Below are 226,873 nucleotides of genomic sequence, written 5' to 3' on the forward strand. Positions count from 1 at the left end.
GAAGCTAAGACTCGCAGCGCCGATGGTACTGCAGGGGGGACCCTGTGGGAGAGTAGGACACCGCCGGACATTCATTCGAGAAGAGCCGCCAGCAGAGATGCTGTGCGGCTCTTCTTGGTTTAACGCCGATCTACCCGGCTTTGGTCGAGCGCCGAAACCCGGCCGGCTGAGCACGCGGTAGCCCCGCCGGCCGAGCAGCCAGCCGGCGGTGTGTCCGACCCGCCGCCGCTCGAGGCGCTGAGCGAGTAGCGCTACCGCGCGAACAGGCGTGTGCGAACCGCCAGCCCTGCACACGCGACGACGGCGATGCCGCCGACGAGCGTCGGCCAGCCGACCGGTTCGCCGAGAAGGAGCGCCGCCCACGCGATGTTCATCACCGGCTGTACGAGCTGCACCTGGCTGACCTGCGCCATCGGCCCGATCGCGAGACCGCGGTACCAGGCGAAGAAGCCGAGGAACATGCTGACGACCGCGAGGTAGGCGAAGGCGAGCCACTCGACGGGCGCTGCCGCGGGCGGCTGCTGCACCACGGAGATCCCGGTGAAGACTCCCATGAGCGGCGCGGCGACCACGAGCGCCCAGGAGACGGTCTGCCACGAACCGAGTTCGCGGGCGAGCAGGCCGCCTTCTGCGTAGCCGATCGCCGCGGCCACGACAGCGCCGAACAACAGCAGGTCCGACCACGCCAGTCGCCCCAGGCCGCCGTTCTGAAGTGAGGCGAAGGCGATCGCCGCGACGGCGCCGAGCCCAGCGAAGACCCAGAACGACGGTGCCGGCCGCTCCCTGCCCCTGACGACCGCCATGACCGCGGTCGCAGCCGGGAGCAGGCCGACGACCACAGCGGCGTGGCTCGCCGGCGCCGTCGTGAGCGCGAACGAGCTCAGCAACGGGAACCCGACGACGACACCGCCCGCGACGACGGCGAGACGTACCCACTGCACCGCCGTCGGCCAGTGCTGACGGGTGAGCGCGAGCGCGACTGCGGCGAGCACGGCGGCGACGACGGCCCTCGCCGATCCGATGAACAGGGGTGAGAGGCCACCGACCGCGACGCGGGTGAACGGCAAGGTGAACGAGAAGGCCGTCACGCCGAGGAGGCCCCACCACAGGCCGGCTCGACTGGATAGCATTGCCGTCGAACTGGGGATAACGCTACTCTGGCCTGTCATGAGTCAGAGTAGCACCGACCGCATCACCGCCGGCCTGCGCGCCTGGATCGCGGCGGCGGCTCCCGGCGCTCGTGTGCCGTCGAACCGTACGCTGACCGCCGAGTTCGGGGCGAGTCCCGTGACGGTGCAGAAGGCCATGCGGCAGCTCATGGCGCTCGGACTGATCGAGAGCCGGCCGGGCGTCGGCACGTTCGTGCGGGCGACGCGCGAGGTGCGGCCTGCCGACTACGGCTGGCAGACGGGCGCGCTCGGCGTGCCACCGGCCCGCGCCGGAGCACTGTCGTCGACCCAGCGTCCGGCGGCTCCCGATGCGATCGCACTGCACTCGGGCTACCCCGCCCGCGAGCTGCTGCCCGAGCGGGCCGTGCGGCAGGCGATCGCGCGAGCGGCGCGCAGCGACGCGGCGATGACCCGGTCGCCGGCGGCCGGCGCGGGCGAGCTGCGGTCGTGGTTCGCGACCGAGTTGGCCGCGGTGACGCCGTCCGGGCTGGCACCGCCCACGGCTCGCGACGCCCTCATCACGGCGGGCAGCCAGCCCGGACTGAGCTCGATCTTCCGGGCGGTGGTGGGCCCCGGGCGACCGATGCTCATCGAGTCGCCGAGCTACTGGGGTGCGATGCTCGCCGCCGAGCAGGCGGGCGTCACGCTCGTGCCCGTGCCGTCCGGGCCGTCAGGACCCGACCCGGCCGACCTCGAGCGGGCGTTCCTGCAGACGGGGGCCAGGGCCTTCTACGCGCAGCCGGCCTTCGCGAACCCGACCGGCGTGAGCTGGCCGGTCGAGACCGGCCGCGCGGCGCTCGAGGTCGTGCGACGACACGGCGCGTTCCTCGTCGAGGACGACTGGGCCCATGACCTCGGCATCGATGCCCCGGTGCGCCCGCTCGCGGCCCTCGACGACGACGGACACGTGATCTACCTGCGGTCGCTCACGAAGAGCGTCTCGCCGGCGCTGCGCGTGGCGGTCGTGATCGCGCGAGGGCCGGCCCGCGAGCGCATCGTCGCCGATCGCGCGGCCGAGGCCATGTACGTGAGCGGCGTGCTCCAGGCCGCTGCGCTCGACGTGGTGACCCAATCGGTGTGGGCGACCCACGTGCGCGACCTGCGGGATCGGCTGCGCGTGCGCCGTGACCTGCTCGTGCAGAGCCTGCGCGAGCACGCGCCGGCAGTCCACCTCCCGGCCGTGCCCGCGGGAGGACTGAACCTGTGGGTCAGGTTTCCCGACGGCAGCGACGTCGAACGGGTCGCCGCCGACGCCGCCGCGAACGGGCTCATCATCGCGCCCGGGCGCGAGTGGTTCCCGGCCGAGCCGTCGGGGCCGTTCGCGCGGCTCAACTATTCGGGCGAGGTCCCGGCGCGGTTCCCTGAAGCGGCGCGCATCCTCGCCGAGTGCCTCGAGCGCGGCCCGAGTGACTGACGGCGCAGCTCAGGCGCGCTCGAGCTGGAGCGAGAACTCGACGAAGCCGTCGGGCTCGACCGAGACGAAGCCGAAGTCGGGTGCCTCGACGCCGTAGTCGGCGAAGGTGATCGGGATGCGGCCGGCGACCTGTCCGGTCGCACCGTCGAGCACGGCCTCGAGCTCCACCGTCACCGGCCGCGTCTGCCCGGCGAGGGTGAGCTCGCCCGAGGCGGTGACCTGCTGCACCTCGCCGACGGCGGGGACCGCGGCGACGGTGATCGGCTCGGTCAGCACGAACGTCGCCGTCGGGAACTCGTCGGTGCGCAGCGCCGTCGACCGGAAGTAGTCGTCGCGGTTCGCCGAGTCGGTCTCGATCGAGGCGACGTCGACCGTGAACTCGGCCGCGGTCAGGCTGAGCCCGTCGACGGTCAGCGTGCCGTCGACCTCCGCCGTGCGGCCCGTCACCGTCACGTCCGTACCGTTCAGCACCTCGTCGACGCGGTACCCCGCGAACGAGCCGTCGGCCACGGTCCACTCACCGCCGAGATCGATCGTCGCGCCCGAGGCATCCGCGTTGCTCGAATCGGCGGGCGCCGCAGTGACCTCGGGTGCCGCATCGGCCTCGCCGACGATGACGTCGCGGTAGACGATGGGGCCGGCGATCGCGGCCGTCGCGCCGAGCACGAGTCCGCCCGCGATGATCGAGGCGATGAGGATCTTCGTGCGCTGCTGCATGCGGCTCCTGCTCGGGGCGTCGTGGTTCGTCGGACCTCAAGCCTCGCCCACGAACGTATGAGAACGCATCGAATCGCCCGAGAAGGTTCCCAGATGACGGCGGATGTCGCAGACTTGCGCCATGAGCGATGACGCTGCGGGCGCGGGGATCGTGGACGGCGACCCGCCGGCGCCCGATCCGCACGTGCTCGGGCCCGGCCTGCTGCCGACGCCGTTCACGGCCGACGAGATCAGGGCGGCCAGCGGCTCGGGCAAGACGATCCGGCTGTTCGTGGAGCTGCCCGACGGCGGTCGATTCGAGCGCATCAACCGCTTCAGCGGCATCGACGCCGACGGGGCGACGCTCGAGCAGTGGCGGCTCGACGGCGACGGCGGGGTCGACGGACCGGTGACGAGCGAGCGGGTCACCTGGCGCGAACTGCAGGAGCACGCGGCCTTCGCCGCCGATCGCACGGACCGCACGACCGAGGTCATCGAGTCGCCCCTCGGTGTGCTCGAGTGCCTGCGCTACGCGACCCGGCACGGCGACGACGAGGCGTCGGTGTCGGTGTTCTGGTTCGCACCCGGATACCCGGGTATGCCCGTGCAGTACGAGGTGCCCACGCCCTCGGGCGTCGTGCGCACGACCGTGGTGTCGGTCGACGTCGTGCCCTGAGGCCGACGCCGCGCCCTGAGACCGACGTCGTGCCCCCGACTCAGCCGGCGGTCGTCGGCTGCCAGCCGAGCGACGGGGCCACGTGCTCGGCGAATGCCGAGACGAGGCGCAGGTTGAACTCGACGCCGAGCTGGCTCGGGATCGTGAGCATGAGCGTGTCGGCCGTCTGGATCGCCGCGTCGCGCTGCAGCTGCTCGACGAGCTGGTCGGGCGTGCCCGCGTACGTCTTGCCGAACGTCGACCGCAGGCCGTCGATGTAGCCGACGCCGTCGCCCTCCTGGCGGCCGCCGAAGTAGAGCTCGTCCTCGGCGGTCGTGATCGGGAAGATCGAGCGGCTCACCGAGGTGCGCGGCTCGCCCTCGTGGCCCGCTTCGCGCCAGGCGGCGCGGAACGCCTCGATCTGCTGCGCCTGCAGCTCGTCGAACGGGATGCCCCGGTCTTCGGTGAGGAGCGTCGACGACATCAGGTTGACGCCCACGCGGCCCGCCCACTCGGCCGAGTCGCGGTTGCCGGCGCCCCACCAGATGCGCGAGCGCAGGCCGGGCGAGTACGGCTCGATGCGCTGCAGCCCGCCGGTTCCGGTCACGGGGCCGGCGAACGGCGAGGAGCGATCGGGCTCGGCGATGCCCTCGCCCTCGATCGCCTGCAGGAACCGCGCGAAGTGCGCGCGGGCGATGTCGGCGCCGCGCGGGTCCTCCGACCCGGTGTAGCCGAACGCCTCGTAACCGCGCACGACGGTTTCGGGTGACCCGCGGCTCACGCCGAGCGCGAGGCGGCCGCCCGAGATGAGGTCGACGGCAGCGGCATCCTCGGCGAGGTGCAGGGGGTTCTCGTACCGCATGTCGACGACGCCAGTGCCCATCTCGATGCGGGAGGTGCGAGCGGCGATCGCCGCGAGCAGCGTCATCGGCGAGGCCTGCTGGCGTGCGAAGTGGTGCACCCGGAAGTAGACCCCGTTGACCCCGAGGTCGTCCATGCCCTGGGCGAGGTCGATCGCCTGCAGCATCGAGTCGGCCGCGGAGAGCTCGCGGCCGCCGCCGAGCGGTCCGTAGTGTCCGAACGAGAGGGTTCCGAAGCTTCGCATGTCAGGCCCAACGTCGCGCGGGCCGGGTGCATTCCGATGCATGGATGCCGCGACTCAGTGCTCTCCCCGATGTCGAAGTCATGAGCATCACTCATGATGAAGCCGAATCGGGGAGCCGCGACGGATCCGCGGCTCGGGGGGAGCGACGATCATGGCTGACAGCGTCACCGTCCTGCAGGACGTCGGATCGGGCGGGAAGACCCTCGCGATCCTCGGCGACGGCTTCGCGGCGGGCAGCGACCAGACGACCTACGACACCTACGTGCGCGACGTGGTGATGAAGCAGGTGTTCGGCGAGGGGTACTTCAACGAGGACGCCGCGGCCTGGAACATCCGCCGGGTGAACCTCGAGTCGGTGCACTCGGGTGCGAGCACGCGCACCTGGAACCTCAACGGCACGCCGTCGAACACCGCAGACGACACCTCCACGGAGATGATCTTCGATACCGCGCTCGGCATCATCTCGAACGGCGAGTGGTGGCACGGCTGGTTCGAGAACGGCGCGAACACCAAGAAGCGCATCGACGATGCGCTGGCGAAATGGGCGCCGGGCGCGGACTTCACCCTCATCATCGTGAACTCGACGCTGCCGGGCGGCCTGCGCACCGGCTCCGTGCTCAAGGTCACGACCCAGGAGAGCTGGGACGTGATCGCCCACGAGATGGGGCACGGCTTCGGCGACCTCGAGGACGAGTACAGCGCGACCGGCAAGGGCGCCTACTCGTCGGGCGAACCGGGGCGGGTCAACGTCACGATCGAGATGAAGCGATCCCGGCTGAAGTGGCGGCAGTTCGTCGCCGGCACGACCCCGATTCCGACGGGAACCGGCAACGCGGCCGGGTGGACCTCCGGCACGAAGCCCGCCGGCTGGGACGACGCCGCGGACGCGGGCCTGTTCGAAGGCGGTGCGACGTTCGAGCGCGGCATCTTCCGCCCGGTCATCGACTGCCGCATGAACAGCAACACGCCCGACTTCTGCCCGGTCTGCTACACCGAGCTGAAGGACACCTACCACGGTCCCGCGAAGCACAGCTTCTCGCGCATGGTGCCGGGCCGGTTCAGCTCGAGCCTCGGGTCGGAGTTCATCGGCGTCGAGGACCGCGCCCTCACCGTGTACCGGGCCGACGGCCCGCGCTGGACGCACAAGCGCACCACGGCGGCGATCGTGCCCGGGTCGTGGGAGATCCGGCCGGGCGACCGCTACTGGGCCGGCGACTTCGACGGCGACGGCCGCGACGAGCTCGTCGTCTACAACTCGACGGACTGGGTGTTCCCCTACCTCGCGCTCATCAAGGTCGACACCGACGGGCGCATGCGCGTGCTGGCGCGGTACGACGGCGACATCCCGGGATGGGGCGGATTCGCCCGGCACGACGACTTCTTCGTCGGCGACTTCGACGGCGACGGCCGCGACGACCTCCTCGTCGCCAACTTCGACGACTGGTCGATGCCCTACGTGGCGACGCTCGTCTCGACCGGGTCGGGCTTCCTCCAGTCGCGTCGCTACGACGGCGACATCCCGGGATGGGGCGGGCTCGCCCGGCACGACGAGATCATGGTCGTGAACGCGAGCGGCACGAGCCGCGACGACCTGCTCATCTGGAACTCGCGCGACTGGTCGAGCGAGTACCTCGGCCTGTTCCGCAACCAACGCGGGGGCTTCCGCTGCATCCGGATGTGGGAGGACGACATCCCCGGCTGGGGCGGCTTCGCGGAGCACGACCGCTTCTTCGTCGGTGACTTCGACGGCGACGGCAAGGAGGACCTCTACATCTTCAACGGATCGGACTGGGCGAACCCGTACCTCGCGATGTTCCGGTCGACCGGGAGCGACTTCGCGTTCGTGCGCATGTTCGACGGGGACGTCCCCGGGTGGGGCGGGATGCGCAGCCACGATCGCTTCCTGCCCGCCGACCTCACGGGCGACGGCAGGGTCGACCTGTTCGCGTGGAACATGGACGACTGGTCGCAGAAGTACGCCGGGCGCATGGTCTCCAACGGCTCGAACCTGTCGGCCGACTTCCGCGAGGACTGGGTGGGCGAGTGGCGGCTCGGCTCGGTCGACACGTTCGACCGGGTGCCGGAGCGCCATCGCATCAGGGTGACGAAGGGCCGCTCGGCGGCGATCGTGATCGGACCGCTCACCCGCAAGGGGCCCGACCGGATCATCGCCCACAACGCCGACTGGATGTCGAGCTTCAGCGGCACCGCGCCGCTGGCCATGAACAGCATCTACAACCGCTGGGTGCACAACTACCGCTTCGGCCGCAACTGGTGAGCCGGGCACGAGGAGGGCGAGATCATGGACGAGCACGGCGAGCGCCCGCGCAAGCCGCTGGACGAGCAGCCGGCCGCGGCGCGGACCGCGGGCGATCGAGGGCGGGTCTTCCGCACCGGGCAGCGCAAGGACGGGCGGCGGATGTCGGCCGTGCTGAAGGAGCGCACCGGCCGCGCGAAGCCCGGCGTCGAGGCATCCCTCGCGCTGTACGGTGAGGAGACCGGGCGGAAGGAGAGGGGGCCGCAGGTGGCACCGCGAGCCGAGCCCGCCCCGCAGGGGCGGAGCGTGCGACTGCGTCTGGAGGTGCACGGCGGGGAGGTCCGCGTGCTCGACAGCCTCGTGGTCGACGTGCCGCCGGCCGATCGGTCGGCCGCGAGGGGCACCGCGTTCATCGAGGTGCGTTCGGGCGCGGCGGTCGTGGCCCTCGAGTCGCTCGTCGATCCCGGACTCAGCGTCGGCATCCCCGACCGGAGCGATCCCGCCGACGCGTTCCGCGGGCACCGGGTCGTCGAGGACGAGTCGTGGGAGGTCGTCGTGCGGATCCCCGTCGAGGCGGTCGTCGATCGGGAGGCCGAGCTCGCGGTCTCGATCTACCGGGCCTCGGAGCGACTGGTGCTCGAGGCGGAATCGGACCTGCCGCTCACGCGGCGCTCGCGCCGGGTCGAGGTGATCGCGGCGAGCGCGCCGATCCGCGTGGCGGAGCTGCCGCACCTGGATGCGGCCCGCGACGAGCGCAAGCCGGAGCCGGGGACCCAGGCGGAGTGACCGTCGGGGGAGCGGTCAGCGTCGACGTGCGTCGAAGCGCGCGGCGATCCACTCCGCGGCGACCGACGGGGCGTGCCGGCGGTGCATCGTGCCGGAATGGTGCGTCGGCCACCAGCGGCTCGTGAGGTCGACGCCCGAGACGCGATAGTCGCGCAGGAGCCGCGCCGTCAACGGAGCGGGCGCGACCTCGTCGAACCGGGCGGCATCGATGCGGACGGGTGCGCGGAAGCCCCGGAGCGCGGCGACCTCGTTCGCTCGGAACGACGTGAGGAGCCGATCGAACAGTTCGGTCCCGCGGCGCCCGCCGATGCGTCCCGGGGCGATCCCGCCCCAGGAGCCGGTCGCCGAGAGCTCGGTCAGGCAGAGCCGGTCGAGGTCGTCCCAGCGCTCCGCCGCCGGCAGGCTGAGTCCGTCGGCCGCGACGAGCTCGCGCATCCGCTCGTCCGTCGTCGCGGCCCCGCGCAGCATGAGTGCGACGAGCGCCGAGACGACCCCCGAGCCGGGAAAGCGCGCACCGACTCGGACGACCGTGCCGATGCTCAGGTCCATCCGCGTCACGGGGGCGAACGCCGAGGTGCCGACGAGCCTCGACCGCGCGTCGGGCTCGTCGGCGACGGAGGCGTGCAGGGCGGCGACCGCGCCCTCGGAGTGACCGGCGGACACCCACGCGTCGCCGAGCGGCGCGTCGTAGGAGGCGCGCGCCCGCATGATCCCGGTCATCGATGCGGCGAGCGACGCCCCGATGAGGTACGGGTGCGCGCCCGGTCCGCCGATGCCCTCGTAGTCGGGGCGCAGGACGGCGACTCCCCGGGCGAGGAGCGCCTCGCACAGCGCGTCGCCCTGCGACATCCGGCGCCACTCCGGGTGCGCCGGGCTGCCCGTGCTCGGTGCCGACCGCGCCGAGCCGCCCGTGGTCATGTGGCCGTACACGACGACCGGGTACCCGCCGGGCGGCGCAGGCCGGTCGGGCAGCTGCAGGATTCCCGTCTGCTCCTGGGCGCGTCCGTCGACCCCCCGCGCCGGGAACGCGACGACCCGCCGTGTCACCAGCGCCCCCGGGGCAGCCGGTGCCGGAGCGACGACGGCATCGTGCCGAGCGTGCGGCCGTCGTGGCGGTCGGCGTCGTCGACGACGTCGGCGAAGAAGCCCACGACGGGCACGAGTTGGCGCCGATCGATGCGCTCGATCGTGTCGGCGTCGTCGTAGAGGTACAGGGGGCCCGAGATCAGGCTGACGGTCGGCACGCCCGCGACGAACGTGAACGAGGCATCGGTCGGGATGCCGCCCGCGAAGAACTCCAGGAGGCCGGCGCCCAGGAGGCTCGTGCCGTGGAGCCGGTGCCGGCGCACCGCTCGTCCGATGCGCCAGGTGAACGCGGGGTTCACGTTGAGGAAGATGCCGCGCGGCTCGGTCTCGCCCGTCGAGGCGAAGCCGCCGTCGGCGCCCTCGACGGCGCGCAGCCCGATGTGCTCGATGGTCGCGTTGAGCACGATGTTCCACGGCGAGTCCGGTGAGAGCACGTACCGGGTCGCGAACGCCCGATGCGCCTGGTAGCCGGTGAAGTGCGTGTCGAAGGTGACGAACAGCAGGGTCTTCTCACGCTCGGCCCCGGCACGCGCCGCGCTGCCGTAGTGCTCGGCGAGGGCGATCACCGCCGCCGTGCCCGAGGCGTCCTCGACGGCGCCCGGCCCGACCGAGTCGTGGTGCGACTGGACCATCACCGCGTCCCGCGTCCGGCCCGGGAGCACGCCGATCACCGTACGCGAGACCGCCTCGCGGCGAGCGACGTCGAGGGTGAGCCGAGCGCGCGTCCGCTCGCCGCCGAGGAGCGCGCGAAGCCGGGCGCCGTCGGCACGTGTGACCCAGACGCCGGGCAGCGGGAAGAGGGTGCGGCGGTAGTACTCGTTGTGGTAGTTCCGGGAGTCGGCGTAGTCGCGGAGCACGCCGATGAGGCCGACCGCGCCGGCCGCAGCGGCCTCGCGCATCGTGCGCGCGAGCGACGTCACGTACGGGTTCCTGCTGCCGAGCACCTCGCGGCGGAGCACGCGGCGCCCGGGATCGTGGAGGAAGAGCGTGAGCGGCAGGGAGTGGCCGACCGTCATGTCGAAGGTGAGGTCGAACAGCACGATCGCTCCGGCGACGTCGTGACGACGAACCCGATCGCTGCCGATGTCGACGACGGGCGCCTCGATGCGGTGCGCGGCATCGCCCGTCCAGTCGTGCGCCGCGAGGCCGGAATGCAGGATCGGCGCGCACGCCACCTCGTCGTCGCCGACCCGGAGCCCGCAGGCCTCGGCGTGCCACGAGAACGACGGGACCTCGAGCACGTCGGTCTGCAGGCCGGCCTCGTCGAATCGCCGCCGGACGTAGCCGGCCGCGGCTGCGCCGCCGGCCGAGCCGGTCGCGCGCGGTGCCATGGCGACGAGGTCCTCGATGGAGGCCATCATCGAGGATTCGGTCGCGATCATGCTCAGAGGATAGGGAGAACCGGGATCTGCACCGATCGGTTCGGCATTTCCTTCACCGGTGAGCGAAAACTGCGTACGATCCGTCACGTGGATGCACTCGGTGACGACCAGCCCAGGATGCTCGGCGAACTCGACCTCGCGATCGTGCACGCGCTCCAGATCGACGCCCGGGCGCCGTGGACGCGCGTCGCGGCCGCGGTCGGGGCGGATGCCGCGACCGTGGCCCGTCACTGGCAGGCGCTGCGCGACGAGTCGCTCGCCTGGCTCACCGCGTGGCCGACGCCGGAACGCTGGTCGTCGACGACCGATGTCGCGGTGGTGCTGCTGGGCCGGCGCACGAGCGACGCGGCGGTCGACGAGATCGCCGCCCTGCCCTGGGTGCTCAGCGTCGACGACACCTCGGCCGGTCGCCTCGTGCTCGTCGCGGGGGCGGGCGGCCTCGCGCTCCTCGGCGACCGCGTGCGTGCGGTCGCACGCCCCGGTGCCAGGGTGCGGCGGATGGACGTCGCGGCGGCGATCGTCGCGGAGGACTCGACCTGGCGGCTTCGTGTGCTGTCGCGCCGGCAGCAGCTCGCGCTCGGCACCCCGCGACTCGGCGACGTCCGCGCACCCCGTGCCGAGGTCGTCGCCGAGCTCGCCGATGCGCTCGACGAAGATCCACGGATGCCCGCGGCCGCGCTCGCCGGCGTGCTCGGCGTCTCGGAGGCGACGGCGCGCAGGACGGTGGACCGGGCCGTCGCGTCCGGCGTGCTGCGACTGGGCTGCGATGTCGCGATGCCGGCCGCCGGGTATCGGCGGGGTGCCGTGCTCTGGGCCCGTGCGGGCGACGGCGATGCCGCCGCGGCGCGCGCGGCGAAGCTGCCCGCGGCCCATCGGGTGGGGGTGCTGGTGGGGCGGGCGCCGCTCTTCGTCGGCGTGCGCGCGCGGTCGCTCACGGAGCTGTCGCAGATCGAGGACGCCTGGGGCGGTGACGTCGAGGTGATCGACCGGTGGACGGTGCTGCGCGAGGTGAAGCGCAACGGGCACCTGCTGGACCGGGCGGGCCGGTCGATCGCCCGCGTGCCCGTGCGCTGGTAGGCGGGCGATCGAGCGGCCCCGTCGTGGCGCGAGGGGGGCATGGATCGGAGGCCGCCGGTGCGCGGTGCGCGCCGTCAGCGCATCGCGGAGGCGGCGGCCCGGCGCAGCCGATCGTCGAGCCGGTAGCGGGCGAGCGGCAGCAGGCTCGCGGCGCACAGGAGCGCCGGGATCAGGGACACGCCGAGCACGATCGCCCACTGCGCCGAGTCGGTCTGCGCGACCGCCTCGCCGGTCGTCGCCCGGTATCCGCCGAGCGAGAGCACGACCCCCAGGAGCGCTGGGCCGAGCGCGTAGCCGAGCAGCTCGAAGCCCGACCACACCCCCGAGATCATGCCGATGCGGTTGGTGCCGCTGCGCTCCGCGTCGTGGGCGGCGAGATCGGGCAGCATCGCGAGTGGGAACAGCTGGGCCCCGGCATAGCCGACGCCGACCACGCCGGCGGCGAGCAGCAGGGTCGCCACGTCGCCCGATCGTGCGGCGAGCAGGGCGACGAGGCCGGTCGTCATGACGAGCGTCGCCACCGCGAAGCCCCGCTTCTTGCCGACTCGTCGGCCGAGCCGCGACCAGGCGGGCGTCAGCACGATGGCCGGGGCGACGAAGCCCACGAAGGCCATCGTGGCGACGCCGGGGTCGTGCACCACGTGTCGGGCGACGTAGACGACTCCGCCGAGCACCATGCCGATGGCGACCGCCTGCAGCACGAACGCCGCGATGAGCGCACGGGCATCGCGGTCGCGGAGCACGACGGCGAGCTGGTCGAACAGGCGGCCGACGGCGACCTCGTCGCGGGTGAGCGGCGAGCGGCGGGTGCCCCACCAGACGCCGAACGTGCCGACGAGGATCAGTACCGACATGGCGCCGGCCATGAGCCGGTAGCCGGCGACGCCGCCGACGAGCTCGACGAGAGCCGGTGCGGTCGCGCCCGAGACGAGGATCGCGAGCGTGAACACGACGACGCGCCACGCGACCAGCCGGGTGCGTTCGGAGTAGTCGTCGGTGATCTCGGCCGACATCGCCAGGTACGGCACCTGGAAGAACGCGTACACGGTCGCGGAGGCGAGGAAGCACCCGAGCACCCACAGGGCCGCCGCGGCGACGGGGGCCGTCGGACCGAAGAACATCGCGGCGAACGCGACGGCGAGGACGATCCCGGCGCGCAGCACGAACGGTCGCCGTCGGTCGTGGGGATGCCTCGAGCGATCGCTGATGCGGCCGGCGACGGGGTTCAGGAAGAAGTCCCAGGCCTTCGGTGCGAAGACGATCATGCCGGCGATCGCGGCCTCGACGCCGAGCAGGTCGGTGAGGAACGGCATGAGGATGAGGCCCGGCACCGTGCCGTACGTGCCCGAGGCGATGCCGCCCAGTGCGTAGCCGACCCTGGAACGGCGCGAGAGCGCGGTCATGGAGCTGATCGTAGGTGGGCGCGGGCACCGGCCGAGGAGATCTGCGTCGAATCCGTCATCGCGGGAACCCGCATGCGCGACATCCGTCTCGGGCGGATCGACCGCATCGAACAGCGCGCCCACGGGGCCGACGACGCTGGCGCGTCCCACGGCATCCGGTCTAGCGTGAAACGCGGGGGAGATTCCGCGTGATTTCCGGAATACCGACCCCCTTCGCAAAGTTGAGTTCAGTAGACTCAAGTTTTGAACGAAGGGATGACTGAGTGGCAAACATGCAGGGTGCGCCGAACTCGCAGGAGGAGCAGAAGTCGGCGCTCGAACAGTTCGGCGTCAACCTGACCGACCTCGCGAAGGCCGGCAAGCTCGACCCGGTGATCGGCCGTGACGCCGAGATCCGGCGCGTGAGCCAGGTGCTGACCCGTCGTACCAAGAACAACCCCGTGCTCATCGGCGAGCCCGGCGTCGGCAAGACCGCCGTGGTCGAGGGACTCGCCCAGCGCATCGTCGCGGGCGACGTCGCCGAGTCGCTGAAGGACAAGCAGCTCGTCTCGCTCGACATCTCGGCGCTCGTCGCCGGTGCCATGTACCGCGGACAGTTCGAGGAGCGGCTGAAGGCCGTGCTCAAGGAGATCAACGAGGCCGAGGGCGGGATCATCACGTTCGTCGACGAGCTGCACCTGCTCATGGGTGCGGGCGGCGGCGAGGGCTCGGTCGCGGCCTCCAACATGCTGAAGCCCATGCTCGCCCGCGGCGAGCTGCACCTCATCGGCGCGACCACGCTCGACGAGTACCGCGAGTACATCGAGAAGGACGCCGCGCTCGAGCGACGCTTCCAGCAGGTGTACGTCGGCGAGCCCTCGGTCGAGGACACGATCGCGATCCTGCGCGGGCTCAAGGGCCGCTACGAGGCGCACCACGGGGTGACGATCTCGGATGCGGCGCTCGTGGCCGCGGCATCCCTGTCGAACCGGTACATCACCGCGCGGCAGCTGCCCGACAAGGCCATCGACCTCATCGACGAGGCCATGTCGCGACTCAAGATGGAGATCGACTCGTCGCCCGTCGAGATCGACCAGCTCAAGCGCCAGGTCGACCGCATGAAGCTCGAGGAGCTCGCCCTCAAGAAGGAGAAGGACGACGCCTCGAAGGAGCGCCTCGCGAAGCTGCGCGAGCAGCTCGTCTCGCTCGAGCGCGAGCTCGCCGAGCTCGAGGCCCGCTGGGCGCGCGAGCGCCAGGGCCTCAACCGGGTGGGCGACCTCAAGAAGCAGCTCGACGAGGCGGTCACGCAGCGCGACCTCGCACTGCGCGCCGGCGACTACCAGAAGGCGTCGCGGCTCGAGTACGAGACGATCAAGAACCTCCAGCGAGACCTCGAGGCGGCCGAGCAGGCCGATGCCGCGGGCAACGCCGGGGGCGAGCCCCGCATGGTCAACGAGCAGGTCACCGACGAGGACATCGCGGCGGTGATCTCGGCGTGGACGGGCATTCCCGTCGGCAAGCTCATGCAGGGCGAGACCGAGAAGCTGCTGCACCTCGAGCAGGAGCTCGGCAAGCGCCTCATCGGCCAGAAGCCGGCCGTCGCGGCGGTCGCCGACGCGGTGCGCCGCTCGCGCGCGGGCATCAACGACCCGAACCGGCCGACCGGCTCGTTCCTCTTCCTCGGCCCGACGGGCGTCGGCAAGACCGAGCTCGCGAAGGCGCTCGCCGAGTTCCTCTTCGACGACGAACGCGCCATGGTGCGCATCGACATGTCGGAGTACGGCGAGAAGTTCTCGGTGTCGCGCCTCGTCGGCGCCCCTCCCGGGTACGTCGGCTACGACCAGGGCGGGCAGCTGACCGAGGCCGTGCGTCGGCGCCCGTACTCGGTGATCCTCTTCGACGAGGTCGAGAAGGCGCACCCCGAGGTGTTCGACGTGCTCCTTCAGGTGCTCGACGACGGTCGCCTGACCGACGGCCAGGGCCGCACGGTCGACTTCCGCAACACGATCCTGATCCTCACGTCGAACCTCGGCTCGCAGTACCTCATCGACCCGGCCCTCAGCTGGAGCGAGAAGGAGCAGGCCGTCATGCAGACCGTGCGACAGGCGTTCAAGCCCGAGTTCGTGAACCGCCTCGACGATCTCGTCGTCTTCTCGGCGCTCAGCGAGCAGGACCTCGCCGAGATCGTGAACCTCTACATCGACCGGCTCACCGGCCGGCTGCACGAGCGCCGGCTCGAGCTCGGGGTCACGCCCGACGCGCGGGCCTGGCTCGCCGAGCGCGGCTACGACCCGCTCTACGGGGCGCGCCCGCTGCGCCGGCTCATGCAGCGCGAGATCGACGACCGGCTCGCCCGCGCCCTGCTCGACGGCAGCGTGCGCGACGGCGACGCGGTCGTGGTCGGCCTCGCCGGCGACGGCGAGTCGCTCACCGTCGCACGCGCCGACGCGGCGCCCGGGCGTGGTGCGGGCGGCGCCGACGACGAGGTCATCGAGGCGGAGCTGCTCGACGAGTAGCGCGGCGCGCGCGTCGGACTCATCGAAGCGGATGCCTCGTGCCGTGCGCCCGGCCCCGCGAACCCCGGTTCGCGGGGCCGTCGTCGGGTACGGCTGGACCGGTGACCGTACCCCCAGTCCGGGGGAGCGGCGTGCCAATTGTCCCCCGTTTCCGGGCGGCGGGTATCCCCCGCGAGTAACGTGACGGCCGGCTCGACCGAGGGCCGCGCCGCGGGGCGACCGGGGGGATCGCTCCGCGGATTCCCCGGGCGTCCCTCCGGAGGTCATCGTGTACCGTCCGACCGCCGTGGCTGCCGTCATCGCCGCGACCGCGCTCGCCATCAGCCAACCCGTCGCCGCCGTCGCGGCACCCGGCGCCGAGGCGCCACCCGATCCCGCCGAGGAGTTCGGCACCGCGCTCGTCACGATCGACGGGGCGGGCGACGTGCGCTCGGTCCTCAACCCGACCGGTTCGCTCACCGGACCGTCGGATGCGGACCCCGCCGACCTCGTGCTCGGGTATCTCGCCGAGCATCGCGACGCGTTCGGCCTCGGCGGCGCCGGGCTCGAGTCGCTCGTCGTCGACGACGTGATCACCGACCCGAACGGCGTCGCCTACGTGCAGTTGCGCCAGGCCGTCGACGGGATCCCCGTGCACCAGGCGGTGATCACCGCGAGCGTCGACGGCGACGGCCGGCTCGTGCACGTCGGGGGCACCACCGCCGACGTGGCACCGGCGACACCCGCCGAGCCCGACATCACGGCAGCCGAGGCGATCGCGGAGACCGCGGTCGTCGCCGCGGGTGCCGACGTCGAGGCCGCCGAGCTGCCGCGGGCCGCGCAGACGACCGACCGGGCGAGCGTCGAGGTGCCGAACTCGATCGCCGTCGACGGCCTCGTCGACCCGACGCCGCTGAAGGCCGAGCAGCGCTGGTACATGGACGACGAGGGCCGCAGCCTGCGGCTCGCGTGGGTCACCGACGTCGAGGTCTCGGGCGAGGTGTGGGTCGAGTCGGTCGTCGACGCGGCCACGGGCGACGTGCTCGCCGAATCGAGCCGCTACGCCGAGATCGGGCCCGAGGGCGACGTCTTCGACGAGGAGCACCCCGAGGCGACCGGCGCGTCGCGCGAGCTGCACCCGTTCTCGGGCATCAACGGCACCTGGGTCGACGACACCACGACGAGCGGCAACAACGTGAACGCCTACCGCGACCTCGACGACAACGATGCGAACGACGAGTACCAGCCGAACACGCCCGCCTCGGGCGACCCCGGCCACCAGGTCTTCGACTACCCGTTCACCGACGCGTGGGCGGCGAACTCCGACGGCAGCCAGGCGAGCCTCGACGCCGACCTCGACGCGATCATCACGCAGCTCTTCTACTACACGAACGTGATGCACGACTACACGTACGAGCTCGGGTTCACCGAGGCGTGGCGCAACTTCCAGGTCGACAACTTCGGCAACGGCGGCAGCGACGGCGACCCCGTGCTCGCCGAGGCGCAGGACGGCTGGGACTTCGGCTGCGTCGACAACGCGTCGAACCCCATCCGCTGCATGAACAACGCCAACTTCGGCACGCCGGGCGACGGTTCGAGCCCGCGCATGCAGATGTACATGTGGTCGCTGCCGTTCCGTGACGGCTCGCTCGACGGCGACGTCATCGCGCACGAGTTCGGGCACGGCGTCTCGACGCGGCTCGTCGGCGGCGGCAGCTTCGACTACGGCGACGACCAGACGGGCGCCCTCGGCGAAGGCTGGAGCGACGTCATCTCGTTCCTGAAGTGGAACGACGCGGTCGTCGGCGAGTACGTCACGGGCGATGCCACGACCGGCGTGCGCAACGTCGCCTACGACACCTCGCCGCTCGTCTACTCGGACTACGACGACTACGTGCCGGGGCCGAACACGTCGCCGCACGGCAACGGCACGATCTGGGCGACGATGGTCTACGCCGTGCGTGCGTTCCTCGGCGTGCCCGTGACCGAGCAACTCGTCATCGACGGCATGAAGAACACGGCGGGCGGCGCCAAGCCCACGTTCGTCGACGCCCGCAACGGCCTGCTCGCCGCCGACATCGCCACGAACGGCGGCTCGCACGTCTGCGCCATCTGGTCGGCGTTCGCGCAGCGCGGGCTCGGCGAGGGCGCGGTCGCAGCGGGCACGAACGGCCACGCCGCGCAGGTGAACGACGAGACCCTGCCCGCCGCCTGCGCACCGACCGCGGACGCGGGCGGGCCGTACGCGACCGACGAGGGCACCGACGTCGCGGTCACGGGGGCCGGCTCGAGCGCGGGCGGCGACCCGAGCGCCGGTGCGATCTCGGCCTGGGAGTGGGACTTCGACGGCGACGGCCAGTACGACGACGCCTTCGGCGTGAGCCCGTCGTTCGACCGGGTCGGCCAGGACGGCACGTTCACGATCGGACTGCGGGTCACCGACCTGTACGGCAACACCGCGACCGACACGGCGGAGGTCGACGTGGCGAACGTCGCACCGACCGTGTCGATCGACGCGGTCGCGCCGCTCGACGAGGCGACGCGCACCGCGACGATCACGGGCGTCATCACCGACCCGGGCTGGCTCGACGACCTCGAGGCGACGATCGACTTCGACGACGGAGCCGGCCCGCAGCCGCTCTCGGGCGCCGAGGAGAACGATCGCCCCGACGCGACGCTCGCCTTCGAGACGAGCCACGACTACGGCGACGACGGCGCGTTCGACGTCGAGGTCTGCGGCGCCGACGACGACACCACGACGTGCGAGACCGTCGTCGTCGAGGTCGCGAACATCGACCCGTCGATCGCGATCGACGCCTCCGGCATGCAGACGTACGACGGCGTGCAGGCGTTCGTGCTCGACGCCGGCGGCAGCGTGACCGTGCCGGTCGCGGTCGCCGACCCCGGCAGCGACGACCTCACCGTCGTGTGGGACTGGGACGACGGCACCACGAGCGTCGAGACCTCCCTCGTGAACCCGCCCGTGCCCGACCCGCCGAAGTCGCCGACCGTGCAGCCGCGCGACATCGACCTCTCGGCCGAGCACGTCTACGAGGAGGCCTGCCTCTACGACCTCGTCGCCGAGGCGACCGACGACGACGGCGGTTCGGCGGCCGACGACGCCGCGATCGTCGTGGTGGGCGACGGTGAGCAGTCGAAGCAGCACGGCTGGTGGCTGGGCCAGATGCGTGTGAAGAACGGCAACGACTTCACGACCGCCGAGCTCGAGTGCTACCTCGACATCGCGGTGTTCTTCAGCACCGTGTTCGACACCCCGCTCGACCGCGACGACGCCGTGGCGGTCTTCCACTCCCCGCCGAAGCACGACGCGAACGAACAGTTCGACCAGTTCCTGCTGGCGGCCTGGCTCAACTTCGCGAACGGCTCGGTCGACCTCGCGACGCCCGTCACCGTGCACGGCACGACCACGACGTGGGGCGACGCGATGCTCGAGGTCGAGACGGTCCGCACGAGCGTCTCGTCGACGCCGCAGGAGATCCGGCAGGCGAAGGGCGTGCTCGCCTCGCTCGCCACGACGAGCGGCTGAGCGGGACCGGCGGCGACCGTGCTGCGAGGCATCCGTTCGGCGGATGCCTCGCAGCACTGTTGCCGCGGCCGCCCGCGCCGCTAGCCTTGGCCTCGAACACGGTTCGAAGGGGGCGACGTGACCGAGGAGTTCGAGACGGGCGGAGCGGTGCTCAGCCGCACGCAGGTGAACGTGGTGCGACTGACCGGGCTCGCGGGGATCATCGGCGGCATCCTGCTGATCGTCGTGGCGATCGTCGCGTGGGTCGGAGTCTCGTCGCAGCTGCGCGCCGAGAACATCGTCATCCCCGACGATGCGCCGATCTTCGCCGGCAAGGTCGTCGACGGGCCGATCGACGCCTACGTGCAGGCCGGCGTCATCGACATGCACGCCCGCGCCATGGCCGACGGCAAGACCTATTCGGAGCTCGACCAGGACGACCCGCTGCGCACGACCGTGATGAACGCGTCGTTCCTGCGGGCGTCGCTGTTCACGTCGGTCATCGCGTTCGGCATCGCCCTGTTCGCGGGCGGCGTCGGGGTGCTGTTCCTGCTGTTCGGCTGGGCGCTGCGCACCATCGTTCCGCCGTTGCCGAGACGCGCGTAGCGCGACCCCGCGAGGCGCGGCCACGCAGTGCGCTGTGGCGTCAGCTCGCCGCGGGACCCGCCGGCGACGGGTTCGGGTCGGGCGCGGGTTCGGGCGACGGCTCGGCGACGCCGTTCGCCGAGGCCGGCACGCGGCGCTCGAGTGCGAGGGCGAGCGCCATGATCAGCACGCAGCCGGCGACCATCGCCGCGATGAACCAGGCCCCCTGGCCGATGCCGAGCAGCAGGCCGGCGACGATGGGGCCCGTGATCGCGCCGCCCTGGAACGCCGCGGAGTTGATCGCGTTGTAGCGACCGCGGTTGCGGTCGTCGGCGAGGTCGTTGTAGATCGCGGGAACGGTGGGCTGCAGCATCGTCTCGCCGAAGGCGAAGATGCCCATGAACGCGAGCACGCCGATCGCCGCCGCGATCGAGTCGGGCAGCAGGCCGGTCGCGCCGAGCACGAGCCACGAGACCGCCCAGACCGCCGCCATGACCTGCATCACGCGGGTGCGCCGGTGGCCGGCGATGAGCTTCAGCACGGTGAACTGCAGCAGCACGATGACGGCGGTGTTGACGGCGAACGAGAAGCCGACGATCTGGGTCGACACCTCGGAGACCTGGCGTGCGTACGCGGGGAACCCCGCCTCCATCTGGCCGTAGCCGATGAACACCGAGATGAAGGTGACGAGCGTGAGCCACAGCACGGCCGGCCGCTTCAGGATCTCGCGGTAGCCGCCGACGGGCTCGGCATGCTCGTCGGGCTCGCCGTGGGTTCGCACGTGGCGCAGCGGGCCGAGCAGCAGCGCCATCGGGATGAGGCTCGTCGCCGCGTCGATGAGGAAGATCGCCGTGAAGGTCTCGGGGTTGTGCACGTCGACGAAGAAGCCGCCGATGATGCCGCCCACGCCGATGCCGAGGTTGACGAGGGCGAAGTTGACGCCGAAGTACTGCTGGCGGAGGTCGCCCTCGACCACGGTCGCGATGAGCGCGTTGAACCCGGGCCACGAGACGCCGAAGTTGATGCCGATGAGCACGAGGGCGACCGCGGCGACCGGCGGCGTCGTCGCGAACGCGAGCAGCGTGCAGCCCGCGATCATCGCGATGAGCCCCGCGATGAGCACGACCTTGGCGCCGAAGCGGTCGATGAGCGTGCCGCCCGGCCCCGTGACGATGAGCCCGGTGATCGCGATGAGGCCCATGAGCGTGCCCGAGACGCCGAGGTCGAACCCGCGCACCTCGTGCAGGTAGATGATCGTGAACGGCAGGGTGAGGCCGCGCCCCAGCGTCTGGATGGCGACGGTCGACAGCAGCCAACGGCCCTCGGTCGGCAGGGCGGCCCAGAACGATCTCATGCCGGTCACTCGGACATCTTGGCGGATGCCACCGACATCGCACGAACCCGCACTCGTCGAGCGCCGGTCTGAGCGACGCGTCGCGGCGGTACGCTTCGAGCATGAGCGCACTGCTCGGCCGACTCGAGGCCGAAGACGACGAGTTGCGGTTCGCCGCGTTCACCCTCGACGACGCCTGGGAGCTCGGCGGCCGGCTGCGGTCGGTCGCCGCCGAGCGCGGGCTCCCGGTCGCGATCGCGATCTGGTTCGGCCGGCAGCGCGTGTTCCATGCCGCACTGCCGGGCGCGACCGCCGACAACGACGGCTGGCTCGACCGCAAGCACCGCGTCGTCGAACGGTACGGCAAGGCGTCGCTGCGCGTGGGCGAGGAGTTCCGGGCGAAGGGCGAGGACTTCGACGTGCACTCGCGGCTCGACCCGCACCGGTACGCGGCGCACGGCGGCGTCGTGCCGCTCAAGCTCGACTCGGGCGCCGTGATCGGCGCGGTCGGCGTCTCGGGCCTCCCGCAGCAGGACGACCACGACCTCGTCGTCGCGCAGCTGCGGGCGATGCTCGGCGAGGCGCGCGAGCGGTGACGGCCCGAGCGGCGTGCGTCGACGCCGCTCGAGCCGCCGGGGGCTCACCGGCTCAGCTCGACGACCCGGCCCCGTTCGACGGCGCCGGGAACGAGCACCCGCAGCGCGATCAGGCTGGGGTCGGCCTCGGTCCACTCGGTGGCCAGGGCCACGTACCGGGCGGTCGCGTCGACCGCCACCGAACCGCGCGTCGCGCCGGCCTCGATCGAACCGACCTCGCGGAACGTGATGCCGTCGTCGCTCACGGACACCGTCGTCGGCGGGGCACCGTCGCCGTTCCACAGCGTGGTGACGGTGCCGATCGGCTGCGCCGAGCCGAGGTCGGCGACCATGCGGCCGTCCGGCCCCGGGGTCCACGCGGTGCGGGTGTCGCCGTCGACCGCGTCCTGCGGTGAGGTCATGCCCTCGGGCAGGACCGACGCCGGGAAGGTGAGCGTGCTCAGGGCCAGGTCGGGCACCGGGAACGCCGACGCGCCCGGGAACGACGCGGCGGCGGCGACCTGTGGCCTGCCCACGGGCAGCGTCCGCGTCTCGCCGGTCTCGACGTTCGTCACGTCCAGCGTGCGGACGGCGGCAGCCTCTGGGCGGGCGTCCCCGCCGTCGAGCCTCGCGACGCGAACCGTGCGGCCGTCGAGCACCGACACCGAGACCCCGGCCTCCTGCGCGGCCGCGGTCGGCACGGTGGCTCGCGGGGCGAGCACGACGGCGTCGCCGGCGGGCACCGTGACGGTGAGCTTCGAGGCATCCCGTCCGAGCGCCTGGTCGCCGGCGAACAGCGCCACGGCGTCGCCGACGTAGGGAATCGTGACGTCGGTCGTGACGTCGGCGCCGGTGAGGTTGAAGGCGGTGAGATACCCGTCGAGCGAGCTCACGAGCAGGCCGTCGGCGCTGGGCTCCGGCGCCGCGTCCTGCGCGGCCGTCGCCGCGGCGTCGCCCGGCACCATCTCGACGAGCATCGGGCGGTCCCCGCCGCCGAGGCGGACGGTGTCGATCCCCTCCCGCTCGTTCGACACGGTGATCGGGGCCTGCCCGCCGCGCACGACGTAGCCGGCCGTGCCCTCGACGTTGATCCACGACCCCTCGGTCGTGGTGACCCGGTCGCCCGTGTAGCGGAAGCTCGCGGCATCCTGCCAGGTCTCGCCGTCGGCCGACACCTGGATGCGGTACTCGCGACCGGCCGACACCTCCCAGCCCAGCTGCACCTGTGCGATCGCGGTGGGAGCACCGAGGTCGACCTGGATCCACGAGTCGGCTCGGGTGCGGTCGGCGCGCGAGACGGCCCAGCGCGAGGCGGGGTCGCTGTCGGTCACGTTCGACGGCGCGCGCCCCGAATCCGAGCTCGAGGCCGTCGCCGGCCTTCCCGCCGCCGCGTCGACGCCGGTCGCCGTCAGCGCACGCATCGAGTAGAGCGAGTACCCGTAGGCGGGATCGCCCTGCACGCCCTGCATGCGCACGAACCTCGCTTCGACCGGGGCCGGGGCGGTCGCGCCGGGCGGCGTCAGGTCGACCGTGTCGAGGCGTGCGACGTTGACGTCGGCGCCACCGGTGTAGGCGGTCTGCGTGGTCCACGTCCGGCCGTCCGATGAGGTCTGCACGAGGTAGCGCTCGCCCGCGCTCACCTCCCAGGCCAGCCGCACCGAGCCGACGGTCTGCTCGGCGCCCAGGTCGACCTGGATCCACGAGTCCGCACGCGTGCGCTCGGCGACGGCGACGGCCCAGCGGGTGGCGGGGTCGGCGTCGGTGACCGTCGCGGCCCGGCGGGTCGGGTCCTCGCTCGACGCGGTCGCGGGTCGTCCTGCGGCCAGGTCGGTCGTGGCCCGGTCACCCGTGCCGTAGGCGTGCAGGGAGTACATCGAGTAGCCGTAGCGCGCGTTGCCCTGCTGGCCCTGGACGCGCACGTACCGCGCCGGCACGGGGTCGAACGACAGGTCGTCGATGCGGGCGGCGTTCGCGTCGGCCGGGTTCGGCGGCGTCACGACGGGCAGGGTGGAGGTGGCCGATCCCTCGGCCGTGGAGTAGGTGCGCGACCCGTCGAGGCCGTTGTAGCCGCCGAGGTCGAGGTTGCGCACCGAGACGGTGCCGTCCTGCCAGCCCGCGCCCGACGAGGCGTAGAGCGCCGCGCCGCTCGGCAGCGTCGCCTGGCCCGCGTACTCGTCGCCGATGCGGAAGACCGACGTCGTGCCCTCGAAGCCGTCGCGCGGCCCGGTGTAGGTGCTCGTGTTGCGCGCGTCGACGGTCGCCGCCGAGTTCGGGTAGAGGTATGGCGTCGAGCCCGACAGTGCGAACAGCCACGAGTCGTGGCCCGGGACCCAGGGGAACTTCACGAAGCCCTTCTTGCCGGATGCCGCCGCCCACGCGTTCGCGGACTGCTGCACCGAGAGACCGGGGCCGTCGCCGAAGTCGCGCACGCCGGCGAGGCGGGCGAAGAACTCGTCCTGCGGGGTGGGCTGCACGACGCCCTCGGCCGACTCGGCGGCCTCGACGTGCAGCAGGTACGAGATCGCGATCTCGGCGCGAGCCTCGGGTTCGTACTTGGGCTCGCCCGAGAACTTGGCGAGCCGGTCGACCGGCTCGTACGCCTGGTACGCCTCGAGCGACGCGGCCAGGTTCGCCTCGGCGCGCACGGCGTCGGGGTCGCGCAGCACCTGGCCGAGGAACGCCATCGGGATCACGTCGCGGCCGTAGAGGTACTCGCGGTCGTTCACCATCGGCATGAACGGCTCGCCCTGGTTCGACATCACCATCTCGATCGAGCGCCAGAGCTCGGCCGAGTTCGGCTGGTGCTTCAGGTACTCGGGGATCGGCTGGTCGTTCAGGATGAACTGGATCGCGTTGCGCCCGCCCGACCGCCAGATGTCGGACTGGTAGTGCGGGCCGAACGACCCGTGGTTCTCGACGAGGTACGTGTCGTAGATCGTCTGCATCGTGTTCGTCGACACCGGCTTGCCGGCGACGACGGCCGGGTTGTTGCGGTCGGCGGTGGGCTGCCCGGCGGCGTTGCGCGCCCAGTCGCCCAGCTGCTCGTTCCAGCGCGAGGCGTCGGCGTGGTCGGGCGCCCAGGCGAGGCCCGGCGCGAGCGCCTGCGTGTACACGCCCGCCTCCTCCTGCGCGGTGTCGCCCTCGTGCTTGCCCGTGGGCCAGTCGGCCGTCCACGAGCCCGACAACGGGTCCTTGCCGTGGTCGAGGTCGGACGTGTAGGCCGACTGCCCGACGGCGATCTTCTCGAGGTTCTGCTGCGTCGCGGCGTCGAGCCGATCCCACAGCACGCGCCCGGCGTCGAGGAAATACGACTGGAAGGTCGAGTCCCAGAACATCCGCTTGCCCCAGGTGCCGTTCGGGTCGACGAACCGGTTCTTCGCGGCGTAGTAGCGGATCGTGTCGATCGTGCGCTGCGTGAGATCGTCCTTCGAGATGCCGGTGACCTCGGCGTCGTAGTCGCCGTGCGTGACGATCACGGCGTTGCCGAGCACGACCGCGAAGTTGAAGTCCTTGAACTGGTACGCGTCGATCGCCGGGTCCCAGACCGAGTTCACCCAGCGGGTGTGGCGCAGCAGGGCGGCGTAGTAGTCGGCCGCGATCGCGTCGGGCGCGCCGAAGGCGGCGGCCGTCTGCACGACGGGGACGGCGGACGCCCGGGCTGCGGGCGCGAGGGCCGCCGGAGCGAGGGCGGCGAGCGGTGCCGCGAGCGCCGCCGCGAGGGCGAGGGCGACCGTGCGGCGCGACCGGTGAGTCGCGCGGCGGGCGGGGGCGGGGCCGGAGGCGGCCATGGTGTCTCCTGGATTCAGTGGACCATCGGGTGCCACGTGCTGGTCGACAGGAGTCAATTCGGAGTGAAGAATGACAGCGCTGTCATGATGGATGGGGCCACGGTACTCGAGAGCGGGCGGGGCGTCAAGGAGTGCTGCGGGCGGGCCCCGTTCGCCCCGCCCCGGCCGCGCCGCGAACGCCGAGGGCGGCGCCGACGGGGCATAGGCTCGGAGGCATGCTCGCCACCGTGATCCACGCCGCCCGCGACATCCGCGTCGAGACCGTGCCCGACCCCGTCATCACGACCGGCGACGACGCGATCGTCAAGGTCGTCGCGGCCTGCGTCTGCGGCTCCGACCTCTGGCCCTACCGCGGCATCACGCCGACGAACGAACCGCGCCGCATCGGCCACGAGTTCATCGGCGTCGTCGAGGCCGTCGGCGACTCCGTGACCGGGGTGCAGGTCGGCGACTTCGTGATCGCGCCGTTCTACATCTGCGACGACACGTGCGTGAACTGCCGCAACGGCGTCTCGACCTCGTGCCTGCACGGCGGCTGGTGGGGCGGCGACGACCGCAACGGCGCCTTCGCCGACGCCGGCCAGGGCGAGCGCGTGCGCGTGCCGCTCGCCGACGGCACGCTCGTCGTCGTGCCCGGCCCGGTGCGCGACGAGCAGGTGCCGGGCCTGCTCACCCTCTCCGACGTCATGGGCACGGGGCACCACGCCGCCGTGTCGGCGGGTGTGCAGCCGGGCGAGTCGGTCGCGGTCGTCGGCGACGGCGCGGTCGGCCTCTGCGCGATCATCGCCGCGAAGCGACTCGGCGCCGAGACGATCATCGCGATGAGCCGCCACCCCGAGCGCCAGGCGCTCGCGCGCCGGTTCGGGGCGACGCACGTCGTCGCCGAGCGCGGTGCAGAGGGCATCGCAGCCGTCCGCGAGCTCACCGGCGGCATCGGCGCCGATCGGGTGCTCGAGTGCGTCGGCACGAAGGAGTCGATGGACCAGGCGATCCGCTCGGCGCGCCCCGGCGGAATGGTCGGCTACGTCGGCGTGCCGAACGGCGGCCCCGAGCTGCCCGTGCGCCAGCTCTTCAACACGAACGTCGGCGTCAACGGCGGGGTCGCGCCCGTGCGCGGCTACATCGACGAACTGCTGCCCGACGTGCTCTCGGGCGCGATCGAGCCCGGGCTCGTCTTCGACCTCGAACTTCCGCTCGCCGACGCCGCCGAGGCCTACGCCGCGATGGACGAGCGGCGCGCGATCAAGGTGCTGCTGCGCCCCTGACGGCCGGCGGTGCGAACGGACTTCCGGAGGAGGCATCCATGCCCGAACTGCACTTGAGCGACCGGGTCGTCGAGCGGCTCGCGACCGAGGAGACCATCTGGCTCACGACGGTGAACGCGCTCGGCACGCCCGTGCCGACGCCCGTGTGGTTCGTCTGGAACGACGGCGAGCTCATGCTGCTGTCGAAGCCCGACACCCCGAAGCTCGCGAACCTCGCCCGCAACCCGCGCACGGCGCTGCACTTCAACAGCGACGCCGAGGGCGACGACGTCGCGGTGTTCACGGGATCGGCCCGCATCGGCGAGATCGGCGAGGCGCCCGAGTGGGCCGAGTACGCCGAGAAGTACGCGGCCGCGATCGAGCGCATCGAGTACACGCCCGAGCGCTACATCGCCGAGTACTCGGTGCCGATCCGCGTGACGGTCGAGCGCGTGCGCGCCTGGTAGGCGCCGGCTACGCCTCGACGTCGTCGAGGCGGGCGATCACGACCTCGAGCAACCGGGCGAGCTCGATGCGCTCGTCGTCGCTCAGGTCTTGCAGCACGTCGGTCTCGACGACCGACGAGCCGCGGATGGCGAGGCTGAACAGCTCCCACCCCTCGTCGGTGAGGCTCACGTAGGTGCGGGTGCGGTTCTCGGGGTCGGGCGTGCGCTCGACGAGTCCCCGGTCGGCGAGCTTGTCGAGCCGGTGCGTCATCGACGAGGGGGCGACGTTCGTGAGGTCGGCCAGCTGGCTCGGCGTGAGCGGCTCGCCGGCCTTCGCGAGCGAGGTGACGACGGCCCACTCGCCCGCGGCGATGTCGAGGTCGGCGAGCTGGCGCACGTACCACTGGTCGAGCTTCTTCGTGAGGCTCTGCACGGCCGTGATGACCCGCTGCACCGACTCCTCGCCGCCGGCGGCGACGTAGGTCGCGACCGCTCGGCGGTGCAGCTCGGGGGCGCTCTGGATTCGTCGGGCCATACGGGAATTCTCCCACGCATGTTTCGGTTGCTAATATTTCGATATCGAATACTTCACGTTCGAAGGGTGAGGGATGCTCCGGGGCCGACGTCGGCCCCGAGGCATCCCTCTGCTCGTTCGAGACCTCGGGAGGAGGACACCATCATGCGCGCACGACTGCTCATCCTGGCCAGTGCCATCGGTTCGCTCGGTTGGGGGGCGGTGCTGCCCTACCAGTACGCCTACGCGGCCGACACCCGCGGCTGGGGTGCCCTCGTCGCCGCGGGTGCCTCGTCGCTGTTCTCGATCGGCGCGCTCGTCGCCGCGCCGCTCGCCGGCCGTCTCGCCGACCGCTTCGACCCCGTGAAGGTCGCCGTCGTCGCACAGCTGATCGGCGCCGCCGGCGTCGCGTCGCTCATGTTCGTCGACGTGCCCGCACTGTTCCTCGCCGGCATGCTCGTGTTCGGCCTCGGCCTCTCGGCGGCCGTGCCCGCGAAGCAGGTGCTCGCGCTGCAGTGGTCGTCGGGCGACGACCGGCGCAAGGTGTTCGCCTACAAGTTCACGGGCGAGTCGCTCGGCATGGCGGCGGGCGCGTTCCTCGCGGGCCTCGTCGTCGACCTCGACCGGCCCGACGGGCTCGACATCGGGTTCATGATGGCCGCGGCCGGCTTCGTGCTGTCGTCGGCGATCATCGCGGTCGCCGGGCGCGTGCGGCAGACCGCCGACCTCGGGCTGCCGGGTGCCGACGCGGGCGGGCTCGCCGGCCACGTGGCCGCGCACACGGGCGCCTTCTCGGCGATCGAGGCCGCGACGGGTGCGATCAGCGTCGTCGACCTCGACGGCGACGGGCACCCCGACCGTGCGAGGTCGCGCGGCGCGCTGCGCACCATCTTCGCCGAGCCCGCGATGCGCTGGACGGCCGTCGTCACGGTCACCCTCGCGCTCGGCTTCTACGCCCAGTTCGAGTCGGGCCTGCCGGCGTACGGCATCACCGTGCTCGACGTCGACCCCGCCGCGATCGGCATGGCGGCGGCGATCAACTGCCTCGTGATCGTCGCGCTGCAGGTCATCGTCGTGAAGCTCACCGCGAAGCGCAGCGCACCCGTGCTGCTCATGGCCGTCGGCTCGATCTGGGTCGTGTCGTGGCTCATCCTCTCGGCGGCGCAGTTCGCACCCGGCATCGCGTCGGCGCTGTTCGTCATGACCTACGGCATCTTCGCCGTCGGCGAGACGATCTACAGCCCCGTGCTCAACCCGCTCACGGCGCAGCTCGCGCCCAAGGGCATGGTGGGGCAGACGCTCGGCACGATCGGCGCGATGCAGACCGCGTTCTCGGCGGCCGGCCCGCTCGTCGCGGGCGTGCTGCTCGGCGCGGGGCTCGCCGACGTCTTCCTCGGCATGCACCTCGTCGTGAGCCTCGTCGCGGTGTTCGCGGCGTGGCGCATCAAGCGGGCGCTCGACCGGAAGGCGTCGTCGTCGCGCGCGAGCGCCGCAGCGCCCGAATCCTCTGCCGCCTCGCAGCCGCCGACCACTCCGGTCGACCTCGTGCACAACTAGCGGCGCAGACGACGGATGCCTCGGGGCCGACCGGTCCCGAGGCATCCGTGTGCGTGCTGCGGCGGTTACTCGCCGACCGTGACGAACTCGGCCAGCTGCTTGCGCTGACGCGGCGCGACCTCGCGCTCGCGGAGCACCTCGTTCAGCTGGTCGACGTCGCCGAGTGCGCCGATCGTGGTGATCGAGACGACCTCCTGGTTGTCGGGCAGGCCGAACGCGTCGTGGATCGCCGCCGCGTCGAAGCCGCCCATCTGGTGGGTGTGCAGGCCCTCGTGCTGCGCCTGCACCGTCAGGTGGGCGACGGCCTGGCCGAGGTCGTAGCGCGCCCACGGCCGCCCGCGGCCCTCGGCGTCGACCGTCTCGGCGATGTTGACGATCAGCACGGCGGCCGAGTCGGCCCACTCCTGGTTGAAGCCCGCCATCTTGTCATGGAGGGTCGTGAAGGCGGCGGTGCCGCGGCGCGCGACGATGAAGCGCCACGGCTGCGAGTTGTTCGCCGACGGGGCCCAGCGGGCGGCCTCGAGGATCGTGCGGAGCGTCTCGGTCTCGACGACGGCCTCGGGGTCGAAGGCGCGGGGGCTCCAGCGCTCGACGAGCGGATCGATGAGGGGGGCGGCGGTGTCGGCCTTGCGCGAGGTGAGATCGGTGACGAGGGTCATGGTGGTGCGTTCCTGTTTCGTTCGTGGAGCTGGTGCGGGTCGCCGTCGTCCCGATCCATTCGAACGCATACAGCGGTGGGCGTATTCCCCGCGCCGGGAGATCTCGCCCCATCCCGCTCGACCCGGGGTCGATCGTATGGGAGCATTGCCGGGCAAGATCCGTCAATGAGGAAGGATGCTTCATGCTGAAGATGCGATCCATCGCAGCAGCGTCAGCGCTTGCGATCGGGTTCACCGCGCTCGCCGCGTCACCTGCGGGAGCCGCCGGAGCCGATTCGGGGGCCGAGCACGAGTACGTCGTGCTCTTCGCCGAGGGGGTGTCGAGCGCCGACGCGCTCGCCGCGGTCGAAGCCGCGGGCGGCACCGTCGTGTCGCAGAACGACGCCATCGGCGTCGCGACCGTGCGCGCCGGTTCGAGTTTCACCGCAGCCGCCGCCGACCAATCGGTCATCGAGGGCACCGCCCAGAACCGCATCATCGGCGACGTGCCGGGAGCGGGCGCCGCGAAGGGCAAGGCGAAGAAGGCCGACTCGGCCGAGCGCGACCTGAAGGCCGCCGCGACGAAGCCGTCGGCTGCCCAGAAGCCCCCGGCCGCGGGCAAGGGCGAGCCGCTCGCCTCGCTGCAGTGGGACATGCAGCAGATCGGCGCGACGAGCAACGGCTCGTACAAGTGGCAGAAGGGCTCGAAGCAGGTTCGGGTCGGCATCATCGACACCGGCGTCGACGGCAGCCACCCCGACATCGCCCCCAACTTCGACGGCGCGCTGAGCCGCAACTTCACCGTCGACGTGCCCGTCGACGCGAACGGCGCCGTCGTCGACGGCGACTGCGCCGATGAGGCCGACGGGTCGTGCAACGACGCGGCCGACGTCGACGAGAACGGCCACGGCACGCACGTCGCCTCGACGATCGGCTCGCCGATCAACGGGCTCGGCATCGCCGGCGTCGCGCCGAACGTGTCGCTCGTGAACCTCCGCGCGGGCCAGGACTCGGGCTACTTCTTCCTGCAGCCCTCGGTCGACGCCCTCACCTACGCCGGCGACAACGGCATCGACGTCGTCAACATGAGCTACTACGTCGACCCGTGGCTGTTCAACTGCACCGACCAGCCCGAGGACTCGCCGGCCGACCAGCAGGAGCAGGCGACCGTCATCGAGGCGATGCAGCGCGCGCTCGACTACGCGCGCGGCCACGGCGTGACGCTCATCGCGGCCGCCGGCAACGAGGCCATCGACTACACGAAGGCGATGACCGACGGCACGAGCCCCGACTTCGCCGACGTCCCCGGTGAGGCCGCGTACGTGCGCGACCTCGTCGACCCCGACTCGTGCGTGTCGATGCCCGCCGAGGGCGACGGCGTCATCTCGGTCTCGAGCACCGGCGTCTCCGAGCGCAAGGCGTACTACTCGAGCTACGGCAACGGGTACATCGACGTCGCGGCCCCCGGCGGCGACGTGTACGACACCCCGGCGAACACGCGCGACATCACGAAGGGCATCCTCGCCGCCTACCCCGAGGCGCTCGGCCACGAAGAGGGCACGATCGACGAGGACGGCGAGCCGACGACCTCGGCCGTCGTGAAGAGCTGCGACACCGCGGGCGAGTGCGCGTACTACCAGTACCTGCAGGGCACGTCGATGGCGTCGCCGCACGCGGCCGGCGTCGCCGCGCTCATCGTCAGCCAGTACGGCAAGGTCGACCCGAAGACGGGCCACACGGGCAAGACCCTCGACCCCTCGACGGTCGAGGAGATCCTGCTCGGCACCGCCACGGCGAAGGACTGCCCGGTTCCGGCCGACTTCACCTACACGCGGCACCTGCCCGCGGGCAACACCGTGACGGCGACGCACACCTGCGAGGGCGACGACTCGCCCAACGGGTTCTACGGCGCCGGCATCATCAGCGCGCTGCACGCGATCGGGCGATAGGCTCCGGCCTCCGCACGGCGAAGGGCGCGGCATCCGAACGGATGCCGCGCCCTTTCGCGTGCCGTGCACCGACGGGCGGGCCGGTGGGCCTGCCGGCTCAGGCGTCGCCGAGCTCAGCGGCGACGATGTCGCAGAACACGGCGCTCTCGACACCGTCGAAGCGGTAGTAGTCGTCCGACGTGACGACGTCGTCGGACTGATCGTCATGCGTGCCTGCGTCGTCGATCACCACCACGTGCCGTTGCAGCCCCGAGACGAGGTGCTCGGTTCCCTGCGCCGTGTGGACGACGAAGCTGACCGCGTCGCGCACGTCGATCACGAAGCCGGTCTCGGTCTCGATCATGCTCGCATCCCGGTCGAAACCGCGCACGCCGACCGTCAACTCCGTTCCGGTGGCGGGGTTGCTCCACACCCATTCGCCCTGGTGGGTGCTCTGGCCGTACAGGAAGTCGTCGCCGCGGCGGGGCCCGAGCACGAACGTGCCGACGTCGTGAAAGCGGTACTCGACCGTGAAGTCGACCTCGGGGCAGAATCCCGGGTAGTCCTCCTGCGCGATGCCCGAGCCCTCGTCGACCCAGTGCTCCAGAAGGGGTTGCGCGGCCGAGGGGGATGCGGCCGCGCCCAGCGCGAGCAGGACGGCCGAGCCGGCGGCGGCGATGGATTTCAGCATGGCGGGCTCCTTCGAATGTCGTGGCGACCACGCACGCTACGCACGCGCCGAACGGCGGGCATCCGTACCAGCACGGAAGTCGACTCGGCCCGTGTACGACGACGGGCGCGGCATCCGCAGAGGATGCCGCGCCCGTCGCGTGCGATCTCGAACCCGTCTACGCCGCGGCGAGCTCCTCGCGGATGCCGGCGACGAACGCGTCGATGTCGGCCTCGCTCGTGTCGAACCCGCACATCCAGCGCACCTCGCCGCGCGCGGCGTCCCAGTCGTAGAAGCGGAAGCCGCGGTCGCGCAGCCGGTCGGCGACGCCCTGCGGCAGGGTCGCGAAGACGCCGTTCGACTGCGTCGCCTGGCTGAAGCCGAGGCCGGGCAGCTCGCCCGCGGCGATGCCCGCGTCGAGCGCGTCGCGCAGCCGCGAGGCCATGGCGTTCGCGTGCGTGGCGTTGCGCAGCCACAGGTCGCCCTCGTAGAGCGCGATGAGCTGCGCCGACACGAATCGCATCTTCGAGGCGAGCTGCATGTTGAGCTTGCGCAGGTACTTCAGGCCCTCGGATGCCTCGGGGTTCAGCACCACGATCGCCTCGGCGCCGAGGCATCCGTTCTTGGTGCCGCCCACGCTCAGCACGTCGACGCCGGCGTCGCGCGTGAAGTCGCGCAGCGGAACGCCCAGCGTGGCGCCCGCGTTCGACAGGCGCGCGCCGTCCATGTGCACCTTCATGCCGAGCGAGTGGGCGTGCTCGGTGATCGCCTTCACCTCGTCGACGGTGTAGGCGGTGCCGAGCTCGGAGGTCTGCGTGATCGACACGACGAGCGGCTGCGCGCGGTGCTCGTCGCCCCAGCCCCACGCCTCCTCGTCGATGAGCTCGGGGGTGAGCTTGCCGTCGGGCGAGGTCACGGTGAGCAGCTTGATGCCGCCGACCCGCTCGGGCGCGCCGCCCTCGTCGGAGTTGATGTGCGCCGTCTTCGCGCTCACGACCGCGCCCCAGCGGGGGAGCATCGACTGCAGGCCGGTGACGTTCGCGCCGGTGCCGTTGAACACCGGGAACGCTTCGACGCCCTCGCCGAAGTGGTGGGCGAACACCTGCTGCAGGCGCTCGGTGTAGACGTCTTCGCCGTAGGCGACCTGGTGGCCGTCGTTGGCCGTCTGGATGGCGGCGAGCACCTCGGGGTGCACGCCCGAGTAGTTGTCGGAGGCGAAGCCGCGGAAGGTCGTGTCGTGGAGCGGTGAGTTCACCGAACCATCCTCGCATCCGGGGGTGGTCGGGCATCGTGACGGCGGGCGCACGGAATCGGCGCATTTCGCGCCCGAGACGCACGGATGCCGCTCGCCCGGGGGTTATGGATGTCGGCGGCCCCGGTTAGCCTCGCAGGGTGAGCGAGGGGCTCGACGCAGTGCACGCGACGCCGGAGCCGGCGGCGTCGCCGCCCGTCGTGCCGCCGCCCGACGGCATGCGCACGTTCCTGCACGTGCTCGTGAACACGATGATCGCGAACGTGACGACGAGCTTCCTGTGGTTCGCGCTCACGTTCTGGGTCTACCTCGAGACGCAGTCGGTGCTCGCGACGGGCATCATCGGCGGCGCCTACATGCTGCTCATCGCGGTGTTCGCGATGTTCTTCGGCACCATCGTCGACCGGCACCGCAAGCACCGCGTGATGGTGTTCTCGAGCCTCGTCACGCTCGGCGCGTTCGGCATCGCCGGCGTGCTCTACCTGCTGCAGCCCGAGTCGTCGCTCGTCGACCTCGGCGGGCCGTGGTTCTGGGCGTTCTCGGGCATCATCCTGTTCGGGTCGGTCGTCGAGAACATGCGCAACATCGCGCTCTCCACGACGGTGACCCTGCTCGTGCCCGAAGCGCGCCATGCGAACGCGAACGGCATGGTCGGCACGGTGCAGGGCCTCGCCTTCATCGTCACGAGCGTGTTCAGCGGACTCGCGATCGGCCTGCTCGGCATGGGGTGGACCCTCGTCATCGCGATCGTCATGACGCTCGTCGCGCTCGTGCACCTCCTGTTCGTGCGCATCCCCGAAGCGCGCCCCGTCACCGAAGACGGCCGGGCGCCGGCCGTCGACGTGCGCGGCAGCATCACGGCGATCCGCGCGGCCCCCGGGCTCTTCGCGCTCATCGTCTTCTCGACGTTCAACAACCTCATCGGCGGCGTCTACATGGCGCTCATGGACCCGTACGGCCTGACGCTCTTCCCCGTCGAGGCCTGGGGCGTCGTGCTCGGCGTGACGGCGACCGGGTTCATCATCGGCGGGCTCGTGATCGCCAAGTGGGGGCTCGGACGAAACCCGATCCGCACGATGCTGCTCGTCGTCGTCGGCATGGGGCTCTTGGGCGCGCTGTTCACGATCCGCGAGTGGTGGCTGCTGTACGGCCTCGGCATCTGGGCGTACATGTGCCTCATCCCCGTGGTCGAGGCGGCCGAGCAGACCGTCATCCAGAAGGTCGTGCCGTTCCGCAGGCAGGGCCGGGTGTTCGGATTCGCCCAGGCGTTCGAGGCGGCGGCGGCGCCGATCACGGCGTTCCTCATCGCGCCGATCGCCCAGTTCTGGATCATCCCCTACATGGAGTCGCCCGAGGGGCAGGAGACGTGGGGCTGGCTGCTCGGCGACGGCGAGGCGCGGGGCATCGCGCTCGTGTTCTTCTTCTCGGGGCTCGTCATGGTCGCACTCGCGCTCGTCGCGTTCACGACCCGTTCGTACCGCCTGCTGTCGGCCGAGTACCTGGAGGCTCCGGCCGGCGCCGAGGCAGGTGCGGCGTCAGAGGAGAGTTCGCCCGAGGTCGCGGCCCACGCCGACCCGACGTCGTGATTGTTGAACATTTCGGGGCGAATCCCTAGCGCCGCGCGATCCGACGACGGTAGACAGAGGGCATGTCAGCGTTCGATACGGTTCCATCGCCGCCCGCGCGTCGTCGTCGACGCGGGGCCACCCGCATCATCGTCGGGCTCTCCGCCGCACTCGTCGGCGCCCTCCTCCTTCCGACACCGGCCGTCGCCGATGACGTGCCCGAACTGAGCATCGTCGACGGCGTGACCGCCCCGGTCTTCGACTACACGCAGGCGATCCGCGAGCGGGTGCTCATCCCGGTCACGGGCGTCGACCAGGACCTCGACGGCGTCGACGACGTCACCGCGATCGAGATCATCCGGCCCGCCGAGAGCGACGCCGGTCTGCAGGTGCCCGCGATCATCGACACGAGCCCGTATTTCACGACGCTCGGCCGTGGCAACGAGTCGCAGCTCATCGCCGATGTCGACGGCGACGGCATCAACGACAAGTGGCCGCTCTTCTACGACAACTACTTCGTGCCTCGCGGGTACGCCATGATCCTCGCCGAGATGGACGGCACCGCGAACTCCACCGGGTGCCCCGTCCACGGCGGGCCGGGCGACATCCAGAGCATGAAGGTCGTCATCGACTGGCTCAACGGCCGGGTCGACGGGCACTACGCCGACGGCACGCCGGCGGTGGCCGACTGGGACAACGGCAAAGCCGCCATGATGGGCAAGTCGTACGACGGCACCCTGGCGAACGGCGTCGCCGCGACCGGCGTCGAGGGCCTCACCACGATCGTGCCGATCTCGGCGATCTCGAACTGGTACGGCTACTCGCGCACGGGCGGCATCGCGCACAACACCAACTACCCGGCGAGCCTGTCGAACACGGTCACGAACCCCGACCGCCGAACCCTCTGCGCGCCGGTCCGCACGACGCTCAACGCGATCGACGGCGACGAGACCGGCGACGTCAACCCCTTCTGGGCCGAGCGGGACTACCGGCTCGACATCGCCGACGTGCAGGCGTCGGTGTTCCTCGCCCACGGCCTCAACGACGACAACGTGCGCATGAGCCAGGTCGGCGAGTACTGGAAGGCGCTCGGCGAGCACGACGTGCCGCGCAAGATCTGGCTCGCGAAGGTCGGCCACACCGACCCGTTCGACTACAACCGCGCAGAGTGGGTCTCGACGATCCACCGCTGGTACGACTACTGGCTGCAGGGCATCGACAACGGCATCATGGACGAGCCCATGGCCACGGTCGAGACCGACCCCGAGGTGTACGAGGACGTCGCGAGCTGGCCGGTTCCCGGCACGACCGACGTCGACGTGCTGCTCGCCGGCACGACCGCGGGTGCGGCGGGCGACCTGCGCCTGCAGCCCGGCGACGGCGCCGCATCCGCGACCTTCACCGGTCCTTCGGGGTCCATCTCCGAGGCGAACGCGATCAACACCCCCGAGGGGTCGCAGGCGAACCGACTCGTGTTCCTGTCGGAGCCGCTCACGAGCGACCTCCGCATCTCGGGCACCGCGCGCGTCGAGCTGACGGCGTCGCTCGGGCAGTCGCAGGCGAACCTCTCCGCGCTGCTCGTGGACTACGGCACCGGCACTCGCACCTCGCGCAGCGGCGAGGGCGTGATCAACACGACCGAGCGCACCTGCTGGGGCGCCGAGAGCACCGACGACAACGCGTGCTATCTCGAGGTCGACCGCCGTTCGCAGACGACCGACGTGTGGCGCGCCGCGCGCGGTGCGCTCGACTCGTCGAACCGGTTCTCGCTCGTCGACGGCGAGGCCGTGCCCGTCACGCCCGGCGAGGCGACCGAGTTCGACTTCCCGCTCGAACCGTACGACACGACGTTCGCCGCCGGTCACCGCATCGGCGTGGTCGTGACGACGAACCTCTCGGGCTACAGCATCGGCGGCACCGCGAACGCGAGCGTCGCCGTCGACACCGCGATCAGCCGCATCGTGCTGCCGGTGGTCGGCGGACCGGCCGCCGCGGCCGCGTCCGGCGCGTTCGGCGAGGTCGACCCGGTGTCGCTCTCGTTCGACCTCGGCGGCCACGGCGACGCGATCGACCCGCAGCCGGTGGCGTACGGCGCGGCACCCGAAGAACCCACGGCGCCGAGCGAGCACGGCTGGGTCTTCCAGGGCTGGTTCGCGGATGCCTCGCACACGACGCCGTTCGACTTCGGCGACGTGCTCGTGGCCGACGCCGTCGCGTACGCGAAGTGGGCGGACGTCGCGTCGGTCGCCGCTTCGCTCGAGGTGACCCCGAGCGAGACGACGGTCGACAAGGGCGACTCCGTCGACCTCGCGATCGAGGCCCTCGATGCCGACGGCAACCCGATCGGCGACGTCTCCGACCTCGTGACGATCACGAGTTCGATCGTGACCGACGTCGTCGACGGGGCATCCGTCTCGTTGCCGGCGTATGCGGGCGAGCACGTGCTGACCGCGACGCTCGGGGCCGCGACCGGTTCGGCGACGGTGACGGTGCGCCGCGGCGCGCCCGTCGCGGTCGTGCCGCCGTCGTTCTCGGGCACGCCGATCCCGGGTGCGACCCTCACCGCCGACCCCGGCGAGTGGGACGTCGAGGGGGCCCGCTTCACGTACCGGTGGACCGCAGACGGCCGCACGATTCCGTGGGCCGACGGCGCCACGCTCAAGGTGAACCCGTCGATCTCGGGCAAGGAGCTCGTGCTCACGGTCACGGCGCGCGTGCCCGGCCTGCCGGCCGGGACGGCGGCGACCGAGCCCGTGACGGTGCTGCCGATGCCGCACGGCTTCTTGCCGTGAGCACGGTTCGGCTGAGCGCGCCCGTGTCGTGAGCGCCTCGTGGCCGGGGAGCGGCATCGCCCCCCGGCCACGAGCTTTCGATCAGGATCGAAATTCTTCCGGCTCGATGCGAGGGCGACGAGAGTGGTCATCGAGGCCCCGGGTTCACGGGGTCCGCATCACCGACATCCGACCGGAAGGACTCCGCTATGGCGGTTCGCGTCGACCTCAACATCTCCCTCGACGGCTACGCGTCGACGACCGACCAGACCCCCGAGAACCCGATGGGCGACGACTGGTTCCGGCTCACGGGCGCCTACGCGGCCACGCGCACGTTCCGCGAGCGGGTGCTCGGCGACACCTCGGGAGCCGGCACCACCGGTGTCGACGACGCATTCGCCCGGGCGTACTTCGAGGGTGTCGGGGCCGAGATCATGGGTGCGGGCATGTTCGGCCTGCACTTGCACGGCGACGACCCCGACTGGCGTGGGTGGTGGGGCGACGAGCCGCCCTTCCGCGTGCCCGTGTTCGTGCTGACGCACGCGCCGCGGCCCTCGATCGAGCTGGCGGGCGGTACGACGTTCCACTTCCGCGACGCGTCGCCCGAGGAGGCGCTCGCCGAGGCGACGCGCGTCGCCGGCGGCGGCGACGTGCGCATCGGCGGCGGGGTGCGCACGGTGCGCTCGTTCCTCGCGGCGGGGCTCGTCGACCGGCTCCACGTGGCGATCGCGCCGATCCTGCTCGGTCGCGGACTCAGCCTCTGGGAGGACCTTCGCGGGCTCGAGGGCGGCTACGAGGTCTCGAGCGAGACGGCTGAGAGCGGCACCGTCCACGTGACGTTCCGGCGGTGACCCGGTGCGGGCCGGTGCCGACGGGCCGGCCCGCACCGCCGGTCAGGCCACGCGATAGCGCAGGCTCACGACGCCGCCCGGCCGCGGAGCGACCCGGTCGAGCTCGAGCGCGCGGTCGCCGAGCGTGGGTGGCGTGAACGAGCGACCGTCGCCGAGCAGCACCGGCACGATGCGCAGGTGCACGTCGTCGACCAGTCCCGCTGCGAAGAGCGCGTCGGTCAGCACCAGGCTGCCCCACACGATGATCGTGTCGTAGCGCTGCTTCAGCTCGGCGGTGCGCGCGGCACCGTCGCCCGAGAGGATCTCGATGCTGCCGTCGCCCCATGGCGCGTCGGTCAGCGTGTTGGAGACGACGAACTTCGGCAGCCGCTCGATGAGCTCTGCGACGTGCTCGACGGCGGGGTCGACCTTCGGCCAGTAGTCGGCGAACATGCGGTAGGTGGTCGCGCCGAAGAGGATCGCGTCGGCCTGGGAGACGTAGGCGAGCTGCTCGGCGTCGTTGAGCTGCGGTTCGCCGTCGTCGCCGATCGGGATCAGCGACTCGAAGAAGTCGATGCCGCCGTCGGGGTCGGCGGCGTAGCCGTCGGCGGTCACGACCTGTTCGACGATCAGGCGGCCCATCAGCGGGCCTCGCCCTCGACGCGGGAGCGTTCGGCGGTCGCGGCGAGGTGCTCGTCGAGCACCTCGAACGCCGAGCTCCAGCCGTCGTACACGTTCTCGTCGCCCGCGGCGGCGTCGATGCCGAGCAGGTGGAACAGCATCTCGGTGCGCCCGCCGGAGAGCTCGCGGAGCGTCACCGTGATGATCGGGGCGCGGTCGTCGGCGTCGTCGGGGCCGCCCCAGGTCATCACGAGGCGGCGCGGCGCGTCGAGTTCGCGGTAGACGCCGGCGGTCGGGTATTCGGTGCCGTCGGGCGCGACCATCGTGTAGCGGTAGCGTCCGCCGACGCGGGCGTCGACGTCGATGCTGCCCGGCTTGATCTCGATGCCGCGCGGATGCCACCACTCGGCGACGTCGGCGTGCTCGGTCCACGCGCGCCAGACGAGGTCGCGGGGGGCGTCGAAGACGCGGGTGATCGTGAACTGCGGGGCCCCGGCGTCGCCCGTGGCGAACGGCGCGGTCGCCGTCTCGTGCTCGGTCATTCCGATCTCTCCTTCATGGTGCGGAGGTGCTCGGCGAGCAGGTCGAACCGGTCGTTCCACTCGCCTCGGTGGCGGTCGACCCATGCGGATGCCTCGTCGAGAGGTTCGGTGCGCAAGGTGCAGGTACGCCACTGGGCCGTTGCGGTGCGCTCGATGAGCCCCGCCCGCTCGAGCACTTTGAGGTGCTGCGAGATCGCGGGACGACTCATCGTGAAGGGCTCGGCGAGTTCGCCGACGGTCGCCGGACCGACGCGCAGGCGCGAGAGCATCGCGCGCCGGGTCGGATCGGCGAGCGCCTGGAACACCGCGCTCAGCTCATCACTCGCTTCGGCCAATGTAAGCAACTCCTTAATTAATGAATTGCTTAACCATAGGGTGATGGCGCGCGAGCGTCAACCCCCGGGCCGCGGTCAGTCGAACGAGATCGTGACGGTGGCGCCGTCGACCGCGATGCGAACGGCCGAGAGATCGGCGACCAGGTGGTCGGCGCCGTGTCGCTCGGCGAACGGGCCGACGCCCACCACGCGCATGCCGGCCGCGTGGGCGGCTGCGATACCGGCCTCGGAATCCTCGAAGGCCACGCACTCGCCGGGTTCGATACCGAGCAGTTCTGCCGCGACGACGAATCCTTCGGGGTCGGGCTTGCTCGCGGTGACGTCCTCGGCCGTCACCGCGATGGGCGGCAGCATCAGTCCGGCCGCGGCCATGCGCGCGGTCGCGAGCGCGAGGTCGGCCGACGTCACGAGTGCATGCGGAGTGCCGGCGAGCTGCTGCAGGAGGCTCGCCGCGCCGGCGATGGCGACGACGCCGTCGGTCTCGGTGGCCTCGCGCGCGAGCATCGCCCGGTTGTCGGCGAGGTTCTCGTCGACCGGTCGGTCGGGCAGCAGGATCGCCATGCTCGCGTGGGCCTGCCGGCCGTGGATGATCGGCAGGACGTCGGCAGGCTCGAGCCCGTGTTCGATCGCCCAGTCGGTCCAGACCCGTTCGACCACGGCGGTCGAGTCGACGAGCGTGCCGTCCATGTCGAGCAGCACGGCGGAGGCGTGGATCACGGTGGTCACGTGGCGAGGCTACCTGCGGCGGCTGTGCGCTCGCCGGTGCGGTCGCGGGGCTCGACGGCGGCCGGCGGCCGGCGACCGGTGGCCGGCGGCCGCGCCTGCCGCCGAGCGGCCGCATCCCGTGCGAATGGGCGTGCGGGGCGGCCGGCGTGTGGGGCGGCCGGCGTGCGGGGCGGCCCGCCCCTTCGCGGCGCGCCGCCGTGGCTCGTTCGCGCGGGCGCGGCACCGATCGTCGGGATGCCGACGCCTCACCCGGTTCTTCGTCGCCTTCGTTCGCTTCGGTCTGCGAGCCGGGTGGGCGAGGTGGTCGGTTGTCGCCAGGTGCCGCGGGGGTCGAGCCATCGGGGCGCCCGCACTTCGGGCACGCCGTGTCGCATGCGGATGGCCCAGCCCGAGGTGTCGATGGTGCGGTGGTGATACCAGCAGAGCAGGACCCCGTTATCGGGGTGGGTGGGGCCGCCGTGGTGGTCGGGGGTGACGTGGTGGATCTCGGCCCAGGCGGCGGGGACGCTGCAGCCGGGGATGATGCAGTTGCCGTCGCGGAGGGTGATGGCTCGGCGTTGGTGCGGGGTGAAGCAGCGTTCGGGGGAGCCGAGCTGGATGATGCGGCCGGCGTCGTCGAACACGACGGCCTGGATGCCGCCGGTGCAGATCATGTGCCGGGCGGCGCGGAGCGAGACCGGCTGCGCGATGCCGTCGGCGTGCGCGGTGCCGTGGCCTCGTTCGAGGTCGGCGGCGCGGACGCTGACGAGCACGGTCGGCGGAGCTCCGCCGATCGAGGGGTGTTCGCCCGATCGGGTGGCGGCGTCGATGATCGCGGCGAGCACGTCGTGGCGTTGCTGGTCGGGGGTGCGGGTCTCTGCCTGGGTGGCGACGTCGGCGCGTTCGGCATCGGTGAGGAACCCGCCGCCGGCGCGTGGGGCGAGGTGCGCGTCGAACAGTCGTCGCAGTTTCGCGGCGATCTCGGGCATGAGCTCGCCCGACACGGTGATGAGTCCGTCGCGGGCCCGCCCGATGCGGAAGCCGCGGCGGCGCATGGCGCGTTCGTCGTCGGGTTCGGGGCCGTCTTGGTCGAGCAACGTCGCCCAGGCGCGGGCGTGGATGGTGAGTTCGTCGGCGGTGCACCTGATCGGTGCCGCATCGCCGGCACCTTGCGCGGCGTCGACGAGCTCACGCTCCGCGACGTCGACCTTGAGCGGGTCGGCGGCCGGCCCCACTCGGCCGAGTTCGCGGACGATCGTCCCGGCGGCGTCGAGTCCGATCGTCCCGGAGGCGAGTGCCTGAGCGACGTGCGGGTGCTCGGCCGCGAGGGCTTCACCGGTGAACCCGACTCGGGCCCGGGTTGCGGCACCGACCGTGATGCGGCGGCGGGCCTCAGCGCCCGAGATCTGGGTGACGCGTTCGAGCAGTTCGGCAGCCGAACGACACCCCTTTCGCGCCGACAGGCGGGCGGTGTCGAGTTCGCGGCGGCTGCGGTCGGCGATCTCGCCCGCGAACGCGGCACGGCGGGCGTCGACGAGCCGGCCGAACCCCTCGAGCGCACCGGTCGCGAGCAGCAGGCCATCGTCATCGAGCATCGCGATCGCGCCCGGGTCGATCGCGGCATCGAGCAGCGACGCGAGTTCGTCGAATGCTGCCGCGAGGTCTGCCATGCACCCATTCCAGCACCACCCACCGACATTCAGGCGGCCCTGGAACCAGCGGCTGATCTGCGGTTTCAAGCGACTCGTCCTCCACAGGCGGGAGTCGAACGGAGTTCTCCACAGTGTGGTCTCGATACCGCGCTGCGCGCCTACTCGACCGACGGTCTCGTGGTCTCGATACGGCGCTGCGCGCCTACTCGACCGACGGTCTCGTGGTCTCGATACGACGCTGCACGCCTACTCGACGGACTCGAGCCTCCCGGACACGTGCACCCCGAGGCATCCGCGCTGTACGCTCTCGACCCATGACGGCCGCCCCTCCGCCCGCACCGAACCCAGCACCGAACCTGCGCCTGCGCGACCGACCCTTCGACTGGTTCTTCATCGTGATCTTCTCGCTGTTCACGATCACGAGCCTCATCAGCGACCTGCTGCCGACCCTCGGCGTCGACATCTCGCACCCGTCGTCGAACTTCTTCGTGAACTCGAACTACTGGTACGCGCACGATACCGACCCGCTGTTCGCGGAGCCGCCGACGTGGATGCGCATCGTCACCGGCCTGTCGGCGTTCGTCTACATGCCGTTCTACGTGCTCCTCGTCACGAGCCTCATCAGGGGCTGGAACTGGATCCAGCTGCCGAGCGTCATCTACGCGACGATGATCTCGACGATCACGGGCATCATCGTGTTCGGCGTCGAGTTCTTCGGCGAACCCGAGTGGCAGACGACGAACCCCGTGAAGTTCCTCGCGTTCAACCTGCCGTACGTGCTCGTGCCGATCGTGCTGCTCGTGCGGATGCGCAAGCCGCTGCCGTTCACGAGGAGGTTCTGAGCGTCGCATCGTATGGCGCGCGTCGTGCCGAGGAACCGCGAACGGGGCTCTATCGAACCGGCGGGTCGTCGGTGCATGATGAGGTGACCATCGTGCGTCGACGCACGTGGTGTCCGATGAGGGGGAGGCTCAGCGTGGTGGAATCCGCAGCGCAGTCGTCAGGTCCGGGGGTCGCGGTCGGCCCGACGAACGAGTTCAGTCTGTTCTTCCGGGTGAAGCCCGGCGATGGGCCGTCGCTGCGTGCCGCGCTCGAAGATCTGCAGAATCACCCGGGCTATCGGCCGGGCGACTACGGAATGGCCGTCGCGACGATCCACGAGGCCAGGTTCGTGCTCTTCGACGACGACACCCGTCTCGCGTTCATCACGAGCTTCGACGGCTCGTGGGACGCCTACATGGACGACTTCTTCAACTCGGGGGCGACGCTCGCGCTGTTCGACGTCATCTTCAAGCACACCGAGGGCTATGAGGGGCTGCCCGACCTCGCCACCGAGAAGGCGTTCATCCTCGGTGCGCAGCGCCGCGCGGCGGCGTATGCGCGCAACTATCCCGGCACCGTGAAAGAGGTGCGCAAGGCGCTCCGCGTGAACGAGGCCTTCCAGCGGGTGCTCGACGACCCGGCCGCGGCCGAGGCGCTCGCGCACCCGGCATTGGCGCCGCTCCTCGAAGAGGCCGGAGACTAGTTCGGATGTCGGACCACATCTCAGGGCCGCGCGCCCTGGCCAACCCGATCGCCGACATCACCGACCTCTATGCCTTTCCGAGCCCCGAGCGGCCCGGCAACCTGGTGCTCGTGCTCAACACCCTGCCGTTCGCCAAGGTGACGGACGCCTTCTCCGAGGGGCTGATCTACCGCCTCCGCGTGCGCGAGGCAGTCGCGACGGACGGTCCGGCTCCGTTCGAACCTGCGCACGCGCACGACCACGACCTCGAGCCGGGCCACGAGTTCCGTTTCGACATCGTCTTCGACCCGGCGGCGCGCGCCGCCGACGGCTCGTTCACGCAGCAGGGCACCGTGACGACGCCGTCGGGTGACACCGTGACGTTCCAGGTCGGCGACGAGTCCGGGGCCGAGGCGAACGGCGTCCGCGTCTTCGCGGGCGCGCGCTGGGATCCGTTCATCCTCGATGCCCCGGCGGCCCTCAAGACCGTCGCGACAGGACAGCTCGCCTTCACGGATCCGGGTTCGATCTTCATGGACGGCAAGAACGTGCTCGGGATCACCCTCGAGATCGACGGCGCGCTGCTCGGCGGACACACGCTCCTCGCCGTGATCGGCGAGACGCTCACCCGTGGCGTGTTCAACGTCCGCATCGAGCGCACCGGTCGCCCCGAGGTGAAGAACCTGCTGCTCGCGGCCACCCGGTTCGATCAGCTCAATCGCAACATCGAGATCCGCGACCTCTACAACATGGAGGATGCCTTCCACGAAGAGGCCGGCTACATGCACGCCTACCGGGCGCGCCTCGACGCCAACCTCGCCTTCTGGGACGGCCTCGACGGCAAGATCGACTGGCCGCTCGTCGACGGCGTGCATCCGCTCACCGAGCTCATGCTGGCCGACTTCCTCGTCGTCGACATCGCGAAGCCCTACCAGGAGCACGGCTCGTTCCTCGAGATCGAGCTCGCCGCCCGCGAGGGTCGCGAGCACGAGACGTGCGGCGGCCGCGCACTCAACGACGACATGATGGACACCTGGTTCACGACATTCATCACCGGCGGCAACGGCCCCGCGATCCGCGACGGGGTGGATGCCTCCTCCCGGCCGTCGTCGCAGACCTTCCCGTATCTCGCGGCGCCGAATCCGAACCCGCCCGAGAAACCGGAGCACCACTGAGATGACCGGGAACGAGGCGGTTCTCGAGCTCGACGACATCCAGAGCGGGGCGCTGCACGAACGGCCGTCGCCGTACGTCGGCACGTACCTGCTGCTGCGCATCGACGATGCCGCCGACGGGCGCGAGCTCATGCGGCGCCTGGAGCGGCTCGTCGCAGCCGGCGTGCCCGGGGCCGACGTCGCGAAGGAGGCGTGGATCACGGTGGGCCTCTCGTACCGGGGCCTCGAGGCGCTCGGCGTGCCGCCGGCCTCGCTCGGCACCTTCGCCCCCGAATTCCGCGAGGGCATGGCCGCGCGCGCCGACGAGCTGGGCGACGTCGGGCCGAGCGGCCCCGAGCATTGGGAACCGCCGTTCGGCACCGGCGAGGCACACGTCGCGATCGCCGTGCTGGCGTCCGATGCGTCCGCGCTGGAGGCCGTCGCCGAACGGGCGCGCCGGGCACACGACGAACTGCCGGGCATCGTCGTGGTCTGGCGCCAGGACTGCTACCAGCTGCCGACCGGGCGCACGTCGTTCGGCTTCAAGGACGGCATCGGCCAGCCGTCGGTCGAGGGCAGTGGTCGGGCGCCGTCGAACCCGCACGAGCCGCCCATCAGGGCCGGCGAGATCGTGCTCGGCTACCCCGACGAGACGGGTGAGCTGCCGCCGATGCCGAGCCCCGAGGTGCTGGGGCGCAACGGCACGTACGTCGTGCTGCGCAAGCTCCACACGGACGTCGCCGCATACCGGAGGTACCTCCGCGAGCGCGCCGCCAACCGCAAGGAGGAGGCGCTGCTCGGCGCGAAGATGGTCGGACGCTGGCAGGACGGGGCTCCGCTCGCGGTGTCGCCCGACACCGACGACCACGAGCTCGGGGCGGATCCCGCGCGCAACAACGCGTTCCGCTACGGCGACGACCCGCGCGGCTTCAAGTGCCCCGTCGGTGCGCACGCGCGCAGGGGCAACCCACGGGACTCCCTCGACGACGACGGCAGCGTGAACGTGCGGCTGCACCGCATGATCCGTCGCGGTACCAGCTACGGCCCGCCGTTGCCCGAGGGGGAACTCGAAGACGACGGCGCCGATCGCGGCATCGTCTTCGTCTTCGCCGGGGCGCACCTCAAGCGGCAGTTCGAGTTCGTGAAGACCCAGTGGCTCAACGACGGTGTCTTCATCGGCGCTCCGAATGAGGTCGACCCGCTGATCGGCTCCCACCACCACGGTGCCACCGATTTCACGGTTCCGCAGCGGCCGATCCGGCGGCGACTGACCGACATCCCGCCGTTCGTCACGACGCGGGGCGGCGAGTACTTCTTCGCCCCGAGCCGGTCGGCGATGCGCTGGCTCTCCGAGCTGACCTGACGAACCGAGACCGAGGAGACACGAATGACCGCGACCCCCGAAGGCACCGACCGCTGGAAGGCCCTCGACTTCCCCGTGCCGCCCGCCGACGCCCGGGAGCCCGAGTCGCCCGTACTGCTCGAGTATCGCAACGACGAGCAGATCGCCGTGATCACGCTCAACCGCCCGCACGCCGACAACGCCATCTCGACCGAGATGGGCGTGCGGCTCACCGAGGCCTTCGAGACTGTTGCGGTGAAGACGAAGGTGCGCGTCGTCGTGCTCACGGGCGCGGGCGACCGTGCGTTCTCGGTCGGCAGCGACCTGCGGCAGCGCAACAAGATGACGAAGGAGGACTGGCTGCGCCAGCGCCAGGCATTCGACCGCACGCTGTACTCGTTGCGTCAACTTCGCAAGCCCGTCTTCGCGGCCGTGAACGGCCTCGCCTACGGCGGCGGGTCCGAGATCGCGCAGAGCTGCGATTTCATCATCGCCTCCGAGAACGCCGTGTTCGGCCAGCCCGAGGCCATGATCGGGCTGTCCGCAGGCGGCGGTTCGCCGGTTTTCCTGCCCCGGCTGCTGGGCTCGGGCCGAGCCATGCAGATGCTGATGACCGGCGACCCGATCAGCGCTGCCGAGGCGCATCGCCTCGGCATGGTCAACGAGATCCACGCGCACCACGAGCTCGCCGCTGCCGCGCAGCGCATCGCCGAGAAGATCGCGAGCAACTCGCCGACCGCCGTCCAGGCGGTCAAAGAGGCAGTCAAGCTCGGGGCGGGTCAACCGACCGAGCAGGCCATCTCGATGATGATGGATTCCCACTGGCGGTCGGCGATCCACCCCGACCGGGCCGAAGGCATCGGCGCATTCAACGACGGACGCGTCCCGGTCTTCCTCGACGCCGACTTCTGAGCACGAAACCAACGAGGAGGTACGCCATGGACACCACTGAAGCACTCGCCGCGTCGCGTGCGGGCCTGCAGATGATCAACCCCGCGCCGTACAACGCGGAGGCGCCCCGGGAGGGTCTCGTCGACGAGATCACGCCGACCGAGTTCCACTACGTGCGCAGCAACTTCCCACTGCCCGAGCACGATGGCATCCTCGAGGTCGGCGGCGCCGTCGCCCGGCCGTTGCGGCTGACGATCGACGACCTTCGAGCGCTGCCCGCGTACGAACGCGCGGTCACGCTCGAGTGCGCCGGCAACGGACGACTGCAGATGCGGCCGCTTCCGACCGGCGAGCCGTGGGGCGACTACGCCGTGTCGACGGCCCGGTGGAAGGGCGCGCTCCTGAGCGACGTCCTCGCGCAGGCCGGTCCCGCCGCCGAGGCTGTCGAGGTGCGGTTCGAGGGCGCCGATCACGGCGCCTACCATCTGAACCCGGTGCTCGCCGACACGAACCGCGATGACCTGAGCTTCGTCCGCTCACTGCGGCTCGAGCACGCGACCGACCCCGCCGCCGAGATCCTCATCGCGTACGAGATGAACGGTCGGCCGCTCGGCCCCGATCACGGTGCGCCGTTCAGGATGGTCGTGCCGCACTGGTACGCGGTCGCGTCCGTGAAGTGGCTCAAGCACATCGATGTGCTGACCGAGCCGTTCGCCGGCGAGTTCCAGACGGGGCACTACATGTTCGAGTGGGCCGATCGCGAGCCCGAGCGCGTCGAGCTCATGCGCGTGCGAGCGCGGCTCACCGAGCCGGTTCCCGAGTCGACGGTGCCTGCGGGCACGGTCACGGTGCGGGGCAAGGCGTGGTCGGGCACCGGCCCGATCACGAAGGTCGAGGTCAGCCTGACCGGTGCCGGCGAGTGGTTCGAGGCGACGCTCGCCGAACCGACCGGCCCCTACCACTGGCAGGAGTGGAGCTACGACTGGCAGGCCGAGGTCGGCCGCCACACGCTCCGTGTGCGCGCGACCGACGCCGCGGGCAACGTGCAGCCCGAAGTGCCCGAGTGGAACCGTCTCGGCTATGGCAACAATGCCATCGAGGTGATCTTCGTCGACGTCGAGTGACGATGGCAGGTACCTCCGCCGCCGTCGAGCCGCAGCGTCGCCGCGTGCCTCGAGGATTCTGGTCGATCACGGCGATGGCGTCCGCGATCCTCCTGCTCCACCTCGTCGGTATCGTATTGCTCCTCGATCCGTCGTGGGAGACGAGCGGTGCGACGGCGTTCGGCCTCGGGCTCACCGCCTACGCATTGGGGTTGCGTCACGCCTTCGACGCCGATCACATCGCGGCCATCGACAACACCACCCGCAAACTCGTCGGCGACGGTCTCGGCCCGGTGTCGGTCGGCTTCTGGTTCTCGCTCGGCCATTCGAGCGTCGTGCTCGGGCTGACGCTGGCCCTCGCGCTGGGCGCGCGCGCCCTGGTCGGCCCGCTCGCCGACGGCTCGTCGACGCTGCATCAGGTGACGGGCATCGTCGGCACGACCGTCTCGGGTCTGTTCCTCTACGCGATCGCGGGCCTGAACCTCGTGCTGCTGCTGTCGGGCGTGCGCGACCTCCGCGCGGTGCGCGCCGGCCGCACGTCCGCGGAGGCCGTCGGCGCGGCGGGGCCGGTCGGCCCGCTGACGAAGGTCTTCGGCCGCGCCGCCCGCTCGATCAGGCGCCCGTGGCAGATGTACCCCCTCGGGGTGCTGTTCGGGTTCGGGTTCGACACTGCCACTGAGATCGGCCTGCTCGTCGTCGCCGCGACGAGCGCGGCGGCCGGCATCCCGTGGTACGCGCTGTTGGCGCTTCCCCTGCTGTTCGCGGCGGGGATGTCGCTGCTCGACACCGCCGACGGCCTTGTGATGCGCAGTGCCTACGGCTGGGCGTTCGAGCAGCCGGGGCGGCGGATGCGGTACAACCTGACCGTGACGGCTCTGTCGGTCGCTGTCGCGTTCGTCGTCGGAACGATCGAGTTCGTCGGCCTGGTCGGCGAGCAGTTGCACCTGGACGGCGGGCTCTGGTCGTGGGCGGGCGGCGTCGACCTGAACTCGGTCGGGATCGGCATCGTCGCGGCGTTGGTGCTCGTATGGGCTGCCGCCATCGCGATGTCGGCGCGAGCCCGTCGGCGCACGACCGCGATGAGCCGGGACTGACGCGCCGTTCACGAGGAGGTTCTGAGCAGCCCGACTACGCGAGCGGCTCCGCCGCGAGATCGCGCACGTGGTAGAACTCCTGGTCCCACAGCAGGTAGATGAGCCAGGTCGGCAGGAGGTACGACTCCTGCATGAAGTTCGCCTGCGAGGCGTGGATCGTCCACCCTTCGTGCTTCTTCTGCACCGCGGCATCCATCGCGTATCCGGGCTTCGGCTGGTTCGCGACGACGAAGGCGCCGGTCTCGCCGCCGAACGCCGCGAGCGCACCCGACGGGCTGATCGTGTAGACGAGGTGCCTCGGTCCGGTGTACGAGCCGCCCTCCGCCTCGAGCTTCGCGATCGCGAGCTCGGCGACGCGGCCCATCCGCATGTGGTCCTCGTGGCCGGTCGCACCCGACTCGGGCCAGAACGCGACCACGACGTCGGGCTCGACGCGCCGCATCTCGGCGGCGACGCGATCGACGAGTTCGGCTTCGTCGACCTCGGGAACTCCGCCGTCGGGGTAGTCCCAGACGACGTGGCGGTCGACGCCGAGGTTGAAGCTGTTCTTCAGTGCCTCGGCCTTGCGGATGTCGCCGAGGTCCGCCTGTCGCGCGACGACCGGGGTCTGGTGCCCGGCCTCGCCCTGCGTCGCGGTGATCATCGCCGTGTACGCGCCGTCCTCGTGGGCGTGCCAGAACAGCCCGTTGACGGTCTGCTCGTCGTCGGGGTGGGCGAACACGCCGAGCACACGGGTGCCGCCGAGTTCGCCGACGACCGAGTCGACGCCCGTCGCAGTGGGTTCGTAGAAGAGGTTGCGGCCGGCCCAGTAGAGTCCGCCGACGACGGCGGCGAGGACGGCGGCGACGACGATGAGCGCGACGGTGCGCTTGCGCATGGGGTGGTGCCTTCGGGTTCGGATGCCTCGGGGCGGGGTCTCGCTCGGGGCACGGGATGCGGCGCGCGTGGTGAGCGCACGCGCCGATTCGGGTGCGAGCATGCTAACCCGACCGGGCGCGCAGGCCGAATCCGGTTCGGTTTCCGTCGACGCCGGCCCCGAGGCATCCGGCCTCGTTGGGCTACTTGCGCGGCTTCTCGGGCGCGATGCGCGGCAGCAGGTACTTGCCCGAGAGCCACGCGGCCAGGGCGGTGATGATCCAGACGATGACGGCCGCGAGCACCCACGGGGCGATGCCGTCGAAGGTGATGCCGTCGCCGAGCGAGGCGACGAAGAGCGCGATCGCGGTCGAGATGAGCCCCGCGACGCCCGCGACGGCGGGCGCGCCACGGTGGAACAGCGTCTCGACGAGCCACTCGAGCAGCGCCTGCACGGCCGCGAACACGATGATCGCGACGAGGAAGCCCGACACGTGCAGATGCATGCCCGGAACCAGCAGCGACGCGATGAACAGGGCGAGGGCGGCGAGCACGAGCGAGACGCCGAGACGGATGAGGAAGCGCACCATGGCGCGAGCGTAGCGCCTCGGCGTGCGCGCGACGCTTCCGCCCGCGGCCGGTCGGGAGGATGATGGGCGGGTGAGCGGGCCCACGACGGTGAACCATGCTGCGCGACGAGTGCAGTCGGTGTACTTCACCCTGCTCATCGGCAACACGCTCGCGGCGTCGTTCATCTGGGGCGTCAACACGCTCTTCCTGCTCGACGCGGGGCTGTCGAACCTCGAGGCGTTCGCCGCCAACGCGTTCTTCTCGGTCGGCATGGTCATCTTCGAGGTGCCGACCGGCGTCGTCGCCGACACGCTCGGCCGGCGCATGTCGTACCTGCTCGGCACGCTCACCCTCGCCGTCACGACGGCGCTCTACTACTGGATGTGGGTGATCGAGGCCCCCTTCTGGGCGTGGGCCGTCGTCTCGGTGCTGCTCGGCCTCGGGTTCACGTTCTTCTCGGGCGCGACCGAGGCCTGGCTCGTCGACGCGCTGACGGCGACGAACTACACGGGCAGCCTCGAGCACGTGTTCGGCCGGGGCACCGCGCTCTCGGGCGCGGCGATGTTCATCGGCTCGATCACGGGCGGCGCGGTCGCGCAGGCGACCGACCTCGGGGTTCCGTTCCTCCTGCGAGCCGGCGTGCTCGTCGTCATGTTCGTCGTCGCGGCACTGCTCATGCACGACCTCGGCTTCACCCCGGCCGGGCGCACCGATCCGGTGCAGGCGACGAAGACGGTGTTCAAGGCCTCGCTCACGTACGGCCTCGGGCGACCCCCGGTGCGCTACCTCATGTTCGCCTCGTTCTTCACGACGGGCGTCGGCTTCTACGTCTTCTACGCGCTGCAGCCGTATCTCGTCGAGCTCTGGGGCGACGAGGAGGCGTACTCGATCGCCGGGCTCGCCGCGGCGATCCTCTCGGGTGCGCAGGTCATCGGCGGCTACCTCGCGCCGTGGGTGCGCCGACGGTTCCGCCGCCGTACGACGACGATCCTCGCGAGCCTCATCGTGAGCACGGGGGTGCTCGTCGCGCTCGGCCTCAACCGCAGCTTCTGGCTCGCGCTCGTGCTGCTCGTGCTCTGGGGGCTCGTCGATGCGGCCGCCGGGCCGGTGCGCCGGGCGTACCTCAACGACATGATCCCCTCGGCGCAGCGGGCCACGGTGCTCTCGTTCGACTCGCTCATGGGCAGCGCCGGCGGTGCGGTCATCCAGCCCGTGCTCGGTCGCTCGGCCGACATCTGGGGCTACCCGGGGTCGCTGCTCGTCAGCAGCGCCTTCCAGGTGCTCGCTGCGCCGTTCGTCTGGCTGAGCCGCCGGCAGCAGTCGCCCGCCGACGTGGCCACGGGGGTCACCGACGAGTCCCCGGCCGAGGCGACGGGCGGGCCGCAGGCCGACTGACCGCGACCACCCGGGCGCACGTCACGATTCGGGCGCATCGGGGACAGCCCTCTATCGGCGGGATGCCGCGGGCGTTAGCCTGTGGCGTCGACGAGATTCGACACGGTTCGACGTCGACGAGGTTCGACATGGTTCGACGAGGTTCGACGCGGTTCGGGTCGGTCGACGGGCCGGCGAGACGAGGGGGCGCATGGTGACCGGCGTACGGGTGGGCATCGCGATCGCGGCGCTGGTCGCCGGCGCGATCGCGCTCAGTGGCTGCGCGGGCGCGCCCGGCCCCTCCGACGCGCCCGGCGCGAATGCCTCGCCGGTGCCCGACGCGTCGGCGACGGCGCCCGGCACCGAGGACGCGGCCGCCGATGACGCCGCCGGCGAGGGCGAAGCCGCCGGCGGGACCGACGGCACCGGGGTCGACGCGCGCGACCAGGACCCGTTCTCCGACGACGAGCTGGTCGCGGCGAGCTGCGTCGACGAGCAGTTCGGGCTCGCCGTCGAACCCCTGCCCGACGAATCCGGCGCGGGGCAGTTCGGATTCCGGCTCGTCCTCACCAACCGATCAGACCACCCGTGCACCTTCGACGGGTGGCCGGGGCTCGTCGCGCTCGACGCCGGCGGTGCGGAGGTCGGGGCGGCCGCCGCAGCCGACCGGGGTGTCGCCTCGACGCTCGTCGTCGTGCAGCCGGGCGGTGTCGCGACGGCGCACGTGCGCGCGTCCCAGGCGGGCGCGTACGACTGTGCGCAGGTCGATGCGACCGGACTCCGAGCGAGGCTCACGGCAGACGGAGACGGCCCAGGCGTCGATGCGGCGTACGACATCACGGTCTGCGACGGCTCGACCTCGACGATGACGATCTCGCCGCTCGTCGCGGGCTGATCGGCTCGCCCGACGCTCGGTTCCGTCGAAGCTCGGCTGAAACCTCCCGAGGGGGTTGTCCCCTGTTCGGGGGTCACGTAGCATGGCCGGACGCCCGAACGGCGGAACGGCCGCCGCAGGGATGCGACGAGGAGGTGCCGCGTGCGCAAGGTCCTCCTGCTGTGCGCCGCGATGGCCGTGCTCCTCGTCGGTTCGTTGTCGCTCGGCATCGCCGCGGCCCGCACCGGGGCTCCCGTGCTCTACGACGCGCGCGTGCAGCCGGGTGCCGTCGATGAGCTCGCCCCCGGTGCGGGCTCCGGCACTCCGTCACCCGGTGCGGAGGGCGGTGCCGCCGACGGCGCGGCCGAATCTGGCGAGGCCGGTGCGGGCGACGGGCGCGCCGCCGTCGACGCGCGCTCGACCGACCGGCCGGGAGCATCCGAGCGCGACCGCGGCCGGGCACGACTGCCGGCGCCCGATCGTACGGCGACTCCCGACCCCGGCGACCCGATGTCGCCCAGCGATCGCGAGCCGCGCGACGACGGACGCGCGACGGCATTGCCGACGCCGACCGCGCCGCCGGCTGATCCCGAGCCCACCGAGCAGGAGCAGGCCGCGTGGCTGGCGTTCCAGCAGCTCGTGCGCGACTGCATGACCGAGGCGGGGTTCGAGTACCGTCACTGGACCTGGTGGGAGGCCGAGTCGCCCGATCCCGAGTCGCTCGCGCCGGCGATGCCCGAGCAGCTCACGCCCGACCAGCAGGCCGCCTGGCGCGAGGCCCTCTACGGCAGCGAGAGCAGCGAGGGATGCCTCGTGGTCGCCGTCGAACAGGATCGCGAGGCGGCGTCGCCCGCACCCGAGGCTCCCGAATCGGGCGACGCCGCGCCCGACGGGGGAGACGTCGCACCCGAAGCGGGCGCGGGGGTCGCACCCGGTGCGGGGTCGCCGACCGACCCCGAGGCATCCGCGGCCCCCCAGCGCTGACTGCGCCACTCGGCGACCGGTCAGTGGTCGAGCGCGAGGTACTGGTGCGCGTATGCGATCGCCATCCCGCCCTCGCCGACGCCGGCCGCGACCCGCTTCACCGAGCCCGAGCGCACGTCGCCGACGGCGAAGACGCCCGGCGCGCTCGTCTCGAGGCCGAACGGCCGGCGCTCGTGCACCCACTGCGGGGTCGCGCCCGCCTCGGCGCCCGTGAGCACGTACCCGTGTTCGTCGCGCGCGACCTCGGGCGGCAGCCACTCGGTGACCGCGTCGGCGCCGATCATCACGAACACCGTCGTGAACGGCCGTTCGGTGCTCGTTCCCGTCGCGCGGTCGAGCACGTCGACCGCCTCGAGCGAGCGACCCCCTCGCACCGCGGCGATCTCGCTCCGCGTCTCGACGTGGATGCCGTCGTTCGCCGCGATCTGGTCGATGAGGTAGCGCGACATGCTCGTCGCGAGCGTCTCGCCGCGCACGAGCATCGTCACGGACCGGGCGAATCGCGAGAAGAAGAGCGCCGCCTGCCCGGCCGAGTTGCCGGCGCCGACGATCGCGACGTCCGCACCGCGCGCGACGGCCGAATCGCTGCGCGCGGCGCCGTAGTAGACGCCGCCGCCGAGGAACCGCTCGATGCCGGGCACCTGCAGTGTGCGCCACTCGACCCCCGTGGCGACGATCGCGACGGGGGCGGTGAGCACGTCGCCGCCGTCGAGCACGATCGCCCGCTCCCGCGGGCGGAGCGACTCGGCCGTGCGGGTGACCACGAGCTCGGCACCGAGGCGCCTCGCCTGCTTGAGCGCACGGCTCGCGAGTTCGTCGCCCGAGATGCCGTAGGGAAAGCCCGTGTAGTTCTCGATGCGCGTCGAGGTGCCGGCCTGCCCGCCCGGTGCGAGGTGCTCGATCACGAGCGTGCGCAGTCCCTCGGCCGCCGCGTTCACGGCGGCCGTGAGCCCGGCCGGACCGGCGCCGATGATGACGACGTCGTAGTCGCGTCGCGACGGGTCGACCTCGAGGCCGACGGCGGCGGCGATCTCGCGCAGGCCGGCGTGCTCGAGCCGCGTGCCGTCGGGCAGCTCCACGATCGGGTGTCGTACGCCGTCGGCCGGTTCGCGGGGAACGTGCTCGAAGGCGACCTGGTTGCGCGTGAGGAAGCCCATGAGCTCGTGCGCGCGCCGGTCGGCGCGCGGGGCGATCACGCGAACCTCGGGTCCGGCCTGCTCGGCGGCCACCGCCTGCAGCCAGTCGAGGTACCGGCGGGCCAGCGAGGCGACGAACGCGGGCACCGACGGGGCCATCGCGGCGAGCGTGTAGAACACGGTCACGTCGAGCTTGATGACGCGTGTCGGCTCGGCGGCGCGGCCGCTCGCCGGAAACGGCGTGCTGAGCGTCATGGGAACCTCGCCGAAGAACCGTCCGGGCACGCGCTCGCCGATCACGCGCTCCTCGCCGTTCACGACCTTCGTGAGCTCGGCCCGCCCCTCGATGACGATGAAGAGCGCGCGTTCGTCGCCCTCATGGGCGAAGTACTCGCCGGGCGTGAGGTGGATGTCCTCGACCGAGCGCGCGAGGTAGTCGATCGCCTCGGGCGAGAGCCGTGCGAACGCGGGGATCGCGCGGAGCTCGTCGATCGTGATCATGCCTGCCCGCCCGCGGCCGCGTCCATGACGCGACGCTAGCCACGGGGGTCGGCGTCGTCAACGGGCGGCGCACCCCCAGTTCGCGTGCGACGCGGGGCGGGGGCGTCCTGCCGGGCTCAGGCCGACAGCGTCTCGGCGCGGCCGTTCAGCTCCGAGGCATCCTGCGACCAGAGGCCGACCACCTCGTCGGCGAGCCGGTCCTCAAGACCGGCGAGCGCCTTCACCCGGAAGGTGACGGCGGCACCCGTGGTTCCCTCCTTGCCGAGCCCGTGCGCGAGCGACTGCATCCACGACTCGCTCGCGGCCTTGACGGCGGTGTAGTTCGCCCCGCCCGCGGTGGGGTGCTCGACGGTCGTCGACGAGACGATCGCGATGCGGCCGGCGGGGGAGGCGACGAGGTCGTCCCAGAGCGCGCGGCTCACGTGGCGCAGCGACGAGAACGAGCGCTCGAGCACCCGGTAGTCCTCCTCGGTCTGCCCGGGGATGCCGCCGCCGCCGCGCCAGCCGCCGACGAGGTGGATGATGCCGTCGACGTCGCCCACCCGACCGTGCACGCGCATCGCGAGCGGCCACACCTGCATCTGGTCGGTGAGGTCGGCGACCTCGGTCACGATGCCCGGCAGCTCGGCCGCCATCTCGTCGAGCCGGCCGCGGTCGCTGCCGACGGCGACGACGCGCGCACCGGCGTCGAGCAGCCTGCGGGCGACGGTCCGGCCGGAGGCGCTCGTGGCGCCCGCGATGAGGACGACGCGCCCTGCGACGCCGGTGGGCTCGGTGGTGTCGGTCATGTGGGCTCCTCTTCGAGCTGGGGCGGACACAACTCGGTGGTCGAGTAGCGAAGCGTATCGAGACCAGATTACGAGGTCTCGATACGCTCCTTCGTCGCTACTCGACCACCGGTGGGGTGGATCAGGCTTCGCCCACCGTGGACTGGTACTGCGCCGTGATGCCGACGGTCGACTCGATGACGGGCTTCATCTTCTTGTCGAGCGCCTCGAAGAACATCGAGAGCGGGAACTCGTCGTCCATCACGAGGTCGGTGTAGCCCTTGGGCGGGCCGGCGAGCACCTCGCGCGGCAGGCCCTCGGCCCAGACCGAGGCGGGGTTCGGCGTGACGACCGACGAGACGAGCTCGTAGGCCTTGAGCCAGTGCACCGTCTTCGGGCGGTCGATCGACTCCCAGTAGAGCAGGTCGATCGCGTCGCCGAGCTCGACGACCGCGTCGGCGACCTTGTCCCAGTCGAAGCTGAGCTCGACGTCGCGCCACTCGAGCACGTGCTTCTTGTGCAGCCACGCGAACAGCAGCTGGCCGCCGAGGCCGTCGTAGTTGCGCACCCGGTTGCCGGTGATCGCGAAGCGGAAGATGCGGTCGAAGATGACCGCGTACTGCACGAGCTTGCCGGTCGAGCGCATCTGCTCCTCGACGTCGGTGAGTTCCTCGCCCTTGGCGAGACGGGCGTCGAGCGCGCGCTGGATCTTCACCGACTCGCGGAACGCGGTCAGGTCGCAGCGGAGCTCTTCCAGCGAGTAGAGGAAGAACGGCATGCGCTGCTTGATCATGAACGGGTCGAACGGCAGGTCGCCGCGCATGTGGGTGCGGTCGTGGATGATGTCCCACATGACGAAGGTGCGCTCGGTGAGCTCCTGGTCGGTGAGCATCTCGGCCGCGTCGGCGGGCAGTTCGAGCTTCGTGATGTCGCTCGCCGCGCGCACGACCTTGCGGTAGCGGGCGGCCTCGCGGTCCTGGAAGATGGCGCCCCACGTGAACGGCGGGATCTCGCGCATCGCGACCGTCTCGGGGAAGAGCACCGCCGAGTTGGTGTCGTAGCCCGGCGTGAAGTCGACGAGGCGCAGCGAGACGAAGAGCTTGTTGCCGTAGTCGCCGGCCTCGAGGGCGGCGATGAACTCGGGCCAGATGGTCTCGACGACGAGCGCCTCGACGTGACGGTCGAGCGAGCCGTTCTGCGTGTACATCGGGAACACGACGAGGTGGCGGATGCCGTCGATGCGGTGGCGCTGCGGCTGGAACTCGACGAGCGAGTCGAGGAAGTCGGGCACCTCGAGGCCCTCGGCCTGCCACTTGCGGAAGTCGGCCTGCAGGGCGGCGAGGTACGCGGCCTCGTGCGGGAAGCGCGGCGCGAGCGCCGCGACCGACTCGACGATGGCGTCGACGAGGGCGGATGCCTCGGGCTTGTCGCCCTCGACCGGAACCGAGCCGTCCTTCACCTGGAGCGACTGGAGCTTCGTCGCCGACTCCTTGAGGCGGTGCCAGGCGGGGTCGGTCTCGACGCCGTCGGCGAGGGCGATCTGCTCGGGCGTGACGTCCTCGAGGACCTCGGGTTCGCCGACGATGGGGTCGATCGTGATGTTCGACATGTGAACCTCCGTTCCTCGTTGAGGGGATCTGGTGCAGCAGTTGGTTGATGGCGCGCGGCATGAATCGCCGCACAACTCAAGGCTACGAGGCATCCCCTCGCGAATGGTTGCGCCCTGACGCGGGAATCATGCGTTGCGGCCCGATTCGGCGACCGAGATCGCCGATGCGGCGCAATGCCGCCGACCGGGCCATTGCCGAGGATACCTCAGCGTCAGCACCGATGCCGCTCCGTGCCGCCACCCGTGGGGCGCGGTGCCGACACCGACTCGAAGACCGGTGGGCCTCCTGATGTCGGGCCTCGCGCGGATCTCTAATTTGAGGATTGTTCAGATCCCCATCAACCCCCGACAGAACAGGAGAGGACCATGAACATCACGAAGGGCGGAGCCGCCGTGATCGGCGCCGCCGTGATCATCATCTCGATCAGCGGATGCGCCGGCGTGCGCGGCCAGGTCGAGCAGGGTTCGGGCGCCGCGAGCATCACCTCGCTGCAGACCCAGCAGGACAGCGCTCGTCGCGAGGCCGCACTCGAACGTGCGACGTCGCACGGCGTGCAGCAGCAGGTCACCGCCTCGCTCAAGTCGCAGCAGGACACCGCCCGGCAGGAGGCCGCGCAGGAGCGCGCAGCCCGTGCCGGACAGGGTGAGCAGGTCGTGCAGCAGGCGGTCGAGTCGAACTCGTTCGACGCGGTGCGCCTGCAGCAGCAGGCGATCGAGGAACGACTCGACGCGCGTCGCGCGACCACCTCGATCGCCGAGGTGATGCGCCGGCAGAAGCAGGCCGAGACCGTCGGCGACGGCGGCACCGACGCCGCCGAGCAGCAGGGGCAGCGCCTCTCGCAGTACGCCGAGCAGTTCTCCGCCCACGAGGACGAGACGCCGGCGCCCACCCCCTCGCCGCGACCGATCTCACCGCTCAATCGATGAGCCGCACTCGAGAGCGGGGCCGAGCCGACAGGCCGACCCCGCTCTCGCACTGCGCGATCGGGCACCCGGCCCATAGCGGACGCATAGCGTTCGCCCGTATCGTCGGGTGATCGGGTCGCACACCGCCGGCCCGCCGGGGCTCTCCCGGGAGCACCGGTCACGACGATCCCGAATCGAGTCGCCCGAATGACCACTGCCCGTCCGTCCGCCGCCGTCGCGCTCATCCTGCCCACCGTCGTACTCGCCGGTTCGGTCGTCGTCACCGTGCTCGGTGCCCTCTCGACCAACTCGGCGACGGCCACGCTGAACGCCGCGCTCACGAGCCAGACCGGCACCGCCGCCGACGTCTACGGCAGCCAGTCGGCGATCGTCGTCTCGAGCGGCCTGCTCACCGCGGGCATCGTCGGCATCGTCGTCTCGCTCGCGGTCTTCGCCACGCTCATCGGCTTCGGCGCCCTCTCCAAGCCGGCCGACGTGGCCCCGCTCGACGAGGCCGACGACGTCGACGACGAGTTCGACGCGGAGCCGTCGGCCGCATCGTCGCCGTACGGGACTGCGGCCGAAGCGCCTGCCGAAGCAGCGCCTGCCGAAGCAGCGCCCGTGGCAGCGGCACCTGCGGCCGAGGAGCCTGCGGCCGCGGAGCCCGTCGCGGCCGAGGCATCCGACGAGAGCGACGCGGCGGCTGGTCCCGAGGAGCCGACGCGCGCCTGATCCCGCCTCCCGAACGCGAAGAACCCCTGCACGACGTGCAGGGGTTCTTCGCGTTCGGGCCTAGAGGCTCTTGGCCATGTGCAGCGACGCGGCCTCGAAGCCGAGGCTCTCGTAGAGCTCGATCGCCGGCAGGTTGTACGCGAACACGTTGAGGCCGAGCGTCGGCGAGCCGTGGTCGCGCGCGACCTGCTCGGCGTGCTGCATCGCCGCCCGGCCGAGGCCGCGCCGACGGTAGGGCTCGCGCACGTGGACGTCCCACACCCACCAGGCGTCTCCGCCCTCGGCCCACGGGCCGAGCCAGAGCCAGCCGGCGTCCTCGCCGTCGACGAAGATCGCGAGCAGCACGTGCTCGGGCTTCATCTCGCCGTCGGCGAAGAAGCGGTTCGTCGAGGCCTCGACCGCGGCCTTCGCCTCCGACGGGGTGTCGCCCGCCCGGAGGCGCGCCGCCTCGTAGTACGCCATCGACTCGGGCAGCCACAGGCGCAGGTCGTCGCCCGTGATCGGCCGGAACTCGACGACCTGGTCGTCGGTCGCCGCGGACTCGGTCTCGGTGATCGCTTCGCTCATCGCTCCATCGTGGCCGATGCGACCCCGAGAGGGAAGGGCGGCGGTACCGTACCTGCATGACGGATGCCCCGCCCACGGCGCAGACGGCCGACGGCGTGCGCGCGGCGCTCGCCGAGCAGGCCGACCCCGACCGAGTGCCGCAGCTCGCCCGATTCTTCAAGACCGGGCCCGGCGGCTACGCCGAGGGCGACCGCTTCATCGGGGTGACCGTGCCGCAGACCCGTGCCGTCGTGCGCGAGTTCGCCGACCTGCCGCTCGCCGAGGTGCTCGCGCTGCTCGAGAGCCCGATCCGCGAGCACCGGCTCGCGGCGCTCATCGTGATGGTCGGGCAGTTCACCCGGGCGAGCCGCGCCCGCACGCGCGACGACGAGACGCGGTTGCGCCTCCACGCCGCCTACCTCGACGCGGTCGGCCGGGGTCGCGTCGACAACTGGGACCTCGTCGACTGCTCGGCCGAGGTGCTCGTTGGAGAGGTGCTCTTCACCCGAGCGCCGGTCGAGGATGTCGAGCCGGGGCTGCTCGTCGAACTCGCGGCATCCCCGTCGGTGTGGTCCCGGCGCGTGGCGGTGCTCGCGACCTTCGCGGCGACGAAGGCGGGCGACGCCCGCCCGACGCTCGTCATCGCCGAGCGCCTCCTCGGCGACCGGCACGACCTCATCCAGAAGGGTGTCGGCTGGATGCTGCGCGAGGCCGGCAAGCGCGTCGGCCCCGACGTGCTCACGGACTTCCTCGACGTGCATGCCGCCCGGATGCCGCGGACCATGCTCTCGTACGCCGCCGAGCACCTCGCCCCTGAGGCGCGGGCCGCCTACCGGGCGATGCGCTGACGGATCGCGGGCCGGCTCCTGCTGGCGTCGCGTCGCCCCCGGGTGCAGGCTGGGACCACGAGACGAGGAGGTCTTCAGCATGGCGATCGACATCATCCACCACGAGCCGCCCTACCGGGTCGGCTACTTCGTCGGCAGTCTCGCGAGCGACTCGATCAATCGCACGCTCTCGAAGGCGCTCATCAGGCTCGCGCCCGAGGAGTTCACGTTCGAGGAGATCGTCTATCGCGATCTCCCGCTCTACAGTCGCGACTACGACGCCGACTATCCGCAGGTCGCCCGCGACTACAAGGCGGCGATCCAGCGGTCCGACGCGCTGCTGTTCGTGACGCCCGAGTACAACCGTTCGGTGCCGGGGCCGCTCAAGAATGCCATCGACTGGGCGAGCCGCCCGTGGGGCGAGAACGCGCTCACCGGCCGCCCCTCGGCGGTGATCGGCGCCTCGCCCGGTGCGCTCGGCACGGCGGTCGCGCAGCAGAGCCTGCGCAGCATCCTGAGCTTCTGCAACGCCCCGCAGATGAACGCGCCCGAGGCGTACATCCACGTGACTCCCGGCCTGATCGAGGCCGACGGTGAGGTGACGGTGGAGAGCACCGAGGAGTTCCTGCGGGTGTTCATGCAGCGCTTCCTCGAGTTCACGACGCGCGTGCTCACGGTGCTGCCGCGGCCCGACTGAGCCGACCCGGCCAGACTGGGCCGACCCGGCCCGACTGAGTCGACCCGGCCCGACTGGGCCGACCCGGCCCGACTGAGTCGCGAGGCGGTTTACAGCCCGCGCTCGTCGAGCCAGCCGAGCAGCGCGCCGCCGACCTCGGCGGGTCGTTCGACGCTCGGCAGGTGGGCGGTATCGGCGATGCGCACGCCGCTCGCGCCCGGCACGCCCTCGACGAGGGCGTCGTACTGCACGGCGAACGGCGTCAGGTCGTGTTCGCCGACCATCGCGAGCGTCGGCACCGCGATCTCGCCGAGCCGCTCGGCGGCGGGCGGGTCGAGCGGCACCTGCTCGCCGTCGTCGGCCACGTGCGCGACGTTCGGCTCGGCGAGCTCGTGCGCGCGCGCGAGGAACGCGGGGTCGACCGCCGAGGCCGTGCGACCTGAGCCGATCGCGAAGACCTCGGTCTCGAGCCGGAGGTATGCGGCCGGGTCGGCGAGTGCGTCGATCGCGTCGACCTCGTCGAGCCGGCGCTGCTCGTCGGCGCTCAGCGGCACCTCGGGGAACCCGCCGATGCGCGCGCCGATCGTCACGAGCCCGGCGACCCGGTCGGGCGCGGCGAGCGCGACGTCGATCGCGAGTGCGCCGCCGCGGCTCGCGCCGACGACGGTCGCTCGCGCGACGCCCAGGTGGTCGAGCAGGGCGATCGCGTCGTCGTGGTTCGCGAACGGCACCGCGAAGTCGTGGCGCGTCCCGCCGAATCCGCGCGGGTCGTAGCGCACGACGAAATGGTGCACGGAGAGCTCGTCGATGAGTTCGTCCCACATGCGGAGGGTCGCGATGCCCGCTGGGATCAGGAGCAGCGCGGGCGAGGAGACGGGGCCGGCGGTCTCGTAGCGGAGTTCGGCACCGGGGAGTTCGAGGGTGGGCACCAGACGATGGTAGGGCAGCCGGTCCGCCGGTCCGCGCGTCGGCCTTGCGGGTGGGATGACTCGACCGGCGACGATCAGTCGCCGTCCTTCTTGCCCTTGCCCTTTCCCTTTCCCTTCTCGTCGCCCTTGTCGTCGTTGCGGTTGTCGCCGCTGTTGCCGGGCCCGCTGTCGTCGTCGTCCTCGTCGTCCGCCTCGGTCGGGGTGGGCGTCTCGCTGGGCGTGGCCGGCGCGCTCGGGGTCGACTGCGACGGCGACGGCGGCCCGACGTCGGCCCGGCCTCCCGTGGTGACGGCGCTGATCACCGCGTGTGCGAGGAGCACGATCGCGACGGCCGCGACGGCCAGGGCGGCCACGATGAGCGCCGGACGGCGCCGCTTCGGGAGGGCCGCATCGCCGGTGCCGGTGGCCGCCTGCACCGGCAGGAGCGCCGTCGCACCGGTCGTGTCGCTGCCGGCGTCGCCCGCCGATGCGCCGCCCGCCGCGGCCGCCGCTGCCGACCCGGCGGGTGCGCCGGCGGCTGTTCCGCCCCGCGCACCAGGGTCGCTCGCCCCGGCAGCGAGGCCCGCCCCGGCCGCGAGGCCCGCGCCGGCTCCGGCGGGCAGCACGCGCGTCGGACCGGTCGCCCCGGTGCCGGCGACGGGCGCCGTGCCGAGCCCGGTGGCCGCGACGGCGACCTCGAGCGCGGTCGGACGGGCCTCGGGTTCGCGAGCGGTCATCGCGGTGAGCAGCGACACCCACTCGGGCCCGAGCCACGCGGGAATGTCGGGGTCGCGCACGAGTCGTGCGCCCGCGGCCTCGGCGGCGGGGCCGGGGAAGGCCGGTCGCCCCGTGCGCGCTTCGAGCGCGAGCAGGCCGAGCGAGTACACGTCGGCCGCCGGTCCGGGCGCCGCCCCGCTCACCTGCTCGGGGCTGAGATAGCCGGGGGTGCCGACGAGCAGGCCCGTGCGAGTGAGCCGGGCGTCGTCGATGAGCCGCGCGATGCCGAAGTCGGCGAGCTTCGCGTTCCAGTTGCGCGTCGGCAGGTGGGCGGGTTCGAGCAGCACGTTCGCGGGTTTCACATCGCGGTGCACGATGCCGCGGTCGTGGATGACGTGCAGGGCTTCGCCGATGTCGGCGAGCAGCCCGGCCGTGTCGGCCGCGTCGAGGGGGCCCGTGCGGAGGGCCTCGCGCAGGTCGTGCCCGTCGACGAGTTCCATCACGAAGTACTCGCGACCGGTCGCCGGATCGCGGGAGGCGTCGTACAGGTGCACGAGCGCGCGGTGCTGCAGCCCCGCGAGCAGGGCGATCTCGGAGCTGCGCCGGGCCGCGTCGTCGATGCCCTCGGCGGCGGCGGCGAAGACCTTCACCGCGACGGGGCGCCCGAGCGACGTGTCGGTCGCGCGGTAGACGCTCGCCATGCCGCCCCGGCCGATGAGCGCGTCGAGCCGGTAGCGTCCACCGAGCACCGCCCCGATGAACGGGTCGGCACCGGAATCGTGCGTGCTCGTCACGTTCTCGAGCGTAGCCGGGGCGCCTCCCGCCGGGCTGGGGGTTGCCTCAGCAACGGGTTCGGCCGAAGATCGCGCGCGACCACCGACGATCGTCGTTCAGCCGAAGATCATCGGCAGGTCGCCGTCGTCATCGCCGAGGTCGAGGTCGACGAGCACCGGCACGTGGTCGCTCGGGGCATCGCCCTTGCGCTCATTGCGGTGGATCGACGCGTCGGTGACGGCGTCGGCGAACGCCTGCGAGCCGAGGATGAAGTCGATGCGCATTCCCTCGTTGCGCGGGAACCGCAGCTGCTTGTAGTCCCAGTAGGTGAAGAGCCCCTCGGGCACGCGCGGGCGCACGACGTCGGAGAGCCCCGCGCCCTCGAGCGCGAAGAACGCCGCGCGCTCTTCGGGCGAGACGTGGGTGGTCTGCCCGACGATGACGGTCGGGTCGCCGTTGTCGACGTCGAAGGGCGCGACGTTGAAGTCGCCCATGAGCGCGAACGGCCGTGCGGGGTGCGCGGTCGTCTCGGTGCGGGCGTACTCGGTGAGCGCCTGGTAGAAGTCGAGCTTGTAGGTCAGGTGCGGGTCGCCGAGCGAACGGCCGTTGGGCACGTACAGGCTCCACAGCCGCACGTCGTCGACCGTCGCGCCGATCGCACGCGCCTCCTTCGGCAGGTCGGGCCCGTCGTGCCCCTTGAGGAAGCCCGGCATGCCGGGGAACTCGATCTCGACGTCGCGGATCGACGAGCGGCTCGCGATGGCGACGCCGTTCCACTGGTTGAGCCCGTGCAGCGCGAGCTCGTAGCCGGCCTGTTCGAACGCCTCGTGCGGAAACTGCTCGGGCTTGCACTTGATCTCTTGCATGGCCAGGACGTCGACGTCTTCGCGCACCATCCAGTCGACGACGCGGCCGACTCGGGTGCGGATCGAATTGACGTTCCAGGTGGCGATGCGCATGGTTTCCAGCGTAGGTCAGGCCGACGACGTCGCGAGCACGACGACGGCGGATGCCCCGTGGCCGGCCACGGGGCATCCGCCGCGTTCGAGTCGCAGGCTCAGCAGCGCTTGAGCGGCTCCGCGAACGAGATCTTCGAGAAGTAGCCGAGCAGGTACGCCTCGTAGACCTTGAGGTCCTTGATGTGCTGCTGCACGGCGTTGGGGACGCAGGTCGGCGGCACGGCGTACATCGGCGCACTGTATCGGCCCCCGGCCATCGCCGCACCCGAGAGCGCGTCGGGGAACTTCGTGCCGTTGGTCAAGAAGGCGTACACCGACGTGGAGTGGCCCGTCGGCACGTCCCAGGCGAACTTGTTGATGGCCAGCGAGGTGCCGTAGCGGTCGGCGCCCTGCAGGCGGACCTTGCCGTACAGCTTCCAGAGCTGGTTCTCGATCCCGGTCGACACCACGGCCGTCCCGCCGGCGATCGCGACGGCCGCGGGCTTGCGCGCGGCGATCGTGGCCATGGTCGCCGAATCGAGCGACTTCGCGGTGCCGGGGACGATCAGGACGGGCTCGCCGTAGGCGGCCGCGGCGTTGCTGGCCGACAGCGCGTCGGGGAAGTTCGCGCCGGTCGCGATCCAGACGAACTCGGTCGTTCCGAACGCCTTGCCGACGATCGCGCGGGAGGTCGCGTAGCGGTCGGCGCCGGCGAGCCGTGCGATGGTCGCGCCCGGGACGATCTGCGACACCTTCGTCTTCACGGCGTTCGAGACCGCGCCGGTACCGCCGGCGATGTAGATGCGCGACGGGTTCAGGCGGTCGAGCTGTGCGGCGATGGCCGCGGGCACCGCGTTCGGCTCGACGAGCAGCAGCGGCCCGCCGCAGGTCGCGGCGGCGGGGGCGGCGCTCAGCGCATCGGGGAAGTTCGCCCCGGAGGCGAGGTAGACGCAATCGAGGTTCGCGGGGAACTCCTTCGCGATCGCGGCCGAGGTCTCGTACCGCGATGCGCCCGCGACATAGCCGCTCAGGAGCGGCGCGAGCAGCTCGTCGATCGAAGGCGTGTCCTGACCGTCGGTGACCTCGACGGCCTCCGCCTGGGACGCGTAGGCGGCGTTCGGGTAGAAGTCGGGCAGCAGCTTCGACCCCGAAGCGGTGTGCTTGACGAGCACCACGTACGAGCCGGTGCTGAGCCCGGTGAGCTTGTACGAGCCGTCGGCGCCGCTCGTCGCGGTCGCGATGGCCGCCGACAGGACGTCGGTCGACGCGTCGTAGGTGTGCGCCGTCACGGTGGCGCCGCTCAGCGGAGCGTCCGCTCGGTAGTCGATGAGCTTCGTGATCGTGCCCGAGATCGAGCCCGTGCCCGCCGCGAACCGCGCGGCGGCCCCGTCGCCGATCGCTGCGGTGGCGTCGGCAGCCGACACCCCGAGGCTCCGGCTTCTCGGGGTTGCCGGGTCGGCAGCGGCGCCCGCCCGCTCTCCCGCGTCCGCCGCGGGGACGTGGCGTGATTCGACGGGAATGGTCGAGGAAGCGGGCGGGAGTTCGTCGGCGAACGCCGTCGTCGCGCCGGCGCCGACGAGGGCGCAGACGGCCGCCGCGACCGCGGCGGCGCGCCATGGCAGGCGCGAAGTGGATCGAGTCATGGGGTGTTCCTCACGTAGGGTTTCGCGCACGGGGGCGCGGGTAGCGTGATCGTAAGGAGACCTGCTTCTCGTACGCCACCCCCAGTTCGGGCGGCGCGGCAGCAGGCGTTCGTTCCGCCGCTCAGTCCCCGTTCTTCGCGAGGAGCGGCACGAAGACCCACACCGCCACGACCGCGAGGAGCGTCGCCCCGATCGCGATGAAGCCGGCCTCGCGACTCACGGCGACGTCGAAGATGAGGCCCGCGACCCCGACCGCGAGCAGCGAGACGACGCCGAGCAGCACGAAGAGGATGCGGTTGCCCGTGCGCACGAGCCGATCCTTCTGGCGTCGGCCGTAGAGCATGCGGTGCAGGATGACGGGCGCGAGGCCGAGCACCGTCGCGAGCGCCGCGAGGCCGACGAGCGTCAGGTAGAGGCCGAGCTCGTAGTCGTCGAGGTCGGTGAAGCGCGGCTGGAAGGCCGCTGCGAGCAGGAAGCCCGAGATGAGCTGCGTGCCGGTCAGCACCGACCGCAGCTCCTGCAGGATGTCGGCCCAGTTGCGGTCGAGGCGCTCGGTCGGCGTCTCGTTGCGCGCCGGCGTCTCGGTGCGCCCGACGGAATCGGCGCCGGCGGAGCCGGCACGGGCGGAGGACCCGACGGGCCCGGCGGCGGGTTCGGTGGCCATACGCGATCGTATCGCCGCGGCATCCGCAGGTCAGGGCCTTGCCTGTGACGCGTTCGCCGTGGCAGCGACGTGAACTGCCAGAATGGGACGCGCCGCGGTACCGCGGTGTCGGAGTCCGATGGGGGAGCGTCCATGGCTGCAGGGTTCAGTGTCGAGGGCGTCGAGGGGCTGCCCGAGATCTCCACGGGCGACGACCTCGCGGCGCTCATCGCGGGTGCGGCCGAGCTCGCCGACGGCGACATCCTCGTCGTGACGTCGAAGATCGTGTCGAAGGCCGAGGGGCGCATCGTCGAGGCATCCGACCGCGAGGCCGCGATCACCGCCGAGACCGTGCGCGTCGTCGCGACCCGCGAGTTCGACGGTGGCGTCACGCGCATCGTCGAGAACCGCCAGGGCATCGTCGGCGCGGCCGCGGGCGTCGACGCCTCGAACGCGCCCGACGGCACCGTGCTGCTGCTGCCGGTCGACCCCGACGCGTCGGCGCGCGACCTCGCCACCGGGCTGCGCGCGCTGACGGGCGCGCGCGTGGGCGTCATCCTCTCGGACACGCTCGGCCGGCCATGGCGCGAGGGGCAGACCGACCTCGCGATCGGTGCAGCCGGCGTGCACGTCTTCGACGATCTGCGGGGCGGCACGGATGCCTCGGGCAAACCGCTCTCGGTGACGATGCCGTGCGTCGCCGACGAGATCGCGGGCGCCGCCGAGCTCGTCAAGGGCAAGTCGGCCGGGGTGCCCGTCGCGATCGTGCGCGGCCTCGACCGCTACGTGGGCGACCTCGACCTGCCCGGCGCCCGGTCGATCCAGCGGCCGAGCGAACGCGACCTGTTCCGCCAGGGCGCCGACGAGGCGTACGACGAGGGCTACCGCGCCGGATTCGACGAGGCGCAGGCCGAGGGGTCGCTGCGCAGCTCGTCGGAGGATTTCGAGTAGCAGGGCTCCCCGCGTCGCTGCGGTTCGGCTTTTGGATCCAAAGTCTGTGCCGGGCGGCGTTCTTCCGATACATTCGGGTGCCATGAGCGAACTCACCGCCCCCAAGGGCCGGACCTCGGGCTCGGGCCTCGACGCCGACGCGCTGCAGCAGCTCGCGGGCAAGCACCAGCACGGGTACCGGTCGGTCGGGGTGATGGTCTACGAGATCCTGCGCGACGCGATCCTGAGCGGCACGTTGCCGCCGGGGCAGAAGCTGCGCCAGGAGACGCTCGCCGAATCGATCGGCGTCTCGCGGCTGCCGGTGCGGTCGGCGCTCATCCAGCTCGAGGCCGACGGGCTCGTCGAGTTCCACGAGCGGCGCGGGGCCGTCGTGAAGTCGCTCTCGGTCGAGCAGGCGCGCGAGGTCTACGCAGTGCGCGCGCTGCTCGAGGGCGAGGCGCTCCGGCTGTCGATGGCCGAGATGACGCCCGAGCGCATCGAGCGCCTGCGCGAGCTCGGACGCACCGCCGACGCCGAGGACGAGGGCGCCGACTTCGTCGACGCGCGCACCGAGTTCTACGCCGTGCTCTACGACGCCGCCGCCCGGCCCGTGCTGTGGGAGATGATCGAGCAGTTGCGCCTCAAGGTCGGCCGGTACGTGCTCGGCTGGCGCGTCGACGGCGCCGAGCCCGGGCACTCGCGCTCGCACTCCCATGAGGAGCTCGTCGCGGCGGTCGAGGGCGGCGACGTCGAGCACGCCCTCGACGTGCAGCGCACGCACCTCGAACGGGTGCGCGACGCCGTGCTCGAGATGCTCGACCGCGAGTCGGCAGCGGTGCCCCCGCGCCGCTGACGGAGAGCATCGCCCCGACGTCGCGGTCCGCTCCGCGGATCGCCCACGGTCGTCGTGGCCGCTCGGCGGTGCTGCGCGGCGCCGCCCCCGTGGCATCCGCGCTTGCTTTTTGGATCCAGTATCCGAAATGATGGGAACCGACGCGGGATGCCCGGCGCGAGACCGCCCGTCGACCCACGGATATCCGGGAGGATGGAGGAGTGTCAGTGCACATCGGCTACGCCGCAATGCTCGAGCAGTTCCCTCCCGCCGAAGCGGTGGCGCTCGCGGCGCTCGCCGAGCAGCACGGCTTCACCGGGGTCATGGCGACCGACCACTTCCAGCCGTGGACGCCGCGGCTCGGCCAGTCGTCGCACGTCTGGAGCGTGCTCGGGGCGCTCGGCGAACGCACCCGCGGCGACTTCGGCCCGGGCGTGACGACGCCGACATTCCGCACCCATCCCGCCGTCGTCGCGCAGGCGAGCGCGACCCTCGCGTCGATGTACCCGGGCCGGCACTGGCTCGGCATCGGCTCGGGCGAGGCGCTCAACGAGCACGTCGTCGGCCAGTACTGGCCCGAGGCGCCCGACCGCATCAACCGCATGTTCGAGGCGGTCGAGCTCATCAAGAAGCTCTTCGCCGCGTCGATCGCGGGCCGTGACGTGCGCCACGCCGGGCCGAGCTTCAAGCTCGAGACCACCCGGCTCTGGACGATGCCGCCCAAGGCCCCCGAGATCTACGTCGCGACCGCGGGGCCCGTCACCGCGCGCCGGGCAGGCCGCGTCGCCGACGGCCTCATCACGACGACGGGGCCCATGGACCGGCTCGAGGCGCTGCTCGCCCGGTTCGCCGACGGCGCGCGCGACGGCGGCCGCGACGTGCGGCGCATGCCGAAGATCCTGCAGCTGCACCTCTCGTGGGCGACGACCGACGACGACGCGATGCGCAACGCCCTCACCGAGTGGCCGATCGCGGGCATGCGGTTCGGGCGCAGCGACATCCGCTCGCCCTTCGAGTTCGAGCAGCTCGCCCGCACGGTGCGCCCCGACGACTTCGAGGGGCGCATGGTGGTCTCCGCCGAGCCCGACCGGCACCGCGCCGAGATCCAGCGCTACCTCGACCTCGGCTTCGACCGCATCTACCTGCACAACGTCGGGCGCAACCAGGCCGAATGGCTCGAGGTGTTCGGCCGCGAGGTGCTGCCGGGGCTGCGCGCATGAGCGGGGCCGACATGGATGCCGCTGGCGAAGCGAGCGGTCGAGCCGAGTCGCGCGAGGCAGCCGTGCCGAGCCGCTGGACCGTCGTGGTCCCGGTGAAGGCATTCGCCGCTGCGAAGACACGACTCGGGCCCGTCGTGCCGGCCGAGGCGCGTGCGGCACTCGCACGCGCGTTCGCCCTCGACACGATCGCCGCCGCGCGTGCTGCTCGCAACGTCGTGGGCATCATCGTCGTCACTGGGGAGATCGACCTCGGCTCACCGTTGCCCGACGGCGTCGAGCTCGAGCGCGATCCGACCGGCGACGGCCCCGGTGGACTCACCGCGGCGATCGACGCGGGCATCGATCGGGCACGCACGCACGGGCTCGGGCCCGTCGCGGTACTGCTCGGCGACCTGCCCTCGCTGCGCACGAGCGAGCTCGAGTTCGCGCTCGACGCCGCCGCGAGGCATCCGCTCGCCTTCATCGCCGACGCCGACGGAACCGGCACGACGCTCGCGACCGCCGCGGCGGGAGTGCCCATGCGTCCGGCGTTCGGCGAGCAGTCGGCTGCGCGGCACCGGGAGGCGGGGTTCGCCGACCTCGCCGGCAGCGCACCGTTCGCGAGCCTGCGCCGCGACGTCGACACCGTCGAGGCGCTCGAGCAGGCGCTGCAGCTCGGCGTCGGACCGCGCACCGCCGAGGCGGTCGCCGCGCTCGCCGACGGGCCGCTGCCGCACGACGGGCACCGGGTTCTTCGGCACCCCTGACTTCATCCAACACGACCCCCGCAGAAGGAGCACGAGATGACCCTCACCCTCGGATACAAGGCCAGCGCCGAGCAGTTCGACCCGCGCGAGCTCGTCGAGATCGCCGTCGCCGCCGAAGGGCACGGCATGGAGTCGGTGTTCACGAGCGACCACTTCCAGCCGTGGCGGCACACGGGCGGGCACGCGCCGTTCTCGCTCGCGTGGATGGCCGCGGTCGGCGAACGCACCTCGACCGTGAAGATCGGCACGAGCGTCATGACGCCGACGTTCCGCTACAACCCGGCCGTGCTCGCGCAGGCGTTCGCGTCGCTGGGCGTGCTCTACCCCGAGCGCATCATCGCCGGCTTCGGCTCGGGCGAGGCACTCAACGAGATCGCGACGGGCTTCCAGGGTGCGGGCGAGCAGGAGTGGCCCGAGTTCCGCGAGCGCTACGCGCGCCTTCGCGAGTCGGTCCGCCTCATGCGCGCGCTCTGGAAGGACGAGGGCCAGGTCAGCTTCGACGGCGAGTACTACTCGACGCACGACGCCTCGATCTACGACCGGCCCGCGGGCGGCGTGCCCGTGTACATCGCGGCCGGCGGCCCGCAGGTCGCGAAGTACGCCGGGCGCGCCGGCGACGGCTTCATCTGCACGTCGGGCAAGGGCCCAGAGCTCTACGTCGACCAGCTCATGCCCGCCGTGAAGGAGGGGCTCGCCGCGCGCGAGGACGGCCGCACGTTCGACGAGTACGACCGCATGATCGAGATCAAGCTCTCGTACGAGGAGGACCTCGACACGGCCCTCGACAACACCCGGTTCTGGTCGCCGCTCTCGCTCTCGAAGGAGCAGAAGCACGACATCACCGACCCCGTCGAGATGGAGCGGGCCGCCGACGCGCTGCCGATCGACGTGATCGCCAAGCGCTGGATCGTCGGCACCGACCCCGACGCGGTCGTCGAGCAGATCGGGCAGTACATGGACTGGGGTTTCAACCACCTCGTCTTCCACGCGCCCGGGCACGACCAGCGCCGGTTCCTCGAGCTGTTCGAGCGCGACCTGGCGCCGCGGCTGCGGGCGCGCGGCTGACGCTGCTCGGCGTCGCGCTGGGCTGACGTTCGGCGCGGCACGCCGTTGCGAGGTGACTCGTGGCGGCGCGTCGCATCGGATCCCAGTCCGTTCCGACCGGGCCGGCCCGCCCGGTGTCGGGTGCGGCGACCGCCGCGCCGGAGATCGAGGACTCGGCGCATCGTCGCTCCTCCCTGCTGGCGGTCGGGCAACGAGAGCCCGGCAGGGGTTTCGCTGCGCCACTTCGTCGCCCTGCGCGCCAGGGGAACTGGCGCAGAGGGCGCTGAGGTGGCGCGCGGCGCGAGTCCGGCGTTGCGGCTTTGCAGGCGGCTCAGCCCGCCGGCTCGACCACGAGCCCCGTACCGCCGCCGCGGCGCACCGGCTCGGCGACCGCGGTCATGAGCCCGTCGGCGTCGACCTCGATCGCGGCGACCGCGCCGATCTCGGCCGAGGTCGAGAACGTGTGACCGTACGCGGCGAGCGCCGCCTCGTACGACGCCCGGAACGCCGGCTCGGCCGCGACCGCCGCGGTGTTGCGCTGCGACGCACGCGGTGCGGCGACCGCCTCGGGCAGGGTCATGCCGAGGTCGATGCGGTTCACGAGCACCTGGGTCACGGTCGTGATGATCATCGACCCGCCGGGTGAGCCCACGACGAAGCGCACGTCGCCGTCGTCGAGCACGATCGTGGGCGACATCGACGAGCGCGGGCGCTTGCCCGGTTCGACGATGTTCGGGTCGGCCGGGTTCGGCACGAAGCTGAAGTCGGTCAGCTCGTTGTTGAGCAGGAACCCCCGACCGGGCACCGTCATGCCCGAACCGCCGGTCTGCTCGATCGTGAGCGTGTAGGCCACGGCATTGCCCCACCGGTCGGCGACCGAGAGGTGCGTCGTCGAGATGTTCTCGGTGTCGACGGGCTCGTCGGCCGCGACCGCATCGCACCCGGCGGCGTCGAGCGGTGCCGGGGGCACGGGCTTCACCGACGCGGCATCCGGGTCGATCACGCAGGCTCGCGCGTCGGCGAACCCCTGGCTGAGCAGGGTCTCGGTCGGCACGTCGACGAACGCCGGGTCGCCCACGTAGGCGTTGCGATCGGCGAACGCGTGCGCGGTGGCCTCGAGGTAGAGGTGCAGCGCCTGCACCGGGTCGGCGCCCGCGAGGTCGAAGCTCTCGAGGATGTTGAGCGACTCGCCCACGGTCGTGCCGCCCGACGACGACGGCGCCATGCCGTAGACGTCGAGGCCGCGGTACTCGATGTGCGTCGGTGCCTGGTCGAGCACCTCGTAGTCGGCGAGGTCGTCGGCGGTGAGGTACCCCGGGTAGGCCGGCAGCGTCGCATCGGCGTCGACGACCGGCTCCTGCGCGATGGCGGCGATCTCGTCGGCGAGCGGTCCTTCGTAGAAGACGTCGGTGCCGCCGAGCGCGATCTGCCGCAGGGTGCGCGCGAGGTCGAGGTTCTTGAAGACGCTGCCGACCTTCGGGGCGTCGCCGCCGGGCAGGAAGAGCTCGGCCGTGTCGGGGAACGCCTCGAACCGCGCCTGGTTGGCGAGCGTCTGGTCGCGGAACGTCTGGTCGACGACGAACCCCTTCGTCGCGAGCAGGATCGCCGGCTGGAGCGCATCGCGCAGCGACGTCGTGCCGAACTCGTCGAGCGCGGCCTCCCACGTCGCGAGCGTGCCCGGCGTGCCGACCGAGAGCCCCGACGACACGGCGTCGGCGAACGCGTAGGGCGTGCCCGTCGCCGGGTCGATGAAGGCGTCGCTCGGCATCGTCGCCGGCGCGGTCTCGCGACCGTCGATCGTCGACAGCTCGCCGGTCTCGGCGTCGAAGTACACGAGGTACCCGCCGCCGCCGATGCCGGCGCTGTACGGTTCGGTGACACCCAGCGCGGCGGCGGTCGCGACGGCGGCGTCGACCGCGTTGCCGCCGTCGCGCAGCACCTCGAGGCCGACGGCGCTGGCCGAGGCATCCACCGACGAGACGGCCCCGCCGAAGCCCGTCGACGTCGCCGGGGCGGGTGGTGCCGGCCGCCCGGTCACGACCGCGCCCGCCGAGGCGGAGCCGGCCGACGCGGCCGTCGGTGCGGCGAACGCCGCGAGCGAGAGTGCCGCGACGATGGCGATGATGCTGCGGCCGGCCGTGAAGCGGCCGCGATCGACGTTGACCATGGTGACCCCCGAAGTGGTGACATCTGCCCGTTGGGGCTCACGGTAGACCCGGGGCGCGGGGGCGGCAACCCCTTGCCGCCCCCGCCGTGGTCAGCGCAGGCCGGGCCGGTTCACGCTCGGCGGGATGGTGCAGAAGTCGTAGTAGTACCGGGTCGGCTGCTCGGGGTCGGTGACATCCACGATCACGGATGCCCCGGAGTGGGGCAGCTCGTCCCCCGCGAGCGTCCACACCGAGAAGTGCCACACGCCGCGCACCGCATCGTCGAGCAGGTGCCGACCGTCGACGACGAGCACGACGTCGTCGCCCTCGGCACCCGGCAGTTCGTGCGCGCGGAAGGGCTCGACGACTTCGCCGCGCAGCGTCGCCTCGTCGACGGCGCCGACGCTGCGACGCACGACGGTCGTGCCGTGCCGGTGCGCATCGGCGCCGGCCGCGGTCGGCGCGAGCGCGAGGCGGGCGGCGATCGTCGCAGCCAGCTCGTCGGCCAGGCGAGCGGATGCCGCGGGGTCGGCGCCCTCGACCGCGACGAGTCGCCGCCCGCGGCGGGCGTTGTGCAGGAACTCGTCGGCGATCCACTCGATCGTCGGCAGCGGTCCGGCCTGGATCGGGCTCATGTCTCGAGGCTACGCCGTCCGCCGTCCGCCGTCCGCCGTCCGCCCGGGTCGGTCTGGGCCGGGGTTCGACTCGACACGCCGTCGCCGGGACCCGGCCCGCGGCGTGTCGGTCTGGATCCCAGCCGAGAGCGACACGAGTGGCGCGGCGCGATGCGGCCGACGGGACCGGTGCCGGCGCTCAGGATTGCGCGGCGGCGACCCCGTCCGGGGTTCGGACGGACGACGGGCCGCCGGGCGCGGCGACCGCGATGAGCGGGCGCCCGGTGATCGGGTGGTCGACGACCTCGGCCCGCACGCCGTAGACCCGCTCGACGAGTTCGGCCGTGAGCACCTCGGCCGGGGCGCCGGCCGCGACGACCCTCCCGTCGGCGAGCACGATCACGTGATCGGCGTACGCCGCGGCGTGCGAGAGGTCGTGCAGCGCCGCGACGACGGTGAGCCCGTCGCGGGCGAGCCCGCCGAGCAGCTCGAGCGTCGTGAGCTGGGCCGAGAGGTCGAGGTGGTTCGTCGGCTCGTCGACGAGCAGCAGTTCGGGCTGCTGTGCGAGCGCCCGCGCGAGCACGACCCGCTGCCGCTCGCCGCCCGAGAGCTCGGTGACCGGTCGCCGGGCGAACTGCACGGCCCCGACGGCCTCGAGCGCCCGCGCCGCGATCTCGCGGTCGTGCTCGCCGACGGCGGCGAACGCGCCGAGGTGCGGGGTGCGCCCGAGCAGCACGGATGCCTCGACGTCGAGCTGCGCGTCGACTTCGCCCTGCTGCTCGGCGAGGGCGACCAGTCGTGCGCGCTCACGGCGTCGCATCCCGGGCAGTGAACGCCCGTCGAGCGACAGGTCGCCGGCGGAGGCGCGCTCGACCGCGGCGATGAGGTGCAGCAGCGTCGACTTGCCCGCGCCGTTCGGGCCGACGAGCGCGGTCAGCGCACCGCTAGGCAGCGTCGCGTCGACGCCGTCGATGATCGTGCGCCCGGCACGGTCGAAGCGCACCCGGGAGAGGTCGAGGCTCATGTCGTGCTCCTTCGGCGCAGCAGCAGCCAGGCGAACACCGGGCCGCCGATGAGGGCGGTGAGGATGCCGACGGGCAGCTCTCGCGGATCGAACATCGTGCGTGCGCCCGTGTCGGCCCACACCAGGAAGATCGCGCCCGCGAGTGCCGACAACGGCAGCAGTGCGCGATGCCCGGGCCCGATGATGAGTCGCACCGCGTGCGGCAGGATGAGCCCGACGAACCCGATCGACCCGCTCACCGCGACGAGGGCGCCCGTGAGCAGCGCCGTGCCGCCCAGCAGCAGCACCCGGCTGCGACCCACGTTCACCCCGAGCGCGGCCGCGCCAGTCTCGCCGACCGCGAAGGCGTCGAGGGTGCGCGCGCTCGCGATGAGCGGCAGGCCGACGACGACGAGGGCGATGCCCGAGATCGCGACCGAGGTCCAATCGGTGCCCGAGAGCGACCCGAGCAGCCAGTTCAGGATCTCGCGGTAGCTGTCGTTCGTCGCGCTCCAGAAGATGACGAGGCTCGTGATCGCCCCGAACACGCTCGTCACCGCGACGCCCGCGAGCACGGTCGCCGTGGGCGAGAGCCGGGCGCCGGTCGCACGGCCGGCACCGCCGGCGCGGCCGGCGCCGAGTGCGAGGCCGAGCGTCGCGAGCAGGGCGACGATCGCGCCCGCGAACGCCGCGACCGGCAGCATGAGCGACCAGCCGAGCACGAGTACGACGACCGCACCGACCGACGCGCCCGACGAGAGCCCGAGCAGGTAGGGGTCGGCGAGCGGGTTGCGCGTGATCGCCTGCATCACGGCGCCGCAGATCGCGAGCCCCGCGCCGACCGCCGCGGCCGTCAGCACGCGCGGCATGCGCAGCTGCCAGACGATGCCGTCGCGGATGGGCGAGAGCGTCGACTCGCCGAAGCCGAGGTGCGCGCCGACGCTCGCGAGCACGTCGGCGGGCGACAGGGCTGCCGGGCCGATCGTCACCGCGACGACGATCGACACGACGAGGAGCACGGCGAGGCCGATGCCCCAGAGGGTCGGGCGGGTTGAGGAGGAGCGCAGCGACGTCTCGAAACCCGTGGTCGGGTTTCGAGACGCGTCCTCCTGCGTCGGGCGCTCCTCAACCCGCGGGCGGCCTTCGAGCCCGCGGTTTCGAGACGCGTCCTCCTGCGTCGGGCGCTCCTCAACCCACGAGTCGGACATCAGTCCTCCAGCATGCCCAGCTGCTCGACGATCGAGGCCACGGCGTCGACGTTGCGCACACCGGCCTCGGTCGACGGGAAGTCGACGACGACGTACCGCTTCGCCTGCACCGCGGGCAGCGCGGCGGTCGCGGGGTTCGACTCGAGCGCGGCGATCTTCGCGTCGGCGGTGTTCCACGGCGCGTCGACGAGCACGATGACGTCGGGGTTCGCGTCGACGACGGCCTCCCACGACATCGCCGTCCAGGTGTCGTGCACGTCGGCGGCGACGTTCTCGAGCCCCGCGGCATCCATGATCATCTGCGGTGCGCCGATGCCGGCGCCCACGAACGGCTGGTCGTCGCCCGAGGAGTACCAGAGCGCGGTGAGTCCGTCCTCCGACGGCGTGATCGCGTCGAGCGCCTCGCGCTGCGACGCGACGAGGTCGGCGGCACGGTCGGGCACGCCGAAGATCGCCCCGGCCTCCTCGAACTCGCGGAAGACCTCGTCGAAGGTCAGGGGGTCGGGCATGTAGCCCGCGGCCTTGCACGCGGCCGGGGCGACGTAGCTCGCGACACCGAGTGCGGCGAGGGCGTCGCGCTCGCCGGCGCCCTCGGCCGAGAGGTTCGACTCCCAGCCGGCGTAGACGAGATCGGGCTCGACGGCGAGGGTCGCCTCCTGCGAGGGCACCTTGTCGCTCAGCACCTCGAGGTCGGCGGCGGCGTCGGCGTACTCGTCGGGCACTGGCCCGTCGGCGAACGCGGTGCCGACGACCTTGTCTTCGAGGCCGAGCGCGAGCATGAGCTCGAGCGTCGACGACTTGACGGTGACGACCCGCTCGGGGGCGGCGTCGAACGTCACCTCGGTGCCGCAGTTGTCGAGGGTGAGCGGGTAGCCGGATGCCTCGGCGCCGGCGTCGTTCCCGGCGGAATCGGCGGCGGGCGAGGCGCCGGCGGAGCTCGCGCAACCGGCGAGCAGGGCGACAGCGGCGACGGCCGTGAGGGCGAGGGGCAGGCGGGCGTGGCGGTGCATGGGCAGAGTTCCTCCGGGATGGCGTGCAGGCGTGTCCGACGACGGTCGGCGACTCGCGGCCCAATCCCGGGCCACCACGACCGGGCAATCGAGCCCGGTGGTCGCTTCGCAGCCTAGCGCCGGAGTCGAACTGGAATCAATACTGGATTCTGGATCCAAAATGGGTCATGATGTCCTCGCGGGCCTCGATCGAGCACTTCGATCAGGGCCGGGGCGACGATTCGCCCGCCGTGTCCGGGTCCCGCGCAACGCCGCGTCGAGATCCGGGAGGACCCGCATGAAGAGCACCGAGGTCGAGTTCACCAGCGAAGGCGATCGCATCGCCGCGATCTGGCGAACGCCCGACGAGGCCACGGGGCCGCTCCGCGCGATCGTGCAAGGCCCGGGTTGGCTCGGACTCAAGGACGCGAAGCTCTACGTGCGCTACCACGAGGCGCTCACGGCCGCCGGCTTCGGCGTGCTCGTCTTCGACTACCGCGGCTTCGGCGACTCGGCGGGCGACCGCGGCATCCTCTCGCCGGCCCGCCAGCTGCAGGACCTCGTGAACGCCGTCACCTACCTCACCACCCGCGACGACGTCGACGCCGACGCGATCGGCGCCTTCGGCACGGGCGGCACGGGCGGTGGCAACTCCGTGCTGCTCGCCGACGCCGACCCGCGCGTGAAGGCGGCGGTCAGCCAGGTGCCCGTCGCCGACGGCACCGACTGGCTGCACCGCATGCGGCAGGAGCACGAGTGGCTCGCATTCCTCGCCGGACTCGAGGAGGACCGCCGCCTCCGCGTCACGACCGGCGCCGGACGCCTCGTGCACCCCAGAGAAGAGATCATGGTGCCCACCCCCGAGCGCCGCGCCACCAACATCAAGGCGGACGTCGACGACCGGATCCCGAGCGCGATCCCGCTCTCGTGCGCCGACGAGATCCTCGCGTACAAGCCCATCGACGCGGCATCCCGCCTCGAGACGCCGCTGCTCGTGATCGGCGTCGAGGGCGACGCGACCACCCCCACCGATCACGCCGAGCGGCTGTACGCCGCGGCGAAGGGGCCCAAGCAGCTCATCATGCAGCGGCACACCACCCACTACGCGGCGTACGACCGCTACTGGACCGAGACCACCCCGCTGATCGTCGACTGGCTCGACCGCTACGTGCGGCCGAGCGACGTCGAGGTCCGCACCACGCGCTCGCCCGGCCAGGGCGAGACCGCAGAACGACTGGAGGCACCCGTGGAGGCAACGCGTTCGGAGGTCGTGCGATGAGCATCGACCTGAGGATCTCCGGCGGCATCGTCGTCACCCCGTCGGGGCCGGTCGCCGCCGACCTGCTCGTCGACGACGGCCGCGTGGCCGGCATCGTCGGCGCCGACGTCGCGGTCGAGGCCGACCGCACGATCGACGCGACCGGCCGGCTCGTGCTGCCCGGCATGGTCGACGTGCACGTGCACACCCGCGAGCCCGGCTACGAGCACAAGGACGACATCTTCACGACCTCGCAGCAGGCCGCGGCGGGCGGCGTCACGACGATGTTCGGCATGCCGAACCTCAACCCGCCGACCGTCGACGTGACGACGCTGCGCGACGTGTTCGACCGCTACACGGCGAGCTCGATCGTCGACTGGAACCACAACCCGGCACCGACGAAGTTCGACGACATCGTGCCGATGGCCGAGATGGGCATCTGCGCGTACAAGATCTACATGGTCGTCGACACGGGCCGCACCTACCCGCACCCGGCCGGCACCGGCATCCACGACCACGGCCACCTGCTGCAGATCATGGACCGCATCGCCACGACCGGCAAGCGCTTCATCGTGCACCCGCACGACCAGGCGCTCATGGACTACATCGAGGGCGAAGTGCTCGCCCGCGGCGAGAACACGCCGCAGGGCTACGCCTCGGCGTACGCGGCCCGCGAGGGCGTCATCTGGGACACGGCGATCGACGTCGTGCTGCGCCTCGCCGAGGCGTCGGGATGCCCCGTGCACATCGCCCACATCCAGACCCGCCGCTCGATCGAGGCCGTGCGCCGCGCGAAGGCCGCCGGCGTCGACGTGACGTGCGAGGTCAACCACTGGGCGCCGTTCCTCTCCACCTGGCACGACGTCGAGACCCTCGGCCCGTACGCGCTGTCGTACTGGGTGCCCGACGACAACCGCGCCGCCGTGTGGGAGGGCATGCGCGACGGGACGATCGACATCGCGTCGTCCGACCACGCGCCGCACACGCGCGAGGAGAAGGAGATCGGCTGGACCGAGATGTGGAGCGCCCACACCGGCACCCCGGGCATCCAGTACTACTACGAGCTCATGCTCGACGCCGTCAACCGGGGCGAGCTCACCCTCGAGCGCGCGGTCGACATGGTCGCCCGCATCCCCGCCGAGAAGTTCGGTCTCGCGGGTGTCAAGGGCACGCTCGAGGTCGGCGCCGACGCCGACGTCGTGATCGCCGACCCGGCCTGCGAGTGGACGATCACGAACGACGACGTGCTGTCGAAGATCGGCTGGACCCCGTACGACGGCCGCACCATCTCCGCCCGGATCGAGCGCACCCTCGTGCGCGGCGAGGACGTCTACGCCGACGGCGTCGTCGTCGGCCGACCCGGTCAGGGCAAGCTCGCGGCCGCTCGGGCCGACGACTCCGCGGCCGCGGCCGCACGCGATGCGCTCGCCGTCGGCGGCGCACAGGAAGGGAACTGACATGAAATTCGGACTGCTGCTGCCGCACTTCGGCGAGGAGGCGAGCCGCGAGAAGCTGCTCGAGGGCTCGAAGCTCGCCGAGGACCGGGGCTTCGACTCGGTGTGGGTGCGCGACCACCTCGTCTTCGAGCCGCACGGCGAGATGGAGAAGCCGAACCGCACCTTCTACGACGCGCTCACGACGCTCACCGCGATCGGCGCGGTCACCGAGAAGCTCGAGCTCGGCACGGGTTCGCTCATCCCGTTCCGCCACCCGCTCGTGACCGCGCTCATGGCGGGCACGATCACCCAGCTCGTCGGCCCGCGCCTCATCCTGGGCTTCGGCGCCGGTACCTTCGACCACGAGTTCGAGGCCGTCGGCTGGGGCGACCTCAACCGCGTCGAGATGGTGCGGTCGAACGCCGAGATCCTGAAGCGCGTGTTCACCGAGAACGACGTCACCTACGACGACGGCATCTTCTCGTTCGAGAACGTCACGATCGAGCCGAAGCCCGTCGGCGGCCCGGTGCCGTTCTGGTACTGCGGCGCGACGCCCGCGTCGGCCCGCCTCGCGGCCGAGTACGCCGACGGCTGGATGCCGGGACGCATCTCGCTGCGCACGATGGAGAAGCGCATCGAGGTCATGAAGAGCATGACGGATGCCTCGGGCCGGCCGATGCCGACGGTCGCCGTGATCCCCCCGACGTCCATTGAGGACACCCGCGAGGAGGCGCTCAAGCACGTCAACATCCCGGGCCTGCTCGCCTGGGCGAACAAGGCGCGCTTCACGGTGAAGCCCGAGTCGGGCAGCTTCCAGACCGTCGAAGACCTCGAGGGCCAGCTCATCGTGGGCGACCCCGACCAGGCCGTCGAGGAGATCAAGAAGTTCGAGGCGCTCGGCGTCGAGCACCTCGTGTTCGACTTCCGGTTCAAGTTCGACCGGTTCTTCGAGCAGATCGAGCTGCTCGGCACCGAAGTGCTGCCGAAGTTCCGCCAGGGGCAGGCCGCGGCGTAGCCGCACCGCTCGAGCGGGTTGAGGAGGGAGCGAAGCGACCGTCTCGAAACCAGCCCCACGTGGTGCGGGTTTCGAGACGCTCCTTCGTCGCTCCTCAACCCACCAGAATCATCGACACGAAACCTCAACGAGGAGGAGCGAATGACGACGACGACCGAACCACGCAGCCACGAGGCATCCCCACCGGCACCGTTGATCTCGGTGCGCGACCTCTCGGTGACCTACGACGTGGCCCGCACCGGCAAGCGGCTCGTCGCGATCGAGGGTGTCGACCTCGACGTGCACGAGGGGGAGTTCGTGACGGTGCTGGGGCCGTCGGGCTGCGGCAAGACGACGTTCATGAACGTCGTCGCCGGGCTCGTGAAGCCGTCGTCGGGCACCGTGCTCGTCGACGGCTCGACCGTCACGGGGCCGGGGCCCGATCGCGCCGTCGTGTTCCAGGACTACGCGCTGCTGCCGTGGCGCACCGTCTTCGACAACGTGAAGTTCGGGCTCGAGATGCAGAAGGGGCTGAAGGGGGAGGGCTGGCGCGAGCGGGTGCAGGAGGCGATCGAGATGGTCGGCCTCGCCGGCTTCGAGTCGTCGTACCCGCGCGAGCTCTCGGGCGGCATGCAGCAGCGCGTCGGGCTCGCTCGCGCGTTCGTCGCCGAGCCGCGCATCCTGCTCATGGACGAGCCGCTCGGCGCCGTCGACGCCCTCACCCGCGAGGTGATGCGCGACGAGATCGACAAGCTCATCCAGAAGACCGGCAAGACGGTGCTCTTCATCACGCACTCGATCGAGGAGGCGATCCTGCTCGGCGACCGCATCGTCGTGTTCAAGAGCCATCCGGGTGCGATCAAGGAGGTCATCGAGACGGGCCTCGAGCGCCCGCGCTCGGAGCGCAGCGTGCAGCACGACCCGCGGTTCCTCGAGCTGCGCGATCACCTGTGGGACGCCCTGCAGGGCGAGGCGACGGCGGCGGCGGTCTCGAAATGAGCGCGTTCCTCGCGAGCGGGCCGAACCTCGGCCGCGGCGGCGTCGGCGCCTGGCTGGCGGGCCTCAGCCCGGCCGGCAAGGCCGGTGTGCTGGCGGGCGAGGTCGTCGTCATGCTGCTCGTCTGGCAGCTCGTCGTCGGGGTGCTCGGGTGGATCAACCCGGTCTTCCTGCCGCCGCCCACCGCGATCTGGCAGGGATTCCTGCAGCTCGTCGCCTCGGGCGTGCTCTGGCCGAACCTGCTCATCTCGCTGCAGGCGTGGCTCATCGGGTTCGTCATCGCGGCGGTCATCGCCATCCCGCTCGGGCTGCTCATGGGCACGTCGCTGCCCGTCGACCGGGTCGCAGGTCCCATCGCGTGGACGATCTACGCGACCCCCTCGATCGCCTACCAGCCGCTCGCGAAGGCGTGGTTCGGCTTCGGCATCGGTCCGGTCGTGTTCCTCGTGGCGATCAGCGCGCTGTTCCCGATCCTGCTCAACGTCGCGGCGGGCATGCGCACGACGAACCCGTCGATCATCAGGGCGGGCCGCGTGTACGGGGCGAGCCGCCTGCAGCTCTACCGGTCGGTGTACCTGCCGTCGACCGTGCCGTTCCTGTTCGCGGGCCTCCGCCAGGCGGTCGTGCTCGCGACGATCGGCATGGTCGTCGCCGAGCTGTCGGGCTCGGCGATCGGCATGGGCGCCCTCATCATCAAGTCGGTCAACACCTACCAGACGGGCCAGGCGTATGCGGCGATCGCGATCGTCATGCTCTGGAGCGTCGGCATGGCGCAGCTCGTGAGCCTCGTCGAACGCTGGACCGCCCCGTGGACGAGGAAGGGCCGGCGATGAGCGTCACGAGTGCGACCGGGACCATGCGCATCGTGCGACCCCGCCGGGTCGTGCGCCGCGACGAGGCGAAGTGGACGTGGCTGCTCATCGGCGTGGTCGCGGCGATCCTGCTCATCTGGGAGGCGGCGGTCAGTTGGCTGCACCTCGTGCCCGAGGCCTTCCTGCCGCCGCCCACCGCGGTCGCGGCATCCTTCGCGCAGCTGATGGTCGACCCCGCCTTCTGGCAGGCCTTCGCGTACAGCATGACGAACGTCGTCATCGGTCTCGTGCTGGCGGTCGTCGTCGGCGTCGTCGTGGGTCTCGCCGTCGGCTGGTCGGCGGCGCTGCGGTTCACGGTCGCGCCGTTCCTGTGGCTGCTCTATTCGACGCCGAAGGTGGCGCTCGCGCCGCTCTTCATCCTCGCGCTCGGGCTCGGCAGTGCGTCGAAGATCGCGCTCGTGTTCCTGCTCGCGGTGTTCCCCATCATCCTCAACACGATGGAGGGCGCCGTCACGGTGAACGGCTCGCTCGTGAACGCCGGCCGCGTCTACGGGGTCAACGGCATCGCGCTCGGCTGGAAGGTCATCTTCCCGGCGACGCTGCCATACAGCCTCTCGGGCATCCAGCGCGGCGCCGCGCTCGCCTTCACGGGCGAGGTGCTCGGCGAATTCCTCGGCGGCACCGGCGGGCTCGGCCACATGCTCGAGTACGCGGCGTACCAGTTCGACATGGCCGAGGCGATCGCGATGGTGATCGTGATGGTGATCATCGCGAACCTGACGCTCGTGCTCATCTCGACGCTGCGTCGACGGCTCGCGCCCTGGTACGACGACCGCAAGATCGCGGGGGCGTCGTGACGTCTTCGTTCCGCAAGCAGGTGATCCGCCCCGAGGGGGTCTACCCGCCGACGGCGGACTTCAGCCAGGCGATCCGCGTCTCGGGCGGCGACCTCGTGTTCGTGAGCGGCATCATCGGCATGCGGCCCGACGGGTCCATGCCCTCGACGGCGCGCGAACAGGTCGAGCTGGCCTTCGAGAACCTGGCGAAGGTGCTGGATGCCGCGGGCGCGAGCCCCTCGGACGTCGTGAAGGTGAACGTGTTCGTCGGGGAGTCGTTCGCGCTCGTGCGCGACGACGTGCGGGAGATCCGCGCGCGGTACTTCACGCACGACTTCCCGGTGTCGACGCGCGTACAGGTGGCGGGCTTCGCCTCACCCGAGTACCGCTTCGAGATCGAGGCGATCGCCGCGATTGCGCCCGTCGCGGCGGGTTGAGGAGCGACGAAGGAGCGTCTCGAAACCCAGGACCCGCGATCACCGAGTGCCCCGCAGACCGCCGGCCCCCGTCTCATGCGCGATGACGGGGGTCGGCCCCGCGTCGACGGCGTGCCCGGTCGGCGCCAGCGCGTTGCTGTTTCGGCAACGTGCGTTGCGCGCGTTGGGGGACCTCGGCACTGTTGGCTCTCGTACGCACGCTCCATCCACCACGAGAGGCACCCGTGAGCACGCCTGTTCCCGCATCCATCCCCAAGCCGCCCAGCAAGCACGAACTCGCGCTCATGATCTGGCTCGCGGTGACGCCCACCCTGCTCGGCATCAACCTCGTGCTCGGGCCCCTGCTCGCGGCGCTGCCGCTCGTGCCGCGCACGCTCGTCGTCGTCACGATCGCCGTGCCGATCGTCATCTACGCGATCATGCCCGTCCTCCACCGGCTCCGTCGGAGACTCCTCGCCCGCCGCGCCGTCTAGCCTCGCGCCGGCCGGACCCGCGCGAAGACGTCGCGCGGGAGTTCCTCGATCGACCAATGCCAGTTCCGCCTCATCGTGAGGCGGAACTGGCATTGCTCCATCGCGGAACGCTCCTCGGGAGGAATGGCGATCGACCTGCGCCTGAAGACTTGTGAGGAGCGGAGCTGTGCGCCATGCGTGCGATGGCTCGGCTCGCCCGAGTACTCGAAAGCCCCCGCCGTCATGCGCTGCGGCGGGGGCTCTCGGTGAGAGGGGGCGAGTCGTGAGGTGGTGCGAGCCGCTGAGCGGTCAGCTCACTTCGACGCGTCGCCGGGGTAGATCAGGTCGGCCGGACCTTCGTTCGTCAGGCCGAGCAGCTCCTGCGCCTTGAGCAGGTAGGCGAGCTGCGACTCGTCGAACTCGAGCGGCTGCAGGTTCTGCGTCTCGATCGTCGTGTCCCAGGCCTCGGTGTCGAAGTAGAGGTTCGGGCACGCGAGGTGGCCGTCGAGCACCCAGGGGCTCTCCGAGTCGCGCAGGTCGCTGACGTCGAAGTCGTTGGCCTCGTAGATGTCGAGCACCGAGTCGACGTTCTCGGGGAACTCGCCCGGCGCGGGCGCCGTCATGTAGTCGGTCGCCTTGAGCGTCGCCCGCAGGAACCGCACGAGCGAGTTCGGGTTCTCGGCCGCCCAGCCGGAGCCCGCGACCTGCACGTCGTTGGCCCAGTTGCGCAGCGACTCGACGATGATCTCGGCGCCGTGCTCCTCGAGGGCGGGGCGGTCGTCGGCGTAGAACGGCTGCATCGAGATCTTGTCGTTCACGAAGAACTCGGTCCACGACTCCGAGCCGGGGCCGGGGTAGACGACCTCGGTCTGCACCGTGTCGAGGTCCCAGCCCTCCTCCTTGAGCACGCGCTTGCGCTGGAACTCCGCCGGGTCGCCCGGGGTGCCCGCGAGCACGATCGACGTGCCGTCGAGGTCGTCGACCTTCGTGACGCCCTTCTGGGCGGCGAAGTCGAAGTTCTGCCGGCAGTAGTGCCCGCCGACGAGGTCGACGCCGACCCCGCCGCGGATCGCCTCGATGACGGTGCCGGTCGACTCGACGCCGATGTCGGCGCTGCCCGACGCGACGGCCGCGGTGACGTTGTCGGCCGTGATGACCTCGACAGTCAGGCCCTCGTCCTCGTAGTAGCCGAGGTCGCTCGCGAGCACGTACATCGAGTACATGGTCACGTCGGGGAAGGGAATGGCCACCGTGATCTCGGTGTCCTCGGCGGCACCGGGCTCGCCGTCGGCGAGCTCGACGGGGCCGGATGCCGCGCCCGGGCCGGTCGCGGCGCAGCCGGCGAGCAGCGCGAGGGATGCCGCGGCGACGATCGTCGCATGGGCTGAGCGGGGGATTGATCTGCGCATGATGCTCCGTTCCTGACGGGTGGTGCGCTGAGGCTCCCGCGGAGAGCGTTCGCCTCGTCGCGAATTGCTGGATACGGTATCCAAAATGGGCGGAACTGTCTATGGTTCTGTTCAGAAGCCTCGAGATGAAGGGCCGCGAAGAGGCATGTCCTGCACCTGATTGGGCATGGCAACGCTCTGGCTCGTGCATGTGAGGCATGGATACCGTTTCCGAAGACCTCGCGGAGACGGCCGCGACTCGACGACGAGATGGAGGCAGGCGGTGCGCGCAGCGGTGCTCTCGGCCCACGGCCTCGACGGCCTCGACCTCGTCGACCGCGAGGTGCCGACCGCGGGCCGGGGAGACGTGCTGGTCCGAGTCGAGACCGTCGGCGTCAACCAGCTCGACCTCAACGTCATCGCGGGCGTCGGGCCGGGCGTCGCGGCGAAGCTGCCGCGGGTGCTCGGCATCGACCCCGCCGGCGTGATCGTCGCGGTCGGCGAGGGCGTCGACCCTGCGTGCGTCGGCGACGCGGTCGTCGTGAAGCCCAACATCTCGTGCGGCGACTGCCCCGCGTGCGCCCGCGGACGTGAGGCCGACTGCCCGGCGCAGACGGTCGTCGGCGTGCACCGCGACGGCGGGGCGGCCGAGTTCGCCGCCGTGCCGGCGCGCAACGCCTTCGCACGCGGAACGCTCCCCGCCGGGGTCGCGACCGCCGCCGTGCACAGCGTGCCGATCGTGCTCAACGCGCTCGACACGGCCGGCGTCGCGGCGGGCGAGCGCGTGCTCGTCACGGGCGCCGGAGGCACCCTCGGCCGCGCGGCGACCGCACTCGCCGCGCACCTCGGCGCCGAAGTCGTCGCGACGTCCCGCAGCGCCCTCGAAGCCACTCCCGCCGGTGTGCGTGCGCTGCAGGCGACGAGCCCCGATGAACTGCGCACGACCCTCGCCGCCGAGACCGATCGGCACGGCGGCTTCGACGTCGTGATCGACGTCAGCGGCCATGGGCCGACGCTCGCGGCCGGCATCGCCGCGCTCGGCTGGGGCGGGCGCGCCGTCTTCTGCGCGGCCTCGGTCGACCCGCGGGTCGAGCTCGACGCGCGCGACTTCTACCTCCGCCGCAAGCGCCTCATCGGCGTCGCGAGCGCCGACTACGCGCAGGTGCGCCGCGCCCTCGACCTCGTCGCGAGCGGCGTCGCCGTGCCGGTCGTCGGGTCGCGGCATCCGCTCGCCGGAATTCGCGACGCGTACCGCGGCTTCGCCGACTCGCCCCCAGGAAAGGTGATCATCGATGTCAGCTGAAGGTTTCGAGACGGTCGCTGCGCTCCCTCCTCAATCCAAGGGTTTCGAGACGGTCGCTGCGCTCCCTCCTCAACCCGCGGGGCCGCTCGCCGGCATCCGAGTGATCGAGCTGGGCCAGTACATCTCCGGTCCGTACGCCGCGAAGCTGCTCGCCGACCTCGGCGCCGACGTCGTGAAGGTCGAGTCGCCCGACGGCGACCCGATGCGCCGCTGGGAGGGCCACGGGGCGATGAGCCCGCAGTTCGCCGCCTACAACCGCGGCAAGCGCGCCGTCGTGCTCGACCTCAAGAGCGAGCACGGCCTCGCCGAGCTGCTGCGTCTCGCGGGCGACGCCGACGTGCTCATCGAGAACTTCCGCCCCGGGGTGGCGAGCCGGCTCGGCTTCGGGCCCGAGGTGCTGCGCGAGCGCAATCCGCGCCTCGTCTCCTGCTCGATCACGGGCTTCGGCGCCGACGGCCCCTACGCGAAGCGCCCCGCCTACGACACCGTGATCTCCGCCGTCGGCGGCATGTACAGCCAGGTCGTGCCCGAGCACATCCTGCGGCCGATGGGGCCCGCATTCTCGGATCTGCTGAGCGGCATGCAGGCCGCGCAGGCCGTGCTCGCCGCGTTGCATGCCCGCAACGCGACCGGAGCGGGCGAGCACCTCGAGGTTTCGATGGTCGGCTCGCTCATCGACTTCCTCACCGAGGCGGCGTCGACCTACCTCGAGACGGGCCAGGTCGCCGGACCCGACTCCCGCCCGCGGCGTGCGCAGGCCTACGCGTGCCGCGGCTCCGACGGTCGGGCGTTCGTCATCCACATGTCGGTGCCCGAGAAGTTCTGGACGGGTCTGCTCGCCGTGCTCGAGCACCCCGCGCTCGGCGCGGACACGCGGTTCTCGACGCGCGAGGCCCGCGTGCGCAATTACGACGAGCTCGACGTCGAGCTCAAGGCCATCACGGCCCGGATGCCGCGCCAGTACTGGCTCGACCGGCTGGCCGCCCACGACATCCCGCACGGGCCGCTCAACACGGTCGCCGACCTGTTCGACGACCCGCAGGTCGCGTCGATGGGCCTCGTCGAAGAGATCGACGGCCACGACGGGCCGCTCCGCGTGCCGTTGCCGAGCACCGTGTTCCACGGCAGCGGTCGCCCGACGCTGCGAGCCGCCCCGAGGCTCGGCGAACACGACGGGCAACTGCTCCGCGAGGCATCCCCTCGACAAGCTCAGGACACCGCCAAGATCGAAGAGGGGACCCGCGCATGACCCGCACCGACGAGCTCGTCGCGATCGACGTGCACACCCACCCGCAGACCGAGGAGTTCCTCGCCGCGATGGGCAAGCGCCACCAGCAGATGGCCAAGCACTTCGGGCGCGAGCGCCCGGCGGTCTCGTTCGCCGAGCAGGCCGACCAGTACCGCGACCGCAAGATGATGGCGGTCATCGTGAACTCCGACTCCGAGACGACCTCGGGAATCAAGGGCGCGCCCAACGACCTGCTGGGCCGGGCCCAGGTCGACCACCCCGACGTGTTCCTGAGCTTCGCGGGCATCGACCCGTGGAAGGGCGAGGCGGCGATCGCCGAGATCCGCCGCATGCACGCCGAGTACGGCATCGCGGGCGTCGGCGAGCTCAACGCGTCGCGGCAGAAGTTCCTGCCGAACGACCGCCGCTTCTTCCCGATCTGGGAGGCGTGCGCCGAACTCGGGCTCGTCGTGATGTTCCACTCCGGCTTCCCGGGCGCGGGCGCCGGCACCCCGGGCGGTGGCGGGTACCGGCTCGAGAACGCGCGGCCGATCCCGTACCTCGACGACGTCGCGGCCGAGTTCCCCGAGCTCAAGATCATCAGCGCGCACCCCGCCTGGCCGTGGCACCTCGAGAACCTCGCGATGGTGTGGCACAAGTCGAACGTCTACCTCGATCTCTCGGGCTGGGCGCCGAAGTACCTGCCGCCCGAGGTCGTGCGCTACGCCGACTCGCTCATCACCGACCGCGTGCTGTTCGGCTCGGACTGGCCCGTCATGACCGTCGACCGCTGGATGGACGAGTTCGCCGAGCTGCCGTTCAAGCCCGAGTCGCGGCAGAAGATCCTGCTCGACAACGCCCGCAAGCTGTTCGGAATCTGAGCGGCGCCGTCCGCCCGAGGCATCCGCCCCACGAAAGGAACCATCCCGCATGGCCGAACTCGTCCTCGCGGCGGCGACGCCGCACAACCCGCTGCTATGGCGCGCGATGCGCGACCCGATGCCCGACGACCTCGCGGGCGTGGCGGCGAACTTCTCGCGGTTCCGCCGCGCGTTCGCCGAGCACGACGTCGACGTGGTCGTCGTCATCGGCACCGACCACCTGCGCCAGTTCTTCTACGACACCTCGCCCGCGTTCGTCGTCGGCAAGGCCGAGTCGTACCACGGCACGTGGGAGAACGAGGTGCGCACCTTCGGCATGGAGTACGTCGAGGTCGCCGGGCACCGCGGGCTCGCCGACGAGATCTCGGGACGCACGGTGCTGCCCGAGGCGATCGACTTCTCGGTGAGCCTCGAGTGGCGGCTCGACCACAGCTTCGTGATCCCGCTGCAGTACGTGCGGCCCGAGCTCGACGTGCCCGTCGTCCCGATCCACACGAACGCGTCGATGCCGCCCGTGCCGAGCGTGCGCCGGTTCATCGCCCTCGGCGAGCACCTGCGCGCGTCGATCGCAGCGTGGGAGTCTTCCGCTCGGGTCGCGATCCTCACCTCGGGGCACATGGCCAACGACGTGGGCGGCCCGCGCACGTTCGCCGGCTCGCCCGACCCCGAGTTCGACGCGGCCGCCGCCTCCTGGATGCGCGACGGCGACCTCGAGGCCGCGATCCGGGTGTGCAGCGACTTCGAGCGCATCACCGAGGCCGGCTGCATGACCTACCAGTACCTCAACGCGATCACCGCGCTCGCCGCGATGGGCCGGCCCGCCGACCACGTCGACGTCGCCGAGTCGCGGTTCGCGTCGAGCCCGTTCTTCTTGTGGGAGACCCGCTGATGACGAAGTACATGGTCGACAAGTTCATGCGGTACGTCGAGCTCAGCGACGCACGGGTGGCCGACTACGTCGCCGACCCCGACGTGTACGTCGGCGCCTGGCTCGCGAGCGGAACCGGGCCCGAGGGCGCCGCCGACGATCGCGAGCTCACCGAGGCCGAGCGTGCGGCGTTCGCCGCACGCGACTACGAGGCGCTCTACGCGCTCGGCGCGCACCCGTACCTGCTGTGGCACTTCACCGAGGCCGTGCACGCGCACGAGTTCGGCGAGGGCTTCGGCTGGCGCGACCTCGTCGAGCAGTACCGCGCGGCGGTCGCGCCGCAGGGGGTCGTCGACTACATCCCCTAGGCGGCGCGGCCCACGCTCACTCCTCGACGCCGGGGTCGCCGCCCTCGAGGCCGCCGTCGGTCGACTCGGTCATCGGCTCGGCGTCATCGGGTGCGGTCTCGGGGTCGGTCGCCTCGCGCTCGCGCTCCTCCTCGCCCCGGCCCTCGACGTCGCGGGCCAGACGCTCGGTCTCGCGGTCGCCGGCCCGACGGGCCTCGGTCTCGGCGGTCGTCTCGGGGTCGTTCATCGAGGTCATGGCAGCCTCCTGCTCGTGGTCGGAGCGGCGCGATCCGGGGATCGGCCACGTGGCTACGCTCGCAGCCGGTGGTCGGCCGGGCAACGGGCTTGACAGCGCTCAGGCCACGCCGAGCAGCACGGATGCCGCGAGGGCGAGCAGGGCGCCCACGAGCTGCACCCGTGAGAGGTGCTCGCGCAGCACGATCCAGGCCAGCGCCATCGTCGCGAGCGGGTAGAGGTTCGTGAGCACCGCGACGACGGCGACGTTGCCCGCCAGCAGCCCGAGCATGAGCAGCACGTTCGCGACGCCGGTGAGCAGCCCGGCAGCGGCCGCGAGCAGCATCGCCGGCGACACGACCCCTCGGCTCCCGGCTTCTGCAGGAGATTCGTCGGCATCCCCGGTGTGAGCGGGGGATCGGGCCGAATCTCCTGCAGAAGCCGTGGTCGAGGGCACGGTTGCGGGCGCGGGCGGGTCGAGCAGCGCGAGCAGCCGCCGGGTCGGGGCGCTCACGGGGGCGAGCAGCGCGACGGCGAGCAGCACGACCGCGCCCGTCGTCGAGTCGAGCAGCACGGGGACGAGCCCGGCATCGTCCGGCACGCGGTCGAGGGCGACCGTCGCGAAGCCGAAACCGAGCCCCGCGGCGAGCGTGAGGACGACCGTGCGCGTGCTGAGGCCCGAGACGGTCAGCCGGTGCTCCATGCCGATGAGCACCGAACCGACGACCGCCATGGCGACCGCGAGCCATACGAGCGGGCTCAGCGGCTCGCCGATGACGAGCGCCGCACCGACCGGAACCGCGGAGCTGAGCAAGGCGATGACGGGCGTGACGAGCGAGATGGGTCCGGCCGCGAGCGCGGCGAAGAACGCGAGGAACCCGATGAGGGCGAGCACCCCGGCGAGGAGCCCGCTCGTCACCGTCTGCGTCGACCAGACCCCGCCGGTCATGGCGACCACCACGACGAGCACGAGCGCCGCGACCGCGTAGTTCACGGTCGTCGAGGCGAACACGGTGGCGCGTCGAGCGGCGACTCCGCCGAGGAAGTCGCCGACGCCGTACGCGAGCGCCGCACCGAGCGCGAGCGCCACGATCGTGATCATCGTCTCAGCCTGCCCGACGCGTCACCTCGAGCGCACGCCCGCTGATGCCGAACGCCGTCGATTCCCTGCCACGGTCGGCGGCCCCGGGTGTGGGCGGGCCGATCGCTCTGCGCGGGTATCACCTCGTGACGTCGAGGTCGCCGAGTCCGGCGATGACGCGGTCGAGGCCGAACGCCCGGGCCCGCTCGGCGTCGTACGGCGCGCCCATCGCCTCTCCGGCCGCTCGCCCGACCCGCTGGGCGAGGGCGAAGTCGTCGCCCAGGTATCGGGCGAGCGTGGCAGCCGACTGCTGCCAGGTCTCGCCGAGATCGTCGGACGACTTCGGGCGGATGATCCTGGCCGCGGCCGCCCGCACGTAGTCGAGCACGAACGACAGGGCGGCGTCGCGCTCGACATCGTCGAGGGCGGTGCCGTCGAAGGCATGCAGCTCGTGGTCGTACTTCGCGATGGTGCCCGGTCCGAGTACGGTGCGGGCATCGTCGACGTCGAGCAGCCACGGGTGCGCGCGGAACAGCGCGACGTTGTCGTCGGCGATCCGCCGGACGCGTGTGCGCCAGGCGGATCGGCCGAACGGCGTCATCGGCATCTGCGCGTGCACCCGGTCGGCCATGAGCACGAGCAGGTCGTCGCGGCTGTTGACGTGCGTGTACACCGACATCGCCGTCAGCTCGAGGGACTGCGCCAAGGCGCGCACCGTGACGGCGGCGAGCCCGCCGTCGTCGGCGAGGGCGACGGCGCGCTCGACGACGTCACCGGTGGAGTATCGCGCACGCGGGCCGCGGCGCCCGCCGACCGGGGCGCCGACATGGTCGCGCCAGAGCAGATCGACGAGCGGCTGCGGCATGACCGGACCTCCTCGGGAATACCTTCAGCAACACTCTACGTTGTACATTGAACTGTACGACGTACAGAGTTAATGACGGGAGCATCCATGCACATCACCCAGACCGCCATCTCGCTCAACGTGCCCGACGTCGAGGCGTCTGCGGCCTTCGCCCGCGTGCATCTCGGCTACGAGACGGCGATGCAGGCCGACGGCTTCGTGTCGCTGCAGCACGCCGACGGGGGCTCGAACCTGATCTTCCTCGCGACGGGCCTCGCGACGTTCAAGCCGGCGGAGATCGCCGGGTCGGCCGGCCAGGGGATCCTGCTCGTCTTCGGCGTCGACGATCTCGACGCCGAGTTCGACCGCATCGCCGCGACGGGCGCGCGCGTCGTGACGGCCCCGGAGACCGAGCCGTGGGGCGAGCGCTACTGCCAGTTCGCCGACCCGAACGGCATCGTCTGGCAGCTCGTGCAGTGGGTGACGCCCGACGCCTGATCGCCAGGGAGCCGGCAAGCCAGCGGGGCCGACGTCGGCATCGCCGACGAGCGGCGGGGCGGCACCGAACCGGTGCCGCCCCGCCGTCTCGCTGATCAGAGCGCCGAGCAGTCGCCGCTCTTCGCCCCGCGCACCGAGTTCGGAGCACCGAAGTCGGAGAGCGCGGCGCTGTTCGCCGAGCAGGCGAGGTCGCCCGTCACCGTGTTGCCGACGAACACCGGCCCGTACGCGCCCGCGAGCCGCGAGAACCGCTCGTTCGCGCTCACCTGCGTGTTGCCGGTGAACACGACATCGCCAGTGAAGGTCGTCCCGGCGATCGTGATGTCGCTCGTCGTGCCCGACACCATCGTGGCCCCGTTCACGGTCGAACCGAACATCTGCACGGCCGCGGCGTCGGTCGCCCGCAGGCCGCCGCTCACGGTGGAGTCCGCGACCACGACTGACGCGCCCGCGCCGACCGTGATGCCGCCGCGCACCGTCGCATCGGTGATGCAGGTCACGCCCGTCTTCGCGACGACGCGAGACTGCGAGCCTGTGAGCGTCGTGTCGCACTCCGCCCGCTCGCCCGGCAGCACCGTCGCGCGGTAGCTCTCGTACTCGCCGACGTTGCCCGCAGGGTCGATCGCCCGGTGGTCGACGACGTGCGTGCCGTAACCCGGCACGAATCCGCCGAGCGGGTGATCATCGGGCAGCGTCTGCTCGAACGCGGCCTTCGAGAGGCCCCCTGAGCCGAGGTTGCCGTACGTGAGCGCCTTCACGACCGAACCCGAGTGCGAGAAGTGGAACGGCGTGTCCTGCTGCTCGGGGAACCCGAAGTAGTTGAACCAGCCGTCGTCGTCGAGGCGGAACTGGCCGACGACCGCGCGGTCGCCGTCGTACCCGGTGGTGTCGTCCTGCGGCTCGAGCGCCATGTCCCACCCGTCGAAGTAGACGGGGTGCTCGAGGTCGCCGTCGAGCTCGACGAGCGGCTCGCTGAGCGTGCGTGGCGCCGTCGGGAGCACACCGTCGATCGTCCACGACTTCGAGTCCGTCTTCGACGGGTCGGCCGGGTCGGTCACCGTGGCGCTCACCTCGTGCGTTCCCGCCGCCAGGCCGAGCTCGCCGAGGTCGAGGGTGCGCCGGTTGCCGGGGTTCGCGACGGTCTCACCGTCGACGGTCCAGGCGACGTCGAGCACCCGATCGGTCGGGTGGTTCGTCTCCACGAACACGATCTCGTCGGCGGCGACCGGCTGCACGTCGAGCGTCGCGTTCGTGATCTCGGCCTCGGGCTCCGACGCCGTCACGCCGTCGGGACCGACGGTCCACTGCCGCGCCTGCACGAACCGCGGGCCGTTGAACCCCGAGTCCGACGAGGTGTTGTTCGTCGACGGATTGCGCACCCAGTCGATGCCGTCGGGGCCGACGGGGTCGCGCACCTCGAGGTTGACGACCGTGCCCTCGGGCAGGTCGAGCGGTTCGAGGTCGAGGTACGGGTTGCCGCGCGTCTCGAGCACCTCGCCCGTCGGGCCGCCGACCCGCCAGGTGTACTGCAGCTCGTGGAAGCGGGGGTGGCCCGCCTCGGCCCACAGCACGCCGTCACCCGGCACCGTCGTGTCGGTCGTCGCGTCCACGTTCATGATGCCGGCGTTCCGCATGCCCGTGATTCGGGCGACCATGTTCTCACGCCCGATCTGGTCGAAGTCGAACCCGAGCCAGCGCATCATCGAGTGCTCGCTCGGCCGGCGCACGCCGCACGGGTACGTGTTGCCGCTCTCGTAGAGCCCGATGGTGCCGCCCGAGATCGACTCCTCGCCGAGCCACCGGAACCACTTCTTCTGGTCGGCGATCATCTGCTCGGCCGAGGTGTACGTCGTGTGGTGGAAGCTCGAGGGTTCCGCGCCGGCGTAGCAGTTGCGCACGACGTCGCGCGACGAGTACGGGTACTCGTCGGCGAGCGTGCCGAGCGAGTGGCCGAGCTCGTGCATCGAGATGAGCGGCCCCTGCGGCGAGCCGCCCGAGGTCGTCGCGTTCGTCCCGCCGATGCCGCCGTACGTGAAGGTGTTGAAGATCACGAGCGTCTGCAGGTTCTGCGAGTTGCGCGGGATGCCGAGCTCCGGTGCGACGTACGTCTCGAGGATGCGGCTGAGCGCCTGCGAGCCCGTCTCGCACGGGTTCACCCCCGGCGGATAGTAGCCGGCGTCGTCCTCGCAGCCGACCGGGGCGCCGGCGGGCGTGACCCCGCGGGCGAGCGGGTCGCTGCATCCGCCGCCGTAGTTCATGCGCAGGGCCGTGTTCTTCTCGTTGATCGGCCCCTCGCGCTCACCGGTGTCGCGGATGGTCCCGTCGGGATGACGCACCCGCCCGTCGGGGTCGCAGCGCACGCCGTAGTCGATCGAGGCGACCTCGACCGAGTAGACGTTGATGTAGTCGCGGTACGTGCGGAACGGCTCCGTCGACCACAGCACCGAGAGGTTCCGGTCGAGGTCGGAACGGAAGATCGACTGCTGATCGGCCTGATAGCCGTCGCCGAGCACGATCAGGTTGAGCCGGTCGGCGGCGGGCCCCGTCACTTGGACGGGAACGACCTTCGGATCGGGGAGCGGTGCCACCTCCTCCGCGTTCGCCGGCGAGGCGACGACCGCCCCGGTGATGAGCGTCGCGATCACGGTGATGATCGCGGCGACGGACGACCTGCTTCTCATGAGTCACCCTCCTGGGCTCCGCACGCGGCGGCGCCGGTCCGGCACCGCCGCGAACCCCCGACGGTGCGACTCGGGGGCCGTCATCGTCGGCGACCCCTCGAGCACTTGCCTAACGCATCCGGCGCGATCCTCGACGAGATTCGACGAATGCCGAACCGGCCACCGGAGGGGTGCGACAACTGGAGCGGGTGCCGCGTGCTGCGCCGACTACCGGATCGACGCCGCGAGCCCGAGTGCCGCCTCGGCCAGCGCCGCGGAGGTGTCGGCGTCGCGCATCCACAGCGGCACGGCCGCCGCGACGAGCCCGGCGTCGGCGAGCGACGGCAGCGCCGAGGCATCCGACTCGTCGACGAGCCAACCGTCGACGATGCCGCCGCCCGACCGCGCACCGTAGTGCCGCCCGACCGCTTCGGCGCTCGTCTCGACGCCGATGACGGGCAGGCACGCGTCGGCCATGCCTCGCACGACCTTGCCGCCGATGATCGGCGAGACGCCGACGACCGGTGCGGCGGTGGTGGCGAGCGCCTCGCGGATGCCGGGCACGGCGACGATCGTGCCGATCGAGACGACCGGGTTCGAGGGGGCGAGCAGCACGACGTCGGCGTCGCGGATCGCCTCGACGACGCCGGGCGCGGGGCGCGCTTGCGCGAGGTTGCGCTGCGTGAACTCGAGCGCGGGCACGGCGGCGCGATGCCGGGTCCACCACTCCTGGAAGTGCATCTCGGCCCGGGTCGGTGCGCCGGCGGGCGGCGGTGCGTCGCCCTGCGACGTCCCGGTCGCCGCGCGGAGGGCAGCGGCATCCACCCTGACCCACGTGTCGACCTCGGTGTCGGTCGCGGGAATGAGCCGCGCACCGAGCGGCCACCGCCGCTGCAGGCGCTCGCCCACCTGCGACGGCGTGAACCCCGCACGCAGCCACGACGTGCGGGCGAGGTGCGTGCCGAGGTCGAGGTCGCCGAGCGTGAACCACGGCCAGCCGACGCCCCACTCGCGGAGCTCGGCGGCGACGCGCTCGGTCTCGCCGGCCCGGCCCCAGCCGCGCTCGGTGTCGTTGACTCCCGCGAGGGCGTAGAGCAGCGAATCGAAGTCGGGCATGAGCCGCACGCCCGCGAGCCACACGTCGTCGCCGGTGTTCACGACCACCGTGATCTCGTCGGGGGATGCCTCGCCGTCGCGCTGCTCGGCGGCGCGGCGCCGAACCGCCTCACGCAGGCCGAGCACGAAGCGGGAACCGCCGACGCCGCCGGCCAGCACGGTGATCTTCACCCGTCAAGCGTAGGGCGCGCGACCGCGCACCGGAGTCGCCGGCGTCACACGATTGCCCCGAGATCGTGGAGATGTCAACCCGTTTGTACCGCCCGGACGGCACGTTAGGGTGACCACTCGGCTCGAACGGCAGCCGGGAGTCAGGGAGGGATTCGATGGGCGACGTGATGCGGCTTCGGTCGACCGATGTCGGGGTCGTGGAGCCGATCTGGCGGCAGTTCGCCCCGACCGCGAGCATCAAGCGGGTCGAGCCCGACCGGTTCCGGTTCGAGTGGGACTCCGCCTCGCTCGCCGGCTTCTCCCTCGTCGAGTACCGGCTCGATGCCGACGTCGACTCGGTCCTCGACGCGACCGACCAGTTCTTCGTCTGCCAGCTCACCACGCCGGGCGGCGGCGTGGGCACCGCCCGGAACGCGTTCGACACCGCGATGCCGTGGGCGAGCAGCGGCCACCGCGTCGAGGCCAGCTGGCGCGGCGAGGCGAACGTGCGGGCGTTCATCTTCGATCTGGCTGCGGCCGAGCAGGTGGCCCGGCGGATGAGCGGCGACGACACCCTGCGCCTGCGCGTGCTCGACGAGCAGCCGGCGTCGCCGGCCGCCGGGCGCGCCTGGCTCAGCGCGTTCGACCACGTGCGGCGCTCGCTCGTCGACGACGGCGCGCACGACGAGCCGCTCATCGCGGCCGAGCTCGCGGCGCATGCGCTGCGGCTGACACTCGCCGCCATCCCCACCACGTACCTCGAGGCGATCGAGCGCGTGCCGCAGCGGGGCCCCGCCGATGCGACCGTGCGACGGGCCATGGCGTACCTCGACGAGCACGCCCGCGAGCCGATCACGATCGACGAGGTCGCGGCGGCCGTGCACATCTCGACCCGTGGGCTGCAGTACGCGTTCCGGCGTGCGACCGGGGAGACCCCGATGCAGTACCTGCGTCGGGTGCGGCTCGCCGGTGCTCGCGAAGACCTGCTGCTCGGCGTCCAGTCCGTCGCCGTCATCGCGCGCCGATGGGGCTTCGGCCAGGCGTCGCGCTTCGCCCGCTACTACCGCGAGCAGTACGGCTGCACGCCCGGCGAGCAGCTCCGCCGCGCGCGGTCGTGACCTCCGGTTCGTTTTCCGTGCCCCACCGTGCGCGCAGCGGCTCGCCCGCGGGCGACCGGCGGCCGCGTCGCACCTACTCTCGATCCATGGGCACCATCTACTACGGCAGCGGCATGAGCACACGGATCGAAGACCGTACGCTCGCGCATCTCAAGGTCGCGATCGTCTCGAAGCTGCGTCGCAACGAGAGCTTCACCCTGTCGTGGGCCCACCCCGAGGACCACCCCGAGGGACGCAGCACGCTGTGGCTGCACCCCGCGATCCCGCTGCGGTTCGTCTTCGACGAGCCCGAGGCGCCCGAGCTCAACCGCGAATGGCTCGAGCAGCTCATGCGCTCGGCCAACAGCACCGGCGGCATCCAGCTCGTGCCCGAGCACCTCGAACCGACGCCGCGAGCGCTGCCCGAGCCCGAGCAGCAGCCGCAGCCCGAGCTGGCCTGACCCCAGGGGCGGAGCCGCCCATCGGGCCGGCTCGGCCGCATCGATCGCACGCCTCCGCCACGTGCGCCCTCGTCGTCGTGCTCATCCGAGCAGACCATTGCCCCATTCGCGCCCCGGGGTGAGTATGGATCGACAGGCACCATGAGCCACGAGAGCACACCGAAGTGCGGCAGGAGGCAGCATGACCACCGTCCGAGCGGCCATCACCCAGACGACCTGGACCGGCGACAAGGCGTCGATGCTCGACAAGCACGAGCAGTTCGCCCGAGACGCCGCAGCGCAGGGCGCGCAGGTCGTCTGCTTCCAGGAGCTGTTCTACGGCCCCTACTTCGGCATCACGCAGGAGCAGAAGTACTACCGCTTCGCGGAGGCCGCCGACGGGCCGATCGTGCAGCGCTTCGCCGCGGTCGCGAAGGAGCTCGGCACCGTCATGGTGCTGCCGATCTACGAAGAGGCCGAGACGGGCGTCTACTACAACACCTCGGTGCTCGTCGACGCCGACGGCGAGATACTCGGCAAGTATCGCAAGCACCACCTGCCGCATCTCGACCGGTTCTGGGAGAAGTTCTACTTCCGCCCCGGCAACCTCGGCTACCCCGTCTTCGACACGGCCGTCGGCCGGGTCGGCATGTACATCTGCTACGACCGGCACTTCCCCGAGGGGTGGCGCGAGCTCGGCCTCAACGACGCGCACATGGTGTTCAACCCCAATGCGACGAAGCCCGGGCTCTCGAACCGGCTGTGGGAGGTCGAGGGACCGTGCGCCGCGGTCGCGAACGGCTATTTCGTGCTGCAACCGAACCGGGTCGGCCGAGAGGACAACGAGTACGGCGAGCTCGCCGTCGACTTCTACGGCACGAGCCAGGTCATCGACCCGCGCGGCAACTTCGTCGGCGAGCGCGGCTCGAGCGAGCACGAAGAGCTGCTCGTGCGCGACCTCGACCTCGACATGGTGCGGCAGATGCGCGACGACTGGCAGTTCTACCGAGACCGCCGGCCCGACTCGTACACGAAGATCGCGAAGCCGTAGGGAGGCGGGAGACATGACCACCACCCTCATCACCGGCGGCACCGTCGTCAGCGCGACGGGTCGCGCCGCGGCCGACGTGCTCATCGACGGCGAGCGCATCGTCGCGCTGCTCGAACCGGGCTCAGAACTGCTCGGCACGGTCCCCACGCCCACTCCAGGCGCCGCTAGCGCGTCGCCCGGAGCCTCCGGGCGCGTGGGCCCAGTCGCCGCCGGGATCGACCGCGTCATCGACGCGACCGGCAAGTACGTGATCCCGGGCGGCATCGACGCCCACACGCACATGCAGCTGCCGTTCGGCGGCACCGAGGCGAGCGACACGTTCGAGACCGGCACGCGCGCTGCGGCGCACGGCGGCACCACCTCGATCATCGACTTCGCGGTGCAGCGCTACGGCGAGCGCGTGCAAGACGGACTCGCCGCGTGGCACGAGAAAGCCGCCGGCAACTGCGCGATCGACTACGGCTTCCATCAGATCATCGGCGGCGTCGACGACGACGCGCTCGCGGCGATGCGCGCCCTCCCCGACGAGGGCATCACGAGCTTCAAGCTCTTCATGGCCTACCCGGGCGTCTTCTACTCCGACGACGCCCAGGTGCTGAAGGCGATGCAGGTCTCGCGCGACACGGGCATGCTCACGATGATGCACGCCGAGAACGGCCCCGCCATCGACGTGCTCGCCGAGCAGCTCGTGGCCGAGGGCAAGACCGACCCCTACTTCCACGGCATCGCCCGCGCCTGGGAGATGGAGGAGGAGGCGACCCACCGGTCGATCATGCTCGCGAAGCTCACCGGTGCGCCGCTCTACGTCGTGCACGTGAGTGCCAAGCAGGCGGTCGAGCAGCTCGCCTGGGCGCGCGACAAGGGCCAGAACGTGTTCGGCGAGACCTGCCCGCAGTACCTCTACCTCTCGCTCGAAGACCAGCTCGCGGCATCCAGCGACGAATGGGGCGCCTTCGAAGGCGCCAAGTGGGTGTGCTCGACTCCGCTGCGCTCCCGAGAAGAGGGGCATCAGCAGGCGATGTGGCAGGCGCTGCGCACGAACGACCTGCAGATGGTGTCGACCGATCACTGCCCGTTCTGCATGAAAGACCAGAAGGAGCTCGGGCTCGGCGACTTCCGCAAGATCCCGAACGGCATCGGCGGCGTCGAGCACCGCATGGACCTCATGTACCAGGGCGTCGTGACCGGCGAGATCACCCTCGAGCGCTGGGTCGAGCTCACGTCGACGACGCCCGCGCGCATGTTCGGCCTGTACGGCCGCAAGGGCGTCATCCAGCCGGGCGCCGACGCCGACATCGTGGTCTACGACCCGAACGGGCGCACCTCGATCGGCTACGGCGAGGGCCGCAAGCACCACATGAACATGGACCACGCGGCGTGGGAGGGCTTCGAGATCGACGGCCGCGTCGACACGGTGCTCTCGCGCGGCAAGGTCGTCGTCGACGGCGACGAGTACCTCGGCGCGAAGGGCGACGGGCGCTTCCTCAAGCGCGGCCTGAGCCAGTACCTGAGCTGAGAGGAGCACCACATGGACTTCGGAGCCGTCCTGCAGACGAATCCGCCCTCGGCGCGCACCGTGCAGCTCGCGAAGCTCGCGGAGGACCACGGCTTCAGCCACGTCTGGACGTTCGACTCGCACCTGCTCTGGCAGGAGCCGTACGTCATCCACTCGCAGATCCTCGCGGAGACCCGCAAGATCACGGTCGGGCCGTTCGTGACGAACCCCGCGACCCGCGACTGGACGGTCACGGCGAGCGTCTTCGCGACCCTCAACGAGATGTACGGCAACCGCACGATCTGCGGCATCGGCCGTGGCGACTCGGCGGTGCGCGTGACCAACGGCAAGCCGACGACGATCGGCGAGCTGCGGGAGTCGATCCACGTCATCCGCGAGCTCGCGAACTCGCGGCCCGTCGAGTACCACGGCTCGACGCTGCAGTTCCCGTGGAGCCAGGGGTCGGAGCTCGAGGTGTGGGTCGCGGCCTACGGCCCGCTCGCGCTCAAGGCCGCGGGCGAGGTCGGCGACGGCTTCATCCTGCAGCTCGCCGACGTCGACATCGCCAAGTGGATGATCCAGCACGTACGGGACGCCGCCGAGGCGGCCGGCCGCGACCCCATGTCGGTCAAGATCTGCGTCGCCGCGCCGTTCTACATCGGCGACGACCGTGCGCACATGCGCGACCAGTGCCGGTGGTTCGGGGGCATGGTCGGCAACCACATCGCCGACATCGTCGCCAAGTACGGTTCGAGGTCGGATGCCGCGGGCGGCGCCATCCCCGAGGCGCTGTCGTCGTACATCGCGGGCCGTCAGGGCTACGACTACAACGAGCACGGGCGGGCGGGCAACACGCACACCGACTTCGTGCCCGACGAGATCATCGATCGCTTCTGCGTGCTCGGCACGGCCGATGAGCACATCGAGAAGCTCGAACAGCTGAAGGCGCTCGGCGTCGACCAGTTCGCCGGGTACCTGCAGCACGACAACAAGGAGGAGACGCTCCGCGTCTACGGCGAGACGGTCATCCCCGCGCTCGCCGACCACGTCACCGCGAAGCGCTGAACACGAGGAGCAGTGGGTTGAGGAGCGACCGACGAAGGAGGTCGCGTCTCGAAACCCGACCGACCCGGGTTTCGAGACGGCGCTCCGCGCCTCCTCAACCCGCAGCGAACGAGAAGGGCACCCCATGAGCGACAACCTCACCGATGGACTCGACGAGCTCGCGCGCGAGCTCGACCGGGCGCATGTGTTCCACTCGTGGTCGGCGCAGGCGGCACCCCCCGGGCTCGTCGTCGCGAGCGGTCGCGGCTCGCGGGTGTGGGACCACGCGGGGCGCGAGTACCTCGACTTCTCGAGCCAGCTCGTGAACGTCAACATCGGGCACGAGCACCCCGCCGTCGTCGCCGCCATCCGCGAGCAGGCCGAGTTGCTCACGACGATCGCGCCGTCGACGGTCAACCTGGCCCGCGGCGAGGCCGCGAAACGCATCGTCGACCGCGCACCCGAGGGGTTCACGAAGGTGTTCTTCACCAACGGCGGGGCCGACGCGAACGAGAACGCCGTGCGCATGGCGCGCCTGCACACGGGCCGCGACAAGGTGCTCTCGACGTACCGGTCGTACCACGGCAACACCGGGGCGGCGATCGTCGCGACGGGCGACTGGCGGCGCATGCCGAACGAGTTCGCCCGCGGGCACGTGCACTTCTTCGGCCCGTACCTCTACCGCTCGGAGTTCTGGGCGTCGACGCCCGAGGAGGAGTCGGAGCGGGCGCTCCGCCACCTCCGGCGCGTGATCGAGTCGGAGGGTCCGCAGACGATCGCCGCCGTGCTGCTCGAGACCGTCCCCGGCACCGCCGGGGTGCTCGTGCCCCCGCCCGGGTACCTCGCCGGTGTGCGCGCGCTGTGCGACCAGCACGGCATCGTGCTCATCCTCGACGAGGTGATGGCCGGGTTCGGCCGCACCGGCCGGTGGTTCGCCTTCGACGGCTACGACGTGCGCCCCGACCTCATCACCTTCGCGAAGGGCGTGAACTCGGGCTACGTGCCCGCGGGCGGCGTCGTCATCTCCGATCCGATCGCGGCGACCTTCGACGAACGGGTGTTCCCGGGCGGACTCACCTACTCGGGCCACCCGCTCGCGATGGCCTCGATCGTCGCGACCATCGACGCGATGGCGTCGGAGGGCATCGTCGAGCATGCCCGCGACGTCGGCGCCGAGGTGATCGCGCCCGCCCTCGAAGAGCTCGCCGAGCGGCATCCCCTCATCGGCGAGGTGCGCGGCGAGGGCGTCTTCTGGGCGGTGGAGCTCGTCGCCGACCGCAAGACCCGCGAGCCGCTGCCGGCCGCGCAGATGGGCCGCATCAAGTCCGCGCTCATCGGGCGCGGGCTGCTGCCGTTCATCCAGGACAACCGCATCCACGTCGTGCCGCCCTGCGTCGTCACGGCCGACGAGGTCGCCGAGGCGGCCGTGATCTACGACGACGTGCTGGCGACCGCGCTGGTCGCCGACTAGCGACCCCCGGAAGGGAGACCACGATCATGACCGACACCATCCAGCACTGGATCGACGGGGCGCCCGCGGGCGCCGACGCCACGCGAAGCGGTCCCGTGTACAACCCCGCGCTCGGCACCGAGCAGAAGCGGGTGGCGTTCGCCGAGGCATCCGACGTCGACGCCGCGGTGGATGCCGCGGCCCGCGCCTTCCCCGCCTGGCGCGACACCTCGATCGCGAAGCGCCAGCAGGTGATGTTCCGCTTCCGCGAGCTGCTCAACGAGCGGTCGGCCGAGCTCGCCGAGATCCTCACGAGCGAGCACGGCAAGGTGCTCGCCGACGCGCAGGGCGAGATCGCGCGCGGACTCGAGGTCGTCGAGCTCGCGTGCGCCATGCCGTTCGCGACGAAGGGCGAGTACTCCGAGAACGTGTCGACCGGCGTCGACGTCTACACGCTGCGGCAGCCGGTCGGCGTCGTCGGCATCATCTCGCCGTTCAACTTCCCGGCGATGGTGCCGCTGTGGTTCTTCCCCCTCGCGATCGCGACGGGCAACACCGTCGTGCTGAAGCCGAGCGAGAAGGACCCGTCGGCGTCCGTGTGGCTCGCCCGCCTCATGCAGGAGGCGGGGCTGCCCGACGGCGTCTTCAACGTCGTGCACGGCGACAAGGCCGCGGTCGACGCGCTGCTCGAGCACCCGACCGTGCGCGCGATCTCGTTCGTCGGCTCGACGCCGATCGCCCGCTACATCTACGCGACGGCGACCGCGAACGGCAAGCGGGTGCAGGCGCTCGGCGGGGCGAAGAACCACATGCTCGTGCTGCCCGACGCCGACCTCGACCTCGCGGCCGACGCCGCCGTGAACGCGGGCTTCGGCTCGGCCGGCGAGCGGTGCATGGCGATCAGCGCCGTGCTCGCGGTCGACCAGGTCGCCGACGAGTTCGTGGCGAAGGTCGCCGAGCGGATGGCCCGGCTCACGACCGGCGACGGCCGGCGCGGCTGCGACATGGGTCCGCTGATCACGCGCGAGCATCGCGACCGGGTCGCGGGCTACCTCGACGTGGCGGCGACCGACGGGGCGAGCGTCGTCGTCGACGGGCGCGACCCGCAGGTCGACGGCGACCCGAACGGCTTCTGGCTCGGGCCGACCCTCGTCGACAAGGTGCCGACGAGCTCGGCCGTGTACCGCGACGAGATCTTCGGACCGGTGCTGTCGGTCGTGCGGGTCTCGGGCTACGAGGAGGGCCTCGGCATCATCAACGCGTCGCCGTACGGCAACGGCACCGCGATCTTCACCAACGACGGCGGGGCCGCGAGGCGGTTCCAGCGCGAGGTCACGGTCGGCATGGTCGGCATCAACGTGCCCATCCCGGTGCCCGTCGCCTACCACTCGTTCGGCGGCTGGAAGGACTCGTTCTTCGGCAACTCGAAGGCGTACGGTGCGCGCGGCTTCGACTTCTTCATGCAGGAGAAGGCGATCACGTCGCGCTGGCTCGACCCGAGCCACGGCGGGCTCAACCTCGGCTTCCCGCAGCACGACTAGCCGCGGGCTCGCCTCAGGCGGTCGGCGGCAGGGCGTCGCGCAGCAACCGCAGCGCGGCGCCCACCGTCTGGTGCACGACCTCGGAGGGATCGCCCTCGAACAGGAAGTGCGCGTCGCGGGTCTCGCCGCGCACGGCGACCGCCGCGTAGACGCTCCCGGGCGGCTCGCCCTCGGCGGGTTCGGGGCCGCCGACGCCCGTCACGGCGACGGCCGCGTCGGCGCCGAGCAGCCGGGCCGTGCCCGTCGCGAGCTCACGTGCGCACTGCGCCGACGCGACCGATTCGGCGGTGACGCCGAGCACGTCCCGCTTGACGCCCTCGGCGTACGCGACGATCCCGCCGCGGAACCAGTCGGATGCCTCGTGGCCCGCCCCGAGCGCGTTCGAGAGCGCACCGCTCGTCAGCGACTCCGCGGCGGCGACGGTGAGCCCAGCCGCCTGCGCGCGGTCGGCGACCTCCTCGGCGATGGGCATGAACTTCTCGGCCGGGTCCTTCATGTCAGCCCCTTCGAGCGGTGAACGCCGCGACGCGCGCCTGCGCCTCGGGCGTCGCGAACGCGGCGCCGATGGTGCGGGCCTCGTCGTCGAGCGCCGCCTGGAACGCTCGGCCGAGGCCCGACCGCACGAGCCGTTTCGCCTGTCCGAAGGCGGCGGTCGCCCCGTCGAGCCACGACCCGGCGACGGCGAGCGCCCGGGTCGCGACCTCGTCGGCCGCGACGACCTCGGTGACGAGACCCCAGTCGAGCGCCTCGGCGGCCGTGATCGTGCGCGGGGTGAGCGTGAGCTCGAGCGCGCGGCGCAGGCCGATCGCCTCGGGCAGCAGCGTGCTCACGCCGCAGTCGGGGGTCAGCCCGATGTCGCTGTAGCGGCTCGAGAACGTCGCCTGCTCGCTCGCCACGATGAGGTCGGCGACGAGCATGAATCCGAGCCCGCCGCCGGCGACAGGCCCCTGCACCGCCGCCACGATCGGCTTCGCGCTTTCGCGCAGGGTCAGGTGGCCGTCGTGGATGCGATCGGCGAGCTCCGTGATCACGGTCGCCGCGTCGCCGCCCGCGGCGGCGAGCTCCGCCATCGCCACGACGTCGCCGCCGGCGCAGAACGCCCGCCCCGCGGCATCCAGCAGCACCGCGCCCACGTCGTCGCGGTCGGCCACCTCGTGCGCGATCGCCTGCCAGCGGGCGATCGCGTCGGGGTCGACGGCGTTGAGGCGGGCGGGGCGGTTGAGCGTGATGCGGGCGAGCCCGTCGGTCACGTCGAGGAGGATCGCGTCATCGGCCATGGTGCCGGAGCCTACCCCGCCCGCCATCGCTTCGCGCGGGCCTTGACGATGCCCTCCCGCGCCGCCCTCGAACCGGGTGGCCGGCTCGTGGGCGATCGCCAATTCCGCCGTCGCCGGCGGTCGTCACCCGATGGCCGTCTGCGCGGTCGTCGGCTCGGTGCGGAGGAGGTCGGTCGGCGTGCAGCCGGCGTATCGCCGGACCTCGCGTACGAGGTGGCTCTGGTCGGCGTATCCGAAGCGGGCTGCGACATCCGCCGCCGGCCCCTCGCGGAGCGCAGCGGCGGCGTGCTCGAACCGCACGAGGCTCGCGGCCGCCTTCGGCCCGATGCCGACCTGCTCGGTGAAGCGCGTGGTCGCGTGGCGGTGGCTCCACCCGGTCTGCCCGACGAGGTCGCCGATCGCGACCCGGCCGCCCGAGCGGTCGATCCGCCGCCACATCCAGTCGACGAACGGCTCGGCGGGTCGCCCGCGGTCGAGCAGGTCGAGCAGCACCGCGTCGACGAGGGCGAATCGCCGCGGCCAGGTGCGGGCGGCCCACAACCGCTCGACGAGCACGTCGTCGAGGGCCGGGACCGCGTCGGCGAGCTCCACGACGCGCGCCGCGAGCTCGCGACCGGGCAGGCCGAGCAGCCGGGAGACGCCGAGCGGGGTGAGGTAGACCTGCAGGCAGTGCTGCTCGGCCTCGAACGACGTGGTCGCGTGGCCGGGCATGATGCCCGCGATGAACGAGGTGTGCCGTCCGACGCCCGCGCCGATGGAGAGGTCGACCACGTCGAGTGCCGGCCCGAACGACAGCACGATCGGGATCAGGCTCCCGGCCACCTGACGGCGGACGACCGGACGATCGACCCGTTCGTCGTGGCCCACGATGCCGGCGACGAGCCCGGCGAGCTCGGGGCGCACCCGGTGCCGCACCAGCGTCGGCCCCGGTGCGGTCGTCTCGAGCATCGTGTCGTCAGTCACGTCGGTCGATTTCCTTCAAGCCGTGTGCGCCGCGCATCGCGAGACTCGATCGCGGAAGGAGTACCTGATGCGCAGATTGATCGCGATCGAGTTCCTCTCGGTCGATGGAGTGATGCAGGGCCTCGGTTCGCCCGACGAGGACCGCGACGGCGGTTTCGAGCACGGCGGATGGGGAGCACCCTACGCCGAAGCCATCCACGCCTCCAGTGCCTCGGGCGGGCTCGCCGGCACCACCGCCTACCTGTTCGGGAGGAGGACCTACGAGAAGATGGCGGCCTACTGGCCGGCGGTCGGCGATGAGAACCCGATGGCCGCGCACCTCAACGCCACCGAGAAGGTCGTCGTCACGAGCACGCCGACCGCGCTCGAGTGGAAGAACACCCGGGCGCTGACCGGCGATCTCTCCGACGGGGTCGGGGCGATGAAGCGCGACGGCGACGGCGACATCGCGATCCTCGGCAGCGGGGTGCTCGTGCGCGCGCTCCTCGCCGACGGGCTCGTCGACGGGTTGCGGCTGTTCGTGCACCCGCTGATCCTCGGGTCGGGCAAACGGCTCTTCGGCGAACTCGCGAGTCCGCGCCCGCTCGCGCTGACCGGCTTCGACACCACGCCGATGGGGACCCTCGCACTCGCGTACGACCTCGAGCCCGAGCCGGGGCGATGAGTCCGGATCGGAGCCGGCGTCGGAGCGCTAGCGGTCGTTCTCGCGGTGCTCCCGCTCGAGCCGTTCCGCCTGGGAGACGAGCACGTCGAGCACGGTGCGCACCGCGAGCCGCTCGGCGACATCGGGACGCACGAGTGCGACGATCTGCCGGGCGCTCGCGACGCCGCGCAGGGGCTTCAGCACGATCGAGTCGGGCACGGCGCCCGAGGTGTACCGGGGCACGAACGCGATGCCGAGCCCGGCCTCGATGAACGCCTCCATGATGCGCATGTCGCTGAAGCGCTGGCTCACGACGGCCCGGCGGCCCGCCTGCTGCTCGATCGCGTGCAGGATGCGCTCGAAGGGGAAGCCAGGGGGCACGCCGAGCCAGTTCTCGTCGACGAGGTCGGCCGGGGTGACGTGGGCGCGGCCGGCGAGGCGGTGGCCCGCAGGCAGGCCGATGTCGAGCGGCTCGGTGAGCAGCGGCACGACCGTGAGGCCGCGGCCGCCCCAGGGCAGCATTCCGGGCATCGTGTGCGCGAGCACGATGTCGTGGTCGGCCGTCAAGTCGCCGAACTCGGCGAGCTCGGGGTCGAGGTCGGTGGCGTGCACGACGAGGTCGTCGACCGCGGAGAGCTCGATGAGCGCCGCCGGCAGCAGGGTCGCACCGATCGTCGGGAAGGTGAGCAGCGTGACCTCGCCCGAGGGGTCGTTGCGGAACTCGTCCCAGAGGGCCGTCGCGCGCTCGATCGCGATCGCGACGTCGGCCGCGCTGCGGGCCAGCGCGTGCCCGGCGCTCGTGAGCGCGACGCCGCGCCCGCTGCGCACGGTCAGCGGCATGCCGGCCTCGCGCTCGAGCACCTTGAGCTGCTGCGAGACGGCCGAGGGGGTGCGGCCGGTCGCCTCGGCGACGGCCGTGACGCTGCCGCGTTCGGCGAGTTCGCGGAGCAGGTCGAGCCGTCGCACATCCATGTAGTGAGTCTACATAGTCGATGTAGCATTGTGAGCTTGTGCTGAATGGTTTCGAGCGAGAGAATTGTGACGTCGAACGGATGCAACGGTGCAGGGTCGCTCGACGATCAGCCCGCATCGTTCTTCCTGAAGGGATCCATCGTGATCAGCGTCATCGTTCTGCTCAGCGTCGTCTCGGTCGCCGCCGTCGTCGGCTCGATCGTGGTCACCGCGCGCGACGGCTACCGTCGCCAGCCGCGGGAGACGTTCGCGCGCACCGTCTGAGTGCCGCGAACGCCCCGGAGGTCCGTTCTCCGGGGCATGCAGGGCCGCCGCGCGGGGGAGGGACACCCCCCAACCGGGCAGCGCGGCCCACTGCAGGGCCGCCGCGCGGGGGAGGGACACCCCGCGGGGCGGCCCTTCTGCTTGCGGTCGGTCGAGTAGCGACGCAGGAGCGTATCGAGACCACCGCATCCGTGGTCTCGATACGGCGCTGCGCGCCTACTCGACCGACGGGTATCCGTGGTCTCGGTGCAGCGCTGCGCGCCTACTCGACCGACTGGGCTCCCGCCCGCTAGCGTGACCGCAGGGCAGCAGCGAGGGGGGACGCGATGGCGCACGTGGTGGCGACCGGGGCCGGCAAGGTCATGATGGAGCGGCGGAACGATCCGACGCACGAGTACATCCTGCAGCTCACGGGCAAGGAGCGCCCACGGGTGCTGTTCGTCGGCACGGCGACGGGCGACGAGCAGGCCTACACGCTGAGCTTCTACAAGACCTACGACTCCGACCGGTGCGCTCCGCACCACCTCACGCTGTTCCACCGCGACCTCGACGACCTGGCGGGCTTCGTGAAGGGCTTCGACGTCATCCACGTCGGCGGCGGCAATACGGCGAACATGCTCGACGTGTGGAAGCGGCAGCGCCTCGACGACATCATGCGCGAGATGTGGCTCGACCCGGCCTCGAACGTCGTGTTCACCGGCGGCTCCGCCGGCGGCATCTGCTGGTTCGAGGGCGGCACGACCGACAGCTACGGCCCCACCCTGCAGGTGCTGCCCGAGGGCCTCGGATTCCTGCACGGCAGCTTCTGCCCCCACTACGACGCGGAGGACCAGCGGCAGCCGCTCTTCCACGCCGCGTTGAAGTCGGGCGAGCTCGCGACCGGCTACGCGGTCGGCAACCTGCAGTCGCTGCACTTCGAGAACCAGGAGTTCGTCACGGCGATCAGCCCCGTCGAACCCGCGCTCGCGCTCCGCGTCGAGGCGGTCCACGGCGAGATCGTCGAGACCCCGCTGCCCGTCCGCGTGCTCGAGGAAACGGGGCCGATCGTGAAGGGGCCGAGCGCGTGAACGACAACGTCTGGATCCTCTTCGCCCAGCTGCTGGTCGTCATCCTGGCGATCTACATGGGCACCCGCACGAGCGGGATCGGCCTCGGCGTCTGGGGTCTCGTCGGCGTCGCCGTCCTGATCTTCGTGTTCCAGACCCCGCCGGGCAACGCCCCCGTCGACGCGGTCTTCATCGTGCTCACGGTCATCACGGCGGCGTCGGTCATGCAGGCGGCGGGCGGCATCGACTGGATGGTCTCCGTCGCGGCCAAGGCGATCAAGTCGAGGCCGAAGAGCGTCGTCTTCCTCGCGCCGGCGATGTCGTTCCTCTTCACCGTCGGCGCCGGCACGGGCAACATCTTCTACCCGCTGCTGCCCGTTATCTACGACGTGTCGTACGACCAGAAGATCCGCCCCGAGCGGGCATTGTCGGTCTCCGCCGTGGCCTCGCAGGTCGGCATCCTCTGCAGCCCCGTATCGGCCGCGACCGCGTCGCTCGTCGTGCTGCTCGCCCCGAGCGGCGTCGACCTGGGGCAGGTGCTGCTCATCATGTGGCCGGCATCGATCGTCGGGCTCTTCCTGGCGTCGCTGCTCATGGTGCGGCACGGCAAGAACCTCGAGGACGACCCCGAGTACCAGCGGCGGCTCGCCGAGCACCTGATCAAGCCGCCGGCCGAGGACACGACCGAGCGCAAGTTGCCGAGGACCGCGGTGCTCTCGGCGTCGATCTTCCTGGTCGGGGTCGGCTTCATCGTGCTCATGGGCCTCTTCGAGGGCCTGCGTCCGATCATCGCCACCGATGACGACGGCGACCCCGTGCGCGTCTCGGTGACGGTCATCATCGAGGTCACGATGGGCGTCATCGCCGCCCTCATCTTCGTCATCTGCAAGGTCAAGTCGGCCGACGTGCCGAAGCAGTCGACCTTCCCCGCGGGCATGGTCGGTGCGTTCGCGCTCTTCGGCATCGCGTGGCTCGCCAACACCTTCGTCGCGTACAACAACGACCTCATCGTCGAGGGCCTCGGCTCCCTCGTCTCGGGGTCGAGCGCGTTCGTCGGCGCGCTGCTGTTCGCGCTCGCGCTCTTCCTCGTCGCGATGCTCACGACGAGCCAGTCGAGTGCGACGAACGCGATCGTGCCGATCGGTCTCGCGATCGGGCTGCCGGCCTCGCTCATCGTCGGGCTCTGGCCGTCGGCGATGGGCATGTACACGCTGCCGGCGAACGGGTCGCAGGTGGCGACGGCGGCGTTCGACCAGACGGGCACCACGAAGCTCGGCAAGTTCGTGTTCGACCACTCGTTCCAGCTGCCGAACCTCGTCTACGTCGTCTCGGCGATGATCGTCGGCGTGCTGCTCTCGTTCGTGGTGGTCTAGGGCCGAGATGGCCGAGGCCGCCGACCGCGCCATCCTCCGCACCTTCCTGCTCGGGCTCGCGGAGGGCATGAACGCGGCCGCCGACTCCGTCGACCACATCCACGAGACCCTCGTCAGAGTGGCCCGCGCCTACGGGCGCGACGACACCGACGTGGTCGTGATGCCGACCGTCATCATCGTGCAGACCGGCGGCGGCGAAGAGGGCCACGTCGCGCTGCGCTCGGCCGTGAACGCCTCGTTCCGGTTCGACCAGATCGCGGCCCTGTACACGCTCGTGGGCGAGGCCGAGCGCGCCGAGATCGAGCCGCTCGACGGCATCCACCGGCTCAACGAGATCGGCGCGATGAAGCCGGGGCACGGATGGTTCATCCGCACCTTCGGGCACGCCGTGCTCGTGACTGGCCTCGCGCTGCTCTTGACCCCGACGTGGCAGGGCGCCCTCATCGCCTTCGGGCTCGGGGCGTTCGTGGGGCTCGCGAAGCTCGTGCGCTCGCCGACCCTGCAGCTCGTGTTCCCCGTCTTCGCCGCGTTCGCATGCGCGCTCGTGGTCTTCCTGATCGCCCCGTACGTCGAGATCGGCGACCCGATCCGGCTGCTGATCGCGCCGCTCGCGACGTTCCTCCCCGGCGGTGTGCTGACGACCGCCGTCGCCGAGCTCGCGGTCGGCCAGATGCTGTCGGGCGCTTCGCGGCTCGTCTTCGGCATGGTGCAGCTCGCGCTGCTCGCGTTCGGCATCCTCGCCGCCGGCACGGTGGTCGGCGTGGCGAGCTCGAGCTACGCCGCGCTCGAGGCCTCCGCGCCGTTCCCATGGTGGACCGCGATCCTCGGCGTGCTCCTGTTCGCGATCGGCAACTACCTGCACTTCTCGGCGCCGCGGCGCACGTTCGGCTGGGTGCTGCTCGTGCTCGTGGTCGCGTACGCGGGCCAGTCGGTCGGCACCGCACTGCTCGGTTCGACCGTCAGCGGGTTCGTCGGTGCGCTCGCGATGACGCCCGTCGTGCTGTGGATCGCATCGTTGCGCAACGGCGCACCCTCGCAACTGACGTTCCTCCCGGGCTTCTGGCTGCTCGTGCCCGGGGCGGCCGGCCTCGTCGGCCTCACCGAGGCGGTCGGCACGACGCACGGGCTCGAGGACTTCGCCGACGCCCTGACCGCCATCATGTCGATCGCGCTCGGCGTGCTGATCGGCACGGCGCTCTACCGCGTCGTGCACCACGGCGCCGAAGAGCTCGCGGAGTTCCACATCGACGTCCCGGCCGCGCTCGCCGAGGAGAAGGAGCCGCCGTTCTGGGCCCGCCTCGTGCCCGGCACGCCGCGGTCGCTGTGGGGCGGGCGCCGCCGGCCCCGCCGCCGCGATGCGGGCGAATCGCCGTCATCGGATGCCTCGGCACCGGCCTCCGGCGGGCTCGCTCCGGATTCCACCCCTTCCTCTCAGGCAGGCGGGCCGTAAAGTATTGCGGGTGACCACGCACGACTCCGACACCCGCCAGAAGCTCATCGAGCACATCTCGGCCGAGGCCGTGTTCCACGGCGACTTCACCCTCACGAGCGGCAAGAAGGCGACGTATTACGTCGACCTCCGCAAGGTGAGCCTCGACCACCGCGTCGCTCCGCTCATCGGGCAGGTCATGCTCGACGTGATCGCCGACATCCCCGACGTCGCCGCCGTGGGCGGCATGACGATGGGTGCCGACCCCATCGCCTCGGCGATCCTGCACCAGGGCGCCGCACGCGGTCTCGCGTACGACGCGTTCGTCGTCCGCAAGGAGCCGAAGGACCACGGCCGCGGCAAGCAGGTCGAGGGCCCCGAGCTGGCCGGCAAGCGCGTCATCGTGCTCGAGGACACGTCGACCACCGGCGGCTCGCCGCTCAAGGCGATCGAGGCGCTGCGCAAGGTCGGTGCCGAGGTCGTGGCGGTCGCGGTCGTCGTCGACCGTGCCACGGGCGCTCGCGAGGTCATCGAGGCCGAGGGGGTCCCCTACCTCTACGCCATCGGACTCGAAGACCTGGGCCTGGCCTGATGAACGAGCGGCAGGGTTTCGACGACGGCGCCGACTGGCTGCTCGCGCAGCTCGCGGGCGGGGCATCCGATGCACCCGCGACGCCGACGGCGCCCCTGCCGCAGGCGGCACCGCCCGCAGCCCAGCCCCTGGCGACGCCGGTCGCGCCGACGTCGCCGGGCGTGCGCTCGGCGTTCGCGCCGCCCGCCGCGCCGCAGGCGACTCCGGCCCCGAGCCGTGCCCCGGCCTGGCAGGAGGCGCCGTCGACCCCGGCCGCAGCCTCTCGCCATGACGAGGTGCTCGACTGGTTCTCGCTCGCGGAGTCGCCGGCGAGTGACACCGCGACCCGGGCGCTGCCGATCGTCGGCGCACCGGCCGTGGTCGAACCGCAGGCGCCGCCGAGCCCCGAGCCCGCGACTCCCGCGGCATGGACCCCGCCATTCACCGTCGCGCCGCCGGCGCCGACCGTTCACCTGACCGAGGTCGAGCCGCCCGTCGGCGCTGCGCCGTCGGCCCCCGTCGCGCCGGTGCCGCCGGTCGCGCCGGCCGCGCCGATCCCACCCGTGTGGGAGGCCGCCGCGGCGGCGGTCCCGGTCGCGCCTGCGGCCGCGGTCCCGCCCGCCGCTCCGGTGCCGCCGGGGCCCGTCACCCCGACCGCGTCGTTCGCGCTCACCTGGGGCGATCAAGAGGCGGCGCAGTCCGAAGCCGAGCTGCGCGAGGCGTTCCAGCGGCTCTCCGACGAGTCGGCCTCGTTCACCGCATCGGCGACTCCCCAGTCGTCCGCGGGGCTCGAACCGGCCACCCCGGCCGTCGCTCCGGGCCAGCCGCCCGCCCCGGTCGCGCCCGTGTTCCCCGCCGCCCAGGCCGCGCCCGTCGAGCCGACCGTCGTCGAGTCCCCCGGGGCTGACACGTTCACCGGCACCGACCCGTTCGCCGGATTCTCCGCGCCGCCGGTCGCCCGCAGCTCGTTCACGCCCGTCGGCGGCATCCCGGTGCAGCATCCGACCGCGCCGCCCGAGGCTCCGGCCGGCTGGGGCGAGGCGCCCGCCGTGCCGGTCGAGCCTGCGGCGCAGGCCGCGTTCGTCGAGCCGGTTGCGCCCGTCGTTCCCGAGCCTGCGGCGCCGGCCGCGTTCGTCGAGCCTGCGGCACCCGCCGCGTTCGTCGAGCCTTCGGTGCCCGTCGCGTTCGTCGAGCCCGCGGCGCCCGAGGTCTTCGTCCAGCCCGCGTTCGCCGGGCCGGCCGAACCCCTCGCGCCCGTCGCCCCCGCCGGTGAGGCTCCTGCCGGGCCGGCCGGTCCTGACCAGTCGGCCGGCCAGTACGACGCCGAGCTGTGGGCCGCGCTGAACGAGCCCGAGGCGCCCCCGGTCGCCGAGCCCGAGCCGCCCGTGCGCCCGCGCAGTCGCTTCGACGCGTTCGCCGAAGAGCTGGAGCACCCGCAAGACCGCAGCGCCGCGGCAGACACGCGTACGGCCATGTTCCCGATCGTCGGCGCGGCAGCGGCTCCGGCGGCTCCGGTGACCCCTCCCGCCGCGGCGCACGATCCGTGGGCTGCGCCCGTCTCGGCGTCCGAGCCCGCCGACACGCCCACCGTCGCCATGCCGGTCACGCCGTCGATGTTCGACGCGCCGCCGGCACCGCAGGCCCGAGCCCCCTTCCCGGCATTCGCGGCCGAGCCGGCCCGCCCCGCTCCCGCACCCGCGGCCGAACCCGTCGACGACCTGCTCGCCGCACTCGGCGGCCGATCGGGCGCTCGCGAGGTCGATCCGCCGGCGGGCGCGATCCCCATCGTCGGCACGGCCGCGTTCGCGGCCGCTGCTGCCGCCGCCGCGGCGACGCCGCCCGCTGCGGCCGCCTCGGCCGCTTCAGCCGCGCCGCCCGCTCCCGCCGCGCCCCTCGGCGCCCCCGTACCCGCCCCGCTCGCCGCGTCGGGTGCGGCCGCGGACGGGCTCGGCGACCTGGGCCTCGCGTTCGACGCCGACGCCGACGAGGAATCCGACGCGGACGACGAGCCGCGCGGCCGCCTCCGCCTCTTCGCCCGCGGACGTCGCGACGACGAGTTCGACGACGACGACCGCGGTGGCGACGACCACGACTCGCCGATCGCACGCGAACTCGCCGAGACGGGCTACTTCTGGAACCTGACTCCCGACCCCGAGGCCGAAGATCCGCGCGCGGACTCGGCCGGCTCGGTCTCCGCGAACCTCGCGGCGGTGTCGGAGGCGGGCGGTACCGCGGCGCTCGGCACCGCGGCGCTCGGCACCGCCGCGCTCGGCACGGCCGCGCTCAGCGCCCGGGAGACGGCCGGACCCGCGCTGACGCTGCGGTCGCCGTCGGTGCCGTCGGCGGTGGGGTACGACCGACCCGTCTCGCCGTTCGACGACCCCGCCCGTGGTGACGGGACCGTCGGGTTCGACGCCGGATCGGCGAGCCTCGCCGGTCTCGCGGCGCCGCGTGCGTTCGACGACGCCCCGTTCGACGACGCCACTCGCGACGACGACGCCGTCGGCTTCGACGCCGGGTCCGCGAGCCTCGCCGGTCTCGCGACTCCGCGTGCCTTCGACGACGGCCGGTACGACCACGGCCGGTACGACGACGGGCTGCTCGGCACCGACGGTGCCACCGACGCCGAACCCGGCCTGCCCGACTTCGATCCGCAGCCGTTCGCCTCCGACGCGTTCGACGCCGGGTCGTCCGAGTCGCTCACGGCGCCGTCAGAGACGGTGAAGCCCGTCACGGACGGGCTGCAGGTGCTCTTCGGATTCTCGCCGGTGACGGCCCCGCAGCCGGTCACCGGAGCCTTCGTCGCATCCGCCGACTTCCAGCCTCCCGCCACCGCGCTCATGCCGGTGCTCGGCGCCGGAGCGGCCGGCTCGTCGGGCGCCATGGCCGCGTCGCCGATGGCCGCGGCGGCGGGCGGTGCCGCGGCGACGCGTACGGGCGCGTTCGCGTTCGCCGGGGCCGGATCGGGCGGCGGTGCCGGCCAGGCCGGCGGGGCCGCGGGCGCCGGCGGATCGTGGAACACCGGCTCGGGAGCCGGCGCGGGGTCGAGCGGCGGCGGCGGCCGGGGCGGCGCGGGGTCGTCGAACTCGCCGGGCTCGACCGGCGGAGCCGGCGGCGGCGACGGCAAGCGAGGCATCCGGCCCCTGATCTGGATCGCCGGCGCCCTCGTCGCGCTGCTCGTGATCGCCGGGCTGTTCTGGCTCGGCACCCAGATGACCAACGGCAGCGAGCACACCGCGACCGGAACGCCGACCGCCGAGACGAGCTCCACCCCGACACCCGAGCCGACCGCGCCGCAGCCGGCCGGCGTGCACGCGTGGGACACCCTGTTCGGCGGCGAGTGCATCGAGCCGTACACCGACGCGTGGCAGCAGGAGTTCACGGTCGTCGACTGCGCGACGCCGCACGCGGCGCAGCTCGTCTACCGCGGAACACTTCCCGGCGACGCGAGTGCCGCGTACCCCGGAGAGACCGAGCTCGCGTCGCAGATGAACCTGCTGTGTACGGCGCCGGGCGTCATCGACGTCGCGGCCGTGTCGGGCATGACCGACCTGCAGGTGCAGGGCTCCTACCCGGCCACGGCCGAGCAGTGGGACGAGGGTGCTCGCGACTACTACTGCTTCGCGAGCCGCTCGAGCGGCGAGAAGCTGACCGCGACCATCGCCGGCCCCGGCCCGGCCGCCTGAGCCGGCGGGACGCACATGGTCGCGAACGCTTCCCGCGTGCTCGTCGTCGGCTCGCTCAACGTCGACGCGACGACGTACGTCGAACGCTTCCCCGAGCCCGGTGAGACCATCTCCGCGCACGCCTTCCAGACGGCGCTCGGCGGCAAGGGCTCGAACCAGGCCGTGGCGGCGCACCTCGCCGGAGCCGAGGTCGAGCTCGTCGCCCGCATCGGCGACGATGCGAACGGCGGGCTCGCGCGCTCGGTGCTCGAGGGCTTCGGGCTGCCGACCACGGGCGTCGAACCCGTCGCCGGCGTGGCCACCGGCATCGCCCAGATCACCGTCGCCGACTCGGGCGAGAACACCGTCATCGTCGCAGCGGGGGCGAACCACGAACTCGGGCCGGCCGTGGTCGACGCCGCCCGCGAGCGCATCGCCGCCGCGAGGGTCGTGCTCACGCAGGGCGAGCTGCCCGTCGCGACGATCGAGCGCCTCGCCGCGGCGTGCGGCCAGCTCGGCGTGCGCTTCGTGCTCAACCTGGCCCCGCCAGTGCCGGTCGACCCCGAGACCCTCGCGCTCTGCGACCCGCTCGTCGTCAACGAGCACGAGGCGTTGGCCGTCGGCATCGGGGTCGTCGATGCGGGCGCGGATGCCCCGGGGTCGGCGCCGCTCGACCGGTGGCGCGAGCTCGCGGTCGCCGCGGTCGGCTCCGTCGCCCGGTCGGTCGTCGTCACGCTCGGGGCGGCGGGCGCCGTCGCCGCGACGCCCGACGGCAGCTGGGCCGTCGCAGCGCCGGCGGTCGAGGCGGTCGACACGACCGGTGCGGGCGACTGCTTCACGGGCACGCTCACCGCGTTCCTCGCGGAGGGCCGGCCCATCGCCGAGGCGATGCGCATCGCCGTCGCGGCCGGGGCGCTCGCCGTGCAGCACCGCGGCACGGTCGACTCGTACGCGCCGCGCGACGCACTGCTCGCCGCGGCTGCCGACCTCGAGTCCGCCGGCGGCACGGCATGAGCCTGCCCGTCATCGTCGACTGCGATCCCGGGCACGACGACGTCTTCGCGCTGTGGCTCGCAGCGGGGCATCCCGCCCTCGACCTGCGCGCGGTGACCACGGTCGGCGGCAACGTCCCGCTCGAGCACACGAGCCGCAACGCCCGCATCGCCCTCACGGTCGCCGGCGTCGAGGGCGTGCCCGTCGCCGCCGGGGCGGCGGGGCCGATCGCCCGGGTGCTGCAGACCGCCGAGTGGATCCACGGCGAGAACGGGCTCGGCGGCCCCGTGCTGCCCGAGCCGACGGTGCCGCTCGACCCGCGCACCGCGACCGACCTCATGGCCGACACGCTGCTCGCCGCCGACGAACCCGTCGCGATCGTCGCGACGGGCCCCATCACGAACGTCGCCGTCCTGATGCGCGACCGCCCCGAACTCGTCGACCGCATCCGCGAGGTCGTCTGGATGGGCGGCTCGACCGAACGCGGCAACGCGACGCCGTACGCCGAGTTCAACGCACTCGTCGATCCCGAGGCGCTCGACCTCGTCGTGCGCAGCGGCGTGCGGTTCACGATGGTCGGGCTCAACGTGACGCATCGTGCCCTCGTCACTCCCGCCGTGCGCGAGCGGCTCTCGAGTGCGGGCAACCGCACCGCGGCGTTCGCGGGCGAGCTGCTCGACTTCTTCTGCCGCACGAACGACGAAGTGTTCGGCATGCCCGACGGGCCGCTGCACGACCCGGTCGCCGTCGCGGTGCTCGCCGACCCCGACGGCGTCGCGCTGCGCCGCACCCGGCTCGACGTCGAGCTGCACGGCACCGAGACGCTGGGCGCGACGAGCGTCGACTTCGACGGGATGCTGCGCCGCGAGCCGAACGCGTTCGTCGCCGTCGATCTCGACGTCGATCGGTTCTGGTACCTCGTCGAGGCCTCCCTCGCACGGCTCGGCTGAGGCCGCCCAGGGGCCCCGAAGCAGGCCGGCCCGTCCGACCGGTCGCGGCGTCGGCTGCGCGGGGTAGCCTCGGGAGGGTGACCGCACGACGATCCGCACCGGCGCGAGACGAGCTCGCCGCGCTCGTCGACGACGCGGAGCTCTTCACCGACTGGCGCGACGGCGCCGAGTTCGGCGAGATCGAGTACCGCGACGCCGCCGTGCTGATCCTGTTCGGGGTGCTCGACGAGCTGCCGAGCGAGCACTCGGCGCGCGATCGCGCGGTGTCGCGCGACCTCGACGTGCTGCTGCTCGCCCGGGCCGAGACGCTGCGCTCGCACGCGGGGCAGGTGGCGTTCCCGGGCGGCCGGGTCGACCCGGGCGACCGTGACGTCGTCGACGCGGCGCTGCGCGAGGCCCGTGAAGAGACGGGGCTCGACACGGCCGGCGTCGACGTGCTCGGCACGCTCGCGCCGCTCTCGGTGCCCTACTCGGGCCACATGGTGACGCCCGTGCTCGGCTGGTGGCGTGCGCCGTCGCCCGTCGGCGTGGTCGACGTCGCCGAGTCGTCGGCGGTGTTCCGCACGCCGGTGGCCGACCTCATCGACCCGGCGAACCGGTACACGACGGTGCTTCGCCGCGACGGGCACGAGTGGCGGGGTCCCGCTTTCCTGCCGACGGTCGGCGGCCGGCAGCACCTCGTGTGGGGGTTCACGGCGCTCGTGCTCGACACGCTGCTCGATCGGCTCGGCTGGGCCGAGCCGTGGGACCACGGGCACGAGCTCGAGCTCGCGCCCTGATCGCTGACGGTCAGCCGAACGACCGGATGACGCGCGCCAGTCGCGCGACGGCCTCGTCGACGAGCGGGTCGGAGAGGTTGCCGTAGCCGACGACGAGCGCCTCCCGCGCCGTGCGCGCGCCCGACGCGCGATAGCGGGTGAGGTCGGCGACCGCGACCTCGGCATTCGCCGCCGCGGCCGAGACGTCGCTCGCACGCACACCCGGGGGCAGGTCGAGCACGGCGTGCATGCCTGCGGCGATGCCCGTCACCGCGAGTTCGGGCAGTTCGCGCGCGAGCGCCGCGAGCAGGGCCGCACGACGCCGGCGGAACCGGCCGCGCGCGGCCCGCAGGTGACGCTCGAGATCGCCCGCCTCGATGAACCGGGCGAGCGCGACCTGCTCGAGGGTCGACGGCCTGGGGCGCTCCGCCAGCCGCACCCGCTCGCGGAGCGCGGGCGGCATGAGCGCCCAGCCGAGGCCGAACACCTGCGCCATCGACTTCGAGAGCGAGCCGACGAGCACCACCCGGTCGGGAGCGAGACCCTGCAGCGCGGCGATCGGCCGGCGGTCGTACCGGAACTCGGCGTCGTAGTCGTCTTCGATGAGCACGCCGTCGACCTCGCGCGACCAGCGCACGATCGCGTCGCGACGGGCGGGCGAGAGGGCCGCGCCCGTCGGGAACTGGTGGGCGGGCGTGATGAGCGCCGCGCGGGCGCCGGTGCGGCGGGCCGCAGCTTCGAGGGCGCCGACGTCGATGCCGTCGGCGTCGACCGGCACCGGGACCGGCGTGAGCCCGGCGGCTGCGGCGACCTCGCGCAGCTTCGACCAGCTCGGATCCTCGACGACGATCGCCGAGTGCCCCGCGGCGCGCAGCCCGGCGACGACCGCGGTCATGCCGTCGGTCGCGCTGTGCGTGATCACGACGTCGTCGGGCGCGGCGACCGCGCGACGCGACCGCTCGAGGTACGCGGCCACGGCGATGCGGGCCGACGGATGCCCGAGCCGGTCGACGACCGTGAGCTCGGCGTCGGGCAGGACCTCCAACGCCCGGCGCACGGCGGCCGCCCAGCGCGCCCGGGGCACGTGCCTGAGGTCGGGCACGCCGGGCCCGAGATCGAAGCGCGGCCGGCGGTACTCGCCCCGCAGCCCGCCGGTCCGCGTCGCCGGACTCGGGGATTCCGACGACACGCCGTGCTGCAGGGCCGGTCCATCGGCGTGTCGCGCCGAATCTCCGAATCCGGCAACCGGGCGGGATGCCGCGGCGCGAGCGGGCACGCGGGTACCCGAGCCGACCGTCGCCTCGAGGAACCCCTCCGCGACGAGCTGCCCGTACGCCTCGGTCACGACCCACCGCGAGACCCCGAGGGTCTCGGCGAGCGCACGACTCGGCGGCAGGGCCCCACCCGCCGGTGCCCGACCCGTCGCGACGGCCTCGCGGATCGCCCGCTCGAGCCGTTCGCGCAGCGGTGCCGGCCCCTCGCCGAGGTCGAGCAGGGTCTCCCACGCGAGCGTCGGCCCATGGGCGGCGGTGGAGCGAGGCATCCGGACTCTCGATTGGTCTGGTCGAACGGTGGCTGATTGGAGTGTATGCCCGAGCCGATCGGTTCGTAACCTCGAAACCGTCAACCCCACCGATGGAGGAGAACCCCATGCGATACCGCACGATCGGCAACGGCCGCACGAACTTCGAGGTCTCGACGATCTGCCTCGGCACCATGCAGATGGGCACGAAGATCGATGAGGCGACCTCGTTCGCGATCCTCGACCGGTTCGTCGAGGCCGGCGGCACGTTCATCGACACCGCCAACAACTACAGCTTCTGGGACGGCGGCTACGGCCGCGACAGCGAGGACCTCATCGGTCGCTGGCTCGAGAGCCGCGGCGTGCGCGACCGGGTGCGCATCGCGACGAAGGTCGGCGCCGCGAAGAAGGACCCGGCGCTGCCCCTCTCGAACACGCCGCCGACGAACTTCCAGGGGCTCGGCGCGGCGACCGTCGACTGGGAGGTGCGCGAGAGCGCGAAGCACCTCGGCGTCGACCACATCGACGCCGTCTACGGCCACGTCGACGACCTCGAGACGCCCCTCGCCGAGACCGTCGGCGCCTTCGGCGCCCTCCAGGACGAGGGGCTCATCGGCGTCTCGGGCATCTCGAACGTGGCACTCTGGCGCATCGTCGAGGCGCGCGAGGAGGCGCTCCGCCAGGGCGTCTCGCCCTACGGGCTCGTGCAGCAGCAGTACAGCTACGTCTACCCCGTGCCGAAGCTCGGCCGGCAGAACTTCGTGACGCCCGAGCTGCTGTCGTACGCGGCATCCACCGGGGTCGACGGCCGCCCGCCGCTCGCGGTCACCGCCTACTCGCCGCTGCACCAGGGTGCGTTCACGCGCCGCGACAAGCCGCTGTGGGGCGGCGTGAACCACCCGACGACCTACGCGCGCATCCAGCTGCTGCAGGACGTCGCGCGCGAGATCGGCGCGACGCCGAACCAGGTCGCGCTCGCGTGGCTCCTCGGTCGCGAGGTGCCGGTCATCCCGGTGGCGGGGCCGTCGAGCGTCGCCCAGCTCGACGAGGTGCTCGGCGCGGCCGAGCTCGACCTCGACCCCGATGTGCGGGCGCGGCTCGACGCCGACCCCGAGGAGGCGCCGCTCGCGGCGTAGCCGCCCGGCCGGACCGAGGGGTCGAGCGGGGCGTCAGTCGCCCTGCTCGACCTCTTCGTCGGAGTCGTCGGAGTCGTCGCCTTCCTCGTCCTCATCCTCGTCGTCGAGGTCGGGCTCGGCGACGCTCAGCACCTCGATGAGCAGCGCCTCGTCGAGCTCGGCGTAGATGACGAGTCCCGCGTACTGCGTCGGCGCCTCGTACACGAGCACGAGGGTCGCATCGCTCGAGACGATCGCGCCCTGCAGGTCGAGCTCGTCGGCGAGCACCGCGTAGTCGGATGCCTCGGGCGAGGCGTCGCCGCCCTCGAAGTCGGAGTCGACGAGCTCGTGCACGATCTCGTCCTCGAGTCGATCGAGCTCGTCGCCCGTGAGCGGCGCGAGCGCGCGCTGCGCGATCGCGAGCATCTCGGCGCCGCCGAGCTGCTCGTCGTCGTCGAGCGCGAACAGCACGGCGACCTGCCGGTCGCCGGGGAGGGCGACGACGGCGCTGAGCTCGCCGTCCTCGTCGAGGTCGATGTCGGTGAGTTCGATCATGGGATGCCCCTTCCGGAGGTCTCGGGTCAGAGTTCGGTCTCGGCCGGTTCGCCGACGAGTTCGAAGACGCCCTTCAGCACCTCGTCGGGCCGGAACGGGTACTTCTCGATCTCGGCCTGGTCGCTGATGCCCGTCAGCACGAGCACCGTGTGGAGGCCCGCCTCGATGCCGGCGACGATGTCGGTGTCCATGCGGTCGCCGATCATCGCCGTGTTCTCGGAGTGGGCGCCGATCTTGTTGAGCGCCGAGCGGAACATCATCGGGTTCGGCTTGCCGACCACGTAGGGTTCCTTGCCGGTCGCCTTGGTGATGAGCGCGGCGATGGCCCCGGTCGCCGGCAACGGTCCGTCAGCGCTCGGGCCGGTGGCATCGGGATTGGTCACGATGAAGCGGGCGCCGTCGTTGATCAGCCTGATCGCCTTCGTGATCGCCTCGAACGAGTAGTTGCGCGTCTCGCCGACGACGACGAAGTCGGGGGCGGTCTCGGTCATGATGTAGCCGGCTTCGTGCAGGGCCGTGAGGATGCCCGCCTCACCGATGACGAAGGCCGAGCCGCCCGGCAGCTGCTGCTTGAGGAAGTCGGCCGTCGCGAGTGCCGACGTCCAGATGCGCTGCTCGGGAACGTTGAGGCCCGAAGCCCGGAGGCGGGCCGAGAGGTCGCGGGCGGTGAAGATGGAGTTGTTCGTGAGCACGAGGTAGGGCGTGCCCGCGTCCTCCCACTGCTGCAGCAGTTCGGCGGCGCCCGGCAGGGCGTGGTTCTCGTGCACGAGCACGCCGTCCATGTCGGTCAGCCAGCACTCGACTTCGTCGCGTCGTCCCATGCGCCCAAGCCTAGGCCGAGCGGGTCACGGGGCAGCGTCGGCGGGGTTACCGGCGCGAGTCGGGGACCGCTCTGGCCGCGCGGATGCCCGAGGACTATCGTGACGCCTATCGAGTGAGGAGCGGGCCATGGACGGAACGTTCTGGGTGGGTCTCGTCGGCATCCTCGGGATCGCCGCCGTCTCGGTGGTGGTGCTCCTGGTCGTGCGGGCGAGAGGCAGGCGACTGCCGGCCGACCCCGGGATCGATCAGGCGAGGGCCGAGGCCGAGCAGTTCAGGGAGGAGGGTCGCCGCAACGGCTACATCGCGTGACTGCGTGTGAGGCTTCGCGCTACTCGGCCGCGGGCGCGGCGAGCGCCGCGATGACGTCCTCGACGAGCTGCACCTCGCTGGGCTCGTCGTCGGCCTCGGGCGTGAAGCCCATTCGCACGACGACGAGATCCTCCGACGGCACCACGATGACCTTTTGGCCGTCATGGCCTGACGCGTAGTAGGTGTCGGCGGGCAGGCTCGGCCAGCGCAGGCTGCCGTCCTCGAGCATGTTGACGCGCCAGCCCATGCCGTAGCCGGGGTCGTCGGTCGCGTCGACCGGCTTCACCTCGAGCGAGCGCGCCATCCAGTCGGCCGGCAGCAGCTGCTCGCCGTTCCACTTGCCGTTCTGCAGCGCGAACTGGCCGATCGCCGCCCAGTCGCGCGGCGTCGCCCAGAGGTACGACGAGCAGACGGGCGTGCCGGCCGCGTCGGGCTCGAACGTCGCCGACTCGAGGCCCAGCGCACCGAGCAGGGTCTGCCGGGGCAGGTCGGCGCCGAGGCCCGTGCGCTCGGCGAGCACCGAGCAGAGCAGCGTCGTCGAGCCGCTCGAGTACTCCTGGAAGGTGCCCGGCTCGTGCTCGAGGGGGAGGCTCGCGACGTAAGCGCCCATGTCGCCCTCGTTGTAGAGCATCTGCGTGATGGGCGTGCCGAGGTCGTACGTCTCGTCCCACTCGAGACCGCTCGTCATACGGAGCAGGTTCTCGATCGTGATGTCGGCGCGACCATCGGTCCATTCGGGGCGCAGGTGGTCGTCGTCGAGGGCGACCTCGCCCTGCTGCACGAGCATGCCGGTCATGAGGTCGGTCGCGCTCTTCGACATCGACCAGCCGAGCTGCGGGGTCTCGGCGTCGAAACCGTCGGCGTAGCGCTCTTCGATGAGGTGGCCGTCCTTCAGGATGACGACGGCACGGGTGCCGAGCGCGTCGGCGTCGGCGGCCGAGAGTTCGCTGCCGAACGCCCGGTCGATCGCGGCCTCGAGGTCCTGGGTCGAGTACAGCCAGTCAGCCGTGTAGGCGAGGGGTGCGGCATCCGTGAACGGGTTGCCCTCGCTCGAGACGGCCGTCGCCTCACCGAGCTCGGGGCGGTCGCCCGCGAGCGTGCAGCCGAAGCCGGGGGTGAACCAGGCCTTCTGCGCCGCGAGCACGCCGAGGAGCGACCCCGTCGTCACGGCCTCGTCGCGGTTCACGTCGACGCTGAGGTACGGCACGAGCGGGTTCGGCGGCAGGTCGCTCGCGGGGTCGTCGCGCCCCGCGACCTCGGTCACGGCGCAGGCATTGTGGGCCGCGTAGCCCGTGCCGGTGCGCAGCATCGGGCGCTGCCACCAGTAGACGGCGACCGCCGCCGCCACGAGGACCAGCACGACGACGAGGAGGACGACCAGTGTCCTGCGGAGAATGCGCACCGCCGGATGCTAACAGCAGGCCGGTGGTTCGTCGTCATCGGTTGAGGAATCCACAGGCTGGAAGGGCAGGGTCGGCGCCCCGGGTTGGCGCGGCACGTGCGGGCTCGAGGGTCGGCGGTCGCTCAGGGCTGGGATCCTCGGCGCCACGCCGAGGGGGTGGGCGCGTGGTCGGCGTGTCGACACGAACGTCAGCCCGGAGCGACACCGTGTGCCGGGGCGGTGGTGCCGACGGCAGTCAGCCGGTCACCCAGATCTCGGCGGCCGCCTCGGCCGCCAGTTCGACGGGGGATGCCTCAGGCCCGACCGCGCTCGCCGCGTCGACGCCGACCGGGGTCACGGTGACGAGCACGGTCGCGCCCGAGGCATCCGTGCTCACGACCTCGATGCCGACGCCCGGCGCGACGCCCGCTGCGGCGAGCGACCGGAGCACCTCGGGGTCGCGGTCGCTGATGCGCAGCACCCGGCCGGTGTGGCCGGCGGGCGCGCCGTCGAGGCGCAGGAACGGTTCGGACGCGATCGTGCCGTCGGCGGCCGGGATCGGGTCGCCGTGCGGGTCTCGCGCGGGGCGGCCGAGCCGGAGGTCGATCGCCTCGAGCAGCCGGTCGCTCAGCGCGTGCTCGAGCACCTCGGCCTCGTCGTGCACCTCGTCCCAGCTGTAGCCCATCTCGCGGACGAGCCAGGTCTCGATGAGCCGGTGCCGCCGCACGACGGCGAGCGCGCGGGCGCGGCCGGCGTCGGTGAGCCGCAACGGGCCGTAGGGCACGTGCGCGACGAGCCCGGCCGCGGCCATCTTCTTCACCATCTCGGTGACGCTCGACGGGGCGACGCCGAGCTTGACGGCGAGCGCCTTGGGCGTGATGGGGTCGGGCTGCCACTCGGTGTGGGCGTACACCGTCTTGAGGTAGTCCTCGATCGCGGGGTTCTTGCTGGCCGGCATCGGCCCCAGCCTAGCCGCGTCGTCTTCGGCGCCGGGGATGCCGCGGGTGCGGGCGGGTGGGCGCCCTGAGACGCCCGCCGTCACACGCGGGCGAGCCGCTCGATGTCCTCGAGGAACGCGTCGGCCGTCTCCGGCGAGACCGTCGTGCGGGTGCCGGCGATCGCGTCGAGGTAGTCGGCGGTCGTCGGTCCGGCGGGGTTCGTGTGCGCGTCGGCGTCGGTCGCGGCATCCGCCCCGTGGCCCGCGCCGTTGCGCACCGCCGCCTCGAACGCCCGCTGCGAGGCGCTGCGCGCCGCGAACTCGATGTCGGCGGGGGAGAACCCGGCGGTGCGCTCCACGAGCAGGTCGAGGTCGACCTCGTCGACGATCTGCTCGGGCACGTACCGCTGCCAGATCGCGAGGCGCGCCGCGTCGTCGGGCAGGCCGATCGGGATCACGTAGTCGAATCGGCCGTGCCGCAGGAACGCGCTGTCGAGCGCGCGGATGAAGTTCGTCGCGCACACGAGCAGGCGCCCCGGCTGCTCGCGGAACGCGGGGATGATCTTCAGCAGCTCGTTCGTGACGCCCTGCAGCGGCGACGGCGGCTCGCCCGAGCGCTGCGCCGCGATCTCCTCGACTTCGTCGATGAACACGACCGCGTGCTCGAGCTCGGCGATCTTCGTGAACGTGTCGCGCAGTGCGCCCGCGAGGCCGCCCGGTTCGGCCGCGAGCCGCGACGGGAAGACCTCGACGAACGACCACTCGAGCCGCGACGCGATCGCCTTCGCGAACGTCGTCTTGCCGGTGCCGGGCGGGCCGAACAGCACGACCGCCCGCGGCGGCACGACGCCGTATCGCTCGGCGAGGTCGGGCTCGGCGAGCGGCAGCACGAGGCGCTGCTCGAGGATCTCCTTCTCGCGGCGCATGCCCGCGACCGACTCCCAGAGGGTGCGGGGCAGCAGGCGCCCGCCGAGCTCGGCGAGCGAGCTCAGCTCCTGCCGCTGCACGGGGATGCGGCGCTCGAAGTAGCGCAACTGGTGCTTGAGCTCGAAGCCCTGGTTCGCGAACGCGTCGACCCTGCTCTCGTTCTCGGGGATGAGTGCTGAGAGCTTCGTGAGCCCGTGCGGCGCCATGCGCTTCTCGAGGGCGGCGAGCATCGCCGAGCCGATGCCGCGGTGGCGCCAGTCGTCGGCGATCGCGAAGAACACGACCCAGCCCTGGTCGTGCGCGGCGCGGCCGACGGCCGCGCCGATGACCTCGTCGGCGTGCACCGCGACGACGGCGTGGTCCATCTGGCAGGACGCGATGACCTCGCTGAGGTCGTAGACGGGCTCGTGCGACGACTGCCGCTGCGCCTCCCAGAGGTGCAGGATGCCGTCGAGGTCGTCGTTGTGGAACTCGCGCAGACGCCAGCTTGACATGTGGTCCTCCATCGGTGAGTTCCAGCAGCGTAGGCGATGCATCGGGGGCGGTCGGCCTGTGTGACGTCGCCCGCGATGGAAAGAACGTCGAGTGTTGCACGGGCGGAAAGAACCGCGGCAGTTCTGCGAGTCGCGCCCGGCTCGGGCGTCACGCCCCGGTGAACACGAGCCAGAGCAGGAGCCCGTTGAGCGTGATGAGGAACACCGATGCGGCGATGCCCGCCGCGGTCGTCGCCCAGTGGTTGCGCCAGCGGCCGAGCACGCCCGACTTCGCCGTCAGCGACACGAGCGGGATGAGCGCGAACGGGATGCCGAACGAGAGCACGACCTGGCTGAGCACGAGCGAGAGCGTCGGGTCGAAGCCGAGCCAGAGGATCGCGAGCGCGGGGATGAGGGTGACGAGGCGGCGTGCCAGCAGCGGCACCCGCACGTGCAGCAGGCCGTGCATGATCTCGGCGCCCGCGTACGCGCCGACCGACGTCGAGGCGAGCCCCGAGGCGAGCAGGCCCACCGCGAAGAGCGTCGCGATCGCGGGGCCGAGTGCCGTGTCGAGCGCGGCGTACGCGCCCTCGAGGCTGTCGGTGCCCTCGACTCCGGCGAGGTTGACGGCCGCGAGCAGCAGGATGCAGAGGTTGACGGTGCCCGCGATGGCCATCGCGATCGAGACGTCCCAGCGGGTCGCGCGCACGAGCACGTCGGTCGGCACGTCGGTCGCCGTGCCGGGCAGGAGTTCGGGCGAGGCATCCATGCCCCGGCGCACGCCGAACCCGTGCCAGCCGGTGCCGGTGCCGGTGCCGGACTTCCCGCCGGCCTGCTCTCCGCCGCGCCGCGCGAAACGGTCGCGCGACAGCGCGGAGTGCGCGTAGATCGCGTGCGGCATGATCGTCGCGCCGAGGATCGATGCGGCGAGCAGCACCGAGTTCGCGTCGGCGAATCGCGGCACGAGGCCCGCGAGGAGCCCGGCGGGGTCGGGCGGCGCGACGAACACGCCGACGGTGAAGCCGATCGTGATGATCGCGAGCAGGCCCATGATGACGAACTCGAACGTGCGCGGGCCCCGCCGCGACTGCAGCACGAGCAGCACGATCGACACGGCGCCCGTGATGAGCCCGCCCCAGACGAGCGGCACGCCGAAGAGCAGGTTGAGCGCCACCGCGCCGCCGATGACCTCGGCGAGGTCGGTCGCCATGGCGACGACCTCGGCCTGCAGCCAGTACGCGCGCCGGCCCCATCGGTTGCGGATGCGCCCGCCGAGCGTCTCGGGCAGGCTGCGCCCCGTGACGATGCCGAGCTTCGCCGAGAGGTACTGGATGAGCCACGCCATGACGTTGCCGAGCACGACGACCCAGACGAGCAGGTAGCCGTACCGGGCCCCGGCGGTCATGTTGCTCGCGACGTTGCCGGGGTCGAGGTAGGCGACGCCCGCGACGAGGGCCGGCCCGATCAGCCAGGCGACCCGGGGCAGGGATGCCTCGCGGGAGCGCCGCCCGCCCCGATGGGGGCGCTCGGGGCGGGCGGCCGTCGTCGGCGCGGTGCGCGCCGTCTCGTCGTCGAGGGTTTTCGGCATGCCTAAAACATACCAAGATTTCGGCGCACCGAAAGCCCGTCGTCGCCGTATCGTTGAAGGTGGGGGGCAAGGTGCTGCGTCGATTGATCGGACGAACCCGCTCCGGGTTTGAAGAGGCGTCGCCCGGAGCGGACGACGACCCCTACGCGCTCTACCTGCGCTGGGTCGAGGCCGGGCGCCCGCCGCTCGAAGAGGCCGGGCCGGCCGCGCGAGCCGGCTTCGCCGCCGACGACGCGGACCTCGCGATCGACGACGAGGCGGTCGACGACCCGGCCGAACCACGCACGGCACCGACCGCCGCCGCATCGGTGCCCGGCGGCGCCGCGCCGGCGCCGAGCCGAGCCGCCACGTCGGCGAGCCGAGCCGCCACGTCGTCGACGCCCGCCGCGGCGTCGAGCGCCGCGCACGTCAACGCCACCGGCGGCGCCGCCGCGATCACGCCGCCTCGGCGCCGGTTCTGGCCGTTCCGCCGGCGATGAAGGCTGTGCCCCCGCCGGTCGTCGGATGACCCTTGGTCCGACCTCGCCCCAGCGGCCCCGGAGAGACGGATAGCGTTGGCGTGTGAGCGACGACCGGCACGAGGCATCCGAACCCGAGGCGACGATGCCCCAGCACGGCGTCGGGCCGTGGCCCGGCGGCGAGGCCGAGTGGCCCGACGACCCCCGGTACGACCCCGAGCTGCTCGCCGCCGGCGACACGCGCAACGTCATCGACCGCTACCGCTACTGGCGCATGGAGGCGATCGTCGCCGACCTCGACGAGCACCGGCACCCGTTCCACGTGGCGATCGAGAACTGGCAGCACGACATGAACATCGGCTCGATCGTGCGCAGCGCCAACGCCTTCGCCGCCGACACCGTGCACATCATCGGACGCCGCCGCTGGAACAAGCGCGGCGCCATGGTCACCGACCGCTACCAGCACGTGCAGTACCACCCCGACGTCGCGGGGTTCGCCCTGTGGGCGCGCGAGCAGGGGCTGCCCGTGATCGCCCTCGACAACCTCGAGGGCGCCGTGCCGATCGAGGCGTTCGCGTGGCCCGAGCGCTGCGTGCTGCTGTTCGGGCAGGAGGGCCCCGGCCTCTCGGACGAGGCGGCCGCTGCAGCCGATGCCCTCGTCGAGATCACGCAGTTCGGCTCGACCCGCTCGCTCAACGCGAGCGCCGCCGCGGCGATCGCGATGCACTCGTGGGTGCTCACCCACGCGTTCGGGCCGGCCGCGCCCGCGGAGTAGCGTGGCGGGCATGACCGACCACGCGCGAGGCATCCCCGTCACCACCGTCGACGAGCTCGAGGCGATCGTCGGCACGCCGCTGCCGGCCGCCGTGCGCAAGCAGCGCGACCGCCTGCACGAGCTCGACCGCGCGTGGCTCGCCGCCGCCCCGCTCGCGTTCATGGCCACGAGCGACGACGAGGGGCGCCTCGACGTGTCGCCGAAGGGCGATCCGGGCGGCTTCGCGCTCGTGCTCGACGAGACGACGATCGCCATCCCCGAGCGGCTCGGCAACCGCCGCGCCGACGGGTTCCGCAACCTGCTGCACAACCCGCGGGTCGGCCTCCTCTTCGCGATCCCGGGCCGCGGCGACACGCTGCGCATCAACGGGCGCGCGACGATCGTGCGCGACGCGCCCTTCTTCGACGACATGGTCGTGCGGGGCAACCGGCCCGTGCTCGCGACGGTCGTCGACGTCGAGGAGGTCTTCTTCCACTGCTCGAAGGCGTTCCTGCGATCGAAGGCCTGGCAGCCCGACACGTGGGTGCCCGACGCGGCTCCCCGGCGCGCCGTCATCGCGCAGACGCTCGAGCGACCCGACGACTCGCTCGCCGAGCTCGACGAATACTACGGCCCGAGCTACGCCGACCGCATCTACGGGTGACCTACGGTTGACCTGTGACGGTCATCGACAACGCGATCTACGTCGACGGGCGCCGCGCGGTCTCGCCGGCGGTGCTCGCCGAGACGTTCGACGAGCTCGCGCGGCACCGGGGCGGCTTCGCCTGGATCGGCCTCTACCGCCCCGACGGCGAGGAGCTCGGCGTCGTCGCCGAGGAGTTCGGCCTGCACGAGCTCGCCGTCGAAGACGCCCTCGCCGGCCACCAGCGCGCGAAGCTCGAGCGCTACGGCGAGACCCAGTTCGTCGTGCTGCGTCCCGCGCGCTACCTCGACGCCGAGGAGCGCGTCGAGTTCGGCGAGGTGCACCTGTTCGTCGGCGCCGACTTCGTCGTCGCCATCCGCCACGCCGAGAAGCCCGACCTGGCACAGGTGCGCGCGCGCCTCGAGGCCGCGCCCGAACTGCTCGCGCGCGGACCGCTCGGCGTGCTCTACGCCGTCGTCGACCAGATCGTCGACGAGTACGCGCCCGTCGTCGCGGGCCTCGAGAACGACATCGACGAGATCGAGGAGCAGCTCTTCAGCGGCGACGCCGCCGTCGCGCGGCGCATCTACGACCTGTCGGGCGAGGTCATGGAGTTCCAGCGCGCGGTCAAGCCGCTGCGCGAGATGATCGAGGCGATCCGCGACGAGCTCGGCGAGGGCGGGGCGCCGCCCGAGGGCGACGAGCTCGAGCTGCGGCGGGCCTTCCGCGACGTGCTCGACCACGTCATCCGCATCACGGAGCGCGTCGACGAGTACCGGCAGACCCTGCAGAACGCGCTGAGCGTGCACGCGACGCTCGTCGCGCAGCGCCAGACCGAGACGAGCATCGCACAGAGCGAGCAGACGAAGAAGATCTCGGGCTGGGCGGCGATCTTCTTCGCCCCCTCGCTCGTCGCCGGCATCTACGGCATGAACTTCGACCACATCCCCGAACTGCATTGGGCGTTCGGCTATCCCTTCGCGCTCGTGCTCATGTTCGTCTCGGGCTGGGTGCTCTACCTGATCTTCAAGTCGCGGCACTGGCTGTAGCGACCTCGGGTATCGCCCCGGTGAGACGCGGATGCCTCGGGGCCGGCGCCGGCCCCGAGGCATCCGTCGTGCGATGACGACTCAGCCGATGAGGCTCGGCTGCAGGTCGCGCAGCGTGCGGAAGTGCGTCATGCGGGTGACGCCGATGGCCGAGACGACGAGCGCGCCGACGAGCCAGATCGCGAGCACCCCGAAGTCGGCCGCGGCTCGTGACAGGTCGCCGCCGTACATGAACTGCCGCATCGCGTCGACGACGTAGCCCATCGGCAGCACGTGGTGCAGGGCGGCGAGCGGCTCGGGCAGCGTCTGCCACGGGAAGGTGCCGCCCGCCGTCACGAGTTGCAGCACCATGAGCACGAGGCCGAGGAACTGGCCGACCGAGCCGAGCCAGACGTTGAGCGCCAGGATGATCGCCGCGTACGTGACCGAGGCGAAGATCATGGTGCCGACGACCCCGAGCGGGTGGTGCATCTGGAACCCGAGCGTGAAGGCGAGCACGAGGTAGAGCGCGCCCATCTGCACCGCGCCGAGCAGGCCGGGGGTGAGCCAGCCCGCGAGCGTGATGCGGATCGGCGAGTGCAGTGCCGTGACCGCCCGCCGCGAGATGGGCTTCACGATGAGGAAGAGCGCGTAGATGCCGATCCAGCCCGCGAGCGCGGCGAAGAACGGGGCGAGCCCGGCGCCGTAGTTGCCGGCCTGCGCCATCGAGCTCGTCTCGAGGGTGATCGGGTCGGCGATCGTCGAGGCCTGCGCATCGCGCGTCGACTGGCTCGAGTCGGGGATCTGCGCCACGCCCTCGTCGAGGCCGTCGCGCAGCTGCGCCGACCCGTCGGCGAGCTGGTCGAGCCCCGTCTGCAGGGCGCCGACGCCGTCGCGGAGCTGCGCCGAGCCGGTCGCGGCCTGCGCCGCCCCGTCGGCGAGCTGCGCGGCGCCGCTCGCCGCCTGCGCGGCGCCGTCGGCCGCGGTGCTCGCCCCCGCTGCGAGATCGGCAGAACCGTCGGCGACCTGCCGACTGCCCTCGGCGAGCCGGTCGATGTCGCCGACGACCGACTGCACCTTCTCGTTGCCGGTCGTGATGCGGTCGCCGACGACGTCGAGCCGCGCGAGCACGGCGTCGATCGTCGCCTGGTCGAGGCCCTGCGACTCGAGGGCGGCCTCGATGTCGGCGCGGGCCTGCGGCACGGCGGCGGCCGCGTCGGCGACGGCTGATCCCACCCGGTCGGCCGAGGCGGCGAGTTGCGCGTTGCCGTCGGCGATCTGGGCGGCGCCGTCGGCGAGCGTCGCCGAACCGTCGGCGAGCTGCGCGGTGCCGTCGGCGAGCTGCTGCGTGCCGGTCGCGAGCTCGGCCGACCCCGTGGCGAGCTGCGCATTGCCGTCGGCGAGCTTCGTCGCGCCGGTCGCGAGCTGTGCGGCTCCGTCGACCGCCTGTTCGGACCCGTCGGCGAGCTGCGAGGCGCCGTCGGCGGCCTCGACGAGCTTGCCGCGGATCGTCGAGATCGAGTCGAGCAGCGTCGACGCGGCCTCTTCGCCGACCTTCTCGGCGATCGTGGCCCGGATCTGCTCGACCGCCTGCTTGCCGATCGTGCCCGCGAGATAGCTGTTGGCGTCGTTCGTCGACAGCACGATCTCGGCCTGGCGAGGGTCGTCGGTCTGCACTGACGAGAGCGCCTCGGAGAAGTCGGCGGGGAACGTGATCGCGAAGTCGTAGCGGGACTCGTCGAGCCCCAGCTCGGCCTCCTCGGCCGAGACGCGCTGCCAGTCGAACGCGCCGTCGGCGACGAGCTCGTCGGCGATCTCCTCGCCGACGTTGTGGGCCTCGGTCGTCTCGCCCGTGGCGCTCGTCGACGCGGCCACGCCCTCGTCTTCGACGACCAGGGCGACGGGCACCTCGGCGAACTTGGCGTACGGGTCCTGGTTCGCCCAGAGGTACAGCCCGCCGTAGAGCACGGGCACGGCGATGAGCGCCAGGAGCGCCAGCACCGACATCTTGGTCGAGGTGAGCCGCCGGAACTCGGCGGCGATCATCTGCGGGATCTTCACGCGATGCCTCCCTCGGCGAGCGGCAGGGTGTCGGAGTCGTCGAACTCCTCGGGCGAGTCGGGGCCGTGCATGCGGGCGATCATCGCCGCGGCGCCGATCGCGGCGGCCGAGGCGTCACCGGCGATCACGAGCACGGCGAACCCGCGATCGGCGAGCTGCTTCGCGAGCCCCCACCACTCGGTCGGGTCGCCGCCGTGCCGGTCGGGCGACACGATGACGAGGCCCTCGACGCCCTCGCGGAGGATCGCGAGCTCGGTGAGCAGGCGCAGCCTCGTCTGCGGGGCGACGTTGGCGATCGGCGTGCGGGCGACGTCGTCGAGGCCGAGCTGGGTGAGCCAGCGCCACACCGAGACCGGGTTCGACGGCACGCCCGCGAACATGAGCTCCTCGGCGGCGACGCCTGCGACCGTCACGTTCGGCGCGGGGTCGCACACGTCGGGGGCGTCGACGAGGGCGATGCGGCGGCGGATCGCCGAGGCATCGGGCTTGCCGTCGATCGTCACGGCGCCCGAGTCGGGCCGCATGCGCCCCGAGGCGATGAGGCCGAGCACGGTCGGGCGCTGCTCGGTCTCGGCGCGCGCGAGGGTCGCGCGGCCGGACTCGTAGCCCACGGTGGTCGAGCCGAGCGCCTGCCCGTCGCGGCCCTTCGAGACGTCGCGGAGTTCGATTCTCATGCCGGCTCCTCGGTGGTCGCGGGCTTGGTGGTCGCGGGCTCGGCGGGCTCTGGGCCGCTGAGCTCGGGGGTGGTGTCGATGAGGGCGCCCGCCTCGCGCCACGAGAGGCCCGCCGTGCCGAGCACCGACAGCATCACGGCTCGCCGGCCCTCGGCCTGCGGCAGTCCGGTGCGGCCCGACTCGAGCAGCACGGCGAGCGCCGACTCCTCGATCAGGCGGGCGACGAGCGGCTGGCGCAGGTCGTCGCGCACGGTGCCGTCGGCGACGCCGCGGGCGACGAGGGCGGCGAGGCGCTCGCGCACGGGGGCGAGGGCCTCGGCGACGCGCTCGACGTAGGGCTCGGAGAGGGCCATGCCGGCGAGCAGTCGCACGTGCTCGACGACGCCCCAGAGGCGCGAGCCGAGCAGGGCGATCGCGACGGGCGTCGACTCGTGCTCGACGGTCGCGGCGACGGCGTTGAGGCGAGCGGTGCCGCGCTCGATGAGCGCGAGCACGAGTTCGTCGCGGCCCGCGAAGTGGCCGTAGACGGCCCGGCGGCTGAGGCCGGCCGCGGCCGCGATGGTCTCGAGCGGGGCATCGGGTGCGGCGGCGAGCGTGGTCGCGGCGGCGATGAGGAGGGATTCGCGGTTCTCGGCCGCGTCCCTGCGGGGCGCGCGGCGCTCCGCGTCGGTGACGGACGGCATGCGTCGATGCTAACGAACTTGCACACTCGTGTGCAAGTTATTCCAGCCAGTTCACAGGACGAGGCCCGACCCCCTGATGCCGCGCTGCGGGAGCGCGGTCGGGCGGGTCGGGCCTCGTCGTGGACGTACGGGCTCGGAGCGCCGCGACGCCTCAGTCGGTGCCGAGGTCGAACGCGGCCGCCTCGATGGCGGCGTCGGTCGCGGCATCCGCCGCGTCGTCGCTGGCCGCGGCGATCGACGCCGCCTGGCCCTCGGCGAGGTCGCCCACCAGGGCGGCCGTCGCGCCGCCCACGATGCCGAGGTGCGCGTACTGCTCGAGGCGGCTGCGCGAGTCGGCGATGTCGAGGTTGCGCATCGTGAGCTGGCCGATGCGGTCTTCGGGGCCGAAGGCCGCATCGCCCACGCGCTCCATCGAGAGCTTCTCGGGCTGGTAGCTGAACGCGGGGCCCTCGGTGTTCATGATCGTGTAGTCGTCGCCGCGGCGCAGACGCACCGTGACCTCGCCCGTGACGGCCGACGCGACCCAGCGCACGATCGACTCGCGCAGCATGAGCGACTGCGGGTCGAGCCAGCGGCCCTCGTACATGAGGCGGCCGAGGCGGCGGCCCTCGTTGTGGTAGTTCGCGATCGTGTCTTCATTGTGGATCGCGTTGAGCAGTCGCTCGTACGTCAGGTGCAGCAGCGCCATGCCCGGCGCCTCGTAGATGCCGCGCGACTTCGCCTCGATGATGCGGTTCTCGATCTGGTCGCTCATGCCGAGGCCGTGGCGGCCGCCGATGCGGTTCGCCTCGAGCACGAGCTCGACGGCGTCGTCGAAGCGCACGCCGTTGATCGCGACCGGGCGGCCCTCCTCGAAGCGCACGGTGACGTCTTCGGCGGGGATCTCGACCGACTCGTCCCAGAACTTGACGCCCATGATCGGCTCGACGGTCGTGATGCCCGCGCTCAGCTCTTCGAGCACCTTCGCCTCGTGCGTCGCGCCCCAGATGTTCGCGTCGGTCGAGTACGCCTTCTCGGCGCTCGCGCGGTACGGCAGGTCGCGCTCGAGCAGCCACTCGCTCATCTCCTGGCGGCCGCCGAGCTCGGTGACGAACGCCGAGTCGAGCCATGGCTTGTAGATGCGCAGGCGCGGGTTGGCCATGAGGCCGTAGCGGTAGAACCGCTCGATGTCGTTGCCCTTGTAGGTCGAGCCGTCGCCCCAGATGTCGACGCCGTCCTCCATCATGGCCCGCACGAGCAGCGTGCCCGTGACCGCACGACCGAGCGGTGTCGTGTTGAAGTAGGTCTTGCCGCCCGAACGGATGTGGAACGCGCCGCACGCGAGGGCGACGAGGCCCTCTTCGACGAGGGCGGCGCGGCAGTCGACCAGGCGGCTGAGCTCGGCGCCGTACTCGAGCGCACGGCCGGGCACCGCCTCGACGTCGGGCTCGTCGGGCTGGCCGAGGTCGGCCGTGTACGTGCACGGCACGGCGCCCTTCTCGCGCATCCACGCGACGGCGACGGAGGTGTCGAGACCTCCGGAGAAGGCGATGCCGACGCGCTCGCCGACGGGGAGGGACGTGAGGACCTTCGACATGCCCTCCAGCCTACTTGCGCGGCCGGGTGCGTGACATCGAGGGGGATGCCGCGGGCCGGCGCCCACCGACGGACCGCCGGGGGACGCGCCCGGGTGCGTGGGGGACTGCCGCCGCGACGAGTCCGCCGGATAGGCTCGCGAGACCGGGCGAGCGTCGGCGACGATGCCGCCGCACTCGCGGAACCCGCGAACCGTCCGGTCCGGTCGACGTTGTCGACCGTGCATCCAGACCCTTCGAAGGAGACAGGGAATGAATCGCAAGATGATCGGAGCCGCGGCCTGTACCGCTGCCCTGGCCATCGGCCTTCTCGGTGCGGCCGGTACCCCGGCCGTCGCAGACGGCCAGGAGCACAGCTACCTCGTGGTGGGGCCCAACGGCGCCGACACGAAGGGGGCGCAGCAGCGCGTCGCCGCCGCCGGCGGCACCGTCGTGGCCGCGTACGACCAGATCGGCGTCGTGGTCGCCCGCTCGACGGCGAGCGACTTCGCCTCGCGCGTGGGCGGCGGCCTGCAGGTCGCCGCGACCGACGGGCTCGGCACGACGCTCGTCGACGACTCCGAGACGGTCGTGGTCGACTCGGCGAGCGTCGAGGCGTCCGGCAACCCGACCGGTGAGCCGCTGTGGGGCCTGCAGTGGGACATGAAGCAGATCGACGTCGCCGAGGCGCAGGCGGTCACGACCGGCGACTCGTCGGTCGTGGTCGGCGTGCTCGACTCGGGCATCTCGTCGACCCACCCCGACCTGGCCACGCAGATCGCGAAGGACCAGAGCGCCTCGTGCATCGGCGGTGTCGTCGACACGAACGAGGCCGCGTGGAACCCCACGACCTCCGACCACGGCACCCACGTCGCCGGCACGATCGCGGCCGCCATCAACGGGGTCGGCATCGCGGGCGTCGCACCCGGCGTCAAGGTCGCCTCGGTCAAGGTCGTCAACGACGCCGGGTACATCTACCCCGAGGCGGCCGTCTGCGGCTTCCTGTGGGCGGCCGATCACGGCATGCCGGTGACCAACAACAGCTACTTCATCGACCCGTGGGAGTTCAACTGCGTGAACGACCCGCGGCAGCGTCCGGTCTGGGAGGCCGTTCAGCGGGCCATTCGCTACTCCGGCGAGAAGGGCACCCTGAACATCGCGTCCGCAGGCAACAGCAACGTCGACCTGCAGCACAAGTTCGTCGACTCCGGTAGCCCGAACGACGGCAGCTACCCCGTCGAGGACCGCACGATCACGGGTGCATGCCGCGACCTGCCGGCCGAGGCGCCGGGCGTCGTCACGGTCTCGGCAGTCGGGCCGACCGAGCAGAAGGCCTATTACTCGTCGTACGGCCAGGGCGTCGTCGACCTGACCGCTCCCGGTGGCGACGCTCGCTTCCGCAACGGCGGAGCGCCGTCGATCGCGGCTGACGCGGTGCTCTCGTCGACCTTCAACACCGCCACGAAGACGAACGGCTGGGGCTACAAGCAGGGCACCTCGATGGCCGGGCCGCACGCGGCCGGCGTCGCGGCGCTCGCCGTGTCGGCCCACCCGGGCATGACCCCGGGCCAGCTGGCGTCGTTCCTCGAGCGCACGGCGACCCCGATCGCCTGCCCCGACGGCGTCTACAACCCGGTTCCCAACCTGCCGGGCTACGAGGCGACCTGCACGGGCGGCCAGCGCAACGGGTTCTACGGAGCGGGCAACGTCAACGCGTTCAACGTCGTGAAGTGATGCAACCGCTTCCGGCGGCCGAGTAGTGACGAAGGAGCGTATCGAGACCTGGCGACGGGTCTCGATACGCTCCGCTACTCGGCCGCCGATGCCGTGAAAAGGCCCCGCGATAAGGTGGAGTGTGACTCCCGAAGAATCAGCACCCGGGCCTGACGCGGCGCTCGCCGACGAACCCGAGGTCCGTCAGGCGCTCGCCGAGGCCGATCGCGCCTCCGTCGCGGCCGTCGTCTCGGAGCATCCGGCATCGCCCCTCGCATGGGCCGAGCTCGCCGACCTCGCCGACTCCGAGGGGCGCCCCCTCGAGGCCTACGCCTTCGCCGCGGCATCCGCCGAGCTCGCCCGCGCGCAGCTCGCGACCGCCGGCTGGCAGCCCGGCACCGCCGTGCCGTGGGCCGATGAGCCGAATCGCGCGTACCTGCGCGCCCTCGACACGCAGCGCCGCGCCGCCGAGGCGCTCGGTCTCGCCGAGCGCGCCGAAGCCCTCGCCGACGAGCTGCGCAGCGCCGACGCCGAGGCGCCCGCCCGCATCGCGAGCGAGTTCACGCCGACCCAGCTCATCACGATCGTTCCGGCCGACGCGCCGGCAGAAGGAGAGCACTGACATGCCCGCAGCCGTACTCATCGGTGCACAGTGGGGCGACGAGGGCAAGGGCAAGGCGACCGACCTGCTCGGCTCGCGCCTCGACTACGTCGTCAAGTTCAACGGCGGCAACAACGCGGGTCACACCGTGGTCGTCGGCGAGGAGAAATACGCGCTGCACCTGCTGCCGTCGGGCATCCTGACGCCGGGCGTCACACCCGTGATCGGCAACGGCGTGGTGGTCGACGTCGAGGTGCTCTTCGAAGAACTCGAGGGCCTGTCGGCCCGCGGGGTGGATGTCTCGAAGCTGCGCATCTCGGCCAACGCGCACCTCATCACCCAGTACCACCGGGTGCTCGACAAGGTCACCGAGCGGTTCCTCGGCAAGCGGCAGATCGGCACGACCGGCCGCGGCATCGGACCGAGCTACGCCGACAAGATCAACCGCGTCGGCATTCGCATGCAGGACCTGTTCGACGAGAACATCCTGCGGCAGAAGGTCGAGGGCGCCCTCGACCAGAAGAACCACCTGCTCGTGAAGGTCTACAACCGCCGTGCGATCGGCGTCGACGAGATCGTCGACGAGCTGCTCGGCTACACCGACCGGCTGCGCCCCATGGTCACCGACACCTCGCTGCTGCTGCACCAGGCGCTCGAGGCCGGCGAGACCGTGCTCTTCGAGGGCGGCCAGGCCACCATGCTCGACGTCGACCACGGCACCTACCCGTTCGTGACGTCGTCGAACGCGACCTCCGGCGGCGCCGTGACCGGGTCGGGCATCGCGCCGAACCGCATCGACCGGGTCATCGCCGTCATCAAGGCGTACACGACGCGCGTCGGCGCCGGCCCCTTCCCGACCGAGCTGTTCGACGAGTGGGGCGACTTCCTCACCGAGCAGGGCCACGAGTTCGGCACGACGACGGGCCGCAAGCGCCGCACCGGCTGGTACGACGCGCCCATCGCCCGCTACGCGTCGCGCATCAACGGGGTCACCGACTTCGTGCTCACGAAGCTCGACGTGCTCACGGGCATCGAGAAGATCCCCGTGTGCGTCGCGTACGACGTCGACGGCGAGCGCTTCGACGAGGTGCCCGTCTCGCAGAGCGACTTCCACCACGCGAAGCCGATCTACGAGGAGTTCCCCGGCTGGACCGAGGACATCTCGGGCGCCCGCGAGTTCGACGACCTGCCGGCGAACGCGAAGGCCTATGTGCGCGAGCTCGAGGCGATGAGCGGGTCGCGCATCTCGGCCATCGGCGTGGGCCCCGGCCGCGACGAGATCGTCACCCTGCACGACCTGCTCGACTGAGCGTCGCGGGGTTCCCCCGAGCACCGTCCCCCCGATAGTGTCGAAATCGGCTGCGTGCGCTACCACGCGGTCGAGGCGGCTTCCCGCAGCCGCCGGCAAGGGGGAAGTAGATGTCGTCGATCGTCCGTCGTACGCTCGCAGGATTCGCCGCCGTCCTGATGGCGGTGGGCCTCTCGGCACCGGCGGTCGCGCCGGCGTTCGCCGATCCGGGCGATGCGGTCTTCCTGCTCACCAAGTCGGTCAACCCGAACACCTCGCCGTACGACCCGGGCGAGAAGTTCAGCTACACGATCGAGGTGACCTGCAACAGCACCCTCGTCGACACGTGCGACAGCGCGCAGCTGACCGACTCGATCCCCGCGCCGCTCGTCTTCGACCCGGCCGTGAACCCGCCGGTCGTCGTGAGCGGTGCGGGCGAGAGCAGTGTCACCGTCGACGGCAGCGACTTCACGGTCGACTTCACGACGATCGGCGCCGACGGTACCGGCATCCCGACCGGCCAGAAGGCGACCATCACGGTCTTCGTGCAGGTGCCCGCCGACATCAGCGCCGACTACAACGACACCGACATCGTCAACACGGTGACCGCCACGAGCGGCGACGCCGAGTCCAAGACCGCCTCCGCGACCATCACGATCGAGGTGCCCGAGATCCTCGACTCGACCGTCACGAAGACGGTCGACGACCACCAGCCCGACACCGCCCCCGGCATCCCGGCACTGCCCGACCAGCCCGTCGACTACACGATCGGCGGCGGCAACGCCTCGAACCGCTCGGTCGACGCGATCGTCGTGCAAGATCCGGCGGCCGGCGTCGCGAGCCCGTACGAGACGTATCTCGACTACACGGGCATCACCTCCATCACACCGCCGGCCGGCGCCGACCAGGTCATGATCGAGTGGTCGGACGGCGACGGCGACGGCACGTGGACCGTCGCCTACGGCCCCGGACCGATCCCCGCCGACCCAGCGGGAATCCCCGAGGGCGTGCCGTTCGACCAGGTCAAGGGCCTGCGCTTCACCTTCACCGCCTCCGACGGCAGCCAGCTGCCGCCGTCGGGCGACTCACCGGCGACCATCGGCATCGGCGCCGAGACCAACGACGCCGTGCTCGCGCTCGATCCGGACGAGTCGGTGACCGTGCCCAACACGGCATCGTCGAACATCGTCGTCGATGACACCCCGAGCACGCCGAAGACGGCCGACGGCTCGGTCGTCGTCATCAACACCGGCCCGTTCGTCGATGTCGAGAAGAGCTTCGCCGACCCGACGCTGCTCGCCGGCCAGTCGACCACCGCGACGATCACCTCGACCAACGGCTTCCGCCCCGTCACCGAGATGGTGATCCAGGAGCCGACCCCCGGCACCGCCGATCTCGCCGACCAGGGCCTCACCTTCGACGGGTTCGCGGGCGGCGTCGTCTGGCCGCCGAACGCGACCGCGGCGGAGATCACCTACACCTACGCCGACGGCACCACCGAGACGCTCTCGACGACCACGCCGAACACCCTGCCCGACCCCACGGCGCAGGACGCGAGCGAGGTCGTCGGTTTCACGGTGACCTTCAGCGGCCCGATCATCCAGAACGCGACGGCGACGCTGCCGTTCACGGTCATCGCGCAGCCCGTCGACGACGCAGACGTCACGAGCACGAACGACACGACGTCGACCGTGACCGACTCGACCGGCAAGACCGGTACCGACAACGACCCGGCCGACCTCACCCGGCAGCCCGGGCGCGTGTCGACGACGATCGACAAGAACATCGTGCGCGACGAGCTCTGGGCCGTGCCGGGTTCGCTCACCGACGTCACGTTCCTCGCCGACGTCAACGACGAGGGACCCAACGCCTCGACGATCGGCGCCGACGAGCTCATCGTGAGCGAGCCCGCCGACCCGCCGGTCGCGCCCGCGGTCGACCCGTTCTGGAACGCGTTCGACCTCACCCAGATCGTGGCCGGCGTGCCCGCGAACGCCGACCTGCAGGTCGAGTACTGGGACGGCACCCAGTGGCTGCCGCTGCCCGGCGGGCAGCTGAACGGCGAGGGCACGCTCGTGCTCGCGGTCGACGCCGACACGGCGCCCGTCACGCGCGACGACATCTCCGGCCTCCAGTTCGTCTACACGCCGAAGGCGGGCCAGCAGTTCCCGCCCGGCTTCGAGGTCGCTCCGCAGATCACGGTCGCGACGCGCGACCAGTTCCGCGACGGCACGTCGGGTTCGGTGGCGGATGCCGCGGCCGACGCCGACCCGCTGACGGTGCCGAACACCGCGACGAGCGAGGTCGTGAACCCCGACGACAACACCCCCGACGACAACACCGCGACCGACAGCGACTCGATCGACCTCAACCCGATCGACGGCGGCGGCGGGCCGGGCTACCCCGACCTGATGGAGAAGAACTGGCTCACCGACGAGAACGACCCGTTGTTCGCGTTCAGCGGCGACCAGCGCACGGCTCGCATCTCGTGGTCGACCGAGGGCGTCCCGTTCGATTCGATCGCGATCACCGACGACCCGACCGCGGGGCCCGACTACTCCGACCAGACGATCGCGAACTCGAGCTTCGACGCGTTCGACCTCGTGGCGATCGCGCCGATCGACTCGACGCTCGATCCGATGATCGGGTACGACAAGATCGCGAAGCTCGAGCTCTTCAACGGCGACACCGGCCAGTGGGACGACGTGACCGCCGCGGCCTGTCCGAGCGCCGCCGACTGCGACGGCGCCTTCCCCGGTTACCAGTTGTCAGGCGCCGAGCAGGCGTCGACGCGCGCCGTGCGACTCACGTACGAGGAGGGCTCGCACCGGGGCGGCGGCACCGGCCCGACACCCGGTTCGGGCGTCGCCGCGTCGTACGGACACGAGCGGAACCTCGACCTCGTCTTCGAGTTGCGCGACTTCAAACGCAGCGACGGCGGCCCAGTGACCGGCACGCTGCACTCCGAGACGTACAACACGGGGCTCAACGGCACCGTGCTCGACACCGCGGGCCTCGTGGGCGAAGGCCCGGCACCGACGAGCCAGGTCGACGACGACGACATCGTCATCACCGACTCGGTCGTGAACACGACGGTCGAGAAGACGTTCGACCAGGCCGAGCTGCCGATCCCGCCCGACACGACGCCCGACGCCGACTACCCGCTCGTCACCGCGACCATCACGGCGCGCAACGAGACCGAGGCCTCGGTGCAGTCGCTCGAGATCACCGACCCCGACGCGAGCCAGGCCGCGCCGACCGCGTTCGAGTACCTGAACCTCCACAGCATCGACCAGATCACGGTGCCCGACTTCGCGACGGAGTCGACCGTCACGCTCACCCGCGAGGGCGGCGTCGACGCGCCGATCTCGATCGACGAGGCGCTCGCGCTCACCCCGGCCGACCTCGCCGACGTCACCGGCATCTCGGTGCTGCACACGGACGCCGACGACGTCGCGATCGTCACGAAGGCGCAGGGCACCCTCGTGCTGACCTACCAGCTGCGCAAGACCGAGCGCACCTCGGGCGACCCCGTGACGACGACCGACCTCGGCGCGACGAACACCGCGGGCTCCGAAGTCGTGCGGCCCGGCGGCGACCTCGACCTCGACACCGCGACCGACACCGACGACGCGAGGGTCAACTTCGCCGACGCGAGCTACGGCGTCGTCGCGACGAAGGACATCGTCTACACGGGCGGCGCGCACTCGCCGAGCGATCGCGTCGAGAACGAGGACCCGGCGAACTACAGCGTGACCCTCACCGGCCAGCCCACGGGCAACGTGCGCACGACCGTGCTCACGATCACCGACGAGACGCCGACGTTCTGGAACCAGTTCGAGCTCGGCGCCCTGTCGGACGTCGTCCTCCCGACACCGGTTCGCCAGCTCAGGGTCTCGGCGCTCGTCGGCGTCGACTTCGCCTACGACGGCACCGACCTCACCTACACGTGCAACGGGTCGGCCGACCTCACCGACTGCTGGGTCGTCGGCGACTGGCAGCAGGCCGACTCGGGCGGCAACGTCGCCCCGTTGCTGCCCGGCGGCGTGGCCGCCGCCGACGTGCTCGGCCTCCGCTACGACGTGCGGGTCGACGACGACGCCTCCAACTGGGAGAACCCGATCAACCCGATCGCCGCCGTGGCGTTCGAGGCGACGCAGCTGACCGACCTGCGGTACGGCCCGAACGGCGAGGACGACGTGCCCGTGCCGTCGACGCAGCCCGGACTCGAGGTGCCGATCGCCCCTGGTGAGACGGCGGCCGGCACGACGAGCGACGCGGTCGACGTCGACGGCGTCGGCTCGTGGGCGAACGGCGACACGACGTGGACGGCGCACGACGACGCCGCCGACACGACGCAGCTGTTGCACCTCTCGAACGGCATCGAGGTCACGAAGAACCCCGGCAACGGCAGCGACGGCGCGAACGCGCAGCAGTTCCCGCCGGCCTCGCGCATCCCGTACGTGATGACCGTCACGAACACCGGCGAGTGGCCGATCACGGGTCTCGTGCTCACCGACTCGGTGGGGGCCGACGCGAACGGCTCGTACCTCGTACCCGTGCCCGGTGCGAACCCGGTGTTCGCCTTCACGCTGAAGGCTGCCGACGGCACCACGCTGCCGACGGCGGGATTCTCGGGCACGCTCGACGAGACGACCGGGGTCGTGACGATCACGGTGCCCGACGGGTTCGTGTTCAACCCCGGCGACGTGCTGACGATCACGGCCGCGCTGCAGTTCCGCCAGGGATTGCCGCCGGGCACGCCCGTCTCGAACACCATCAGTGCGACGAGCGACCGCACGTTCGACACCTGCGACTACACGGAGCTCGCGCAGCCGCAGGACCAGGTCACCGATGTCGAGGACTGCACCGCGTACACGACGGTCACCCCGACGGCGGCTGCGCCGATCAGCCTCGTGAAGTCGGTCAAGGGCTCCGCGGCCGGAGTGCCGGGTGCGAGCTCGGGCGACGTCAACTACGACGACCTCGGCGTGCTGAACACCTCGAACCCGCCGTCCGCAGCCAACTGCGCCGAGCCGAACGCGGCTGACGGCTACTACCGCAACGCGTGCGTGCCGATCACCCGCCCCGGCGGCATCGAGACGTGGCGTGCCACGTTCTCGAATCTCGGCAACGTTCCCGCCTCGACCATCGCGGGCATCGACGTGCTCCCCGCGATCGGCGACCAGGGCGTGACGGTGGCCACGAACCGCGGCTCGCAGTGGTCGCCGACGTTCCTCGGCAACGTCCAGGTCACCGCGAGCCAGGGCGGCGCCGCCGTCACGGTCTATTACTCGACGGACGTGCCGTCGACCGCGTGCAACGCGGCCGACATCGAGTGGACCGCCCGCAACCAGCCGATCCCGAGCAGCGACCCGTGCTTCGCCGACGTCACTGCGCGCAACTGGGTCGCGTTCACGAATGCCACACCCGCCGCCGAACTCGCGACTGCGAAGGCACTGAAGGTCTCCGTCGCCTGGCCCGAGGGCACGGGTCTGCTGCCCGGCGGGAGCGGCGAGATCCGCTTCGACACGCAGACGCCGTACCAGTTGCCCGACGCGTACGCGACCGACCTGCCGATCGCGTGGAACGCCGTCGCCGCAGGCTCGCGGGCCGACTACCAGGGCAACCAGATCTACCAGGGGCCCGTCGAGCCGGTGCGTTCGGGCGTCGCGGTGCCGACGGGTGAGATCGAGCTCGTCAAACAGATCGAGACCGACCCCGACCCGTGGCCCGAGGGGCTGCCGCTGCCGACGTCGTACGACTTCGGCGTGCAGTGCACCTCGGGTGGCGAGGTGGTGACGCTCGTCGTTCCGGGCGGCGCGGCCGGTGACACGGTGACGGTGCCGGCCGACGGCACGCCGACGCCGTACGGCAGTGGCACCAATCTGCCGCTGTACGCCGACTGCACCGTGCAGGAGACGTCCTCGCAGGGCGCCGAGGTGTCGTACGACCCGGCAGGGGCCGACGACCGTTCGGGCGAGGTGACGGCACGGCGCGACCTCTCGGGCCGCACCGACGTGCACCACGGGGCGCCCGACGAGCTCGCTCGCGAGCGTGTGACGGTCACGAACGCCTACGAACTGGGCGGCTTCTCGGTCACGAAGGACGTCGTGAACGATCCGGGCGCCATCGACCAGGACGGGAACCCGATCGAGTTCGACCCGGCATTCGAGTTCACGGCCACCTGCACCTTCCTCGGCGAGGAGGTGCTCGCGACCGATGACCAGACTTTCACGCTCCATGACGGCGACACGAAGACGGTCGACGGGGTGCCGGTCGGTTCCGAGTGCACCGTGACCGAGACCGACGCGGGCGGTTCGACGAGCACGTCGATCGTCGTCACCGAGACGGGCGAGGAGACGCAGGACGTCGACGGCGCGAGCGTCGACTTCACGATCCTGCCCGACGGCGACGGCGACGGCATGCACGCGACGGTGCTGGCCGTCACGAACACCTACACGGTCGGCTCGATCTCGGTGACGAAGTCGGTCACGGGCGACGGTGCCGAGACGTGGGCCGCCGACGACTTCGAGGTGCGGCTCGTCTGCACGTGGGACGAGGCGACCACCAACCCCGTCTACGACGACACCCACACCATCACGGCGACCGCGCCCGGCAACGTGTGGACGGTCGACCAGCTGCCGACCGGCGCCGAGTGCACCGTGACCGAGCCCGACGACGGCGGCGCGACCGAGGTGACCGTCACCCCTGCGCAGCCCGTCGTGGTCGGTCAGGCCGGCACCGAGGGCGACCCGGTGCAGGTCGCCGTGACGAACGACTACCGCATCGGCGGCTTCGAGATCTCGAAGACCGTGTCGGGCCCGGGCACCGGATTCACCGACGGCGTCGACTTCGAGTTCGAGTACGTCTGCGTGTACGAGGGTGCGACGGTCGGCGAGGGCACCCTCACCGTCACGGGTGACGGCACCGCCGGTCCGCTCACGAGCGACCCCGTCACCGGCCTGCCCGTCGGCAGCGTCTGCACCGTCACCGAGACCGACGACGGCGGCGCCGACGCGCTGCCCGACCCGGTCGACGTGACGATCCCCGACGAAGCCGACGGGATCGCGCAGGTGGCGACCGCCCCGATCGACAACCACTTTTCGGCGGGCACCATCTCGGTGACGAAGGTCGTCGACGGCGAGGCATCCACCGACCCCGACTACCAGGACCAGATCACCGCCGCGACGTACACGGTGCACGTGACCTGCTCGCTCACCGAGGGCGGCGACCCGCTGTTCGACGGCGACGTGCAGGTGACCGGCGGCCAGACCGTCACCGTCACCGATCCGGCGACGGGCGACCCGCTGCTGCTGCCGATCGGCACGCACTGCTGGGGCGAGGAGACTGACGACGCGGGCGCGACCGACTCGAGCGTCGACCACGACTCGTTCGACGACGCGGTCATCGTGGTCGCTGACGACGGCGACGAGGCGCAGGCGCTCGAGCTCACGGCGACGAACACCTTCGACCTCGCCGACCTCGTGATCGAGAAGGCGCTCGACGGTGACGCCGCGTCGTACGCCGAAGGCAAGACCTTCGAGATCCTCGTGACGTGCACGCTCGACCGCGGCGACGGCAACGACCCGATCGTGTCGTACGACCAGGAGCCCGTCGAGCTGCAGGGCGGCGAGCAGGCGACGCTCACCGACATCCCGATCGGCTCCGACTGCTACGCCGAGGAGCCCGACGGCCAGGGGGCCTGGGAGATCGTGATCAGCGCCACGGCCGACGCCCCCGTGGTCGTCGACGGCGGCGAGACGCCCATCACCGTCACCGTGACGAACGTCTTCCCCGATGCCGGGTTCACGGTCACGAAGACGGTGTCGACGGCGGCGGTCGACCAGAACGGCGACCCCATCTCGACCGACCTCGTGTTCCGCTTCTCGGCCGTCTGCACGTTCGACGGCGAGACCGTGCTCGACGAGGAGTTCCTGCTCCGCACGGGCGGCGAGCGGAGCTTCACGGGTCTGCCCGCCGGTGCGGAGTGCACCGTCGAGGAGACGGAGTCGCGAGGCGCCGACACGTCGATCGTGGTGACGCAGAACGGCACCGACGACGACCTCGGGCCGGCGACGAGCGCCGACTTCACCCTGCGGCCCGACGTCGACGACCAGGTCGTGACGGTCGTCGCCGTCACCAACAGCTACCCGGTGGGCTCGGTCGAGGTCGTGAAGACGGTCACCGGCACGGGCGCCGACGCGTGGGGCGGCACGTTCGGCGACTTCGACGTGCGGTTGATCTGCACGCACCCGCAAGCGGTGCCCGACGTCGTCTACGACGACACGCACACCCTCACGAAGGACGCGCCGGGCGACGTCTGGCTCGTCGAGAACCTCGTGACCGGCGCCGAGTGCCGGGTGACCGAGGTCGACGACGGCGGGGCGACCGAGTCGACCGTGACGCCCGAGACGTTCATCGTCGGCGACGACGCGGACGAGCAGGGGCCGATCGAGGTCGACATCGTGAACGACTTCCGCACGGGCGCGCTGAACGTGCTCAAGCACGTCGCGGGCCCCGGCGCTCCGGCGTTCTCGGAGGGCGAGTACACCTTCGAGGTCGTCTGCACCTACGAGGACCAGACGGTCGTCGACCAGGAGCTCGTCGTCGAGAGCGACGGCGGTGAGGGGCCGTTCACGAGCGACACCATCACCGGCATCCCCGTCGGCGCCGAGTGCGTCGTGACCGAGACCGACCCGGGCCACGCCGACGAGCCGGCCGCACCGGTCACCGTCACGATCGCCGACCAGGCCGAGGAGGGCGTCGAGACCGTCGTCACCGCCGGCTTCGTCAACGAGTTCTCGCTCGGCACGGTCGAGCTCACGAAGGAGGTCGACGGCGACGCCGCCGACGCCGCGTGGGTGACCGACGCGGTGTTCACCGTGCAGGTGACCTGCCAGGTCGAGATCGCCGGCGAGCTCGTGACGCTCTACGACGCGCCGGTCGAGCTCGCCGCCGGTGAGACGGTCGAGATCGTCGACGCCGAAGGCGTCGCCGTGCAGCTGCCGCTCGGCACGCACTGCTTCGGCGTCGAGACCGACGCGGGCGGCGCGACCGCCTCGAGCGTCGACTTCGACTCGTACGACGACGCGACGATCGTCGTCGAGCAGGGCACGGCGCAGCGACTGACGATCACGGCGACCAACACCTTCGACGCGGGCTCGCTCGAGCTCGAGAAGACGGTGTCGGGCGCGGTCGACGCAGCCTCCGGCAAGACGTTCGAGGTCGCCCTCATGTGCGTGCTCGACCGTGGCGACGGCAACCCCGACTTCGTCGCCCTCGACGAGACCGTCGCGATCACGGCAGGTGAGACGAAGGCCTTCGACGACCTGCCCGTCGGGGCCGAGTGCTGGGCCGAGGAGACCGACTCGGGTGGGGCCGTCGCCGTGACGGTGAGCGCGACCGAGGCGAGCCCCGCGGTCGTCGGTGCCGACGAGGTCGTCACGATCACGGTCGACAACGAGTTCGACGCGCCGCTGCCGTCGACCGGCGTCGACGGGCTCGACGTCCGGCTGACGCTCGCGCTGCTGCTCGTCGGCGGGGGGCTCGCGGCGATCGCGTTCGTGGTCGTCCGGCGTCGCCGCCGGCGCGCATGAGCCGGTGGTCGGCCTGACGGGCCGGGTCGACTGAGACAGAGCGAGGGGCGGATGCCGAGGCATCCGCCCCTCGTCGTCTTCGGCGCTGCTCGTCAGTCGGGCGAGCCGAGCGGGCCGGTGCCCGTGCCCTCTGGCACCTGGCGCACGTCGAGCAGCTCCTCGCGGCCCGCGCCGCCGGAGACGGCCACGGTCAGCACGGGGCCGACGCCGCGGGCGTAGAACTTCAGCTCCTCGACGTCGGGTTCGAGCGGCGTCGTGTCGCGCGTGAGCAGTGCGCCGTCGTAGGCGCCGTACGGCACCTCGACGAGCTCGTCGACGCCGAGCACCGCGCCCTCGTCCTCCGCTTCGTCCTCGAGGTACTCCTGCCGGTACGCCATGCCGGGCCGCGGGCGGGCGGGCAGGGCGATGCCGGGCTGCGCCCCGTCGACGCCGGCCTCGAAGCTGCCCTCGGTCGACACGACCTCGCCGCCCTCGAACTCGGCGGTCTGCTCGCCGAGGTACCAGATGTTGCCCTCCTCGTCCTGCGCGTACCAGTCGAACGTGTCCTCGACGAGCTCGTCGCCGCGGCTGACCGTGTCGCGCACGACACGCGCCTCGACGCCGTTCGCGATGGCCTTCGTCTCGGAGGTGACGGTCACCCGCACGGTGAGGTCGCCGTCGGGGTCGGTCTCGCGGTACACCCACTGCGTGCCGGGCTTCATCGGCCAGTACGGGTTGTCGATGTCGGTCGTGAAGTCGGCCGGGTCGAGGGTCACCGGCTCGTCGCCGACCGGCAGGGAGCGACCGTGGCGCACCGGCATCTGCACCGGCATCTGCGGGAACATGGGCGGCCCGACGCAGCCCGACGTGAGCAGTGCGCTCGTCGCGACGATGACGAGCGCCAGCGGCTTGCCGATCGGGCCCATGGGACGCCTCGATTCCCGCGTGCCGTGCGCGGTCACCTTCAGCATCCGCCCGCCGATCGCACCGCGCGACCGCGGAGCGCCATTCGTCCGGGCGCCGGGACGCGACGAGGGGGATGCCTCCCCGCACCACTCCACACATCGCTGCGCGATGCGCGGAGCCTCTGGCGCGTGGGCCCAGGCGGCATCCCCCTCGTGGCCGTCGACTCGTACCGGCCGGCGGTTCCGGCTGAGCCGGTTACTCGTTGCCGATGGCGCCGTCGGCGGCCTCGCGAGCACCGTCGATGTGCTCGTCGAACTTGCCGCCCGTGACCTTCTTCGCGAAGTCGGCGACGCCGTCGAGCACCGAGTCGCTGATGCCCTCGGCCTGCTCGCTCTTCAGCGCGTCGTCGATCTTGTCTTTGTTCTGCTCGTAGAACTCGCCGGCCTGCTTGGCCGCGTCGTCGATGGCCCCCATGGGTTCGCCTTTCGTTCGGTGATCGGACCCGGTCATCGTCGCACGCGGCGCCGTCGGCGCGGAAGACCCAGTGACTCGGCACCCGAATTGCGACCGACTCGACGGCGCGGCAGACTCGGTCGGGTGACCGCCCCCGCCACGTCTGCGACCGTGCCCGCCCCGACCGAACTGCGGGGGCGCTTCGTGCGGCTGACGCCGCTCACCGAGGCCGACCTGCCCGGGCTCGTCGAGCCGCTCGCGCGGCCCGAGGTGTTCGCCGGCGGGTACGGCGGCGGCCCGGCCGGGCTGCCGCAGGGGCGAGCGGCGTTCATCGAGTGGGCGCGGCGCTACTACCTCGCCGACGATGCGGCGCGGCCCTTCACGGTGCGCCTCGTGGGCGGATCGGACGATGGGGCGATCGTCGGGGCGACGAAGCTCGCCGACTTCGACACGGCCAACGAGTCGACGCACATCGGCTGGACGGCGTACGACCCGAAGGTCTGGGGCACCGCCGTCAACCCCGAGACGAAGCTGCTGCTGCTCGACCTCGCGTTCTCGCACGGCTTCGGGCGCGTGAAGATCCAGGCCGACTCGGCGAACGCGCGCTCGCGCGGTGCGATCGAGAAGCTCGGCGCCAAGCTCGACGGCGTCATGCGCCGCGACAAGCGGCGGGCCGACGGCTCGTGGCGGTCGAGTGCGGTCTACTCGGTGATCATCGACGAATGGCCCGAGGTTCGAGCCGGCCTCGAGGCCCGGCTCGCGACCTTCGACTGACGCGCGCAGGCCGCCGCCGCCCCGGAACGTATCGAGCGTGTACTCGCCGCCCGATCGGAGGGCGACGAGTGCACGCTCGGCGGAGGGAACGCAGGCGCGGCGCGGCGCTGCAGGCTACCCGACGACGGTGAACGCCGCTCGAAGCAGGTCCGCGTCGCGCGACGACGACCCGACGAGCAGCTCGAACGCGCCGGGCTCGACGACCCGGTCGCCCCGGGCGTCGACGATCGTGCACGCGGCCACGGGCAGCTCGAGGTCGACCGTCACGGTCTCGCCCGCGGCGACGTCGACCTGGCGGAACGCCTTGAGCTCCTTGCCCGCCCAGCTCACCGACGTGACGGTGTCGCTGACGTAGACCTGCACCGTCTCGCGCGACGGCCGGTCGCCCGTGTTGCGCAGTTCGACCGACGCCCGCACGGTGTCGGCGACCGAGAGCTCATCGGTCTCGAGCCGCAGCGACCCGTACGAGACGTTCGTGTACGAGCGGCCCTCGCCGAAGGCCCATGCGGGCGACTGGGTGAGGTCGGCGTAGCGGTCGCCGTGCTGCCCGCGGATCTGGTTGTAGTACGTCGGCTGCTGGCCGACGTGCCGGGCGAACGAGATCGGCAGGCGGCCGCTCGGCTCGATGAGGCCGAGGGCGAGCTCGGCGATCGCACGCCCGCCCTCCATGCCGGGGGAGGCGGCCCAGACGATCGCCGAGGCCCGGTGCGCCGAGGGCGGCAGCACGAGCGGCTTCGACGCGAGCAGCACCACGACGAACGGGGTGCCCGTCTCGGCGAGCGCGTCGAGCAGGGCGACCTGCCCGCCGATGAGCTCGAGCGTCGCGGTCGAGCGGCCTTCGCCGACGAGCTCGATCACGTCGCCGACGACCGCGACCACGACGTCGGCCGCACGGGCCTGCGCCACCGCCTCGGCGATCATGGCCTCGTCGGGCGGCGACGGCACGACGATCTGCGGACGCGGCTGGCCGTCGGGGAAGGTCGCGCCTGCCGGATCCTGCTCGAGGGTCAGCACGTCGGCGCCGCGGGCGTGCGTGATCGTCCAGTCGGCGGGCGCGAAGCGGCGGAAGCCGTCGAGCACGGTCGTGATCATGTCGCGCGGCTGCCCGTCGAGCCAGCCGGCCTGGCCCGAGCTGCCGGCCCAGTCGCCGAGCTGGGTCTGCGCGTCGTCGGCGAGCGGGCCGACGATCGCGACGGTGCGGGATGCCTCGGGGCGGGCGAGCGCCCGCCCCGAGGCATCCGCCTCGAAGCCGCCGCCGAGCGGCAGCACGCCGTCGTTCTCGAGCAGCACGAGCGAGCGGCGGGTGAGCTCGAGGTTGAGCGCGCGGTGGTCGGCGGTCGCGATCTCGGTGGCGATGCGCTCGCGGTCGGGATGCCGCGGGTCCTCGAAGAGGCCCAGCTCGAACTTCAGGGTGAGCACGCGGGCGACCGCAGCGTCGAGCTCGGCCTCGACGAGCAGGCCCTGCTCGATGGCGTCGAGCGCGCCGCGGTAGAACCCGGGCGTCGTCATGATCATGTCATTGCCCGCCTTGACCGTCGCGGCCGAGGCGTGCGCGTAGTCGGGCTGGATCTGCTGCTCCCACACCATGCGGCCGACGTTGTCCCAGTCGGTGATGAGCGAGCCCGTGTAACCCCACTCGCCGCGCAGCACGTCGGTCAGCAGCCACTCGTTGAGCGTGATCGGCACCCCGTCCGTCGTCTGGTAGCCGAGCATGAACGTGCGGCATCCCTCGCGGGCGACCCGCTCGAACGGCGGCAGGAACCACGAGCGGAGCTTGCGGCGCGACAGGTCGGCCTCGCTCGCGTCACGGCCGCCCTGCGTCTCGGAGTAGCCCGCGAAGTGCTTCGCCGTCGCGAGGATGGCGCGGCGGTCGTCGAGGCCGTCGCCCTGGTAGCCGCGCACCATCGCCGAGGCGAGCTCGCCGATGAGATGCGGGTCCTCGCCGAAGGTCTCGTCGACGCGGCCCCAGCGCAGGTCGCGGCTGATGCACAGCACGGGCGAGAAGGTCCAGTGGATGCCGGTCGCCGCGACCTCGACGGCCGTCGCGCGGGCGGCGCGCTCGACGAGATCGGCGTTCCAGGTGCCGGCCATGCCGAGCTGCGTCGGGAAGATCGTCGCGCCCTCCCAGAACGAGTGTCCGTGGATGCAGTCCTCGCCGACGAGCAGCGGGATGCCGAGCCGGGTCTGCGCGACGAGGTCGTGGGCGCGGTCGAGCCGTTCGGGGGAGGCGTGCAGGATCGAGCCGACGTGCTTGCCCAGCACGAGGTCGTCGAGGTCGTCGCGGGCGTCGAGCTGCAGCATCTGGCCGACCTTCTCCTCGACCGTCATGCGGGCGAGGAGGTCGGCCACCCGCTCGACGATCGGCAGGGCCGCATCGCGGAAGGCGGGGGCGTGGTCGTGCAGCGGCAGGGCGGTCACGGGTGTCGTGCTCCTCGATGGTGCGTGGGTGTGCGGTGGGCGGAGGCCGGTTCCGGTCATGCGTTCGCCGCCTCCTTCTCGGATGCCTCGCCGGAGCGTCGCGCGGACTCGCCGACGATCCCGTCGGGGGAGTCGTCGGGCGCCGTGCCCGGGGCATCCGTCGTCGGGGTGGTGGCGGGGGCGCGCACCGCGGTGACCGCGCTCGTCGCGCTGAGGCCCTGCTTGCGAAGCGCCCGGGCGCGCTCGCCCGCCGAGCGCAGCCGCGGGTTGACGTACTCGTCGATGCCGAAGTTGATGAGCGCGAGGGCCGTGCCGAGCAGCGCGATGCAGAGGCCCGCGGGCACGTACCACCACCAGTAGTCGGGGAAGGCGCCGTTCTGCTGCGCCCAGAAGAGGATGGTGCCCCAGTTGAGGTTCGTGATCGGGATGACGCCGATGAACGCGAGCGTCGTGAGGCCGAGCACCGCGGCCGTGACCGTACCGACGAAGCTCGAGGCGATGATGGCCATGAGGTTCGGCAGCATCTCGACCGCGATGACCCGCCAGAGCGGCTCGCCGTTGGCACGCGCCGCCTGCACGAAGTCGCGGCTGCGCAACGACATCGTCTGGGCTCTCAGCACGCGGCCGCCCCACGCCCAGCCGGTGATCGCGAGCACGGCCGAGATGAGCAGCAGGCTCGGGTTCTCGTACTGCGAGGCGATGATGATCATGAGCGGCAGGCCGGGGATCACGAGGAACACGTTCGTGAGCATCGACAGCGACTCGCTGCGCCAGCCCGCGAGCATGCCCGAGGTCACGCCGACGACGATCGCGATCAGGGTCGCGATGACGCCCGCCAGGAACCCGACGACGAGCACGCCGCGGGTGCCGTAGATGATCTGGCTCAGCACGTCCTCGCCCATGTGGGTGGTGCCGAGCCAGTGCGCGGGCGACGGCGGCTGCTTGAGCGCCGAGTAGTCCTTCTCGAGCGGGCCGTAGGGGGCGATGAGGTCGCCGAAGACGGCGAGCACGGTGAAGAAGGCGAGGATCGCGAGGCCCGTCAGCGACTTGCCGTTGCGGAACATCGAGAACGAGGCGCCCATGCGCTTCCACATGTTGCGGCCCGGGCGCGAGCCCTCGGGGGCGGACTCGCGCAGCGCGGTCGTCGTGGGGATCGTCATGTCAGGCCTCCAACTGGCGGGCGCGCGGGTCGAGGATCGCGTAGGCGATGTCGGCGAGGATGTTCGCCGCGAGCACCGCGAGCGTGATGACCAGGAACAGGCCCTGCATGAGCGGGTAGTCCTTGGCGTTCGTCGCGTCGAGCAGCAGCTTGCCGACGCCCGGGTACGAGAAGACGAGCTCCATCACGAGGGTGCCGCCGACGATGAAGCCGAGCGAGAGTGCGAAGCTCGACAGCTGCGGCAGCATCGCGTTGCGCGCGGCGTAGCCGGTGACGACCTGGCGCTCGGGGAGGCCCTTCGCCTGCGCGACCGTGATGTAGTCCTCGTCGAGGACGGTGATCATCATGTTGCGCATGCCGAGGATCCAGCCGCCGAGCGACGCGATGACGATCGTGAGCGCCGGCAGGGTGCCGTGGTAGATCACGCTGCCGATGAACTCGGCGTTGAACCCGGGCGTGACGCCCTTGTCGTACGCGTGCGAGGCGGGGAACCATCCGAGCGTCGTCGAGAAGATCGCGATCGCGATGAGTCCCATCCAGAAGTAGGGCACGGTCGAGAAGAAGGTCGCGATGGGCAGCACGGCGTCGGCCTTGCTGCCGCGTCGCCAGCCGATGAAGGCGCCGAGCCCCGTGCCGAGCACGAACGAGATGATCGTCGCGAGGCCGACGAGGCCGATGGTCCACGGCAGGGCGACGGCGATGACGTCGGTCACGGGGGAGAGGCCGTGCGAGAAGGAACGGCCGAGGTCGCCCGACAGCAGCAGCCGCCAGTAGTCGAGGTACTGCTGCCAGAGCGGCGTCTGCTGGTCGAGGCCGAACAGGGTGCGCAGGGCCGCGGCCGCCTCGGGGCTGATCTTGCCCTGGTTCTTGGCGAGGAAGGCCGAGACCGGGTCGCCCTTCATCATGCGCGGCAGGAAGAAGTTGATCGTGATCGCCGCCCAGGCGGTGAACAGGTAGAACAGGGCGCGTCGGACGATGAACCTCATGCGCGGGCTCCTTCCTCGGCTGCGGCGGCGCCGGGTGCGGCGCTGGTCGGCGCTGCGGCGGCCGCGGCGCCGGTGGACGCGAAATGGCGGTCGGGGTCGGGGGAGGCGTCGCGCAGCGCGCGCGTGTACTCCTGGGTCGGGCGCAGGATGACGTCGTCGGCCGGGCCGCGCTCGACCACCCGGCCGTGGTGGAGCACCATGATCTCGTCGCTGAAGTGACGGGCGGTCGCGAGGTCGTGGGTGATGTAGAGCACGCCGAGCTGCGACTCCCGCTGGAGCTCGGCGAGCAGGTTCAGCACGCCGAGACGGATCGACACGTCGAGCATCGACACGGGCTCGTCGGCGACGAGGAGGCTCGGCCGCGACGCGAGCGCGCGGGCGATCGCGACGCGCTGCCGCTGGCCGCCCGACAGCTCGTGGGGGCGGCGGTCGACGACGCGCGCGTCGAGCCGTACCCGCTCGAGCAGGCGGTGCACCTCGTCGTCGACCTCGTCGCGCGGCACGACCTTGTCGAGGCGCAGCGGCCGCTCGAGGTGGTGGCGGATCGTGTGGTACGGGTTGAGCGAGGCGAACGGGTCCTGGAAGACCATGCGCACCTGCGCGCGGTACCGGCGCAGGGCACGGCCCGAGCGCGGGATCGGCTGCTCGTCGAGCAGCACCTGCCCCTCGCTCTGCCGTTCGAGCTGGGTGATGATCTTCGCGATGGTCGACTTGCCGCTGCCCGACTGGCCGACGAGCGCGAGCGTCTGCCCGCTGCGCAGCGTGAAGTCGACGTCGTCGAGGGCGAGCATCTGGCCGGCGCCCCGCACCCGGTAGCGCTTCGTGACGTGGCGGAATTCGAGGACGGTCATGCCGAGAGCTCCTGGGCGACGGTGGAGGTGGTGAGCGGCGCGTTCGACGCGGCGCGCACGAAGTCGCCGCGGTCGCCGGTCAGGCTGGGGAACGAGCTCAGCAGGGTGCGGGTATAGGGATGCTGCGGGGCGCGGTAGAGGCGCTCGGCGGTGTCGAGCTCGACGATGCGGCCTTCGCGCATGACGGCGATGCGGTCGGAGATCTCGAGCAGCAGCGGCAGGTCGTGCGTGATGAAGACGACCGAGAACCCGAACTCGTGGCGCAGCTCCGAGATCTTGCGCAGGATGTCGCGCTGCACGAGCACGTCGAGCGCGGTGGTGGGCTCGTCCATGATCATGAGCTGCGGTCGCAGCGCGAGCGCCATCGCGATCATGACGCGCTGGCGCATGCCGCCCGAGAGCTCGTGGGCGAACGACTTCAGCCGCTCGCGGCCGACGCCGACGATCTCGAGCAGGTCGCCGCACTCGCGGGTGCGCTCGGCCCGGCTCATGCCGGGCCGGTGGGTCGTGAAGACGTCGGCGAGCTGGCGGCCGATCGGCAGCACGGGGTTGAGCGCGTTCATCGCGCCCTGGAAGACCATCGAGGCCTTGTTCCAGCGGAACCGGCGCATCTGGTCGTCGGTGAGGGCGCCGATCGAGACGTCCTCGCCGGAGGCGTCGTGGAAGACGACCTCGCCGCCCGTGATCACGGCCGGCGGCTTCAGCAGCCGCTGCACGCCGTAGGCGAGGGTCGTCTTGCCGCACCCCGACTCGCCGGCGAGGCCGAGGATCTCGCCGCGCCGGAGTTCGAGGCTGACGTCGCGAACCGCGTCGACGGGGGGATCGCTCTCGTACGTGACGCTGAAGTCGCTGATGGTGAGGAGGGCGTCGTCGCTCATGTCTCGTGTCTCTCACGTGGTGCGGGAGCCGGGCCGTCGCCGGCCCGGCTCCCGCTGGGGGTGGATCAGTCGGCCGGCTGCAGCTTGGTCAGGATGAGGACCGAGGTCGGCTGCGTCGGGTCGGCGGGCACGTACGGGTCGTCCTCGCCGGGCCAGCCCACGTAGTTGCGGGTGTTGTACTGGCCGATGAAGGGGCGGGTGCCGACCGGGATGGTCGGGACCTGATCGACGAAGATCTTCTGCACGGTCTCGAGCGCCGCGGCGCGGGTCGCGTCGTCGGTCGCGGTCGCGTACTCGTCGAGCGCGGACGTGGCCTCGGCGTTGTCGAAGCGGCCGAAGTTGAAGTCGGCGGCCTCGCCGATCGGCTTCAGGAAGCGGCCGTCCATCTGGTCGCTGTAGAGGTCGTACGGGGTCGCACCCGAGTCGGTCCAGTGCAGGATCGCCTGGAAGTCGCCCTCGCTCTTGGCCGCCCACCAGGTGTCGGCGTCGGGGGTGTCGACGGCGGCCTCGACGCCGAGCTCCTTGACCGAGTCGGAGATGAGGCTGATGCCGGTCACGTAGTCGTTCCAGCCCTGCGGCACGGTCAGCGTGAAGGTGACGGGCTCGCCGTCGGGATCGACGAGCGTCTCGCCGTCCCACGTGTAGCCGGCGTCGGAGAGGATCTTCTTCGCGGCGTCGACGTCGACCGAGTACTCCTCGCCCTGGAACTCGTCGGCGATGTACGCGTCGCCGGCCGGGGTGGGCAGGCCCGTGACGCTCGTGAGCTCGGGCACCCCGCCCTCGCGGGCGATCTCCTGGTGCTTCTGGCGGTCGACGACGAGGTTGACGGCCTGGCGGAACGCCACGTCGTCGAAGGGCTTCGTCGTGGTGTTCACGAACATCGAGTCGGTGCCGAGGCCCGCGGCCGCCCAGTAGACGTTGTGGTCGGGGTCCTTGTCGAGGTAGGCCGACTGCACGTTCGGGATGAACGCCTGCGCCCAGTCGGCGTCGCCGTTCGCGAGCGCGGTCGTGAGCGCCGTGTTGTCGGCGTACGAGACGTAGTAGAGCGTCGGCACGGCGAGCTCGCCGCCCCAGTAGTCGTCGCGAGCGGTGAGCTCGACGGCCTGGCTGTCGAACGTGTCGAGCACGTAGGGGCCGGTGCCGACCGGGTCCTCGTTGACGAAGGTGGTGGGGTCGGCGACGTCCTTCCAGACGTGCTCGGGGAGGATGAGCGTGTGCAGCACCTTGTCCTGCTTCACGAACATGGGGCTCGCGAACGTGACCGTCGCGACGTCGCCGTCGACCGACACGTCGGTGATGCCGAGCGCCTTGGTGTCGAGCGCCGGGTTGCCCTTGATGAGCTCGAACGTGAAGGCGATGTCCTCGGCGGTGAACTCCTCGCCGTCGTTCCACGTCACGCCCTCGCGGGCGGTCAGCTGCACCGAGGTGTAGTCGTCCGACCACACGATGTCGGACGCGAGCCAGGGCACGACGTCGGCGCTCGGGTCGACGAGGTTCACGATGCCGAGGGGCTCGAAGATCGCGTTCGCGTAGCCGAGGCGCATCGCCGACGAGTCGCTGATCCAGGGGTTGTTGCCCTCGGTCGTGATCGGGCCGTCTGGCTTGGCGATGGTCAGGGCGGCACCGGCCTCGGGGCCGCCTTCGTTCGAGTTTCCGCTCGTGCATCCGGTGAGCACGAGCGCGGCCGCGATACTCGCGGCGACCAATGCGGGCTTCAGCCTCACTGCTGTCTCCTCAGGGGTTCGGTCCGGCCGGGTGCCGGATCGGGTTGTGATTGCTCGGCGAGAACCGGGCGCTGAGGGCGCTCGCGGACGTCGCTGTCGCAGTGTTCGTGGTGCTCGTCGATTACCTTACTGACAAGTAAGCAATTTGCAAACCCCGTGTCGCTCGAGGGTCGGGGATGCGCCGCCGGCGGCCCGGCGGCCCGTAGACTTACCGGTCGGAAGGTCGACCGAAGGCGGTCGGCGCAAGCGAGAGGGGGAGCGGTGTCGACGACTGCGAAGCGCCCGAAGTCCCGCCCCGAGACGCTCGCCAAGCGCCGCGAGATCCTCCGCGCCGCGACCGAGGTGTTCGGCAGCAAGGGGTTCACGAACGGCACCCTGGCCGACATCGCCGACCAGGTCGGCATGACGCACGCCGGCATCCTGCACCACTTCGGGTCGAAGGACCAGCTGCTCATGGAGGTGCTGACCTACCGCGACCAAACCGATGTCGCCGACCTCGAGGAGCAGCACATCCCGGGCGGGATCGAGCTGTTCCGCCACCTCGTGCGCACGGCCTTCGCGAACGCGCAGCGCGCGGGCATCGTGCAGGCCTTCGTCGTGCTCTCGGGCGAGTCGGTGACCGACGCCCACCCCGCCCAGCAGTACTTCGCCGAGCGCTACCGCACGCTGCGGGGCGAGGTGATCGAGGCGTTCGGGGTCGTCTGCGCCGAGCGCGGGATCGATCCGGCCGCCGATGTCGTGGCCCACGCCGCGAATGCGATCATCGCGGTCATGGACGGCCTGCAGGTGCAGTGGCTGCACGAGCCCGAGGCCGTCGAGCTCGCCGAGGCGACGGAGTTCGCGATCGAGGCGATCGTGGCCGCCGTGCTCGACCCGCGCCCGCCGTTCGTGCGCACGCACGGCTGATCCGCGAGCGCGGCAACCGGGTTCCGGCACGGGAACCACATCACGATGCGGTTCCCGTGCCGGAACGTGGTTCCGACGCGCGCGAGCGGGCGGGGCGCCGCTCACCCGAGCAGCTCGAGCGCGCCGTCGACGAGCGCCGCGGTGCCGCCGACGTAGGCGATCACGATGACCGCGAGCCGCGCGGCCCGGTGGCTCACCCGCGGCGAGAGCCACTCGCCGATGAGGAGGCCGACGAGCAGCGCCCCGATGACGAACGGCCAGGCTGCGGGATCGAGGGAGGGCCAGCTCCAGCCCGTGGCGATGAACTTGCCGAGCAGGGCCGCCGAGCCGATCACGATGAAGTACGCCTGCGCGGTCGCCGCGAACCCGACCTGCGACCAGCGCGTGGCGACCGCGTAGACGCTGAGCGCGGGCCCGCCGACGCCGGCCGAGGCGTTCATGAATCCCGACGCGGCGCCGGCGACGATCGCGGGCGCCGCACCGGTCGCCGTGTGCGCGGTGCGGGTCACGACGAGGGTGACCGTGAGCGCGACGACGACGAGCAGGCCGACGCCCACCTGCAGCACCGGGCCGGGCACGTTGGCCGCGACGATCGCGCCCGCGACGGTGCCGAGGATCGCGGGCGGCAGCAACCACGAGAGGCGCCGCCACTCGACCATGCGCCAGACCCGCGGCAGGATGAGCAGCGACGACAGCACCGCGCACAGGTTGACGACGACGACCCCGTCGAACGGGCCGAGCAGGATGACGAGCGCGGGGCGATGAGCGCGAACCCCATGCCGGTGATGCGCTGCGACGCTGCGCCGACGAGCACGGAGAGGGCGACGGGCAGGAGCACCGGGCAAGTCTAGGCGTGGTGCGGCGCACTCCCGACCGCCTCGTCGGTCGGCGACCTCGGCACGGGCTCGCGGGCCCCGATCAGCTCCGCTCGGGCACGTGCAGCCGCGTCAGATATCCGTCGACGCCGCGCGGGATGCCGCGGCGATCGCCGCGCGAGGCGAACACGGTGACGATCACGGCGAGGGGCACCGTCCACGCGGCGGGCTGCTCGAGGAACGGGCGCAGCGCGGGCACCGCCGCACCGAGCGGCCCGCCGGCGAGGATCGCCGCGGCCGAGAGCACCGCCCCCGTGAGCATGCCGGCGATCGCACCGCGGGCCGTGAGCCCGCGCCACCAGATGCCGAGGATGAGCATGGGGCAGAGGGTCGACGCGGTGAACGCGAACACGAGGCCCACGCTGCCCGCGAGGCCGGTCGACTCGGTGACGAGCGCGACGGCGAGCGGGACCGCCGTCGAGACGATCGCCGCGATCCGGAAGCCGCGCACCCGACCGCCGAGCAGGTCCTGGCTGATGACGCCGGCGAGCGAGACGACGAGGCCCGACGAGGTCGAGAGGAACGCCCCGAACGCCCCCGCGATGACGAGTGCGGTGAGCACGTCGCCGACCGGGCCGGGCACGAGCCGGTCGGGCAGCAGCAGGATGAGCGCGTCGGCGCTGCCGGGGGCCGCGAGGTCGGGCGCGAACACGCGGCCGAGCAGACCGAACGCGGTCGGGAACAGGTAGAACACGCTGAGCAGCACGAGCACGATGACGGTCGTCCGGCGGGCGGCGACGCCGTCGGGGTTCGTGTAGAACCGCACGAGCACGTGCGGCAGGCCGAGCGTGCCGAACAGCAGGGCCACCATGAGCGAGATCGTGCGATAGACGTCGAGGTCGGCGGGGCCGGCGGCGGACGGGAACGCCTCGGCGGGCGCGAGCGCCCCCTCGAGGGCGGTGGACGCGGAGCCGCCGCCGATCGCGAGCAGCAGCACGACGACGGGCAGCGCGAGCGCGGTGAGCTTCAGCCAGAACTGGAACGCCTGCACGAACGTGATCGCGCGCATGCCGCCCGCCGCGACCACGACGGCGACGATGACGGCGACCGCGACCGACCCCACCCAGGCCGGCAGCCCGGTCGTGATGCGCACGGTGAGCGCGGCGCCCTGCAGCTGCGGCACGATGTAGAACCAGCCGACCACGATCACGAGCAGGCTCGTCACCCGCCGGGCGGCGACCGACTCGAGGCGCGCCTCGGTGAAGTCGGGGATCGTGTAGGCGCCGCTCCGCCGCAGCGGGGCGGCGACGAAGAGCAGCAGCATGAGGTAGCCCGCGGTGTACCCGATCGGGAACCAGAGCGCCGACGCCCCGGTGAGCAGGATGAGCCCCGCGATGCCGAGGAACGACGCGGCCGAGAGGTACTCGCCGCCGATCGCCGAGGCGTTCCACCACGGCCGCACCGTGCGGCTCGCCACGTAGAAGTCGCTCGTGGTGCGCGAGACCCTGAGCCCGTAGAAGCCGATGAGCGCCGAGACGAGTGCCACCGCCGCGATGGCGACGTAGCCGATCGCGGGGTTCACGAGTCGTCCTCCGCGAGCGCCCGGTACCGCGCCTCGTTGCGCGCCGCGGCGCGCACGTAGAGCACCCCGACCGTGATGACGAGCGGGTAGAGGCCGAACCCGAGCAGCAGCCACGACACCGGCACGCCGACGACGAGGGTGCGGTCGAGGTCGGGCACGAGGGCGATCGCGACGACGAACAGGCCGGTCGCGATCACGAAGCCCGCCGCGACGACGAGTGCGAGCCGCAACTGCGAGCGGATGAGCGACCGCACGTAGACGCCCTGTACGTCGCTCGCGCCCGGCGCCCCGCCGGGGCCGCCCGCGTTCGGCGGCCGCGTCCCGGTGTGCGGGGCGGTCACCCGCACGCGCTCCGTCCGCGCGGGTCGAGGGGGCACGGGAGCAACCGCCTCGGCATCGGAATCGTTCATGGCCTGGCCCGCAGCGTCGCCTGCTCGAGCCGTTCGCGCAGTCCCGGCAGCAGCCGGCGGCTCACCGGCAGCTCGGCCTGGCCGACCGTGACGCTCGGGTGGTCGGCCGTGAGCCGCACCCGGCTGACGTGCGCGAGCGCGATGAGGTACGAACGGTGCACGCGCACGAAGCCGGCGTCGGCCCATTGCCGTTCGAGATCGGCCATCGGCACGCGCACGAGGTAGCTCGCCTCCTCGGTGTGCAGTCGCGCGTAGTCGCCCTGCGCCTGCACATAGCGCACCTCGTCGCGGCGGATCATGCGCGTCGTGCCGCCGAGCGTCACCGCGATCATCTCGGGCGAGGCGGATGCCTCGGGCGCGGCGCGGCCCGCGGCGCGAGCGCCGGCCGCGGTGATGGCCTCGACGACGCGCCCGACCGAGCGGTGCAGGCGCTCGGTGCGCACGGGCTTCAGCAGGTAGTCGACGGCCTCGAGGTCGAACGCCTCGAGCGCGCCCTCCTCGTCGGCCGTGACGAAGACGAGCACGGGGCGCTGCTCGAACCGGGCGAGCGCCCTCGCCAGGTCGAAGCCCGTGAGCCCCGGCATGTGGATGTCGAGGAACGCGGCATCCACCGGTTCGCGCGCGAGCAGCCGGATCGCCTCGGATCCCGAGGAGGCCTGGTGGATCGTGCCGATTCGCGGGTCCTGACGCAGCAGGAACGCGAGCTCGTCGATCGCGGGCTGCTCGTCGTCGGCGATGAGCACGGAGATCATGGTGCGATCCTCCCATCACGGCGCGGTCCGGCCTTCGGCACGCGCATGCGCACGAGCGTGCCGGCGCCGAGGTTCGTCTCGACGACGAGGCCGTGCTCGTCGCCGTAGACCTGGCGCAGGCGGGCGTCGACGTTGCGCAGGCCCACGTGCTCGCCGTCGGCCGGGCCGCCGGCGAGCACGGCCGCGAGCCGCTCGGGGTCCATGCCGACGCCGTCGTCCTCGACGGTGATCTCGGCGTAGGCGCCCGAGTCGGAGGCTTCGATCGTGATGCGGCCGCCGCCCTCCTTCGACTCGAGCCCGTGCCGCACCGCGTTCTCGACGAGCGGCTGGATCGACAGGAACGGCACGACCGTCGAGAGCACCTCGGGCGCGATCTGCAGCGTGACCCGCAGCCGGTCGCCGAAGCGGGCCCGCTCGAGCTTGAGGTAGCCGTCGATCGAGCGCAGCTCTTCGGCGACGGTCGTGAAGTCGCCGTGCCGACGGAACGAGTACCGGGTGAAGTCGGCGAACTCGAGCACGAGGTCGCGGGCCTTCTGCGGGTCGGTGTTGATGAACGAGGCGATGGCGTTGAGGGAGTTGTAGATGAAGTGCGGGCTGATCTGCGCGCGGAGCGCTCGCACCTCGGCCTCCGCGAGCGCCGCGCGCGAGGCATCCAGCTCGCCCAGTTCGACCTGGGCGGCGACCCAGTCGGCCACCTCGCCCGTCGCCCGCACGAGGCCGGCCCTGACCGGCGAGGCGAACGCGACGATCACGCCGACCGTGCCCGCGCCGCCGACGACCGGGGCGGCGACGGCGTCGGTCTCCCACGCGCCGACCGGGATGCGCCGCTGCACCTGCGGACGGCCGCTCGCGAGCGCCTCCGCCGCAAGGCGTTCGGCGACTGGGCGCACGGCGTCGTCGCCGTCGATCGCGACCGCGCCCGTGCGGTCGGCGAGGGCGAGCGTGTCGCAGCCGAGCAGGGCGTGCAGGTGCTTGCCCGCGCGCTGCGCGTCGGGTCCCTCGAGCCCGCCGCGCAGATGCTCGGCCGCCCGCGACGCGAGGTGCAACGTCTGGTAGGTCGCCTGCTCGGCGTCGGTGCCGAGCTCCTTCGAGGCGAGCACGATGCGACGCAGGAAGATCACGAGTCCGACCGCGAGCGCCCCCGCGGCGACGCCGACGGCGGCGGCGAGCAGCATCGACTCGGGCATGAACGCCAGCGTAATCGCCCCGCCGCACGCCCGGCGGCGGCATCCGCACCGTTCGTCGCACCGACGGTGCCGTTCGTCGACGACGAACGGCACCCGCCACACGCCGGCCGCCCGGCCGACGAGACTCGGCGACGGCAACACCTGATGACGGGCGCCCGCCCGTCGACCTCCTGAGAACACGACCCCCCCGATGAAGGAGACGCCATGGGCAACGACGCCCTGAGCGCGGAGCAGGAGACGGCCCCACCCGTCGACTACCCCGCCGTCCAACGATCCGCCGAGTTCCAAGAACTGCGCGGGGCCCACCGGAAGTTCGTCTTCCCGGTGCTCGGCGCCTGCCTCGTCTGGTACTTCGGCTACGTGCTGCTCGCGAGCTACGCGCACGACTTCATGTCGACGCCCGTGTTCGGGCACGTCAACATCGCGATGCTGCTCGGCCTCGCGCAGGTCGTCACGACGTTCGCGGTGACCACCTGGTACGTCAGCTACGCCAACCGCAAGCTCGACCCGCGCGCCGAGACGATGCGCGACGAGATCGAGTCGGGCGACTTCGCCCCCGCAGCCGAGGAGACGGCCCGATGAGCCTCACCGCACTCGCCGCATCCGCCGCGGCATCCGTCTCGACCGGCGTCGCCGCCGAGGCCGCGCCCGCCGCATCGCCCGGCGAGCCCTGGCTCAACATCGCGATCTTCGGCGCGTTCGTCGCGATCACGATGGTGATCGTCTTCCGGGCGAGCCGCAACAACAAGACCGCGGCCGACTACTACGCCGCGGGCCGCTCGTTCACGGGTGGGCAGAACGGCTCCGCGATCGCGGGCGACTACCTGTCGGCGGCGTCGTTCCTCGGCATCGTCGGCGCGATCGCCATGACGGGCTACGACGGGTTCCTCTACTCGATCGGGTTCCTCGTGGCGTGGCTCGTCGCGCTGCTGCTCGTCGCCGAGCTGCTGCGCAACACCGGCAAGTTCACGATGGCCGACGTGCTCTCGTTCCGGCTCAAGCAGAAGCCCGTGCGCATCGCGGCGGCGACGACGACCCTCGTCGTCTGCTTCTTCTACCTGCTCGCCCAGATGGCCGGCGCCGGCGGGCTCGTCTCGCTGCTGCTCGGCGTGGGCGACCAGCTCGGCCAGGCCGTCGTCATCACCGTCGTCGGCGCGCTCATGATCCTCTACGTGCTCATCGGCGGCATGAAGGGCACGACCTGGGTGCAGATCATCAAGGCCGTGCTGCTCATCGCGGGCGCCGGCGTGATGACGGTGTGGGTGCTCGCGCTCAACGGCTTCGACTTCTCGGCGCTGCTCGAGAACGCGGTCGAGGTGGCCGAGAACCCGGCGATCCTCGACCCGGGCCTCAAGTACGGCGTCTCCGACATCTCGAAGGTCGACTTCATCTCGCTCGGCCTCGCCCTCGTGCTCGGCACCGCGGCGCTGCCGCACGTGCTCATGCGCTTCTACACGGTGCCCACCGCGAAGGAGGCCCGCAAGTCGGTCGTCTGGGCGATCTGGCTCATCGGCATCTTCTACGTGTTCACGCTCGTGCTCGGCTACGGCGCCGCGGCACTCGTCGGCCCGGCCACGATCGCCGCGGCCCCCGGCGGCCCGAACTCGGCGGCCCCGCTGCTCGCGTTCGAGCTCGGCGGCCCGCTGCTGCTCGGCCTCATCTCGGCGATCGCGTTCGCGACGATCCTCGCGGTCGTCGCGGGCCTCACGATCACGGCGGCCGCCTCGTTCGCGCACGACATCTACGCGTCGGTCGTGAAGAAGGGCAAGCCCGAGCCGGGCGCCGAGGTCAAGGTCGCCCGCCGCACGGTCGTCATCATCGGCATCGTCGCGATCATCGGCGGCATCGGGGCGAACGGGCAGAACGTCGCCTTCCTCGTCGCCCTGGCGTTCGCGGTGGCCGCGTCGGCGAACCTGCCGACGATCGTCTACTCGCTCTACTGGAAGCGCTTCACCACCAAGGGCGCCCTGTGGAGCATGTACGGCGGCCTCGCGTCGGCGATCATCCTCATCATCTTCTCGCCGGTCGTCTCGGGCTCTGAGACGTCGATGCTGAAGACCGAGTCGATCGACTTCGCGTTCTTCCCGCTGTCGAACCCCGGCATCATCTCGATCCCGCTCGCGTTCTTCCTCGGCTGGCTCGGCACCGTGCTCGACAAGGGCACCGAGGATCCGCTCAAGCAGAGCGAGATGGAGGTGCGCTCGCTCACGGGCGTCGGCGCCGAGAAGGCGACGCAGCACTAGGGTTCCGGCGGCGGGTGGGGGCCCGCCGCCGGACGAGACTCGGCACGGCGGCACCGCCTGTCCCAACCGTGTCGAAACCGATCGGGCGGATGCCTCGACTCATGTCGCGGCATCCGCCCGCTTCACGTCAGGAGCGGGTGCGGCGCAGGCGCGAGACGGCCCAGCCGATGAGACCGAGGCCGACCGCCGCGACCAGTGCGCCGATGATCAGCCACATCGGCGACCCCGTCATGACGGAGCCGGCCAGCAGGCCGATCCCCTGGAGCAGCCACACGCCGCCGGTGAGGGTCAGCAGCGCGCCGACGATGATGATGACCCAGTTCATGGGATCCGCCTCTCTACATGTTGATCATGTGGCCGACGAGGCCGTGGAACGCCTCCTGCAGCGCCTCCGACAGCGTCGGGTGGGTGTGCACGTTGCGGGCGAGCTCGAGGGCCCCGAGGTCCCACTTCTGGGCGAGGGTGAGCTCGGGCAGCAGCTCTGAGACGTCGGGGCCGATGAGGTGGCCGCCGAGCAGTTCGTAGTGCTGCCTGTCTGCGACGAGCTTCACGAAGCCGACGGGGTCGCCGAGGCCGTTCGCCTTGCCGTTCGCCGAGAACGGGAACTTCGCGACGACGACGTCGTAGCCCTCGTCGCGCGCTTGCTGCTCAGTGAGGCCGAAGCTCGCGACCTGCGGCGAGCAGAACGTCGCACGGGGCATCATGCGGTAGTCGCCGAGCTCCATCGTCTCGGCGTCGCCGATCGTCTCGGCCGCCACCACGCCCTGCGCCTCGGCGACGTGCGCGAGCATGAGCTTCGCGGTGACGTCGCCGATCGCGTAGATGTGCGGCACGTTCGTGCGCATGCGCTCGTCGATCGCGATGGCGCCGCGCTCGGTGAGCTGCACGCCCGCGGCCTCGAGCCCGACGCCGTCGACGTTCGGGGCGAAGCCGACCGAGATGAGCGCCTTGTCGGCCTCGAGCGACCCCTGCTGCCCGTCGGCGCCGGTGTACGAGACGGTGACCGAGGACCCGTTGTCGACGACGCTCTCGACCTTCGTCGACGCGAGGATCGGGATGCCGAGGTTGCGGTACTGCCGGGTGATCTCCTTCGAGACCTCGACGTCTTCGTTCGGCAGCGCCCGGTCGAGGAACTCGATGACCGTGACCTGCACGCCGTAGTTGCGCAGCACGTACGCGAACTCCATGCCGATCGCGCCCGCGCCGACGATCGCGATCGAGCGGGGCAGCTCGCGCGTGAGGATCTGCGTCTCGTAGGTGACGACGTTCTGCGAGAGCTGCACGCCCGGCAGCAGCCGCACCTGCGAGCCGGTCGCGATGATCGCGTTGCGGAAGGACACCGTCTCGACCGACCCGTCGGCCTTCGTCACGTCGATCGTGTTCGGCCCCGTGAAGACCCCGCGGCCGTCGATCTCGGTGATGCCGTTCTTCTTCATCAGGAAGTGCACGCCCTTGACGTGCTTCTCGGAGACCTGGCGGCTGCGGTCGAACGCGACGCCGAAGTCGAAGTGCACGTCGCCCGAGATGCCGAAGGTCGCGGCCTGGTCGTGGAAGATGTGCGCGAGCTCGGCGTTGCGCAGCAGCGCCTTCGAGGGGATGCAGCCCACGTTGAGGCACACCCCGCCCCAGTACTTCTCTTCGATGACGGCCACCTTCAGGCCGAGTTGCGCGGCGCGGATCGCGGCCACGTAGCCGCCGGGGCCGGCACCGAGCAGGACGACGTCGTATTCGCTCATGGGCGCCAGCCTATGCCCGTGCGCGCCCGGTGACGAGGGGTGCGGGATGCCTCGGGGCTGCCGTCCTTCGGCGGATTCCGGACACCGTGTTCCCGGGCGGTTCCGGCGGCCTTCGGGCCGCCGTAGCCTCGACGGGTGAGCACCGCCGAGTCCGTCGAATCGCCCGTCGCGGCATCCGTACCGCCGAAGCCCAAGCGGCTGTCGACGTGGGTGCAGTTCCTCGCCATGGGGCTCGTCTGGGGCGCGAGCTTCCTGTTCATGAAGGTCGCGCTCGGGGGCGTCTCGTTCGGGCAGATCGCGTGGTCGCGCGTCGTGCTCGGTGCGCTCGCGCTCGGCGTCATCGTCGCGATCACCCGGCCGCGGGTGCCGGCCGCCGACGGCACGCCCGGCCCGCTGCTGCCGCGCGAGCGGATCGTGTGGGTGCACTTCCTCGTCGTGTCGTTCACGACGTGCGTGATCCCGTACCTGTGCTTCGCGTGGGCCGAGCAGTACGTGTCGTCGAGCCTCGCCTCGATCTACAACGCGACGACGCCGATCATGACGGCGCTCATGGCGACGCTCGTCTTCCGGGTCGAGCGGCTCGGGCTCAGCCGGTGGGTCGGCGTGGGCATCGGCATCCTCGGCGTGGTCGTCGTCATCGGGCCGTGGCAGTACCACGCGCTCACGGGCAGTCTCGCGGGCCAGCTCGCGTGCCTCGTCGCGACCGCCTGCTACGGCTTCACCTTCGCGTACCAGCGCAAGTTCCTGAGCCACCGGCCGATCGCGCCGGCGACGTTCGCGTTCCTCTCGATCGGAGTGTCGGCGGTCGTCATGCTCGCGCTCACGCCGTGGCTCGCGCTCGGGCCGATCGAGCTCGACTGGGCGGTCGGCCTGTCGCTCGTCGCGCTCGGCGTGCTCGGCACGGGCCTGGCCTACATCTGGAACATCAACGTGCTGCGCGCGTGGGGGCCGACGGGCACCTCGACCGTGACGTACGTGACTCCGGTCGTCGGGGTGGCGCTCGGGCTGCTGCTGCTCGGCGAGCGGTTCAGCTGGCACGAGCCGCTCGGGGCGCTGCTCGTGCTCCTCGGCATCCTGCTCGCGCAGGGGCGCCTGCGGCTGGGCGCGCGCCGATCGGTCGAGTAGCGACGAAGGAGCGTATCGAGGCCACCGTCGGGGGGCGTGGTCTCGATACGGCGCTGCGCGCCTCCTCGACCGACGGAGTGGTCTCGATACGGCGCTGCGCGCCTCCTCGAGCGACGAGGGGTTGACAGATCTCGACGAGGATGGTTGGTTAGTTACTGCAGTAACTAACCAACATGCGAACGCGCGTTCGCAGACGCACCAGATGGGCCGGAATGGACGACTCGCGTCCGATCTTCATCCAGATCGCCGAACAGCTCGAGAACGACATCATCGACGGGGCGCTGCCCGAAGGGTCGCAGATCCCGTCGATCAACGAGTTCGCGAGCTTCCTGCGGGTGAATCCGGCCACTGCGCTGAAAGGGGTGAGCCGTCTTGTCGATGACGGATTCGTGGAGAAGCGACGGGGGATCGGCATGTTCGTGACCGCCGGCGCCCGCGAGCGCCTCATCGCACGACGGCGCGCCGAGTTCAGTGCGCAGTACCTCAGACCCCTGCTCATCGAGGCCGAGAAACTCGGCATCGACATCGACGACCTGGCGGGCATGCTCGCCGCACTCCGATCCGAGAGGACCGCATCATGACCGCCACCGTGGCCCGCGCCACCGGCCTCACCAAGCGCTACGGCGACTTCACCGCCATCGACGGCGTCGACTTCGAGCTGCACGAGCATCGCATCTACGGCCTGCTCGGCCGCAACGGCGCCGGCAAGACGACGATCATGCAGTTGCTCACCGGGCAGCTCTTCCCGAACGGGGGCGAGATCGAGGTGTTCGGCCGAACGCCCGCCGAGCATGCCGACGTGCTGCGCCGACTCTGCTTCATCGCCGAGGCGCAGCGCTACCCCGAGGACTTCGCGCCGAAGCACGTCTTCAGGGCCGCCCCGTGGTTCTTCGAGAACTGGGACCAGGACTTCGCCGAGCGGCTCATCGCCGATTTCCGGCTGCCGGTGAAGCGCCGCATCAAGAAGCTGAGCCGCGGCCAGCTGAGCGCCGTGGGTGTCATCGTCGGCCTCGCCTCGCGCGCACCGCTCACCTTCTTCGACGAGCCCTACCTCGGCCTCGATGCGGTGGCCCGGCACATCTTCTACGACCGGCTGCTCGAGGACTACGCCGAGCACCCGCGCACGATCGTGCTCTCGACGCACCTGATCGACGAGGTCGCGAACCTCCTCGAGCACATCATCCTCATCGACCAGGGCCGCATCCTGCTCGACCGCGACGCCGAGGAGGTGCGCGGATCGGCGACCACGATCGCCGGTGCGAGCGCCGTCGTGGAGCAGTTCGTCGCCGACCGCCCCGTGATCGGGCGGGAGCGCCTCGGCGGGCTCGCCTCGGTCACGATCGACGAACGGCTCGACCAGGCCGAACGCGTGCGCGCCGCCGAACTCGGGCTCGAGCTCGCGCCCGTCTCGCTCCAGCAGCTCATCGTCCACCTCACCGGCACCGACCTCGCCGGTACGACCGAACAGGAGGCCGCAGCATGACCGCCGTCGCCACCGCCGCCGAGCGAGAGACCCTCGTGACAGACCGGGTGCGGCCAGGCGAGATCTGGCGCATCGTGCGCCTGCTCGCCGTCAATCCCACCGTCTTCTTCGGCGTTCCGTGGATGATCCTCGGCGGCGCCTGGGTCGTCACGATGCTGATCGCCCTCATCGCCCACGCGGCAGGCGCCCCCGTCGACGAGATGCAGGAGGGGATGCGCTACAGCTGGGCGGTGCTCTCGCCGCAGTGGTACCTCGTCGTCGTCGGCGTGCAGGCCGTCGCCTACACCCTCTCGTTCGCGCTCGGCTTCGGGTCGACGCGACGAGACTACTGGCTCGGCATGAGCATCATGTTCCTGTTCGTCTCGACCGAGATGGCGGTCGCGATCGCGACCCTCGTGCAGATCGAGCAGGCGACCGACGGCTGGTGGATCGGCGCGGGCATGTTCGATGCGCTCTGGTACGGCCAGTCGGGCTGGCTGTTCGACTTCTCCACGACCTTCTCGCTGCAGTTGTTCGTGCTGTTCATCGGCGCCGCGGTCACGACGGTGTACATGCGGTGGCGGATGAAGGGCATGATGACCCTGCTCTTCAGCGTGCTCGCGCTCGTGATCGCGGCCGTCGCGGCGATCACGCTGACCGGGTCGGGCCCCGCGGTCGCCTCGTGGTTCGCCGCGATCGGGCTCGGCGGACTCTTCGGGATCGTGCTCGTGCTCGCCGTCGTGGTCGGCATCGCCGGGTACTTCGTGGTGCGCCGGGCGACGCCGCGCTGACCCCGGGTCCTCGAGACTGCGGCGCGGCATCCGATCGGGGGAACGGATGCCGCGCCGTATGCATGACCCGGGATCATCCGGAGGGATGACGCGTCGGCCGCGAGATGCGACTCGCGCCCGACGCGCCCGCCTACCCGGCCCCGGCAGGCTCGAGGGTATGAGTTCCTTCGTGCTCGAGGCATCCGGCCTCGTCAAGACCTATGGCCAGACCCGGGCCCTCGCGGGCGTCGACCTGCGCGTGCGCACGGGCGAGTCGCTCGCGATCATGGGCGCCTCGGGCTCCGGCAAGACCACCCTGCTGCACTGCCTCGCGGGTATCGTGCCGCCCGACGCCGGTTCGGTGTCGTTCCTCTCGGGCGCGGGGCGCGTCGACGTCACCGCGCTCGGCGAGCGAGAGCGCTCGAGGCTTCGCCGCGAGGCGTTCGGGTTCGTGTTCCAGCAGGGCCTCCTCGTGCCCGAGCTCACCGCGGTCGAGAACGTCGCGCTCGCGCTCATGCTCAATGGGATGCCGCGCTCCCGCGCGGAGGAGTACGGGCGCGGCTGGCTCGCCGCCCTCGGCCTCGCCGGCATGGAGGACCGCCGCATCGGCCAGCTCTCGGGTGGGCAGGCCCAGCGCGTGGCGATCGCCCGCGCCCAGGTCACCGGGGCCCCCGTGGTGTTCGCCGACGAACCGACCGGTGCGCTCGACTCGGCGACGAGTGCCGAGGTCATGCAGGCGCTGCTCGACTCGACGACCGGCCAGGGGCGCACGCTCGTGCTCGTCACGCACGACGCTGAAGTCGCCGGCCGGTGCTCTCGCATCGTCGACATGCGCGACGGCCGCATCGTGGGCGAGCGGGTGCCGGCGGGCGCTGCCGGCTCGGCACCGCAGGCCGCCGGCCCGACGGGGGCGGATGCCGCCGCAGCCGCCCCGGGAGTGCCGGCGTGATCGCGCGGGTCGGCTGGCTGCTCGCCCGCCCGGGCTCGGCGGGCGCCGCGACGCTCGCACTGCCCGTGACGGCGTTCGCGATCGTCACGGCGCTCCTGCTCACGGTGATCGGCGGCGCGCAGACCTTCTGGACCTGGACCGACGACTACGCGTTCACCTACCAGCTGCTGGCCGTCGTCGCCCTCGTGCTGCTCGTCGTGCCGCTCGCCTCGCTCGGCGGCGCCGCGGCACGGCTGTCGGCACGTCGGCGCGACGACCGGCTCGCCACGCTCCGCCTGCTCGGTGCGACCCCCGCGGCCGTGTCGACGCTCGCCGTCGTCGAGTCGGCGGTGCTCGCGCTCGCCGGCGCCGTCGTCGGCGTGGGCCTCTACTTCGTCATCGTGCCGCTGCTCGCCCTCGTGCCGTTCCGCGGCGAGCCGCTCGGCATCGACGGCGTGCTGCTCGGCTGGCCGGTGCTCGCGGGCGTCGTCGCCGGGGTCGTCGCGCTCGCCGCGGTGAGCGCCGTGCTCGGCCTGCGCAAGGTCGTCATCTCGCCGCTCGGCGTGCGCACCCGGCAGGACGCGCCGAAGCTCTCGTGGCTGCGCTTCGTGATCGGCGCCGTCGTGGTGCTCGTCTCGTTCGCGCTCATGGGCGCGTTGCAGGTCGCGGGGTCGGCGATCGCGCTCATCGCGATCCTCGCCGCGGGGTTCGGCGGCACGCTCGCCGTGCTCAACCTCGTCGGGCCGTGGGTCATCGGACTCGTCGCGAAGGGCCAGGCGCGGCGCGCCAAGCGCCCCGCGCAGCTGCTCGCCGCCCGCACCGTGCTCGAGTCGCCCAAGGCGGCCTGGCGCCAGGTGTCGGGTGTCGCGATGACGAGCTTCATGGCGGTGTTCGCGGGCGTGGGTCTCGCGATCGTCGACCTCGCGGGTTCGAGCGCCGACCGCGAGTCGCTCGAGCTGTTCGCCGACATCCGCACCGGCATCCTCATCACGGTCATCGGCTCGTTCCTCATGGTGGCGTGCTCGGTCGGCGTCAACCAGGCCGCGGGCATCCTCGACCGGCGCGACCTCTATCGTTCGCTCGACATGCTCGGCATGCCCGAGTCGACGATGGACGCCGCGCGCCGACGCTCCGTCATGTCCCCATTGCGCATCACCGCGATCGGGTCGGCGTTCATCGCCGCGTTCGTGATGCTGCCGCTCACGGGCGCCGCGCTCATCGTGCAACCGCTCGCGCTCGTCGTCGTGGCGGCCGTGCTCGCCGCCGGGATCGGGGTCGTCTGGCTCGGTCTCGCCGCGACCCGGCCCATGCTCGCGCGCACCTCGGCCGCGGCATCCTGAGCGCTGCCGTCTAGAGCGACGAGCCGACCGGAGACCAATAGCGGAGGTGAACCAGGAGCGGAGCGTTCGGCGCGTCCTGTGCCGGCCCGAACATGGGTGTGACGCACACGGAGAGGAGGTTGAGCGTCGGGGAGAGGGTGCACCGCTCCTCCTCGATGCCCATGTCCGCGGCGAGCTGTCGCGCCGACCGGCCCTCGGGCGGTTCGATGTCGACCACGAGCCAGCACCCGCCCGACCCGCAGTCCTTCTCGCTCGAGCGTATGGTCGCGTCCGCCGGCAGGTCGAGGCCGAAGGATGCCGATGGCACATCCCCCTCGGTGACGAACAGGTGGCTCGCCGCCACGTAGAGGAGCCACATGCCGACGAGTACGACGGCGACGGCGGCGAGCACGATCCGGACGGTGGTGCGACGGGTGGACGTCGGGGGCTCCGGTGCGGTCATCTCGCTCCTGCGCTCGTCGATCTGGTTATCGGACCCACAGGTATATGTCCGGTTGGCCGGAAAAGGTTCCGCATCCGTCCCGGCGGGCCGGCGGCCCGGGCGGTCAGGTGTTCAGCGCGGTGAACAGGTCGAAGACCATGAACGCGGGCCAGAGCAGTCCCTGGAAGAACGCCCAGACGAACTCCCAGAACTGGTCGGCCTGGCCGAAGAAGTAGAACCATGCCCCGAAGATGCCGAGACCGTAGATCGCACCCCCGCCGACCACCGCACCGCTGCCGCCGCTCCGTTCGCCCATCGCGACCACCTCCACCACGAAGGTACGCCCGGAGCGCCGCTCGCCACCATGCCCGTTTCGGGGTACCCGCGTTGCGGAGACTTCGCGCGAGCCGACCGTCGCGAAGTACGCTCGAAGCATGACTGACGATGCCGCATTCGACGACCGCGACGCCGCGATGAGCGAGCTGCTCGGCATCCGATCGAGCATCGACAACATCGACGCCGCGCTCATCCACCTGCTCGCCGAGCGCTTCAAGTTCACGCAGCAGGTCGGCCGGCTCAAGGCGCGGCACGGGCTGCCGCCGAGCGACCCCGGCCGCGAGCAGCGCCAGATCGCACGACTGCGCGCGCTCGCCGTCGACGCGCACCTCGACCCGGCGTTCGCCGAGAAGTGGTTCAACTTCGTCGTCGCCGAGGTCATCCAGCACCACGAGGAGCTCGCGAACGGCGGCACCGCCGAACGCGGGCTGTGAGCGCCGGCGCACAGTGAACTGGTATCCGGCGCCGCTGCCCGCACAGTTCGGCAAGCGGTATCTCGTCACGGGGGCGAACGGGGGCCTCGGCTTCTTCACGGCGGCCCGGCTCGTCGGCGCGGGCGCGCACGTGACCCTCGCCGGCCGCAGCCCCGAACGGCTCGAGGCGGCCCTCGCCGCCATCACCGCGGCCATGGCGCGCACCCCCGACGGCGTCGAGGGCTCGCTCGAGCCGCTCGTCGTCGACCTCGCATCGCTCGACTCGGTGCGCACCGCCGCCCGCCGGCTCGGCCACCGCCCGCCGCTCGACGGGGTCGTCGCGAACGCCGGGATGGTGCATACCCCGGGCGCCAGGCAGGTCTCGCCCGACGGCAACGAGCTCGTGCTCGCGACGAACGTGCTCGGGCACTTCGCGCTGCTCGCCGACCTCGTGCCCCACCTCGCCGACGGCGCCCGCATCGTGTCGCTCGGCTCGCTGTCGAGCCGGCTCTCGACGTTCCGCATCGACGACCTGCAGCTCGAACGGGGCTACGACTTCTGGCGCGCCTACGCGCAGTCGAAGATCGCGACCCAGGTGTTCGCGTTCGAGCTCGACCGGCGGCTGCGCGCGGCGCGCCTGCCGATCGCGAGCCTCGTCGCGCACCCCGGCTACGCGATCAGCGGACGCACCCCCTTCGTGCCGGGCGTCAACGAGCCGACCGCCGGCTCGCGGTTCGCCGACGCGCTGCAGGCGGCGTGGGCGCAGGGCAAGCACCGCGGCGCCGAGGTGACGCTGCACGCGCTCACCGCCCCCGACGCCGCGGGCGGGCAGTTCTGGGGGCCCCGGTACCTCGTGAAGGGGCCGCCCACGCTGCAGAAGCCGACCCGCACCTCGACCGACCGAGTGACCGCCGAGCGCTTCTGGACGTTCGCCGAGCAGGCCACGGGCACGACGTACGCGCTCGGCGCATGAGCGGCGGCGACGAGCGCCCGCGCCCGCGATTCTTCGCGAGGCCGGGGGTGCGCGTGATCATCGCGCGCGTGCTCGTCGCCGCAGGGCTCGTGCTCGGCATCATCGGCGTCGTCTCGGGGCGCTACGGCTGGCTGTTCGCCGGGATCGTCGTCGTCGGCCTGGGCGCGGCGACGGGACCGGCGCGCCTGCGGCGCTGACCGCGTCCCCCCGCTCGGCGGTCGCCCCAGCGGCGCCGACCTCGCCGACGGGCGGCGCCCGCCCGCGGCATCCCCGTCGCCGACCGGCCGTGCCGGGTTCACCGGCCGGTAACCGCGGCGCCCCGTGGCGTTGGCGCCCGCTGCCTACCGTGAGGCATCGGAACGCACCGCCTGCGCCCGAGATCCGGGCCGGGGTTCACGAAAGGTCTCCGATGCAACTCACCACCAAGAGCTGGACGGCCGTCGCAGCAGCGGCCCTCCTCACCGTCGGCCTCGCGGCCTGCACCTCGGCGAACGCAGCCGAGGAGGGCGACGCCGCGTCGGGCTCGGGCGACGCGACGTTCGCGGTCGACGAGAACACGCTCGTGTTCGGCGTCGTGCCCGACTCGGTCGACACCGAGACGAACTACCAGCCGCTCATGGACTACATCGCCGCCGAGACGGGCAAGACCGTCGAGTACCACGAGTCGACCGACTACGCCGCCCTCATCGAGGCCGCCGTCGCCGGCAAGATCGACGTCGCGAGCTTCTCGGGCTTCACCTACGTCACCGCCACGAATAACGGCGCCGCGATCACCCCGATCTCGTCGATCGTCACGGCCGAGGGCCAGGAGCCCGGCTACTACTCGCAGGCGATCGTGCCCAAGGGCTCCGACATCACCGACCTCGCCGGCTTCGCGGGCAAGAAGGTCTGCTTCGTCGACCCGTCGTCGACCTCGGGCTACCTCTTCCCGAGCTACAACCTGCTCGAGGAGGGCATCGACCCCGAGACCGACATCACCCCGGTGTTCGCCGGCAAGCACGACGTCTCGGTCACGAAGACCGGCGAGGGCGTCGAGTGCGAGGCGGGCTTCGCCGAGGACAGCGAGGTCGCCAAGAGCGACAAGGTCGAGGTCGTCGCCGAGACCATGGTGCCGGGCGCGCCGATCGTCGTCTCCGACACCCTGCCCGACGAGCTGAAGACGCAGCTCACCGACATCCTCGGCGAGGTCACGATCGACGACATCATCGCCTCGGGCGTCGAGTCGGCCGACAGCGACGGGTTCCGCAGCGTGTTCTACGCGACCGTGCCCGTCGACGACGAGTACTACGACACGATCCGCGACATCTGCGAGAAGACCGAAGCGGAGCAGTGCAAGGGCTGACGCCCGGCCGCTGAACCGGACACGCACCACCGCGCACGGACATGGAACGAACGGACGAGGACATGAACGAGACCGCCGGCGTCGACGGCACGCCCGTCATCGAGGTCGCAGGCGTCACCAAGGCGTTCGGCACGACGATCGCGCTGCGGGATGCCTCGCTCGAGGTCGCCCAGGGCGAGATCGTGGTGCTGCTCGGGCTCTCGGGGTCGGGCAAGTCGACGCTGCTGCGGCACCTCGACGGCCTCGAGACGCCGACGTCCGGATCCGTGCGCGTGCTCGGCCAGGAGGTGCCGCGCCTGTCGGGGCGGCGCCTCCGGGCCCTGCGCAGCCGAGTCGGCTTCGTCTTCCAGCAGTTCGAGCTCGTGCCCTCGCTCACCGTGCTCGAGAACGTGCTCACGGGTGCGCTCGCCGAGCTGCGCGGACCGCGGCTCGGCCTGTGGGCCTACCCGAAGCGCATGAAACTCGCCGCGCTGTCGCACCTCGACCGGGTGGGCCTGCTCGACCGCGCCTACCAGCGCGCCGACACCCTCTCGGGCGGCCAGCAGCAGCGGGTCGCGATCGCCCGTGCGCTCATGCAGGACCCCGAGATCCTCCTCGCCGACGAGCCCGTCGCCTCGCTCGACCCCGAGTCGAGCGAGCAGGTCATGGCGCTCATCCGCGAGATCGCGATGGAGTCGGGCCTCACCGTCGTCTGCAGCCTGCACCAGGTCGACCTCGCCCTCTCGTGGGGCGACCGCATCGTCGGGCTGCGGCACGGCGAGGTCGTGCTCGACACGCCGGCGTCGGGGCTCACCAAGGCGGAGGTCATGGAGATCTACGGCCGGGTCGCGACCGCGACCGCCGAGCTCGAGGTCATCGAGCGCGAGCTCGCCGCGGTGCCCGACTGGATCGACGGCGCCGCCGAGCCGGAGCCCGCCCGCTGATGTCGACCCTCCTCGCCCCCGAACGACGCCCGGCCGAGGCATCCCCGCCCGGTTCGATCGCCGAGCGCGCGCCGCGTCGCGTCGTCTCGCCCGAGCGCATCGCGGCCGCGCTGACGCTCGTCACGATCGTCGGCCTGGGCGTCGTCGCCGTCGCGCAGTCGGGCATCTCGATCTCGGGCATGGTCGACAGCTGGGACAACGCCGAGCGGTTCTTCGCCCGCGTCGGCCCCATCACCTTCCCCGAGCCGGCCGAGCTCGCCTACCTCACCGCGCTCACCGTCGGCCTCGTGCTGTGCGGCACGCTGCTCGCCGCCCTCATCTCGGTGCCCGTTGCGTACCTGTCGGCGGCGAACACCACGCCCGGCCCCGGCTGGCGCGCGTTCGGCCGCTTCGTGAGCGTGCTCACCCGGGCGGTGCCCGACGTCGTGCTGGCCATGGTGTTCGTGCTCATGTTCTCGCTCGGCACGCTGCCCGGCATCCTCGCGATCGGCATCCACTCGATCGGCATGATCTCGAAGCTCTTCGCCGACGCCATCGAGCAGATCGACGAGGGGCCGCGACTCGCGATCCGGGCGGCGGGCGGCTCGCGGTGGCAGGAGTTCACGAGCGGCATCCTGCCGCAGGTGCTGCCGTCGTGGGTCGCGACCGTGCTGCACCGCAACGACATCAACCTGCGCGGCTCGGTCGTGCTCGGCTACGTCGGCGTGGCCGGGCTCGGGCTCGAGATGTCGTTCGCCTTCAAGTCGCTGAACTACTCGCTCGGACTCGGCATCGCGATCGTCATGTTCGCCCTCTGCGTCGTGATGGAGGTCGTCTCGAGCGCCGTGCGCAAGGCGATGCTCACGGGCGGCCGCGCCTCGGGCGGGCCGCTCGCGGCCACGACGCCGGATGCCGCGCTGCGACGCCCCTGGACGGGATCGCGCGTGCGCAACGTCGTGTGGGGGTGGGTCGCCGCCGTGATCGTCGTCGGCAGCATCGCCGTCTGCGACATCCAGTGGGGCGACCTCGTCACCGTGTGGGCGAAGATCCCCGCCGTCGCCGTGCAGTTCTGGCCGCCGAGCCTCGGCAGCTACGACGCCGCGACGATGTTCGGCGCGATGGGCCAGACCATCGGCATCGCGCTCGCCGCGACGCTGCTCGCCCTCGTCGTGTCGGTCGTCGTCGGGTCGCTCGCCGCGCGCAACGTCGCGCCGAACGGCACGGTGCGCACCTCGATGCGATTCCTCCTCGTCGTGATCCGCGGGGTGCCCGAGGTGATCCTCGCGATCGTGCTCATCGTGATCACGGGCCTCGGCGCGCAGGCCGGCACGCTCGCGCTCGCGTTCGGCGGCATCGGCCTCGCCGGCAAGCTCATCGCCGACTCCTTCGAGGAGGTCGCGGCCGGGCCCGAGCGGGCGCTGCGCGCCACAGGAGCCTCCCGATCGCAGGTGTACGCCTCGGCGACCCTGCCGCAGGGCACGCCCGCGCTCCTCGGGCACGGTTTCTACCTGCTCGACACGAACATCCGCGCCGCGACCATCCTCGGCATCGTCGGAGGCGGCGGCATCGGCTACTACCTGCTGAACGCCGGGCAGGGCTCGAACTACCAGGTGGTCACGGCGATCGTGCTCATGATCCTCATGACGGTGCTCATCGTCGAGGGTGTCGCGATGTGGATGCGGCGGGTGTTCCGATGACCGGCGGCACGATCACCGGTCGCGCGGGCCGCGCGACCGGGGCCACGGGGCGGTCGTTCGACGTCGCCGTCGTCGGCTCGGGCGTCGTCGGCCTCGGCGCCGCGCTCGCCGCGCACCGGCGCGGGCAGCGCGTCGTCGTGATCGAGCGCGGCAGCGAGCCGACGGGCGCGTCGATCCGCAACTTCGGGCACCTGTGCTTCACGCCGCAGCACGGCCGGGCGCGCGAGCTCGCGCTCGAATCGCGCGAGATCTGGCTCGGCCTCGCCCGTGACGCGGGCGTCTGGCTGCGCGAGTCGGGCACCCTCGTCGCCGCCCGTCGCGACGACGAGACCGCCGTGCTCGCCGAGCTCGCGGCGCTGCGCGGCGACGAGGTCGAGCTGCTCGACGCCGCCGAGGCGTCGGCGCGCATCCCGGCCGCACCGGGCGCGCTCGCGGGCGGCGCCCACCTGCCGCGCGACCTGCAGGCGAACCCGCGCCAGGCACTCGGCGCGATCGCGGCGCACCTCGAGTCGGTCGGCGTCGAGTTCCGCCGCCGCACGAACGTGGCGGGCGTGCGGGGCTCGGCCGCGGTCGGCGGCGCAGCGCTCGTCGAGACGAGTCGCGGGGCGATCGAGGCCGGCCAGGTGGTCGTCGCGGTCAACCACGACATCGACCTGCTCTACCCCGAGCTCGCCGAGGCGCACGGCGTCGTGCGCTGCGGGCTCGACATGCTGCGGGTGTCGGCCGGCCTGCGCGCGCCGCTCGAAGCGCCCCTGCTCACCGGCTGGTCGCTCGTGCGATACGGCGCCTTCTCGGCCACCGACGCCGCGGCCCGCCTGCGCGAGCGCCTGCACGCCGAGCGGCCCGACCTCGCGGCGCTCGACCTCAACCAGATGTACACCCAGCTGCCCGACGGGTCGCTCATCGTCGGCGACACCCACTCCCGCGGCGAGGCGATCGCGCCGTTCCAGGGCGAGTCGGCGTTCGAGGCACTGCTCGAGGTGACCGCCGAGCTGTTCGGCGTCGCACGCCCGCGGGTCGTCGAACGGTGGCAGGGCGTCTACGCGTCGGGCCGCGACGAGTTCCTCGTCGAAACCGTCGAGCCCGGCGTGCACGTCGCGGCCGCGACGACCGGCATCGGCATGACGTGCGGCCTCGGCCTCGCCGAGCACGTCGTGCATCGCGCACTCGACGGCGAACCCGCTTCGATCGGGCACTCGCCGCGGCATCCCGCCCGCTCCCAGACCACCTCCCAGGAAGGCCGATCATGACCATCGACACCCGCATCGAGACCGACCCCGTCTTCGACGACACCGACGACGAGCTCGCCGAGCTCGACGAGGCCGCGGAGCTCGCCGACCCCGACGACCTCGACGACGAGGACGGCGAGATCGAGCTCATCGTGCTCGACATGGCCGGCACGACCGTCGTCGACGACGGCCTCGTCGAGCGGGCCTTCGCGCTCGCCGCCGAGCGCAGCGGCATCATCGCCGCGGGCGACGACTTCGACGAGGCGCTGCAGTACGTGCGCGACACCATGGGGCAGTCGAAGATCGAGGTCTTCCGGGTGCTCGCGAACGGCGACGAAGACGCCGCCCAGCACGCCAACGCCGAGTTCGAGGGCGCCTACGCCGAGCTCGTCGCGAGCGAGGGCGTCGCCGAGTTCCCGGGTGCGGCCCGCGTCATCGAGCGGCTGCGCGAGGCGGGGGCCTCGGTCGTGCTCACCACCGGATTCTCGCCCGCCACCCGCGACGCCCTGCTCGACGCCCTCGAGTGGCACGGGCTCGCCGACCTCGCGCTCTCGCCCGCCGACGCGGGACGCGGCCGCCCGTACCCCGACCTGCCGCTCACCGCGCTGCTGCGCACCGAGACGAGCTCGGTCGAGGCGATGGTCGTCGTCGGCGACACGGTCAGCGACATCGAGTCGGGTGTCGCGGCAGGCGCCGGCCTCGTCGTCGGCGTGCTGAGCGGTGCGCACGACCGGGACTCGCTCGAAGCGGCCGGGGCCGACGCCGTCATCGCGACGGTCGCCGAACTGCCGGCGCTGCTCGGCCTGCACGGCGAGTAGGGGGAGGCGTGCACACCGTCGTGCGAGTCGCGGGGCCCGACCTGCTGCTGCGACCCGCCCCGGTCGCGATGGTCTGGTACGAGCCGGGTCGACCGCACGAGGCGCTCGCGGCGCCCGGCGTGCGGCTGTCGCCGGGCGAGGCCCTCGTCGAGGTCGAGCTCGCGACGATCTGCGGATCCGACGTGCACACCGTGCGGGGCGACCGGCCGGCGCCCGCGCCGCTCGTGCTCGGCCACGAACAGGTGGGCCGCGTCGTCGCGGTCGGCGAGGGCGCCGTGCGCGCCGACGGCTCGGCGCTCGAGCTCGGCGATCGCGTGGTGTGGTCGGTCGCGGTGAGCTGCGGCGACTGCGACCGCTGTCGCCGCGGTTTCGAGCAGAAGTGCCGCGCGCTCGCCAAGTACGGGCACGAACGGGTGCACCGCGGCTGGGAGCTCTCGGGCGGCTTCGCCACCCACGTGCAGCTCAGGGCCGGCACCGCCGTCGTCCGCGTGGGCGAAGACGTTCCGGCGCTCGTCGCCGCGCCCGCCTCGTGCGCCACCGCGACCGCCGTCGCCGCGGTCGACGCAGCCGCGGCGCACGTGCCGCTCGCCGGCTCCGCCGTGCTCGTCACGGGCGGCGGCATGATCGGGCTCAGCGTCGCCGCGATCGCGTGCGAGGCGGGTGCCGAGGTCGTCGTCTCCGAACCGGATGCCTCGCGGCGGGCGCTCGCCCGCCGGCTGGGTGCGCTCGTGGCCGACCCTCGGGCCGCGCGCGGCAGTGACGAGCACCTCGACGTCGTGCTCGAACAGCTCGCCGGCCGAGGCATCCCCGAACTGCTCATCGCGATCGAGGCCTCGGGTGCCGCACCCGCCGTGAACGCCGCCGTCGCGGCGGTCGGCGTCGGCGGGGTCGCCGTACTCGTCGGCAGCGTGTCGCCCGGCGCCGAGCTGCGGCTCGACCCCGAGCGGCTCGTGCGCGGGCTCGTCACGATCACGGGCGTGCACAACTACACCGGTGCCCAGCTCGAACGGGCCGTCGCGTTCCTCGAGCGATCGTGGCGCTCGCTGCCGCTCGACGAGCTCGTCGGCATCACGCACTCGCTCGACGAGCTCGATCGCGCCCTCGACGAGGCGGCGACGGGCGAGTTCGTGCGGGTCGGCGTCGCGCCGGGGCGGCGGGCGGCGCCGCATCCCTGACGCATCGCTCGGCGTGACGACCTTTCGTCGCCCCACGGCCTCTCAGGGCGCTGACGCAGGGGTGGTGAGGAGGCGAGAGGTCGTCACCGTGCGGAATGGCGCGGGGGAGTCGGACGCGGCAGCATTGAGGCATGACGGATGCTGCTGCGCACGAGTCCGCCGGGGAGGCGGTCGTACGGCTGCGCCGGCAGCTCGAGGCAGCCGCCGTCCGGCTCGCTGAGGCCGGGGCACGGAGCGAGGTGCTCGCCGAGCTCGTCGAACCGCGCCGGGTGCTCGGCGTGGCCCGGGCGCCGCGCATGGCGCAGCTCGGCCGGGTGTGGCGGCTCGGTGTGCTGCTGCTCGCGCCCGACGGGTCGGCCCACGCGACGGGGCACGTCGTGCGCGCCGAACTCCCCGCCCGCCGCAGCGTGCTCGCCGACAGCGTCGCCGAGCACCGCGCCTGGCAGGCCGCGGCGGTCAAGGGCGGCATCACGACGGGCGAGTCGGTCGACTTCGACGCGGCGCCCGTCGACCTCGACGCACTCGCTCGCGACGGGGCATCCGGGCCGTTCGTGCTGCAGGAGGGCAGGGTCTTCGTGCGGTGGAACCCGACCCAACCCGATGCGCTCGCCGACGCTGCGCGCTACCTCGCCGACCGCGTCGAGCTGCTCGCGAACCCGCCGTCGGGCACCTGAGCGCCGGTCGTCGCGTGCTTCGACGCGCTTCAGGCCTTGGGGGCGTCGGGCGAACCGTCGGCGCCATCGGCGGCCTCGCCGGAGGCATCCGTACCGTCATGCCCGTCGCCGTGCGCATCGGTGCCGGCCGCAGGATCGCGGTCGCCCGAGTCGCCGCGCTCGCCGCCCTGCTGGCTCTGCTCCTGGATGGTGCGCATGATCGAGTCGCGCAGGCCCTCCTGGCCGGTGTGCAGCTCCTGGTACTTCTCGCCGGCGCCCGCGAACGGGCCGAACGCCTCGCGCAGGCGCTGCCCGGGCGGGGCCTTGACGGCCCGCATGATCACGCCGATGACGATGATGACCACGAAGAGCACGATCGCGCCGCCGGCCACGATGCCCATGAACGCGAGGTCACTGCCCTGCATGCGACGCCTCCCCGAAACCGAAGAGGCTGACCGGCTCGAGCCGCCCGTCGCGCAGGCCCTCGAGCACCTGCCGCTCGTGCGGCACGACGGGCTCGGGCAGGGCGTCGAGCGCGAACCACTCGAGCGCGGCGGCCTTCTGCGCCTCGACGATGCGGGGCTCGCCCGACCACTCGCGCACCTGGAAGAACACGTCGAAGCGCTGCTCGATCGGCCGCCCCGACCCGTCGGTGCGGTGCATGAGCGTGAGCAGCTCGAGCGCGCCGGGCGCGACGTCGACGCCGAGCTCTTCGGATGCCTCGCGGGCGGCGCCGGCGGGCAGCGACTCGCCCGCCTCGACGTGGCCGGCCGCTCCGAACGCCCAGTGCTCGTCGTAGTAGCCCGTGCCCCGGCGCAGCTGCAGCAGCACCTCATCGCCGCGCCGCAGCAGCACGTACGCCGCCGGCACGACCGTGAACCGGCCGTGGGTCGACGCGTACGCGTCGGTGTAGTGCTCGGTCTCGGTCATGGGGTCTCCTCGACCGCCGTCAGTAGCCGACGATCGGCCCGAACGCGTCGGCGAGCGGTGCCCGGTTGACGCCGCGGAGCTCGTCGACCGAGACCGTGAACGCATCCTGCACCTCGAGCGACTGCGAGGCCGCGTCGGTCACGCCGATGCGGCGCACCGGGTAGCCCCGGCCCTCGCAGAGGCCGCGGAACTTCACGTCATCCTCGCGGGGGACCGTCACGATGACGCGGCCCGTCGACTCACTGAACAGCGCGGTCGCGAGGTCGAGGTCGCCGTCGGCGAGCACGTCGCCGAGGAACACCCGGGCGCCGACGCCGAAGCGCGAGACCGCCTCGGCGAGGGCGATCGCGAGACCGCCGTCGGAGAGGTCGTGCGCCGAGTCGATGAGGCCCTCGATCGTCGCGGCCGAGAGCAGCTCGGCGAGCGTCTTCTCGGCGGCGAGGTCGACGGCCGGCGGGCGGCCGCCGAGGTGGCCGTGCACGACGCCGGCCCAGGCCGAGCCGTCGAGCTCGGCCTTCGTGTCGCCGAGCAGGTAGATGTTGTGGCCGTCGTCCTGCCAGCCGCTCGGGATGCGGCGGGCGACGTCGTCGATCACGCCGAGCACCGCGATGACGGGCGTCGGGTGGATCGGCACGTCGCCGGTCTGGTTGTAGAAGCTGACGTTGCCGCCCGTGACGGGGATGCCGAGCTCGAGGCAGCCGTCGCTCAGGCCCTCGACCGTCTCGGAGAACTGCCACATGACCTCGGGGTTCTCGGGCGAGCCGAAGTTCAGGCAGTCGCTGACACCCATCGGCACGGCGCCGGTCACGGCGACGTTGCGGTACGCCTCGGCGAGGGCGAGCTTCGCGCCCTGGCGCGGGTCGAGCTGCGAGTAGCGGCCGTTCGCGTCGGTCGCGACCGAGACGCCGAGACCCGACTCCTCGTCGACACGCACCATGCCGGCGTCGTCGGGGTAGGACAGGGCCGTGTTGCCGAGCACGTACTTGTCGTACTGGTTCGTCACCCACGCGGCATCCGCCTGGTTCGCCGAGCCCACGAGCTTCAGGAACTGCTCGCGGATCTCCTCGGCCGTCGCCGGGCGGTCGAGCTTCGCGGCCGTGTCGGCCTGCAGCGCGTCGATCCAGGTCGGGTAGGCGACGGGGCGCTCGTAGACGGGGCCGTCGACGGCGACGGTGCGCGGGTCGACGTTCACGATCTCCTGGCCGTGCCACATGATGCTCAGGCGGCCGGTGTCGGTGACCTCGCCGAGCACGCTCGTCTCGACGTCCCACTTCTCGACGACCTTCAGGAAGCCCTCGAGCTTCTCGGGCTTCACGATCGCCATCATGCGCTCCTGGCTCTCGCTCATGAGGATCTCCTCGGGCGTGAGCGTGGGGTCGCGCAGCAGCACGTCGTCGAGCACGATCGACATGCCGCCGTCGCCGTTCGACGCCAGCTCGCTCGTCGCGCACGAGATGCCGGCCGCACCCAGGTCCTGGATGCCCTCGACGAGATCCTGCTGGAACAGCTCGAGGCAGCACTCGATGAGCACCTTCTCGGCGAAGGGGTCGCCGACCTGCACGGCGGGGCGCTTGGTCGGGCCGCCCTCGGCGAAGGTGTCGGAGGCGAGGATCGACGCGCCGCCGATGCCGTCGCCGCCCGTGCGGGCGCCGAAGAGCACGACCTTGTTGCCCTGGCCCTTGGCGTTCGCGAGGTGCAGGTCTTCGTGCCGCAGCACGCCGACCGCGAGGGCGTTGACGAGCGGGTTCGCCTGGTAGGTCGAGTCGAACCAGGTCTCGCCGCCGATGTTCGGCAGGCCGAGGCAGTTGCCGTAGAAGCTGATGCCGCTCACGACGCCGTGCACGACGCGCGCGGTGTCGGGGTGCGAGATGTCGCCGAAGCGCAGCGCGTCCATGACGGCGACCGGGCGGGCGCCCATCGAGATGATGTCGCGCACGATGCCGCCGACGCCGGTCGCGGCGCCCTGGAACGGCTCGATGTAGCTCGGGTGGTTGTGCGACTCGATCTTGAAGGTGACGGCCCAGCCCTCGCCGATGTCGAGCACGCCGGCGTTCTCGCCCATGCCGACCATGAGGTTCTTCTTCATGTCGGGCGTGACCTTCTTGCCGAACTGGCGCAGGTAGATCTTCGACGACTTGTACGAGCAGTGCTCGCTCCACATGACGGAGTACATCGCGAGCTCGGCGCTCGTGGGGCGGCGGCCGAGGATGTTGCGGATGCGCTCGTACTCGTCGGGCTTGAGGCCCAGGGCGGCGTACGGCTGCTCCTTCTCGGGCGTCGCGGCGGCGACCTCGACGGTGTCGAGCACCGGGGCGGTGGCAGCGGTCGTGGCGGTGGTTTCGGTGGTCACGAGTGGCGAGCTCCAGAGAACGGCGGCGGGGCGGATGCCGCGGGGCGGATGCCTGACCGTGCCAGTCTACCGGCCGTGCTCAGGTGAGCAGGCCGCCCCGGGCGAAGCCCGGACCGGCGAGCTCACCGGGCCTCAGTCGGCGGTCGAATTCGAGCCCGACGAGTTCGTGCCGGTCGTGTTCTCGGCTTTCGAGACCGCGTCGGCCTTCTTCTTGGCCGGCGGCACCTCGGGCAACGGCTTGCCGTGGCCGCTCTTGGCCGCGGGCGTCTGCGGCAGCGGCTTCGCCGTTCCGGTGGCCTTCGGCGTGCCGCCCGCCCCGCTCGACGTCGCCGAGGCGTTCGTGGTCTGCGCGCTGTTGATCGCGGGGGTTCCCCCGGCCGTCGCGTTGCCCGTGTCGCCGGTGTTCGCACTCGCCCCGCTGTTCGCACCGCCCGACGTGTTGCTCGCGGCCTTCTCACCCCCGAACTTCGCACGCTTGCCGTACGGCGCGCCGATCTTGACGGTGCCCGCGTCGAGGTCGATCTCGATGAGCGGGTTGGGTTCGAAGATCTCGGCCATGTCCTGCCAGTCCTTGGCGGCCTTCTGGTACGCGCCGACGCTGAGCTTCGCGAACGATCTCGGCATCTGGTTGGCGAGGCCCGGCTTGACCCCCGCAGCGCGGTAGGCGGCCGCGCTCATGCCGGCGGCCATCGAGGCGGCGGAGTTCTCCCACGCCGTGCGGACGACGTCGTTCGCCTTCGCGATCGTGAACAGCGCCCCGCTCGGGTCGGTGTACCTGATCGCGTTCGAGCCCGCATACGCGTAGGAGGCCTGCAGCTCGGGCGATGCGACGAGCCCGAACGGATCACTGAGCGCCGGATCGACGGTCAGGAACAGCTCGCGCCGCGCGTCGTACCAGCGTTCGCCGAAGTCCATCAGGCTGCGCCGCTCGTCGGTGTAGGCGCCCGCGTACTGGTAGGGAGTGCGGTACACCGTCGAGTGCTCGTCGATCCAGACCTCACCGGTGGGGAAGTATTCCTGGTGCTGGAACGTCTGCCCCGTCGCATCCGTCACGACGTTCGTGCTGCCCTGCAGGTCCTTGTGCAGGAAGTACCGCTGGCCCTCTTCCTCGTACGGGTCGTCGCCCGGGTCGCGCTGCTGGGCGATGAGCTCGTCGTCGACCCAGATCTGCTTCGTGAGCTCGTTGCCGTTGCGCACCGTCACCCATGGGTTGATGAACGCCGTCTCGCCGTTCGGGCCGCGCTCGATCACCCGGCGGCCCTCGTCGTCGTAGGCGTACTCGGTCGTCTCGCCGTACTCGTCGACGAGCACCATGTGCCCGGCCCAGTCCCACGTGATCTCGCGGGCGATCTTCGCCTTCTTGCCGGAGCCGCTCACGATCTGGAACAGCTCGCCGTCGGCGTCGTAGTTGAACGTGTCCTGGCCCTGGGTGCTCACCTGGTGGGGGCCTGCCGACGTGAAGGTGCGGTCGAACGAGTACGAGGTGTCGGACTGCACCTTGCTGCCGATCTTGTCGACCTGCGCCTTCTTCACGACGTTGCCGGCGTCGTCGAAGTCGAGATCGAACGTGTAGCTTCGCGTCGCCTTCCAGACCTTCGCCGAGCCGGATGCCTCGACCAGCCGGTCGTACGGATCGTACGTGTACGTCATCGAGACGGGGCTGCCGAACAGGTTCGCCACCGTCGAGGGCACGTCGTTGGAGTACTTCATCGGGTTGCCGACGACGTCGTACTCGTACGTCTGGTCCTGGATCTCGGTGTAGTGCGCCGGGTTGCCCTTGAGGGGACGGTCCGCCGACACGGTGCGCACGTTGTCCATCCACCGGGTCTCGTCGTCGTAGTGCCACGTCGTCGTCGCGCCGTTGCCGTAGTCGATCGCGGCGGGCACGAGGAACTCGTCGTAGCGCCGGTCGTTCACGTAGTCGTAGTGCCACGTCGTCGGCTCGTCGGTGTAGGTCGGGTTGCCGTCGGCGTCGAGCACGGGGTTGCCGTCGGCGTCGAGCACGGGCACCTTCACGAGCCCCGGCTCGTCGCCCACGACCGACTTCGTGAGACCGCCGGCGTCGTAGTCGTAGGTGAGCACCTCGCCGTCGGGATACGTCATGGTCTTCACGCGGCTGAGGCCGTCGTAGTCCCACTCGGTCGTCCACTGGAACCTCGGGTCGCCCGGCACCCAGTTGTGCAGCTTGATCTCGCTGAGCTGGCTCGTGGTGTTGCCGAGCGCGTCGTAGCCCAGCGTCACCACGCGGGCCGGGTCGTCGATCTGCACGATCCGGCCGGCGCCGTTGTCGGGTGCGCCGGCCTCGCCGTACGTGTAGGTCACGTCGGGCGTGTCCTCGGGGTAGTCGATCGTCACGAGGTTCTGCAGCTCGTAGCCGTACTTCGTCATGAGCGCCTCCTCGCGGAGCGTGCTCGACTGGTCCCTGATGACCTTGCCCTCGGCGTCGTACCAGGTCTTGACCAGGCCGCCGTCGGGGGTCTCGGTGCTCAACTTGTTGCCGACGCCGTCGTACGTGTGGGTCGTCGTGTCGCCGGCGATGTCGACGACCTGCAGCAGTTGCCCGAGCGGGTCGTACGAGTACGTCGCCGTCTTCGGCGCGAGCAGGTCGGCCGGGTCGGGGGTGGCCGCGTTCAGCGGCTGGTCGTCCATCCGCAGTTCGTTGCCGCGGATGTCGGTGAACGTCGTCGTCACCCGGCCGCGCGGGTCGGTGCTCGAAGCCTTCATCACGGATGCCGCGTGGCCGGCGACGTCCGCCTGCCCGAAGCCGTACGCGGTCGTCGTGGTGCGCGCTCCGGGCTCGACCTGCTTCGTCTCCTGGTCGAGCAGGTTGTATTCGCGCACGGTCTTCGTCGAGGCATCCGAGGTCGCCGTCTCATACGTCGTCTGCGCGACCGTGTCGAACGTCGGACGGTAGGTCTCGACCTCGTGGCCGAAGACGTCGTACACGACGGCGCCGCTCACGACGCGGCCGACGGCCGGCGCGCCCTGCGCGTCGACGACGCGCGCGTCGCGCTTCTGCTGCGTGATGCGCCCGATGCCGTCGGCGAACTGCACCGTCTCGATCGGGTCGGCATCGATGTCGTCGCCGTTGAACACGTCCGCGTGGCGGGCGATCGCGTAGCTGTAGCCGCCGGCCGTCGCGTCGGGGTGGTACTCGTACGTCACGGCATCGGCCTGCAGCGCGTTCGAGATCGAAGCGATGCGCCCGAGGTCGTCGTACGTGTACGAGGTCGTGTTGTCGTTCGCATCGGTGCGGCTCGCGACGAGGCCGGAGGCCCAGTCGAACGTCGCCGTCGAGGTCATGCCCGTGCGCAGGGGGTCGGGCGTCGTGGCGATCTCGTAGTCGAGGAACACGTCGACCTCGTCCTGGCTGTCGAAGTCGTACTCCGTCACCTGCGCGATGTTCGCGTGGCCGACGTTCGTGTCGTAGACGTACTCGACGGCGTAGCGCACGCCGTCCTCGCCCTCGGGGTAGACGATGCGGTTGTAGCTGCCCCACGCGTCGTACTGCAGGTCGGTGACCGCGGTCGGGGGGATGTGGGTTACCGGGTCCTCGGTGTCGCTGATGCGCTCCTCGAGGTGGGTGACCGACTGGTTGTCGCAGACCGCGTCGCTACCGTCGCGCTGGCGCAGGATGCCGCCGCCCGCGTCCTTCACGGTGATGACGGCGGGCACGCTCACCCAGGTCGGGCACAGGTCGGGGGAGAAGAGCGGCGATGCCTGCTCGTCGGTCGGGGCCGGGTAGTAGTCGGTCTCGTCGAAGCAGCCGAGGCCGGTGTCGTACGAGCCGTCGTCCGTGAACTCGACCTCCGACGACGAGATCCGGCAGTCGGAGTAGTCGATGGTCGTGATGACGTCGTCGGCGTCGGTCTCGAGCTCGCCGCGGTCGACCTGCTCGAGCACGTTGCCGAGGCCGTCGTAGGCGAACGCGGTTCCGGTCTCGTTGCCGACGGTCGTGCCGTCCGCCGCGAAGTAGCGCTCCTCGCTGTCGACCACGAGCGGCGCATACGACCACGTGAGCGCCTCGGTGCCCGTGAGCACGTTCGTCGCCGTCGGCACGTCGATGAGGTCGACCTCGGCGAGCGGATCGAATCCGTCGCCGACGCCCTGCACGTCGCGGAAGCCCCACTCGAGGCTCGCCGCTCTGAGCGCCTTGCCGCTCGCCTCGTCGCGTACGACGGTCGACGTCTCGAGACCCGAGAGGAACACGTCGTGGTTGAGGTACTCGGTCTCCGTGGTGCGCTTCGGGGTGCCCTGCTCGTCGAGCTCCTGCTCGGTGATCTTCGCGAACCCGAGCGACTGGCGGAACAGCCGGTCGAACCGCAGGTCGTCGTACGCGAACGTCGAGGTCGAGACATCCGCGCCGTCGCCCGGCCGGCCGTCGTCGACGGCGACGCGGCTGAGCGCCCACGTCGAACCGGGGTGCTTCACCGTGTTGCCGTACCGCTCGTAGTCGAGGCTGACGGTGCCGCCGAGCGGGTTCGAGTACGAGCGCAGCAGGTTGGTGCGACCGGTCGTGTTGCGCTGCACCTTCACCTCGTGGTCGTCGGTCGAGGAGAGCGAGTCGACGAAGCCGTCGCCGTCGATGTCCTCGAGGGTGACCTCCGAGAAGCTCGACGAGTTCTGGTACGACGCGCCCGGGTTGATCACGAGGTAGCAGAGCGGGGCGGGAAGGCAGAGCGGACCGGCGTAGACGGTGAAGTCGACGCTGCCGGCGACGCCCTGCGAGCGGTCGTACGACACCTGGGGAGCCTTTCCGAGACCCGCGACGCCGACGCCGTCGGCCGAGGCGAACGTGCCGAACGCGGCAGGGTTCGCGAGGCCCGAGCCCGTGCTGATCTGCACCTTCGGCTGGCCCGCCGCCGACGACTTGAGCAGGCGGTCGGGGATGCCGTCGCCGTTGACGTCGACCCACGCGGACTTCGCCATGTCGTAGTTCCAGTTGAACGCGACGCCTCCCGAGAACTCGCCCCACGGGGTCGCGAAGCCGGCCGAGGCGCTCGCGCCGATCGACTCCTGGGTGTTGAAGCCGCCGTTCGCGAGCGGCAGTTCGGCCTCGGAGAACGCATAGCCGAGGTTGTAGCGCACCGAGGTGCTGTCGGCGTCGGTCGTGACGACGTCGGGCAGGCCGTCGCCGTTGACGTCGGCGAGCTCCTGCGACATCGTGGCGGTGTCGCCGCCGCCGAGCGGAATGAGGGAGCGCTCGCCCGGCACGCCGTAGTCGGCCGAGAGCGGGCCGCCGGCGGGGCCGTTCGGGTTCGAGAACGACAGGTCGAAGCCGCCGCCGATGTCGACGCCGAAGCCGGCGCCGAGACCGGGGTCGCTGTCGCCCGCCTTGCTGCCCTTCGACGCCGCATTGCCCTTCGTCGTGTTCGTCTTGCCCTTGTTGCTGCCCGAGATGTCGATGAGCCCCGACTCGAGACCGCCCGAGAAGCTGACCGTGAAGTCCTGGTTCACGTGGCCCGAGCGCGGCTCCGGGTCCTCGATGTTCTTGTACAGCAGACCGCGCTGGCTCGTGTACTGCACGTTGCCGGGGGTGATGACGTCGGGGTAGCCGTCGCCGTTGAGGTCCTCGTAGTCGACGAGGCTCCAGCTCGGGCCGACGCCGATCGACCCGCCGAGCGGCCCGAACCCGAAGCCGACCGACAGGCTCGGGCCGGTCACCGAGATGCGGGTCACGCCTCGCCCGTCGCCCGTGTCGCCGATGCCGAGGGAGGCGGTGTCGCTCGAGAGCCGCGACGATCGCATCCGGTCGGCCGAGGCGGCGAGGTTGTCGCGGGTGCCGCGCCACTGGGGAGCCCCGAGCGGGTTCGCCTCGGCTCCGAGCGAAGCCGGGTCGAGGAGCGGCAGGTAGGCGTACGAGGGGTCGATGTCGGGCTCGGCCTCGCACCCGCTCACGTCGCCGTCGCACAGGCCATCGAAGTCGCTCGGCGGCATCGCGGCCTGCTCGGCCTCGGGGTCGATCACGAACGCGTCCTCGTCGATCGGCAGGGTCGCGAGGTCGCCGTTCGCGGTGTAGCCCGCGACGCCCCAGCCGCGGTACGCGAGCGGGAAGATGCCCTGGAGACCCGTCCAGGTGATGACGACCGGCGGTTCGACCTCTTTCGGTACGGCGTCGCCTGTGCGGAGCGTCACCGAGAAGTCGTCCGACGTGAGCGCGTCGGCGAGCGCGGTGTCGCGCGAGCTGAGCTCGAACCAGTACTTCCGGTCCTTCACCAGTTCGAGCGGCTCGGTCAGCGTCACGCTCGTCTGGTCGAGGCTCGCGACGAGCTCGACCGGCTGCTTCCACAGCGACCCGTCTTCGCCCTTGACGCTCAGCACGGCCTTGCGCGAGGGGAGCTGCTCGGGCAGCGGGGAGAGGGTCGCGTGCTCGATCTGTATCGACTCGTACGTCCCGGTCGCGCTCGCAGCCCACGGCGCGATCGGCTCCGCGGTCGACCGGTTCGGGTACTGCTCGATCTCGGGCGCGAGGTCGAGCCGCTTCGTGTCGGTCAGCACCCCGTCGATCTCTCGCTGCACCTCGATCGGCTGCCCGTTCGCGTCGGTCGCCTGGGTGTAGTGGATCGCCGGGTTCCATGAGACCGCGGTCAGGTCGATCGACGAGTCGACGGCGAGGTGCGAGTGCACGGTGTCGGTCTCGGAAACGTCGTCGGGGTCGTCGGGGTCGGCCGCGACCGGGGCGGCCACCTCGACGTCCGCGGCGAACTCGACGGTGCCGACGAAGTCGTGCGGGATGACGCCGTCGACGATGTCGACGTCGGCCGTGCCGTCATCCGGCACGCCGACCGCGGTCGGGATGTCGAGCGAGGCGTCGGTCAGTGCGTCGTTGTCCTCGTGCTCGACGACGAGACGCAGGTCGTCGCTCGTCGCCTTCGACTTCACGACCGTCGCGGTGAAGCGCACCGTGCCGTCGTACGGCATCACGACCCGGGTGTTCGGCCGGCCCGACAGCGTGAAGTCGTCGGCGATCGAGTACACGGTCTGCGAGAGCGCGTTGACGTCGAGCGGCACCTCGACGGGCGGCTCGGGGTTCTCCTCCTCGGCGTCGTCGTCGGGCGGGGCCGAGCCCTCGTCGACGACGGCGTCGTCGCCGATCTCCGTGTAGGTGACGCTCGGCGCCCAGACCACCTCGTCGTGGGCGCCGTTGTCGATCGACCCCACGCGGAAGTAGAGGTGGTCGCCCGCGTCGACCTCGCGCTCGATCGGCTCGGTGAACGCGACCGCCTCGTCGTCGGGAGTCGCCGGCAGGTCGAGCACGAGGTTCGCGTCGGCCAGCTCGTCGGCCTCGTGCTGGATCGCCACCCGCACACCGTCGTCGCTCGCGACGGCCTGCGGTGAGTCGAGCTCGGCCGAGCCCTCGATGCGCACGGTGCCCGTGAACGGGGCGATCCACCGCCGCACCGTGTCGATCGGCGGCGACGCCGCCTGCAGCTTCTGCTGCAGCGCATCGATCTCGCTGGAGTCGATGACCGGCGCCGCGCCGCCGTCGGCGAGCGGCACGGGGGTGAGTTCCGAGCCCTCGAGGAAGCTCGGCACCCCGTCTTCGAGCCGGTTGAAGTAGACGGTGCCCTCGTGCACGAGGTCGGGCAGGCCGTCGGCGTTGACGTCGGTGAAGTACACGTCGCTCCACGCGACCGCGCCGCCGACGCCGAGCGAGGCGGTGACGACGATGTGCGCCTCGGCGGCGATCTGCAACTGGAACTCGTGGTCGCGCGACAGCCCCTTGCCGGTGAGCGTGGTGAGCTTCTCGCGGTCGCCGAACCGCGGTTCGCCGTCGGGGCCGCCGAGGTTGAGCCGGTAGTAGACGGTCTGCGCGGTCGCCCGGCCGCCGTCCTTGAACACCTTGTCGGGCAGGCCGTCGCCGTTCAGGTCGATGAACTCCTCGATGCCGTCGGTCTGACCGCCGCCCACCTGGATCGACCCGCCGAACGAGCCCACCTTCTGGGGCACGAACGGGTTGAACCCGATGTAGGCGTGCCCCTCCGCCGAGTTCGACTCGGACCCGCCGAGCGCGCCCGGCTTCACGTTCGTCTCGAGGGCGACGCGGTCGCCGAGGTCGTCCTCCCGCTCCTCGGTACCCGGGTCCTCGATGTCGCCCGAGTCCCACGTCGAGCCGGTCTCGTCGGCCTTGAAGCCGGCGTAGCTCACCTTCGGGTCGTCGGAGTCGGGGTCGTCCTCCTCGGCGTACCCCACGTCGTTGAAGTACTCGAAGGTGTGCGTGACCGCCGACGGCGTGCCCGCGCCCTGCGTCACGGCCGACAGCAGGCTCTTGCCGAACGGCCCGGTCGCGTAGCCGAGGTCGTAGCGCGTCGCGAGCTGATCGCGGTCGCGATCGCCGTCGGCCTCGAGGTCGCCGTACCAGACCTCGACGCTCGCGAGCCGTTCGGCGAGCAGGTCGAGGTAGCGGCCGGTGCCGTCGAGCGTGACGTCGTCGCGCAGCTCCGTCGCCCGCACGAACCGGATCTCGTACGGCGGCTGCTCGTGGTAGTCCGGCTCGGGCAGGGGGCCGTCCCCATCGGGGTCCGGGTGGTTCTCGTCGGAGACCTCGGCGGCCTCGGTGTAGAAGATGCTCTGCAGGTACGTGTGGCGGGCGCACATCGTGTCGCCGTCGTCCTCGCACGAGGCATCCCGAACCCAGGCCTCGTCCTCCTCGTCGAAGCGGTACTTCTCGAGGTCGTACTCGTAGCGGATCACGTTGACGCCCACGTCGCGCTGCGCCGAGAGCAGCCACTTCACGATGTTGCCGTCGTCGTCCTTCACGACCGCGTCGGGGTCGAGAGCGCCCGTGTTCGGCCCCGGTTCGTCGGCACCCTGCGTGCCGCCCATCGGCCCGCCCGCGTCGGGCTTCGCACCGTACCAGCGGATGCCGCCGTCCTTGTCGCGGACCTCCCACCAGTAGTTCTTCGGGCTGTCGCCGTGGCGGATGATCTGCTCGTACTCGGTCTCGACCTGGCGGGTGAAGTCCTGGCGGTCGGCGATGCGGTCCTCCCAGGCGTCGCCGAGCGCGTTCGGGACGAGCATCGCCCCGTCGAGCGAGTACGACTCCGACTCCTTCGCCGCGTCGAAGTACGGCACGCCGTAGCTCGTGTCGACCTCGACGGTGCCGACGCCGAGATCCCAGCCGAGGCCCGTCCAGCTCGGCTCGGTCTCCGAGACGTAGTCGAGCGACAGCTCGGGTGTCATACCGCGGCCCTGCGGCACGATGAGCGGGTACGACAGTTGCGCGCTGCCGTCGGGGGATGCCTCGGGGGCGTCGATGAGCGCCAGACCCTCGGTCGGGTCGGCGTACTGCAGGCCGTCGAACGAGCCGTCGCCGAGGTCGTCGGGCGTGAGCAGCGACTCGCGTGCGAGGGCCTCGCCGGGATCGACGGCGCCCCCGAACCCGCCGGTCGCGGCGAACGCACCCGTCGCCAGCAACCCGAGTACCGCGACGACCGCCGCCGTCTTCACCGCCGTGCGCTTCGCAGACATCGTCGTCCTCCGTCAACCGCTCCGGCCCGCGCGCGGGAATGCGCCGGCCGAGGCCAGTCGACCCCACAACTGGTGCCGTGTCATGAAGGAAACCTTCAACTACCCTTCAAGCGGGGGACGGCGTCGGCGACGCTCGGCGCCGCCTGGGGATTCCGAACGGACGAACAGGTGTCGCATGACCGGGCGATCGGGCGGTGCAGCGGCATTCGTCGTGCCCGCGTCGTTCTTCTTCGACGGGCACCGCTTCGAACCCGCCACCGGCACGCTCGCGGTCGGCGATGACCGGTTCCACCTCCGGCCGAAGACGGCCGGCGTGCTCACCGCGCTGCTCGATCGGGCGGGCGGGCTCGTCACGAAGGCCGAGCTCATCGACGAGGTGTGGGACGGCGCCACGGGCGACGAGTCCATCGCCGTGTGCATCGCCGAACTGCGGCGGTTCTTCGGCGAACGGGCGGACGCACCCCACTACGTCGTCACGGTGCACCGGCGCGGGTACCGCTTCGGCGTCGCGGTGACGACGACGCCCCCCACGGATGCCCCGGACGCGCCGCGTCCGGTCGGTCGGGCGCACGAACTCGCAGCCCTCGACCGGTGGGTCGCGGCATCCGCCCGCGGGGATCGCGTCGTCGGGTTCATCGCGGGTGAGGCCGGCTCCGGCAAGTCGACGCTCGTCGGCGAGTTCCTCGCCCGGCTCGACGAGCGCGGGCAGCCGCTCGTGGCCGAGTCGCGCTGCGCTGCGCTGATCGACGGCGTCGCGGCCGTGCCGCCGCTGCAACCCTTCGTCGACGTGATGGCGGCGATCTGCCGCGGGCCGTGGGGCGCGAGCTTCCGGGAGATCCTTCGGCGCACCGCACCGAACTGGCTGCCGCAACTGTCCGGGCTCGTCGACGAGCCGACCGTCGAGCCCCTCCGGCGCAGGGTCGACCGGTTCGGCGGCCGGCTCGCGCACGAAGCGGCGGCCGCGCTCGACGCGATGTCGGCGATCACGCCGATCGTCATCATCGTCGAAGACCTCCACGTGGCCGACCCCGCGGCGATCGAGCTGGTGGCGCACCTCGCGAACGGTTCGGCGAGGTCGCGACTCGCGCTGCTCGCGACGTACCGCACCGAGAGCGTGCACCGGCACGGGCCGCTCGGCGCCGTCGTCGGGCGCCTGACCGCACTCCGGCGGGCCGAACTCCTCGAGCTCGGACCGCTCGACGCGTCCGAGGTGGCCGGCCTGCTCGCCGGACACCCCGCGGGGATCCGCCCGACCCCCGACGTCGTCGAAGCGTTCCTCGACCGAACCGAGGGCAACGCGATGTTCGTCTCCGCGCTCGCCGACGTGATCGGCGAGCGCGGAGACGGCGCCCCCGACGCGGCGAGCGTCACGGCGGCGGGCATGCCGGTCGAGGTCGAGCGGCTGATCGTCGACCGGCTCGACGGCATGACCGCGGCAGACGAAGCCCTGCTGGAGGCCGCGGCGGTCGCCGGCCAGGAGTGCTCGGTCGCCGAGGTGGCGGCCGCGCTCGGCGTGCTCGGTGCACTCGGTGCCGACGAGGCAGCGGTGGGACGGGCCCTCGCAGCGATGTCCACGCGTACCGGGCTCCTCGTCGAGACCGAGCCCCGGCTGTGGTCGGACGGGTTGATCGACGCGCGTTACCGGTTCGCGCACCGCCTCGTGCAGGAGGTGCTGCGTTCGCGACCGGGTGACGCGCAGCGGATGGCGATGCACCGAGCCGTCGCCCGACGTCTCTCCGCCGGCGGCGCGCCCGAATCGGCGATCGAACGCGCCGCCGAGCATTTCGAGCACGGGCGCGAGCCCGCGTCCGCCGCCGGGCAGTACGCGCTCGCGGCCGAGGCCGCGCTCCGCGGGCTCGACCCCGTCGGCGCCCGCAGGCTCGCACAGCATGCCATCGCCCTCGCCGAGTCGTCTGGCGCGGCAGCGGTGCCGTCGATCGTGAGGCTGCGGCTGCAGCTCGTCCTCACGGTCGCGATCGCCACGGTGCAGGGGCCGTCGTCGGTCGAGTCGGAAGTCGCGGCCGAGGAGCTCGAGGCCTGGTGCGAGGTGCTCGGGGCGTCACCACTCGTCGCCCGCGCACGACAGGTGCTGTGGAGTCTCGACTTCATGCGAGGCGACCTGCACGCCGCGAGCGCGCGGTTCGCGGACTTCGAACTCGCGGCGGCGGGACTCGACGATCCGGCGCTCACCGTGAAGCTTGCCGGTGCGCGCGCCGTCACACTGCTCTTCGGCGGCGCCCCCGTGCCTGCGCTCGCTGTGGTCGAGGCCAGGGCCGGGGCTGCGGCAGCAGGCGATACCAGCGGCACGGGCTGGGAGGTCGAGGCCGCGATCCTCGACCGGTCGACCGCGGCGGTCGCCAGTTGGCTGGTCGGCCGGGCCGACACCGCCCGACGACTCGCGCTCGACGGACTGCGACTCGCACGCGAGACGGGCTCGCCCGACATCGTGTGCCGGAGCCTCTGGTCGGTCGTCGCGGTGCACCAGCTCCGGCGCGAGCCCGAGCTCGTGCATCGGTACGCGGCCGAACTGTCGGCTGTGGCCCGACTCGATGAGCATTCGCGATGGAGATCCGTGGCGGTGCTGTTCGATGGTTGGGCGCACGGCGGGTCGGACGCCGTGATCCGCTGGGCGAACGCGACCGGCAACGCCGTCGAGCACGTGCAATCGGGTGGCATGGAGTTCGGGCGGCCGTACCATCTGGCCGTCGCGGCCGAGGCCGTCGCGGCCACCGGTGATCATGCGCAGGCGACGGAGGCGATCGACGACGCCCTCGCCGCGGTCGCGTCGACGGGCGACCGCTGGTATCTGGCCGAGCTGCTGCGCACCCGCGCCGGCCTTCGACTGGCCGTCACGAAGGGGAGTTCGCGCCGTGGCGACGAGGCCGAGATCGACGAACTCCTCGAGGAGTCCGTCGCCGTCGCCCGCGCCCAGGAGGCGGCGGGGATCGAGGTCCGGGCGCTCACGATGCTCGTGCCCCGTGGTGATCGTGCGATCGACGGTGCGGTGAGTGCGGGCGAGCGGCTCGCGGGACTGCTCGATGAGCTCGGCGGCGGCATCGCCCCGGCCGACCGTCGCGCCGCGGTCGCCGCGCTGAGTTCGGCGACTCCGCTCGAGTCCCTCGAACGCCGCCGAGCCCTGCCCGCGTGACCAGCACATCCTCGGGCGCTGCCGGGGCTCCCTCTCGAACGCTGCCGCGCACCACTCCCGTAAGACGGTTCGCGGTCGTCGCATCCTCGATGGCCTCTCGAACGCTGCCGCGCACCACTCCCGTAAGATGGTTCGCGGTCGTCGCATCCTCGATGACCTCTCGAACGCTGCCGCGCACCACTCCCGTAAGATGGTTCGCGGTCGTCGCATCCTCGATGACCTCTCGAACGCTGCCGCGCACCACTCCCGTAAGATGGTTCGCGGTCGTCGCATCCTCGATGACCCTGGGCGCGCACATCGGCGCGCAGTCCTCGTGGCCGTTCGCGCATTCGCGGAGCCCCGCCCGCGCCACACGAGCGACGTTCGTTCAGGCACGTCACATGACTTCTTCCGTTCCCTCGGTGCATCCCGCGCCGCCGTTCCCGTGGCTCGGGCTCATCGTGCTCGCCGCCGCCGTGTTCCTCTCGGTCACGATCGAGATGCTTCCGACGGGCCTCCTGCCCGACATGAGCAGCGGCCTCCAGGTCGGCGAGCCGCTCATCGGCGTACTGGTCACGGTGTTCGCCGCGACCGTCGTCGTGCTGACCGTTCCGCTCGCCGCGCTCACTCGGCGCGTGCCCCGCCGAACGCTCATCGTGCTCACGCTCGGCGTGCTCGCGCTCAGCTGCCTGCTCACCGCGGTCGCGCCGAACTACCCGACGGTCGTCGCGACCCGCGTGCTCGGCGGTGCGGCGCACGGCCTGTTCTGGTCGGTCGTCGGCGCCTACGCCGGGCACCTGGTGCCGAAGGAGCAGCTCGCCCGCGCGGTCTCGATCAGCGTCGCCGGCGGGTCGGCGGCCTTCGTGCTCGGCGTGCCGCTCGGCACCGCGCTCGGGCAGGCGTTCGGCTGGCGGCTCGCGTTCGCCTCGGTCGGCGTGCTGACCCTCGTGGGCGCGCTGCTCGTGCAGCGGTTCCTGCCGCCCGTGCGGCACCATGCGGGCGAGGCGGATGCCGCTCCCGTGCGCATCCGCAAGGACCCGACGTTCGTGCCCGTCATCGTGGTGTGCCTCATCACGGCGGTCGCGATGGTCGGCATGTACACGTTCTACACGTACATCGCGCCCTACATGACCGACGTCATGGGGCTGCCGTCGACGGCCATCAGCCCGATGCTGCTCGCCTACGGCATCGCCGGCGCGGTGGGCCTCGTGCTCGCGGGCGCCGTGCTCGGGCGCCGCCCGACCGTCGGACTCGTGGTCGCGATGGTCGCGACGGGGCTGGGTGCGGCGGGGCTCGCGGCGTTCCCCGATGTGCCCGTCGTCGGCATCGCGAGCTTCCTGCTGTGGGGCACGGCGTTCGGCGCGCTGCCGACGATGCTCAACACGCGACTGCTGCACTCGGCGTCGGCGAAGATCCGCGACGCGGCGGCGTCGTTCTACACGACGGCGTTCAACACGGGCATCGGCGGCGGGGCGCTGCTCGGTGCCGCGCTGTTCGGCGTCATCGGACTCGCGGCCCTGCCGTGGGTCTTCGTCGCGCTGCTCTCGTGCTCGACGATCGCGCTCGTGTGGACGGCGCTCGTCAACCGCGTGCATCGCTGACGCGCGCGCAAAGTCATCCGCGCTCGTCTCATCGAGAGTGCACTCGTCGCCCTGTTCATGGGCGGCGAGTGCACTTTCGACAGTGGGGATGCGGCGGTGCGGGGTCGCTCGCCGCGGAGTGCCTGTCGAGAGTGCAGTGGTCGCCCATTCGCTGGCAGCGAGTGCACTTTCGGCAGGACGGTGGCGGGCGATGAGCGGCGGGCCCAGGCATGCGACCGCGGACCGCGCGGCGACGCGAGTTGCCTACTCCGCGCGGGAGAAGGCGGCGGCGCGGGCGATCTGCTCGCGCGTGATCGGCACGCCCGTGTAGCGCTCGAACTGCCGCGCCGCCTGCAACGCGTGCACCTCGGCGCCCGAGATCACGGTCTTGCCCGCGGCGCGCCCGGCGACGATGAGCGGCGTCTCCGCCGGGAACGCGACGACGTCGAACACGACGGATGCCGCGGCGATGTGCTCCTCGGAGAACGACAGCGCCGAGGCATCCGCCCCCTGCATGCCCAGCGGGGTGACGTTCACGATGATGTCGGCGCCGCCCGGGGCGGGGTCGTCGGCGATCCACTCGTAGCCGTACTGCGCGGCGAGCGCCGGGCCGAGCTCGGGGTTGCGGGCGAGCACGGTGAGGTGCGCGAAGCCCGCGTCGCGGAAGGCCGCGACGACCGCCTTCGCCATGCCGCCCGATCCGCGCACGAGCACGCGCGACGACGGGTCGAGCTCGTTGTCGGCGATGAGCTGCGCGATCGCCTCGTAGTCGGTGTTCGACCCCGTGAGCACGCCGCCGTCGTTGACGATCGTGTTGACCGACTCGATCGCCGCCGCCGAGGGCTCGACGACGTCGATGAGGGGGATGACCGCCTCCTTGAAGGGCATCGAGATGCTCGCGCCCCGGAACCCGAGCGCCCGGATGCCGCGCACCGCGCCCTCGATGTCGTCGGTCGTGAACGCCTTGTAGATGAAGTTCAGGCCGAGCTCGTCGTAGAGGAAGTTGTGGAAGCGCGTGCCGAGGTTCGACGGACGTCCGGCGAGCGAGATGCAGACCTGCATGTCCTTGTTGAGGATGGGCATGCGTCCATCATCCTCTTGCTCGCACGACGCGACTCGCCGAAAAGTGCTCCTCGACGCTCGTCGAGCAGCATCTCTTGGCGACTCGCGAGCCTTGGCGGGGCGGGTGGGCGGGGCGCGGGCAGGGCGCGTCAGGGGCGGAGTGGGGCGCGGCGGGGCGGGATGCGGCAGGGCGGAGTGGGGAGCGAGCGGGCTCAGCCGACCTTGGGCGGGCCGATCATGAGCAGCACGGCGAACAGCGCGGCGATGCCGACGACCGCGACCACGGTGAGCAGCAGCGGGCGGGCGAGGAACCAGCGCAGCAGGCGGTTCACCCAGTTGCCGTCGGCGGGGTGGTCGGTCGCCTCGAAGCGCCAGTCGCCCTCGAGGTGGCCCTTGCGCACGAGCCACAGGTCGAACGGCACGGTGGCGTAGGGCACGATCGCGGTCAGCACGGCGAACGCGATGCGACCGACGTTCCAGCGCTGGTTGACGCCCACGAGCACCGACTGGAACGCGTACGCGAGGAACACGAACCCGTGGATCGAACCGCCCACGAGCACCGCCCACTCGATGCCCGCCGCGTACTTGAGGATCATCGCGACGATGAGGATCGTCCACGTCACGACCTCGGCGAACGCGAGCCAGCGGTAGAGCCGCTTCGGCGTGAGCGGACTCGGCGGAGCGGTGACGGCGGGGGTGGCGCTCGTGGCGGGTGAGGTGGTCATGCGGTCGAGTCTCCAGACATCGGGGGATGCTTCCATGTTCGCAAGGCCGGATGGCCCGAGGCATCCGTCGAAGGTTTGAAGTCGGTTCGCCCGGGCCCGCCGGAGTAGGCTGCCACGGTGAACGAGCACGACACCCGCGCCCTCGTCGAGTCCCGGCTCGCCGTCATCCCCGACTTCCCCGAGCCCGGTGTGCTGTTCCGCGACCTCACGCCCGTCTTCGCCGACGGCGAGGCGTTCCACGCGCTCGCCGAGGCGCTCACCGCGCCGTTCGCCGGCACGTTCGACGTGCTCGCCGGGGTCGAGGCGCGCGGGTTCCTGCTCGCGGCGGCGGCCTCGGTCGCCGCCGGGGTCGGCGTGCTGCCCGTACGCAAGGCGGGCAAGCTTCCGCGGGCGGTGCTCACCGAGGAGTACGCGCTCGAGTACGGCACGGCCGCGCTCGAGGTGCACGTCGGCGAGCTGCCGCCCGGCACCCGGGTGCTCGTCGTCGACGACGTGCTCGCGACGGGCGGCACCGTGGGCGCCGCGGCGCGACTGATCGAACGGGCCGGATGGCGCGTGGCCGGCGTCTCGGTCGCGATCGAGCTCGCCGACCTGGGCGGCCGCGCCGCGCTGCCCGCCGACCTCGAGGTCTTCAGCCTGCTGCAGTACTGAGCAGAGTCGGTCGAGTAGCGCGAAGCGCGTATCGAGACCACTCGACACTGACAAGAGTCGATCGAGTAGCGCGAAGCGCGTATCGAGACCACTCGGCCGACCGGTGGCCTCGATACGGCGCTGCGCGCCTACTCGACCGACCGGGCTGCGGCCTCGCGCGCCCGCAGGTCCTTGCGCAGGATCTTGCCCGACGCCGACTTCGGCACCTGCTCGATGAACTCGACGACGCGCACCTTCTCGTGGGGGGCGACGTTCGCCGCGACGTGCTCCATGACCCCCGAGGCGTCGAGCGAGGCGCCCTGCTGCAGCACCACGAACGCCTTCGGCACCTCCTGCCCGTCGTCGTCGAGCACCCCGATGACGGCGGCGTCGGCGATCGCGGGGTGCTCGAGCAGCACGGCCTCGAGCACGGCCGGCGCGACCTGGTAGCCCTTGTACTTGATGAGCTCCTTGAGCCGGTCGACGATGCGGTAGACGCCGTCGGCGGTCACGGTCGCGATGTCGCCCGTGTGCAGCCAGCCGTCGGCGTCGAGCATCTCGGCGGTCGCGTCGGGTCGGCCGAGGTAGCCGGCCATGACCTGCGGGCCCCTGATCCAGATCTCGCCGGGTTCGCTCGCCTCGTCGGGCGACGCCGGCACCGCGACATCCTCGCCGGTCTCGACGTCGACGATGCGGGCCTCGGTGTTCGCGAGCAGCAGGCCGATCGTCGAGCGATCCAGGTCGGGGCGCTCGACGGGGATGACGTGCGTGACCGGGCTCGTCTCGGTCATGCCGTAGCCCTGGCAGACGGTGCAGTCGAGCCGCTCGGCGACGAGCTCGGCGAGCGCCCCGTCGAGGGGCGCCGCCCCCGAGAAGACGACCTTCACGCTCGACAGGTCGTACTGGTCGACGAGGGGATGCTTCGCGAGGGCGACCGCGATCGGCGGGGCGATGAACACCCACGTCGTGCGGTGCTCGCTCACGACGCGCAGGAACTCGACGAGGTCGAACTTCGGCATCGTCACGAGGCTCGCGCGCTGGCGGATCGCGAAGTTCAGCAGCACCGTCATGCCGTAGATGTGGAAGAACGGCAGCACGGCGAGCACGCGGTCGTCGTCGTGCAGGTCGATCGAGTCCTGGCATTGCGCGACGTTCGCGACGAGGTTGCCATGCGTGAGCATGACGCCCTTGGGGCGTCCGGTCGTGCCCGACGAGTACGGCAGCACGGCGAGATGCGTCGCGGGGTCGAAGCTCACCTCGGGGGCGGGCCGGCCCTCGCCGAGGAGGTCGGTGAGCGAGGGATGCCCCGGGGCCCCGTCGAGCACGATGATCTGCTCGTCGGGGATGACGAGGCGCTCGGCCGCGGCGGCGGCGCCGGGCAGCAGCGGGCTCACGGTGACGATCCAGCGGGCGCCGGCGTCGCGCAGCTGGTTCTCGATCTCGGTCGCGGTGTAGAGCGAGTTGATGGTCGTGGCCGTCGCGCCCGCCCGCAGGATGCCGTGGAACACGATGGCGAACGCGGGCACGTTCGGGCAGAGCACCGCGACGGTGTCGCCCACGCCCACCCCGCGCGCCGCGAGCGCCCCGGCGAAGAGTTCGATGCGGCCGATGAGCTGCCGGTAGGTCGTCTCCTGCCCGCTCGTGCCGTCGATGAGGGCGACCGCATCGAGCCGCGCCTCGTCGAGTTCGCCGAACAGGTAGTCGAAGACCGACACGTTCGGGATGTCGATCTCGGGGCGGGTGCTCGTGGCCATGCGATCTCCTTCGATCACGTTCGTGCGCGCCGGTCATCGTCGATCGGGCGTGGCACTCATCCTGCTTCACGGTGCGCGCGAGCGGAAGTGTCCGCGTGTTGTTTTGAATGATTCAAGACAACTGCTAGCGTGAGGGCATGCACTCGACGACGGCCTCCGAGCGGCTGCGTGCCGCGGGCCTGAAGGCCACCGCACCGCGCGCGGCGGTGCTCGAGGTGCTCTCGAGCCCCGGTCACCTCGACGCCGAGACGGTGTTCGAGCGCGTGCGCACCGACCTGCCGACGACGTCGCTGCAGGCCGTCTACGGCGTGCTCGCCGCGCTCGCGGGCGCCGGTCTCGTGCGCCGCATCGAGCCGGCCGGGTCGCCCGCCCTCTACGAGGGGCGCACGGGCGACAACCACCACCACCTCGTGTGCACGAGGTGCCACACCGTCGCCGACGTCGACTGCGTCGTCGGCGAACCGCCCTGCCTCGAACCGAGCGATGCGGGCGGCTTCGCGATCCACACCGCCGAGGTCACGTTCTGGGGCCTCTGCGCGAACTGCCGATCGGAGCCGGCGGCCTAGCCCGCGACATCCGACCCCACCGCTTCCGCCGGCCCTACCCGGCGGAAGGCGAGCGTGCGCCCACGGGCGCGCGCTCGTCGCCGCGCCCAGTCGCGGCATCGTCACCCGCCCGCCAACCGACCAGAAGGACGAACGCATGACGAATCCGACCACCACCACCCAGACCGGCACGCCCGTCGCGAGCGACGCGCACTCGCTGACCGTCGGCGCCGACGGCGCGACCGTGCTGCACGACCGCTACCTCGTCGAGAAGCTCGCGCAGTTCAACCGAGAGCGCATCCCCGAGCGCATCGTGCACGCGAAGGGCGGCGGCGCGTTCGGCCGCTTCCAGGTCACGGCCGACGTGTCGAAGTACACCCGTGCCGCGCTGTTCCAGCCGGGCGCCGAGGTCGAGACGCTGCTGCGCTTCTCGTCGGTCGCCGGCGAGCAGGGCTCGCCCGACACGTGGCGCGACGTGCGCGGCTTCTCGCTGAAGTTCTACACGCCCGAGGGCAACTACGACCTCGTCGGCAACAACACCCCGGTGTTCTTCATCCGCGACGGCATCAAGTTCCCCGACTTCATCCACTCGCAGAAGCGCCTGCCGGGTTCGGGCCTGCGCGACGCCGACATGCAGTGGGACTTCTGGACCCTCTCGCCCGAGTCGGCGCACCAGGTGACCTACCTCATGGGCGACCGCGGCCTGCCGAAGTCGTGGCGCGAGATGCAGGGCTACGGCTCGCACACCTACCAGTGGATCAACGCCGAGGGCGAGCGGTTCTGGGTGAAGTACCACTTCCGGTCGCGGCAGGGCGACCTGCACCTCGACGCGCAGACCGCCGAGGCCATCGCCGGCGCCGACGCCGACTACTACCGCCGCGACCTCTTCGACGCGATCGAGCGCGGCGACTTCCCGCAGTGGGACGTGTTCGTGCAGGTCATGCCCTACGAGGAGGCGAAGACCTACCGCTTCAACCCCTTCGACCTCACGAAGGTGTGGCCGCACGCCGACTACCCGCTCATCGAGGTCGGCGTGCTCACCCTCGACCGCAACCCGCAGAACTTCTTCGCCGAGATCGAGCAGGCGGCGTTCTCGCCGGCGAACACGGTGCCGGGCATCGGCGTCAGCCCCGACAAGATGCTCATGGCGCGCGTGTTCAGCTACCCCGACGCGCAGCGCTACCGGGTCGGCACGAACTACAACCAGCTGCCGGTCAACGCGCCGCACGCGGCCCCGGTCGCGAACTACTCGCAGGACGGCGCGCAGCGCCATCACTACAACGCACCGAACGTGCCGGTCTACGCGCCGAACTCGTTCGGCGGGCCGACCGCTTCTGCCGAAGCCGCGGGCGAGGGCTCGTGGGAGGGCGACGGCGAGCTCGTGCGCACGGCGTACACGCTGCGCGTCGACGACAGCGACTTCGGCCAGGCCGGCACGCTGTACCGCGATGTGTACTCGGCCGAGGCGAAGCAGCGCCTGCAGGCAACCCTGCTCGGCCAGGCGCAGTCGATCACGGTCGACGAGATCCGCGAGCGGTTCTTCCAGTACTGGACGCACGTCGACGCCGAGCTCGGCGCCGTGCTGCGCGCCGCCTACGCCGTGGCCGGCGAGGACGGCGCGGCCGCGTAAGAACCGCTGATCACGGCACGATGACGGATGCCTCGGGGTCGGCCCCGAGGCATCCGTTCGTCGTCGTTCGTACCTGCGTTCTCGAGCCGTCGCGAACGGCGACGCCGAGGGTGCGGACGTCGCCGTCGACGACGGTTCGGGGCGAGGCGTCCGGCACGCTATGGGTGCCCGTCGGATGCGACGTCTCCGCGCCGAAGGGTTGACCGCGCGTCGAAGCGGTGGATAGGCTCCGACTGTCAGCAATCGATTGAAACGTTTCATCAATGAGGAGAAACGCGTGCGATCCAAACTCCGCAATGCAGCGACGGGCGTGCTCGTCGCCGGCACGGTATTCGCGTCAGTCATCTCGGCAGCACCGACGGCCGCGTTCGCGGCCTCGTCGCAGGCTCCGGCCGTGACCGTCGGCGGGCTCGAGACGAACTCGGCGAAATCACCACTGGGCATCCCGCTCGCCGCCCCGAAGCTGAGCTGGCAGCTCGCCTCGGCCGGTCGCGGCGTGACCCAGTCGGCCTACCAGGTGCGCGTCGCCAGCCGTGCCGACGCGCTCGAGTCGCCCGACGTGTGGGACAGCGGCCGCGTCGAATCGGGCGCCTCCGTCGAGGTGCCCTATGGCGGGCCCGACCTCGAGGGCGCCACCCGCTACGCCTGGCAGGTCCGCGTCTGGGACGGCGACGGGCGTGCGACCGACTGGAGCAAGCCCGCCTCGTTCGAGACGGCGCTCGCGTCGCTCGACGAATGGACGGGCGCCGACTGGATCGGCGCCGACACCTCGATCCCGGCCGCGTGGACGAACTCGACGATGACCTTCACCGCCTCGAAGATCTCGGGCGCGCTCGGCGTGTACGTCCGCGGCCGCGACGGGTCGAACGCCTACATGTGGCAGCTCAGCGAGAGCTCGAAGTCGCTGCGGCCGCACGTGAAGTCGAACGGCGGCTACACGGTGCTCTCAGCGACGCCGTTCCCGGCGGGCTTCGACTTCGCGGCGAAGCACGAGTACTCGATCACCGTCGACGGCACGACGATCACGACGAAGGTCGACGGGGCCGTGCTCGACACCCGCACGGTCTCGACCCACACCGCCGCCGGCCTCGTCGGCTTCCGCACGAGCGGCGCCGAGACGGGCACCGTCTCGGCCGTGAGGGTCACCTCGAAGTCGGGCGACGTGCTGCTCGACACCGATTTCCCGGCGAACGACCGCACCTTCACGGCCGGCACGCTGAAGGGCGGCGACCTCGTCGTCTCGGGTGACACCGACGCCTGGTACGCGTACGGCGCCGACGTGCCGCTGCTGCGCACCGAGTTCGAAGTGGACAAGGAGGTCGCGTCGGCTCGCGTCTACGCCGCCGCCCGCGGCCTCTACGAGCTGCAGCTCAACGGCGAGCCCGTCGGCGACCAGGAGCTCGCCCCCGGCTGGACCGACTACAACACGCGCATCCAGTACCAGAGCTACGACGTGACCGACCTCGTGGCCGACGGCGACAACGCCTTCGGCGCCGAGATCGCGAACGGCTGGTACGCCGGACGGGTCGCCATGTTCGGCGACTCGATCTACGGCAGCGACACGTCGCTCATCGCGCAGCTGCGCATCCGCTACACCGACGGCTCCGAAGACGTGGTCGCGACCGGCGACGACTGGCGCACGACGAACGGCCCGACGACGTCGGCCGACCTGCTCGACGGCGAGGCGTACGACGCTCGCCGGGCGGCCGAGGTCGGCGACTGGGCCGAGCCGGGCTACGACGACGGCGACTGGTCGGACGCGGTCGTGCGCCCGTCGGCGACGGCGAAGCTCGAGCCGCAGACGGCGCCGCCCGTGCGCGTCGTCGAGGAGCTCGACGCCAAGGCGCTGCCGAGCCCGGCCGAGGGGGTGCACGTCTACGACCTCGAGCAGAACATGGTCGGGCACGTGCGCGTGAAGCTCACCGGTGAGGCCGGGCAGACCGTCCGCATCCGCGTCGCCGAGGTGCTGAACCCCGACGGCAGCCTCTACACCGCGAACTTCCGCAGTGCGAAGGCGACCGACTACTACACCTTCGCCGAGGACGGCACGGCGACATGGGAGCCGAAGTTCACGTTCCACGGCTTCCGCTACGTCGAGGTCACCGGCGTCGACGAGGCGCCGCCCGCGAGCGGCATCACGGGTGTCGTCGTCGGCAGCGACAACACGCCGACCGCTTCGCTCGAGACGTCGTCGCCGCTCGTGAACCAGCTGCAGAGCAACATCCTCTGGGGCCAGCGCGGCAATTTCCTCTCGATCCCGACCGACACGCCCGCACGCGACGAGCGCATGGGGTGGACGGGCGACATCAACGTGTTCGCGAACACCGCGAACTACAACATGGACTCGCAGCTGTTCCTCACGAAGTGGCTGCAGGACCTGCGCGACACGCAGAACGCCGAGGGCTCCTTCCCGGGCGTCGCGCCGATCATCCCAGGTCGCTTCGACGGCGGCTACGGCCGGGCCGGCTGGGCGGACGCGGGCGTGCACGTGCCGTACTCGATCTGGAAGGCGTACGGCGACACCCAGGTGCTCGCCGACAGCTACGACTCGATGAAGCGGTACGTCGACTACCTCGACGCGAGCGCGGTCGGCCACATCCGCAACGTCGGCGGCTACAACGACTGGCTCAACCTCGACGACGACACCCCGGCGACGGTCATCGACACCGCGTTCCTCGCCAAGGGCACTCGCGAGTTCGCCGAGATGGCGAAGGCGCTCGGCCACGACGACGTCGCCGCCGAGTACACCGAGCGCTACGAGGCGATCAAGGCGGCCTACGTCGCGGCGTTCGTCTCGGCCGACGGCACGGTGCGCGGCGACTCGCAGACCGCGTACATCCTGACGATCATGAACGACCTCATCCCCGACGGGCTCGAGGACGCGGTCGCCACCCAGTTCGAGGAGACCCTCGCGCGCCGCGGCAACCACCTCTCGACGGGCTTCCTCGGGGTCGACGGGCTGCTGCCGGCGCTCACGAAGATCGGGCGCACCGACATCGCGTACACGCTGCTGCAGAACACCGACTACCCGTCGTGGGGCTACGAGATCGGCAAGGGCGCGACCACCATCTGGGAGCGCTGGAACTCGATCATGCCCGACGGCTCGTTCGGACCGGTCGAGATGAACTCGTTCAACCACTACGCCTACGGCGCGGTCGGCGAGTGGATGTACCGCACCATGGCCGGCGTCTCGGCGCTCGAGCCCGGCTATCGCAAGGTGCTCATCGCTCCGCAGGCCGGTGACGGCATCGACCGGGTCGACTACGCGCTCGACACGCCGTACGGCACCGTCGTCTCCGACTGGCGCACGGATGCCTCGGGAACGATGCGGCTCGACGTCACCGTGCCGGCCAACACGACGGCCGAGGTCCGCATCCCCACGTCGAGCCGCTGGGCGATCACCGAGGGCGGTGTGCCTGCGGCATCGGCACCCGGCGTCGAGTTCACGCGCTACGCGGACGGCGTCGCGGTGTTCACCGTCGGGTCGGGCGAGTACGAGTTCGACCAGGACGCGACGCTCGGCCGCCTCGGCGACACGCGCGACGCGGCGACGGGGTTCGGCGAGCAGGTCTCGGCCCTCGTCGAAGCCGGCTCGCTCTCCGACGAGCAGGCTGAGACCCTCGGCGAGTTCGCGGCGACGTTCTCCGAGCGCGCCGGGAAGGCGTGGGACTCGTACGTCGGCGATGAGCAGGGTCGCGACCGCGACCTCCGCACCGCGGCCGCGGCGCACAAGACGCTGAGCACGATCCAGACGATCTCGGCGTACCTCGAGCGCGAGGTCGAGCACGGGGCGCTGCCGGCCGAGACGGCCGACCGGCTCCGAGGCATCCTCGACCCGGCGGCGGCGAAGCTGACGCAGGCGTGCGCCGCGCTCGCCGGCGCAGGGGTCTCGCTGACGGTGCCCGCCGACGGGGTGTTCCCGGGCGATGCGGCGACGGCGAGCATCGCCGTCGAGGTCACGGGCGGCAAGAAGCTCGGCCAGGTCTCCGCCCAGCTCGACTCCGACGACGGCTTCACCGTCACGGCGAAGGGCGGCGGTACGCTGTCGCAGCTCGCGCCGGGTGCGAACGCCGCGTTCGACTTCGTCGTGGCGGTGCCGGCCGACACCGCACCGGGCCGCTACGCGCTCACGGGATCGCTGGACTACCGGTACGAGGGCACCGACGTCGAGATCCCCGTCGACGCCGAGCTCGTGGTCTCCGCGCCGGTCGTCGTGCGGGAGGTGACGGTCGAGCCCGCCTCGGCGCACCCGGGTGACGCCGTCGCGCTCACGGTCGACGTCGCGAACCTGAGCGACGACCCCCGCACGGGCACCGTCCGGGTCGAAGGCCCCGACGGCTGGAGCGACGCGACCGCCGCGTTCGACCTGCCCGCCGCGGCATCCGCCGCCTCGGCGGTCGAGGTCACCGTGCCCTACACCGTCACTGCCGGCGACGTCACGCTCACGGCGTCGGTCGGCGAGACCGCGGAGGAGCGCCGTGCGGCGACGCTCGCCGTCGCGCTGTCGAACGCACCGGCGATCGTGATCGACCACGTCGACCTCGGCCTCGCGCAGTCCGAGCGCTCGCACGGCCTCACGGCCTCCGAGCACTCGGGCACGTCGAGCGAGGCGGGGCTCACGCGACGCTACACCCACACGTCGTACCCGGGCGGCTGGTTCGAGTTCGACGTCGCGGTGCCGGCCGGCGAGCCGTTCGTGGTGCGCGCGGTCGAGACCTTCGACGGGGCGCGCCAGAAGACCTACGACGTCTCGGCCGACGGGGCGACGGTCTTCGAGCAGCGCTACGCACGTACCGCCGGCGGCGCGGGCACGATGACGTACCAGTTCGTCGTCGAGCCCTCCGATGCGACCGCCGACGGCACGGTGCGCCTGCGCTTCCAGGACGTCGACGGCGGCTACGACCCCTCGATCGCCGATGTGTGGGTGCTGCCCGCGACGCCCGGCCTCGACGCCGCCGAGAACGTGCTCGCGGGGTCGGTCGCGACCGCGCGCACCACCCTGCAGGCGGCACCCGGGTGGAGCACGGCGAACCTCGCCGACGGCAAGCGCGAGAGCATCGCGGGCGGGGCGAAGGGCTACACCTCGAACGGCCCCGACCGCTCGCAGACGGGCGTCGACCAGTGGGTCGCGTTCGACCTCGGCGAGCCGACGGCCCTCGACACCGTGGTGATCTACCCCCGCACCGCCACCGCTGACGACCCCGCGGCCGACGGCACCGACGGCGCGCACTTCCCGAAGTCGTTCGCGCTGCAGGTGAGCGAAGACGGCCAGGCCTGGACCACCGTGAAGCAGGTCACGGGCCAGGCCGATCCCGGACCGCGGCCGCAGGCCTACCGGTTCGACACCGTGCAGGCGCGACACGTGCGGGTCGCGGTGACCGAGCTCGGCCGGCCGACGGTCGAGGAGGGCCGGCTCGGCTACTACCGGCTGCAGCTCGCCGAGGTGCAGGCCTTCGAGCTCGGCTGATCGGGCGGGGTCGAACAGGGCGGCGGGCCGGATGCCTCGTGGTGAGGCATCCGGCCCGCCGGCGTCTCAGCCGAGCCGCGCCGCAGCCTCCGCGACGAGCTCGGCGACCGCGTCGTGCGCGAATTCGCGATCGGCGGCGACGAGGCCGATGCGGGTGCGCCGATCGAGCACGTCGTCGACGTCGAGCGCTCCTTCGGCACGCACCGCGAATTCGATCTCGGCGCGGGTGACGTCGATCCCGTCGGCGACGGGGTCGCCGGGCCGGTCGCAGCGGGCGAGGGCGAGCACCGTGGATGCCTCGGCGCCGAAGCGCGCCGTGAGCGAGGCGGGCGCTCCAGCCGCCTCGACGGCCGTCGACCGCGTGGTCGCCGCGGCGCCGGCGGCGGCTCCGGCGAGGGGCGTCGCCGAGCCGTGCGCGCCGACGAGTGCGAGCTCGGCGGTGCGGCAGCCCGGATCGGGCAGGCCCGCGTGCCGGCAGGCGAGGTCGACCGCGTCGCGGGCCATTGCGCGGTAGGTCGTGAGCTTGCCGCCGAGCACGTTCACGAGGCCGGACTCGGAGACCGCGACATGGTGGCGGCGCGAGATGTCGGCGGTGCCGCCGTCGCCGGCACCCGTGTCGATGAGGGGGCGCAGGCCCGCGAAGGCGCCGAGCACGTCACCCCGGCCGACGGGGCGCTCGAGCGCCGACGAGAGCGTGGTCAGCAAGAAGTCGATCTCGTCGTCGTGCGGCTGCGGCACGTCGGGGATCGGCCCGGGCGCCTCCTCGTCGGTGAGCCCGACGACGACCCGGCCGAGCTGCTGCGGCAGGGCGAAGACGAAGCGGCTGACCGACCCGGGGTGCGGCACCGTGAGCGCGGCGGACGGGTGGCCGAGCACGGCCGCGTCGAGCACGAGGTGGGTGCCGCGGCTCGGCCGCATGCGGATGCCGGGGTCGAGCTCGCCCGCCCACACGCCCGCGGCGTTCACGACCGCGCGGGCGGCCACGCGCAGCGACTCGCCCGTCACGGCGTCGACGAGCGTCGCACCGTCGCCCGCGGCATCCGTCGCCCGCACCCGGGTGAGCACGGTCGCGCCGTAGGCCGCCGCCGTACGCGCGAGGGCGACGACGAGCCGGGCGTCGTCGATGAGCTGGCCGTCGTGCGAGAGCATGCCGCCTCGCAGGCCTTCGCGGCGCAGCGCCGGTGCGAGCCGCAGCGCCTCGTCACGGCCGACGTGGCGGGGGTGCGCGAGCACGCTCGCGGGCGTGCGCGCGAGCATGCGCAGGCCGTCGCCGAGTGCGAGCCCGACGCGACCCGTCGTGCGCTGCTTCGCCGAGACCGAGGGGGTGAAGGGCAGCAGTTGCGGCAGGCTGCGCACGAGGTGCGGGGCGACGCGCGTCATGAGCAGGTGGCGCTCGACGGCGCTCTCGCGGGCGACGGCGACGTCGCCCGTCGCGAGGTAGCGCAGGCCGCCGTGCACGAGCTTCGAGCTCCAGCGGCTCGTGCCGAACGCGAGGTCGTGCGCCTCGGCGAGCACGACCGTCAGGCCCCGGCTCGCCGCGTCGAGCGCGACCCCGGCGCCGGTGACGCCGCCGCCGATCACGAGCAGGTCGATGGGTGACGTGCGGTCGGCGAGCTCTCCGAGCTCGCGCGCGCGCCGCGCGGCGTCGAGCGCCGAGGAGTGCGTTGGCGCGGCTGCGGGGGAGGCGGTCAGGGACGCAGGTGTCCGTCGAGTGCGTGCCAAAGTTCGTTGCTCCAATGCGGCTCGTCGATGAGGGCGGAGACGGTGTCGTGCGAGAGGATCGCCGACTGGGCGATGAGCAGCAGCATGACGGCGAGGTCGCCGGGTGCGCCCTCGCGCACGCTGCCGTCGCGCTGGGCCTCGGCGATCGCGGCTGAGATCCACTGCAGGATGACGCGCTGGCTCTGGCCGATCCGCTGCAGCGTGTAGCGGGTGAAGACCTCGGGCTCGCGCTCGAGCAGGCGGCCGTACAGGGGGTCGGCGCGGAACAGCTCGGCGAAGCGCAGCACGTCGCGCACGATCTCGTCGCGCGAGGTCGCGGGCTCGGGGAACCGCTCGATGAGCCCCACGGTCGCCCGCAGGAGGGTCGCGCGCACGATCTCGTCGGCGCTCGCCCAGCGTCGGTAGACCGTCGGCCGGCTCACGCCGGCGTTGCGCGCGACCTCGGCGACGGTGACCCCGCCGACGCCGCGTGCGGAGATCAGCTCGGCGGCGGCGTCGAGCATGCGCGTCTCGGTCTCGTCCCACGTGGGACGGTCGAGCTCGAGCACTTGACGATCTTCCATGATGTGTCACACTGTAACGCATGGTCGATGGAGACGACAGGGCGCCCGCAGCAGTCGGTGACGCGGCATCCCCGATGCGGTGGAACGGCTGGGGCGACCCGGCGAAGGCGAAGGAGCTGCCGCTCGCGGTGCGCGCCCTGCTGCCGATGATCCTCGGCCGCGTGCAGAGACCCGAGCCGGCCGTCGCACTCGACGACGTCGAGCTCGCCCCGACGCGGCTCGGCGACGACGATCGTGCCGCGCTCGCCGGAGTCGTCGGCGACGAGTACGTCGCGCTCGACGACGAGGCGCGCATTCGGCACTCGGGCGGCCGGTCGACCCCCGACCTGCTGCGCCGCCGCGCACGCCACCAGGACGCGCCCGACGCGGTCGTCGCGCCCGCCGACCACGCGCAGGTGCTCGAGCTGCTGCGGCTCGCGGCGGAGAGCGACGTCGCCGTCGTGCCGTTCGGCGGGGGCACGAGCGTCGTCGGCGGGCTCGATCCCGAGCGCGGCGCGCACCGCGCGGTGATCGCCCTCGACCTGCGACGGCTGACGGGGCTCGTCTCGCTCGACGAGACGAGCGGTGAGGCGGTGCTCCTCGCCGGCACGACCGGGCCCGAGGCCGAAGCACTGCTGGGGGCGAGGGGCTTCGAGCTCGGCCACTTCCCGCAGAGCTTCAGGTACGCGACCCTCGGCGGGTTCGCCGCCGCCCGCTCGTCGGGCCAGAACTCGGCCGGCAACGGCCGGTTCGACGCGATGGTGACGGGACTCCGCGTCGCGACGCCGACGGGCGAGCTCGACCTCGGCCGCGCGCCGGGGTCGGCCGCCGGGCCCGACCTGCTTCGGCTCTTCCTCGGCTCAGAGGGCGCGTTCGGCGTCATCACCGAGGTGCGGGTGCGGGTGCACCCCGTGCCCGCGGTGCGGCTCGCCGAGGCATGGAGCTTCCCCGACTTCGCCACCGGGGCCGGCGCCCTGCGCCGGGTCGCGCAGCTCGGCACCGGGCCGACCGTCATCCGGCTCTCCGACGAGGCCGAGACCGGAGTCTCGCTCGCGCAGGTCGGGCGCATCGGCAAGGCGCTCGCGAAGGGCGCGAGCGCCGTCACCGTCTTCGAGGGCGACGCCGCGCTCGCGCGCGAGCGGCAGGCGCGCACCGCGCAGGTGCTCCGCGAGGCGGGCGGCACGTCGACCGGCCCGACCGCCGCCGAGGAGTGGGTGCACGGTCGCTTCAACGCACCGTACCTGCGCGACGCGCTGCTCGACCACGGCGTCTTCTGCGAGACCCTCGAGACGGCGACGACGTGGTCGAACCTCGAACGGCTGAAGCGCGAGGTCACCGCCGCCATCTCCGACGGCTTCGCCGCGATCGGCGCGAAGTCGCTCGTGCTCTGCCACGTCTCGCACGTCTACCCCACGGGGGCCGCGCTGTACTTCACGATCCTCGCGGGCGTGAAGGGCGACCAGCTCGCGGCCTGGCAGCCCGTGAAGGCCGCGGTCAACGACGCGATCATGGCCGGCGGGGGCACCATCAGCCACCACCACGGGGTCGGTCGCGACCACGCCCCGTGGCTGGCGCACGAGGTCGGCCCGGTCGGCCTGCGCATCCTGCGGGCGGTCAAGGCCGAGCTCGACCCCGCCGGAATCATGAACCCGGGTGCGCTCATCGAGCGCGCGGCGATGGATGCCGCATCCGCCGCCGCCCGCACGACCGGCGGGAACGCCTGACGTGGCCGGGCACATCTCGGTGCTCGTGAACCCGACCTCCGGCCGGGGGCGCGGGGCGGAGGCCGCGGCGCGAGCCGTCGAACGCCTCGAGCAGCTCGCGACCGAGGTGCGGGTGCATCGCGGCCGCTCGGTCGACGACACCCGACGGCTCGCGCACGAAGCCGTCGCGAGCCGGCCCGCGGCGCTCGTCGTCGTCGGCGGCGACGGCACCCTCTCGTCGGTGCTCGACGCCGTCGTCGGCTCGGGCGTGCCGATCGCCCTCGTGCCCGCCGGCACCGGCAACGACCTCGCGCGTGCACTCGGGCTGCCGTTCGACGCACCCGATGCCGCGGCCGCGGCGGCCGAGCTCGCGGTGCACGGCCGGCCGAGGGCGATCGACGTCGGTGAGATCGAGTCGTCGGCCGGCACCCGCCGGTTCCTCACCGTCGCGGCGATCGGCTTCGACGCGCACGTCGCCGAGCGCACGAACCGGCTTCGCTGGCCCCGCGGCCGCGCCCGGTACTACCTCGCGCTGCTCATCGAGCTCGCGCGCCTCAAGCCGACCGCGTTCGAGCTCGGCCTCGACGGCGCCGCGCCGCGACCGGCGCCCGGCACGCTCATCGCGGTCGGCAGCACGCGCAGCTACGGCGGGGGCATGCCCGTGTGCCCCGATGCCGACCCCGCCGACGGCCTGCTCGACGTGACGCACGTGGGGCCGCTCGGCCGGGCGAAGCTCGTGCGCCTCTTCCCGCTGCTCCTGCGCGGCACGCACGTCGACCGACCGGAGGTGGCGGTGTCGCGCGTCGCGACGGTCGAGGTCGACGCCCCGGGGCTCATCGTCTACGCCGACGGCGAGCGGGTCGGCACGGGGCGGGCGAGCCTCCGCGTGGTGCCCGCCGCGCTCACCGTGCTCGTGCCCGCGGGCGACGCATCCGACCGACCCGGCGACGACGCCGCCGCCCGGGCCGCCGACGAGGCGCCCGGGCCGCCCGAGGGCGCCGGCCCCGAGGCCTCCGCATGACCGGGTTCGACCACGACGTCGTCATCGTCGGCTCGGGCTTCGGCGGGTCGGTCGCGGCGCTCCGCCTCTCGGCGAAGGGCTACCGGGTGCACGTCTACGAGGCCGGGCGGCGGTTCGCCGACGACGACTTCGCGAAGACCTCGTGGAACGTGCGCCGCTACCTCTGGGCGCCGGCGCTCGGCTGCTTCGGCGTGCAGCGCATCCACCGGCTGCCGCACGTCATGATCCTCGCCGGCGCGGGCGTCGGCGGCGGCTCGCTCAACTACGCGAACACGCTCTACGAACCCGGCCCGGCCTTCTTCAGCGACCCCCAGTGGGCGGCCCTGGCCGACTGGCACGACGAGCTCGCGCCGCACTACGCGACCGCGAAGCGCATGCTCGGCGTCGTCGAGGAGTACCCGCACACGGGCCCCGTCGAGCGCATCATGGAGGGCGCGGCGAACGACCTCGGCGTCGGCGGCACGTTCCGCCGCGCGCCCGTCGGGGTGTTCTTCGGCGCACCGGGGGAGACGGTGGCCGACCCGTTCTTCGGCGGCGACGGCCCCGACCGCACGGGCTGCACGCTCTGCGGCAACTGCATGGTCGGCTGCCGCGTCGGCGCGAAGAACACGCTCGCGAAGAACTACCTCGCCCTCGCCGAGCGGCTCGGCGCCGAGATCGAGCCGCTGCGCACCGTCGTCGAGGTCCGCGCGCGCGACGGCGGCGGCTTCGACGTGACGACCGTGCGCAGCGGCGCGTGGTTCGGCCGCGGCCGTCGCACCGTGAGCGCCGAGCAGGTCGTGTTCGCCGCCGGCACGTGGGGCACCCAGCAGCTGCTGCACCGCATGAAGGACTCGGGCGCGCTGCCGGCACTGTCGGATGCGCTCGGCCGGCTGACGCGCACGAACTCCGAGGCGCTCGACGGCGCGGTCGCCGTGTCGGTGCCGGGAGCGCTCGAGCTCGCCCGCGGCGTCGCGATCACGACGTCGTTCCACGTCGACGAGCGCACCCACGTCGAGAACGTGCGCTACGGCCCCGGGTCGAACCTCATGGGCGCGCTCGCGACCGGGCTCGTGCCGGGCGACCGCCCGCTGGGTGCGCGGCTCGGCGCGCTGATCGGCGGCGCGCTGCGGCATCCCCTCACCGCACTCAGGCTCGGGTCACTGCGGCGCTGGAGCGAGCGCGGCATCATCGCGCTCGTCATGCAGACGGCCGACAACTCGCTCACGCTGTCGCTGCGCCGCAGGTTCGGCCGCCGGGTGCTCACGAGCGCCCAGGGCGAGGGCGAGCCCAACCCGAGCCACCTGCCCGGAGCCCACCTCGCGGCCCAGGCGATCGCCGCACGGATGCAGGCGGCCGGCGGCGTGCGCACCGAGGCGCGAGGCTCGTGGCCCGAGGTGTTCGGCATCCCGCTCACGGCGCACTTCCTCGGCGGCGCGGTCGTCTCGGGATCGCCCGAGCGCGGGGTCGTCGACCCGTACCACCGGGTCTGGGGCCACCCGGGTCTGCACGTCGTCGACGGCGCCGCGATGCCCGCGAACCCTGGCGTGAACCCGTCGCTCACGATCACCGCGATGGCCGAGCGCGCCCTCTCGTACTGGCCGCGCCGCAGCGCCGCCGACGAGCGCCCGACCCAGGAGGAGCTGCTCGCGCGCTGAGGCGTACGCCGCCAGTGGCGACCCGTCGGTCCGACGGGTGCCCCGCGCCTCCTCTGACACTGATGCCGAATGGGCATCAGTGTCAGAGGACGCGGGCACGAGGCATCCACCACCCCTGTCGGCGCCTGCCGCACCCGAGTAGCATCGCGCCCATGGCCGAGCTGCCGGATTTCAGCGACCTGCGAGCCCTCTTCGTCAACTGCACGCTCAAGCGAAGTCCCGAGGTGAGCAACACCCAGGGGCTCATGGACGCGAGCATCGCGCTCATGCGCGAGCATGACGTGCACGTCGACACCCTGCGATTCGTCGACCTGGACGTCGCGACCGGCGTCTACCCCGACATGCGCGAGCACGGGTGGGAGACCGACGCCTGGCCCGACGAGGTGTGGCCGCTCGTCGACGCGGCCGACATCCTCGTCGTGGGCGGGCCGATCTGGCTCGGCGACAACTCGTCGATGACGAAGAAGTTCATCGAGCGCATCTACGCGATGAGCGGCCTGTTCAACGACCGCGGCCAGTACGTGTACTACGGCAAGGTCGGCGGGGCGGTGATCACCGGCAACGAGGACGGCATCAAGCACTGCGCGCAGAACATCATCTACAGCCTGCAGCACGTCGGCTACACGATCCCGCCGGGCGCCGACGCCGGCTGGATCGGTGAGGCCGGCCCCGGCCCGAGCTACCTCGACCCCGGCTCGGGCGGCCCCGAGAACGACTTCACGAACCGCAACACGACCTTCATGACGTACAACCTGTTGCATCTCGCGCGACTGCTGAAGGACGCGGGCGGGTTCCCCGTCGGCGGCAACATCCGCGCCGAGTGGAACGCGGGAGACCACTACGGCTTCGAGGTCAACCCGTACGACGAGAACCCCGAGTACCGCTGAGGCGTGCACGTGCGCCGTCGCGCTCGGGTCGGCGCGGCCTGGCGCGGGACGATCGGGGTCAAGATCGTTGAACAATCTGGACGTCCGGCTCTTGAAACGTGCCAACGCGGATCCGTAGGCTGCCCATACGTCTGGGGGGACGGTCGTGACGGATCCAACCTCGGATTCGTGTCGCATTCGCGCCATGCCATCTCGATGAGGAGAAGCACATGACCAACGGCCCGAAGTCCCAATCACGCAACCACCGCTCGATCACGCTCGCCGCGGCTGCGGTGCTCGCGCTCGGCGCACCGCTCGCCGCGGGGTCGCCCGCCATCGCCGACGCGAACTTCCCGTCGCCGAACGGCAACACCAGCACCGCCGCCATCCTCGACTACGACGACCTCGTCACCGAGCTCGAGAAGCTCGAGGCGACCTCCCGCTACGGGCTCGACGCGTTCACCCTCGCCGAGGCCGGCACCTCGGTGACCACGTCCGAGGCGGGCCGCGACCTCTACGTCGCGACCGTGGGCGACGGCCCCGAGGCCGTCTGGCTGCAGGGCCGCATCCACGGCAACGAGCCGTACGGCACCGATTCGCTGCTGGCCGTGCTGAAGGAGCTCGGCACCAACGGCTCGCCCGAGTGGGAGCTGCTGCGCGAGACCTACACGTTCCACGTCATCCCCATGTACAACCCCGACGGCTCCGAGCTCAACATCCGCCACACGGTGCTGCAGGACGGCACCGAGAAGCGGGTCGACCTCAACCGCGACTGGGCCGTCGGCAAGTTCGAGGCCGTCGAGTCCGAGGCGTACTACGAGTACTGGACGATGATCGACCCGGCGTTCGCCGTCGACGTGCACCACCAGGGCCTCAAGACCGAGCGCGGCGACGGCGATGAAGTCACCCTGTCGCTCGGCGTCTCGCTCGCTCCCGGCGGGCCGACGCTTCCCGGCGTGCAAGGCGGTGCGTACGACGTGCTCACCCGTCAGATGCAGGTGCACGTCTACGACGAGCTCTCGAAGTACGGGTTCATCAACATCGATCGCTACGACGTCGGCCGCGGCATCGAGATCGACATCAAGGGCGGCGTCGTCTCGGCGATGATGCTCGGGCTGAACCACGACGGGCTGAACCCCGAGGGGCACAGCAACCCGGCGATCTTCTTCGAGACGAGCGGCAACACGAGCGACGGCAGCCTCGGCCAGAAGGCGCGCGGCAAGTCGGTCCAGCAGAACGTGCTCGCGCTGCGAGAGCTGCTCGTCGGCATGGCGACCGGTGAGGTGCAGCAGGAGGACCCGGCACGCTGGGACGAGATCCCGCACGCGCCCGTGACCGCCTACCAGACCGACACCGGGGTCATCCCCGCGTCCTTCTGACGCGGGCCGCTGGGCCCACTCTCCGGCTGCGGCCGGTCCCGAACCCGGGGCCGGCCGCAGCCGCGCCGCCGTCCCGATCCGCGTCGTGCCGTGTCGGCCGGTGCCGCGAGGTGGCCGACAGGTTGACCGGCGCACGGCGAGCGGTCAGGATGACGCCCATGCGAACGGCTCCGTTCACCGTTGTCGTGCTCGCCCTGCTGATGGCGGGATGCGCGGCTCATGGGAGCGCTGCATCCACATCGGTGCAGCGCGAGGGCGGGACGACCCTGCTCACCGCGTCGGAGCCCGACGCGGTGATGGAGGCGATCGTCGAAGGAACACTGACGCTGACGCCCGAAGGGTGTCTCGCGATCGACGGCGGGGAGGCCGTTCGTCCCCTGCAGTTCCCGTTCGGCACGCGGCTCGCGGCCGACGGTCGGAGTGCGGACGTTCCGGGGCGCGGCACCGTGCGAGTCGGTGACGCGGTCAGGGGAGGGGGCGGTTACGTCGACGCCGGCGAGGCGCCCGAAGCGTGCCGGGTCGACGATGAACTGGCCGTCTGGCAGACCGTCATCGACGAGTGACCGCGGCTGCCGAACGTCGCTCCCGGTCGAGCCCGAAGGTGTGCTTGACGAGCGCCTGCACGTCGCGGCCGACTGCCTCGAACCAGTGGTCCGCACGGGTCGACGGCGTCTCGCGACGTACCCGGAGGTACGAGGCCCGACCGCGCTGCGGAGGAGATGCCGACCGGCTCAGCGACCGCGGTCGCGCTCGGCGAGGAACGCCGCGTTGCCGCGCAGCGCCGCCTCGTAGCGCAGCAGCTCGTCGGTGCGCACGCGATCGGCGAGGAGTTCGAGCATGATCGCGAACGCGGCGTCGTGACGTCCGGCCTCGTGCAGGCTCGTGGCGTGCCAGACCTTCAGCGAGTCGGATTCGGGGAACTCGGCGCGGGCGCGCTCGAGCACCGCGAGCGACTCGTCGAGCCGGCCGAGGTTGCGCAGCGTGCTGCCGTACTGCAGCAGGCAGCGGCGCAGCGCGTCGCCGTCGAGGCCTGCGGCCATCGCGCGCTCGTAGTAGCCGGCCGCGGTCTGCTCCTCGCCGGCAGTGTCGTACGCGCCGCCGACCTCGTAGAGCACCTCGGGTTCGTCGGGGTGTTCGGCGAGCACCGCGACGAATGCGTCGATCGTGGGTTGCATGTTCGCCCGGTCGCGCGCCGAGAAGATCTCGGCGAGGCGGGTCTGGAGTTCGGTCGGCGTGGGCTGAGGCATCCGCCCAGTGTGCCGCACCCCGCGCCCCGGCGCTCGCGCGCTGACCGAGTCGCCGAGAAGTGCTGCTCGCGCGGCGCTGAAGCGCACATTCTGGCGAGTCGCGCACGGGCGGTCGGCGTGCCCGCCCATCCCGGGTGGGCGAGTCGCCGAGAAGTGCTGTTCGCGCGGCGCTGAAGCGCACATTCTGGCGACTCGCGTACGGGCGGTCGGCGTGCCCGCCCATCCCGGGTGGGCG

At 71.8% G+C, this 226,873-nt stretch carries 189 protein-coding genes and 1 rRNA gene; 109 read left to right on the plus strand and 81 right to left on the minus strand.

The features are described from left to right. Positions 1-69: ribosomal RNA gene (gene rrf, locus AC3RJ6_RS06945) — 5S ribosomal RNA — on the plus strand; the annotation flags it as partial. Between the two features lie 182 nt (positions 70-251). On the opposite strand, the gene AC3RJ6_RS06950 is transcribed toward rrf, so the two are convergent. Further along, positions 252-1,130: a DMT family transporter gene (locus tag AC3RJ6_RS06950; protein ID WP_491426248.1), complete on the minus strand. Its 879-nt coding sequence runs from the start codon at positions 1,128-1,130 to the stop codon at positions 252-254. Between the two features lie 37 nt (positions 1,131-1,167). Between AC3RJ6_RS06950 and AC3RJ6_RS06955 the strand changes: the two genes are divergently transcribed. After that, positions 1,168-2,583, plus strand: coding sequence for an aminotransferase-like domain-containing protein (locus AC3RJ6_RS06955; protein WP_491426249.1), 1,416 nt, complete (start codon positions 1,168-1,170; stop codon positions 2,581-2,583). A gap of 9 nt (positions 2,584-2,592) precedes the next feature. Here AC3RJ6_RS06955 and AC3RJ6_RS06960 read toward each other — a convergent pair whose 3' ends face one another. Then, positions 2,593-3,300 (minus strand): YceI family protein, encoded by a 708-nt coding sequence (locus AC3RJ6_RS06960; RefSeq protein WP_491426250.1) that lies wholly within the window; start codon positions 3,298-3,300, stop codon positions 2,593-2,595. A gap of 121 nt (positions 3,301-3,421) precedes the next feature. On the opposite strand from AC3RJ6_RS06960, the gene AC3RJ6_RS06965 reads away from it, so the two are divergent. Next, positions 3,422-3,955 (plus strand): hypothetical protein, encoded by a 534-nt coding sequence (locus tag AC3RJ6_RS06965; protein ID WP_491426252.1) that lies wholly within the window; start codon positions 3,422-3,424, stop codon positions 3,953-3,955. A gap of 40 nt (positions 3,956-3,995) precedes the next feature. On the opposite strand, the gene AC3RJ6_RS06970 is transcribed toward AC3RJ6_RS06965, so the two are convergent. Continuing rightward, complete coding sequence (locus AC3RJ6_RS06970) at positions 3,996-5,039, minus strand: LLM class flavin-dependent oxidoreductase (protein ID WP_491426253.1); 1,044 nt, start codon at positions 5,037-5,039, stop codon at positions 3,996-3,998. Between the two features lie 151 nt (positions 5,040-5,190). Here AC3RJ6_RS06970 and AC3RJ6_RS06975 point away from each other — a divergent pair, with 151 nt between their 5' ends. After that, the gene (locus AC3RJ6_RS06975; protein WP_491426254.1) at positions 5,191-7,317 is read left to right on the plus strand and encodes a M64 family metallopeptidase; all 2,127 of its coding nucleotides are present in this window, start codon (positions 5,191-5,193) and stop codon (positions 7,315-7,317) included. A 24-nt stretch (positions 7,318-7,341) separates the two neighbouring features. Then, entirely contained in the window at positions 7,342-8,082 is a 741-nt protein-coding gene (locus AC3RJ6_RS06980; RefSeq protein WP_491426255.1) for a hypothetical protein, read from the plus strand. A 15-nt stretch (positions 8,083-8,097) separates the two neighbouring features. Here AC3RJ6_RS06980 and AC3RJ6_RS06985 read toward each other — a convergent pair whose 3' ends face one another. Beyond that, on the minus strand, positions 8,098-9,129 hold the full coding sequence (locus AC3RJ6_RS06985) for a lipase family protein (RefSeq protein ID WP_491426256.1): 1,032 nt from the start codon (positions 9,127-9,129) through the stop codon (positions 8,098-8,100). Further along, positions 9,126-10,550: a M28 family peptidase gene (locus tag AC3RJ6_RS06990; RefSeq protein WP_491426257.1), complete on the minus strand. Its 1,425-nt coding sequence runs from the start codon at positions 10,548-10,550 to the stop codon at positions 9,126-9,128. The genes AC3RJ6_RS06985 and AC3RJ6_RS06990 overlap by 4 nt, the downstream gene beginning before the upstream one ends. 87 nt (positions 10,551-10,637) lie before the next feature. Here AC3RJ6_RS06990 and AC3RJ6_RS06995 point away from each other — a divergent pair, with 87 nt between their 5' ends. Then, entirely contained in the window at positions 10,638-11,627 is a 990-nt protein-coding gene (locus tag AC3RJ6_RS06995) for an AsnC family transcriptional regulator (RefSeq protein WP_491426258.1), read from the plus strand. Between the two features lie 74 nt (positions 11,628-11,701). Here the strand turns inward: AC3RJ6_RS06995 and AC3RJ6_RS07000 are convergent, their stop codons facing one another. Continuing rightward, positions 11,702-13,030 carry an MFS transporter gene (locus AC3RJ6_RS07000; protein WP_491426259.1) on the minus strand — a complete coding sequence of 443 codons (1,329 nt, stop codon included), beginning with the start codon at positions 13,028-13,030 and terminating at the stop codon, positions 11,702-11,704. Positions 13,031-13,302: 272 nt separating this feature from the next. On the opposite strand from AC3RJ6_RS07000, the gene AC3RJ6_RS07005 reads away from it, so the two are divergent. The 3 genes from AC3RJ6_RS07005 to AC3RJ6_RS07015 all read left to right on the plus strand — a co-directional run bounded on the left by AC3RJ6_RS07005 (position 13,303) and on the right by AC3RJ6_RS07015 (position 19,636). Beyond that, complete coding sequence (locus AC3RJ6_RS07005) at positions 13,303-15,525, plus strand: ATP-dependent Clp protease ATP-binding subunit (RefSeq protein WP_491427137.1); 2,223 nt, start codon at positions 13,303-13,305, stop codon at positions 15,523-15,525. 286 nt (positions 15,526-15,811) lie between these two features. Continuing rightward, entirely contained in the window at positions 15,812-19,051 is a 3,240-nt protein-coding gene (locus AC3RJ6_RS07010; RefSeq protein WP_491426260.1) for a M36 family metallopeptidase, read from the plus strand. A gap of 117 nt (positions 19,052-19,168) precedes the next feature. Next, positions 19,169-19,636, plus strand: coding sequence for an aromatic ring-opening dioxygenase LigA (locus tag AC3RJ6_RS07015; RefSeq protein ID WP_491426261.1), 468 nt, complete (start codon positions 19,169-19,171; stop codon positions 19,634-19,636). 40 nt (positions 19,637-19,676) lie between these two features. Here the strand turns inward: AC3RJ6_RS07015 and AC3RJ6_RS07020 are convergent, their stop codons facing one another. Next, complete coding sequence (locus AC3RJ6_RS07020; protein ID WP_491427138.1) at positions 19,677-20,969, minus strand: MFS transporter; 1,293 nt, start codon at positions 20,967-20,969, stop codon at positions 19,677-19,679. Between the two features lie 101 nt (positions 20,970-21,070). On the opposite strand from AC3RJ6_RS07020, the gene AC3RJ6_RS07025 reads away from it, so the two are divergent. After that, positions 21,071-21,544 (plus strand): heme-degrading domain-containing protein, encoded by a 474-nt coding sequence (locus AC3RJ6_RS07025; protein WP_491426262.1) that lies wholly within the window; start codon positions 21,071-21,073, stop codon positions 21,542-21,544. Between the two features lie 44 nt (positions 21,545-21,588). On the opposite strand, the gene AC3RJ6_RS07030 is transcribed toward AC3RJ6_RS07025, so the two are convergent. Beyond that, on the minus strand, positions 21,589-25,311 hold the full coding sequence (locus AC3RJ6_RS07030) for a discoidin domain-containing protein (protein WP_491426263.1): 3,723 nt from the start codon (positions 25,309-25,311) through the stop codon (positions 21,589-21,591). A 215-nt stretch (positions 25,312-25,526) separates the two neighbouring features. Here AC3RJ6_RS07030 and AC3RJ6_RS07035 point away from each other — a divergent pair, with 215 nt between their 5' ends. Both AC3RJ6_RS07035 and AC3RJ6_RS07040 read left to right on the plus strand, forming a co-directional pair. Beyond that, complete coding sequence (locus AC3RJ6_RS07035; protein WP_491426264.1) at positions 25,527-26,576, plus strand: zinc-dependent alcohol dehydrogenase family protein; 1,050 nt, start codon at positions 25,527-25,529, stop codon at positions 26,574-26,576. A 38-nt stretch (positions 26,577-26,614) separates the two neighbouring features. Continuing rightward, positions 26,615-27,022 carry a TIGR03667 family PPOX class F420-dependent oxidoreductase gene (locus AC3RJ6_RS07040; RefSeq protein WP_491426265.1) on the plus strand — a complete coding sequence of 136 codons (408 nt, stop codon included), beginning with the start codon at positions 26,615-26,617 and terminating at the stop codon, positions 27,020-27,022. 7 nt (positions 27,023-27,029) lie between these two features. Here the strand turns inward: AC3RJ6_RS07040 and AC3RJ6_RS07045 are convergent, their stop codons facing one another. Beyond that, on the minus strand, positions 27,030-27,536 hold the full coding sequence (locus tag AC3RJ6_RS07045; RefSeq protein ID WP_491426266.1) for a MarR family winged helix-turn-helix transcriptional regulator: 507 nt from the start codon (positions 27,534-27,536) through the stop codon (positions 27,030-27,032). A 144-nt stretch (positions 27,537-27,680) separates the two neighbouring features. On the opposite strand from AC3RJ6_RS07045, the gene AC3RJ6_RS07050 reads away from it, so the two are divergent. Further along, positions 27,681-29,072 (plus strand): MFS transporter, encoded by a 1,392-nt coding sequence (locus AC3RJ6_RS07050; RefSeq protein WP_491426267.1) that lies wholly within the window; start codon positions 27,681-27,683, stop codon positions 29,070-29,072. Between the two features lie 65 nt (positions 29,073-29,137). Here AC3RJ6_RS07050 and AC3RJ6_RS07055 read toward each other — a convergent pair whose 3' ends face one another. Continuing rightward, a complete protein-coding gene (locus AC3RJ6_RS07055; RefSeq protein ID WP_491426268.1) occupies positions 29,138-29,731 on the minus strand; it encodes a nitroreductase family protein in 594 nt (197 codons plus the stop codon). Between the two features lie 182 nt (positions 29,732-29,913). Here AC3RJ6_RS07055 and AC3RJ6_RS07060 point away from each other — a divergent pair, with 182 nt between their 5' ends. Beyond that, a complete protein-coding gene (locus AC3RJ6_RS07060; protein WP_491426269.1) occupies positions 29,914-31,659 on the plus strand; it encodes a S8 family peptidase in 1,746 nt (581 codons plus the stop codon). A 97-nt stretch (positions 31,660-31,756) separates the two neighbouring features. Here the strand turns inward: AC3RJ6_RS07060 and AC3RJ6_RS07065 are convergent, their stop codons facing one another. Then, positions 31,757-32,329: a hypothetical protein gene (locus AC3RJ6_RS07065; RefSeq protein ID WP_491426270.1), complete on the minus strand. Its 573-nt coding sequence runs from the start codon at positions 32,327-32,329 to the stop codon at positions 31,757-31,759. Between the two features lie 157 nt (positions 32,330-32,486). Beyond that, positions 32,487-33,563 (minus strand): threonine aldolase family protein, encoded by a 1,077-nt coding sequence (locus tag AC3RJ6_RS07070; RefSeq protein ID WP_491426271.1) that lies wholly within the window; start codon positions 33,561-33,563, stop codon positions 32,487-32,489. Positions 33,564-33,778: 215 nt separating this feature from the next. Here AC3RJ6_RS07070 and AC3RJ6_RS07075 point away from each other — a divergent pair, with 215 nt between their 5' ends. From AC3RJ6_RS07075 to AC3RJ6_RS07085, 3 genes are all read left to right on the plus strand, one after another. Next, positions 33,779-35,146 (plus strand): MFS transporter, encoded by a 1,368-nt coding sequence (locus AC3RJ6_RS07075; RefSeq protein ID WP_491427139.1) that lies wholly within the window; start codon positions 33,779-33,781, stop codon positions 35,144-35,146. Positions 35,147-35,208: 62 nt separating this feature from the next. Further along, positions 35,209-37,917, plus strand: coding sequence for a CocE/NonD family hydrolase (locus AC3RJ6_RS07080; RefSeq protein WP_491426272.1), 2,709 nt, complete (start codon positions 35,209-35,211; stop codon positions 37,915-37,917). 188 nt (positions 37,918-38,105) lie between these two features. Then, positions 38,106-38,747, plus strand: a complete 642-nt coding sequence (locus AC3RJ6_RS07085; protein WP_491426273.1) for a dihydrofolate reductase family protein — start codon at positions 38,106-38,108, stop codon at positions 38,745-38,747. A gap of 42 nt (positions 38,748-38,789) precedes the next feature. Here the strand turns inward: AC3RJ6_RS07085 and AC3RJ6_RS07090 are convergent, their stop codons facing one another. From AC3RJ6_RS07090 to AC3RJ6_RS07110, 5 genes are all read right to left on the minus strand, one after another. Continuing rightward, positions 38,790-39,368: a dihydrofolate reductase family protein gene (locus tag AC3RJ6_RS07090; protein ID WP_491426274.1), complete on the minus strand. Its 579-nt coding sequence runs from the start codon at positions 39,366-39,368 to the stop codon at positions 38,790-38,792. Further along, positions 39,368-39,889, minus strand: a complete 522-nt coding sequence (locus tag AC3RJ6_RS07095; RefSeq protein ID WP_491426275.1) for an SRPBCC family protein — start codon at positions 39,887-39,889, stop codon at positions 39,368-39,370. The genes AC3RJ6_RS07090 and AC3RJ6_RS07095 overlap by 1 nt, the downstream gene beginning before the upstream one ends. Next, complete coding sequence (locus AC3RJ6_RS07100) at positions 39,886-40,224, minus strand: ArsR/SmtB family transcription factor (protein ID WP_491426276.1); 339 nt, start codon at positions 40,222-40,224, stop codon at positions 39,886-39,888. The genes AC3RJ6_RS07095 and AC3RJ6_RS07100 overlap by 4 nt, the downstream gene beginning before the upstream one ends. 75 nt (positions 40,225-40,299) lie before the next feature. After that, the gene (locus AC3RJ6_RS07105) at positions 40,300-40,950 is read right to left on the minus strand and encodes an HAD-IA family hydrolase (RefSeq protein WP_491426277.1); all 651 of its coding nucleotides are present in this window, start codon (positions 40,948-40,950) and stop codon (positions 40,300-40,302) included. Between the two features lie 245 nt (positions 40,951-41,195). Further along, entirely contained in the window at positions 41,196-42,599 is a 1,404-nt protein-coding gene (locus AC3RJ6_RS07110; protein WP_491426278.1) for an HNH endonuclease signature motif containing protein, read from the minus strand. 296 nt (positions 42,600-42,895) lie between these two features. Between AC3RJ6_RS07110 and AC3RJ6_RS07115 the strand changes: the two genes are divergently transcribed. The 7 genes from AC3RJ6_RS07115 (at position 42,896) to AC3RJ6_RS07145 (ending at position 49,669) form a co-directional block, all read left to right on the plus strand. Beyond that, positions 42,896-43,423: an EXPERA domain-containing protein gene (locus tag AC3RJ6_RS07115; RefSeq protein WP_491426279.1), complete on the plus strand. Its 528-nt coding sequence runs from the start codon at positions 42,896-42,898 to the stop codon at positions 43,421-43,423. A gap of 137 nt (positions 43,424-43,560) precedes the next feature. Next, positions 43,561-44,106, plus strand: a complete 546-nt coding sequence (locus tag AC3RJ6_RS07120; protein WP_491426280.1) for a hypothetical protein — start codon at positions 43,561-43,563, stop codon at positions 44,104-44,106. Between the two features lie 5 nt (positions 44,107-44,111). After that, the gene (locus tag AC3RJ6_RS07125; RefSeq protein WP_491426281.1) at positions 44,112-45,260 is read left to right on the plus strand and encodes a DUF4331 family protein; all 1,149 of its coding nucleotides are present in this window, start codon (positions 44,112-44,114) and stop codon (positions 45,258-45,260) included. A 1-nt stretch (position 45,261) separates the two neighbouring features. Beyond that, positions 45,262-46,602: a Dyp-type peroxidase gene (locus AC3RJ6_RS07130; RefSeq protein ID WP_491426282.1), complete on the plus strand. Its 1,341-nt coding sequence runs from the start codon at positions 45,262-45,264 to the stop codon at positions 46,600-46,602. Positions 46,603-46,626: 24 nt separating this feature from the next. Continuing rightward, complete coding sequence (locus AC3RJ6_RS07135; RefSeq protein WP_491426283.1) at positions 46,627-47,493, plus strand: enoyl-CoA hydratase/isomerase family protein; 867 nt, start codon at positions 46,627-46,629, stop codon at positions 47,491-47,493. 26 nt (positions 47,494-47,519) lie between these two features. After that, positions 47,520-48,596, plus strand: coding sequence for a sulfite oxidase (locus tag AC3RJ6_RS07140; RefSeq protein ID WP_491426284.1), 1,077 nt, complete (start codon positions 47,520-47,522; stop codon positions 48,594-48,596). After that, positions 48,536-49,669 (plus strand): HoxN/HupN/NixA family nickel/cobalt transporter, encoded by a 1,134-nt coding sequence (locus AC3RJ6_RS07145; protein WP_491426285.1) that lies wholly within the window; start codon positions 48,536-48,538, stop codon positions 49,667-49,669. Before AC3RJ6_RS07140 ends, AC3RJ6_RS07145 begins: the two co-directional genes overlap by 61 nt. Before the next feature lie 34 nt (positions 49,670-49,703). Here AC3RJ6_RS07145 and AC3RJ6_RS07150 read toward each other — a convergent pair whose 3' ends face one another. Both AC3RJ6_RS07150 and AC3RJ6_RS07155 read right to left on the minus strand, forming a co-directional pair. Further along, complete coding sequence (locus tag AC3RJ6_RS07150) at positions 49,704-50,546, minus strand: PIG-L deacetylase family protein (RefSeq protein WP_491426286.1); 843 nt, start codon at positions 50,544-50,546, stop codon at positions 49,704-49,706. Between the two features lie 181 nt (positions 50,547-50,727). Further along, a complete protein-coding gene (locus AC3RJ6_RS07155) occupies positions 50,728-51,114 on the minus strand; it encodes a phage holin family protein (RefSeq protein ID WP_491426287.1) in 387 nt (128 codons plus the stop codon). Between the two features lie 88 nt (positions 51,115-51,202). Between AC3RJ6_RS07155 and AC3RJ6_RS07160 the strand changes: the two genes are divergently transcribed. From AC3RJ6_RS07160 to AC3RJ6_RS07170, 3 genes are all read left to right on the plus strand, one after another. After that, entirely contained in the window at positions 51,203-52,489 is a 1,287-nt protein-coding gene (locus AC3RJ6_RS07160; RefSeq protein WP_491427140.1) for an MFS transporter, read from the plus strand. Between the two features lie 190 nt (positions 52,490-52,679). Continuing rightward, positions 52,680-53,363: a DUF4232 domain-containing protein gene (locus tag AC3RJ6_RS07165; RefSeq protein WP_491426288.1), complete on the plus strand. Its 684-nt coding sequence runs from the start codon at positions 52,680-52,682 to the stop codon at positions 53,361-53,363. 141 nt (positions 53,364-53,504) lie between these two features. Next, entirely contained in the window at positions 53,505-54,326 is an 822-nt protein-coding gene (locus tag AC3RJ6_RS07170; protein WP_491426289.1) for a hypothetical protein, read from the plus strand. Between the two features lie 20 nt (positions 54,327-54,346). Here AC3RJ6_RS07170 and AC3RJ6_RS07175 read toward each other — a convergent pair whose 3' ends face one another. The 3 genes from AC3RJ6_RS07175 to AC3RJ6_RS07185 form a co-directional block, all read right to left on the minus strand. Then, positions 54,347-55,963, minus strand: a complete 1,617-nt coding sequence (locus AC3RJ6_RS07175; protein WP_491426290.1) for an FAD-dependent oxidoreductase — start codon at positions 55,961-55,963, stop codon at positions 54,347-54,349. A 116-nt stretch (positions 55,964-56,079) separates the two neighbouring features. Then, entirely contained in the window at positions 56,080-56,751 is a 672-nt protein-coding gene (locus AC3RJ6_RS07180; protein WP_491426292.1) for an SDR family NAD(P)-dependent oxidoreductase, read from the minus strand. A 121-nt stretch (positions 56,752-56,872) separates the two neighbouring features. Continuing rightward, entirely contained in the window at positions 56,873-58,339 is a 1,467-nt protein-coding gene (locus AC3RJ6_RS07185; RefSeq protein ID WP_491426293.1) for a DUF6421 family protein, read from the minus strand. Positions 58,340-58,705: 366 nt separating this feature from the next. Between AC3RJ6_RS07185 and AC3RJ6_RS07190 the strand changes: the two genes are divergently transcribed. Continuing rightward, a complete protein-coding gene (locus AC3RJ6_RS07190) occupies positions 58,706-59,266 on the plus strand; it encodes a hypothetical protein (RefSeq protein ID WP_491426294.1) in 561 nt (186 codons plus the stop codon). A gap of 186 nt (positions 59,267-59,452) precedes the next feature. Next, positions 59,453-59,977 carry a hypothetical protein gene (locus AC3RJ6_RS07195; RefSeq protein ID WP_491426295.1) on the plus strand — a complete coding sequence of 175 codons (525 nt, stop codon included), beginning with the start codon at positions 59,453-59,455 and terminating at the stop codon, positions 59,975-59,977. 60 nt (positions 59,978-60,037) lie between these two features. Here AC3RJ6_RS07195 and AC3RJ6_RS07200 read toward each other — a convergent pair whose 3' ends face one another. Continuing rightward, positions 60,038-60,544, minus strand: a complete 507-nt coding sequence (locus tag AC3RJ6_RS07200) for a GNAT family N-acetyltransferase (protein WP_491426296.1) — start codon at positions 60,542-60,544, stop codon at positions 60,038-60,040. Positions 60,545-60,600: 56 nt separating this feature from the next. Between AC3RJ6_RS07200 and AC3RJ6_RS07205 the strand changes: the two genes are divergently transcribed. Both AC3RJ6_RS07205 and AC3RJ6_RS07210 read left to right on the plus strand, forming a co-directional pair. Then, a complete protein-coding gene (locus AC3RJ6_RS07205; RefSeq protein ID WP_491426298.1) occupies positions 60,601-61,371 on the plus strand; it encodes a DNA alkylation repair protein in 771 nt (256 codons plus the stop codon). A gap of 79 nt (positions 61,372-61,450) precedes the next feature. Then, positions 61,451-62,047 (plus strand): NADPH-dependent FMN reductase, encoded by a 597-nt coding sequence (locus AC3RJ6_RS07210; protein WP_491426299.1) that lies wholly within the window; start codon positions 61,451-61,453, stop codon positions 62,045-62,047. Between the two features lie 89 nt (positions 62,048-62,136). On the opposite strand, the gene AC3RJ6_RS07215 is transcribed toward AC3RJ6_RS07210, so the two are convergent. The 5 genes from AC3RJ6_RS07215 to AC3RJ6_RS07235 form a co-directional block, all read right to left on the minus strand. Continuing rightward, positions 62,137-62,955, minus strand: a complete 819-nt coding sequence (locus AC3RJ6_RS07215; RefSeq protein ID WP_491426300.1) for an alpha/beta fold hydrolase — start codon at positions 62,953-62,955, stop codon at positions 62,137-62,139. A gap of 74 nt (positions 62,956-63,029) precedes the next feature. Next, positions 63,030-64,445, minus strand: a complete 1,416-nt coding sequence (locus AC3RJ6_RS07220; RefSeq protein ID WP_491426301.1) for a serine/threonine-protein kinase — start codon at positions 64,443-64,445, stop codon at positions 63,030-63,032. 96 nt (positions 64,446-64,541) lie between these two features. After that, the gene (locus tag AC3RJ6_RS07225) at positions 64,542-65,384 is read right to left on the minus strand and encodes an exodeoxyribonuclease III (RefSeq protein WP_491426302.1); all 843 of its coding nucleotides are present in this window, start codon (positions 65,382-65,384) and stop codon (positions 64,542-64,544) included. Positions 65,385-65,482: 98 nt separating this feature from the next. Continuing rightward, positions 65,483-67,006, minus strand: a complete 1,524-nt coding sequence (locus tag AC3RJ6_RS07230; RefSeq protein WP_491426303.1) for a cell wall-binding repeat-containing protein — start codon at positions 67,004-67,006, stop codon at positions 65,483-65,485. A gap of 121 nt (positions 67,007-67,127) precedes the next feature. Continuing rightward, positions 67,128-67,670 carry a DUF6328 family protein gene (locus tag AC3RJ6_RS07235; protein ID WP_491426304.1) on the minus strand — a complete coding sequence of 181 codons (543 nt, stop codon included), beginning with the start codon at positions 67,668-67,670 and terminating at the stop codon, positions 67,128-67,130. A 132-nt stretch (positions 67,671-67,802) separates the two neighbouring features. Between AC3RJ6_RS07235 and cofE the strand changes: the two genes are divergently transcribed. The 5 genes from cofE to fgd all read left to right on the plus strand — a co-directional run bounded on the left by cofE (position 67,803) and on the right by fgd (position 72,442). Beyond that, complete coding sequence (gene cofE, locus AC3RJ6_RS07240; protein WP_491426305.1) at positions 67,803-68,600, plus strand: coenzyme F420-0:L-glutamate ligase; 798 nt, start codon at positions 67,803-67,805, stop codon at positions 68,598-68,600. Positions 68,601-68,682: 82 nt separating this feature from the next. Then, positions 68,683-69,432 carry a GntR family transcriptional regulator gene (locus AC3RJ6_RS07245; RefSeq protein WP_491426307.1) on the plus strand — a complete coding sequence of 250 codons (750 nt, stop codon included), beginning with the start codon at positions 68,683-68,685 and terminating at the stop codon, positions 69,430-69,432. 200 nt (positions 69,433-69,632) lie between these two features. Continuing rightward, complete coding sequence (locus tag AC3RJ6_RS07250; RefSeq protein WP_491426308.1) at positions 69,633-70,631, plus strand: TIGR03557 family F420-dependent LLM class oxidoreductase; 999 nt, start codon at positions 69,633-69,635, stop codon at positions 70,629-70,631. After that, entirely contained in the window at positions 70,628-71,377 is a 750-nt protein-coding gene (gene cofC / locus AC3RJ6_RS07255) for a 2-phospho-L-lactate guanylyltransferase (protein ID WP_491426309.1), read from the plus strand. The genes AC3RJ6_RS07250 and cofC overlap by 4 nt, the downstream gene beginning before the upstream one ends. Positions 71,378-71,413: 36 nt before the next feature. Further along, entirely contained in the window at positions 71,414-72,442 is a 1,029-nt protein-coding gene (fgd, locus tag AC3RJ6_RS07260; RefSeq protein WP_491426310.1) for a glucose-6-phosphate dehydrogenase (coenzyme-F420), read from the plus strand. Between the two features lie 310 nt (positions 72,443-72,752). Here fgd and ggt read toward each other — a convergent pair whose 3' ends face one another. The 5 genes from ggt to AC3RJ6_RS07285 form a co-directional block, all read right to left on the minus strand. Next, positions 72,753-74,588 (minus strand): gamma-glutamyltransferase, encoded by a 1,836-nt coding sequence (gene ggt / locus AC3RJ6_RS07265; RefSeq protein WP_491426311.1) that lies wholly within the window; start codon positions 74,586-74,588, stop codon positions 72,753-72,755. Between the two features lie 90 nt (positions 74,589-74,678). Next, positions 74,679-75,203, minus strand: a complete 525-nt coding sequence (locus AC3RJ6_RS07270; protein WP_491426312.1) for a nucleoside/nucleotide kinase family protein — start codon at positions 75,201-75,203, stop codon at positions 74,679-74,681. A 178-nt stretch (positions 75,204-75,381) separates the two neighbouring features. Next, entirely contained in the window at positions 75,382-76,206 is an 825-nt protein-coding gene (locus AC3RJ6_RS07275; protein WP_491426313.1) for an ABC transporter ATP-binding protein, read from the minus strand. Beyond that, positions 76,203-77,393 (minus strand): putative F420-0 ABC transporter permease subunit, encoded by a 1,191-nt coding sequence (locus AC3RJ6_RS07280; RefSeq protein ID WP_491426314.1) that lies wholly within the window; start codon positions 77,391-77,393, stop codon positions 76,203-76,205. The genes AC3RJ6_RS07275 and AC3RJ6_RS07280 overlap by 4 nt, the downstream gene beginning before the upstream one ends. After that, positions 77,393-78,403 carry a putative F420-0 ABC transporter substrate-binding protein gene (locus AC3RJ6_RS07285; RefSeq protein WP_491426315.1) on the minus strand — a complete coding sequence of 337 codons (1,011 nt, stop codon included), beginning with the start codon at positions 78,401-78,403 and terminating at the stop codon, positions 77,393-77,395. The genes AC3RJ6_RS07280 and AC3RJ6_RS07285 overlap by 1 nt, the downstream gene beginning before the upstream one ends. Before the next feature lie 277 nt (positions 78,404-78,680). Here AC3RJ6_RS07285 and AC3RJ6_RS07290 point away from each other — a divergent pair, with 277 nt between their 5' ends. The 8 genes from AC3RJ6_RS07290 to AC3RJ6_RS07325 all read left to right on the plus strand — a co-directional run bounded on the left by AC3RJ6_RS07290 (position 78,681) and on the right by AC3RJ6_RS07325 (position 85,624). After that, complete coding sequence (locus tag AC3RJ6_RS07290; protein WP_491426316.1) at positions 78,681-79,661, plus strand: alpha/beta hydrolase; 981 nt, start codon at positions 78,681-78,683, stop codon at positions 79,659-79,661. Continuing rightward, a complete protein-coding gene (locus AC3RJ6_RS07295; RefSeq protein ID WP_491426317.1) occupies positions 79,658-81,097 on the plus strand; it encodes a dihydroorotase in 1,440 nt (479 codons plus the stop codon). Before AC3RJ6_RS07290 ends, AC3RJ6_RS07295 begins: the two co-directional genes overlap by 4 nt. Position 81,098: 1 nt before the next feature. Then, positions 81,099-82,091 (plus strand): LLM class flavin-dependent oxidoreductase, encoded by a 993-nt coding sequence (locus AC3RJ6_RS07300; protein ID WP_491426318.1) that lies wholly within the window; start codon positions 81,099-81,101, stop codon positions 82,089-82,091. A gap of 141 nt (positions 82,092-82,232) precedes the next feature. Continuing rightward, entirely contained in the window at positions 82,233-83,069 is an 837-nt protein-coding gene (locus AC3RJ6_RS07305) for an ABC transporter ATP-binding protein (RefSeq protein ID WP_491426319.1), read from the plus strand. Further along, the gene (locus AC3RJ6_RS07310) at positions 83,066-83,899 is read left to right on the plus strand and encodes an ABC transporter permease (RefSeq protein ID WP_491426320.1); all 834 of its coding nucleotides are present in this window, start codon (positions 83,066-83,068) and stop codon (positions 83,897-83,899) included. The genes AC3RJ6_RS07305 and AC3RJ6_RS07310 overlap by 4 nt, the downstream gene beginning before the upstream one ends. After that, the gene (locus AC3RJ6_RS07315) at positions 83,896-84,735 is read left to right on the plus strand and encodes an ABC transporter permease (RefSeq protein WP_491426321.1); all 840 of its coding nucleotides are present in this window, start codon (positions 83,896-83,898) and stop codon (positions 84,733-84,735) included. Before AC3RJ6_RS07310 ends, AC3RJ6_RS07315 begins: the two co-directional genes overlap by 4 nt. After that, a complete protein-coding gene (locus AC3RJ6_RS07320) occupies positions 84,732-85,151 on the plus strand; it encodes a RidA family protein (RefSeq protein ID WP_491426322.1) in 420 nt (139 codons plus the stop codon). Before AC3RJ6_RS07315 ends, AC3RJ6_RS07320 begins: the two co-directional genes overlap by 4 nt. Before the next feature lie 224 nt (positions 85,152-85,375). Continuing rightward, complete coding sequence (locus AC3RJ6_RS07325; RefSeq protein WP_491426323.1) at positions 85,376-85,624, plus strand: putative antibiotic biosynthesis monooxygenase; 249 nt, start codon at positions 85,376-85,378, stop codon at positions 85,622-85,624. 293 nt (positions 85,625-85,917) lie between these two features. On the opposite strand, the gene AC3RJ6_RS07330 is transcribed toward AC3RJ6_RS07325, so the two are convergent. After that, a complete protein-coding gene (locus tag AC3RJ6_RS07330; protein ID WP_491426324.1) occupies positions 85,918-87,012 on the minus strand; it encodes an ABC transporter substrate-binding protein in 1,095 nt (364 codons plus the stop codon). A 262-nt stretch (positions 87,013-87,274) separates the two neighbouring features. Between AC3RJ6_RS07330 and AC3RJ6_RS07335 the strand changes: the two genes are divergently transcribed. Genes AC3RJ6_RS07335 through AC3RJ6_RS07355 form a run of 5 tightly spaced genes read left to right on the plus strand, consistent with a single transcriptional unit; the run spans position 87,275 to position 91,639 of the window. Continuing rightward, positions 87,275-88,294, plus strand: a complete 1,020-nt coding sequence (locus AC3RJ6_RS07335; RefSeq protein WP_491426325.1) for an alcohol dehydrogenase catalytic domain-containing protein — start codon at positions 87,275-87,277, stop codon at positions 88,292-88,294. Then, a complete protein-coding gene (locus AC3RJ6_RS07340) occupies positions 88,284-89,543 on the plus strand; it encodes a CaiB/BaiF CoA transferase family protein (RefSeq protein ID WP_491426326.1) in 1,260 nt (419 codons plus the stop codon). The genes AC3RJ6_RS07335 and AC3RJ6_RS07340 overlap by 11 nt, the downstream gene beginning before the upstream one ends. Next, positions 89,540-90,403 (plus strand): amidohydrolase family protein, encoded by an 864-nt coding sequence (locus AC3RJ6_RS07345; RefSeq protein WP_491426327.1) that lies wholly within the window; start codon positions 89,540-89,542, stop codon positions 90,401-90,403. The genes AC3RJ6_RS07340 and AC3RJ6_RS07345 overlap by 4 nt, the downstream gene beginning before the upstream one ends. Positions 90,404-90,452: 49 nt before the next feature. Further along, positions 90,453-91,292 carry a DODA-type extradiol aromatic ring-opening family dioxygenase gene (locus AC3RJ6_RS07350; protein ID WP_491426328.1) on the plus strand — a complete coding sequence of 280 codons (840 nt, stop codon included), beginning with the start codon at positions 90,453-90,455 and terminating at the stop codon, positions 91,290-91,292. Next, the gene (locus tag AC3RJ6_RS07355) at positions 91,292-91,639 is read left to right on the plus strand and encodes a hypothetical protein (protein ID WP_491426330.1); all 348 of its coding nucleotides are present in this window, start codon (positions 91,292-91,294) and stop codon (positions 91,637-91,639) included. Before AC3RJ6_RS07350 ends, AC3RJ6_RS07355 begins: the two co-directional genes overlap by 1 nt. Before the next feature lie 16 nt (positions 91,640-91,655). Here AC3RJ6_RS07355 and AC3RJ6_RS07360 read toward each other — a convergent pair whose 3' ends face one another. From AC3RJ6_RS07360 to AC3RJ6_RS07370, 3 genes are all read right to left on the minus strand, one after another. Next, a complete protein-coding gene (locus tag AC3RJ6_RS07360; protein ID WP_491426331.1) occupies positions 91,656-91,874 on the minus strand; it encodes a hypothetical protein in 219 nt (72 codons plus the stop codon). Positions 91,875-91,973: 99 nt separating this feature from the next. Next, positions 91,974-92,954: an EamA family transporter gene (locus AC3RJ6_RS07365; protein ID WP_491426332.1), complete on the minus strand. Its 981-nt coding sequence runs from the start codon at positions 92,952-92,954 to the stop codon at positions 91,974-91,976. Between the two features lie 118 nt (positions 92,955-93,072). Next, the gene (locus tag AC3RJ6_RS07370) at positions 93,073-93,798 is read right to left on the minus strand and encodes a TetR/AcrR family transcriptional regulator (protein ID WP_491426333.1); all 726 of its coding nucleotides are present in this window, start codon (positions 93,796-93,798) and stop codon (positions 93,073-93,075) included. A gap of 87 nt (positions 93,799-93,885) precedes the next feature. Between AC3RJ6_RS07370 and AC3RJ6_RS07375 the strand changes: the two genes are divergently transcribed. After that, positions 93,886-94,275 carry a VOC family protein gene (locus AC3RJ6_RS07375; RefSeq protein WP_491426334.1) on the plus strand — a complete coding sequence of 130 codons (390 nt, stop codon included), beginning with the start codon at positions 93,886-93,888 and terminating at the stop codon, positions 94,273-94,275. Positions 94,276-94,370: 95 nt separating this feature from the next. Here the strand turns inward: AC3RJ6_RS07375 and AC3RJ6_RS07380 are convergent, their stop codons facing one another. Both AC3RJ6_RS07380 and AC3RJ6_RS07385 read right to left on the minus strand, forming a co-directional pair. Next, the gene (locus AC3RJ6_RS07380; RefSeq protein ID WP_491426335.1) at positions 94,371-96,956 is read right to left on the minus strand and encodes a M64 family metallopeptidase; all 2,586 of its coding nucleotides are present in this window, start codon (positions 96,954-96,956) and stop codon (positions 94,371-94,373) included. 207 nt (positions 96,957-97,163) lie between these two features. Further along, the gene (locus tag AC3RJ6_RS07385; protein WP_491426336.1) at positions 97,164-98,222 is read right to left on the minus strand and encodes a 2-phospho-L-lactate transferase CofD family protein; all 1,059 of its coding nucleotides are present in this window, start codon (positions 98,220-98,222) and stop codon (positions 97,164-97,166) included. A 155-nt stretch (positions 98,223-98,377) separates the two neighbouring features. Between AC3RJ6_RS07385 and AC3RJ6_RS07390 the strand changes: the two genes are divergently transcribed. The 7 genes from AC3RJ6_RS07390 to AC3RJ6_RS07420 all read left to right on the plus strand — a co-directional run bounded on the left by AC3RJ6_RS07390 (position 98,378) and on the right by AC3RJ6_RS07420 (position 106,319). Beyond that, entirely contained in the window at positions 98,378-99,319 is a 942-nt protein-coding gene (locus tag AC3RJ6_RS07390) for a helix-turn-helix transcriptional regulator (RefSeq protein WP_491426337.1), read from the plus strand. 86 nt (positions 99,320-99,405) lie between these two features. After that, positions 99,406-99,759: a DUF7882 family protein gene (locus AC3RJ6_RS07395; protein WP_491426338.1), complete on the plus strand. Its 354-nt coding sequence runs from the start codon at positions 99,406-99,408 to the stop codon at positions 99,757-99,759. A 181-nt stretch (positions 99,760-99,940) separates the two neighbouring features. Continuing rightward, entirely contained in the window at positions 99,941-100,789 is an 849-nt protein-coding gene (locus AC3RJ6_RS07400; protein WP_491426339.1) for a nitrilase-related carbon-nitrogen hydrolase, read from the plus strand. A gap of 13 nt (positions 100,790-100,802) precedes the next feature. After that, positions 100,803-102,305, plus strand: a complete 1,503-nt coding sequence (gene hydA, locus AC3RJ6_RS07405; RefSeq protein ID WP_491426340.1) for a dihydropyrimidinase — start codon at positions 100,803-100,805, stop codon at positions 102,303-102,305. A gap of 12 nt (positions 102,306-102,317) precedes the next feature. Then, on the plus strand, positions 102,318-103,349 hold the full coding sequence (locus tag AC3RJ6_RS07410; RefSeq protein WP_491426341.1) for a TIGR03842 family LLM class F420-dependent oxidoreductase: 1,032 nt from the start codon (positions 102,318-102,320) through the stop codon (positions 103,347-103,349). A 124-nt stretch (positions 103,350-103,473) separates the two neighbouring features. Further along, on the plus strand, positions 103,474-104,799 hold the full coding sequence (locus tag AC3RJ6_RS07415; protein ID WP_491426342.1) for an aspartate aminotransferase family protein: 1,326 nt from the start codon (positions 103,474-103,476) through the stop codon (positions 104,797-104,799). A gap of 26 nt (positions 104,800-104,825) precedes the next feature. After that, positions 104,826-106,319, plus strand: a complete 1,494-nt coding sequence (locus AC3RJ6_RS07420) for a CoA-acylating methylmalonate-semialdehyde dehydrogenase (protein ID WP_491426344.1) — start codon at positions 104,826-104,828, stop codon at positions 106,317-106,319. Between the two features lie 13 nt (positions 106,320-106,332). On the opposite strand, the gene AC3RJ6_RS07425 is transcribed toward AC3RJ6_RS07420, so the two are convergent. The 3 genes from AC3RJ6_RS07425 to AC3RJ6_RS07435 all read right to left on the minus strand — a co-directional run bounded on the left by AC3RJ6_RS07425 (position 106,333) and on the right by AC3RJ6_RS07435 (position 108,559). Continuing rightward, positions 106,333-106,815, minus strand: coding sequence for a CinA family protein (locus tag AC3RJ6_RS07425; protein WP_491426345.1), 483 nt, complete (start codon positions 106,813-106,815; stop codon positions 106,333-106,335). 1 nt (position 106,816) lies between these two features. After that, on the minus strand, positions 106,817-107,596 hold the full coding sequence (locus tag AC3RJ6_RS07430) for an enoyl-CoA hydratase/isomerase family protein (RefSeq protein ID WP_491426346.1): 780 nt from the start codon (positions 107,594-107,596) through the stop codon (positions 106,817-106,819). A 123-nt stretch (positions 107,597-107,719) separates the two neighbouring features. Continuing rightward, a complete protein-coding gene (locus AC3RJ6_RS07435) occupies positions 107,720-108,559 on the minus strand; it encodes a helix-turn-helix domain-containing protein (protein WP_491426347.1) in 840 nt (279 codons plus the stop codon). Between the two features lie 67 nt (positions 108,560-108,626). Here AC3RJ6_RS07435 and AC3RJ6_RS07440 point away from each other — a divergent pair, with 67 nt between their 5' ends. Beyond that, positions 108,627-109,223 (plus strand): dihydrofolate reductase family protein, encoded by a 597-nt coding sequence (locus AC3RJ6_RS07440; protein ID WP_491426348.1) that lies wholly within the window; start codon positions 108,627-108,629, stop codon positions 109,221-109,223. Positions 109,224-109,250: 27 nt separating this feature from the next. Here AC3RJ6_RS07440 and AC3RJ6_RS07445 read toward each other — a convergent pair whose 3' ends face one another. Then, on the minus strand, positions 109,251-110,174 hold the full coding sequence (locus AC3RJ6_RS07445; protein WP_491426349.1) for a LysR family transcriptional regulator: 924 nt from the start codon (positions 110,172-110,174) through the stop codon (positions 109,251-109,253). A gap of 141 nt (positions 110,175-110,315) precedes the next feature. On the opposite strand from AC3RJ6_RS07445, the gene AC3RJ6_RS07450 reads away from it, so the two are divergent. From AC3RJ6_RS07450 to AC3RJ6_RS07490, 9 genes are all read left to right on the plus strand, one after another. Beyond that, complete coding sequence (locus AC3RJ6_RS07450) at positions 110,316-110,438, plus strand: hypothetical protein (protein WP_491426350.1); 123 nt, start codon at positions 110,316-110,318, stop codon at positions 110,436-110,438. 326 nt (positions 110,439-110,764) lie between these two features. After that, the gene (locus tag AC3RJ6_RS07455; RefSeq protein ID WP_491426351.1) at positions 110,765-111,505 is read left to right on the plus strand and encodes a Type 1 glutamine amidotransferase-like domain-containing protein; all 741 of its coding nucleotides are present in this window, start codon (positions 110,765-110,767) and stop codon (positions 111,503-111,505) included. Continuing rightward, complete coding sequence (locus AC3RJ6_RS07460) at positions 111,502-112,857, plus strand: anaerobic C4-dicarboxylate transporter family protein (protein ID WP_491426352.1); 1,356 nt, start codon at positions 111,502-111,504, stop codon at positions 112,855-112,857. The genes AC3RJ6_RS07455 and AC3RJ6_RS07460 overlap by 4 nt, the downstream gene beginning before the upstream one ends. Positions 112,858-112,864: 7 nt before the next feature. Then, the gene (locus tag AC3RJ6_RS07465; RefSeq protein ID WP_491426353.1) at positions 112,865-114,307 is read left to right on the plus strand and encodes a threonine/serine exporter family protein; all 1,443 of its coding nucleotides are present in this window, start codon (positions 112,865-112,867) and stop codon (positions 114,305-114,307) included. A 10-nt stretch (positions 114,308-114,317) separates the two neighbouring features. Next, on the plus strand, positions 114,318-114,878 hold the full coding sequence (gene pyrE / locus AC3RJ6_RS07470) for an orotate phosphoribosyltransferase (protein ID WP_491426354.1): 561 nt from the start codon (positions 114,318-114,320) through the stop codon (positions 114,876-114,878). Next, the gene (locus AC3RJ6_RS07475; RefSeq protein WP_491426355.1) at positions 114,878-118,543 is read left to right on the plus strand and encodes a hypothetical protein; all 3,666 of its coding nucleotides are present in this window, start codon (positions 114,878-114,880) and stop codon (positions 118,541-118,543) included. Before pyrE ends, AC3RJ6_RS07475 begins: the two co-directional genes overlap by 1 nt. Positions 118,544-118,558: 15 nt before the next feature. Further along, positions 118,559-119,536, plus strand: coding sequence for a ribokinase (locus tag AC3RJ6_RS07480; RefSeq protein WP_491426356.1), 978 nt, complete (start codon positions 118,559-118,561; stop codon positions 119,534-119,536). Beyond that, positions 119,533-120,465 carry a nucleoside hydrolase gene (locus AC3RJ6_RS07485; protein WP_491426357.1) on the plus strand — a complete coding sequence of 311 codons (933 nt, stop codon included), beginning with the start codon at positions 119,533-119,535 and terminating at the stop codon, positions 120,463-120,465. Before AC3RJ6_RS07480 ends, AC3RJ6_RS07485 begins: the two co-directional genes overlap by 4 nt. A 77-nt stretch (positions 120,466-120,542) precedes the next feature. Next, positions 120,543-121,244 carry an NUDIX hydrolase gene (locus tag AC3RJ6_RS07490; protein WP_491426358.1) on the plus strand — a complete coding sequence of 234 codons (702 nt, stop codon included), beginning with the start codon at positions 120,543-120,545 and terminating at the stop codon, positions 121,242-121,244. A gap of 10 nt (positions 121,245-121,254) precedes the next feature. Here the strand turns inward: AC3RJ6_RS07490 and pdxR are convergent, their stop codons facing one another. Further along, entirely contained in the window at positions 121,255-122,766 is a 1,512-nt protein-coding gene (gene pdxR, locus AC3RJ6_RS07495; RefSeq protein ID WP_491426359.1) for a MocR-like pyridoxine biosynthesis transcription factor PdxR, read from the minus strand. Between the two features lie 107 nt (positions 122,767-122,873). Here pdxR and AC3RJ6_RS07500 point away from each other — a divergent pair, with 107 nt between their 5' ends. After that, a complete protein-coding gene (locus AC3RJ6_RS07500) occupies positions 122,874-123,881 on the plus strand; it encodes an aldo/keto reductase (RefSeq protein WP_491426360.1) in 1,008 nt (335 codons plus the stop codon). Between the two features lie 33 nt (positions 123,882-123,914). Here AC3RJ6_RS07500 and AC3RJ6_RS07505 read toward each other — a convergent pair whose 3' ends face one another. Together AC3RJ6_RS07505 and AC3RJ6_RS07510 are read right to left on the minus strand one after the other, a co-directional pair. Continuing rightward, positions 123,915-124,415, minus strand: coding sequence for a hypothetical protein (locus AC3RJ6_RS07505; RefSeq protein WP_491426361.1), 501 nt, complete (start codon positions 124,413-124,415; stop codon positions 123,915-123,917). Positions 124,416-124,441: 26 nt separating this feature from the next. After that, positions 124,442-125,236 (minus strand): HAD-IIA family hydrolase, encoded by a 795-nt coding sequence (locus AC3RJ6_RS07510; RefSeq protein WP_491426362.1) that lies wholly within the window; start codon positions 125,234-125,236, stop codon positions 124,442-124,444. Between the two features lie 127 nt (positions 125,237-125,363). Between AC3RJ6_RS07510 and AC3RJ6_RS07515 the strand changes: the two genes are divergently transcribed. Then, entirely contained in the window at positions 125,364-125,546 is a 183-nt protein-coding gene (locus AC3RJ6_RS07515) for a hypothetical protein (protein ID WP_491426363.1), read from the plus strand. Positions 125,547-125,565: 19 nt separating this feature from the next. Here the strand turns inward: AC3RJ6_RS07515 and AC3RJ6_RS07520 are convergent, their stop codons facing one another. The 4 genes from AC3RJ6_RS07520 to AC3RJ6_RS07535 all read right to left on the minus strand — a co-directional run bounded on the left by AC3RJ6_RS07520 (position 125,566) and on the right by AC3RJ6_RS07535 (position 130,852). Further along, on the minus strand, positions 125,566-126,948 hold the full coding sequence (locus tag AC3RJ6_RS07520) for a serine hydrolase domain-containing protein (RefSeq protein WP_491426364.1): 1,383 nt from the start codon (positions 126,946-126,948) through the stop codon (positions 125,566-125,568). Between the two features lie 235 nt (positions 126,949-127,183). Further along, on the minus strand, positions 127,184-127,885 hold the full coding sequence (locus AC3RJ6_RS07525; protein WP_491426365.1) for a metal-dependent transcriptional regulator: 702 nt from the start codon (positions 127,883-127,885) through the stop codon (positions 127,184-127,186). Positions 127,886-127,965: 80 nt separating this feature from the next. Then, positions 127,966-129,285, minus strand: a complete 1,320-nt coding sequence (locus tag AC3RJ6_RS07530; RefSeq protein ID WP_491426366.1) for an ATP-binding protein — start codon at positions 129,283-129,285, stop codon at positions 127,966-127,968. Positions 129,286-129,433: 148 nt separating this feature from the next. Further along, positions 129,434-130,852: an Nramp family divalent metal transporter gene (locus AC3RJ6_RS07535; protein WP_491426367.1), complete on the minus strand. Its 1,419-nt coding sequence runs from the start codon at positions 130,850-130,852 to the stop codon at positions 129,434-129,436. A gap of 83 nt (positions 130,853-130,935) precedes the next feature. Between AC3RJ6_RS07535 and AC3RJ6_RS07540 the strand changes: the two genes are divergently transcribed. From AC3RJ6_RS07540 to AC3RJ6_RS07555, 4 genes are all read left to right on the plus strand, one after another. Then, a complete protein-coding gene (locus AC3RJ6_RS07540; RefSeq protein ID WP_491426368.1) occupies positions 130,936-131,331 on the plus strand; it encodes a hypothetical protein in 396 nt (131 codons plus the stop codon). 124 nt (positions 131,332-131,455) lie between these two features. Beyond that, entirely contained in the window at positions 131,456-132,085 is a 630-nt protein-coding gene (locus AC3RJ6_RS07545) for a TrmH family RNA methyltransferase (RefSeq protein WP_491427141.1), read from the plus strand. Positions 132,086-132,095: 10 nt separating this feature from the next. Next, on the plus strand, positions 132,096-132,728 hold the full coding sequence (locus AC3RJ6_RS07550) for a pyridoxamine 5'-phosphate oxidase family protein (RefSeq protein ID WP_491426369.1): 633 nt from the start codon (positions 132,096-132,098) through the stop codon (positions 132,726-132,728). A 14-nt stretch (positions 132,729-132,742) separates the two neighbouring features. Next, positions 132,743-133,756 carry a magnesium and cobalt transport protein CorA gene (locus tag AC3RJ6_RS07555; protein WP_491426370.1) on the plus strand — a complete coding sequence of 338 codons (1,014 nt, stop codon included), beginning with the start codon at positions 132,743-132,745 and terminating at the stop codon, positions 133,754-133,756. A gap of 81 nt (positions 133,757-133,837) precedes the next feature. Here the strand turns inward: AC3RJ6_RS07555 and AC3RJ6_RS07560 are convergent, their stop codons facing one another. From AC3RJ6_RS07560 to argG, 4 genes are all read right to left on the minus strand, one after another. Beyond that, positions 133,838-135,796: a YhgE/Pip family protein gene (locus AC3RJ6_RS07560; protein WP_491426371.1), complete on the minus strand. Its 1,959-nt coding sequence runs from the start codon at positions 135,794-135,796 to the stop codon at positions 133,838-133,840. After that, on the minus strand, positions 135,793-136,470 hold the full coding sequence (locus AC3RJ6_RS07565; RefSeq protein WP_491426372.1) for a hypothetical protein: 678 nt from the start codon (positions 136,468-136,470) through the stop codon (positions 135,793-135,795). The genes AC3RJ6_RS07560 and AC3RJ6_RS07565 overlap by 4 nt, the downstream gene beginning before the upstream one ends. Then, positions 136,467-137,153 carry a TetR/AcrR family transcriptional regulator gene (locus AC3RJ6_RS07570; protein WP_491426373.1) on the minus strand — a complete coding sequence of 229 codons (687 nt, stop codon included), beginning with the start codon at positions 137,151-137,153 and terminating at the stop codon, positions 136,467-136,469. Before AC3RJ6_RS07570 ends, AC3RJ6_RS07565 begins: the two co-directional genes overlap by 4 nt. Before the next feature lie 151 nt (positions 137,154-137,304). Beyond that, entirely contained in the window at positions 137,305-138,729 is a 1,425-nt protein-coding gene (gene argG / locus AC3RJ6_RS07575; RefSeq protein ID WP_491426374.1) for an argininosuccinate synthase, read from the minus strand. Between the two features lie 250 nt (positions 138,730-138,979). Here argG and AC3RJ6_RS07580 point away from each other — a divergent pair, with 250 nt between their 5' ends. From AC3RJ6_RS07580 to AC3RJ6_RS07595, 4 genes are all read left to right on the plus strand, one after another. Then, the gene (locus AC3RJ6_RS07580; protein ID WP_491426375.1) at positions 138,980-140,440 is read left to right on the plus strand and encodes a S8 family peptidase; all 1,461 of its coding nucleotides are present in this window, start codon (positions 138,980-138,982) and stop codon (positions 140,438-140,440) included. A 121-nt stretch (positions 140,441-140,561) separates the two neighbouring features. Next, positions 140,562-141,041, plus strand: a complete 480-nt coding sequence (locus AC3RJ6_RS07585) for a DUF3151 family protein (protein ID WP_491426376.1) — start codon at positions 140,562-140,564, stop codon at positions 141,039-141,041. Position 141,042: 1 nt separating this feature from the next. Then, positions 141,043-142,329, plus strand: coding sequence for an adenylosuccinate synthase (locus tag AC3RJ6_RS07590; RefSeq protein WP_491426377.1), 1,287 nt, complete (start codon positions 141,043-141,045; stop codon positions 142,327-142,329). A gap of 110 nt (positions 142,330-142,439) precedes the next feature. After that, positions 142,440-151,907, plus strand: a complete 9,468-nt coding sequence (locus tag AC3RJ6_RS07595) for a DUF5979 domain-containing protein (protein ID WP_491426378.1) — start codon at positions 142,440-142,442, stop codon at positions 151,905-151,907. A gap of 92 nt (positions 151,908-151,999) precedes the next feature. Here the strand turns inward: AC3RJ6_RS07595 and AC3RJ6_RS07600 are convergent, their stop codons facing one another. Together AC3RJ6_RS07600 and AC3RJ6_RS07605 are read right to left on the minus strand one after the other, a co-directional pair. Beyond that, positions 152,000-152,812, minus strand: a complete 813-nt coding sequence (locus AC3RJ6_RS07600; protein WP_491426379.1) for a hypothetical protein — start codon at positions 152,810-152,812, stop codon at positions 152,000-152,002. Positions 152,813-153,047: 235 nt separating this feature from the next. Further along, positions 153,048-153,266, minus strand: coding sequence for an antitoxin (locus AC3RJ6_RS07605; RefSeq protein WP_491426380.1), 219 nt, complete (start codon positions 153,264-153,266; stop codon positions 153,048-153,050). Between the two features lie 123 nt (positions 153,267-153,389). Here AC3RJ6_RS07605 and AC3RJ6_RS07610 point away from each other — a divergent pair, with 123 nt between their 5' ends. Further along, positions 153,390-154,019: a GNAT family N-acetyltransferase gene (locus AC3RJ6_RS07610; protein WP_491426381.1), complete on the plus strand. Its 630-nt coding sequence runs from the start codon at positions 153,390-153,392 to the stop codon at positions 154,017-154,019. 114 nt (positions 154,020-154,133) lie between these two features. On the opposite strand, the gene AC3RJ6_RS07615 is transcribed toward AC3RJ6_RS07610, so the two are convergent. From AC3RJ6_RS07615 to AC3RJ6_RS07640, 6 genes are all read right to left on the minus strand, one after another. After that, positions 154,134-156,437 carry an exo-beta-d-1,3/1,6-glucosidase gene (locus AC3RJ6_RS07615; protein WP_491426382.1) on the minus strand — a complete coding sequence of 768 codons (2,304 nt, stop codon included), beginning with the start codon at positions 156,435-156,437 and terminating at the stop codon, positions 154,134-154,136. Positions 156,438-156,493: 56 nt separating this feature from the next. After that, positions 156,494-157,531 (minus strand): ABC transporter permease, encoded by a 1,038-nt coding sequence (locus AC3RJ6_RS07620; RefSeq protein WP_491427142.1) that lies wholly within the window; start codon positions 157,529-157,531, stop codon positions 156,494-156,496. A gap of 67 nt (positions 157,532-157,598) precedes the next feature. Next, complete coding sequence (locus AC3RJ6_RS07625) at positions 157,599-158,582, minus strand: ABC transporter permease (RefSeq protein WP_491426383.1); 984 nt, start codon at positions 158,580-158,582, stop codon at positions 157,599-157,601. Continuing rightward, positions 158,579-159,433, minus strand: a complete 855-nt coding sequence (locus AC3RJ6_RS07630) for an ABC transporter ATP-binding protein (RefSeq protein WP_491426384.1) — start codon at positions 159,431-159,433, stop codon at positions 158,579-158,581. The genes AC3RJ6_RS07625 and AC3RJ6_RS07630 overlap by 4 nt, the downstream gene beginning before the upstream one ends. Continuing rightward, entirely contained in the window at positions 159,430-160,311 is an 882-nt protein-coding gene (locus tag AC3RJ6_RS07635) for an ABC transporter ATP-binding protein (RefSeq protein WP_491426385.1), read from the minus strand. The genes AC3RJ6_RS07630 and AC3RJ6_RS07635 overlap by 4 nt, the downstream gene beginning before the upstream one ends. A 65-nt stretch (positions 160,312-160,376) precedes the next feature. Then, positions 160,377-162,035 (minus strand): ABC transporter substrate-binding protein, encoded by a 1,659-nt coding sequence (locus AC3RJ6_RS07640; RefSeq protein WP_491426386.1) that lies wholly within the window; start codon positions 162,033-162,035, stop codon positions 160,377-160,379. A 261-nt stretch (positions 162,036-162,296) separates the two neighbouring features. Here AC3RJ6_RS07640 and AC3RJ6_RS07645 point away from each other — a divergent pair, with 261 nt between their 5' ends. Then, positions 162,297-162,941: a TetR/AcrR family transcriptional regulator gene (locus AC3RJ6_RS07645; RefSeq protein ID WP_491426388.1), complete on the plus strand. Its 645-nt coding sequence runs from the start codon at positions 162,297-162,299 to the stop codon at positions 162,939-162,941. A gap of 101 nt (positions 162,942-163,042) precedes the next feature. On the opposite strand, the gene AC3RJ6_RS07650 is transcribed toward AC3RJ6_RS07645, so the two are convergent. The 5 genes from AC3RJ6_RS07650 to AC3RJ6_RS07670 form a co-directional block, all read right to left on the minus strand. Then, positions 163,043-163,639 (minus strand): TSUP family transporter, encoded by a 597-nt coding sequence (locus AC3RJ6_RS07650; protein ID WP_491426389.1) that lies wholly within the window; start codon positions 163,637-163,639, stop codon positions 163,043-163,045. A 220-nt stretch (positions 163,640-163,859) separates the two neighbouring features. Further along, positions 163,860-165,338 (minus strand): sodium/solute symporter, encoded by a 1,479-nt coding sequence (locus AC3RJ6_RS07655; protein WP_491426390.1) that lies wholly within the window; start codon positions 165,336-165,338, stop codon positions 163,860-163,862. Beyond that, complete coding sequence (locus AC3RJ6_RS07660; protein WP_491426391.1) at positions 165,335-165,679, minus strand: DUF485 domain-containing protein; 345 nt, start codon at positions 165,677-165,679, stop codon at positions 165,335-165,337. Before AC3RJ6_RS07660 ends, AC3RJ6_RS07655 begins: the two co-directional genes overlap by 4 nt. A gap of 65 nt (positions 165,680-165,744) precedes the next feature. Then, positions 165,745-166,500: a LytR/AlgR family response regulator transcription factor gene (locus AC3RJ6_RS07665; RefSeq protein WP_491426392.1), complete on the minus strand. Its 756-nt coding sequence runs from the start codon at positions 166,498-166,500 to the stop codon at positions 165,745-165,747. After that, the gene (locus AC3RJ6_RS07670; RefSeq protein WP_491426393.1) at positions 166,497-167,687 is read right to left on the minus strand and encodes a sensor histidine kinase; all 1,191 of its coding nucleotides are present in this window, start codon (positions 167,685-167,687) and stop codon (positions 166,497-166,499) included. The genes AC3RJ6_RS07665 and AC3RJ6_RS07670 overlap by 4 nt, the downstream gene beginning before the upstream one ends. Positions 167,688-167,891: 204 nt before the next feature. Between AC3RJ6_RS07670 and AC3RJ6_RS07675 the strand changes: the two genes are divergently transcribed. Together AC3RJ6_RS07675 and AC3RJ6_RS07680 are read left to right on the plus strand one after the other, a co-directional pair. After that, positions 167,892-168,269, plus strand: coding sequence for a DUF485 domain-containing protein (locus tag AC3RJ6_RS07675; protein WP_491426394.1), 378 nt, complete (start codon positions 167,892-167,894; stop codon positions 168,267-168,269). Further along, positions 168,266-169,930, plus strand: a complete 1,665-nt coding sequence (locus AC3RJ6_RS07680) for a monocarboxylic acid transporter (RefSeq protein ID WP_491426395.1) — start codon at positions 168,266-168,268, stop codon at positions 169,928-169,930. Before AC3RJ6_RS07675 ends, AC3RJ6_RS07680 begins: the two co-directional genes overlap by 4 nt. Positions 169,931-170,057: 127 nt before the next feature. Here the strand turns inward: AC3RJ6_RS07680 and AC3RJ6_RS07685 are convergent, their stop codons facing one another. Further along, on the minus strand, positions 170,058-170,255 hold the full coding sequence (locus AC3RJ6_RS07685) for a hypothetical protein (protein ID WP_491426396.1): 198 nt from the start codon (positions 170,253-170,255) through the stop codon (positions 170,058-170,060). Between the two features lie 13 nt (positions 170,256-170,268). Further along, positions 170,269-171,666, minus strand: a complete 1,398-nt coding sequence (gene lpdA / locus AC3RJ6_RS07690) for a dihydrolipoyl dehydrogenase (RefSeq protein WP_491426397.1) — start codon at positions 171,664-171,666, stop codon at positions 170,269-170,271. Positions 171,667-171,801: 135 nt separating this feature from the next. On the opposite strand from lpdA, the gene AC3RJ6_RS07695 reads away from it, so the two are divergent. The 6 genes from AC3RJ6_RS07695 to AC3RJ6_RS07720 all read left to right on the plus strand — a co-directional run bounded on the left by AC3RJ6_RS07695 (position 171,802) and on the right by AC3RJ6_RS07720 (position 177,291). Then, positions 171,802-172,791 (plus strand): DMT family transporter, encoded by a 990-nt coding sequence (locus AC3RJ6_RS07695; protein ID WP_491426398.1) that lies wholly within the window; start codon positions 171,802-171,804, stop codon positions 172,789-172,791. A gap of 212 nt (positions 172,792-173,003) precedes the next feature. After that, positions 173,004-173,372 (plus strand): GntR family transcriptional regulator, encoded by a 369-nt coding sequence (locus tag AC3RJ6_RS07700; protein WP_491426399.1) that lies wholly within the window; start codon positions 173,004-173,006, stop codon positions 173,370-173,372. Further along, a complete protein-coding gene (locus AC3RJ6_RS07705; RefSeq protein WP_376930675.1) occupies positions 173,369-174,274 on the plus strand; it encodes an ABC transporter ATP-binding protein in 906 nt (301 codons plus the stop codon). The genes AC3RJ6_RS07700 and AC3RJ6_RS07705 overlap by 4 nt, the downstream gene beginning before the upstream one ends. After that, entirely contained in the window at positions 174,271-175,044 is a 774-nt protein-coding gene (locus tag AC3RJ6_RS07710) for a hypothetical protein (RefSeq protein ID WP_491426400.1), read from the plus strand. The genes AC3RJ6_RS07705 and AC3RJ6_RS07710 overlap by 4 nt, the downstream gene beginning before the upstream one ends. Positions 175,045-175,201: 157 nt before the next feature. Continuing rightward, positions 175,202-175,972: an ABC transporter ATP-binding protein gene (locus AC3RJ6_RS07715; RefSeq protein ID WP_491426401.1), complete on the plus strand. Its 771-nt coding sequence runs from the start codon at positions 175,202-175,204 to the stop codon at positions 175,970-175,972. Beyond that, complete coding sequence (locus tag AC3RJ6_RS07720) at positions 175,969-177,291, plus strand: permease (protein ID WP_491426402.1); 1,323 nt, start codon at positions 175,969-175,971, stop codon at positions 177,289-177,291. Before AC3RJ6_RS07715 ends, AC3RJ6_RS07720 begins: the two co-directional genes overlap by 4 nt. 10 nt (positions 177,292-177,301) lie before the next feature. Here the strand turns inward: AC3RJ6_RS07720 and AC3RJ6_RS07725 are convergent, their stop codons facing one another. Both AC3RJ6_RS07725 and AC3RJ6_RS07730 read right to left on the minus strand, forming a co-directional pair. Then, a complete protein-coding gene (locus AC3RJ6_RS07725) occupies positions 177,302-177,733 on the minus strand; it encodes a hypothetical protein (RefSeq protein ID WP_491426403.1) in 432 nt (143 codons plus the stop codon). A 103-nt stretch (positions 177,734-177,836) separates the two neighbouring features. Beyond that, positions 177,837-178,028, minus strand: a complete 192-nt coding sequence (locus AC3RJ6_RS07730) for a hypothetical protein (protein WP_491426404.1) — start codon at positions 178,026-178,028, stop codon at positions 177,837-177,839. A 118-nt stretch (positions 178,029-178,146) separates the two neighbouring features. Here AC3RJ6_RS07730 and AC3RJ6_RS07735 point away from each other — a divergent pair, with 118 nt between their 5' ends. The 10 genes from AC3RJ6_RS07735 to AC3RJ6_RS07780 all read left to right on the plus strand — a co-directional run bounded on the left by AC3RJ6_RS07735 (position 178,147) and on the right by AC3RJ6_RS07780 (position 187,271). After that, positions 178,147-178,482: a chorismate mutase gene (locus AC3RJ6_RS07735; protein ID WP_491426405.1), complete on the plus strand. Its 336-nt coding sequence runs from the start codon at positions 178,147-178,149 to the stop codon at positions 178,480-178,482. Positions 178,483-178,495: 13 nt separating this feature from the next. Continuing rightward, a complete protein-coding gene (locus AC3RJ6_RS07740; protein ID WP_491426406.1) occupies positions 178,496-179,434 on the plus strand; it encodes an SDR family NAD(P)-dependent oxidoreductase in 939 nt (312 codons plus the stop codon). Further along, on the plus strand, positions 179,431-179,631 hold the full coding sequence (locus AC3RJ6_RS07745) for a hypothetical protein (RefSeq protein ID WP_491426407.1): 201 nt from the start codon (positions 179,431-179,433) through the stop codon (positions 179,629-179,631). The genes AC3RJ6_RS07740 and AC3RJ6_RS07745 overlap by 4 nt, the downstream gene beginning before the upstream one ends. 212 nt (positions 179,632-179,843) lie before the next feature. Continuing rightward, complete coding sequence (locus AC3RJ6_RS07750; RefSeq protein WP_491426408.1) at positions 179,844-180,776, plus strand: phosphate/phosphite/phosphonate ABC transporter substrate-binding protein; 933 nt, start codon at positions 179,844-179,846, stop codon at positions 180,774-180,776. 62 nt (positions 180,777-180,838) lie between these two features. After that, positions 180,839-181,699: a phosphonate ABC transporter ATP-binding protein gene (phnC, locus tag AC3RJ6_RS07755; protein ID WP_491426409.1), complete on the plus strand. Its 861-nt coding sequence runs from the start codon at positions 180,839-180,841 to the stop codon at positions 181,697-181,699. Continuing rightward, on the plus strand, positions 181,699-183,375 hold the full coding sequence (gene phnE / locus AC3RJ6_RS07760; protein WP_491426411.1) for a phosphonate ABC transporter, permease protein PhnE: 1,677 nt from the start codon (positions 181,699-181,701) through the stop codon (positions 183,373-183,375). The genes phnC and phnE overlap by 1 nt, the downstream gene beginning before the upstream one ends. After that, positions 183,372-184,625, plus strand: coding sequence for a TIGR03364 family FAD-dependent oxidoreductase (locus AC3RJ6_RS07765; RefSeq protein ID WP_491426412.1), 1,254 nt, complete (start codon positions 183,372-183,374; stop codon positions 184,623-184,625). Before phnE ends, AC3RJ6_RS07765 begins: the two co-directional genes overlap by 4 nt. Further along, the gene (locus AC3RJ6_RS07770; protein ID WP_491426413.1) at positions 184,622-185,422 is read left to right on the plus strand and encodes a phosphonatase-like hydrolase; all 801 of its coding nucleotides are present in this window, start codon (positions 184,622-184,624) and stop codon (positions 185,420-185,422) included. Before AC3RJ6_RS07765 ends, AC3RJ6_RS07770 begins: the two co-directional genes overlap by 4 nt. 8 nt (positions 185,423-185,430) lie before the next feature. After that, positions 185,431-186,597: an alcohol dehydrogenase catalytic domain-containing protein gene (locus AC3RJ6_RS07775; protein WP_491426414.1), complete on the plus strand. Its 1,167-nt coding sequence runs from the start codon at positions 185,431-185,433 to the stop codon at positions 186,595-186,597. Positions 186,598-186,728: 131 nt separating this feature from the next. Next, positions 186,729-187,271, plus strand: coding sequence for a hypothetical protein (locus AC3RJ6_RS07780; protein ID WP_491426415.1), 543 nt, complete (start codon positions 186,729-186,731; stop codon positions 187,269-187,271). A gap of 29 nt (positions 187,272-187,300) precedes the next feature. Here the strand turns inward: AC3RJ6_RS07780 and AC3RJ6_RS07785 are convergent, their stop codons facing one another. The 4 genes from AC3RJ6_RS07785 to AC3RJ6_RS07800 form a co-directional block, all read right to left on the minus strand. Further along, on the minus strand, positions 187,301-187,675 hold the full coding sequence (locus AC3RJ6_RS07785; RefSeq protein WP_491426416.1) for a hypothetical protein: 375 nt from the start codon (positions 187,673-187,675) through the stop codon (positions 187,301-187,303). Then, positions 187,662-188,180, minus strand: a complete 519-nt coding sequence (locus AC3RJ6_RS07790) for an NUDIX hydrolase (RefSeq protein ID WP_491426417.1) — start codon at positions 188,178-188,180, stop codon at positions 187,662-187,664. Before AC3RJ6_RS07790 ends, AC3RJ6_RS07785 begins: the two co-directional genes overlap by 14 nt. A gap of 19 nt (positions 188,181-188,199) precedes the next feature. Next, entirely contained in the window at positions 188,200-190,530 is a 2,331-nt protein-coding gene (purL, locus tag AC3RJ6_RS07795) for a phosphoribosylformylglycinamidine synthase subunit PurL (RefSeq protein ID WP_491426418.1), read from the minus strand. 132 nt (positions 190,531-190,662) lie between these two features. Next, positions 190,663-200,001 (minus strand): SpvB/TcaC N-terminal domain-containing protein, encoded by a 9,339-nt coding sequence (locus tag AC3RJ6_RS07800; protein ID WP_491426419.1) that lies wholly within the window; start codon positions 199,999-200,001, stop codon positions 190,663-190,665. Between the two features lie 175 nt (positions 200,002-200,176). Here AC3RJ6_RS07800 and AC3RJ6_RS07805 point away from each other — a divergent pair, with 175 nt between their 5' ends. Then, entirely contained in the window at positions 200,177-203,149 is a 2,973-nt protein-coding gene (locus tag AC3RJ6_RS07805; protein ID WP_491426420.1) for an AAA family ATPase, read from the plus strand. 380 nt (positions 203,150-203,529) lie between these two features. Then, on the plus strand, positions 203,530-204,729 hold the full coding sequence (locus AC3RJ6_RS07810) for an MFS transporter (RefSeq protein ID WP_491426421.1): 1,200 nt from the start codon (positions 203,530-203,532) through the stop codon (positions 204,727-204,729). 243 nt (positions 204,730-204,972) lie between these two features. On the opposite strand, the gene AC3RJ6_RS07815 is transcribed toward AC3RJ6_RS07810, so the two are convergent. Then, positions 204,973-205,791 (minus strand): shikimate 5-dehydrogenase, encoded by an 819-nt coding sequence (locus AC3RJ6_RS07815; RefSeq protein ID WP_491426422.1) that lies wholly within the window; start codon positions 205,789-205,791, stop codon positions 204,973-204,975. A 191-nt stretch (positions 205,792-205,982) separates the two neighbouring features. Further along, the gene (locus AC3RJ6_RS07820) at positions 205,983-206,495 is read right to left on the minus strand and encodes a DUF3817 domain-containing protein (protein WP_491426423.1); all 513 of its coding nucleotides are present in this window, start codon (positions 206,493-206,495) and stop codon (positions 205,983-205,985) included. Between the two features lie 117 nt (positions 206,496-206,612). Between AC3RJ6_RS07820 and AC3RJ6_RS07825 the strand changes: the two genes are divergently transcribed. Further along, positions 206,613-207,146: an adenine phosphoribosyltransferase gene (locus AC3RJ6_RS07825; RefSeq protein WP_491426424.1), complete on the plus strand. Its 534-nt coding sequence runs from the start codon at positions 206,613-206,615 to the stop codon at positions 207,144-207,146. 128 nt (positions 207,147-207,274) lie between these two features. Here AC3RJ6_RS07825 and AC3RJ6_RS07830 read toward each other — a convergent pair whose 3' ends face one another. Further along, a complete protein-coding gene (locus tag AC3RJ6_RS07830) occupies positions 207,275-208,879 on the minus strand; it encodes an AMP-binding protein (protein ID WP_491426426.1) in 1,605 nt (534 codons plus the stop codon). A gap of 137 nt (positions 208,880-209,016) precedes the next feature. Here AC3RJ6_RS07830 and AC3RJ6_RS07835 point away from each other — a divergent pair, with 137 nt between their 5' ends. The 3 genes from AC3RJ6_RS07835 (at position 209,017) to AC3RJ6_RS07845 (ending at position 216,521) form a co-directional block, all read left to right on the plus strand. After that, a complete protein-coding gene (locus tag AC3RJ6_RS07835) occupies positions 209,017-209,445 on the plus strand; it encodes a Fur family transcriptional regulator (protein WP_491426427.1) in 429 nt (142 codons plus the stop codon). Between the two features lie 136 nt (positions 209,446-209,581). Then, positions 209,582-211,054: a catalase gene (locus AC3RJ6_RS07840; protein ID WP_491426428.1), complete on the plus strand. Its 1,473-nt coding sequence runs from the start codon at positions 209,582-209,584 to the stop codon at positions 211,052-211,054. Between the two features lie 277 nt (positions 211,055-211,331). Then, a complete protein-coding gene (locus tag AC3RJ6_RS07845; RefSeq protein WP_491426429.1) occupies positions 211,332-216,521 on the plus strand; it encodes a family 78 glycoside hydrolase catalytic domain in 5,190 nt (1,729 codons plus the stop codon). 66 nt (positions 216,522-216,587) lie between these two features. Here AC3RJ6_RS07845 and AC3RJ6_RS07850 read toward each other — a convergent pair whose 3' ends face one another. Both AC3RJ6_RS07850 and AC3RJ6_RS07855 read right to left on the minus strand, forming a co-directional pair. Continuing rightward, positions 216,588-218,243: a glycerol-3-phosphate dehydrogenase/oxidase gene (locus AC3RJ6_RS07850; RefSeq protein ID WP_491426430.1), complete on the minus strand. Its 1,656-nt coding sequence runs from the start codon at positions 218,241-218,243 to the stop codon at positions 216,588-216,590. Next, positions 218,210-218,806 carry a TetR/AcrR family transcriptional regulator gene (locus tag AC3RJ6_RS07855; RefSeq protein WP_491426431.1) on the minus strand — a complete coding sequence of 199 codons (597 nt, stop codon included), beginning with the start codon at positions 218,804-218,806 and terminating at the stop codon, positions 218,210-218,212. The genes AC3RJ6_RS07850 and AC3RJ6_RS07855 overlap by 34 nt, the downstream gene beginning before the upstream one ends. A gap of 20 nt (positions 218,807-218,826) precedes the next feature. On the opposite strand from AC3RJ6_RS07855, the gene AC3RJ6_RS07860 reads away from it, so the two are divergent. The 6 genes from AC3RJ6_RS07860 (at position 218,827) to AC3RJ6_RS07885 (ending at position 225,954) form a co-directional block, all read left to right on the plus strand. Next, a complete protein-coding gene (locus tag AC3RJ6_RS07860) occupies positions 218,827-220,509 on the plus strand; it encodes an FAD-binding oxidoreductase (protein ID WP_491426432.1) in 1,683 nt (560 codons plus the stop codon). A gap of 1 nt (position 220,510) precedes the next feature. Next, positions 220,511-221,509 carry a diacylglycerol kinase gene (locus tag AC3RJ6_RS07865; protein WP_491426433.1) on the plus strand — a complete coding sequence of 333 codons (999 nt, stop codon included), beginning with the start codon at positions 220,511-220,513 and terminating at the stop codon, positions 221,507-221,509. Further along, positions 221,506-223,146, plus strand: coding sequence for a GMC oxidoreductase (locus tag AC3RJ6_RS07870; protein WP_491426434.1), 1,641 nt, complete (start codon positions 221,506-221,508; stop codon positions 223,144-223,146). The genes AC3RJ6_RS07865 and AC3RJ6_RS07870 overlap by 4 nt, the downstream gene beginning before the upstream one ends. A gap of 152 nt (positions 223,147-223,298) precedes the next feature. Then, complete coding sequence (locus AC3RJ6_RS07875) at positions 223,299-224,033, plus strand: flavodoxin family protein (protein ID WP_491426435.1); 735 nt, start codon at positions 223,299-223,301, stop codon at positions 224,031-224,033. Positions 224,034-224,242: 209 nt separating this feature from the next. Further along, positions 224,243-225,391: a M14 family zinc carboxypeptidase gene (locus AC3RJ6_RS07880; protein WP_491426436.1), complete on the plus strand. Its 1,149-nt coding sequence runs from the start codon at positions 224,243-224,245 to the stop codon at positions 225,389-225,391. A gap of 158 nt (positions 225,392-225,549) precedes the next feature. After that, positions 225,550-225,954: a hypothetical protein gene (locus tag AC3RJ6_RS07885; protein WP_491426437.1), complete on the plus strand. Its 405-nt coding sequence runs from the start codon at positions 225,550-225,552 to the stop codon at positions 225,952-225,954. A gap of 168 nt (positions 225,955-226,122) precedes the next feature. Here the strand turns inward: AC3RJ6_RS07885 and AC3RJ6_RS07890 are convergent, their stop codons facing one another. Continuing rightward, positions 226,123-226,638: a tetratricopeptide repeat protein gene (locus AC3RJ6_RS07890; protein ID WP_491426438.1), complete on the minus strand. Its 516-nt coding sequence runs from the start codon at positions 226,636-226,638 to the stop codon at positions 226,123-226,125. Positions 226,639-226,873: the final 235 nt, after the last annotated feature.

It is taken from the genome of Agromyces cucurbitae, from assembly GCF_058349945.1.

What these genes read in the sequence shown, in the direction of transcription:
- AC3RJ6_RS07750 (WP_491426408.1), top strand. Translation starts at nt 179,844, where the DNA reads ATGCAACTCACCACCAAGAGCTGGACGGCCGTCGCAGCAGCGGCCCTC.
- AC3RJ6_RS07715 (WP_491426401.1), top strand. Translation starts at nt 175,202, where the DNA reads ATGAGTTCCTTCGTGCTCGAGGCATCCGGCCTCGTCAAGACCTATGGC.
- AC3RJ6_RS06960 (WP_491426250.1), bottom strand. Translation starts at nt 3,300, where the DNA reads ATGCAGCAGCGCACGAAGATCCTCATCGCCTCGATCATCGCGGGCGGA.
- AC3RJ6_RS07315 (WP_491426321.1), top strand. Translation starts at nt 83,896, where the DNA reads ATGAGCGTCACGAGTGCGACCGGGACCATGCGCATCGTGCGACCCCGC.
- AC3RJ6_RS07670 (WP_491426393.1), bottom strand. Translation starts at nt 167,687, where the DNA reads ATGCCCGAGTCGATGCTGCTCGCCGCCGCCGTCGGCGTCGCCGCGGGG.
- AC3RJ6_RS06950 (WP_491426248.1), bottom strand. Translation starts at nt 1,130, where the DNA reads ATGCTATCCAGTCGAGCCGGCCTGTGGTGGGGCCTCCTCGGCGTGACG.
- AC3RJ6_RS06975 (WP_491426254.1), top strand. Translation starts at nt 5,191, where the DNA reads ATGGCTGACAGCGTCACCGTCCTGCAGGACGTCGGATCGGGCGGGAAG.
- AC3RJ6_RS06980 (WP_491426255.1), top strand. Translation starts at nt 7,342, where the DNA reads ATGGACGAGCACGGCGAGCGCCCGCGCAAGCCGCTGGACGAGCAGCCG.
- AC3RJ6_RS07190 (WP_491426294.1), top strand. Translation starts at nt 58,706, where the DNA reads ATGAACATCACGAAGGGCGGAGCCGCCGTGATCGGCGCCGCCGTGATC.
- AC3RJ6_RS07725 (WP_491426403.1), bottom strand. Translation starts at nt 177,733, where the DNA reads ATGACCGCACCGGAGCCCCCGACGTCCACCCGTCGCACCACCGTCCGG.
- AC3RJ6_RS07395 (WP_491426338.1), top strand. Translation starts at nt 99,406, where the DNA reads ATGGGCACCATCTACTACGGCAGCGGCATGAGCACACGGATCGAAGAC.
- AC3RJ6_RS07880 (WP_491426436.1), top strand. Translation starts at nt 224,243, where the DNA reads ATGACCAACGGCCCGAAGTCCCAATCACGCAACCACCGCTCGATCACG.
- AC3RJ6_RS07810 (WP_491426421.1), top strand. Translation starts at nt 203,530, where the DNA reads ATGACTTCTTCCGTTCCCTCGGTGCATCCCGCGCCGCCGTTCCCGTGG.
- AC3RJ6_RS07180 (WP_491426292.1), bottom strand. Translation starts at nt 56,751, where the DNA reads ATGACCGACACCACCGAGCCCACCGGCGTCGCAGGGCGCGTCGTCCTC.
- AC3RJ6_RS07515 (WP_491426363.1), top strand. Translation starts at nt 125,364, where the DNA reads ATGGACGGAACGTTCTGGGTGGGTCTCGTCGGCATCCTCGGGATCGCC.
- AC3RJ6_RS07055 (WP_491426268.1), bottom strand. Translation starts at nt 29,731, where the DNA reads ATGACCCTCGTCACCGATCTCACCTCGCGCAAGGCCGACACCGCCGCC.
- AC3RJ6_RS07115 (WP_491426279.1), top strand. Translation starts at nt 42,896, where the DNA reads ATGACGGCCGCCCCTCCGCCCGCACCGAACCCAGCACCGAACCTGCGC.
- AC3RJ6_RS07535 (WP_491426367.1), bottom strand. Translation starts at nt 130,852, where the DNA reads ATGCCGAAAACCCTCGACGACGAGACGGCGCGCACCGCGCCGACGACG.
- AC3RJ6_RS07510 (WP_491426362.1), bottom strand. Translation starts at nt 125,236, where the DNA reads ATGGGACGACGCGACGAAGTCGAGTGCTGGCTGACCGACATGGACGGC.
- AC3RJ6_RS07045 (WP_491426266.1), bottom strand. Translation starts at nt 27,536, where the DNA reads ATGGCCCGACGAATCCAGAGCGCCCCCGAGCTGCACCGCCGAGCGGTC.
- AC3RJ6_RS07600 (WP_491426379.1), bottom strand. Translation starts at nt 152,812, where the DNA reads ATGGGCCCGATCGGCAAGCCGCTGGCGCTCGTCATCGTCGCGACGAGC.
- AC3RJ6_RS07580 (WP_491426375.1), top strand. Translation starts at nt 138,980, where the DNA reads ATGAATCGCAAGATGATCGGAGCCGCGGCCTGTACCGCTGCCCTGGCC.
- AC3RJ6_RS07340 (WP_491426326.1), top strand. Translation starts at nt 88,284, where the DNA reads ATGTCAGCTGAAGGTTTCGAGACGGTCGCTGCGCTCCCTCCTCAATCC.
- AC3RJ6_RS07770 (WP_491426413.1), top strand. Translation starts at nt 184,622, where the DNA reads ATGACCATCGACACCCGCATCGAGACCGACCCCGTCTTCGACGACACC.
- AC3RJ6_RS07165 (WP_491426288.1), top strand. Translation starts at nt 52,680, where the DNA reads ATGGTGACCGGCGTACGGGTGGGCATCGCGATCGCGGCGCTGGTCGCC.
- AC3RJ6_RS07290 (WP_491426316.1), top strand. Translation starts at nt 78,681, where the DNA reads ATGAAGAGCACCGAGGTCGAGTTCACCAGCGAAGGCGATCGCATCGCC.
- AC3RJ6_RS07000 (WP_491426259.1), bottom strand. Translation starts at nt 13,030, where the DNA reads ATGACCGCGCTCTCGCGCCGTTCCAGGGTCGGCTACGCACTGGGCGGC.
- AC3RJ6_RS07565 (WP_491426372.1), bottom strand. Translation starts at nt 136,470, where the DNA reads ATGAGAATCGAACTCCGCGACGTCTCGAAGGGCCGCGACGGGCAGGCG.
- AC3RJ6_RS07835 (WP_491426427.1), top strand. Translation starts at nt 209,017, where the DNA reads ATGCACTCGACGACGGCCTCCGAGCGGCTGCGTGCCGCGGGCCTGAAG.
- AC3RJ6_RS07505 (WP_491426361.1), bottom strand. Translation starts at nt 124,415, where the DNA reads ATGATCGAACTCACCGACATCGACCTCGACGAGGACGGCGAGCTCAGC.
- AC3RJ6_RS07570 (WP_491426373.1), bottom strand. Translation starts at nt 137,153, where the DNA reads ATGCCGTCCGTCACCGACGCGGAGCGCCGCGCGCCCCGCAGGGACGCG.
- cofE (WP_491426305.1), top strand. Translation starts at nt 67,803, where the DNA reads ATGGCTGCAGGGTTCAGTGTCGAGGGCGTCGAGGGGCTGCCCGAGATC.
- AC3RJ6_RS07765 (WP_491426412.1), top strand. Translation starts at nt 183,372, where the DNA reads ATGACCGGCGGCACGATCACCGGTCGCGCGGGCCGCGCGACCGGGGCC.
- AC3RJ6_RS07285 (WP_491426315.1), bottom strand. Translation starts at nt 78,403, where the DNA reads ATGCACCGCCACGCCCGCCTGCCCCTCGCCCTCACGGCCGTCGCCGCT.
- AC3RJ6_RS07380 (WP_491426335.1), bottom strand. Translation starts at nt 96,956, where the DNA reads ATGAGAAGCAGGTCGTCCGTCGCCGCGATCATCACCGTGATCGCGACG.
- AC3RJ6_RS07185 (WP_491426293.1), bottom strand. Translation starts at nt 58,339, where the DNA reads ATGTCGAACATCACGATCGACCCCATCGTCGGCGAACCCGAGGTCCTC.
- AC3RJ6_RS07390 (WP_491426337.1), top strand. Translation starts at nt 98,378, where the DNA reads ATGGGCGACGTGATGCGGCTTCGGTCGACCGATGTCGGGGTCGTGGAG.
- AC3RJ6_RS07830 (WP_491426426.1), bottom strand. Translation starts at nt 208,879, where the DNA reads ATGGCCACGAGCACCCGCCCCGAGATCGACATCCCGAACGTGTCGGTC.
- AC3RJ6_RS07675 (WP_491426394.1), top strand. Translation starts at nt 167,892, where the DNA reads ATGGGCAACGACGCCCTGAGCGCGGAGCAGGAGACGGCCCCACCCGTC.
- fgd (WP_491426310.1), top strand. Translation starts at nt 71,414, where the DNA reads ATGACCCTCACCCTCGGATACAAGGCCAGCGCCGAGCAGTTCGACCCG.
- AC3RJ6_RS07860 (WP_491426432.1), top strand. Translation starts at nt 218,827, where the DNA reads ATGGTCGATGGAGACGACAGGGCGCCCGCAGCAGTCGGTGACGCGGCA.
- AC3RJ6_RS07485 (WP_491426357.1), top strand. Translation starts at nt 119,533, where the DNA reads ATGAGCCTGCCCGTCATCGTCGACTGCGATCCCGGGCACGACGACGTC.
- AC3RJ6_RS07480 (WP_491426356.1), top strand. Translation starts at nt 118,559, where the DNA reads ATGGTCGCGAACGCTTCCCGCGTGCTCGTCGTCGGCTCGCTCAACGTC.
- AC3RJ6_RS07345 (WP_491426327.1), top strand. Translation starts at nt 89,540, where the DNA reads ATGACCCGCACCGACGAGCTCGTCGCGATCGACGTGCACACCCACCCG.
- AC3RJ6_RS07360 (WP_491426331.1), bottom strand. Translation starts at nt 91,874, where the DNA reads ATGACCTCGATGAACGACCCCGAGACGACCGCCGAGACCGAGGCCCGT.
- AC3RJ6_RS07635 (WP_491426385.1), bottom strand. Translation starts at nt 160,311, where the DNA reads ATGAGCGACGACGCCCTCCTCACCATCAGCGACTTCAGCGTCACGTAC.
- AC3RJ6_RS07780 (WP_491426415.1), top strand. Translation starts at nt 186,729, where the DNA reads ATGACGGATGCTGCTGCGCACGAGTCCGCCGGGGAGGCGGTCGTACGG.
- AC3RJ6_RS06970 (WP_491426253.1), bottom strand. Translation starts at nt 5,039, where the DNA reads ATGCGAAGCTTCGGAACCCTCTCGTTCGGACACTACGGACCGCTCGGC.
- AC3RJ6_RS07135 (WP_491426283.1), top strand. Translation starts at nt 46,627, where the DNA reads ATGACCGCGACCCCCGAAGGCACCGACCGCTGGAAGGCCCTCGACTTC.
- AC3RJ6_RS07625 (WP_491426383.1), bottom strand. Translation starts at nt 158,582, where the DNA reads ATGAGGTTCATCGTCCGACGCGCCCTGTTCTACCTGTTCACCGCCTGG.
- AC3RJ6_RS07025 (WP_491426262.1), top strand. Translation starts at nt 21,071, where the DNA reads ATGAGCGCACTGCTCGGCCGACTCGAGGCCGAAGACGACGAGTTGCGG.
- AC3RJ6_RS07020 (WP_491427138.1), bottom strand. Translation starts at nt 20,969, where the DNA reads ATGAGATCGTTCTGGGCCGCCCTGCCGACCGAGGGCCGTTGGCTGCTG.
- AC3RJ6_RS07355 (WP_491426330.1), top strand. Translation starts at nt 91,292, where the DNA reads ATGACGAAGTACATGGTCGACAAGTTCATGCGGTACGTCGAGCTCAGC.
- hydA (WP_491426340.1), top strand. Translation starts at nt 100,803, where the DNA reads ATGACCACCACCCTCATCACCGGCGGCACCGTCGTCAGCGCGACGGGT.
- AC3RJ6_RS07050 (WP_491426267.1), top strand. Translation starts at nt 27,681, where the DNA reads ATGCGCGCACGACTGCTCATCCTGGCCAGTGCCATCGGTTCGCTCGGT.
- AC3RJ6_RS07235 (WP_491426304.1), bottom strand. Translation starts at nt 67,670, where the DNA reads ATGGCCACCGAACCCGCCGCCGGGCCCGTCGGGTCCTCCGCCCGTGCC.
- AC3RJ6_RS07710 (WP_491426400.1), top strand. Translation starts at nt 174,271, where the DNA reads ATGACCGCCGTCGCCACCGCCGCCGAGCGAGAGACCCTCGTGACAGAC.
- AC3RJ6_RS07330 (WP_491426324.1), bottom strand. Translation starts at nt 87,012, where the DNA reads ATGCGCAGATCAATCCCCCGCTCAGCCCATGCGACGATCGTCGCCGCG.
- AC3RJ6_RS07890 (WP_491426438.1), bottom strand. Translation starts at nt 226,638, where the DNA reads ATGCCTCAGCCCACGCCGACCGAACTCCAGACCCGCCTCGCCGAGATC.
- AC3RJ6_RS07840 (WP_491426428.1), top strand. Translation starts at nt 209,582, where the DNA reads ATGACGAATCCGACCACCACCACCCAGACCGGCACGCCCGTCGCGAGC.
- AC3RJ6_RS07035 (WP_491426264.1), top strand. Translation starts at nt 25,527, where the DNA reads ATGCTCGCCACCGTGATCCACGCCGCCCGCGACATCCGCGTCGAGACC.
- AC3RJ6_RS07270 (WP_491426312.1), bottom strand. Translation starts at nt 75,203, where the DNA reads ATGAGCCCGATCCAGGCCGGACCGCTGCCGACGATCGAGTGGATCGCC.
- AC3RJ6_RS07590 (WP_491426377.1), top strand. Translation starts at nt 141,043, where the DNA reads ATGCCCGCAGCCGTACTCATCGGTGCACAGTGGGGCGACGAGGGCAAG.
- AC3RJ6_RS07455 (WP_491426351.1), top strand. Translation starts at nt 110,765, where the DNA reads ATGGCGCACGTGGTGGCGACCGGGGCCGGCAAGGTCATGATGGAGCGG.
- AC3RJ6_RS07875 (WP_491426435.1), top strand. Translation starts at nt 223,299, where the DNA reads ATGGCCGAGCTGCCGGATTTCAGCGACCTGCGAGCCCTCTTCGTCAAC.
- AC3RJ6_RS07090 (WP_491426274.1), bottom strand. Translation starts at nt 39,368, where the DNA reads ATGGGCCGCCTGATCGTCGAACAGGTCGTGACCGCCGACGGCTACGCC.
- lpdA (WP_491426397.1), bottom strand. Translation starts at nt 171,666, where the DNA reads ATGAGCGAATACGACGTCGTCCTGCTCGGTGCCGGCCCCGGCGGCTAC.
- AC3RJ6_RS07445 (WP_491426349.1), bottom strand. Translation starts at nt 110,174, where the DNA reads ATGGATGTGCGACGGCTCGACCTGCTCCGCGAACTCGCCGAACGCGGC.
- AC3RJ6_RS07800 (WP_491426419.1), bottom strand. Translation starts at nt 200,001, where the DNA reads ATGTCTGCGAAGCGCACGGCGGTGAAGACGGCGGCGGTCGTCGCGGTA.
- AC3RJ6_RS07785 (WP_491426416.1), bottom strand. Translation starts at nt 187,675, where the DNA reads ATGCAGGGCAGTGACCTCGCGTTCATGGGCATCGTGGCCGGCGGCGCG.
- AC3RJ6_RS07310 (WP_491426320.1), top strand. Translation starts at nt 83,066, where the DNA reads ATGAGCGCGTTCCTCGCGAGCGGGCCGAACCTCGGCCGCGGCGGCGTC.
- ggt (WP_491426311.1), bottom strand. Translation starts at nt 74,588, where the DNA reads ATGGTCAACGTCGATCGCGGCCGCTTCACGGCCGGCCGCAGCATCATC.
- AC3RJ6_RS07075 (WP_491427139.1), top strand. Translation starts at nt 33,779, where the DNA reads ATGCGCACGTTCCTGCACGTGCTCGTGAACACGATGATCGCGAACGTG.
- AC3RJ6_RS07065 (WP_491426270.1), bottom strand. Translation starts at nt 32,329, where the DNA reads ATGCTGAAATCCATCGCCGCCGCCGGCTCGGCCGTCCTGCTCGCGCTG.
- AC3RJ6_RS07095 (WP_491426275.1), bottom strand. Translation starts at nt 39,889, where the DNA reads ATGACCGAGCACGAGACGGCGACCGCGCCGTTCGCCACGGGCGACGCC.
- AC3RJ6_RS07500 (WP_491426360.1), top strand. Translation starts at nt 122,874, where the DNA reads ATGCGATACCGCACGATCGGCAACGGCCGCACGAACTTCGAGGTCTCG.
- AC3RJ6_RS07620 (WP_491427142.1), bottom strand. Translation starts at nt 157,531, where the DNA reads ATGTGGAAGCGCATGGGCGCCTCGTTCTCGATGTTCCGCAACGGCAAG.
- AC3RJ6_RS07530 (WP_491426366.1), bottom strand. Translation starts at nt 129,285, where the DNA reads ATGTCAAGCTGGCGTCTGCGCGAGTTCCACAACGACGACCTCGACGGC.
- AC3RJ6_RS07685 (WP_491426396.1), bottom strand. Translation starts at nt 170,255, where the DNA reads ATGAACTGGGTCATCATCATCGTCGGCGCGCTGCTGACCCTCACCGGC.
- AC3RJ6_RS07080 (WP_491426272.1), top strand. Translation starts at nt 35,209, where the DNA reads ATGTCAGCGTTCGATACGGTTCCATCGCCGCCCGCGCGTCGTCGTCGA.
- AC3RJ6_RS07440 (WP_491426348.1), top strand. Translation starts at nt 108,627, where the DNA reads ATGCGCAGATTGATCGCGATCGAGTTCCTCTCGGTCGATGGAGTGATG.
- AC3RJ6_RS07700 (WP_491426399.1), top strand. Translation starts at nt 173,004, where the DNA reads ATGGACGACTCGCGTCCGATCTTCATCCAGATCGCCGAACAGCTCGAG.
- AC3RJ6_RS07125 (WP_491426281.1), top strand. Translation starts at nt 44,112, where the DNA reads ATGTCGGACCACATCTCAGGGCCGCGCGCCCTGGCCAACCCGATCGCC.
- AC3RJ6_RS07150 (WP_491426286.1), bottom strand. Translation starts at nt 50,546, where the DNA reads ATGCGCAAGCGCACCGTCGCGCTCATCGTCGTCGCCGCCGTCCTCGCC.
- AC3RJ6_RS07370 (WP_491426333.1), bottom strand. Translation starts at nt 93,798, where the DNA reads ATGCCGCAGCCGCTCGTCGATCTGCTCTGGCGCGACCATGTCGGCGCC.
- AC3RJ6_RS07790 (WP_491426417.1), bottom strand. Translation starts at nt 188,180, where the DNA reads ATGACCGAGACCGAGCACTACACCGACGCGTACGCGTCGACCCACGGC.
- AC3RJ6_RS07305 (WP_491426319.1), top strand. Translation starts at nt 82,233, where the DNA reads ATGACGACGACGACCGAACCACGCAGCCACGAGGCATCCCCACCGGCA.
- AC3RJ6_RS07175 (WP_491426290.1), bottom strand. Translation starts at nt 55,963, where the DNA reads ATGATCACGATCGACGAGCTCCGCGCGATCCCCGCGTTCGCACGGCTC.
- AC3RJ6_RS07350 (WP_491426328.1), top strand. Translation starts at nt 90,453, where the DNA reads ATGGCCGAACTCGTCCTCGCGGCGGCGACGCCGCACAACCCGCTGCTA.
- AC3RJ6_RS07275 (WP_491426313.1), bottom strand. Translation starts at nt 76,206, where the DNA reads ATGAGCCTCGACCTCTCCCGGGTGCGCTTCGACCGTGCCGGGCGCACG.
- AC3RJ6_RS07705 (WP_376930675.1), top strand. Translation starts at nt 173,369, where the DNA reads ATGACCGCCACCGTGGCCCGCGCCACCGGCCTCACCAAGCGCTACGGC.
- AC3RJ6_RS07425 (WP_491426345.1), bottom strand. Translation starts at nt 106,815, where the DNA reads ATGAAGGACCCGGCCGAGAAGTTCATGCCCATCGCCGAGGAGGTCGCC.
- AC3RJ6_RS07245 (WP_491426307.1), top strand. Translation starts at nt 68,683, where the DNA reads ATGAGCGAACTCACCGCCCCCAAGGGCCGGACCTCGGGCTCGGGCCTC.
- AC3RJ6_RS07820 (WP_491426423.1), bottom strand. Translation starts at nt 206,495, where the DNA reads ATGACCACCTCACCCGCCACGAGCGCCACCCCCGCCGTCACCGCTCCG.
- AC3RJ6_RS06965 (WP_491426252.1), top strand. Translation starts at nt 3,422, where the DNA reads ATGAGCGATGACGCTGCGGGCGCGGGGATCGTGGACGGCGACCCGCCG.
- AC3RJ6_RS07400 (WP_491426339.1), top strand. Translation starts at nt 99,941, where the DNA reads ATGACCACCGTCCGAGCGGCCATCACCCAGACGACCTGGACCGGCGAC.
- AC3RJ6_RS07870 (WP_491426434.1), top strand. Translation starts at nt 221,506, where the DNA reads ATGACCGGGTTCGACCACGACGTCGTCATCGTCGGCTCGGGCTTCGGC.
- AC3RJ6_RS07130 (WP_491426282.1), top strand. Translation starts at nt 45,262, where the DNA reads ATGACCGGGAACGAGGCGGTTCTCGAGCTCGACGACATCCAGAGCGGG.
- AC3RJ6_RS07745 (WP_491426407.1), top strand. Translation starts at nt 179,431, where the DNA reads ATGAGCGGCGGCGACGAGCGCCCGCGCCCGCGATTCTTCGCGAGGCCG.
- AC3RJ6_RS07205 (WP_491426298.1), top strand. Translation starts at nt 60,601, where the DNA reads ATGACGGATGCCCCGCCCACGGCGCAGACGGCCGACGGCGTGCGCGCG.
- AC3RJ6_RS07030 (WP_491426263.1), bottom strand. Translation starts at nt 25,311, where the DNA reads ATGGCCGCCTCCGGCCCCGCCCCCGCCCGCCGCGCGACTCACCGGTCG.
- AC3RJ6_RS06990 (WP_491426257.1), bottom strand. Translation starts at nt 10,550, where the DNA reads ATGATCGCGACCGAATCCTCGATGATGGCCTCCATCGAGGACCTCGTC.
- cofC (WP_491426309.1), top strand. Translation starts at nt 70,628, where the DNA reads ATGAGCGGGGCCGACATGGATGCCGCTGGCGAAGCGAGCGGTCGAGCC.
- AC3RJ6_RS07680 (WP_491426395.1), top strand. Translation starts at nt 168,266, where the DNA reads ATGAGCCTCACCGCACTCGCCGCATCCGCCGCGGCATCCGTCTCGACC.
- AC3RJ6_RS07005 (WP_491427137.1), top strand. Translation starts at nt 13,303, where the DNA reads ATGCAGGGTGCGCCGAACTCGCAGGAGGAGCAGAAGTCGGCGCTCGAA.
- AC3RJ6_RS07230 (WP_491426303.1), bottom strand. Translation starts at nt 67,006, where the DNA reads ATGACTCGATCCACTTCGCGCCTGCCATGGCGCGCCGCCGCGGTCGCG.
- AC3RJ6_RS07475 (WP_491426355.1), top strand. Translation starts at nt 114,878, where the DNA reads ATGAACGAGCGGCAGGGTTTCGACGACGGCGCCGACTGGCTGCTCGCG.
- AC3RJ6_RS07195 (WP_491426295.1), top strand. Translation starts at nt 59,453, where the DNA reads ATGACCACTGCCCGTCCGTCCGCCGCCGTCGCGCTCATCCTGCCCACC.
- AC3RJ6_RS07040 (WP_491426265.1), top strand. Translation starts at nt 26,615, where the DNA reads ATGCCCGAACTGCACTTGAGCGACCGGGTCGTCGAGCGGCTCGCGACC.
- AC3RJ6_RS07060 (WP_491426269.1), top strand. Translation starts at nt 29,914, where the DNA reads ATGCTGAAGATGCGATCCATCGCAGCAGCGTCAGCGCTTGCGATCGGG.
- AC3RJ6_RS07140 (WP_491426284.1), top strand. Translation starts at nt 47,520, where the DNA reads ATGGACACCACTGAAGCACTCGCCGCGTCGCGTGCGGGCCTGCAGATG.
- AC3RJ6_RS07420 (WP_491426344.1), top strand. Translation starts at nt 104,826, where the DNA reads ATGACCGACACCATCCAGCACTGGATCGACGGGGCGCCCGCGGGCGCC.
- AC3RJ6_RS07545 (WP_491427141.1), top strand. Translation starts at nt 131,456, where the DNA reads ATGCCCCAGCACGGCGTCGGGCCGTGGCCCGGCGGCGAGGCCGAGTGG.
- AC3RJ6_RS07430 (WP_491426346.1), bottom strand. Translation starts at nt 107,596, where the DNA reads ATGGCCGATGACGCGATCCTCCTCGACGTGACCGACGGGCTCGCCCGC.
- AC3RJ6_RS07365 (WP_491426332.1), bottom strand. Translation starts at nt 92,954, where the DNA reads ATGATCACGATCGTGGCGCTCGCGCTCGGTGCGGCGCTCGCGTACGGC.
- AC3RJ6_RS07210 (WP_491426299.1), top strand. Translation starts at nt 61,451, where the DNA reads ATGGCGATCGACATCATCCACCACGAGCCGCCCTACCGGGTCGGCTAC.
- AC3RJ6_RS07550 (WP_491426369.1), top strand. Translation starts at nt 132,096, where the DNA reads ATGACCGACCACGCGCGAGGCATCCCCGTCACCACCGTCGACGAGCTC.
- AC3RJ6_RS07665 (WP_491426392.1), bottom strand. Translation starts at nt 166,500, where the DNA reads ATGATCTCCGTGCTCATCGCCGACGACGAGCAGCCCGCGATCGACGAG.
- AC3RJ6_RS07295 (WP_491426317.1), top strand. Translation starts at nt 79,658, where the DNA reads ATGAGCATCGACCTGAGGATCTCCGGCGGCATCGTCGTCACCCCGTCG.
- AC3RJ6_RS07465 (WP_491426353.1), top strand. Translation starts at nt 112,865, where the DNA reads ATGGCCGAGGCCGCCGACCGCGCCATCCTCCGCACCTTCCTGCTCGGG.
- AC3RJ6_RS07410 (WP_491426341.1), top strand. Translation starts at nt 102,318, where the DNA reads ATGGACTTCGGAGCCGTCCTGCAGACGAATCCGCCCTCGGCGCGCACC.
- AC3RJ6_RS07200 (WP_491426296.1), bottom strand. Translation starts at nt 60,544, where the DNA reads ATGAGCGAAGCGATCACCGAGACCGAGTCCGCGGCGACCGACGACCAG.
- AC3RJ6_RS07855 (WP_491426431.1), bottom strand. Translation starts at nt 218,806, where the DNA reads ATGGAAGATCGTCAAGTGCTCGAGCTCGACCGTCCCACGTGGGACGAG.
- AC3RJ6_RS07300 (WP_491426318.1), top strand. Translation starts at nt 81,099, where the DNA reads ATGAAATTCGGACTGCTGCTGCCGCACTTCGGCGAGGAGGCGAGCCGC.
- AC3RJ6_RS07375 (WP_491426334.1), top strand. Translation starts at nt 93,886, where the DNA reads ATGCACATCACCCAGACCGCCATCTCGCTCAACGTGCCCGACGTCGAG.
- AC3RJ6_RS07085 (WP_491426273.1), top strand. Translation starts at nt 38,106, where the DNA reads ATGGCGGTTCGCGTCGACCTCAACATCTCCCTCGACGGCTACGCGTCG.
- AC3RJ6_RS07280 (WP_491426314.1), bottom strand. Translation starts at nt 77,393, where the DNA reads ATGTCCGACTCGTGGGTTGAGGAGCGCCCGACGCAGGAGGACGCGTCT.
- AC3RJ6_RS07815 (WP_491426422.1), bottom strand. Translation starts at nt 205,791, where the DNA reads ATGCCCATCCTCAACAAGGACATGCAGGTCTGCATCTCGCTCGCCGGA.
- AC3RJ6_RS07155 (WP_491426287.1), bottom strand. Translation starts at nt 51,114, where the DNA reads ATGGTGCGCTTCCTCATCCGTCTCGGCGTCTCGCTCGTGCTCGCCGCC.
- phnE (WP_491426411.1), top strand. Translation starts at nt 181,699, where the DNA reads ATGTCGACCCTCCTCGCCCCCGAACGACGCCCGGCCGAGGCATCCCCG.
- AC3RJ6_RS07595 (WP_491426378.1), top strand. Translation starts at nt 142,440, where the DNA reads ATGTCGTCGATCGTCCGTCGTACGCTCGCAGGATTCGCCGCCGTCCTG.
- pdxR (WP_491426359.1), bottom strand. Translation starts at nt 122,766, where the DNA reads ATGCCTCGCTCCACCGCCGCCCATGGGCCGACGCTCGCGTGGGAGACC.
- AC3RJ6_RS07605 (WP_491426380.1), bottom strand. Translation starts at nt 153,266, where the DNA reads ATGGGGGCCATCGACGACGCGGCCAAGCAGGCCGGCGAGTTCTACGAG.
- AC3RJ6_RS07110 (WP_491426278.1), bottom strand. Translation starts at nt 42,599, where the DNA reads ATGGCAGACCTCGCGGCAGCATTCGACGAACTCGCGTCGCTGCTCGAT.
- phnC (WP_491426409.1), top strand. Translation starts at nt 180,839, where the DNA reads ATGAACGAGACCGCCGGCGTCGACGGCACGCCCGTCATCGAGGTCGCA.
- AC3RJ6_RS07415 (WP_491426342.1), top strand. Translation starts at nt 103,474, where the DNA reads ATGAGCGACAACCTCACCGATGGACTCGACGAGCTCGCGCGCGAGCTC.
- AC3RJ6_RS07525 (WP_491426365.1), bottom strand. Translation starts at nt 127,885, where the DNA reads ATGCCGGCCAGCAAGAACCCCGCGATCGAGGACTACCTCAAGACGGTG.
- AC3RJ6_RS07735 (WP_491426405.1), top strand. Translation starts at nt 178,147, where the DNA reads ATGACTGACGATGCCGCATTCGACGACCGCGACGCCGCGATGAGCGAG.
- AC3RJ6_RS07630 (WP_491426384.1), bottom strand. Translation starts at nt 159,433, where the DNA reads ATGACCGTCCTCGAATTCCGCCACGTCACGAAGCGCTACCGGGTGCGG.
- AC3RJ6_RS07805 (WP_491426420.1), top strand. Translation starts at nt 200,177, where the DNA reads ATGACCGGGCGATCGGGCGGTGCAGCGGCATTCGTCGTGCCCGCGTCG.
- AC3RJ6_RS07225 (WP_491426302.1), bottom strand. Translation starts at nt 65,384, where the DNA reads ATGCGCATCGCCACCTGGAACGTCAATTCGATCCGCACCCGAGTCGGC.
- argG (WP_491426374.1), bottom strand. Translation starts at nt 138,729, where the DNA reads ATGTCGAAGGTCCTCACGTCCCTCCCCGTCGGCGAGCGCGTCGGCATC.
- AC3RJ6_RS07885 (WP_491426437.1), top strand. Translation starts at nt 225,550, where the DNA reads ATGCGAACGGCTCCGTTCACCGTTGTCGTGCTCGCCCTGCTGATGGCG.
- AC3RJ6_RS06955 (WP_491426249.1), top strand. Translation starts at nt 1,168, where the DNA reads ATGAGTCAGAGTAGCACCGACCGCATCACCGCCGGCCTGCGCGCCTGG.
- AC3RJ6_RS07730 (WP_491426404.1), bottom strand. Translation starts at nt 178,028, where the DNA reads ATGGGCGAACGGAGCGGCGGCAGCGGTGCGGTGGTCGGCGGGGGTGCG.